This is a genomic window from Hydrogenophaga sedimenti, from assembly GCF_051857515.1.
Classification (GTDB): Bacteria; Pseudomonadota; Gammaproteobacteria; order Burkholderiales; family Burkholderiaceae_C; genus Hydrogenophaga.
In genome coordinates, this window is the sequence record NZ_JBPZHA010000003.1 from 274,780 (window position 1) to 458,448 (window position 183,669).

The following is a 183,669-nucleotide window of genomic DNA, read 5'->3' on the forward strand; positions in this document are numbered from 1 at the left end:
ACCCGAGAGGCTGCGCATCTGGATGCGGTCCTTGGCGTAGGCCAGCGCGTTCTGGTAGGCCACCTCGGTCAGGCCCAGCGACTGGTTGCCCACGCCCAGGCGGGCGGCGTTCATCATCACGAACATGGCCTGCATGCCCTTGTGCGGCTGGCCCACCAGGGTGCCGATGGCGCCGTCGATCACGATCTGCGCGGTGGCGTTGCCGTGGATGCCCATCTTGTGTTCCAGGCCGCCGCAGTGGATGCCGTTGCGTGCGCCCAGCGTGCCGTCGGCGCTGGCCAGGTACTTCGGAACCACGAACAGGCTGATGCCCTTGATGCCGGGAGGCGCGTCGGGCAGGCGGGCCAGCACCAGGTGAATGATGTTGGCGGCCATGTCGTGTTCACCGGCGCTGATGAAGATCTTGTTGCCGGTGATCTTGTAGCTGCCGTCGGCCTGCGGTTCGGCCTTGGTGCGCATCAGGCCCAGGTCGGTGCCGCAGTGCGGCTCGGTCAGGCACATGGTGCCGGTCCATTCGCCGCTGACCAGCTTGGGCAGGTACAGGGCCTTCTGCTCGGGCGTGCCGTGCTCGTGCAGTGCGGCGTAGGCGCCGTGGCTCAGGCCGGGGTACATGGTCCAGGCCTGGTTGGCCGAGTTCATCATTTCATACAGGCACTGGTTCACCACCAGCGGCAGGCCCTGACCACCGTACTCGGGGTCGCACGACAGGCCCGACCAGCCACCGTCGGTGTAGGTCTTGTAGGCGTCCTTGAAGCCGGCGGGCGTCTTGACCTCGTGTGTGGTCTTGTCCAGCGTGCAGCCTTCGGTGTCGCCGCTGATGTTGAGCGGGAAGATCACCTGCGAGGCGAACTTGCCGGCCTCTTCGAGCACGGCGTTGATGGTGTCGGCGTCCATCTCGGCGTGCTGCGGCATGGTCTGGAAATCGGCACTGACGTTCAGCACCTCGTGCATCACAAACTGCATGTCGCGCAGGGGCGGGTTGTAGACGGGCATGGTTGGCTCCAGTGATGGCTTTGTGAAAAAGAGAGGTCAGGCGGCGCGCGGTTTGCGGGCGGTCTTGCGCGGCGCGGTGGTGGTGTCGGAAACGGTGGTGGCGGTCTCGGCGCTGTAGCGACGCACGATCCCATCGAAGGCGGTCACCGCGCACTGCAGCGAGCCCGGGCTTCGCAGGAAGCGCGCCTCGTAATGCAGGGCCAGGATCAGCGAATGGATCTCGAAGCGCATCTGGTTGGCGTCGGTGTCGGCGCGCAGGTGGCCTTCTTCGACCGCCAGCTCGATGGCCCGCTTCATGGCGGCCAGCCAGGTGCTGACCGAACTGGCCAGTGCATCGCGCACCGGCCCGGGCCGGTCGTCGAACTCGACCGCGCCGCTGATGTAGATGCAACCCGAATCGATTTCGACCGAGGTGCGCTTCATCCAGTTGTCGAACATGGCGCGCAGTCGCGGCAGGCCACGCGGCACCGACATCGCCGGGTAGAACACCTCTTCCTCGAAGCGGTGGTGGTACTCGCGCACCACCGAAATCTGCAGCTCTTCGCGCGAGCCGAAGTGGGCGAACACGCCCGACTTGCTCATCTGCATGACCTCGGCCAGCGCGCCGATCGACAGGCCTTCGAGCCCGATCTGCGTCGCCAGCCCGAGGGCGGCATCGACGATGGCGGCCTTGGTCTGCTGACCTTTCTGCAGGGATCGCGTCAGCGAGACGTCGCTGCGGCTTCGCTTGGGAAGTGGTGTGGCGCTCATGCGATGGGGTGGTTAAAAAAAAGCGACCGCTCGCAAATCGAACGGTCGTGCTATTTTTACCGCAAAAGAAAGGCCGCATGTGCAGCCGGCTGGATCAGAACGGGATTTTGTCTAGGGGCTGTGCCCTAAAGCACCGATCCGGCCCTGGGATCTGCGGGTAAACCCTGATCACCCGCGAGGCAACTCACAGACGCCCGTCGGGCAGCAACAGGCGCAGGCTGTGTTCGAGGCTCTCGCTGGGCGGTCGCTTGAAGCCGCTGCGCGCGAAACGCTGCAGGCGGCCCATGCAGAAGGCGGTGATGACGGACGCATCGGCCTGCGCATCGACGGTCGGCGTCGCGGCCGACGACAGCACGGCCACTTCGCGCAGGTTCTGCCGCAGCGCGGCTTCGATCTTGTCGAAGAACAGGTTCATGCGCTGCTGCAGGCGCTCGTTCTCGAACACCAGCGCGTCACCCACCATCACCCGCGCCATGCCGGGGTTCTTCTCGGCGAACTGCAGCAGCAGGCCCACCAGCTTGCGCGAGCGCTGGATCGGATCGGGTTCGCGTTCGCCCAGCTGGTTGACCAGACCGAACACCGACTGCTCGATGAATTCGATCAGGCCCTCGAACATCTGGGCCTTGCTGGCGAAGTGGCGGTAGAGCGCGGCCTCGCTGACCGCCAGCCGGGCCGCCAGGGCCGCCGTCGTCACGCGCTCGGCGCCGGGCTGTTCCAGCATCGTCGCCAGGGCCTGCAGGATCTGGACCCGGCGTTCACCCGGCTTGGGGCGCTTGCGACCGGTGTTCTCGGAGCCACCGGCCACCTCGGAAACGGCTTCGGAGGACGCGGTGTCCGTGGAGGTGGAAGCGCTGGAGCTCATGGGTGATCAGGTCCGTTGTTGTTCAGCAAGCGGGCGGGTGGTGGCCCTTGGTTTGTCATCCCTCAAACGATTCTCGCACAGCGCCGGCCGGCGCCCGGACCGCCTCGAACGCCACCCGCACACGCAATCCGCGCCTGGCGGCGCCCTCGGACAGCCGCAGCTGGGTCCGGTGGGCGCGCGCGATTTCCTCGGCGATCGCCAGCCCCAGGCCGTTGCCTTCGGCCACGGTTCCCGGCAGGCGGTAGAACCGCTCGAGCACACGCTGGCGCTCGGCCGCCGCGATGCCCGGGCCGTCGTCCTCGACCTCGATCCAGGCCTGCGGCGGTTCCAGGCTCTCGTCCTGACCGCAGCGCAGGGTGATGCGGCCGCCGGGCGGCGTGTACTTGACCGCGTTGTCCACCAGGTTGATCAGCAGCTCGCGCAGCAGCCAGGTGTGGCCACGGGTCTGGGCGGGCGCGGCCTCCAGGCCGAGGTCCATCTGCCGCTCGGCCGCCGCGTCGAGATAGAGCGCGAGGATGTTCTCGCACAGCTCCTGCAGGTCAACCTGTTCCATCGGCTGCGTGTCGATGCCGATGCTGTCGGCACGCGAGAGCGCGAGCAGCTGGTTGGCCAGCTGCGAGGTGCGGCGGGTCGCGTCGCGCAGGCGCAGCACCTGGTCGACCCGCAGGCTCAGCAGTTCGTTCGCCCCCATCGAACGCGTCGCCTGCGCCCAGGCCTCGACCTGCGCCTGCAGGCCGGCCAATGGCGTGCGCAACTGGTGGGCGGCGTCGGCCACGAAGCGGCGCTGGCTTTCGGTCTGGTCGTTCACCAGCGAGAACAGGCGGTTCAGCGAAGACACCAGCGGCCGCACCTCGGCCGGTGCGGCCTGGGCATCGATCGGGCTCAGGTCGCGCGGCGAACGCCGTTCGACCGCTTCCTTCAGGTCGATCAGCGGCCGCAGCGCGCGCGACACCGCCCAGGTCACGGCCACCGCCGCCACCAGCATCAGCAGCAGGTTGGGCAGCAACACCCGCAGCAGCACGGTGTCCAGCCAGTGTTGCCGCGCATCCGATCCGTCCGCCAGCATCACGATCAGCTCGCCCGCCGCCGTGTCGTTGCGCTGCGCCACCACGCGGTAGGTGATGCCACCTTCCACGACGCTGAGGAACTCGGCGTCGCCGGTGGTGGGCAACACGGTCGGCAGCCAGCGCTCGCCCAGCAGCAGGCGGCCGTTGGCGTCCATGACGCCATAGCCGGCGTATCCCTCGCGGGCCTTGAGGAACTCCTCCACCGGCGGCGCCAGCAGCAGGGCCAGACCCGGGTCGGCATCGATGTCGATCGGCCGGGGCGCGTCCCTGGGCTGGGTCACCACCACCGAATCGGCCAGCAGGGGCACCAGCCGCAACAGCTGCTGGTCCTGCTGCAGCGCGGCGGTGCCCGCGCCCTGGTAGTGGAAGAAAACGCTGACCAGGCCGACCAGGCCCAGCGGCAGGAACAGCAGCACCAGCAGGCGCCGCTGCAGACCCCAGATCAGACCGGCCGGCGCACGGTCTTCAGGGCTCGCGCGCATGGGCCGGCGGCGCCACCAGTTCGAGGCGGTAGCCGAAGCCGCGGATCGAGCGCAGCGCCACGCCCGCCGGTTCCAGCTTGGCGCGCAGGCGCGAGACATAGACCTCGATGGCGTTGGGCGTGATCTCTTTGTCCCAGCCGGTCAGCGCGGCCAGCAGCTTGTCCTTGGCCGCCGGCTTGGGCGCCTGCAACAGCAGGTATTCGAGCACCGTCCACTCGCGCGGCCCCAGGTCCATCGGCTGGCCGGCCAGCGTGACGCGCCGCTGCGCGGTGTCCATCTCCAGCGGCCCCAGGCCGAGCACGGCCGAGGTCGCGGCCTGCGAGCGGCGCAGCAGCGCACGCAGGCGCGCCAGCAGCTCGGGCAACTCGAAGGGCTTGAGCATGTAGTCGTCGGCCCCCAGGTCCAGGCCCTGCACCCGGTCGTGCAGCGCATCGCGCGCCGTCAGGATCAGCACCGGCATGGTCAGGCCCCGCCCGCGCAGCCGCTGCGTCAGCGCCAGCCCGTCGATGCCGGGCAGACCGATGTCCACGATCGCGAGGTCGAAGCTGTCCTTGTCGACCGCCTGCTCGGCGCGCTCCGCACTGCCGACCCAGTCGACCGTGTAACCGGCGTTGCTCAGCCCCAGCTTGATGCCGCTGGCGACCATCACGTCGTCTTCGACCAGCAGCAAGCGCATGAACTCAGTGACTCCGGATCATGGTGCCGAAGGGCTGGTCACCCAGCACTTCGAGCAGCAGGGCGTGCGGCACGCGGCCGTCGATGATGTGCACCGCATTCACGCCGCTCTTGGCCGCGTCCAGCGCGCCGGCGATCTTGGGGATCATGCCGCCGCTGATGGTGCCGTCTTCGCACAGCTCGTCGATGCGGCGCGGCGTCAGCTCGGTCATGAGCTGGCCTTCCTTGTCGAGCACGCCGCGGATGTTGGTGAGCATCAGCAGCTTCTCGGCCTGCAGCACGGTGGCCAGCTTGGCGGCCACCACGTCGGCGTTGATGTTGTAGCTCTCGTTCTTCTCGCCGAAGCCGATCGGGCTGACCACGGGAATGAACTGGTCGTCCTGCAGCGCCTGCACCACCGAGGGGTCGATGCTGACGATGTCACCAACCTGGCCGACGTCGTGTTCGCGACTCGGGTCCTGCGTGTCCGCCAGGCGCAGCTTCTGTGCACGGATCATGGCGCCGTCGCGGCCGGTCAGGCCCACGGCCTTGCCGCCGGCGGCGTTGATCAGGCCGACGATGTCCTGCTGCACCTCACCGCCCAGCACCCACTCGACCACTTCCATGGTCTCGGCGTCGGTCACGCGCATGCCCTGGATGAACTCGCCCTTCTTGCCCAGGCGCTGCAGCAGGGTCTCGATCTGCGGACCACCGCCGTGCACCACCACCGGGTTGATGCCGACCAGCTTGAGCAGCACCACGTCTTCGGCGAAGTCCTGCTGCAGGGCCGGGTCGGTCATCGCGTTGCCGCCGTACTTGATGACCATGGTCTTGCCGTGGTACTTGCGGATGTACGGCAGCGCTTGCGCAAGCAACTCGGCCTTCTCGCGCGGCTGGACGTGGGACAGATCGACGGGGGTGTGGTTCGGGCTGGTCATGGCGGGCACGTGTATGGATGGGGGATGCCCGAAATTGTAGGAGGATGAGGGAGCGCGGCCCTCCGTCCAGAACACCGCGAGTCCGGCTTTGCCGGACCGCAGGTGTGGCCCCCTTGAGGGGGAAGCGCACAGCGCCGCCCGGGTGGCCCAGATTCTTGGGTCAAAAATGAATCCCGCGCATCATCTGCTGCATCGCCACCGCTTCGGGCGACAGCTGCGGCTTGGAGCCCTTCTCGCCCTTGGCCGCCGCCGAGTCCGGGAACATGCGGAAGCTGGTGTTCATCACGATCTGCGCGATGCGCGGCACGAAAGCATGCAGCACCTGCCCCGTCACGCCCAGCCGCGTGGCGATGCGCACCGGCTTGAAGATGCAGGCCTGCGCGATCATGTCGGCCGCTTCTTCCGGCGAAAGCGTCGGCACGTTCTTGTAGATCTGCGTCGGCGCGATCATGGGCGTTCGCACCAGCGGCATGTTGATGGTGGTGAAGCTGATGCCCTGGTCGGCGAACTCGCTGGAGGCACAGCGGGTCCATGCATCCAGCGCCGCCTTGCTGGCCACGTACGCCGAGAAGCGCGGCGCATTGGTCAGCACGCCAATCGAGCTGATGTTGACCACATGGCCCTTCTTCTTGGCCACCATGCCGGGCAGGAAGCCCATGGTCACGCGCAGGCAGCCGAAGTAGTTCAGCTGCATGGTGCGCTCGTAGTCGTGGAAGCGGTCGTAGCTGCCCTCGATGGCGCGCCGGATCGAGCGGCCGGCGTTGTTGATCAGGAAGTCCACGCCGCCGTGGTTGGCGATCAGCAACTGCACGAAGCGGTCCGCGTCGGCCATGTCGGCGATGTCGGCCGGGTAGGCGATGAACTGGTAGCCCTTGTCCTTGGCCTCCTTGCAGGCCTCGTCCAGCTTGTCCTGGTCTCGGCCGCAGATGATGGTGATCGCGCCGGCCTCGGCGAACTTGTGCGCGGCGGCGAGGCCGATGCCCGAGCTTCCGCCCGTGACCAGCACCACCTTGCCGCCCACCGTGCCCTTGAGGCTGCGGTCGATGTGCAGGTCAGGGTCGAGATGGCGCTCCCAGTAGTCCCAGAGCCGCCACGCATAGTCCTTGAGGTCGGGACAGGCGATGCCGCTGCCCTTGAGCGCCGCCGTGGTCTCGCGGCAATCGAAGCGCGTCGGGTAGTTGACGAAGGTCATCATGTCCTCGGGCAAGCCGAGGTCCTGCATCACCGCGCGGTAGACCCGGCGCACCGGCGCCAGCGCCATCAGGCCCTTCTTCACGCTCCTGGGGATGAAGCCCAGCAGTGCCGCGTTGACGAACAGGTTCATCTTGGGCGCGTGCGCGGCCTTGCTCAGGATGTCGAGCACGTCACCGACGCGGTAGCCCATCGGATCGACCAGGTGGAAGCAGCCGCCGCCACCGCGTTTCTGGTGACTGATGTGGTCCAGCGCATTGACCACGAAGTCCACCGGCACGATGTTGATGCGACCACCTTCGAGACCCACACTCGGCATCCACGGCGGCAGGATCTGGCGCATGCGCTGGATCAGCTTGAAGAAGTAGTACGGCCCGTCGATCTTGTCCATCTCGCCGGTGCGGCTGTCGCCGACCACCGCCGCCGGCCGGTACACCGACCAGGGCACCTTGCACTCGGTGCGCACGATCTTCTCGCTCTCGTGCTTGGTGCTGAAGTAGGGATGGTCGAGGTTCTCGGCCTCCTCGAACATGTCCTCACGGAACACGCCTTCGTAGAGGCCGGCCGCCGCGATCGAGGAGACGTGGTGGAAGTGCCCGGCGCCGATCGCCTTGGCGAACTCGACCGTGTGGCGCGTGCCGTCGACGTTGACCGCGATCTGGCTCTCGGCATCGGCTTCGAGGTCGTACACCGCGGCGAGATGATAGAAATGGTCGATCTGGCCCTTGAGGGCTTTGACATCGTCGGCAGAGACGCCCAGCTTCTTGGCCGTCAGGTCGCCGAACACCGGCTGCGCACGTGCCGCACTCACGCCCCAGAACTCGCGCAGCTCGGCCACCTTGCCTTCGCTTTCCTTGCGCAGCAGGAAGTGCACCACGGCGCCTTTGCGCTCCAGCAGTTTTTTGACCAGCCGTTTGCCGATGAAGCCGGTGGCGCCAGTGACGAAATAGTGCATCGATGTTCTCCTGAAATCGTTCGGGGTCGCGGACCAAACGGGCATTGTTCACCACCGGCCACGGCGCCGGCTTCCGCACAAACCCGCGAAGGCCGCGCCCGATTTAGTCGCCCGCCCCTACACAGCGGACGCACGCCGGACGTACAGTGAAGCTTCGGCTGGGACAGCTCCCGGCCCTTCCCACCGCCCAACCAGTTTACGGAGTTTCCATGGTCACCAAGACACACAAATCCGGCGCGTCCAAGGCCGGCACTTCCGCCGCTGCATCGCCCCTGTCCGGCGCGATCAAGGATTCCGCACAGCAGATCTGGCTGGCCGGGCTGGGCGCGTTCTCCAAGGCGCAGGCCGAAGGCGGCAAGGCCTTCGAGACGCTGGTCAAGGAGGGCCTGTCGATCCAGCGCAAGACGCAGGCCGTGGCCGAAGAGCGCATCAACGAAGCCACCAGCCGCATGAGCAACATGGCCAGCGACATCGGCAGCAAGGCCGCCGGCCAGTGGGACAAGCTGGAAAACATCTTTGAAGACCGCGTGGCCAAGGCCCTGAACAAGCTGGGCGTGCCCTCGGCGCGCGACATCGACGCTCTGATCGAACGCATCGACGCCCTCAGCGCCGCGGTCGCCGGTGGCAAGCCGGTGAAGGCCGCCGCGCCGCGCAAGGCAGCCGCCAAGACGGTGGCCAAGCCCGCGGCCAAAGCCGCCGCCAAGCCCGCCCGCAAGGCCCCGGCCCGCGCCAAAAAGGCCGTCTGAGCGGCAGGCCCGTGCAACGCCGCTTGCATGAGCAAACCGGGGCGCCCAGCGCCCCTTTTTTTCGTCCGCTGAAGCTGCTGCAACGCAACATCGCCGTCACAGCGGCCGGTCTACACTCGAACGCATGACGCCCTCCCGCACCTCCTCGCCACGGCGTTCGGCGCACGCGCCCCGCGTCGCGCTGGCGCTCGCTGGCGGTGGCCCGCTGGGCGCGATCTACGAGATCGGCGCGCTGTGTGCCCTGGACGACAGCCTGCGCGGGCTGGACTTCAGCGGTTGTGACCACTACATCGGCGTGTCCGCCGGCGGCTTCATCGCGGCCGGCCTGGCCAATGGCTTCACGCCGCGCCAGCTCTGCGAAGCCTTCATCGAGGACCGGCAGGGCGATGACCAGTTCGATCCGGCCTGGTTGATGCGACCAGCCTGGGGCGAGTTCCTGGACCGCGCCACACGGATTCCCGGACTGCTGGGCGGCGCCCTGTGGGCCTGGGCCGCGCAGGGCAAGCGTGCCACCAACGCCTTCGAGCGCATGGGCGCGGCCCTGCCCACCGGCGTGCTCGACAACGAAGGCATCCACCAGCAGATCGAACGCCTGTTCAGCAAACCCGGGCGCAGCAACGACTTCCGCCAGCTGCGCGCGCGCCTGACCCTGGTGGCGACCGAGCTGGACACCGGCGAGGCCGCACCGTTTGGCCAGCCCGGCCGGGACCATGTGCCGATCTCGCGCGCCATCCAGGCCAGCGCCGCCCTGCCCGGCCTGTTTCCGCCGGTGGTCATCGACGGCAAGCACTATGTCGACGGCGCGCTGAAGAAAACGGTGCACGCGACGGTGGCGCTCGACGAAGGCGTCGACCTGCTGTTGTGCCTCAATCCGCTGGTGCCGTTCCACGCGGGCACTGGCAGCGAACACATTCCGTCGCTGGTCGAAGGCGGCCTGCCGGCGGTGATGAGCCAGACCTTCCGCTCGATGATCCACTCGCGCCTTGCGCTGGGCTTCAAGCACTACGAGCGCGCCTACCCCGACACCGACATCGTGCTGATCGAACCCGACCAGCGCGACGCCGAACTGTTCTTCGCCAACACCTTCAGCTACCGCCAGCGCCGCCAACTGGCCGAGCATGCCTTCCAGCAGACCCGCCGCCTGCTGCGCGATCGCGCCAAGACGCTGGGCCCGACACTGGCCCGCCACGGCATCACGCTGGACGAAGCCGCGCTGCGCGACCCGGACCGGCGCCTGCTGCCGGTCGAGCCGGTGCGGCGCGAGACCGCGCTCGACCGCCTCCGCGGTACGCTCGACACCCTGGAACGACGGTACCAACAGCAACGCGCCTGACATGACCCGCAAAGCACCCCGACGCACGGCCGAACGCATCCTGGAGGTGACGCTGGAGCTGTTCAACCGCTTCGGCGAGCCCAATGTCTCGACCACGCTGATCTCGTCCGAACTCGGCATCAGTCCGGGCAACCTCTACTACCACTACCCGGCCAAGGACGAGCTGATCAACTCGCTGTTCGAGCGCTACGAAAAGGCGCTCAACGAGCTGCTGCAGGCCAGCGACGGCGTGCGCAATGTCGAGGACGCCTGGTTCTTCCTGCACTCGCTGTTCGAGATCGTCTGGGAATACCGCTTCCTCTACCGCGACCTCAACGACCTGCTGTCCAAGAACCGGCTGCTGGAAACCCGTTTCCAGGCCGTGCTCAAGAACAAGATCCGATCGGTGCGGGCGATGCTCACCGGCATGTCGCGCGCTGGCGCCATCGACCTGGACGCGCGCGAACTGGAGCCGACAGCCAACTGCATGGTGGTGCTGCTGACCTACTGGCTGAGCTTCGAATACGTGCGTGATCCGCGCAACGCGCTGGAACCGGACAACGCCCAGTCCGCCCTGCTGCGCGGCGCCCACCACGTGCTCAACGTGCTGGCCCCCTACCTGGAAGCCGGTCAGCGGCAGCACCTGCTGCAACTGACGGGCGCCTACCGCACGGCCCCCTGACCCACCGCGAGCGACGCGCCATGGCCGCCTGGACCCCCTGCCCGGACAGCTGCCAGAGCCGTTTCGACGCGGGCAGCCTGCGGCGGCAATGGGCCCGCCTGCACAGCAGCGACGGTGAGCCCTGGCCGGAGGACCCGGCCTTGCAGGAAGGCTGGCGCCTTTATCATGAAGGCGCCTTCGAGGCGGCTGCCGCAGCCGGCTTCGCGCTCGGCGATGCCGGCCTGCCGCTGGCCTTCAAGGCAACGAGCGTGCACGCCACCTATGTGGAACCGCAGGACGCGGTGCGTTTCATGCGCCTGCTCGACGTCGCCGAACACGCCGGTCGCCACCAGGCCCAGGCCCCCGGCTGCGCCGCGTCGCCCTACTGGAAAGGTTACGCGCTGGGGCGCTACAGCCAGGGCATCAGCGTGGCCAAGTCACTGGCGAAGGGCCTGGGCCGGCAGGTGCGCGAGGCGCTGCAGACCGCGTTGCGACTGGCGCCGGAACATGTCGACGCCCATCTGGCGCTGGCCCGCTTCCACGCCGAAACCATCGACCAGGTCGGCGAGCTGATCGGTGGCATGGTGCACGGCGCGCGCAAGGACCAGGGGCTGCGACTGTACGAAGCCGCCCTCGCGCTCGCCCCCGACTCCCTGATCGTGCTGAGCGAAGCGTCCGAGGGACTGCTGATGCTGGGCGGCGAAACCGAGCAGACGCGCGCGGCCGACCTGCTGGAGCGCGCACAGCGCGTGGTGCCGCTGGACGCGATGGAGAAGCTGTACCTGCGGGCGATACAGGCCGCGGGCGAGCGCTGAGCGCCCGCCACGTCCTCAGGAGCTGCGGCGCAGGCCGTCGACCGCCTGGAACATGGCCTGCCGGGCCTGCGACACCACCTGGGCGCGCCAGTCGTCGGTATCGACATAGAACGCATCCCTGACCCGCTTGCGGATCACCGCCTGCAGGCCGGCGGGCGCCTCGGGGTGCAGGCGCATCCAGTGATCGCCCCGCAGCGCATTGAGCACGTCCAGCAGCGGCAGCGTGCCGTATTCCAGCGCGATGCCGGTGTAGGCCGCCTGCGGGCATTCCTCGTAGATCGCGGTCCACATCAGGCCGGTGAGGCGCGACGAGGTGGAACTGCCGTCGTAGATCGAAGTCACCGGCGTCTGCCCGTCCCCGCCCCACCAGCTGCGCGCGCGCCGCAGGGCCTGCTCGTCGTCGCGGCAGGCAAAGATGCGCTCGCCCAGGCCGCTCGGGCCCAGACCGGTGTGCAGGTCGATCCAGGCCAGGTGCCGGGCCTGGCGCCCGTGCTGCCGAAGCACCTCGCGCAAGCTGCGGTGGCTCCAGGTAGGGGCCGTGCCGCCGAAGAACAGGCCGTCCGGATGGCTGTGCTGGCCCTGCGACACCGCGGTCTGGTAGGCACCCAGGCCGTTGCGGCCGATGTAGTGCGCGATCACCGCCTCGTTTTCCGCACCGGGCGGCCAGGCCTGTGGCAGCAGGAACGGATGCAGTTCCTCGTAGGGCGGGTTGACGGCCAGCGGCTTCGAGAAGTCCTGGAAGTTGCGGTTGAGGTCGACATTGTCTTCGGTCACCCGGCGCAGGTGCGAGAAGCCGTGCGGGTTGAGCGCGTGGATGTAGAGCACCGCCACGCCCGCCGCTCGCGCGTGGGCGCGCCAGTCGGCGTCGTGTGTCGCGAAGACCTGGATGCCCGAGCCGCAGAAACCCTCGACCCCGTGGCAGGCGCTGCTGACGATCAGCAGGCGTTCGGCATCGGGTGGGCCGTCGAGCGCCACGTCCATCGCCAGGGTCTCGCCGTCGCGCCCGGGCAGCGGGTGGTTGTGGCTCTGAATCGCCATGCCGGCCGTTGCCGCACCTTCGAGAAACTGCACGCGCGCACGCGCGTAGGACGGCGCGAACGCCAGCTGGGGATTGATCATGGGGTCGCTTCCTTGCGCGGCCGGGACAACCACTGCTCGGCCAGCCGCACCCAGTAGGTGGCGCCCAGCGGAATCAGGTCGTCGTTGAAGTCGTAGCTGGGGTTGTGCAGCGTGCAGGGGCCGCCGCCATGCCCCATCTCGCGGTGATCGCCTTCGCCATTGGCGATGAACACATAACAGCCGGGCCGCGCCTGCAGCATGTAGGCGAAGTCTTCGGCGCCCATGGTCGGTTCCTGCGCGAGCACGCGCTCGGCGCCAACGATGCCGGCCAGCACCTCGCGGGCAAAGGCCGCCTCGGCGGGGTGGTTGACGGTCGGCGGGTAGTTGCGGTGGAACTCGAACTCGCAGGTCGCGCCGAAGGCCGCGCAGGTGTGCTCGGCCACTTCCTGCATGCGCCGCTCGATCATGTCCAGCACCTCGAAGGTGAAGGTGCGCACCGTGCCCTGGATCTCGCAGCTGTCGGGCACCACATTGGTGGCCTCGCCGGTGTGGATCATGGTCACGCTGATCACGCCGGCGTCGACCGGCTTCTTGTTGCGCGTGATGATGGTCTGGAAGGCCTGCACCATCTGGCAGGCCACCGGCACCGGGTCGATGCCGAAGTGCGGCATGGCCGCGTGCGCGCCCTTGCCGCGGATGGTGATCAGGAACTCGTTGCTCGACGCCATCACCGGACCGGCGCTGGCGGCGAAGGTGCCGACCGGCATGCCCGGCCAGTTGTGCATGCCGAACACCGCCTCGACCGGGAATTTGTCGAACAGGCCGTCCTTGATCATCTCGCGCGCGCCACCGCCGCCTTCTTCGGCCGGCTGGAAGATCAGGTAGACCGTGCCATCGAAGTTCCGGTGCTTCGCGAAGTGCTGCGCTGCAGCGAGCAGCATCGCGGTGTGGCCGTCGTGGCCGCAGGCGTGCATCTTGCCGGCGTGGCGGCTGGTGTGTTCGAAGTGGTTGTGCTCCTGCATCGGCAGCGCGTCCATGTCGGCCCGCAGTCCAATGGCGCGGCCACAGGCTCCGCCGTCGCGGCCGTGCACGATGCCGACCACGCCGGTGGTGCCCATGCCGCGGTGCACCGGGATGCCCCACTCGGCCAGCTTGGCGGCGACGATGTCGGCGGTACGCACCTCCTCGAAGCACAGCTCGGGATGGGCGTGGATGTCGCGGCGCACGGCGGCGATGGACGCGGCCTGGGTCAGGATGGAGTCGATCAGTTGCATGGGAGCCTCACGGAAAAGGCCATGGTAACCAAGCCGTTCCGGGCGGGAAGGTCCGCCTGCAACAACCGGGCCGGTGCCGGGGGTGTCCGCGCCCGGTCAGCGGCGCACTTTGCCGTCGGCTGTCAGCAGGGTCATCTCGACAAAACGCGACCCCATGTGGCGATCCGGACCGAAGTCGACGGGAAAACCTCCGAGGTCAACGCCCTTCATCGTTTCAACCGCCGCGATGAACGCATCCCGGTTCGGCGTGCGACCCGCGCGGCGCAGGGCCTCGACGAAGACCTTGGCGGCCACGAAGCCTTCCATGCCGGAATAGTTGGGAGCGATGCCTTGCTGGTCCTTGTGCAGTGCAATGTATTCGCGCGACAGGTTGGTCGCCGGTGCATAGGGGAACGGCATGACCTGACTGACCACCACCCCCTTGGCCTGCGCGCCGAGTTCCTCAAGCAGGGCCTGCGTGCCGACGAACGACACGTTGTAGAACGTTCCGGAGTAGCCCTTCTGGCGGGCCACGCGGATGAAACTCGCACAGGCCTTGTAGGCACCGACCTGCACGATGGCCTCGGGATGGGCAGCCAGGATGTCTGTCACCGCCTGGCTGACGTCGGTCGAGTTGCGCTCCACCGTCGCCGTCGCCACCGGCGCCAGCTCCCGCTCCTTGAGTGCCCGCACCACGCCCTCCAGACCCGACTTTCCGTAGGCGTCGTTCTGGTGGAACACCGCGATCTTGCGAATGCCGGTGGAAGTGGTCTGCCGCACGATGGCGGCCGTCTCGTCGAAGTACGAAGCCCGCACGTGAATCACATAGCGGTTGAACGGTTCGCGCAAGCCCTGTGCACCGGACAGCGGGGCAAAGAACGGCACCTTGGCCTCGGTCGCGAGCGGCAGCGCGGCCAGGCCGGTGGCGGTACCGACGTAGCCGAACAGCGCGAACACGCCGTCTGCGATCAGTTGCCGGGTATTGGCCACACAGCGTTCGGGCTCGTAGCCATCGTCCAGGCGCCGGATCTCGATCTGGCGACCGTTCACACCGCCCTTGGCATTGAGATCGTCGAAGTACAGCTTGGCACCCAGGTGGTACTGCACCCCCAGTTGCTCGGCCGGCCCGCTGAAGGGAGCCGATTGTCCGAGCACGATGCGGTTGTCGGCCTGCGCCAGCGCATCCGCACTCCAGCCCGACAGCGTGGCGGTGCCGAGCCATGCGCCCAGCGAAGAAAGAACCCGACGACGTTGCATCCAGTGACTCCTGATATGCTTTTTTGAGGCATCCGGTGTCACACTGCCCGTAACAGAACGTCACCGAAGGCCCGCAGCCTACTACATAGGCTCAACCCTGCCTATACGCCATTCACCGCATTTCATGGCCGATCACACCAACGAATTCACGGTCCGTGGCGCTTGTCCGCACGACTGCCCGGACACCTGTGCCCTGCTGACCACCGTGGTGGACGGCAAAGCGGTGCGCGTGGCCGGCAACCCGGCGCACCGCCACACCGACGGCGCGCTGTGCACCAAGGTCTCGCGCTACACCGAGCGCACCTACCACCCCGAGCGACTGCTGACGCCGATGCGCCGCAGCGGCCCCAAGGGCAGCGGCCAGTTCGAGCCCATCGGCTGGGACGCCGCGCTGGACGAGATCGCCGCGCGGCTGAAAGACATCGCTGCCCGCGACCCGCAGGCCATCGTGCCGTACAGCTACGCGGGCACCATGGGCCAGGTGCAGAGCGAGGGCATGGCGGCCCGCTTCTTCCACCGGCTCGGCGCCTCCTTCCTCGACCGCACCATCTGCGCCGCCGCTGGCGGCGAGGCCCTGGTGCAGACCCTGGGCGGCAAGCTGGGCATGAAGGTCGAGCACTTCGCCGAAGCCAAGCTGATCCTGATCTGGGGCAGCAACTCGATCGCCAGCAACCTGCACTTCTGGCGGCTGGCGCAGCAGGCCAAGCGCGACGGCGCCCGCCTGGTCTGCATCGACCCGCGCCGCAGCGAGACCGTCGACAAGTGCCACGAGCACATCGCGCTGCGGCCCGGCACCGACGCGGCGCTGGCGCTGGCGCTGATGCACGAGCTGATCGTGCACGACTGGCTGGACCACGACTACATCGCGCAGCACACCCTGGGCTGGGAGCAGTTGCGCGAACGTGCCCTGCAGTGGCCGCCCGAGCGCGCCGCCGAGGTCTGCGGCGTGCCGGTGCAGCAGATCACCGATCTGGCGCGCGCCTACGGCACCACGAAGCCCGCCGCGATCCGGCTGAACTACGGCATGCAGCGCGTGAGAGGTGGAGGCAATGCGGTGCGTGCCGTGGCCTGCCTGCCGGCGCTGACGGGCGCCTGGCGCCACCGCGCCGGCGGCCTGCTGCTCTCGGCCTCGGGCCATTTCCCGGTCGACCGCGCCGCCCTGCACCGGCCCGACCTGCTGGCCGGGCGCACCCCGCGCACCATCAACATGGTCACCATCGGCGACGACCTGCTGCGCGAGTCCTCGCCGGCCTTCGGCCCGAAGATCGAAGCCCTGATCGTCTACAACAGCAACCCGGTGGCGGTCGCCCCCGAGTCGGCGAAGGTCGTGCAAGGCTTCGCGCGCGAAAACCTGTTCACCGTGGTGCTCGAACATTTCCAGACCGACACCGCCGACCAAGCCGACATCCTGCTGCCCGCGACCACGCAGCTCGAACACTGGGACATCCACACCAGCTACGGCCACACCGACGTGCTGCTCAACCGCCCGGCCATCGCGCCGCTGGGGCAATCCAGACCCAACACCGAAGTGTTCCGCGAGCTGGCCCGGCGCATGGGCTTCGACGAGCCCTGCTTCACCGACGACGATGAAACGCTGTGCCGCCAGACCTTCGGCGACCGGGTGGACTTCCAGCAACTGCTGGACCAGGGCTTTGCCACCCTGCCGGTGCCCGAGGCGCCGTTTGCCGAGGGCGGCTTCCCGACGCCGTCGGGCAAGTGCGAGTTCTTCAGCGCGCGGCTGGCGGCGCAAGGCCTGGACGGATTGCCCGACCACGTGCCCAACCACGAACCGGCCGGCAGCGACCCGCGCCACCCGCTGGCGATGATCTCGCCACCGGCACGCAACTTTCTCAACTCCAGCTTCGTGAACGTGAAGAGCCTGCGCGACATCGAGGGCGAGCCACTGCTGGAGATCAGCGCGGCGGACGCCGCACCGCGCGGCATTGCCGACGGTGATGTGGTGCGCGTCTTCAACCAGCGCGGCAGCTACCGCTGCAAGGCCAGGATCTCTGCGCGGGCGCGCGACGGCGTGGTCAACGGCCTGGGCATCTGGTGGCGCAAGCTCGGGCTGGACGGCACCAACGTCAACCAGCTGACCAGCCAGAAGCTGACCGACCTGGGCCGGGCGCCGGTGTTCTACGACTGTCTCGTCGAAGTCGAGAAGGCATGATCCCCAGAGCGGTCCGCCTGTGCGCCCTGGCCGCCCTGCTGTCGGGCTGCGCCGCGACCGACGCCGGCCCCGGCTACTACTGGCAGTCGGTCACCGGGCATCTGAAGCTGATGCACGCGGCGCGGCCGGTGCAGGATTGGATCGACGATCCGGCCACGCCGGTGCCGCTGCAGCAGAAGCTGGCACTGACCCAGCGCATCCGCAGCTTCGCGGTGACCGACCTGGGTCTGCCCGACAACGCCAGCTACCGGCGCTACGCCGACCTGCACCGCAAGGCCGCGGTCTACAACGTCGTGGCGGCGCCGGCGCTGTCGCTGGAACTGCACCGCTGGTGTTTTCCAGTGACCGGCTGCGTCGGCTACCGCGGCTATTTCGACGAAGCCGAAGCACGGGCCTTTGCCGGCACGCTGGGGACCGACCTCGATGTGACGGTCTATCCGGTGCCGGCGTATTCGACGCTGGGCTGGATGAACTGGGCCGGCGGCGATCCGCTGCTCAACACCTTCATCGGCTACCCCGAGGGCGAGCTGGCGCGGCTGATCTTTCACGAACTGGCCCACCAGGTCGTCTACGCCAACGGCGACACGCAGTTCAACGAGTCCTTCGCCACCGCGGTCGAACGCATCGGCGGCGCGCGCTGGCTGGCGCAGGCCGACCCCGCCACGCAACGCGCCTACGCCGAGTTCGACGGCCGTCGCCAGGCGTTCCGGGCCCTGACGCGCGACATCCGCCGGCAGCTGCAGGCGCTCTACGCCGATGCGGCGCTGGACGACGGCGACAAGCGCGGGCGCAAGGACCAGATCCTGCGGACCTTCCGCGAACGCTTCGAGAGTCTCAAACAGGGCTGGAACGGCTACAAGGGCTACGACGCCTGGGTCGCGCAGGCCAACAACGCCAGCTTCGGCGCCCAGGCCGCCTACGACCAGTGGGTGCCGGCCTTCGAGGCGCTGTTCGAGCACGAGGGCCGCGACTTCGGGCGCTTCTATGATGCGGTGCGGCGGCTGTCCGAACAGCCGGCCGAGCAGCGCCAGGCAAGCCTGCAGGCGCTGGCCCCAGCAGCGCCGACCGCCACCGACACCTCTCACTGACCTTCACCGCCACACAGGACCGACCATGGCCAACATCCACATCCGGCGAGACCACCAACTGGGCCTGGCGGGCGCACGCAAGGTGGCCTGGCAATGGGCCGAACACGCCGAGTCCGAGTTCGACATGCAGTGCGCCTATGAAGAGGGTAACGACTGCGACGTGGTGCACTTCAACCGCACCGGTGCCAAAGGCACGCTGCGCGTCGCGGCCGACCACTTCGACCTCGACGCCCAGCTCGGTTTCCTGCTGGGCGCGTTCAAGGACCGCATCGAAAGCGAGATCGTCAAGAACCTCGACGAGCTGCTGGAGAAAAAGAAAAAGCCGGCGACCAAGACGGCCACCGGCTCGAAGAAAAAGTAAACAGCGACCCGCGCTACGGAAGTCGTGGGGACAAGGAATTCAGCGCCGGGCCGCCCCAAGCTGAATTCGCGCCCCCTCGGGGGGCAACGACCCGCGCAGCGGCGGAGCGTGGGGGCTCAGCTCAGCGACGCGATCAGGTCGATGTACTGCTGCTGGGCGTCGTCCTGCGACGTGCCCTTCAGGCCATTCCAGGCATCCCACTTGGCGCGGCCGACCATGTCGCCGAAGCCGGGCTTCTTCTCGGTGTTGTCGCCCACGGTGCCCTGCTTGTACAGGCCATAGATCTTGAGCAGGGTGGCGTTGTCCGGGCGCTCGCTGAGGTTCTTGGACTGGGCGACGGCGGCGTCGAAGCGGGACTTGAGATCGGACATGGGCAGGCTCCGTGGTGGGTGAATTCCAGCCCGGCCGGGCTAGGGGTGGCCCGGTATCTTACGGTCGCGTCTGCCGTCAGAATAGACGCCGGCACCCAATCAACACACCCCGCGCCAGGCACCCCGGCGCGGCAGGAGACAGCATGGTCACGCGCATCCCCAAGGCTTCTCGAAAAGACGGTCCGAGCGACACCGGCCGGACCGCGGCGCAGGCGCTGGCCGGCGCCCTCGGTCTGGAGGGCGAGCGCATGAGCAAGGTCGACACCGCCTGGCTGCGCATGGACTCGCCGGTCAACCTGATGATGATCGTGGGCGTCTGGATCCTGCGCCCCGGCATCACGCGCGCGGCGCTGGCGCAGCGGGTGCAGGAAAAGCTGCTGCCCTACCGGCGCTTCCTGCAGACGCCGCGCCAGGACGCCACCGGCGCCCACTGGGCCGAGGACACCGCGTTTTCGCTCGACCGCCACGTGGTCGTGCACCGGCTGGAACGCCGCAAAGGGCAAAGCGAACGCGCCGCCCTGCAGGCCCGCGCAGGCATGCTGGCGATGGTGCCGATGAATCCGGCGCATCCGCTCTGGCAATTCGAGCTGATCGAAGACTACGACGGCGGCTCGGCGCTGATCGCGCGCATCCACCACTGCATCGCCGACGGCATCGCCCTCATCAGCGTGATGATGAGCCTGGTCGACGGCGGCAGCGAACCGCCGCGGCGCAAGGCCAGGCCCCACAAGGCGGGACTGGAGGCGGCCGAGGACTGGGTGGCCGACACGCTGATCCGGCCGTTCGGGGACATCGCCGCGCGGGCGCTGGACGCCGCGGGCGGAGGCGCCGCGAAGTCCTTGTCCATGCTGGCCTCGCCCCAGCAGGGCCTGGGTGAGTCGCTGGGCCAGGCGATGGAAGTCGCGCGGCTGGGCGGCCAATTGGCCAGCGACCTGGCCGCGCTGGCCCTCATGCCCGACGACTCGCCGACCCGGCTCAAGGGCCAGCCGGTCGGCGACAAGCGCGTGGCCTGGTGCGAGCCGATCCCGCTGGACGAAGTCAAGGCCATCGGCAAGGGCCTGAACTGTTCGGTCAACGATGTGTTGCTCAGCTGCGTGGCCGGCGCCATCGCCACCTACCTGCGCCGCCACGGCGAGGACCCGGCCGGCAAGGAGATCCGCGCGATGGTGCCGATCAATCTGCGTCCCATGGAAGAAGCCTGGAAACTGGGCAACCGCTTCGGGCTGATCCCGCTGGTGCTGCCGATCGGCATCGACAACCCGATCGAGCGGGTGTATGCGGTGCGCGCGCGCATGGGCGCACTCAAGGGCAGCCTGCAACCGCTGCTGACCTTCGGCCTGCTGTCGGTCGCGGGACTGCTGGTCAAGCCGGCGCAGGACGCAATGCTCAGCCTGTTCGGCCGCAAGACCACGGCCGTGATGACCAATGTGCCGGGGCCGGGCGAGAAGCTGAAGTTCTGCGGCGCGACGCTGGAACAGACCATGTTCTGGGTGCCGCAGACGGGGACCGTCGGCCTGGGCGTGTCGATCCTGAGCTACGGCGGTGGCGTGCAGTTCGGTGTCATCGCCGACAGCGCGCTCTGCCCCGACCCGCAGCAGATCATCGACGCCTTCGAACCCGAGTTCGCGCAGCTGCTGGCGGTCACCCTGATGTTGCCCTGGGGCGAGGTGTAGAAGCACCTGAGAAGCCGGACGGTTCCAAGGCACGGCGGAACCGGCTTGGCCGGGCCGCCAGTGCCGCCCCCCGGGGGGTGACGCCGCAGGCGGCGCAGGGGGTCACAGGCTCACCCAAATCTTTTGTTGGCGACTTCCAGCAGCCCGTCGAAGATCAGGCTGTCCACCAGCTCGCAGGGCGAGGACATGCTGGGGGCCATCTTCCAGCCCGCACCGCCGGTCATGTAGACCACCGGCGTCTCGCCGCAATGTTTCTGCAGGTTCTCGACCATGCGCTGGACCGCGCCGGCGATGGCGAAGGTGCCACCGCTGGTGAGCGCGTCGCTGGTGTTGGTCGGAAAGTCGCGCACCTCGCCGGTCGGCACATGCAGCCCGGCCGTGCCCGACTCCAGGGCGCGCAGCATGATGCCGTGGCCCGGCAGGATGATGCCGCCCAGGAAGCGGCCTTCGGCGTCGATCGCTTCCACCGTCACCGCCGTGCCCACCATGACCACGATGCAGGGACGTGCGCGGCCCTGCTGCATCAGGCGCTGGCGCGCACCGATCATGGCGACCCAGCGGTCCGAGCCCAGCCGCGCCGGGTGGTCGTAACCGTTGGTCAGGCCGGCCTCGGCGGCGCTGGACACCACCCACTGCGGGGTCACGTCCCACTGCTCCAGCTGCTCCTCGACCCGGCGCTTGACCGCGTCGCCGGCGACGATGCAGCCCAGGATCCAGCGCGGCGAAGCCAGCGCACTCCAGTCGCCCTCCGCGAGCTTCTCGATGTTTTCGAGGAACTGGGCACCGTGGGCCAGCGGCTGGCCACCCACCCGCGGCGCGTCGTACAGCGCCCACTTCAATCGCGTATTGCCTACGTCCAGCGCCAGAAGGGTCATGGGGTCATTATGAACAAGCGGCCCGGGTGTTTTTGCCGCATCGCAGCATCGCCACGCCCATGGCCCAAAGCATCAGATCAGGCCCAACCAGCAGGCCCGCTGCACCGCTGAGAGTTTGTTGTCGGTCTGCAGTTTGGCCATCGCGTTGGCCAGGTGGTAGTTGACCGTGCGCTCCGAGCAGTCCATGCGCTGCGCCGACTCGCGCGCCGTCAGTCCCTCGAAGGCGTAGTTCAGGCTTTCGTATTCGCGCGGGCTGAGGGTCACGCGCTGCTCGGCGATGGCCCGGCGCAGCGTCGGCCAGATGTTGTAGGCCGACCAGGCCAGGGCTGCGGCTTCGGAGCGGTCCGCGAAGGCCCGTGGACTGAACATGAAGCACTCGAACGCGCGGCCGGCCGGCAGGCTGAAGGCCACCCGCACCAGGGTCTGGAAGCCGTGCGCCAGCCAGAGCCGGCGCCAGCGTTCGGCGCTCTCGGCGTAGGCCGCCTTGGTGATGTCCTGCCAAGCCACCAGGGGCGCGTCGCTGTCGCGCCAACTGGAGCCGAAGTCGCGGCTCGCGGCCAGCGCCTCGGCGGCGTTCAGCATGCGCGGCGGATGCACGGCCAGCACCTCGCGCTCGTCGCGCCCGCCGGTCGGATTGGGCCCCAGCACCATGACAGACTCAACGGCCGAGTCGCGCAGCGCCCGCACCCAATCGGCCAGAATGGCGTCGACGCCGACGCTGTCGAAGTTGACAGGCAGGGTCATGGTGCGTTGCGTCGCCAAACGGTGACAATCGCCATGCGCGTCCGGCGGCTGCCGACGGGCAGGTACGGACTAGGCTGGAAGGAATACATGTTGCCGTGGGACCGGTTCAGGGTTCACAACGCCAGGCTCAGGCTCTGGCGCTGGGTGATGGACGAAATCGTCCGGGCACCGCTGGAGCCTATTTTGCACCCTTCGACCACGCGCCTCCAATGGCTGGGCGTGTTCACCTTCGGCGGCCATTTCCTGTTCGGCTGGATCTGGGGCCGCGCCCTGCCCCAGCCCTACGACGTCTTCTGGGTCCGGATCCTGCTGGCCCTGTCCGGCCTGGTGCTGCTGCTGCCGCGGGTCAACCGGGACCTGACCGCCAGACCCAGCGTCTGGGTGTTCGGCATCGTCTTCTGGCTGCAGCTGCCGCTGTTCTTCGGCTGGATGTTCCTGATGAACGAGGGCAACAAGGCCTGGCTGGCCAGCCTGTGCTGCATGATCCTGATCTATTTCCACATCACCGACTGGCGCCTGGCGTCGCTGGGGACGGCGACCGGTTTTTTGGTGGCGGCCGGGCTGTTCTGGTGGACCCGGGGCGACCAGGTGTGGGTCGGCTTCGATCCGGTGAATCTCACGCTGATGGCGTTCTCGCTGGTGATGAGCCTGATGCTGGGCATGTCGGGCGCCAACCTGCGCCGGGCGCGGCTGATGCACACACTCAGCACCATGGGAGTGATGGCGCACGAACTGCGCACGCCGCTGGCCACGGTGAACCTGGTCGGTGATGCCTTGCGGGGGCTGGCACAGCCGGACCTGCCGGTGCCCAAGCGCATGAAGCTCGAAGAGCTGTCGCAGAAGCTGCAGAACCTGGTGCGCAGCATGAACCGGCAGATCGACACGCAGATCTCGAACGCGCAGCTGTTGCGCCTGCCCAAGCCGACCACCGTCCTGTCGGCCTTCGAGGTCGCCCAGGAGGTGGTCGCCCAGTACCCGTTCCGCACCACCAAGGAGCGCGCCTGCGTCGACCTGGTGCTGGGGCAGGATTTCGCGTTTCTGGGTTCGCAGGCACAGTTTTCGCGCGTGCTGGACAATCTGATCAAGAACGCGTTGCACGCGCTGGCCGCGACCGACCGGCCGCTGCTGCCCGGAGACCTGCGCATTGCGGTGCACCTGGTCGATGGCCACGGTCGGATCTCGGTCGCCGACAAGGGCACCGGCGTGCCGCTGCGCAAGCAGCAACGCATCTTCGAACCTTTCTATTCGCTGCAGAGTACCGTGGGCAATGGCCTGGGCCTGACCTTCTGCAAGAACGTCGTGGAAGCCTCCGAAGGACGGCTGACCCTGCAGTCGGTTCCTGGTCAGGGGGCCACGTTCACGATCACCCTGCCTGTGTGGGACGCCTCCACGCCGTTCGTCCCCCCTTCGAGTTCCCTATAGCCATGGCTTTCAAGTTTCCCCTGTACCGCCGTTCGGGCAGCCTGATCTTCCTCGACGACGATGTCGACTACCTGGAAATGCTGGGCATGGTGGTGCCGGCGTCGCTGCAGGTCGAACTGTTCTCGCGCCCGACCGCCTTTCTGGCGCGGATGGACGAAGAACCGGCGCGCTGGGAGGCCGATGCCGGCCTGCAGCTGCAGCTGATCGACCGCTGGCGGCTGGGGCATCCGCTGCTGCCGCAGGTGCTGCGCTACTGGGGCTCGAACCCGGCGCGCTACCAGCTCGCGCAGACCTGCGTGGTGGACTTCGCGATGCCTGGCATCGACGGCCTGAAGGTGCTGGATTCTCTGCTCGACTGGCCCGGCTCGCGCATCCTGCTGACCGGCCAGGCCGACGACCAGCTGGCGATCAAGGCCTTCAACAAGGGACTGATCGACCAGTTCATTCCCAAGCAGACAGCCGACATCGCCGGCCGTCTGCTGACCACGATCATCAAGCTCGCGGAGACGGCACACCCCCGCCTCAACACCGTCTGGCGGACCGCCCTGCAGTCCCAGCACCAGGCCATGCTGGAGGCCCCGTCGGTCGCGGCGACACTGCACGCCCTGGTGCAGGAACAATGGATCGAATACGTGGTGCTCGGGGAGCCGTTCGGGCTGCTGGGCCTGACCGCCGAAGGCCAGTGCGACTGGCTGCAGCTCGAACCCACCGCCGGACTCAAGGACGTGGGTGACCTGGCCCGATCGGCCGGCCTCGGCTTCGACACCGTCCGTGGCATTCAGGAAGGCGCGCTGCTGCCGGCCGTGGAGCTGCACCAGCAGCTGGGGCTGAGCGGACCGATCCGCACCGAAAAGGCCTTCGCCATCGGCGACGAGGGCCTGCTGATCGGCGCCCAGTTCCGCCTGGGCGACGCCGACCTGCCCCAGCCAATCTATCCCTACCGCCATTTCCTGGACATGCAGGGACTGCGCACGATTCAGGACACCTGGGTGCCCCCGCGCTGACGGCGCGCGGCCGCCCACTCCCAGGGTTTCACGCGCTGCGCGACCTCGCCCGCGGCCGACTCGACATGGTCGAGCTCGGCGCCGGTCAGCGCGGCGTGCAGCGTCATGCGCGCCAGCGAGCGGTTGCGGCTGGTGGCCGGCGCACCGAAGAAGGCCGTGTGCACGCCCAGCGCGTCCAGCGCATCGCGCACGCGGATCGTGTCCGGCTCCGGCCCGGCCTCCAGCGCGATGATCTGCTCGGTGCCCTGTGCGATCGGATAGCCCATGTCGGCCAGCGAGGCCCGGATGCGGCGCGTCACCCGGCGCAGGTTCTCGCGCGCCTGGTCGGCCTTCTGCAGCACATCGACCGTCGCCGCCAGCGCAACCGCCTCGTGCGGCAGCACGCAGGAGCTGAAGATGTTCGGAAAGCTCGACGTGAGGATGTGGTAACGCAGCCGGGCCGGCGCGGTGAAGAAACCGGCCCGGCCCGCCATGGCCTTGGCCAGGCTGGCGGAGATGAAGTGCACCCGGTCGGTGAGGCCCAGCTGGGCGCACAGGCCCGCGCCCGACGGCCCGTGCGTGCCCAGCGAGTGCGATTCGTCGACCAGGATCATCGAGCAGTGGCGCTCCACCACGTCCAGGATGTCGGCCAGCGGGCAGACGGCGCCGGTCGTGCTGTAGACCGAATCGACCACCACCAGCCCCGGGCCGGTGCGGGCCATCAGCTTGTCCAGGTGCTGTGGATCGTTGTGCCGGAAGGCGTGCGCGGGCGCCCTGGCGGCGTGTGCGCCTTCCCACAGCGAGGCGTGGGCCTGACCGTCAATGTAGACGGGCGTGTCCTGATTGGCGACCGACTGGATCAGCCCCACATTGGCGGCATAACCCGATTGGCATACAAATCCGTCGTCTTTTCCGACCCAATGAGCCAATTTCAATTCAAGATTGCGGGTCGGGTGTTCGTCGTGCAGAAATACGCCCGATTGCACCGCAAAATTGCCGCATTGGGTCAGCGCCTGCACCTGGGCCCGGACAATGTCCGGATGGCCCGAAACCGCCAAATAGTCATTGCCATCGAGCCGCACCGAATTGGGGCCCGGGCGGGCACCCTGAACGGCAAATCTCCCCTGCCAGAGATCGTTCCAGCGCGGCAGGAAATCCTGCTGGATGCGGGCCTCCAGCGCGGAAGTCAGGCTGGGGAAACGGGGCGAGGCATTGCGGGTGTTTTCCAGTAATTCCATGGGGTTCTCCGGTGAATGGAAGAACCCATTGAAGAAACCCCGATGCGATCTGGCTCACACTCCCTGTCAGCATTGGCAGGGGGTGTGAAGCTTTCTTCTCAAGTTTGGACGAATTGATCCGATCAGCGGCGCTTTTTCAATTCTGGCGCCAGGGCAATCCGTGCAATCGCCAACCACCCTTTTTGCCGCGTTGCCCCTGGGCATCGGGATCGCCTTCAAACCCTTCGAGGATGTTGTAGGCCTCGATGCCCAACTCGGTCGCCCGTTTGGCCGCCGCCACCGAGCGCACCCCGCTGCGGCACAGCAGCACCAGTTTGCGGCCACCCTCGGCCGCGGCGCGCACCGCGTCGTCGAACTGCGCATTCATCGCCATGCCGGGCCACTGCTTCCAGGCCACCGGCACCGCACCCGGCACGAAACCGACCCACTCGCGCTCGGCGTCGGTGCGCACGTCCACCATCACCGCCTCGCCCGCCTCCACCCAGCGCCAGGCCAACTGGGGAGACACGTCGCCCGCGTAGCCGCCCTGCCCCGGGCGTGGCGCCATCAGCAGCACGCCGTCGACGTCGTGGCGCAGGCCGGAAGTCAGGTTGGCCGGCACGGCTTCGTCGATGCGGCGCGGCTTCGGCAGATTCAGCGCCTCCATGATCGCGACAAACTCGGCCTCGGACTTGCCGGCCACCCGCGGATTGGTCGCCTTCTCGTGGCCGATGGTCGAGGAACTCCGGCCCCGGTAGTCGTGCCCGGGCCACACCACGGTGTCGTCCGGCAGCGCGAACAACACCCGGGTCAGGCTGCGGTAGAGCTCGGGCGCGCTGCCCGACTGGAAATCGGTGCGACCGCAGCCGCCAATCAGCAGCGCATCGCCGGTGAACACCTGCCCGCGCCAGAGGTAGCTCATGCTGCCGGCCGTGTGGCCCGGGGTGTGCAGGGCCCGCAGGCTTTCGCCGCCGAACACCAGTTCGTCGCCGTCCTGCAGCTGGCGCCCGGCGGTACCGATGCCGCAGCCGGCCGGCGCCGCCGTCTTCGCGCCCGCCAGTTCGGCCAGCTGGCCGGCGCTGGTGATGTGGTCCGCATGGGCGTGGGTCTCGACCGTCCACACCAGCCGCAGCCCGCATTCGCGCAGCGTCGCCAGATCGCGCTCGATCTGCTCCTCGACCGGATCGATGATCACGGCCTCGCGCGTGCTCTGGTCGAACAGCACATAGGTGTAGGTGCTGGAGGCGGGGTCGAACAGCTGGATCGGTTTCATCGTTGCTCTCTCTTGGCCAGGGACATCAGGAAAACCGGGCGAGCATATCCGCCACATCGTCCGGCGGCACATCGCCCTGCGCGATGACGCAGCCGACCATGGCAAAAAAGGTCTTGTCCAGCGCCTTGCGCGCGGCGGCCATCTGCTGCGCCACCTTCTCGCAGTCGGCATTGCTCTCCAGCAGCTTCTGGATGCCCCTCAGCTGCCCCTCGACGCGCTTGAGGCGCAGCACCAGCGCCCGCTGGCGCTCCGGATCGTGGACGGTGGTCATGAAGACTCCTCGGCATGGTTCCGGGGCAGGCAGCCCATACCCCGCCAGGTATTGTAGGCAGACACCCGCACCACGGCAGACAGGAAACCCGCTATCATTGACGTTTACGTAAACGTCAATCTGCGCCCACCGTGGCAGGATGGACGAGCCACCGTCCGGAGACCCGCCATGCCCCGATCGTCCGACGCCCGATTGCCGTTTCCCGAGGCCGCACTGCCGTCGGCGCGCGAGCGCCGTGCGCGCGGCTGGGTGATCGGCCCGTCCGACCCGGTGGCGCTGGACAAACTCGACCCCGGCGCCAAACCCTGGTCCGAAGGCAGCAAGGCCGAGGACCAGGCCCGCGTGGCGGCCCTGGCGCAGGAAATCGACACGCTGCAGAACCTGTTCTACGCCGACGGCCGCTACAAGCTGCTGGTGTTGCTGCAGGGCACCGACACCTCCGGCAAGGACGGCACCATCCGCGGCGTGTTCGGCCAGACCAGCCCGCTGGGCATGCAGACCGTGGGCTGGAAGGCACCGACCGAACCCGAACGCGCACACGACTACCTCTGGCGCATCCACCAGCAGGTGCCCGCCGCCGGCCACATCACGGTCTTCAACCGCAGCCACTACGAGGACGTGCTGGTGCCGACGGTCAACCACTGGATCACCGCGGAACAGACCAGGCAGCGTTTCGCCCACATCAACGACTTCGAGCGCCTGCTGACCGAGACCGGCACCGTGGTCCTGAAGTTCATGCTGCACATCAGCTTCGATGAGCAGCGCGAACGCCTGCAGGAGCGGGTCGACGACGTGACCAAGCACTGGAAGTTCAGCCTGGGCGATCTGGAGGTCCGCAAGCAGTGGGCCGACTACCAGAAGGCCTATGAAAACCTGCTCGAAGCCACCAGCACGCCGTGGGCGCCCTGGACCGTGGTGCCGGCCAACTCCAAGACGCACCGCAACCTGATGATCGCCACCGTGGTGCGCGACACGCTCAAGGCGCTGGACCTGCGCTTCCCGCCGCCGGACCCCGCGCTCCAGGGCCTGCGCATCGAATGACCCCGCTCCCGACAAGAACCACCCGAGAGACAAGACCATGACCGACCTGTCCGCCGACTTCAAAGCCCTGGCCAGCTACCGCCCCACGAACAAGGTGCGCTTCGTCACCGCCGCCAGTCTGTTCGACGGCCACGACGCCGCCATCAACATCATGCGGCGCATCCTGCAGGGCATGGGCGCCGAGGTGATCCACCTGGGCCACAACCGCTCGGTCGACGAGGTCGTCACCGCCGCGCTGCAGGAAGACGTGCAGGGCATCGCCATCAGCTCCTACCAGGGCGGCCACGTCGAGTACTTCAAGTACATGGTCGACCTGCTGCGCCAGCGCGGCGGGGAGCACATCCAGGTGTTCGGCGGCGGCGGCGGCGTGATCGTGCCAGCCGAGATCCGCGAACTGCACAGCTACGGCGTGGGCCGCATCTACAGCCCCGAAGACGGCCAGCGCATGGGCCTGGCCGGCATGATCGGCGAGATGGTGATGCGCTGCGACCTCGACACCAGCGGCCACGCGCCCAAGGCGCTGGAAGCGATCCAGGGCCATGGCGAGATGCACTGGCGCGCGCTGGCGCAGCTGATCACGGCGCTGGAGAACGGCAAGGCAGACGCCGCACTGGTCGAGGCCGTGCGTGCCGCAGCGGCCGGCAAGGCGGTGCCCGTGCTCGGCATCACCGGCACCGGCGGCGCCGGCAAGTCGTCGCTCACCGACGAACTGATCCGGCGCCTGCGGCTGGACCAGGAAGACGCGCTGCGCGTGGCCGTCATCTCGATCGACCCCTCGCGCCGCAAGAGCGGCGGCGCGCTGCTCGGCGACCGCATCCGCATGAACGCGATCGGCCCCTGGCAGAACGGTCCGCGCATCTACATGCGTTCGCTCGCCACGCGCGACACCAGCAGCGAGATCAGCGCCGCCCTGCCCGACGTGGTGGCGGCCTGCAAGGTGGCCGGCTTCGACCTGATCGTGGTCGAGACCTCGGGCATCGGCCAGGGCGACGCGGCGATCGTGCCGCACGTGGACATCCCGATGTACGTGATGACGCCCGAGTTCGGCGCCGCCAGCCAGCTCGAAAAGATCGACATGCTGGACTTCGCCGAGTTCGTGGCGATCAACAAGTTCGACCGCAAGGGCGCGGCCGACGCGCTGCGCGATGTGGCCAAGCAGGTGCAGCGCAACCGCGAGGCCTTCACCGTCATGCCCGACCAGATGCCGGTGTTCGGCACCATGGCCGCGCGCTTCAACGACGACGGCGTGACCGCCCTGTATCAGGCGCTGAAAGTGCGGCTGGCCGAGAAGGGCCTGAAGCTGGCCGACGGCCGGTTGCCGCTGGTGAACGTGCGCCACAGCACCAACCAGACCCCCATCGTGCCGCCGGCGCGCACACGCTACCTGGCCGAGATTTCGGACACCGTGCGCGGTTACAAGAAGAAGGCGCGCGAGCAGGCGAAGCTGGCGCGCGAGATCCAGCAATTGCGTGCCGCGGCCGCGATGCTCGCCGTCGACAAGCCCAACCGGCCCAAGGCGTCCGAAGCGGCGATCGACCTGGCCCAGAGCCGCGAACTGACGCAGGACGCGGCGGCGCGCAAGCTGCTGGCCCAGTGGCCCGACATGCAGAAGGCCTACGCGGGCGACGAATACGTGGTGAAGATCCGCGACAAGGAGATCCGCACCGCGCTGACCACCAAGTCGCTGTCCGGCACCACCATCCGCAAGGTCGCGCTGCCGCAGTACGAAGACCACGGCGAGATCCTCAAGTGGCTGATGCTGGACAACGTGCCCGGCAGCTTCCCCTACACCTCGGGCACCTTCGCCTTCAAGCGCGAGGGCGAAGACCCGACCCGCATGTTCGCCGGCGAAGGCGACCCCTTCCGCACCAACCGCCGCTTCAAGCTGGTGAGCGAAGGCCTGCCGGCCAAGCGCCTGTCCACCGCCTTCGACTCCGTCACCCTGTACGGCAACGATCCCGATCCGCGCCCGGACATCTACGGCAAGGTGGGCAACAGCGGCGTGAACGTGGCGACGCTGGACGACATGAAGGTGCTGTACTCGGGCTTCGACCTGTGCAACCCGACCACCTCGGTGTCCATGACCATCAACGGCCCGGCGCCAAGCATCCTGGCGATGTTCATGAACACCGCCGTCGATCAGAACATCGAGAAGTTCAAGGCCGACAACGGCCGCGAGCCGACCGACACCGAAGCGCAGAAGATCCGCGAATGGGTGCTGGCCAACGTGCGCGGCACGGTGCAGGCCGACATCCTGAAGGAAGACCAGGGCCAGAACACCTGCATCTTCTCGACCGAGTTTTCACTGAAGGTGATGGGCGACATCGCCGAGTACTTCGTGCACCACGACGTGCGCAACTTCTACTCGGTGTCGATCTCCGGCTACCACATCGCCGAGGCTGGCGCCAACCCCATCAGCCAGCTGGCCTTCACGCTCAGCAACGGCTTCACCTTCGTGGAGGCCTATCTCGCGCGCGGCATGCACATCGACGACTTCGCGCCCAACCTGAGCTTCTTCTTCAGTAACGGCATGGACCCGGAGTACACCGTGCTGGGCCGCGTCGCGCGCCGCATCTGGGCCGTGGCCATGAAGGAGAAATACGGCGCCAACGAACGCAGCCAGAAGCTCAAGTACCACATCCAGACCAGCGGCCGTTCGCTGCACGCGCAGGAGATCCAGTTCAACGACATCCGCACCACCCTGCAGGCGCTGATCGCGATCTACGACAACTGCAACTCGCTGCACACCAACGCCTTCGACGAGGCGATCACCACGCCGACCGAAGACTCGGTGCGCCGCGCGATGGCGATCCAGCTCATCATCAACCGCGAGTGGGGCCTGGCCAAGAACGAGAACCCCAACCAGGGCGCCTTCATCATCGACGAGCTGACCGAGCTGGTCGAAGAAATGGTGCTGGCCGAGTTCGAGAAGATCGCCGAGCGCGGCGGCGTGCTGGGCGCGATGGAGACCGGCTACCAGCGGTCAAAGATCCAGGAAGAGAGCATGCACTACGAGATGCTCAAGCACACCGGCGAGTACCCGATCATCGGCGTCAACACCTTCCGCAACCCGCACGGCGACACCACGCCCGAGACCATCGAGCTGGCGCGTTCGACCGAGGAAGAGAAACAGTCGCAGCTGTCGCGACTGGCCGACTTCCACACCCGCCATGCGAACGAGGCCCCGGCCCAGCTGGCGCGCCTGAAGCAGGCCGTGATTGAGAACAAGAACGTGTTCGAGGTGCTGATGGACGCGGTGCGCTGCTGCTCGCTGGGCCAGATCACCTCGGCGCTGTTCGAGGTCGGCGGGCAATACCGGCGCAGCATGTGAGCCCTGGGGCCGGATGCCCCTGCTAGACTGAACCGCGGTCCCTCAGGGACCCGTAGTCCGAGCAGCATCCGCCCTCATGACCCCCATGCCTGAACGCCACGGCGACACCGAACCGGCCTCCCGCCCCACCCCGAAGACAGAACCCACCCAGGGGCTGCCTGTGCCCGGCGCGCGGTGGCTGCGCGCGCTCGCCGTGGTGGCCATCGGTCTGCTGCTGGCGCTGTCCAGCGGGCTGTTGCTGGTCCAGCGCGAAGCCACCCTGGAACGCGCCCAGGCGCAGGCCCAGCGCGAAGTCCAGCGCCTGGCGGCAGAACTGGAGCAGTCGCTGCGGCTGGCACAGGCCAGCATCGCCGCCACCGGCACCTCCCCCGCCTCCCGCGCCGCCGACCTGCTCAGCGCGCAACGCCCGCTGGTGGACTCGCTGAGCCTGCCGTTCTCCCTGCGCCAGCTGGACGCGGGGGCCCTCGGGAGCAAGGATCTGCCTGCCGCGCAATGGCAGCCGGAACTGGCGCAACAGGCGGGTGCGCAGTGGGTGGTTCCCCTGCGCTGGCGCCAGCCTGCGGCCGAGGGTGGACAGATCTACCAGGTGGACCTGCCGCGCGACGCCCTGCTGTCGCGTTTTGCCTCGGAAGGGTTGCCCGCCGGTGGCAGCATGAGCCTGTTCCGGCTGGAGGACGACGGCGCCACCACCGTGCTGGTGCGCCACCCGCTGGTGCCGCAGGAACAGGGCCTCACCGTGCGTGGCCACCTGACCGACGCCGTGCGGCAGGCGTCCTCCGGCGTGTTCGACGCCACGGCCCAGATCGATGGCGTGCGGCGCATCGTCGGTTTCCAGCGGCTGGCCGGCAGCGCCGACCGCCTGGTGATCGTCTATGCGCTGTCGGTGCAGAGCGTGCTGGCCGAGTGGGCCGCCATCCTGCCCCTGGCCGCTGCGCTGACCTTGCTGGTGGCCGCGGCCATGGCCTACGGCGCCTGGCGCCTGGACCGGTCCATGCAGGCCCTGGCCCGCAGCGAGCGGCACTTCCAGACCCTGAGCGACCACCTGCCCGACGTGTTCGTGCGTTACGACGCCAGCGGGCGCGTGCTGTACGCCAACCCGGCGGTGGAGACCGCCACCGGCATCCCGGCGCAGGCGATGCTGGGCCGCACGCTGGAACAATTCGGGGCCCCGTCCGATGTGGCGGCGCTGTGGCGCACCTGCCTGCAACGGGTCGCCGCGACCGGCGAGCCGGAAATCCTGTATTTCACCCACACGGGGCCACGCGGCGAGCGCCACTGGGAAGCCCAGGCCAGCCTGGAGCCGGTGGCCGCCGGCGCCCCCGTCACCACGCTGGTGATCTCCCGCGACATCACCGCACGCCGCGAGGCCGAAGCCCGCCAGCACTCGGCGCAAAAGCTGTTCGAAACCGTCTTCCAGGCGGCGCCGGAAGCCATGTCCCTGACCGATTGGAGCAACAGCCAGTTGCTGCTCGTCAACGATGCGTTCTGCACGCTCTTTGGTCGGTCGCGCGAGCAGCTGATCGGCCAGTCGGCCATCGAGCTGAGGCTCTGGCAGTCGCCATCGGAGCGGCAACAGCTCATCGAGCGGCTGGAGCGTGGCGAACAGGTGCGCAATGCCGCGGCCAGCAGCACGCGCCCGGACGGGCAGACGATCCAGGTGCGCTACAGCGCCGAGCGGGTGCAGCAGGATGGCGAACAGCGGCTGTTGCTGATGTTCCGCGACGTCACCCAGCTCGAAAGCGACCAGCGCACCCTGGAGCGCAGCGAGCAGCGCTTCCGCCTCGCCGCCGCCCACGGCCAGGTGTGGGAATGGGATTTCGGCCGCGGGTTCATCCAGCCCAGCGACGAGTTCTTCGTCGCCATGGGCCACCCTTCGCCCCCGGCCGACCAGATGGGGGCGCGTTTCCTGGAACTGATCCACCCCGAAGACCTGCCCCGGCTGCAGCAAGTGCTGCGCCGCTTCTTCAAGGGTGAGGGCGACTACCGGCTGGAGTTCCGGGCGCGCGACGCGCAGGGCCGCGACCACTGGTTCGACACCCGGGGCTCCGGGCTGCGCGACGCCAGCGGCCATGTCACCTACATGGCGGGCACCACCTTCGAGATCAGCGACCGCAAGGCACTGGAAGAAGCCCAGCGGCAGACCCTCAAACACCTGGACACGGTGGCCAATGCCTCCGCCGCCCTGGCCTGGACGGTGGACGCGCAGCAGAAGCCCGACTGGCTCAACCAGGCCTGGCTGGACTTCACCGGCCGCGACCTGCGCAGCGAATGCGATGCGCCCTGGCTGGACGATGTGCATCCGCAGGACCGAGAGCGTTGCGCCCAGGTGTTCAACAGCGCCTTCGCGGCGCGACAGCCCTACAGCATGGAATACCGCCTGCGGCGCCACGATGGCGAATACCGCTGGCTGCACGAGCAGGGCCGCCCCCGGTACGACGCCGACCAGCGCTTCATCGGCTACGTCGGCTCCTGCCTGGACGTGACCGAGCTGCGCCGGGCCGAGGCGGTGGCCATGGAGCGCAGCGCCATCCTGGAACAGGTGTTCGGCGTCATCCAGGACATGCTGTTCGTGCTGGACGGGCAGGAACGCTTCGTCTTCTTCCAGGCGGGCGCCGAGGAACGGCTCTACCGGCGCCCCGAGGACTTCCTGGGCCGCCCCATGGCCGAGGTGCTGCCACCGGCACTGGTGCCGCCGCTGCGCGCGGCGATACAGCGTGCGCGGGAAAGCGGCGTCCAGGAACTCGACTACAGCATGGACCTGCCGGTCGGCACGCACTTCTTCAACGCCCGGCTGGCCTGGCTGCCGGGCGGTGACCAGTGCATGTTCGTGGTGCGCGACACCTCCGAACAGCAGGCGGTGGCGCGCGCACGCACGCGCCTGAACGATTTCGTGCTGCTGCTGTTCCGTCTGGCCAGCCGGTTCATCAACCTGCCGGTCCAGCAGATGGACGAAGCCATCGACGCCGCGCTCAAGGACATGGGGGTCTTCGTCGGAGCCGACCGCGCCTACCTCTTCGCCTACGACCCGCAGGCCGGCACGTCCACCAACACCCATGAGTGGTGCGCGCCCGGCATCGCCCCCCAGAAACCGCTGTGGCAGAACGCCCCGATCGGGCGCCTGACGGACTGGCACCAGATGCACCTGCGCGGCGAGAAGGTGATGGTGGCCGACCGCGAGGCCCTGCCCGCCTCGGCCCTGCGCGACGTGCTGCAGGCGATGGACATCCGCGGCCTGCTGACCCTGCCGCTGATGAACGGCACGGACTGCCTGGGTTTTGTGGGCCTGGACTCGGTGCACCAGCCGCGGGCCTACGGCAGTGAGGAGATCACGCTGCTGGAACTGTTCGCACAGATGCTGGTGAACTTGAGCCTGCGCGCGCAGGCGGCCGCGCAGGTGCGCGAAATGACCGAGCAGTTGGAACAGAAGGTGGAGGAGCGCACGCAGCAGCTGCACGAGAGCGTGCAGCGCCTGCAGACCGTCAACCGCGAGCTGGAGTCCTTCACCTACTCGGCGTCACACGACCTGCGCACGCCCTTGCGCGGCATCGAGGGCTTCAGCGCCCTGCTGCTGGACGAACACGCCGCGCAGCTGGACGACCAGGGCCGCGAATACCTGCAGCGCATCCAGCGCGCAACCCTGCACATGTCGCAGCTGGTCAACGACCTGCTGGCCTATTCGCACCTGCAGCAGCTGGCCGAGCAGATCGAGCCGGTGGCGCTGGCGGCCTGCGCGCAGACGGTGGCGGCGCCGTTCCGCGACGAGCTGGAGGCGCGCCAGGGCCAGCTGAGCGTGCTGATCCCCGACGACCTGCGGGTGCAGGCCAACCCCAAGGGGCTGGCCATCGTGCTGCGCAACCTGATCGACAACGCCCTGAAGTTCACGCCGGCGGGCCAGGCGCCCCGCGTGCGCGTCGAGGCGCATGCCGTGGGCGACCGGTTGCACCTGAGCGTGAGCGACCAGGGCATCGGCTTCGACATGCGGCACCACGACCGCATCTTCGGCATGTTCCAGCGCCTGCACCGGCAGGACCAGATTCCCGGCACCGGCATCGGGCTGGCCCTGGTGCAGAAAGCGGTGGAGCGCATGGGCGGTCAGATCCGGGCCGAAAGCACGCCCGGCCACGGCGCCACCTTCCGCGTCGATCTCCCCCTGGCCTGAATGCGCCGCCCGCTCCACTACCATCTGGCCGGCGGCCTGCACATGGCAGCCCTCCGCTGAAAGGTCCCTCATGATCACCAACCTCATCAGCCTGATCGGCGTCCCCACCGACATCGGCGCCGGCGCGCGTGGCGCCTCCATGGGCCCCGAAGCCCTGCGCGTGGCCGGCATCCAGCCCGTGCTGGAGAGCCACGGCCTGCAGGTCGTCGACCGCGGCAACCTCCAGGGGCCGGCCAACCCCTGGCTGCCGCCGGTCAACGGCTACCGCCACCTGGACGAGGTGGTCGCCTGGAATGCCGCGCTTCACGACGCCGTGCACGCCGAGCTCGCGTCGGGACGCCTGCCGATCGTGCTCGGCGGCGACCACTGCCTGGGCATGGGCTCGATCAGCGCGGTGGCGCGCCACTGCCGGGACAGCGGCAGGAAGCTGCGCGTGCTCTGGCTCGACGCCCACGCCGACTTCAACACCGCCGCGCTCACGCCCAGCGGCAACATCCACGGCATGCCGGTGGCCTGCCTGTGCGGTCACGGGCCGGCCGAACTGACCGGCATCGGCGGCCACGCACCGGCCATCCGCGCCGACATGGTGCGCCAGATCGGCATCCGCAGCGTCGACCCGGGCGAAAAGCGACTGGTGCACGAGGTCGGCCTGGAGGTGTTCGACATGCGCTACATCGACGAGATGGGCATGCGCCACACCATGGACCAGGCGCTCATGGGTCTGGACGACCAGACCCACCTGCACGTCAGCTTCGATGTCGATTTCCTCGACCCCGAGATCGCGCCCGGCGTGGGCACCACCGTGCCCGGCGGGCCGACCTACCGCGAGGCCCAGCTGTGCATGGAGATGATCGCGGACACCGGGCGCCTGGCCTCGCTGGACGTGATGGAGCTCAACCCGGCGCTGGATGTGAGAAACCGCACGGCGGAGCTGGCGGTGGACCTGATCGAGAGCCTGTTCGGCAAATCCACCCTGATGCGCCAGAGCGCGGCCCGCGCCTGACCGCCGACGGGCGGCCTCAAGATCGCCCGCAGCGCGCCGATACAGACCCGAGGGCCGATTGACCGCCATGCCGGCGGGTCGTGCCACCGAGGTACGCCATGTCTGTCCCGATCCTGCGCCAACGTCGCCTGTGGGCCTTCTGTCTCGCCCTGGGCACCAGCGCCGCGCTGCACGCGCAACCGGTGCCGTCCGCGGCGCTGGACCGGCTCACCGAACTGGTCGCGACCCAGGGCCACGTGCGGGTCATCATCGGCATGAAGGTCGACCCGGCCGCTGGCGCCAGTGGCACCGGCGCGGCGGGCGCCACCGACCTGCACAAACGGGCAAACTCGGCCCAGAACAAGCTGGAGGCCGAATTCCCGCGTGGCGGCAGCTCCAAGATCCTGTCCCGCTTCAACCTGCAGCCCCACATCGTCGCCGACGTGGACGCCGGCACCCTGGCGCACCTGAAGATGTCGCCGCTGGTGGCCAGCATCGAGGAAGACACGCCCGTGCCGCTGACGCTGGCCGAGAGCACGCCGCAGATCGGCGCGGTGCAGGCCTGGAGCAACGGCGTGACCGGCGCCGGTCAGAGCGTCGCCGTGCTCGACACCGGCGTCGACAAGACCCACCCGATGCTGTCCGGCAAGGTGGTCGCCGAAGCCTGCTATTCGTCCAACACGACCGAGGCCCGATCTGTCTGCCCCGGCAGCGTCACCGACAGCACGGCCAGCGGTTCGGGCGTGAACTGCGCCACCAGCATCTCCGGCTGCAGCCACGGCACCCACGTGGCCGGCATCGTGGCCGGCAATGGCGGCAGCGCCGGCACCTACGGCGTCGCGCCCGGCGCGCAGATCATCGCCATCCAGGTGTTCAGCTACTTCCCGTCCTACGGCGCCGTGATGTCCTACACCAGCGACCAGATCAAGGGGCTGGAGCGGGTCTACGCGCTCAAGGACGCGCTGAAGATCGCCTCGGTCAACATGAGCCTGGGCGGCGGCCAGTACACCAGCAACTGCGACGCCGACCGGCTGGCCCTGAAGGCCGCGATCGACAACCTGCGCTCGGTCGGCATCGCGACCGTGATCGCCAGCGGCAACAACGGCTGGACCAGTGCCATGTCGGCACCGGCCTGCATCTCGACCGCGGTCAGCGTGGGCGCCCACTGCGATGCCGGCCCCGACGGCAGCGCCTGCGCCACCGGCGTCGGCGGCATCGCCTCGTACTCCAACATCACCTCGTTCGTCTCGCTGGTCGCCCCGGGCAGCTACATCCGCTCGTCGGTGCCGGGCAACGCCTACGCGACCTACAACGGCACCTCGATGGCCACGCCGCACGTGGCCGGCGCCTGGGCACTGCTGCGCCAGGCCCAGCCGGCGATCTCGGTGACCGAGGGCCTGGCCCTGCTGCGCCAGCAGGCCGTCTCGGTGAACGACACCCGCTCCGGCGGCTCGGTCACCGGTCTCAAACGCCTGCAGACCGGCTTCCTCAGCACTGAAGCCACCACGCTGTCGGTCCAGCGAAACGGCACCGGCAGCGGCATCGTCTCGTCCACCCCCTCGGGCATCCTGTGCGGCGGCGACTGCAGCGAGACCTATTCGGCCGGCACCAGCGTCGCGCTGGTCGCCACCGCCGCCACCGGCTCGGTGTTCTCGGGCTGGTCGGGCGCCTGCAGCGGCACCGCCGGCTGCACCGTCTCCATGGCGCTTCCGCGCAGCGTGACCGCCACCTTCACCGCCACGCGCCAGACGCTGAGCGTGACCAGGCTGGGCGACGGCACCGGCACCGTGACCTCCAGCCCCTCCGGCATCAGCTGCGGCACCACCTGCAGCGCCAGCATGGTCGCCGGCGCCACGGTCAAGCTTGCCGCCGTCGCCGCCAAGGGATCGAAGTTCACCGGCTGGACCGGCGCCTGCAGCGGCACCGCCAGCTGCACGGTGGCCATGAACACGGCCATCACCGTGGGCGCCAAGTTCGAGCGCCTGCCCTACACCCTGAGCTACTCCAAGGCCGGCACCGGCGGCGGCAGCGTGACCGTGGTCAACACCGGCACCGTCTGCGGCGCCACCTGCAGCGCCAGCTTCCTCAGCGGCACGCTGGTGCGCCTGACCGCCTCACCCGATGCCTATTCCAACTTCACCGGCTGGTCGGGCGCGTGCAGCGGCGCCGCCTCCTGCGTGGTCTCGATGGACAACGTCAAGAAGGTCACGGCCAATTTCAAGCGGGTGCGCTTCACCCTGACGGCCACCGTGCAGGGCACCGGCGGCGGTCACATCACCACCGATGGCCTCGACTGCACGGGCACCTGCCAGAAGCTGTTCGAGAACACCAGCAAGCCCGCACTGAGCGCCACCGCCTCCAGCGGCTGGCGCTTCGTGAAATGGACCGGCGCCTGCAGGGTGACCATGAGCGGCGACAAGGCGGTCACCGCCTTGTTCGCCCCGCTCTGACCAGCCTCAGTCGGACTTGCCCACCAGTTCCAGGTGCTCCACCACCGGGGGCTGGGCAAAGAACGGCCCCACGATCGCGCGCCACTCGGTGAACGCCGGCGACTCCCGGAAGCCCACCGTGTGGTCTTCCAGCGTGGCCCAGTAGATGTTGAGGATGTAGCGGCCCGGCGATTCGATGCTGCGGTTGACCTTGAAGCCCTGGAAACCTTTGGCCTGGGCGATCACGGTGGTCACGCCGCGCAGGATGGCGGCCTCGAAGTCGGCGGCCCTGGCGGGGTCGATGCGGATGTCGGCGTGCTCAAGAATCATGAAGAGAACTCCCCCCGCGCCGCTTCGCGTCACGCCCCGGGGGGCGATGCCAGCGGCCTGGCAGAGCCAGTTCCGCGGCATCCTGGACGGGACATCGCACGCCGGGTTGATGGTGGAAGGGGGTTGAAGCGTAACCGAGAACACCGCAGAACCGGCTTCGCCGGGCTGCAGGTGCTGCCCCCTGGGGAGTGACGCGCCACTAGGCGCGGCGCAGGGGGTGGTCCTGTTTGATCATGTCGACCGCCTTCTCGCCCATCATGATCACCGGTGCATTGGTGTTGCCGCCGACGACCGAGGGCATGACCGAGGCGTCGACCACCCGCAGGCCACCGACGCCATGCACCCGCAGCCGCGCGTCGACCACAGCCCCCGACGCGGCGTCCGGCCCCATGCGGCAGGTGCCGACCGGGTGGTAGATGGTGTCGGTGTGGTGGCGCACGAACTGCTCGATCTGGGCGTCGCTCTGCGCGTCGCGCGAGGCGCGCGATTCGGTTCCGCCATGGCGGGCCAGCGCCGGTTGCTGCAACAGCGCCCGCGTGCGCTGGAAGCCGCGCACCAGCCGCGCCACATCGTCCGGGTCCTGCAGGAAGGCCGGGTCGATCAGCGGCGCCGCCTGCGGATCGCTGCTGGCCAGCCGCAGCGTGCCGCGGCTTTTCGGTCGCAGCAGGCAGACGTGGCACGAATAGCCGTGGCCCAGCACCGTCTTGCGGCCGTGGTCGACCAGTTTGCCGACCACGAAGTGCAGCTGCAGATCCGGGATGGCTTCTTCGGGCGCGCTCCGGATGAAGCCGCCGGCCTCGGCGAAGTTGGTGGTCAGCATGCCGCTGCGCCGCTGCCGCCACTCGAACACACCCCGGACCATGTTGGCCACACCGCGCAGCGAGAGACCGAACAGGTTGGTCAGGCGCGGCGCGTTCACCACCATCACCACGTCCGGATGGTCGTGCAGGTTCTGGCCCACACCTTCGAGCGGGTGCACCACCGCGATGCCATGTTCCTGCAGGTGCAGCACCGGCCCGATGCCCGAGAGCATCAGCAGCTGCGGCGACCCAAACGCACCAGCACTGAGCAGCACCTCGCCGCCGGGCTTGAGCATGAGCGTCTGCAGGTGACCGCGCCCGCCGTCCGGCCGGTACTCGACCCCGACGGCGCAGGGCCGCCCATCGCGCAACTCCGTCAGCACCCGCGTCGTCAGCGCACCGGTGATCACCTGCAGGTTGGGCCGGCCCAGGTGTGGCGTGAGGTAGGCCTTGGCGGCGCTGAAGCGTTCGCCGTTCTTGTGGGTCACCTGGTAGGCCCCGATGCCTTCCTGCTCCGGACCGTTGAAGTCGGTGTTGAGCGGGTAGCCGGCCTGGCGCCCCGCCTCGATGAAGTCGGGCAGCACCGGATTGGGCGAGCGCAGGTCCATCACGTTGAGCGGCCCACCCGTGCCATGCAGGGCATCGGCGCCGCGCTCGTTGTGTTCGGCGCGCTTGAAGTACGGCAGCACCCCGGCAAACGACCAGCCCGGATTGCCCTGCGCCGCCCAGCCGTCGTAGTCGCTCGCATGGCCGCGCGCGTAGATCATGGCGTTGATCGAGCTCGAACCGCCGAGCACCTTGCCGCGCGGCTGGTAGCCGCGCCGCCCGTGCAGGCCGGGCTGCGGCACCGTCGAATAGTCCCAGCCGTTGAGCTGGTACTTGGCCATGACGGCGAGGCCCGCAGGGCAGTGGATCAGCACGCTGCGATCGGCCGGCCCGGCCTCCAGCAGGACCACCCGGACCGCCGGGTCCTCGCTCAGCCGGCCGGCCAGCACACTGCCGGCGGAGCCCCCGCCGACGACGATGTAATCGAACATGAAGTCTCCTGGCGTCGCGCGCCTGTCATGCCGGTGCAAGACGCTGCGCGACAATGCCGGTCAAGGTAGCACAGGCCTTTTCGCCACAGTAGGCTGGCCCGCCTAGAGCGCCTCCGTCTTTTCCCTCATCTTCCAGGAGTGATTTCCACATGAGCAGCATCCAGACCGTCGGCATCATCGGCGCCGGCACCATGGGCAACGGCATCGCACAGGCCTGCGCCGTCAGCGGCATCCGCGTCGTCATGGTCGACGTGGCCCAGGCCGCGGTCGACAAGGGCCTGGCCACGGTCGCCGGCAGCCTGGACCGCCTGATCAAGAAAGAAAAGCTGAGCGCCGAAGGCAAGGCCGCCGCGCTGGCCCTGATCAAGGGTTCGACCAGCTACGACGACCTCAAGGGCGCGCAACTCGTCATCGAGGCCGCGACCGAAAACGAAGGCCTGAAGCTCAAGATCCTGCAGCAGCTCGACGGCATCCTCGCGCCCGAAGTGATCGTCGCCACCAACACCAGCTCGATCAGCATCACCAAGCTGGCCGCCGCCACCCAGCGCGCCGACCGCTTCATCGGCATGCACTTTTTCAACCCGGTGCCGATGATGGCGCTGGTGGAAATCATCCGCGGCCTGCAGACCAGCGACGCCACCCACGATGCCGTCAAGGCCCTGGCCGAGGCGCTGGGCAAGACGCCGATCACGGTGAAGAACGCGCCGGGTTTTGTGGTCAACCGCATCCTGGTGCCCATGATCAACGAAGCCTTCTTCGTGCTGGCCGAAGGCGTGGCCACGCCGGAAGACATCGACGCCGGCATGAAGCTGGGCACCAACCAGCCCATCGGGCCGCTGGCGCTGGCCGACATGATCGGCCTGGACGTCTGCCTGGCCGTGATGAACGTCTACATGGCCGAGTTCAACGACAGCAAGTACCGCCCCGCCCCGCTGCTCAAGGAGCTGGTGGCGGCCGGCTGGCTGGGCCGCAAGACCGGCCGCGGCGTGTATACGTACTGAGTCCCCCCCCCCCGCGCCGCCTGCGGCGTCACCCCCCAGGGGGCGGCACTGGCGGCCCGGCAAAGCCGGTTCCGCGGTGCCCTGGACCAACTCCCTTCCGGCGAGAGGTGTCTTCAACCGAGGATGCGGTGGAACCGGCTTTGCCGGGCCACTCGCATCGCCCCCTGGGGGTGACGCCGAAGGCGGCGCGGGGGGAGCCATTTCTTGCGCCAGATCAATTTGCGGCGGCGCAGCATCCTCAGAATGAACCCATCTTTTCTGAGGAGTTCGCCATGAGTGCCGCACCCGTTTCCATCGCCGTCTTCGAGTTCCTCGACAGCACCCACCAGGACATCCAGGCCCAGGTGCGCCAGCTGCATGCGCTGGTCGATGCCATCGAGGCCGACGGTCTGAGCCAGGCCAACCGCGCCCAGGCGCGGCGCGTGCTCGACTACTTCAGCCGCGAAGCGCGCCAGCACCACCTCGACGAAGAAAAGCACATCTTCCCGCCCCTGCTCGCCAGCCAGGACCCGGCCATCGTGCAGGCGACCGAACACCTGATCCAGGACCACGGCTGGCTGGAGGAGAACTGGATCCAGATCGCCCCCTCGCTCGAAGCGGCCACCAACGGCAACCTCTGGTTCGACACCGCCGAACTGCGGCACGCGCTGGAGGTGTTTGAAGCGCTGTACCTCGACCACATCCTGCTCGAAGAATCGATCGCCTACCCCGAGGCCAGGAAGCGCCTGCAGGGTCTGGACACCCTGGGCATGGGCCGCGAGATGGCCAGGCGCCGGGCACTGGAGCGCGACGAGGTGCGCGCCCGGGCCTGAGCGGAAACAACCCCGCCGTCGCACGGGCCGGCGGCGGCCCGTACACTGCCCTGCTCCCGAACAGGACAGTGAGCCATGAGCAGTCACGACTTCGACCTTTTTGTCATCGGCGGCGGCAGCGGCGGTGTGCGCGCCGCCCGCATGGCCGCACAACGCGGCGCCCGCGTCGCCCTGGCCGAGATGCTGGGCCAGGACGGCCTCGGCGGCACCTGCGTCAACGTCGGCTGCATCCCCAAGAAGCTCTACAGCTACGCCGCGCACTACCACGCCGCGTTCGAGGAATCGCGCGGCTTCGGCTGGGAGCTGGACACGGCGCCCCGCTTCCAGTGGGCCACGCTCAAGGCCAACCGGGCCAAAGAGATCACGCGCCTGAACGGCGTCTACGGCAACCTGCTGCGCGGCTCGGGCGTCACGGTGTTCAACGGCTTTGCCCGCCTCGACGGCGAGCACCGCATCACCCTGGCCACGCTGAACGCCGACGGCTCGCCCGGCCACCAGAGCTTCACCGCGGCACACATCCTGATCGCCACCGGCGGCACGCCGCACGTGCCGCATTTCGTCGGCCGCGAGCACGTCATCACCTCCAACGAGGTGTTCGACCTGGAGCCGTTCCCGCAGCGCCTGCTGATCGTGGGCGGCGGCTACATCGCCTGCGAATTCGCCTCGATCTTCAACGGCCTGGGCGCCAAGGTCACCCAGCTCTACCGCGGCGAACAGGTGCTGCGCGGTTTCGACGACGAGATCCGGCATTTCGTGGCCGGCGAGATGCAGAAATCCGGTGTCGATCTGCGGCTGAACGCGGGCGTGGTCGACATCCGGAAAACGGACGAGGGACTGCGCGCCGAACTGGAGGATGGCAATGTGGTGCTGGCCGACGCGGTGCTCTACGCCACCGGTCGCACGCCCAACGTGCAGGGCCTGGGGCTGGACGCGGCGGGCGTGGCACAGGGCGCACAGGGCGAGGTGCTGGTCGACGAGCACTACCGGACCAATGTGCCGCATGTCTACGCGGTCGGCGACGTGACCAGCCGCGTGCAGCTCACGCCGGTCGCGCTGGGCGAGGCGATGGTGGTGGTCGACCAGCTGTTCGGTCCCGCCGCCGGCAAGCCGCCGCGCAGCATGGGCTACGACTTCATCCCGACGGCCGTGTTCACCCACCCGAGCATCGGCACCGTGGGCCTGAGCGAAGCGCAGGCGCGCGAGCGCTTCGGCGACGTCACGATCTTCCGCAGCGAATTCAAGGCGCTGCGCCACACGCTCTCGGGCAGCAGCGAACGCACGCTGATGAAGCTGGTGGTCGACACCGCGAGCGACCGCGTGGTCGGCCTGCACATGGTCGGCGCCGAGGCCGGCGAGATCGTGCAGGGCTTCGCGGTCGCCATGAAGGCCGGCGCGACCAAGGCCGTGTTCGACGCCACCATCGGCATCCACCCGACCGCCGCCGAAGAGTTCGTGACCATGCGCGAACCCGTCAGGAACTGAGGCCCCCACGCTCCGCCGCTGTGCGGGTCGCTGCCCCCCGAGGGGGCTGGGCCTGCCTTGGGGCGGCCCGGCGGCTGGCCCATCGGCCCCCACGCTCCGCCGCTTCCCTCCGCGCGTTCAGGCGCTGCCCATCCACACCACCCCGGCCGCCACCACCAGGGTGTGCAGCCACAGGCCCGGCGCGAGCGCGCGCAGGTAGGGCCATCCGCCAGTCAGCCACGCGGTCAGGCTCTTGCTGCCGGCGTGCACCAGCAGGGCCAGCGCCACCGACCACACCGCCACCGACCCCGGGGCCGGTGGTGCGGCCGAAAACACCGCCGCCATGGCCGCATGCAGGTCGGCCAGCGCGGCCAGCAGCGCACCGGCCAGCAGGCCGGCGTCGCCCAGCCAGCGCTGCAGGAGGTGCACCAGCACCTGAACGCCGCTGAGCAGCAGCACCACCACGGCGGCCCCCGGCAGACTGAACATGCGGTCCTCGCCACCGCCGCCCGGTCCTTCGGTCCGGGGCGAAGACACCGCCAGCCCACCGTCGGCCGGCTCGTGGCGCACCGCCAGCCAGCCCCACACCACCGCGATCGCCGCGCCGAGCAGTGCCGGCCCCCACAGCACCCGCAACCAGGCCGGCTGCGTCACCGAGGCCACCAGCAGCAGCTGCAGCTGCGTCGCCACGCAGGACACCAGCCCCCCGCCCGCCATGCGACGGGCATCGCGCCCCTGTTCCCGCACCGCCAAGCCCATCGACGCGATCGTGGCGGTGCTCGAGACGAAGCCCGAGGCCAGCGCGGCCAGGGCGACGGCGTGGCGGGAGGCCAGCAGACGGCCCGCGAGGTGGGCCAGCGACTGCACGCCCAGCAGGACCACCAGCAGGCGCAGCACCGCGTGCGGGTTCACCAGCCCGTCCCACAGCGTGCGGTCGGGCACCAGGGGCAGCGCCATCAGCGCCAGCGCCGCCAGCACGATGCCGTCGCGCACCTCCCCGGGCCGCAGCCATTGCAAGGCCAGCCGGTGCAGGCGCTCGCGCCCTGCCAGCAGGGCCGTCAGGCCGACCGCCAACCCCGCCGCCAGCGGCAGGCTGACGGCACAGAGCACACCATCGAGGTAGACCAGCAGCAGCGCAATCTCGGTCGTCACGCCGGGATCGTCCGACCGGTCGCGCCAGTACGCCAGCAACGCCAGCCCCACCACCAGCAGCGCGCCCGCCACGACCAGGCCAGCGATCTGCGTCAGCGCCGTGGCCGCGCCACACAGGCTGGTCGCCGCAAAGGTGCGCAGCCCGGCAAACCCACGCTGCGGACCCTGGCCCTTGCGGCGCTCGCGTTCGATCCCGACCAGCAGGCCGCAGCCCAGCGCCACCGCCAGCACTGCGGCGGCCGGGGTGCCGGGGGACAGGGTCCAGGAAGCGGTCAGGGGCATGGTGCGGCGGGGAGATCCAGACTCCCGCCACTGTAGCGCTGCCCCTTCAGGGCGTGACCAGCCCGTCCATGCGCACCACCTCGAAGTTGCTGCCCTTGACCTGACCCAGCTCGCTGTTGAGCACGTCGTTGTTCCAGCGCGGGTCGGGCGCGCCGCTGACGTACCAGTTGCTGCCGTTGTCGGCCATCAGCATGCCGTGCTTCTTCATCGCGGTCAGCAGGGCCCTGGTCTCGGCGCTGAAGGTCGAGGGAATGTTGTAGCTGGCCTTGAGCCGCACCCGCATGCCCATGGGCGGCAGGTTGGCGTCGGTGTTCGACGAGGCCCAGTGCGTGGCCGGCGGCACATAGGCGCGGCGGCTGCGCTGCACGGTGAAGCGCAGCGCATGGGCGATGCCGCCCGGCCCGCGCGAGGCTTCTTCATAACGCGCCAGGCCGGGGAAGATCGGCAGGCCCGCGGCGTCGGCGCTGGTCCAGCCAGCCTGGCCGCCGGGTCGCACGTTGTTGCTGTCCAGGTGAAACAGCGCACCGACGTCGGCCCACCAGCTGGTGTCCTGGGCGAATGCGCGTCCCAGTTCGTACAGGCGGTTGTTGTCCCGGTCGATCACCAGCACATGCCGGTCGCCGGTGGCCTGCCATCCGCCCTCCACCGGCGCATCCATCGGCACCGGGTATGGCCCCGGATCGCTCTCGTCGCCATAGGCGGTCCAGACCATCGGCACCCTGGGCTGAGTGCCCGACACCACCACGTAGGGAATGCCGATCGGCGCGCCTTCCCAGAAGCCGGAACCGAAGTCCGGGTGCAGCCCGGTGTTCAGGCCGATGCTGGCGATGATGGCGTCCGAGTTCGGGTCGACATCCAGGGCAGAGACGTCGCGGTTCCACGCGTTGTCCGACGGGAAGGCAACGGCGCCGTAGAGCGGCGCGCCCGGACCGAGCGCGGCACGCGCGAAGTTGCCGTAGCTCAGCGTGGTCGCCGGCTCGCTGCCGAAGACGTAATAGGCCGCCCCCTCATAGCCGTACTGCGGCAGGTAGGCGACCTCGGTCGGGGTGACCGTATAGAAGTGGAAGCCCTTGCCGGCCAGGTAGAAGCGACTGAGCGGGCGCAGCCCCGCACCCGCGACCGTGCTCGCGTAATAGGCGATGCCTTCGTAGCTGAACTGCGGCAGGTTGGCCTGCACCTGGGCCTTCTCCGTGGCGCTGATGGTGTAGAAGTGCACCCCGGTCTGGCGGTTGTAGAAGCGGTAGACCGGGCTCAGGCCCGATGCGGCGACGGCGCTGGCCTCGAAGGCCGGGCCGTCGTACTGCATGAACGGCAGGCTGGCCTGCACCTGCGCCTTTTCCGCGGCGCTGATGGTGTAGAAATGTGCGCCCGTGTTCAGGTTGTAGAAGCGGTACACCGGGGTGGTGGCGTAGGCCTTTTCGGTCGCACCGTCCAGCGCCGAGGCCTTGCCCTGCCGGGTGGTGGCCGTGGCCGTGTCCGGCGAAGCGCCGCCGCAGCCGGACAGCCCGAGGGCGGCGATCAGACACGCGGCACCGAAGGCCGGCCGGCGAAGAGAACGGAGGCAAGACATGGTCGGGGGGCGGCACGCACTGGCCGGTAAAGACATTGCGCCGCAGTGTGCCACCGCCCTGGTTCCGCACCTGTAACAAAAGCTGGCCAAAATAGACCCATGCACCACTCGCCCCCCTTCACCGCCCCCCTGTTTTTCACCGACCCCGATGCGGCCCTGGCCCAGGTGCAGCGCATCTACCAGGACAACATCGCGTTCCTGCGACAGTCGATGCGCGACTTCGTCGCCGGCAACGACTTCGGGCAGGCCCGCGTCCGCGCCTGCTACCCCTTCGTGCGGCTGCACACCCACAGCGTCTCGCACCGCATCACCGGGCGCCTGAGCTATGGCTTCGTGGCCGGGCCGGGCCGCTACGAAACCACGGTCACGCGGCCCGACCTGTACAGCGACTACCTGCGCGGGCAGTTCGAGCTGCTGCTGGCCAACCACGGCGGCGAACTCGAGGTCGGCACCAGCGCGCAGCCGATCCCGATCCACTTCTCGTTCGCCGAACACGACCACGTCGAAGGCGATCTGGACGCCGACCGCCGGGCCCTGATGCGCGATGTGTTCGACCTGCCCGACCTGTCGGTGATGGACGACGGCATCGCCAACGGCACCCACGAACCCGGCCCCGGCGAAGCCCAGCCGCTGTCGCTGTTCACCGGACCGCGGGTCGACTATTCGCTGCAGCGCCTGCGCCACTACACCGGCACCGCGCCCGAGTGGTTCCAGAACTTCGTGCTGTTCACCAACTACCAGTTCTACATCGACGAATTCATCAAGCTCGGCCATGCCGAAATGGCGAAACCCGACAGCGAATACATCGCCTTCGTCGAGCCCGGCAACGTGGTGACGCGCCGCGCCGGCCTGCCTGCCGAAGCGGGCGACGCGCTGGGCCATGCGCCGCCGCGCCTGCCGCAGATGCCGGCCTACCACCTGATGCGCGCCGACCGCAGCGGCATCACCATGGTCAACATCGGCGTCGGCCCGGCGAATGCCAAGACCATCACCGACCACATCGCCGTGCTGCGGCCCCACGCCTGGCTGATGCTGGGCCACTGTGCCGGCCTGCGCAACAGCCAGCAGCTGGGCGACTACGTGCTGGCCCACGCCTACGTGCGCGAAGACCATGTGCTCGATGAAGAACTGCCGCTGTGGGTGCCGATCCCGGCGCTGGCCGAGATCCAGGTCGCGCTCGAAGCCGCCGTGGCCGACGTGACCGGCGTGCCGCCGCAGGAACTCAAGCGCATCATGCGCACCGGCACGGTCGCCAGCACCGACAACCGCAACTGGGAGCTGCTGCCCTCGCACAACGCGCCGAGCACGCCGCAGCGCCGCTTCTCGCAGAGCCGCGCGGTGGCACTCGACATGGAAAGCGCCACCATCGCCGCCAACGGCTTCCGTTTCCGCGTGCCCTACGGCACCCTGCTGTGCGTGAGCGACAAGCCGCTGCACGGCGAGATCAAGCTGCCCGGCATGGCCAACCACTTCTACCGCGAGCGCGTCGACCAGCACCTGCGCATCGGCATCCGCGCGGTCGAGCGTCTGCGCGAAGGCGGTATCACCCAGCTGCACAGCCGCAAGCTGCGCAGCTTCGCCGAGGTGGCGTTCCAGTGATCCCCTGCCCGGGGGACGCACGCCCCGGGCACCATGACTTTCGGCACTGAGGGCCGGGCGCTCCCGCGCCTATCTTGCGGACGTCCCCTCGCGGGACACGTTCTGCAACCTTTCAGGAGAAAGCCATGTCCACCAAACCCAGACTCTTGCCCGCGGTCATGCTCACCACCGCCCTGGGCGCAGCGGCGGTGTCCGGCGCCGCCCATGCGCGGATCACGCCCCAGGAGCCGGTGACCCCACGCGCCGACACGCCGCCCCAGACCGCCGGCGTCACCCCGGCCGTGATGAAGAAGCTGCCACCCGGCACCTACCCGGTGCCCGAAAGCCTCTCGCGCTACACCAAGGAGAAGTTCGAGCAGGTCGCGATGATGCGCTGGTGGCCGTGGGACGACGACCCCGACCCCACGCACTGCGCGACCATCTCCGGCAGCGACCGAGGCTGGGATGACAGCGACTGCATGTGACCGCAGCGGCGCCCGCATCGGCATCGTGACCGTGGCGGGCGATCTGCACGCCCATGTCGTCCGGCAGAACCTGCTGGACCGGCATGGCGTCCTGTGCCACATCTTCGAGACCGACCGCCTGGCCGACTCGGGGATCATGGACTGGACCACCACCGCGCCCGACCGCGCGGTGCTGCCCGACCACACCGGGAGTGCCGTCGAGGTCGCCTCGCTCGGCGCGATCTGGTGGCGCCGGCCCAGCGGCAACTCGTGGAACCGCGCCGCGCCCGTGCTGCCGCAGCTGGCCGACGAGGCGGTGATCGACCTGGTGCGCAACGACTGCCTGGCGACCTTCCTGGGCATCGTCGCGACGGCGTTCCGGGGCGTCTGGGTCAGCGAACCCGATGCGCACCGGCACGCGGAAAACAAGCTGCGGCAGCTGCACGCCGCGCAACAGGCCGGACTGCGCATCCCGCGCACCCTGGTGAGCCAGAACCCCGAGGCCATCCGTGCCTTCTGCGCCGGGCAGCCCACCATCGTCAAGGCGGTGGCGGGCACCAACAAGACGCCCCTGATGGCGCACACGGTGAACGAGGAACTGCTGGCGTCGGACGAGTCGCTGCGGCTGTCGCCGGCGATCTACCAGGAGCGGGTCGAAGGCCATCGCCACCTGCGCGTGCACGCGTTCGGCGCCGACATCCACACGGCCCTGATGACCTGCGACGAGCTCGACTGGCGGATCCACCTCGACAAGCTCAAGGTGCAGCGGCACACCCTGTCTGCGGACCTGCAGCGGCGCCTGCGGCATTTCCTGTCGCTGATGGGGCTGAACATGGGCATCTTCGACCTCAAGCTGGACCCGCAGGGTGATCCGGTGTGGCTGGAGGTGAATCCGCAAGGGCAGTTCCTGTTCCTCGAAGGCATGTCGGACATGCGGCTGGCCGATGCGTTCGCCGACCACCTGACGGGGCTGGTCCGGCCGATCCGCATGGGCCAGTACGCCCGGGAAGCGGCTCTCGCGGTGTGAGAAGCCCAACCACCTTGCCAACCGCCTCGGCGACGCTGCGCAGCGTCGCCGAGGTGGCGTTCCAGTAAGCTCCCGGGGTTCTTTTTCCAGCGAACCCCTCCATGCTCACCGGCGACCTCAAAAGCAAAATCGACCAGATCTGGAACGCCTTCTGGTCCGGCGGCATCGCCAACCCCATTGAGGTGATCGAGCAGATCACCTACCTGCTGTTCCTGCGGCGGCTGGACGACCTGCACACGCTCGAAGAAAACAAGGCCAACCGCATGGGCCGCCCCATGGCGCGGCACATCTTCCCGCTGGGGCACGACGCCAAAGGCCGCCACTACGACACGCTGCGCTGGAGCCGCTTCAAAAACGAAGCCCCCGCCGAGATGTTTGAAACCGTGGGCGAGCACGTCTTCCCCATGCTGCGCACCCTGGGCGCCAACGGGCAGAGCGGCGGTAACACCGACAGCTCCACCTACGCGCAGCACATGAAAGACGCGCGCTTCACCATCCCCACGCCCGCGCTGCTGGCCAAGGTGGTGGACTTGCTCGACGCCGTGCCCATGGACAACCGCGACACCAAGGGCGACCTCTACGAATACATGCTGGGCAAAATTGCCAGCGCGGGGCAAAACGGCCAGTTCAGAACGCCGCGCCACATCATCCAGCTGATGGTGGCCATGACCGCGCCCACCCCCACCGACACCATTTGCGACCCCGCCAGCGGCACCTGCGGTTTCCTGGTGGCGGCCGGTGAACACCTGCGCGAACAGCACCCCAGCCTGTTCCACGACCCGGCGTTGAACAACCACTTCAACCACGGCATGTTCCACGGCTACGACTTCGACAACACCATGCTGCGCATCGGCAGCATGAACATGCTGCTGCACGGCGTGGAGAACCCGGCCATCACCTACCGCGACTCGCTGGGCCAGGAACACGGCAGCGAAGAAGGTCGCTACAGTCTGGTGCTGGCCAACCCGCCCTTTGCCGGCAGCCTGGACCACGAGAACGTCGCCAAGGACCTGCTGCAGACGGTGAAGACCAAGAAGACCGAGCTGCTGTTTCTGGCCCTGTTCCTGCGCCTGCTCAAGCCCGGCGGCCGGGCCGCGGTGATCGTGCCCGATGGCGTGCTGTTCGGCTCCAGCACCGCGCACAAGACGCTGCGCAAGCTGCTGGTGGAAGAGCAGAAGCTCGACGCCATCGTCAGCCTGCCCGGCGGCGTGTTCAAGCCGTATGCCGGCGTCAGCACCGCCATCGTCTTCTTGACAAAAACCAACAGCGGCGGCACCGACCACGTGTGATTCTACGACCTGCAGGCCGACGGCTGGAGCCTGGACGACAAACGCCAGCCCCTGCTGAGCGAAGACAAGCTCGGCACCCGCCCGCAGCAGCCGCTGACTGAAGCCGAACACACCAAGAACAACCTGCCCGACGTGCTGGCCCGCTGGGCCAAACGCAACGAGCCAGGCGACAGCGGCGAACACACCCGCCCCCGCACCGCCCAGAGCTTCTGCGTGCCCAAGGCCGACATCGCGGCCAACGGCTACGACCTCAGCCTCAACCGCTACCGCGAAGTGGTGCACCAGCAGGTGAACCACCGCGCGCCGGCCGAGATATTGGCCGAACTGGCGCGGCTGGAAGCGGACATTGCCCGGGGGACGAAAGCGCTGGCGGAGATGTTGAAGTGAGCGATGTGCCGCATGTGGCAATCGGAGACTTCTGCCAAACAGGCTCCGGTGGTACGCCATCTCGCGATCAGATGGCCAGGTACTACGACGGCGGGACGATCCCCTGGGTGAAGTCTGGAGAGCTAAGAGAGTCCGTCATCACTTCAACCGAAGAGCATGTGACTGAAGCTGCGCTCAAGGAAACAAGCGTCAAGCTCGTTTCAGAAAATGCGCTCCTTGTTGCGATGTACGGCGCGACTGTTGGTCGCCTGGGAATCTTGGGCATGCCTGCCACAACCAACCAGGCGGTGTGCCACATCGTTCCTGACCCTGCCCGTGCAGAAGTGCGATATCTGTTTAGAGCTCTTGAGACAAAAGTGTCCGAGATGCTGCGGCGAACCGTGGGTGGAGCACAACCAAACATCAACCAAGGTATCGTGAGAGAGCTGACCATCCCGCTCCCACCCCTCCCCGAACAGCGCCGCATCGCCGCCATCCTGGACCAGGCCGACACCCTGCGAACCCAGCGCCGCGCCGCCCTCGCCCAACTCGACAGCCTCACCCAGTCCCTCTTCCTCGACATGTTCGGCGACCCCATTTCGAACCCGAAGAAGTTTGAAGTTAAAAGTCTCAGCGAGGTTGCGACTTTTTTCGGGGGCAACTCACTTCCTTTGGGGCAGGAGTATTTCGCGCAAGAAGGTGGCTACTTCCTGATGAAGGTTTCAGACATGAACCTTCCTGGGAACGAGCGAGAAATCGTGAAATGCCAAGGGTGGAGCCAAGGGGCAGGTTCAAAAGCATCAACTTGCGCAGCTGGAAGCATCGTCATTCCAAAGCGGGGAGGCGCCATTGGTACCAACAAAAAGCGGATCACAACGCGTGAAACAGTCCTTGACCCCAACCTGATGGCAATCCACCCAATGCCCAAGTTGCTCGATCTCGAGTTCCTTTTCCAATGGCTCTTGGGTTTTGATCTGAGTTCTATCGCGAGCGGTAGCTCGGTTCCTCAACTCAACAAACAAGACTTGGCACCTTTGCAGGTCCCGCTCCCCCCTCTCCCCCTCCAACAAACCTTCGCCACCCGCGTCCAGGCCATCGAAGCCCTGAAGGCCCAGCACCGCGCCGCGCTGGCCGAACAAGACGCGCTGTTCGCCTCGCTGCAGCAGCGCGCCTTTGCGGGCGGGCTTTGATGCCGGGCAACCGTCCCCGTCGCCCAGACCGCAGCGCCTAATCCCGTGGGATTACGCGCCGACCATCACACCGCCGCGCCCCCAGCGCCCCGGTCCGCAGGTGACATGAGGAAATGCGAGAGGGCCTTCAAAATTCTGACCTCCTGAGAGCAACTTTGCGAAGTTTGCTTATCAGATAGGCAGTTTCGCCCTCACAGGATCAATTTTTGATGCGCCCACCTGGCCTCAAGGCGGGGACCGCTTCACCTGCTGCGACATCGGGAAAATCTGCCCTCATGAGATCAATTTTCCCCCGATTGCTGAATGGTTGAGCTAAACTGCCCCTCCAAGGTCAAAAAAATGGACATCACCCCCGACACCCTGCCCGAGTTCGCCAAGCGGCTGATGGCGGAGCGCAAGCGCCAGGGTTTGTCGCGCGCGCAGGCGGCGGCAGTCTGCAATGTGAGCACCTCGTTCATCCGCGACGCGGAGTCGGACCCGGGGCGCTGCTCGCTGGCGCGCCTGCAGCAACTGACCCGCGGGCTGGGGCTGACGCTGTCGGTCACGGGCTGGCAACGCGCGGGACCGGCCGGGGGCGCTGACGACGCCGTGCCCGGGCCGCAACCGCTGAGCGGCGCATGATCCGCCTGCGCGTCTGGGCCAATGTCCGCCCGATGGGCTGGTTTGGCCATGCGGCAGGCGACTACTTCTTCGAGTACGACCCCCAGTGGATCGAGCAGCCGGGCGGCTTTGTGCTGGCGCCGCAGTTTCCCGTGCGGGCCGGGCCCTTCACCGGTCAGGCGGTGCGCACGTTTTTCGAGAATCTGCTGCCCGAAGGCGAGGCGCTGGATGACATCGTCAGTGCGATCCACCTGCGAGGGGCTTCGTCGTTCGAGGTGCTGGGCAAACTGGGGGCCGAGTTGCCGGGTGTGCTGTCCCTGTTGCCCGAGGATGCGCGCCCGGACAACCAGCAGGAATACCAACCCCTGTCGTTTGCGATCCTGAGTCAGCGCCTGGCCGACCGGGGGCGCACGCCCTTGCTGGTGTCGAACGACCAGGCGACGATGTCGCTGGCAGGCGCTCAGGACAAGATCGGCCTGCGCTTTGACAAGAAGAGCAAAAAGCTGAGCGACAGCGTGGGGCACTCGCCCACCACGCACATCCTGAAACCCGACTCGCGCCAACCGCGCTACCAACCCAGCGCCATCAACGAGTACGCCTGCATGAAGCTGGCCCGGGCTTTGAAGCTGCCCGTGCCCGATGTGTGGCTGTTGCGCGTGCCCGAGCCGGTCTATGTGGTGGAGCGCTACGACCGACTGATGACGGCCGGCAACATCGTGGGGCTGCATCAGATCGACGGCTGTCAGTTGCTGGGCCACGGGCCGGGCTGGAAATACGAACGCACGGGTGGGCTGGTGAGCATTCCCAAGCTGGTGGCGGCGTTGCGGGCCTTGCGCCTGCGAGGCAGTGATCTTTTGCAGCTGCAGCGCTGGGTGATGTTCAACTACCTGATCGGCAATGCCGACGCGCACGCCAAGAACCTGTCGGTGCTGATCGACGAAAAAGGTTTTCGACTGGCCCCTTTCTACGACCTCTTGTGCGTGCGCGCCTATGGCGATACCGGGCTGGCGCTGTTCATTGGCGACGAAGACAGGTTTGACGCGGTGGGCGCGCACTCGTGGGAGGCGCTGTGCGCAGACTGCGGCTTTGGTTTTGCACCGGTGCTGCAGGAATTTCGCCGGATGGCGCAGGACTTGTTGCCCGCGTGGCAAAAAGTGAGCGAACGCATCGGCAAGGAACCCGCGGTGACCGTTGCCGAGCAAACACTGTTGTCACGCATGCAAGCCATCTTTGAACAACACTGCGCTCACGCGATGTCGATGACGGAACGCTGAGATCGGCTCTGGGAGGAGCGCACACATGACGGCAAGCAACTTCGCCTTTCTGCAAACCGGCTGGCCCGAGCTGCTGGCCGAGGCGCAGCGCGCCGAAGCGGCCTGCCACGCGGACCCGCGCACGGCCTGCTTTTACGCGCGGCGCACGCTGGAGCTGGCGGTGGCCTGGCTGTACCGGGCCGAGGCGGGCGCGAGCGGCGCGCTGCGTTTGCCGTACAAGGCGGATTTGTCGGCGTTTCTGTTTGAACCGAGCTTCAAGCTGCTGGTGGGCCCGGCGCTGCACGCGAAGATGGACGTCATCCGCCGCCAGGGCAACAGCGCGGCGCACAGCATGCGGCCCATCAGTGGTGCGGATGCGCTGGCGGTGCTGCGCGAGCTGTTTCAGGTGGCGTTCTGGCTGGCGCGGCACTACGGCCGCAGCGCAGCGGCGCGGCCGGAGCCGGCGCTGCAGTTCCGCGCGGAGCTGCTGCCGCCCGCGCAGCCCTTGCAACCTGAGAGCGCCAAGACACCGGCCGAGCTGCAGCGGCTGGCCGCCGAACTGGCCGAGCGCGACGCGGCCCTGGCCGCCGCGCAGCAGAAGAATGCGGCGCTGGACGCCGAGCTGGCCCGTTTGCGCGCCGAGGTGACCGCGGCCAAGCAGGCCAATGCCGCCCAGCCCGACACGCACGACTACACGGAAGAGGAGACGCGCGACCTCTACATCGACCTGCTGCTCAAGGAAGCGGGCTGGGCGCTGGACCAAGCGCGCGACCGCGAGTTTGAGGTGCAGGGCATGCCCAACCAGCAACAGGTGGGCCATGTGGACTATGTGCTGTGGGGCGACGACGGGTTGCCGCTGGCGGTAGTGGAGGCCAAGCGCACGCGGCGCGATGCGCGCTCGGGCCAGCAGCAGGCCAAGCTGTACGCGGACTGCCTTGAAAAGCAGTTTGGCCAGCGCCCGCTGATCTATTGCACCAACGGCTACGAACACCTGTTCTGGGACGACAGCCAGTACCCACCGCGTGGGGTGCAGGGCTTTCACAAAAAGGACGAACTGCAGCTGCTGGTGCAGCGGCGGCAGACGCGCAAGCCGCTGGCTGGCTTGGCCATCAACCCGGCGATGGTGGAGCGCCACTACCAGCAACGCGCGATCCGCCGCGTGAGCGAAACCTTTGAGGTGGACCGGCAACGCAAGGCGCTGCTGGTGATGGCCACGGGCGCGGGCAAGACGCGCACGGTGATCGCGCTGGCTGATGTGCTGATGCGCGCCAACTGGGCCAAGCGGGTGCTGTTTCTGGCCGACCGCGTGGCGCTGGTGAACCAGGCGGTGAACGCATTCAAGGCGCATTTGCCCGAGGCGGTGCCGGTGAACCTGGTGACCGACAAAGCCGCCGAGGGCCGGGTGTACGTGAGCACCTACCCGACGATGATGGGGCTGATCAACGAGGCGCGCGACGAGAAGAACGGCGGCCAGCGCCGCTTTGGCGTGGGCCACTTCGACCTGATCGTGGTGGACGAGGCGCACCGCTCGATCTACCAGAAGTACCGCGCGATCTTTGGCTACTTCGACGCACTGCTGGTGGGCCTGACGGCCACGCCCAAGGACGAGATCGACCGCAACACCTACGGCCTGTTCGGACTGGAAGATGGCGTGCCGACCGACGCCTACGGACTGGACGAAGCGATTGACGCGGGCTACCTGGTGCGGCCGAAAACGGTGTCGGTGCCGCTGCGGTTTCAGCGCGAGGGTATTCGCTACGCCGAGCTGACCGAGGCCGAGCGCGAGCAGTGGGATGAACTGGAGTGGGACGAAGACGGCAACGTGCCCGACGAGGTGAACGCCGAGGCGGTGAACAAGTGGCTGTTCAACGTAGACACGGTGGACAAGGTGCTGGAAACGCTGATGACCCGAGGCCACAAGGTGGCTGGCGGCGACCGGCTGGGCAAGACCATCATCTTTGCCAAGAACAACGCGCACGCCGAGTTCGTTGCCGAGCGCTTCAACGCCAACCACCCTCATTACGCAGGACATTTCGCGCGGGTGATCACCTTCAAGACCGAGTACGCGCAGAGCCTGATCGACGATTTCTCCGTCAAGGACAAGGCGCCACACATCGCGATTTCGGTGGACATGCTGGACACCGGCATCGACGTGCCCGAGGTGGTGAACCTGGTGCTGTTCAAGATCGTGCGGTCCAAGGCAAAGTTCTGGCAGATGCTGGGGCGCGGCACACGGCTGTGCCAAGACCTGTATGGCCCGGGGTTGCACAAGACGGATTTTCTGGTGTTCGATTTCTGCCAGAACCTGGAGTTTTTCAGCCAGAACCTGGAGGGCAGCGACGGCGCGCTGGCGCAGCCGCTGGGGCAGCGTTTGTTCAATACACGGCTGGCGCTGCTGGCAGCGCTGGACGAACGCCTGACAGTGACCGATGGACAGGCCTGCGATGCAGAAGCAAGCAGTGAGATCCGCGTGACCGAAGCGGGCATTCGCAGAGACACGGCGAGCCTGCTGCAGGCCATCGTGGCCGGCATGAGCCTGGACAACTTCGTGGTACGCCCGCAGCGCCAGTGGGTGGAGGCCTGGGCCCAGCCCGAAGCTTGGGCCAAGCCCAGCAGCGAGCAACTGGTGGACGTGGGTGTGCACCTCTCGGGCCTGCCCAGCGCGGTGCGCGATGAAGACGAAGACGCAAAGCGCTTTGACCTGCTGATGCTGCGACTGCAGCTGGGGGTGCTGAACGCGGAGCCGGGCTTTGATCGGCTGGAGCAGCAAGTGCGCGAAATCGCCGGCCGGCTGCTGGAGCTGGGCAGCATTCCGGCGGTGCGCCAGCACTGGGTGCTGATCGAGGCAGTGGCAGGCGAGGAATGGTGGGTGGACGTGACCCTCCCCATGTTGGAACAGGTGCGACGCCACCTGCGCGGGCTCATCAGGCTGATCGACAAGAGCGCCCGCAAGGTGGTGTACACCGAATTCGAGGACCAGCTGGGCGACGCCGAGGAAGTCGCGCTGCCGCTGGGCAGCAGTGCGGGCGACTTTGAACGCTTTCGCGCCAAGGTTCGCGCCTTTCTGCGAGCGCACGAGGACCACATGGCACTGCACAAGCTGCGCCGCAACTTGCCACTGACGACCACCGATCTGGCCGAGCTGGAACGCATGCTGGCGGCCAGCGGCACCGGCACGGCGCAGGACTTTCAGCGGGCTGCGGCTGAGTCGCAAGGGCTGGGCCTGTTTGTGCGCTCGCTGGTGGGCCTGGACCGGCAAGCCGCCACCGAAGCGCTCGGCGGGTTTCTGCAGGACAAGACCCTGAGCAGCAATCAGCTGGAGTTTCTGAACCTGGTCGTGAACCACCTGACCGAACGCGGCGTGATGAATCCCGCCTTGCTCTACGAGCCCCCGTTCACCGGCTATGCGCCGCTAGGGCCGGAGGCGCTGTTCAGCACAGCGCAAGTGGATCGGCTCTTTCAGACACTGGAGGAGATCAAGGCCACCGCCCGCGTCGCCTGACAAAGTTCTTTACCGGAACTTCACCCGTTGGCGGCAGATCAGCTCTGTTCATTTGCACACAATGGAACGCCGGCTGCTCCCATAAGCTGGACGAGCCCTATGAATCCCCGCACCCAACGACCTCTTTCGCCCCGACGGCTCAGTCTGCCCCTGATCCTTGTCGTCGCCACGCTAGCGGCCTGCGCCAGCGCTCCCCCCTCTTCCGCAGAACTTCCGTCGACGCTGATACCGGCCGCCTGGTCGACGTCCGGTGCCGGCGCCGGCGAAGGCCGCGCCACGGCACTGGCCAACTGGTGGAACCGCTTCAACGACCCGGTCCTGGGCGACCTGGTCACCCGGGCGCTGCAGACCAGCCCCAGCGTGCAGAGCGCCCAGGCGGCGCTGCGCCAGGCGCGCGCGCTGCGCGACGTGCAGCAGGCGGGCAACGGCCCCTCTGTCGGCGCCTCGGGTTCGGCGCAGCGCAGCCAGAGCGGCAGCGCGGCCGGCAGCAACCGCTTCCAGGCCGGCTTCGACGCCAGCTGGGAACCCGACATCTTCGGCGGCAACCGCGCCAGCCTGGACGCCAGCGAGGCCGAGGCCCGCGCGGCCGAGACCAGCCTGGCCGACGTGCAGGTCTCGCTGGCGGCCGAGGTCGCCGCCGGCCTGATCGAGCTGCGCGGCCTGCAGGCGCGGCTGGACATCGCCCAGCGCAACCTCGCCACCCAGGGCGACACGCTGCAGATCACGCGCTGGCGGGTGCAGGCCGGCCTGGCCTCTTCGCTCGACCTGGAGCAGGCCATCGCGGCCCACGCCCAGACGCAGTCGCAGATCCCGGCGCTGCAGACCAGCCTGACCCAGTCCATGAACGCCCTGTCGGTGCTCACCGGCCAGGCGCCGGGCGCGCTGCGCGACACGCTCTCCCGCGTCTCGCCGATCCCGCAGGCACCCGCGGCCATCGCGCTCTCGCTGCCGGCCGAGACGCTGCGCCAGCGCGCCGACGTGCGCACCGCCGAACACCGCATCAGCGCCGCGCTGTCCAAGGTGGCGGCCGCCGATGCCGCCCGCTATCCGAGCTTCAAGCTGGGCGGCTCGCTGGGCCTGTCGTCGCTCACCCTCGGCGCACTGACCGATGGCGCGTCGGTGGTGCGTTCGCTGCTGGCCAGCGTGTCGGTGCCGCTGTTCGACGGCGGTGCCGCCAGGGCCCAGGTCCAGGCACAGGAAGCGGCGCTGGAACAGGCCCGCGCCAGCTACGCCAGCACCGTGCTGACCGCGCTCAAGGACGTGGAGGACGCATTGGTCGCGATCCAGGGCGACCAGGAACGCCTGACCCGCCTGCAGACCGCCGCCACCGCGGCGGTGAACGCCGAACTGCTCGCGCGCCAGCGCTACCAGAGCGGCCTGATCGATTTCCGCACCGTGCTCGACACGCAGCGCAGCCTGCTCTCGGCGCAGGACAGCCTCGCCAGCCTGCAGGCCACGCTCGCCACCGACCACGTGCGCCTCTACAAGGCCCTGGGCGGCGGCTGGACGCCGGATGCGCCCGCCAGCAGCACCGCCACCCGTTGAACCTCCGACATCCCCCGCCATGAGCAAGAACAGCAACACCACCCCCGCCGACGTGCAGAACCTGCTGGGCAGCGACCGGCCTCCACGCTGGTGGCAACGCACCACGACCTGGATCGCGGTCGCCGCGGTCGCGCTGGCCGCGGGCGGTTACGTCTACTGGCAGTCCCAGCAGAGCGCCAAGGCCGCGCCGGTCTACATCACCGAAGCGATGAAGAAGGGCGACATCACGCTGTCGGTCGCCGCCAACGGCACGCTGCAACCGACCCGCTCGGTCAACATCGGCAGCGAGCTCTCCGGCACGGTCAAGCGCGTGCTGGTCGACGTCAACGACCGCATCAAGGCCGGCCAGGTGCTGGTCGAGCTGGACACCGCCAAGCTGCAGGACCAGGTGACGCAGGCCCGTGCCGGTCTGGCCTCGGCCCAGGCCCAGCTGGCCCAGGCCGTGGCCACCACCAAGGAAGCCCGCGCCACCTTCTCCCGCTACGAAGAGGTGTCGCGCCTCTCGGGCGGCAAGGTGCCCTCGGCCACCGAGCTCGACAGCGCCAAGGCCGCGCTGGAACGCGCCGTGGCGGCCGAGGCCGCCGCGCAGGCCGCGATCAACGAAGCCCGCGCCACGCTCTCGACCAACGAGACCAACCTGTCCAAGGCCTCGATCCGTTCGCCGATCAATGGCGTCGTGCTCTCGCGCTCGGTCGACCCGGGCAACGCGGTCGCCGCCTCGCTGCAGGCCGTGACGCTGTTCGCCGTGGCCGAAGACCTGACGCAGCTCAAGCTCGATGTCGCGGTCGACGAAGCCGACGTCGGCAACGTCAAGGTCGACCAGAAGGCCACCTTCACCGTCAGCGCCTTCCCGGCGCGCCGCTACCCCGCGACCATTCAGCGCGTGGCCTTCGGCTCGACCAAGACCGACAACGTGGTGACCTACACCACCACGCTCAACGTCGACAACACCGACCTGAGCCTGCGCCCGGGCATGACCGCGGCGGCCACCATCGTGGCCAAGGAAGCCAAGGGCGTGCTGGTGGTGCCCAACACCGCGCTGCGCTTCTCGCCGGCCTCCACCGGCGCAGGCGCGGCCGCGGCCTCGGGCGGCGGCATCCTCTCCAAGCTGATGCCGCGCCCGCCCGGCAACGCCCGCCCCAAGACCGCCGGCAGCGACCGCCGCGGTGGCGGCGCTCGCCAGATCTGGGTGCTGGAAAACGGCCAGCCTGTGGCCAAGGCGATCAAGACCGGCATCAGCGACGGCCGCAACACCGAAGTCACCGGCGAAGGCCTGAGCGAGGGCATGGCGGTGATCACGGAGCAGCGCAGCTCGGGAGCGGGGCAATGAGCCCCCATGCTCCACCGCTGCGCGGGTCGCTGCCCCCCGAGGGGGCTGATCCGGCTTGGGGCGGCCCGGCGCCGGATCGCCCCATTCGCGACGCACCGCTGATCCGGTTGCGCGGCATCACCAAGACCTACGGCGAAGGCCAGACCGCCTTCCAGGCCCTCAAGGGTGTCGACCTGGACATCGAACAGGGCGACTTCGTGGCCATCATGGGCCCCAGCGGTTCGGGCAAGTCGACGGCGATGAACACGCTGGGCTGCCTGGACGTGCCGACCAGCGGCGAATACCTGTTCCGCGGTGCGCACGTCGAATCGCTCACGCGCGACCAGCGCGCGCGCCTGCGCCGGCGCTACTTCGGCTTCGTGTTCCAGGGCTTTCACCTGCTGGCCCGCACCTCGGCGCAGGAAAACGTCGAGCTGCCGCTGGTCTACCGGGGCGAACCCGCCGCGGCGCGCCACGCCGCCGCCCGCCAGGCGCTGGAGAAGGTCGGCCTCAAGGGCTGGGAACACCACACGCCCGGCGAACTTTCCGGCGGTCAGCAGCAGCGCGTGGCCATCGCACGCGCCATCGTGACCGAGCCGCAGGTGCTGCTGGCCGACGAACCGACCGGCAACCTCGACACCCACCGCAGCCAGGAAATCATGGAGCTGCTCTGGCGGCTGAACGCCGAACAGGGCATCACCGTGCTGATGGTCACGCACGAGCCCGACATGGCGGCCTATGCCAGGCGCATCGTGCGTTTCGTCGACGGCGTGGTCGCCAGCGACGAACGCAACCCGCACCCGGTTGCGCTGCAGGCGGCCCACGCCACGCAGAGCGACACCGGCCACGGCCCGGCAGCGGAGACGGCGCATGTGGCTTAACACCCTGATCCTGGCGCTGCGTTCGATCCGGCGCAACCTGCTGCGCTCCTTCCTCACCATCCTGGGCATCGTGATCGGCGTCAGCGCGGTGATCACCATGGTCACCGTCGGCAACGGCGCGACCATGGCGGTGCAGAACCAGATCGCCGGCCTGGGCACCAACCTGCTGCAGATCCGGCCCGGCCAGCGCATGGGCCCCGGCGGCAGCGGCGCAGGTGCGCCTTCGTTCAAGGAGGTCGACGGCGAGGCCATCATGAGCCAGGTCGGCGGCATCGTTGCCGTCGCGCCCGAAGCCCGCAGCGGCACCACCCTGGTGGCCAACGGCCGCAACTGGAGCTCCAGCGTGATCGGCAGCACCAACGACTGGCTGGTGACCGGCAACTGGAAGATCGCCGACGGCCGCAACTTCAGCGACGACGAGCTGCGCGCCGGCGGCGCCGCCTGCGTGATCGGCCAGACCGTGCAGCGCGAGCTGTTCGGCGGCACCAGCGCGGTTGGGGCCCAGCTGCGGGTCAAGGCCATGAGCTGCGAGGTGATCGGCGTGCTCGCGTCCAAGGGCCAGGGCGCCTTCGGCAACGACCAGGACGACATGGTGCTGGTGCCGATCAAGACGCTGCAGCGCCGCATCACCGGCAACACCCGCGTCAACACCCTGCTGGTGTCGATGAGCGACGGCGCCGACGCCACGCGCGTGACCGCGTCGATCACGCAGCTGCTGCGCGAACGCCGCAAGCTGGCCGAGACCGACGAAGACAACTTCAACGTGCTCGACACCAAGCAGCTGGCCGAAACGCTCTCGGGCACGACCAAGATCATGACCATGCTGCTCGGCGCGGTGGCGGCGGTGAGCCTGCTGGTCGGCGGCATCGGCATCATGAACATCATGCTGGTCAGCGTGACCGAGCGCACCCGCGAGATCGGCCTGCGACTGGCGATCGGCGCGCTGGAGCGCGAGGTGCTGTTGCAGTTCCTGATTGAGGCCGTCGTGCTGGCGGCGCTGGGCGGCCTGGTGGGCATCGTGCTGGCGACCGGCGCGTCGGTCGCGCTGTCGGCGGTGATGGACGTGCCCTACCAGTTCAACCTCGGTGTCAACCTGCTGTCGTTCCTGTTCTCGGCCGGCATCGGCGTGCTGTTCGGCTACTTCCCGGCCCGGCGCGCGGCCCAGCTGAACCCGATCGACGCGCTGCGCCACGAGTGAGCGGGCGCATGGCGGGTCGATATGATCCGCCGATGCCCACGAACACCCTCGACGCGCGCGGCCTGGCGCTCTGGTCCGTTGCCCTGCTGGCACTGCTGGGCCTGTCGGCCTGGCAGCCGCTGGAGCTGGACACCTGGGCGATGGAGGTCGCACCCGTCTTCGTCGCCCTGCCCCTGCTCTGGCTGAGCTGGCGGCGTTTTCCGCTCACGTCCCTGCTCTACGGCCTGGTCTTCGTGCACGCGCTGATCCTGATGCTGGGCGGCCACTACACCTACGCCAAGGTGCCGCTGGGCTTCTGGATGCAGGAGCTGTTCGGCCTGGCGCGCAACCCCTACGACGGCGTCGGCCATTTCGCACAGGGCTTCGTGCCCGCGATGGTCGCGCGCGAACTGCTGCTGCGCCAGACCGCGTTGCGGCCGGGGCGCTGGCTGTTCGTGATCGTGGTGCTGGCCTGCGGCGGCATCAGCGCGCTCTACGAGCTGATCGAATGGGGCGCCGCGGTCGCGATGGGCGCGGGCGCCGACGCCTTCCTCGGTACCCAGGGCGACCCGTGGGACACGCAGAAAGACATGGCGCTGGCCTTTGTCGGTGCGGTGGTGGCGCAACTGCTGCTCGCGCGCTGGCACGACGCGCAACTGGCGCGGCTCACGGCGCGCCCCTGAACCCCGGCCTGCTCAGGCCTTGCGGGGCTGGACCTTGCTGGCGGCCAGCTTGGCGTTGGCGCGCGCGGTGTCGGTGTCGCTGGCCCGCGCCAGCGCCACGCCCATGCGGCGCTTGACGAAGCTCTCTGGTTTGCCGAACAAGCGCAGGTCGGTGCCCGGCACGCGCAGCGCCTCGTCCACGCCATCGAACACGATGCCCTCGGCGTCCACGCCGCCGTAGATCACGGCGCTGGCACCGGGATTGCGCAGCGAGGTGTCGACCGGCAGCCCCAGGATGGCGCGGGCGTGCAGCTCGAATTCGCTCTGGTGCTGGGTGCACAGGGTCACCAGGCCGGTGTCGTGCGGGCGCGGGCTGACTTCGCTGAACCAGACCTGCTCGCCCTTGACGAACAGCTCGACGCCGAACAGTCCCAGGCCGCCGAGGTCGTCGGTCACGGCCTTGGCGATCTGGCGCGACTTCTCGATGGCGGACGCATGCATCGCCATCGGCTGCCAGCTCTCGACATAGTCGCCGCTGACCTGCACGTGGCCGATCGGGTCGCAGAAGTGGGTTTCGGTCTCGCCGCTGGCACCCTTGGCGCGCACGGTCAGCTGGGTGATTTCGTAGTCGAAGTCGATGAAGCCCTCGACGATCACGCGGCCGTGGCTCACGCGGCCACCGGCCATGGCGTAGTCCCAGGCCTTCTGCACATCGGCCGGGCCGTCGATCTTGCTCTGGCCCTTGCCCGAACTGCTCATCACCGGCTTGACGATGCAGGGGTAGCCGATGCCGGCATCGATGGCCGCCTGCAGTTCGGCCAGCGAATCGCAGAACTGGTAGGGGCTGGTCGGCAGGCCCAGGGTCTCGGCGGCGAGGCGGCGGATGCCTTCGCGGTCCATGGTCAGGCGCGCGGCGCGCGCGGTCGGGATCACCGTCACCGTGCCGGCCGCTTCGAGCTCCTGCAGCATCGGCGTGGCAATCGCCTCGATCTCGGGCACCACCAGGTGCGGGCGTTCGGCCTCGACCAGCGCCTTGAGCTGCGCCGGGTCGCTCATGGTGATGGTGCGCGCGTGGTGCGCGACCTGCTGGCCGGGCGCGTTCTCGTAGCGGTCGACCGCGATGGTCTCGACGCCCAGGCGCTGCAGCGCGATCAGCACCTCCTTGCCGAGTTCGCCGCTGCCCAGCAGCATCACGCGGGTGGCCTTGGGAGACAGGGGGGTACCGAGCGTCGTCATGGAAATCCTCAGAAAGATGTCAGGGGGCGGCGATGCCCATGGCTTCGCCCATGCGCACCGGGCGGGCGGCGGCCCAGCGCGGGTGGAAATCGATGGTGTCCCTGGGCCAGAGCATCACGACGGTGGAGCCGAGCAGGAAGCAGCCCATCTCTTCGCCACGCTGGAGCAGGCAGGGTTCGTCGTCGTAGGTCCATTCGCGGACCTCGCGGGAACGCGGCGGGTTGACCACGCCGTGCCACACGGTGGCCATGCTGCCGACGATGGTGGCGCCGACCAGCACCAGCACGAACGGCCGCGTCTGCCCCGAACTGCCATGCGGCACGTCGAACACGCAGACCACCCGCTCGTTGCGCGCGAACAGGCCCGGCACATTCGCGGCCGTGGCCGGATTGACCGAGAACAGCTCGCCCGGCACGTAGATCATGCGCCGCAGCCGCCCCTCGCAGGGCATGTGGATGCGGTGATAGTCCTTGGGACTGAGGTAGATGGTGGCGAACGACCCGCCACGGAACTGGGCCGCCAGCCCGGGGTTGCCGCCGACCAGGGCACGCGTGCTGTACGAGTGGCCCTTGGCCTGGAAGATCTGGTCGTCCTGGATGTCGCCGAACTGGCTGATCGCGCCGTCGACCGGGCAGACGAACCCTTCGGACGCCAGCGGCCGCACGCCGGGGCGCAACTGGCGGGTGAAGAACTCGTTGAAGGTCGCGTAGCCGCGCGGATCGGGATTGGCCGCTTCGCTCATGTCCACGCCATAGCGCTTGATGAACCAGGGGATCACGTTGTGCGTCCACCAGGTGGCGCGGGAATTGGCGCACCAGCCGGCGAACTGGGTCAGCGCGGTCTTGGGCAGCAGGTATTGCAGGGCGACGGCGGGAGGAACGGACACTTCGGGGCGCGCGCGGGGCGGCAAAAATCGACCAGCCGGTCGGGAAGCGCCATTGTAGGACGGCCCTTTTTCTGGCCCATTTCGGCGCCACCACCGCCACGGCACCCGGGCACAATCGCGCTCCATGAGCGAATTCCTGTTCGAGTGCCGCCAGCTGGTCAAGCGCTACGGCGGCCAGACCGTGGTCGACCAGCTGTCCTTCGAGATCGCGCCGGGCGAATGCCTGGGCGTGATCGGTCCCAACGGCGCCGGCAAAACCACCACCATCCGCATCTGCCTGGGCCTGACGGCGCCGGACGGTGGCGAGGTCACCGCGTTCGGGCTGCCGATGCCGCAGGAAGCGCTGGCGATCAAGCAGCGCCTGGGCGTGGTGAGCCAGATGGACACGCTGGACCCCGACTTCTCCTGCGCCGAGAACCTGCTGGTCTACGGCCGCTATTTCGGCATGAAGGACAGCGACATCCGGCCCCGCATTCCGCGGCTGCTGGAATTCGCGGCGCTCACGCACAAGGCCGACGCCAAACCGGGCGAGCTCTCGGGCGGCATGAAGCGGCGCCTGTCGCTGGCGCGCGCGCTGGTCAACGACCCACAGTTGTTGTTGCTGGACGAACCCACGACCGGGCTGGACCCGCAGGCGCGGCACCTGATGTGGGAGCGGCTGCAACTGCTGCTGCAACAGGGCAAGAGCATCCTGCTGACCACCCACTTCATGGACGAGGCCGAGCGCCTGTGTTCGCGCCTGCTGGTGCTGGACCACGGCCGCAAGATCGCCGAGGGCCGGCCGCGCGAGCTGATCGCGCAACACCTCGAGCCCGATGTGGTCGAGGTCTACGGCCAGGGCGCGCTGGATCTCGCCACGGCGGCGGAACACGCCGCCCTGCGTTCGCTGGCGGCACGGGTCGAGGTCAGCGGCGAGACGGTGTTTTTCTACACCGCCCAGGCGCAGCCCCTGCTGCAGGCGCTGGCATCGCGGCACGAGCTGCGCACCCTGCACCGGCCAGCGAACCTGGAAGACCTGTTTCTGAAACTCACAGGCCGTCAGATCCGCGAGGATGGATGAAATACCCCTGCGCCGACGCGACGCGCCGTCACCCCCTCAAGGGGGCGGCGCCAGAGGCCCGGCCAAGCCGGTGCCTCGGCACCCTCGACCCAGCCACCTTCTCCGACCGCGCACCAGCATGACCCTCCAGCAATCCTCACACTGGTCTCGTCCCAAACTGTCCATGCGCTGGTGGCCGGTGTTCCGGCGCAACCTGCTGGTCTGGAAAAAACTCGCCATTCCCAGCCTGGTCGGCAACATCGCCGAACCGCTGATGTGGCTGGTGGCCTTCGGCTACGGCATGGGCACCCTGGTCGGGCAGGTGAACCTGCCGACGGCGCAAGGCCAGGTGGCCGTGCCCTACATCCTGTTCCTGGCCAGCGGCTCCATCTGCATGAGCGCCATGAACGCGGCCAGCTTCGAGGCGCTGTACTCGGCGTTCTCGCGCATGCACGTGCAGAAGACCTGGGACGGCATCATGAATGCGCCGGTGCGGCTGGACGACGTGGTGCTGGCCGAGATGCTGTGGGCCGCCTTCAAGGCGCTGTTCACGGTGACGGCCATCATGGGCGTGATGCTCGCACTGGGCATCAGCCATTCGCCCAAGCTGCTGCTGGCCTTGCCGGTGCTGCTCGGGGTGGGGATCACGTTCTCGTGCATCGCCCTGGTGTTCAATGCCCTGGCCACGGGCTACGACTTCTTCACCTACTACTTCACGCTGTTCCTGACGCCGATGATGTTTCTCTCGGGCATCTTCTTTCCGCGGGAACAACTGCCGGGTGTCGTGCGGACCATTTCCGAGTGGCTGCCGCTGACCAACGCGGTGGCTCTCGTTCGCCCCCTGTTCATGGACCAGTGGCCCGAGCGGCCGCTGGTGCACCTGTCGGTGCTGGCGTTCTTCGCGGTGGCGGCGTTCTGGGTCGCGCTGGCGCTGACCAGAAAGCGGTTCGCGAAGTGATCAGTGCACGGCGTGCTGCAGGGCGGGCTGGGCAGCGGCGTAGTACTCGATGCCCGAATCCATGAAATCTTCGTCGTCGATCGCGGCGTCGTAGGCGCGGGTCGTCGGGTGGGTGATCGGGATCAGGGGCTTGTCCAGCGGACGGCAGATGCGGTGGCGCAGGCCACGCAGGTTGCGGCTGCTTTCCATGGCGCTGATCACGGCTTCCGGATCGAGCATGAGGACGAAGGGGTTGAGGCGGCTGGCGGTGGAGTTCATGGCGGTGTCCTGAGAAGAAAAGGGTGAAAACAAAGTTGTTTGTCGATGTGACAAACTGTATTCATCCTGTTTCAAGGCGTTAAGTCGGCGCACCACCATTCGCGTTGTAGGAAGTTGCCTGACAAGGGGTGAGAAGAACGGGAAATACCGGCCTGTTCGCCCCTCGCCTGCGCCACGCCAGGAGCGCCCAGCCCGGGCCTCAGGCGCGCAGGGCCTCGACCGCCGCCGCCACCACACCCTGCACGCTGCCGCTGTCTTCGTAAGACTTTCTCAGGAAGCTGGCGTGGTTGCCGGCCCTCGCAGCAGTACGTTCGATTTCATCGAGCGCGGCCTGGGCGCCGAGCGCGTCGGCGTGCGGCCCGAGCCGGCGCAGCGTCGCGAGGATGTCTTCGCGGATGCCGATCTGCTCGCGGGTGCGCGGATTGACCATCGTTCCGTCCAGCCCGAAACGGCAGGCCTGGAAGCGGTTGTAGGTGTAAACAAGGTAATCGTCTTCGACCGGCGGCGGTTCGTCGCGCTGTAACAGGTGGCGGCAGATGCACTGCAGGTAGCAGGCCAGCGCCGCGGCCCGCTCCACCGTCAGCGGCGTGTCGCAGACCCGCAGTTCGATGGTGCCGTACTCGGGCTTGGGCCGGATGTCCCAGTAGAAGTCCTTCATCGACTTGACCACGCCCGTGCTTTCCATCTTGGCGAAGTAGCTGTCGGCGAACTCGTCCCAGCGCAGCAGGAAGGGCGCGCGGCCGCTGAGCGGGAACGCGAACACCGAGTTCAGCCGTGCCGAATCGAACAGCGTGTCCACGCCCTGGAAGAACGGCGAAGAGGCCGAGAGCGCGATGAAGTGCGGCACATAGCGGTTGAGCGAGTGCAGCAGGAACAGCGCCTCGTCGGGCGAGCTGCAGCCGACGTGCACGTGCTGCCCGAACACGGTGAACTGCTTGGCCAGATAGCCGTAGAGGCCCGAGAGCTGCTCGAAGCGCGGCTTGGAGAAGATGCGCTGCTCGAACCAGCGCTGGAACGGGTGCGTGCCGCCGCCGGCCAGTTCGATGTTGAGCCGGTCGCCGGCAGCCACCAGCGTGTCGCGGATCTCGCGCAGCTGCGCCAGCAGCGGGCCGTGCGCGGTCTGCACGTCGGTCGCGATCTCGATCATGCTCTGCGTCATCTCTGGCGTGACCACGCCTGGGAAGGGCTTGCGGCGCAGCAGCTCCAGCAGGTCGTTGGCGCTGCTGGAGAGGTCCATGTCGTAGGTGTTGACCAGCTGCAGTTCGAGTTCGACGCCCAGCGTGAGCGATTCGGAGGCCTTGAAGGTTTCCAGCGGCATCTCGGTCACTCCCGGGTCACATGGGTTTCTCGCGCCGCCTGCAGCGCGCGCTGCGTCACCAGCGGGCCGAACAGTTCCTGCAGCAGCATCATGAAGGCCAGCACCGTGAGGATCTGGTGCGCCGGCTCGAAGCCGTAGAGCCGGCTCTGCTCCAGCAGCAGGATCGCGTAGGCCGACATCGGCGTCAGCGCCAGCCCGGTCAGCAGGCCCTTGCGTTCGGTGCTGCCCGAGAGCCGCGCCGCCGCCACGTTGCACAGCACCTTGCTGGACGTGCGCACGGCGATCAGCGCCAGCCCCAGCCAGACGCCGTGGTGCAGGTCGCTCCATTCGAGCAGCGCGGCGATGTAGACGAACAGGAACAGCGTCATCAGGTCGCCCGCCGTGCCGAAGCCGCGCTGCGCATTCGTCAGGTGCACGCGGCGTTCGCGCGCCACGATGCCGAAGGTCAGCGCGGCCAGCAGCGGCGAGAGCTTGAGCCCGTAGGCCATGGTGGTCAGCAGCACCACCGCCAGCGCGAACACCAGGGTCGCGTCGCGCTCCTCGATGCGCTGCGAACGCAGCAGCGCCGGGATCGCCACGCCCAGCAGGGCGCCCACAGCGACCGAAGTCGCCAGCACGTGCACGCTGCCGAACGCGGCCATCACCAGATCGCCCGAGGTGGCCAGGTGCCAGTAGCCCACCACCAGCTTGAGCGCCAGCACCGCCACCAGACAGTTGATCGCACACAGGTGCAGCACGCGCTCGGTCACCTGCCCGGCGCTGCGCAGCTCGTTGGCCACACGCACGATGCCCGCCGGCGAGGCCGACACCGACAGCGCCGCGATGATCAGCCGCGTGTCGGTCGTCAGCGAGAAGAATCCGGTCACCAGATACACCGCGCAGAAGGTGACCACCGACTCGCCCAGGCCCAGCGCCAGCACCCAGGGGTTGTGGCGGAACCAGCGCAGGTGGATGCGGTAGCCCAGCTCGAACAGGATCAGCGACAGCGCGACGTTGGCCAGAAACGGCAGCCCCGGCACGGCATCGGTCAGGCCCGGCAGGTTGACCAGGCTGGCCACCAGCCCCACCGCGACATAGCTGCACACGCGCGGCAACGACGCCAGCTCATGCAGCCGCTCGCCCAGGTACCAGGCCAGCAGCAGCACCAGCGGCCAGGCCATCGATTGGAGAAGGAATGACAGGTCGGTCACAAGAGGCAACACCGGTGACGGGACACGGCCCGGGGCCATGTGTGTACCACCGACCACAGACCGCGCCATGTAACAAGACGCAAAGCCCTCAGGGGGAGGCGGTCACTTGACGGAAGCCGAACCGTTGATCCAGCAGATAGGGATCGTCGAAGTGGCGCCGCCCGACGAAGGCCGTCGGGTGCCGTCCCCACTGTCGCATCGCTCCCGGGCTTTCGATGCCCATGGGCCAGAACAACGCGCGCTCGCCGCGCTCGGTGCCGGGCATGATGCCGCTGGACCAGAAGGCGCTGCGGCGCACGCCACTGGCGGTTGGCAGGCTGCGCAGCGTGTCCTCGTCCAGCTGGGCATAGGTCAAGGCACTGCCGGCACCATCATCGACCGACACGCCCACCAGCTGGTGGTCGCCGGAGGTGAGGCGCACGCGCAGCCGCTGCCCCGGCGACAGCGGCGGCAGCTGCGCCGGCACGAAGGCCCACTCCACATCCGGGTCGGGCGGCGCGCGCGGCGCCAGGGCGGCCGCGGGCACGAAGACGTGGTAGCAGCCACAGCCGTGGATGCTGTCGAGCAGCAGCACCCTGCCCGCCTCGTCCAGCGTGAGCCGCAGCACCACGGCATCCACGCGCCCGGCCAGCAGGTCGGCCGGCCCCCGCGCCGGGCGCTCGGCGAACCAGACGCTGTAGACCAGCTGCGGCAGCGTGCGCCCGCCCAGGCGGGTGTGCGCGATGCGCTGGTAGACCACCGGCGCGCGGACATCGACCTCCGGTGCGGGCGACGATCCCCAGCCCAGACGTCCAGGCCGGTCGTGGTCGGCGGCGGTCTCGATGTCGATCACGGGCGCGTGGACAGCCAGCAGTCGGCGCGCCGCGGTGTCGTCCAGCGCAGGAATGCCCAGCGCATCGTGCGGCCACGTTGTCGCCCGGTCGCTGTCCGGCGTTGCGGGGGTTTCGGCGGGGCCCGGCCGGTAACGCATCCCCCCGGCCGGCCAACCTTCGTTGGTTGCCGCAGCGTCCCAGCGCGCCTGCCACTGGCGCAGCTCGCGCACCACGCCCGAGAAGAACGGCCAGCGCGTCAGGGGATACAGGCCCAGGCCGCGCAAGGCGGCGCTGTAGTCGTCCGGCACCACGGCGGCCTGGCGCAGGCGCTCCCGCGCCCCGGCATCGGCCGACAGCGCGGCCCACTGGCGCGGCGCGCAGTCGCGCACCCGGGCCATGGCGGCCGGCGCATCCGGCACCGCCAGCGCACGCAGCGCCGCAGGCGGCAGGTTGGCGACCTCCGACGCGCGGGCCACGTCGTCCAGCGCCACCAGACGCCGGCCCCAGGCGGCCCAGGCCGCTTCGCCGGCACCGGCCTCCCCGGCGAACGAGGCGCTCAGGCGGTCCACCCGCAGGAAACGCACGCCTGGCAGGCGCGCGGCACCGCCGTCGCGCACCGCGTGGGCATCGACCTGATCGTCCAGCCGCTCGAGCCAGCGCTCGCAAGCCGACAAGTCGCCAGACCGCGGCCCTACCGGCCCCACCGGTGCCACCGCGCAACCGGCCAGCGACAGTGCCACCACCAGCGTCGCGGCGCGACGCCGCAGGAGCCGGAGGGACGGCAGGGCGGTCATCGGACCATGGTAACGGCGCCCGCATGGCCCTGCGCCCAGCGTTACAAACGCTTCACACGGCGGCGTTACCATGCCCCATGACTTTCCGAATCCTTTCCCCTTCCGCGGCCGCGCTCGTCCTGTCGATCGCCGCCACTTCCGCCTTCGCCCAGTCCACGCCCGCAGCAGCGCCCGAGGCCGCAGCACCGTCCAGCCCCGCCAAGAAGGAACTGGTCCAGCGCGTGCTCAAGCTGCAACAGCCCGGCATCGAGCGACTGGCCACCGCCATGACCGAAGACCCGGCCGTGGTGCTGGGCGGTCGCGCCTCCGAAATCATTGCCGCCAAGGTGCCCAAGGACAAGCAGGAAGCCGTGGCCAAGGAGATCCAGGGCGAGATGCAGAAATACCTCAAGGACACCGTGCCGCTGGTGCGCAAGAGCGCGCAGCAGCTGGCGCCGGTGACCATCGGCCCGATGCTGGAATCGAAGTTCAGCGAAGAGGAACTGCGCCAGGTCGTGGCGCTGCTGGAATCGCCGGCCTACGCCAAGTACCAGCAGCTCAGCGGCGAAATGCAGCAGGCCCTGCAGGCCAAGCTGGTGGCCGACACCCGCGGCACCGTCGAGCCGCGTGTGCAGGCCCTGGAAAAAGCCGTCGGTGAACGCCTGAACACGGCCACCGGCACCGCCTCGGCCGCGCCCAAAGCGGCACCCAAGGCCGCGGCCAAGCCCGCCGCGAAATAAGCCCGGTCAGACCGCGAAGCGCTCGCGCAGCGGCTGCAGGCCCAGTTCGTCCAGGATCTGGGCCAGCCGTTCGCGCGCGCGCTGGCGCTGTGCCTGTCCGCCGTCCTGGCGGCGCGCCAGGATCAGCTCGTTCTTCATCGAGTGCTCCCAGCCCACCAGCTCGGTCACCGTGACCTGGTAGCCGTGGGCTTCGAGCTGCAGGCAGCGCAGCACGTTGGTGATCTGGCTGCCGAACTCGCGCGTGTGCAGCGGGTGCCGCCAGAGCTCGGCCAGCGGCGTGCGCGAGAGCGACAGCGCCTTGTGCTGCCGCATCACCGAGGCCACCTCGGCCTGGCAACACGGCACCAGCACCATGAAACGCGCCTGCCGCGCCAGCCCGAAGGCGATCGCGTCGTCGGTCGCCGTGTCGCAGGCGTGCAGCGCGGTCACCACATCGATCTGCGCCGGCAGGTCGGGATGGTCCAGCGCCTGCTGCACCGTGGTCGCCAGAAAGCCCATGCGGGCAAAACCCAGCCGCTGCGCCAGCGCGCGCGACTTCTCGACCAGCTCGGCGCGCGTCTCGACACCATGGACCGAGCCCACCGGTTTCGATTTGAAGAACAGGTCGTACAGGATGAAGCCGAGGTAGGACTTGCCCGCCCCGTGGTCGGCCAGCACCACGTCGCCGCGCGCCTTCAGCACTTCGTCGAGCAGCGGCTCGATGAACTGCACCAGGTGGTAGACCTGCTTGAGCTTGCGCCGCGTGTCCTGGTTGAGCTTGCCCTCGCGGGTGAGGATGTGCAGCTCCTTGAGCAGCTCGACCGACTGGCCTTCGCGCAGTTCGGGCAGCTGTTCCTGCAGGGTTTTCGGGGTCTTCATGGGGTGTCCTGTTCACGGGGCGCCATCGCGCGGTCCAGCCGTTCGTGCAGATGCTCGACCTGGCGGCGCAGGGCATGGAGTTCGCGCATCAGGTCGCGTTCGATCTGGCGCTCCTCCTGCTCGACCTCCTGCTCCACGAACAGCGCCGCCAGCGAGGCGGTCACCAGGGAGAGCACCGCCAGTCCCAGCAGCACCACCAGCACGGAGAAGGCCCGGCCGACATGGGTGCGCGGCACCAGGTCGCCATAACCCACGGTGGCGGCGGTGGTGAAGGCCAGCCAGAGCCCGTCCTGGAACGAGTGGATGCCCGGCTCCAGCCACCAGAAGCCCAGCCCACCCATCAGCAGGATCAGCAGACACAGCGCCAGGGAGTACACAAGGCCCTGGCGGATGAGGTGAATGCGGGCTCGGCGGTTTCTCGACATCCTGCGATTCTGGCACGCAGGCGCAGCGACAATGCCCGCATGAACCTGCCCGCCAGCGCTGCCCACACCCATCCCTACAGCGCCCTCACCCCCGACGTGGTGCAGGACGCCCTGGGCGCCATCGGTCTGTGGGGCGACGGTCGCATGAGCGCGCTCAACAGCTTCGAGAACCGGGTCTACCAGATCCACCTCGAATCGCCGTTCGACGGCCACGGGCAGGTGGTCGCCAAGTTCTACCGGCCCGGCCGCTGGAGCGATGCCCAGATCGCCGAGGAACACGCGTTCGCGGCCGAACTGGTGGCGGCCGAGATCCCCGCCGTGCCGCCGCTGGCGATCGGTGGCCAGACCCTGCACCACTTCGGCGGCTTCGCCTTCTCGGTCAGCCCGCGGCGCGGCGGGCGCCGGCCCGAGCTGGACGACTTCGACGTGCTGGAATGGATTGGCCGCTTCCTGGCACGCATCCACAGCGTGGGCGCGGCGCGCCCGTTCGACCACCGGCCGGCGCTGGACGTGGCGGCCTTCGCCCACGAGCCGCGCGACTGGCTGATGGAGCACCGCATGATCGCGCCCGAGGTGCAGACCGCCTGGGCGGCGGCGCTGACCGAGGCCCTGGCGCTGATCGAGGCCCATCCGGCACTGCGAGCCCAGCCTCCCGCCGACCCGGACGGCATCGCCCGCATCCGCCTGCACGGCGACTGCCACCCGGGCAACATCCTCTGGACCCCCGAAGGCCAGAGCGGCGCCGGGCCGCACTTCGTGGACCTGGACGACGCCCGCACCGGCCCGGCGGTGCAGGACCTGTGGATGCTGCTCTCGGGCGACCGGCGCCAGCAGACGCAGCAGCTGGGCGCCCTGGTCGACGGCTACGAGCAGTTCCGCGCCTTCGACCGGCGCGAGCTGGCCCTGATCGAGCCGCTGCGCACCCTGCGCCTGATCCACTACAGCGCCTGGATCGCGCGCCGCTGGGACGATCCCGCGTTCCCGATCAACTTCCCCTGGTTCGGCAGCCGCGACTACTGGCAGGGCCAGGTGGACATGCTGGTCGAGCAGATCGAAGAGATGCAGAACGAACCGCTGGTGGCCTGAACCGGCCGGTGGTGGCGGTCGGGCACCGGGAAGTGGCCCCCGCAAGGGCGCCATTTCCGGGCGATGCCCCGGAAGTCCTCAAGTTAAGGTCGATTCCGCTCGATACATCTGGAGCGAACCTGGGGCATCCGGTCGGCCGTCGGCTGCGCCGCTCTGGGGTTTGCGCCCACCGAGGAAGCACACCGATGACCGCCTATTCCCCGCAAGAAGCCTCGGCCACCGCCGACAGCGAGCGCCTGGCGCAGACCGCCATCCTGGACGCCATCCAACGCATCCAGGCCATCATCGAGTTCGCGCCCGACGGCACCATCCTGCACGCCAACGCGGTGTTTCTGGCCGCGATGGGCTACTCGCTGGACGAGATCCAGGGGCGGCACCACCGCATGTTCTGCACCCCGGCACAGACCAGCACCCCGGAATACGCCGCCTTCTGGTCCCGCCTGGGCAGCGGCGCCACCGACACCGGCGAATACCTGCGCATCGCCAAGGGCGGGCGCCACATCTGGCTGCAGGCCTCGTACAACCCCGTGGTCGACGCCGACGGGACCGTGCTCAAGGTGGTGAAGTTCGCCACCGACATCACCGAGGCCAAGAGCCGCGCCGCCAGCTTCGAGGGCCAGAACCAGGCCATCAACCGGGTCCAGGCCGTGATCGAGTTCGACCTGACCGGCAAGGTGCTCTCGGCCAACCAGAACTTCCTCGACACCTTCGGCTACCAGCTCGACGAGGTGGTGGGCCAGCACCACCGACTGTTCTGCGACCCGGCCTTCGCCCGCTCGCCCGAATACCTGGCGTTCTGGGACCGGCTGGGCCACGGAGAGTTCAACGCCGGCGAGTACCACCGCCTGGGCAAGCAGGGACAGGACATCTGGATCCAGGCCAGCTACAACCCGATCTTCGACGCCAGCGGCCGGGCGGTGAAGGTGGTGAAGTTCGCCACCGACATCACGGAGAACAAGCGCCAGGCCTCCGAGTCCAAAGGCAAGATTGACGCCATCTCGCGCTCGCAGGCGGTGATCGAGTTCGACCTGCAGGGCAACGTGCTGACGGCCAACAACAACTTCCTGCGCACCCTGGGCTACACCGCGCAGGAGATCGAAGGCCGGCACCACAGCATGTTCTGCACCACCGAGCTGGTGCAGTCGCCGGCGTACCGCAACTTCTGGGCCGATCTGGCCGAAGGCAAATTCCAGAGCGGGCGCTTCTGCCGCATCGGCAAGCACGACGCCACGGTCTGGATCCAGGCCACCTACAACCCCATCCTCGACGTCGACGGCCGGCCCTACAAGATCGTCAAGTTCGCGATGGACATCACCGAGCAGGTCAAGCGCGAGCGGCAGATCACCGACAAGGTGGGCGCCATCTCCGGCGTGCTGGGCGACCTCTCGGGCTCGATCACCAGCATCACCGACAGCTCGCAGCGCTCCAACGGCCTGGCCCAGCAGACCCAGCAGGAGGCCGAGGACGGCAGCCGCCTGCTGACCAGGTCGCGCCAGGCGATCGTCGAGATCCAGAAGTCGTCGGACGACATCCACGAAATCATCGAGACCATCAGCGAGATCGCCGGCCAGACCCACCTGCTCGCCTTCAACGCCGCGATCGAGGCGGCGCGCGCGGGCGAACACGGCCTGGGCTTCTCGGTGGTGGCCGACGAGGTGCGCAAGCTGGCCGAGAAGTCGGCCAATGCGGCCCGCGAGATCGCCAAGCTGATCAACGAAACCGGCCACCGGGTGGAAGAAGGCAGCCGCATTTCGGAGCAGGTCGAAGAGGCCTTCAACCTGATCGTGCGCTCTGTCGGCAACACCACCGAGTCGATCGGCCAGATCCACGGCGCAACCTCCGAACAGGCCAGCGCCACCCGGCATGTGGCCACCCTGCTCGACGAACTCAAGCAGGCCACGGTCGGTCCCTGAACATGACCGCCGGCACGACGGACGACACACCCGATGCCGCGCCCCCGGCGCAGCCCGGGGTGTTCGCGCTGCTGGAAGTGAACGGCCAGCGCATCGGCATCGACGCCACCGCGGTGGTGCAGGTGGTGCCGCGCCCGCGTTCGCTGGCCAGCCTGCCGCGCGCCAGCCAGACGCTGGCCGGCGTGACCAGCTTCCGCGGCCGCCCCGTGCCGGTGGTGAACCTCGCGCTCTGGCGCGCGGGTGGTCCTGGCGCGGCGTGCGAGACCCCGCCGCACATCGCCATCCTCACCGATGGCGCCGCCTGGATTGGTCTGCTGATCGACGCGGTGAGCGGCCTCGCACGCATCGCCGCCAGCGACATCCAGCGCCTGCACCACGACAACCAGCCCGGCGAGTTCTTCCACAGCATGGCCACGGTCGGGCCGCAGCGCGAGCTGCTCGGCCTGCTGGACGCCGGGTTGCTGATGCAGCAGGCACAGGCCTGGACGGCCGCGGCGGGCGAGCGGCAGGCGATGGCGCAGCGCGCCGACGCAGCCTCTCTGGGCGAGAGCGCGGGCCGCTTCGCGGTCATCCGCATCGGGCAGCGCCTGTACGGGGTTCCCGCCACGGCCCTGGCCGAGGTCCTGCCCAGGCCACCGCTGCAGGCCGTGCTGGGCAGCGGCAGCGGTCTGCTGGGCATGCTGCGCTGGCGCGAACGCGATGTGCCGCTGGTGGACCCGATGCCGCCGCTGGGCAGCCCCGACAGCGTGGACGGGGCGCCCTGGGTGGCGGTCGTGACGGACGCCGACCACTGCATCGCCCTGCCCTGCCACGGCATGGACCAGGTGCGCTCCTTTTCGCGCGCCAGCGTGCAGCCGGCCGCCAGCACACAGGGCTTGTGTACCGCCGCCTGCACCGGTCTCGTGCTGCAGGCCGACGGCGAGCAGATCCGCCTGGTGGACCCCGCCGCGCTGGTCCGCGGTTTCAGCGTCAGCGCCATCAGCCTGCGCGGCGCGTCGGCCCGCGAGGGACGGAGCACGCAGGCAGCGCAGCGCAACCGCGAAGCCCTGGTGGTGTTCCAGGCGCGTTCGCGCTTTGCCGCGCCGATCCACCAGCTGCAGGAAATCGTGCCGCTGCCGACCGGGTTCCACGCCAAGGTCTCGGCCGATGGCCGGGCCGGATCGGTGGAGTGGCGCGGCCGCGCCGTGCCCCTGATCGACCTGCAGCGCCGCCTGTGGCCCGGCGCCGCACCGGTGACCGCGCCCCGGCGCATCCTGATCACCCACCTGGGCGACCAGCTGACGGCGCTGCTGGTGGGCGAGGTGGAGGTGCTGATCCCGCCGCACGCGGGCGTGCAGACCGAGGTGCGCCTGCCCAATGGCGACCGCATCGGCATGGTCACCGTCGACCAGAACGACGCCCGCGCCAGCTACCGGCTGATCGACCTGCACGCGCTGCCGCTGGCGGCCTGACACAAGCGGCCGGGGTGCGCCGCGGGGCCGCGGCGACAACCTTGGCGCCAAAAAGGTTATCAGCAATTCAATTGCACACAATTGAATTGCCACCTACAGTGCGTGCCATGGCTTCCCGCAACACCCCCCGAGACACCGCACTGACCGAGCAGGCCCTGCGGCTGGACCATCAGCTCTGCTTCGCGCTGTATTCGGCTTCGCTGGCCATGACCAAGCTCTACAAGCCGCTGCTCGACGAGCTGGGCCTGACCTACCCGCAATACCTGGCGCTGCTGGTGCTGTGGGAGCAGGACGGCGTGGCCGTCTCCGAGCTGGGCGAACGGCTGTCCCTGGACTCCGGCACGCTCACCCCGCTGCTCAAGCGGCTGGAAGCCGCCGGCCTGGTGTCGCGGCTGCGCGATGCGGCCGACGAACGCCGCGTGCTGATCCGCCTCACCGCCGACGGCCGCCGGCTCAAGACCCGCGCCCAGCGCATTCCGGGCTGCGTGCTGCAGGCCGCGCAATGCGACGTGTCCGAAGCCCTGGCGCTGACCCGCCAGATCCAGACCCTGCGCGACCGGCTGACCGCCTGATCCGTCTTCCACCCATTTCCACCCGCTTCAACCCGAAGCACCCACCCCGAAAGGAACGACCATGACCACCCCCCTCCAGAAAGTTGTCTACACCGCCCGCGCCCACACCACCGGTGGCCGCGAAGGCAGCTCGCGCAGCGACGACGGACTGCTGGACGTCAAGCTCAGCCCGCCCAAGGCCATGGGCGGCGCCGGCACGGCCACCAACCCCGAGCAGCTGTTTGCCGCCGGTTATTCGGCCTGTTTCATGGGTGCGCTCAAGCACGTGGCCGCGATGAAGAAGGTCGCCATTCCGGCCGACGCCTCGATCGACGCCGAAGTGGACATCGGCCCGATCCCGGCCGGTTTCGGCATCGCTGCCCGCCTGGCGATCAGCCTGCCCGGCATCGACCGCGCCGTGGCCCAGGACCTGATCGACACCGCCCACCAGGTCTGCCCCTACTCCAACGCCACCCGCGGCAACATCGAAGTTGGCCTGACCCTGGTCTGAGCCACGGCGTCAGCCGCGCAGGCGCTCCATCGCGTCGGCCAGCCAGTCCACCGGCAAAGGGTCGGCGGCGGCTGGCGCGACGCGCCAGGCGCCTGCGGACCCCGCGACCGAAAAGCGCCCTTCGGTCCACAGCTGCCAGGCCAGCCAGAGGCAGTCCTCGGCCGTGACCACCTGGCCGGCGGGCGCCGACAGCAGTTCCGTCAACCCCTTCGTCTGCCTCAGCAGCACGCCATCCGGGCGGTGCTCACCCCCCAGCGCCTGGGCCAGCACGTCCTGCGCCGGCCCCTCGCCGGTGAAGGCGCCCCAGCGCTGCAGCCAGCGCCGCAGCTGTGCGGCGATCGCGACGCTGCGCTGCGCCTCGGCCTGCTGCAGGTCCGCGTGGTCCCACTGGTTCCAGTCGATCGCCGCCTCCCGGCTGCCGACCGCCTGCGCGGCCCGCGCGAAACGGAACAGCGCGCGCTCGTACGCCGTCTCGCTGACGCCGGCACAGGCGACCAGCAGGGAGCCCAGCCGTGCCGCCACCAGTTGCCCCTGCTGCGCCACCATGCGGTCGCGCATCAGCTCGTCGCGCTCGTGGCGCAGCGTCGCCAGCTCCAGCGCGTTGCGCAGGTCGGCGCGCAGCGATTCGAGTTCCCAGGGCTTGGCGATGTAGCGGTAGATCTCGCCGGTGTTGATGGCGTCGATCGCTTCGCCGAGTTCCGAATACGCCGTCGTGAGCATGCGCACGATGTGCGGGTAGTGCTGGCGCGCATGGCGCAGCAGTTCGTTGCCCCGTTCGCCGGGCATGCGCTGGTCGCAGACCAGCACCGCGATCTCCGACCCGTGGGTACCGAGCACCGCGCGCCCCTCCTCCACGGAAATGGCGGTCAGCACGGGCGCCAGCGGCCCCACCAGCCGCTCAAAGTACTTCAGGGCGATGGCTTCGTCGTCGACGTACAGGATCTTTTCGGGTTTCATCGGGATACCTCATGTTGTTTTTTCTTCTTCCCTGAACTTGAAATACAGACAGATGCTCGCTCCCCCGCCCGGCGGGGACTGCACCTCGATGTCGCCTCCCAGCGACTGCATGACGCGCCGGCAGAACACCAGCCCCATGCCGTGACCACCTTGCTCGGCGCGGGTCGTGACAGGTTCCCGCGTGAGCCGCTCCAGCACCTCGGGCGCGATGCCCGGCCCGTTGTCACCGACCCGGATCACCGGTGCGCCCGCCTCGACGTCCAGTCCGATGCGGATCGCCGGCTGTGGCGGCGGTGCGGCGTGCAGCGCCAGCAGCGCGTTCTTGACCAGCGTGCACAACACCAGATACAGCAGGTCGCGCTGCCCCGGCAGCACGAAATCCTGCGCCAGGTCGCACGACAGCCAGCCGGCCTCGGCCCCATCGAAGGGATAGCCGTCGCGCACCGACTTCACCAGATCGCTGGCCAGTTGCGAGGCGGCCTCATCGGCATGGTAAGCGTCCCGCGCGGTGCGCACAAAGCTTGTTACAAGCGACTGGGCGTAGTCGGTGCGGCGCAGCGCCGCGTCCAGCATGGCCTGGAATTCCCCCGGCCGGCGCTGCGTGAGGCAGGCCAGTTCGGTGCTGCCGCAGGCCGGCGCCTGCTGCCGCTCGCGCATGGCGTGGAGGTAGCCGCTGACGGTCGCCAGCGGCGTGCGCACCTCGTGCGCCAGAAAACCCAGCGTTTCGCGCAGATTCTCGTCGCGCCGCCGCAGCAGCGCCTGGTCCCGCAGGCGCCGGTGGCAGGCGGCGCGCGCGTCGCGCAGCGCCTGCCGGGTCACCGTCTCGTCCAGCGGCTTTTCGAGGATCTGCTCCACATGTCCCTGATTGACCGCGGCCATGGCCACGTCCTTGTCGGCGTAGGCCGACATCAGCAACCGGGAGACGTGTTCGTACTCGCGGCTCACGGTCGACAGCAGCAGCACACCGTCCTGCTGCGGCATGCGGTAGTCGGTCAGCAGCACCGCCACCTCATGGCCCCGCTCACGCAGGACCGCCAGCGCCTCGTCCGCCCCGCCGGCGGTCAGCACCACGAACTCGTCGCTGTAGAGGCGCGAGAACCATTTGAGCGCCTGCGGCTCGTCGTCGACCAGCAGGACCACCCGGACCTCCTGCGGAGACAGGGTGGTGGACGGACCGGCGGGATTCATCGCGGAGGCCTCGGCAGATCAAAGACGAACTCGGTCCATTCCCCCTGCACGCTGTCGACCGACAGCGTGCCGCCGTGGCGCTGGACGATGCCGTAGCTGACGCTCAGCCCCAGACCCAGCCCGGCGCCGACGTCGCGCGTGGTGAAGAACGGCTCGAACACGCGGCCGATGTGGGCCGGGTCGATGCCATGCCCGTTGTCCCGCACCGCCACGCGCAGCCGGTCGCCCTGCGGCGTGACGCGGATCTCGATCCTGGGCTGCTCGCGCTGGACCTTCTGCAGTGCGCTGCCGGCGTTGCTCAGGAGGTTGATCAGCACCCCGATGATGGCCGGTTCGTCGCCCATCACGTGGGTGTCCTGCGGCATTTCGATGACCATCTCGATGCCCTTGATCTCGTAGCCGGCCAGCCGCACCGCCGACCGCACCGCATGCTCCAGCAGGAAGGGCCGCTGGCTGTCCTCGCCCGGCTTCTGGTAGGCGAAGGTCTTGAGGTCGGTGACGATGTTCTGCACCCGCGTCAGGCCTTCGCGCGCATCCTCCAGGCTCTCCTTGAGCATCTCGTCGGTCTTGGCGGACGGCACGCTCAGCCCCATGTTGACCGCCATCAGGCTGTAGTTCACCGGGTTGTTGAGTTCGTGCAGCAAGCCGGCCGAGAGCGTGCCGATCGCGGCCATCTTCTCGCGCTGGAGCAGCTGGCCCTTGACCTCGGCCAGCGTCCGGTTGGTTTCCTGCAGCTTGTCGTTGTTCAGCGCGACCTCGTGCTGCAGCTCGAACAGGCGCAGCCGGGCCCGTTCGTTGAACCAGGTGCAGACCGCGCTGGCAATGACCGAGAAGACGATGAACAGGCTGTTGGTGTAGAGCTTGCCGGTGTCGGTCGCCCCTTCGGGATGCAGCAGGCAGGCCATCAGGTACAGCGCCAGCGTCACCACCCCGAAGCCGATGCTTTCGTAGAAGGTGATGGGCAGGATGATGCCGACCGCGTACATCGCCAGGTGCAGCCCCACGAAATAGATCGACTCCACCCCGCTGGTGAGCCAGATCATCCAGGCGATCATCATCTGGGGTAGCAGCAGCCAGACCATGGTCAGCACCCGCACCTGCGCCCGGCCGAACGGTGTGTACAGCAGGGCCAGCACCCCGCCGGTCAGCATCGCGACGATCACGCGCAGCGACAGGAAGCGGCCCAGCTGGTCGGGGTACGAAAAGAAGTCGAGCCCCACCCCGGCGAGCACCAGCACGATCGAGGTGATGCCGCCCGCCTTGCTGTAGGCGAGCCGGAACGCCGAGAGCTGCTGCTCGTAGGGGGAGGTGTCGCGCGCCCTCATTCCGCCGTCGCGCCTCCGGTCGGCCGCGCGGGCAGCGTGGTCTCGGCAAAGAGGTTGACGCCGGTGGCGTCGGTGTACATCTCCACCGGCGCGCCGACCTCCGACATCACGCCGGCCATCTGCGCCTCGTCCCGGTAGATCAGGTGCCACTCCAGCAGGTGCTCCATGCCGTGGCGCTCGGGATTGCTCGAATGCACGTTGGTCAGCAGCATCCGCGCGCCGGCATTGGCCCGGCTCATGAAGTAGCGGATCAGGCGCGTGCAGACCTTGTCGGACAGGTAGTCGAACAGGCCGGCGCAATAGATGAAGTCGTAGCCTTCCGCCCCCACCAGGGCCGCGGCCCGGGACGGCCGCTTGAGCAGGTCGTGGACCGATTCCTGCACGTAGTTCACGTCCAGCTGGCGTCCGTGCCGCTCCAGGCTGGCGGCGATGCACGCGCGCGTGTAGTCCAGGGTTTCGCCGCTGAAATCGAGCAGGGTGAAGCTCAGCCGGCCCAGGTCCGCCCCGGACGCGATCAGGCGCTGCACCTCGACCGCCGGGCCGCAGCCGATGTTCAGGATGCGGATCTGGCGCCCTTCCTTGGCACCCTGCGCCACCGCCCGCTGGAGGTACTTGACCAGGATGTCGATGCGGTTGCGGTGCGCCTGCGCCACCGCGGCCCGCAGGAAGGTCGCGTTGACCAGCTGGATGTAGGTGCTGCTGCCCTGCCGGGGATCGCCCAGCAGCTGGTTGACCATCTCGTAGTCGCCCGCATAACCCAGCGGCTTGGCAAAGGTCCGGTAGACAAAGGGCGCCCGCAGCACCAGCGGGTGCAGGGCCGCCTGCGCATAGCTGCGGTGCAGCAGCGCGTCCTCGGGCGGCACGCTCGCCGCCTCGCCCTCCAGCCGGACCAGGAAGCTCTTGCCCTTGATCATCAGCGGCTCGGCCATGGCCCAGAACACCGCATCGGTCAGCCGGCCGTCGCTGCCCTTGGGCAGCGAGTCGAGCATGTCGGCCTGGTCGATCCAGCGCGCGGTCTCCGCCAGGAAGGCCCGGAACTCGCTGACCGCGACCTGGTAACTCTCCTTGACACGGAAGCGCTGCTCCCAGTCCTCGACGAACCGGGAGGCCTCCAGCCCCACCTCGCGCACATTGCCGCGCGTCAGGTTGAGGTCCGACCACTCGTCGATCAGGGCCAGCGAGGCCACCGCCATCAGCCCGGTGTTGAGCAGGCTGACCACCACGGCCTTGCCCTGGTAGATGGCGCGATCGCCCGAGCGGATCACGAGGTCGCTGAGGACCTCGCTGACCTGGACGATCGAATAGGGGTTGTAGATCTCCAGCACCAGCGACCGGCGCTGGAGGCTGGTCAGCGTGCCGCGCGCGGCTTCGCCCTGGCTGTTGCGAAAGGTGACAACGGGATCAAACGGTCGCTGGGGATGCACGGCGAGTGGCTGTCATCGGTGGCGGGGCTTTTCACCCCAATAGAAAACTCCCAATCTGCCAGTGTAGTCATCTGTGACGGGTTTCACGGAAGCGCCCCCCCGCCCGCACCGTCCGAACGAAAAAAAACCCGGGCGGAATACCCGCCCGGGCTTGGGACTGTCGCCTTTGCGCCGCAGTGCTCAGACCAGCAGCGCATTGACGCGCCGCACATAGGCGGCCGGATCGTCCGGCAGGCCTCCCTCGGCCAGCAGGGCCTGGTCGAACAGGATGTGGGCCAGGTCGTCGAAATGGGCCGAGCCGTCGAGCTTCTTCACCAGGGCGTGTTCGGCGTTGATCTCCAGGATCGGCCGGACCTCGGGCGCCTTCTGGCCAGCCGACTTCATCAGGCGCGCCAGCTGCGTCGAGTACTCGCCGTCCTCCACCACCAGACAGGCCGGCGAATCGACCAGGCGCGTGGTCACCCGCACGTCCTTGGCCTTGTCCTTGAGGCTTTCCCTGAGCTTCTCCAGCACCGGCTTGAAGGTTTCGGCCGCCTGTTCGGCCGCCTTCTTCTCTTCCTCGTCCTGCAGCTGACCCAGGTCCACCGCGCCCTTGGCCACGCTCTGCAGCGGCGTGCCGTCGAACTCGTTGAGGTAGGACAGCGCCCACTCGTCGACCCGGTCGGTCATGAACAGCACCTCGATGCCCTTCTTGCGGAACACCTCCAGCTGCGGGCTGTTGCGCGCCGCGGCCGCACTGTCGGCGGTGATGTAGTAGATCGCCGACTGGCCTTCCTTCATGCGGGCCTTGTAGTCGGCCAGCGACACGGTGACCGCGTCGTTCTGGGTCGAGGCAAAGCGCAGCAGCCTGGCGAGCTTGTCGCGGTTGGTGAAGTCCTCGCCCAGGCCTTCCTTGAGCACGGAGCCGAACTCGCCGTAGAACGCGGTGTACTTGTCGGCGTCCTTGGCCAGGTCGTCCAGCAGCGACAGCACGCGGCGCGTGTTGCCTTCGCGGATCGCCTTCACGTCGCGGCTTTCCTGCAGCAGCTCGCGGCTGACGTTCAGCGGCAGATCGGCCGAATCGACCACGCCCTTGACCCAGCGCAGGTACGAGGGCATCAGGCTCTCGGCCTCGTCCATGATGAAGACGCGCTTGACGTAGAGCTTGATGCCCGCCTTGCGGTCGCGGTTCCACAGGTCGCCCGGCGCCTTGGCCGGGATGTAGAGCAGCTGCGTGTACTCGGTGCTGCCTTCGACGCGGTTGTGGCTCCAGGCCAGCGGCGCTTCCTGGTCGTAGCTGAGGTTCTTGTAGAACTCGGCGTACTGCTCGTCGCTGATGTCCTTCTTGCTGCGGGCCCAGAGCGCGTTGGCCGAGTTCACGGCTTCCCACTCGTCCTGCTGCACGTACTCGCTCTTCTCCGCGTCCCACTCTTCCTTCTGCATCAGGATCGGCAGGCTGATGTGGTCGGAGTACTTGGAGATCAGCGACTTGAGCTTCCAGTGGCTCAGGAACTCGGTCTTGTCCTCGCGGATGTGCAGTGTGATGGTGGTGCCACGCGCGGCGCGTTCGATGGTCTCGACCTCGAAGTCGCCCGTGCCGCCGCTGGTCCAGCGCACGCCCTCGGCCGCCGGCAGGCCGGCGCGGCGCGACTCGACCACGATCTGGTCGGCGACGATGAAGCCCGAATAGAAGCCGACGCCGAACTGGCCGATCAGCTGCGCGTCCTTCTTCTGGTCGCCGCTCAGGCGCCCCATGAAGTCTTTGGTGCCGCTCTTGGCGATGGTGCCCAGGTGCTCGACCGCCTCGGCCTGGCTCATGCCGATGCCGTTGTCGGTGATGGTGATGGTCCTGGCGCCCTGGTCGAAGGCCACGCGCACGTCGAGGTTGGGCGCGTCTTCGAACAGCGCCGGGTCGTTCAGGCCCTCGAAGCGCAGCTTGTCGCAGGCGTCCGACGCGTTGGAGACCAGCTCGCGCAGGAAGATCTCGGGGTTGGAGTACAGCGAGTGGGTGACGAGGTGCAGCAGCTGGGCCACTTCGGCCTGGAAGTTCAGGGTTTGTTTGCTCATGCTTCGTTCGAGGTCAGAAGGTCGGAAAAAGGGGCATCACCGCCCGGCCCGGCGGCGGGCGTGCGGCGCTTGCGAGGGCGCAATTATGGGCGCCCGGCGGCTTTTCAAGCCGGAGCGCGCCCGGCCGCCAGCCAGGCCTGCAACTGCTCGGCCACCGGCCGGCTGGAGAGCAGATCGAGATGGCCGGTGCGCCAGGCGATCTGCTGGTGGCCGGGCGCAAACGCCAGCTGCCGCGCCGGGTCGTCGTGCTGCCCCAGCGCACTGCGCAGCGGCACCAGACCATCGCCGGTCAGCCGGTCCGCCAGCAATCCGCGCTGTCCGGCCAGGGTCGCCGCCACAGCGAAACAGGCCACGCCGTCGGGCAGGGGCAGCGGCACGCGGCGGTCTTCGGGCGAGCCGAAGCGGTCGCGGCCCTGCCAGTCGGCGTCCTGCACATGGCCGTGGCGCAGGTCGGTGATGCCCGCGCTGCGCAACTGGCCCAGCCGGGTGAAGGGCGCGGTGAAGGGGGTGGCGGCCAGCAGCAGATCGACCCCGTGGCCCGCCCGCTCCAGCGGTGCGCCGTGGTGCGGCGTGCCCAGGAAGACCAGTTCGCGCAGCCGCGACGGCCACCGCTGGCCGGCCGCGCGCGCCACCTGCACCGCCGAGCGTGACACCAGGCCACCCATGCTGTGGCCCACGATGGTGATGCGCTCCAGCGGCACCGGCCAGGCCGCCACCAGCCGCTCCAGCAACGCCGCCAGCTCGCGGCCATTGGTCGAGGTGTGCAGGCCGGAGTTGTAGCGCAGGTAGACCGGCGTGCAGCCCAGCGCGCCGGCCAGGAACTCACCGTGATCGTGCTTATCGCGCCGCCACTGCGCATCGTTCATGCACAGGCCATGGACCAGCAGCAGCAGATGCGGACCGGCCCGCGCGCCCAGCGCCGCCTGCAACGACGGCGGGTTCAGCGCCAGCGTCTGGCCGCCGTGGCGCAGCAGCATGGGCTGGGCCAGCGCGTTGCCGGTGAGCTGCAGCCGGTCGCCCAGCACGCCGTTGAGCGCCGCCAGCACGGCCTCGCGCCCGGGCGAGGCTTCAGGGTGTGTGGCCGGGTCGTCGACCAGGGGCAGCAGGGCGCCGAGCGCCGCATCGGTGCCCCAGCCCACCAGCCGGGTCACCCCGCGCACCACCTGGTAGATCTGCCCCGTGAGCCCGCTGGCCTGCTCCTGGGAAGCCCCCGAGGAAAAACCCAGTCGCCGCCGCACCGCCTGGTGCACGCCCTCGGTGAGGTTGATGACGCCATGCGTCGCCTGGGCGGCAAGCTGCGCGGCGGCCTTCAGGTCCGCCGGGCGGACGTGGCGCAGGACAGCGGCTTTTTGAGGATTGGGTGGGGTGCGGGCGGTCATGGGCCATTGTGGGCGGCGCTCCCCGTCGCGCCTGGGCATGGCTCCCTAAAGACGCTGTGCCGCGATCTCGCCCTGCAGAGCCGGACTCAGAACCCCTCGTTCGCGCCCAGATACCGCCACTGCCCCACCGGCAGGTTGCCCAGCACGACATTGCCGATGCGGATGCGCTTGAGGCCCACCACGTGCAGGCCGACCTGCTCGCACATGCGGCGGATCTGGCGCTTCTTGCCTTCCTGGAGGACGAAACGCAGCTGTTCGGGGTTCATCCAGTCGACCTGCGCGGGTTTGAGCGGCTGCTCGTCCAGGCTCAGACCATGGCGCAGCCGCGCCAGCTGCTCGGGCGGGAAGATCGCCTGCACGTTCTGGGTGACCAGGCCGGCGCCCTGCGGGCCGTTGGGCGCCCACTGCACGCGCACCAGGTATTCCTTTTCGATGCCGCTGTTCTCGCCGATGAGCTGGCGCGCGATGCGGCCGTCCTGCGTGAGCACGAGCAGGCCGGTGGAGTCGATGTCCAGCCGGCCGCAGGGCGCCAAGCCCCGGGTGTGTTCGGGTGCGAAGCGTCGCCCGTCGCTTGGTGTGCGGGCATCGCCGCGCCACTGGCTGGGCGCGCCGATCAGCGTGGCGGCGGCTTCGTGGCCGTCTTCCGGCTGGCCGCTCACATAGCCCACCGGCTTGTGCAGCAGGATGGTGACCTGGCCGGCCTGCTGGTGGCGGGCCTGCGGCAGCACCTCGACCTGCGCGTCGGGCGGCACCGGCTGGCCCATCACGGCCGGCTGGCCGTTGACCAGCACCCAGCCGCGCGCGATCCACTCGTCGGCCTCGCGGCGCGAACACAGGCCGAGATCGGCCATGCGCTTGTTCAGCCGCACCTCGCCGTTGACGTTGCCTACCCGGGCCAGGTCGGGCCGGGCATCGCGCGGCGGGCGGGCCGGACGCATGCCTTCGGGCGCAGAACGGGGGCCGGAAGGCGGCGTGGGCCGCTTGTCGGCGTTGCTCAGACGGGGAGCGTCGGCGCGCGGACCGCCACCCCGGGGGCCGTAGCCGCGGGGCGCGTCGTCCCGGCCGCGGGGGCCTGCGCCCCGTGGGGCGTCAGCGCGCTCAGCGCGGTCGGAGCGGTCGCCGCCCTCGGGTCTCTGGGCGGCCCAGGCGGCTTCGCGCTTGGCGCGTTCGGCCTGCACTTCGGACAGCGGCCGGGCACGGGCGGGGCCGCGCGGGCGCACGGGGGCGCGGGGCGCGGCCGGCTTGGCGGCGGCAGGCTGGGCCTTGAGCTGCAGCGTTTTCTTGGGTGTGTCGGTCATGCCCCGATGATCCCACGGCAGCGTCCGGCGGTCACGCGCGACAGCGCATCGCAGGGGTCACAGCTCGCCGCTGCGCAGCGCCTGCAGCTCCAGCACGCGCAGGCCGCCGTACTCGACCCGGATCCAGCCCTTGGCCGACAGCGTGGTGAGCGCCTCGTTCACCCGCTGGCGCGACAGGCCCACGAGATAGGCCAGTTCCTGCTGCGTGATGCGCAGGATGCCGCCCACGTTGGGCGAGAGCAGCGGGTGGAACAGCGCGGCCAGGTTGCGCGCCACCCGCAGGTCGGGGCTGGAGATGCGGTCGATCTCGCGCGCCGCGATGAACTGGCCCAGCCGCTCGTTGAGCTGGTTCATCACGAAGCGGTTGAAACCGATTGAGTGGTCCAGCAGCCAGTGGAAGTTGTCGACCGGCAGGCCGGCGACGCGGCTCTTGCGCAGCGCCTGGATGTTGTAGCGGTACTGCTCGCGCTTGAGCACCGTGCCCTCGCCGAACCAGCCGCCGGGCGCCACGCCGGTGAAGGTGATGACCGCGCCCTGCGAGTCGTCGTTGCTCATCTTGAGCAGGCCGTCGAGCAGGCCGAACCAGTAGGTGGCCGGGCGCCCGATGCGGCAGATCAGCTCGCCGACCTGCACCTCGTTGACCACCAGCGCATCGAGCGCGCGCTGGCGTTCGGACTCGGTCAGGCCGTCCAGCCAGGGGATTTCCGACAGCTCGTCTTTCGACGGCGGGCGGGCGCTGGCGCGCAGCGCGGCACCGGAGCGCAGGGGAGTCAGGGGAGCCATGGCGATGGTCCTGTCACGTTGGGTGTCACCGACGCGGGCGGCGGGCCTCGTCCCGCCTCGATGGGCGGCGCTCTTCAGGCCAGCAGCACGGACAGGATCATGACCATGCCGATGCCCGCGTACAGCAGACGATAGCGTACCTGCAGCCGCCGCACACTCCGGAACGGCAATCCGTCGCGCCAGGCGAGCAGTGTCCACAGGGCATGCAGCGGATAGGTAACGGCCACCACGCCCGCCAGCGTCGATGGCACCGCTCCCTGCATTGCCAACACGACCAACAGCACGTTGGCGACGGTGAAGAGCCCGAATGCAACAGCGAAGCACCGCCTCGGGCCAAACCGCACCGCATTGGTCTGGATGCCGCTGCGCCCGTCGGCCTCGCAATCCCGAACCTCCTGCGTCAGGTGTCCCGCACTGAACACCAAGGCGAAGAACAGGCCGATTTCCAGACCGTTGGCGTCCAGCCCGCGGAACACCGAATAGCCCATCAGGAAATGCAGCACCCCGCTGACCAGGTGCAGCAGCGAGTTGGCCACCGGAACGCCCTTCACAGACACCCCGGGGACGGAATACAAGGCGCTGGCGGCCGCGATCAGCAGCCCCAGCGACAGGGTCGTCGGCCCCAGCTGCGCAAACGTCGCAAGGCCCAGCAGCAAGGTGACCATGGTCAGCACACCGATCTCATGGCTCTGGACACCCCGCTTGAGAAACACGCCGGAGGACCGCGCCGGATCGAGCAGGTCCTGATGCACGCCGGCCCAGTCGTTGAGCAGAAACACGTGGGCCACCAGCAAGGCGTTGCCGACCGTCAGCCAGGTCAATAGCCACAGGCTGTCGCCCGTCATTGGCCCCATGCCGAATACCGCGCCGAGCAGGGGCGCCCCCTGCAGCACCAGAACTTCGTCGTAACGGATGCACGACAGCAGCCGCAATGCCCATCGCGCACCATGGGGTCGCTCCAGCATCATGGCCGCACCTCCACGCCAAGCTGGTACAGGCGCTGCCAGATCGCGTACCCCACGTCTTCCGACCAGTAGTAACGGGACACCGAGGCGGAGAGGTCGTTGTGGTAGAGCATGGGAGGGTTCTGGCGCACCGGTGTGAACCGGTCTTTCGACAACTCCTGCAACAACTGAAGCACCTCACTCCTGGCGGGTCCATTGCCTTCTTCCAGCTGCACCAACATGCGAACAGCATCCAGCCAGATCTGCTGCCCGGCAATGTCGGTCTGAGTCCGCGCCGCCGGCAGCGGCAGTTCGCAGCCGGCGGCCTTCATGTCGGGTTGTCGCAGCACCGGGACAAGTGGCGCCCGGCGGTAGTACACCCACAGGCGTTCCTCGCCGACGGACTTGCGCAGCGCGTTGCAGAGCGACCGGGCTTCGGGCGGATCGACCTGCGCAAGCCACATCAGCAAGTGCATCTGGATGGCGACATCGGGAGGATTCGGATCGGAACCGGGGTTGAGGCACTGGGTGTGACCAGGTTGCGCCAGCCAGGTCTGGTACAGGCCTTCGCCGGTGCGGTAGCGCCGCAGCGTCTCCAGCGCGGCCGGTCGCAACGACCCATCGCCGGGCGCCAGGCGCCACACCAGCGCGGTGTCGTCGGTGTCGGGCGTGATGGTGCACATGCTGTTTTCGGTGTTGGCACGCCCGCCGGGTTTGCCGTGGTACCGGACCAGGCCACCGGACTCGATCTGGCTGCGCAGGTGGTGGCGGGCCCGCTCCAGGCTGCCCGCCAGCGCCGCCGACCCGGACCCGAGCAGATCGACCATCAGGGCGGTGACGTAGGTGTTCATCTCCCGTCCGGGCCCTTCGAAGTGCGTCCCGGCGGTGTGCGAGGTGAACCAGTAGCCGTCGGCCTGCTGCCGCCGGTGGATCAGCCCGACGGCCAGCTGTGCACTCGACGCCAGCGCCTCGTCCGACCCGCGGTGCTCGCGCCCGTCGGCGGGACCGGGCGGCGCCGGTTCGACGCGAACGCCGTTCAGGCCGACGACCAGGTTGCGGGCATCGCCATTGGGCAATGGGTTGACGGTGGCGATGTCCAGCGCCATCAGGCTCAGCAGGTTGCGCCCGGCATGCAGACGGGTGCGCACGGCGACCGAGGCCGCGCCGCGGAACGCACGGACGCCTCTCGCCGGCACATCGTCGTGCAGCAACAGGATCCGCCGGTCAGGGGTGGTCAGACCGGGGCCGGGCAGCACATCGAACCGCAGCTCCACGTCGCGCTCCTGCCGCGACCAGAGGGCGAACTCCAGCCCCTCGGCATAGCCCTGGCCCAGCCACAGGAATCCGCGTTCGCTGCCGCCCTGGTCTTCGATCGGCCACGGTGTCAGCCACATGGCCGGATCGAGGCCCACCTGGCCCCGGAGCGGGGGCGCGATGGCGACCAGTGGCGCGGCCGAAGGCCCTTGCGCGACGCCGAACGGCGTCTCGTTCGGCTTCGCAGCCGCCTTCACCTCGTACAGCCGCAGGCCGGGCGAACGCAGCGGAATCTCCCGCAGGCCGGTCTCCGCCCCGAGCCACTGCGCGAACAGGCGAACTTCTTCGGTCGACAACCAGCGGTATCTCGCCTGCTGATCGTTGTGGATCAACACATGGGTCACCCGCTCCGTGTCCATGAGCCGCCGCATCCGGACCGGATCGAAGCCACCGGTGCCCCACGGGATCACCACATTGGCGTAGTGCGCGTCCGGCGCAAAGAGCGGGTATTCGCGCGTGTCCTTGTCGCCGATGAGCAGCACGCGGGACCCGGCGGGCAGCACCGATCTGGTCACCTCGCTGAACGGCTCGTCGAGCACCACGCCGGGCGCCGCCCCGGGCGTGGCCTGCTGCAACACCTCCTGGACCAGCGAACGGACCGGCTGGAACGCGGCGTAGGCGACCGCCGCCGCCGCCAGTGCCCCGGCAACGCGGCGGCCCGACAGGTGCGGAAGCAGCACCGTGATCCCCAGGGTCAGGGTCAGCGCATAGGCACCCACCAGAAACCGACCGGGCACGTCGGAATGGACCATCCAGCGCGCCCCGAACAGGATCGCCCCCCACAGAGGAATGGCCAGCAGCGCCAGCACCGAGGCATCGGTCAGCCGGACGCGGGGCCATGTCGACACCAGGTTGCGCGCCACGTGCACCAGTGCCACCAGCAACACCGGCAACCAGAACAGGCCCCACAGCGAGTACCGGGCGGCGTATCCCGGCAGTGCGTAGACGAACCGGCCCGGCCAGAAGCCATTCGCTTCCCCGTCCAGGGGCCGGCCGGCCCCCAGGGCATCGATCGCCTGGTTGGCCACCCGGCTGAAGCCGGTGCGCCCCTTCTCGGAAACCGGCACCACCGGCAACTCCAGCGACTGGAAGGCAAAGCGCACCGCATGCGTGTACATGACCTGTGGTTCGATCTTCGCCTTCACCCCTTGCTGCGCCAGCTCGGGCCCCATCGGATGGCCGTGGTTGATGGTGTTGAAGACCAGCGGGATCAGCAGCGCGCTCAGCAGGCCTGCGCACAGTCCTCCCGTCGCCAGGAACTTCAGCCGCCGGGCGCGCGACAGCTCGCCGGATGCCCACCACACGATCAGCACCAGGCTGGGCAGCAGCACCACCGGGAACGACCGGACATTGATGCACAGCACAGCGAACACGCCCAGAAAGAAACACCGGACCGGTCCCGGCGCAGCGCCTACCGTCAGCGCCCAGTGGGCGAGACCGAGCAGGCTCAGGATCGCCCAGATTTCCGGCTTGAGGCCCGTCGTGCTAGCGAGCACCAGCGGCGTCGAGACCAGGACCAGCACCCCCGCCAGGGCCGCGGTCTGCCCCAACCGGAGCGCCCGCAGGAGCAGGTACTGCCCCACGGCCACCAGCGGCAACGCCATCCCGAAGACCAGGCGGCCGGCCAGCTCCGACTTGGTCAGCAGCACCGGCCACAGGAAAAACAGTTCGCTGCCGAACGGCACGATGTTCTGCTGGAAGATGTGCGCGTCGTAGGGGAACGCGCTGCGGTTCTGGACCCAGTGAATGACCCGGGTGGCGTGGTAGAGCCAGTCGTCCGAGTTCCGCAGCGGCGCCATTCCCTGCCTCACCGTCGCCAGCAGGACAACCGCGCCGACGACGCACAGCAGCAGGCGACCCCACCCCGAAAGCCCACCGACCAACGCGGCCAGCCCCGAGCGCAGCCGGCGCCCGGACTGCCCGACACCCTGCAGCGCGTGCCCGCGCCAGCCCCCCGTGAACGATAGGGTCAGAGCACCCATCAGCCCCTGCACCAGCAACCACCCCGTCGGGGTCAGCTGGTGGACCAGGGAGGTCAGGCTAGTGATGCCACCAACCTGCAGCATCAGGACGGCCACAAAGACCCAGAAACGGTCGGCCGGCGAGCTCATCAGGTGTGAGGCCCAGCGCAGCGAGACCCAGACCATCAGCAGCAGGGAAAGGAGAAAAAGCATGGGTGGCGGTGTTTGGTGTTCTTTTGCCCCCTGGACCGTTGGCGCCACGTGAGCGGCCTGCGCCCTGTGGAAAAGGTGCGCCCATCCTTGCGTCCCGGCGATGCACCCACAGGTTCGACAGCACAGACGGCTTCTTGAGCCGCCGCGTGTCCGCCCCGGAACTGTATGACAGGACTTCCCTAGGGAAAGTCCTAGCAGGGATGACCCCTCAATTGTCGTCGCACCGACAACATGACGTCAAACATCTGCCTACGATCCGCCCATCGCATTCCATCGAACAGCACCTTCATGGCCCCCAGGGGCTGCGGCGCTTCAGGAGACAAGCCCATGCAAACGACCTTCCCCCGGCTTCTGCTGGACCACGCCACCCGGCGCCCGACCGGGCCGGCCATGCGTGAGAAGGAATACGGCATCTGGCAGACCACCAGCTGGTCGGCCATGGCCCAGCTGGTCGAGGCCATCGCCTGCGGCCTGCACCAGGCCGGCCTGCAGCGCGGTGAACACATGGTGGTGATCGGCGCCAACCGCCCCCGCCTGTACGCCACCATGCTGGCCGCCCAGTCGCTGGGCGCGATCCCGATTCCCCTCTACCAGGACGCGGTCGGCGCCGAATGCGTGTTCCCCATCAACAACGCCGAGGTGCGCTTCGCGGTGGTGGAAGACCAGGAACAGGTCGACAAGATGCTGGAGATCCAGGACCGCTGCCCGCAGCTGCAGCACATCTATTACGACGACCCGCGCGGCCTGCGCAACTACGACCAGCCCGGCCTGGGCGGTCTGGAAGAGCTGGTGGGCGGCGGCCAGGCCTTCGCCAAGGCCCACCCGGGCTTCTTCCGGGAAGAGATCGAAAAGGCCCAGCCGGCCGACGTGGCGGCGATGTTCTTCACCTCCGGCACCACCGGCAACCCCAAGGGCGTGGTGCACACGCACGCCACCCTGATCGACCGCGCCGCCGTCGGCGCGCGCTTCGACAAGCTGACCGAGAAGGACGAGGTGCTGGCCTACCTGCCGCCCGCCTGGATCGGCCAGAACATCTTCAGCTACGCGCAGTGGCTGGTGGCCGGCTACGTGGTGAACTGCCCCGAGTCGGGCGCCACGGTCACCATCGACCTCAAGGAAGTCGGCCCGACCTACTACTTCGCACCACCCCGGGTGTTCGAAGGCCTGCTGACCACCGTGATGATCCGCATGGAAGACGCGGGCGCGATCAAGCGCAAGATGTTCCACGCCTTCATGGACGTGGCGCGCCGCGTCGGCCCCGCGAAGATGGACGGCAAGTCGGTCGGCCTGCTCGACAACCTCAAGTACGCGCTGGGCAACTTCTTCGTCTACGGCCCGCTGCGCAACAGCCTGGGCATGAGCCGGGTGCGCGTGGCCTACACCGCGGGCGAGGCCATCGGCCCCGACCTGTTCAGCTTCTACCGCTCGATCGGCATCAACCTCAAGCAGCTCTACGGCTCGACCGAGACCGCCGTGTTCGTCTGCCTGCAGCCCGACCACGAAGCGCGCGCCGACACCGTGGGCGTGCCCTGCGAAGGTGTCGAGATCAAGCTCAGCGACACCGGCGAGATCCTGGTGAAGTCGCCCGGCCTGCTCAAGGAGTACTACAAGAACCCGGCCGCCACGGCCGAGGTGCTGACCGCCGACGGCTGGTACCACACCAGCGACGCCGGCTTCATCGACGCCTCGGGCCACCTGAAGATCATCGACCGCGTCAAGGACGTGGGCCGCATCCGGGGCGGCGCCTTCGACAACGCGATGTTCGCGCCCAAGTACGTCGAGAACAAGCTCAAGTTCTTCTCGCACATCAAGGAAGCCGTGGCCTACGGCGACCAGCGCGAGAAGGTCTGCGTGATGGTCAACATCGACTTCGAGGCCGTGGGCAACTGGGCCGAGCGCCGCAACCTGCCCTATGCCGGCTACACCGACCTGGCGCAGAAGCCCGAGGTGTACGAGCTGATCCGCGAATGCGTGGAGAAGGTCAACGCCGACCTCAGCCGCGACGAGCTGCTGGCCGGCAGCCAGATCAGCCGCTTCCTGGTGCTGCACAAGGAGCTGGATGCCGACGACGGCGAACTCACGCGCACCAACAAGGTCCGCCGCGGCTTCATCGCCGAGAAGTACAACGCCCTGATCGACGCGCTGTACGGCGGCAAGACCGAGCAGTACATCGAAACCCAGGTCAAGTTCGAAGACGGCCGCACCGGCAGCGTGAGCGCCACGCTGCAGGTCCGCGACGCCAAGACCTTCGCTCCCGTGAAAGCCGCAGCATGACCAAAAAGATTGGCGACGTCATCCTCGACGTCCAGAACATCAGCCTGCGCTTCGGTGGCGTCAAGGCGCTGACCGACATCTCGTTCAACGTCAAGGAACACGAGATCCGCGCCATCATCGGCCCCAACGGCGCCGGCAAGAGCTCGATGCTCAACTGCATCAACGGCGTCTACCAGCCGCAGGAAGGCCAGATCACCTTCCGCGGACAGCACTTCCGGCACATGAACAGCCGGCAGGTGGCCGAGATGGGCATCGCGCGCACCTTCCAGAACCTGGCGCTGTTCAAGGGCATGAGCGTGATCGACAACATCATGACCGGCCGCAACCTGCGCATGAAGAGCAACCTGTTCCTGCAGGCGCTGCGCATCGGCCCGGCGCAGAAGGAAGAAGAGAAGCACCGCGAGTTCGTCGAGCACATCATCGACTTCCTCGAAATCCAGGCCTTCCGCAAGACCCCCGTGGGCCAGCTGCCCTACGGCCTGCAAAAGCGCGTCGACCTCGGCCGCGCGCTGGCGATGGAGCCGCAGGTGCTGCTGCTGGACGAACCCATGGCCGGCATGAACCTGGAAGAGAAGCAGGACATGAGCCGCTTCATCCTCGACGTGAACGACGAGTTCGGCACCACCATCGTGCTGATCGAGCACGACATGGGCGTGGTGATGGACATCTCCGACCGCGTGGTGGTGCTCGACTACGGCAAGAAGATCGGCGACGGCACGCCCGAAGAAGTGCGCACCAACGAAGAAGTCATCAGCGCGTACCTCGGTACGAGCCACTGAGGAAAAGACATGGGACCATTTCTGGAAACACTGTTGGGCGGCCTGATGGCAGGCATGCTCTATTCGCTGGTCGCGCTGGGCTTCGTGCTGATCTTCAAGGCCTCGGGCGTCTTCAACTTCGCGCAGGGCGCGATGGTGCTGTTCGCCGCGCTGGCGATGGCGCGATTCTCCGAGTGGATCCCGCACTGGCTGGGCATCGAGAGCAAATGGCTGGGCAACGTGCTGGCCTTCGTGGCGGCGGGCGCCTGCATGTTCGTGCTCGCCTGGCTGATCGAGCGGCTGGTGCTGCGCCATCTGGTGAACCAGGAAGGCGTGACGCTGCTGATGGCCACGCTGGGCATCACCTACTTCCTGGACGGCCTGGGCCAGACCATCTTCGGCAGCGACATCTACAAGATCGACATCGGCATGCCCAAGGACCCGATCTTCCTGTTCGAGAGCGTGTTCGAAGGCGGCGTGCTGGTGAACCAGGAAGACGTGATCGCCGCCGTGGTCGCCGCCGCGCTGGTGGCCTCGCTCTCGCTGTTCTTCCAGAAGACCAGCACCGGCCGTGCGCTGCGCGCCGTGGCCGACGACCACCAGGCCGCACAGTCCATCGGCATCCCGCTCAACCGCATCTGGGTCATCGTCTGGTGCGTGGCCGGCATCACCGCGCTGGTGGCCGGAATGATCTGGGGCTCCAAGCTGGGCGTGCAGTTCTCGCTGACCACGGTGGCGCTGCGTGCGCTGCCCGTGATCATCCTGGGCGGCCTGACCTCGGTGCCCGGCGCCATCATCGGCGGCCTGATCATCGGCGTGGGCGAGAAGCTCTCCGAGGTCTACCTCGGCCCCATGGTCGGCGGCGGCATCGAGATCTGGTTTGCGTATGTGCTGGCGCTCGTGTTCCTGCTGTTCCGGCCTCAGGGTCTGTTCGGCGAGAAGATCATCGATCGCGTGTAAGGAGACAAGAACATGTTCTATCGCGAAAACGGCCAGTTCAAGACCTCCTACCGCACCGACCAGCAGATCTTCCCGATCGCGCAGGACCGCTGGGCCATCCTCGCCCTGATCGCCTTCGCCTTCATCGGCGTGCCCTTCCTGGTCGACGAATACCTCTACCGCGCCATCCTGATCCCCTTCCTGATCCTGTCGCTGGCCGCGCTGGGCGTGAACATCCTGGTCGGCTACTGCGGCCAGATCTCGCTGGGCTCGGGCGCCTTCATGGCGGTCGGGGCCTACATGGCCTACAACACCTACATCCGCATCGACGGCATGCCCCTGGTGCTGGCCCTGCTCTCGGGCGGCTTCTTCGCCACCCTGGTCGGGATCTTCTTCGGCATCCCCAGCCTGCGCGTGAAAGGCCTCTATCTCGCGGTGGCGACGCTGGCGGCGCAGTTCTTCTGCGACTGGGCCTTCCTGCGCGTGGGCTGGTTCACCAACAACAACGCCTCGGGCTCGGTCTCGGTGTCCGGCCTGTCGGTGATGGGCTGGACCATCGACACCCCGATGGAGAAGTACCTGTTCTGCCTGGCCTTCCTGGTGGTGTTCGCACTGCTGGCCAAGAACCTGGTGCGCTCGGCGATCGGCCGCGAGTGGATGGCGATCCGCGACATGGACGTCGCCGCCGCCGTGATCGGCATCCGGCCGATGTACGCCAAGCTCAGCGCGTTCGCCGTCAGCTCCTTCATCGTCGGCGTGGCCGGCGCGCTCTGGGGCTTCGTGCACCTGGGTTCGTGGGAGCCGGCCGCCTTCTCGATCGACCGCTCGTTCCAGCTGCTGTTCATGGTGATCATCGGCGGCATGGGTTCGATCATGGGCAGCTTCTTCGGCGCGGCCTTCATCGTGCTGCTGCCGATCTTCATCGAGCGCATCAGCCTGCTGGTCGGCCTGTCGACCGCCGCCGCCGCCCACATGACCTTCATGGTGTTCGGCGCGCTGATCGTCTGGTTCCTGATCGTGGAACCCCACGGCCTGGCCAAGCTCTGGAGCATTGCGAAGCAAAAGCTCCGCCTGTGGCCTTTCCCCCATTGATTCCCTTTTCTGTGTGTGCCTGACCTGTCCTTAAGGAGACAAAGCGATGAAAGTACGTAACCTGGTTCTCTCCGTGTCGATGGCCTGTGCGGCGCTTTCCGGCGCCCTGGTGTCGACGTCTGCCATGGCTCAGGCCAAGGAGCAGTTCTTCCCCGTGCTGGTGTACCGCACCGGTGCCTACGCTCCCAACGGCGTGCCATGGGCCAACGGCTATGTCGACTACCTCAAGCTGGTCAACCTGCGCGGCGGCATCAACGGCGTGAAGATCACGTTTGAAGAATGCGAGACCGGCTATGCCACCGACAAGAGCGTCGAGTGCTACGAGCGCCTCAAGGGCAAGGGCGCGACCGTGTTCCAGCCGCTGTCCACCGGCGCCACCTTCGCACTGACCGAAAAAGCCCCGGTCGACAAGATCCCGCTGATCACCGCCGGCTATGGCCGCAGCGAATCGGCCGATGGCGGCGTGTTCAAGTGGAACTTCCCGATCGCCGGCACCTACTTCGTGGCCGCCGACGCGATCATCCAGCAGATCGGCAAGAAGGAAGGCGGACTGGCCAACCTCAAGGGCAAGAAGATCGCGCTGGTCTACCACGACAGCCCGTTCGGCAAGGAGCCGATTCCCCTGCTGCAGGAACGCGCCGCACAGTTGGGCTTCCAGCTGAGCATGCTGCCCGTGACCGCGCCTGGCGTGGAGCAGAAAGCCACCTGGCTGCAGGTGCGCCAGACCAAGCCCGACTACGTCGTGCTGTGGGGCTGGGGCGTGATGAACTCCACCGCACTGAAGGAAGCCCAGGCCACCGGCTACCCGCGCGAGAAGATGTACGGCGTGTGGTGGGCCGGTGCCGAGCCGGACGTCAAGGACGTCGGCGCGGGCGCCAAGGGCTACAACGCCGTCACCATGCAGCACGGCACCGAAAAGAACGCCGACGTGGTCAAGGAAATCCTGGCCAAGCTGCACGACAAGGGCCAGGGCACCGGACCGAAGGAAGAAGTCGGCGACGTGCTGTACATGCGCGGCCTGATGAGCGCCATGTTCGCCGTCGAAGGCGTGCGCGCTGCCCAGGAACGCTTTGCCAAGGGCAAGGTCGTGACCGGTGAGCAGGCCCGCTGGGGTTACGAGAACCTGAACCTGACGCAACCCAAGCTGGATGCGCTGGGCTTCAAGGGCGTGATGCGCCCGGTCTCCACCAGCTGCCAGGACCACATGGGCGCCAACTGGGCCCGCATGCACACCTGGGACGGCAGCAAGTGGCAGTTCAGCAGCGACTGGCTGCAGGCCGACGAGCAGATCCTCAAGCCGCTGGTGAAAACGGCTGCCGACAAGTACGCGGCCGAGAAGAAGCTGACGCGCCGCGCTGGCGCCGACTGCCAGAGCTAAGCCCACTCCCGCCGCGCTACGCGCGACCCCCTCAAGGGGGCGACACCTGCGGCCCGGCAGAGCCGGTTCCGCGGTGTCCCTTGAAGCGGTCGCCGCTGTGTTGGCGGGCCTTGGCGGCTGACTCCAGCCGCCATTCACAAGACCTGCTTGCGGGTCTTGTGAATGGTCCACGAGGAAACACCATGAGCACCACACCCAACATCGTTCTCAACGTCAACGGCATCGAGGTCATCTACAACCACGTGATCCTCGTGCTCAAGGGCGTGTCGCTGAACGTGCCCGAAGGCAAGATCGCGGCCATCCTGGGCGGCAACGGCGCGGGCAAGACGACCACGCTGCGTGCCATCTCCAACCTGCTCAAGGGTGAGCGTGGCGAGGTCACCAAGGGCAGCATCGAGCTGCGCGGCGAACGCATCGAAAACCTCTCGCCCGCCGACCTGGTGCAGAAGGGCGTGGTGCAGGTGATGGAAGGCCGGCACTGCTTCGCCCACCTGTCGATCGAAGACAACCTGATGACCGGCTCCTACACGCGCACGGACAAGGCCGAGGTCGCGCGCAACCTGGAGAAGGTCTACAACTACTTCCCGCGCCTGAAGACGCGCCGCACCTCGCAGGCGGCCTACACCTCGGGCGGCGAGCAGCAGATGTGCGCCATCGGCCGCGCGCTGATGGCCAACCCCAGCGTGGTGCTGCTGGACGAGCCCTCGATGGGCCTGGCGCCGCAGATCGTGGAAGAGGTGTTCGAGATCGTGAAGGACCTCAACACCAAGGAAAAGGTCACCTTCCTGATCGCCGAGCAGAACACCAACATGGCCCTGAAGTACGCCGACTACGGCTACATCATGGAAAGCGGCCGCATCGTGATGGACGGCGCCGCCAGCGACCTGCGCAACAACGAGGACGTCAAGGAGTTCTACCTCGGCATGGGTGGCGGCGAGCGCAAGAGCTTCAAGGACGTGAAGAGCTACAAGCGCCGGAAAAGGTGGCTTGCCTGAGCAAGCCGCTTTTTCCGCGCTTGTGGCCCACCCCCGCGCCGCCTTCGGCGTCACCCCCTCAAGGGGGCGGCGCTGGCGGCCCGGCAAAGCCGGTTCCGCGGCGCCCTTGGTTGAAGACATCTCACTCAAACACCTCTGGTTTTCGACATGACCGAACACTTCGACGCCCTGGAAACCCGATCCCCTGCCGAGCGTGAAGCGGCTCAGATGGCCGCACTGCCGGGTCAGCTGGCGCACGCGAAACAGAACAGCGCGGCGTTTGCCGACATCCTGCGCGACATCGATGTGGCCGGCATCGACAGCCGCGCCGCCCTCACGCGCATCCCGGTGACGCGCAAGAGCGAACTGCTGGAGCGACAGAAGGCCAAGCGCCAGCACGATGCCTTCGGCGGCTTCTCGGCCCTGGTGCGCGGCCCGGCGATGTCGCGCATCTTCGCCAGCCCCGGCCCGATCTACGAGCCCGAGGGTGCCAGCAAGGATTACTGGCGTGCGGGCCGTGCCTTGTTCGCGGCGGGGTTCCGCGCCGGCGAGCTGGTGCACAACAGCTTCAGCTACCACATGACCCCGGGCGCCTTCATTCTCGAATCGGGCGCGCACGCGGTGGGCTGCACGGTGTTCCCGGGCGGCGTCGGCCAGACCGAGCAGCAGCTCGAAGCGATGGTCGACCTCAAACCCGACGCCTACACCGGCACGCCCAGCTTCCTGCGCATCCTGCTGGAGAAGGCGGCCGAAGCCGGCATCGCGCTGCCCAGCCTGACCAAGGCCTCGGTCGGCGGCGAAGCCTGCCCGCCCAGCCTGACGGCCTGGTTCAAGGAGCACGGCGTCGACGTCTACCAGACCTACGCCACCGCCGACCTGGGTCTGGTGGCCTACGAGACCGCGTCCCGCGAAGGCCTGGTTCTGGACGAAGGCGTGATCGTGGAGATCGTGCGCCCCGGCACCGGCACGCCGGTGGACGACGGCGAAGTCGGCGAACTGGTCGTGACCACGCTCAACAGCGCCTACCCGCTGATCCGCTTCGGCACCGGCGATCTCTCCGCCATCCTGCCCGGCCAGTGTCCGACCGGTCGCACCGCGCCGCGCATCAAGGGCTGGATGGGCCGCGCCGACCAGACCACCAAGATCAAGGGCATGTTCGTCCACCCCTCGCAGGTGGCCGAGATCACCCGGCGCTTCCCCGAAGTGCAGCGTGCGCGCCTGGTCGTCAGCGGCGAGATGGCCAACGACAGCATGTGCCTGCAGGTCGAGGCGACCGAGGTGGCCGACGGGCTGCGCGAGCGCATCGAGGAAGCCATGCGCGACATCACCAAGCTGCGCGGACAGGTGCAGGTGGTGCGTCCCGGCAGCCTGCCCAACGACGGCAAAGTGATCGAAGACGCCCGCAGCTACAAGTAAGTTCGGCGAAAGCTCCGGAAAACGCAGGGTTTCCCCGTGGTCGCCGCTAAGTAATTTCCGCCATTTCGGCACCGCCGGCGGGGGCTACCATGCGGCGCTGAACATCCCCAAGGAGCCCCCGCATGAAAAAGATTCTGGCTTTTGCCGTGACCGCCGCCGTCTCCGTCGGCGCCTTTGCCCAGGCCTACCCCAGCAAACCGATCACCCTGGTCGTGCCGTTTGCCGCTGGCGGCCCCACCGACCTGGTGGCCCGCCAGCTGGCCGAAGCCATGCGCAAGCCCCTGGGCGGCGCCAACATCGTGGTCGACAACGCGGCCGGCGCCGGCGGCACGATCGGTGCCGCCAAGGTCGCGCGCGCCGCACCGGACGGCTACACGCTGCTGGTCTGGCACATCGGCATGGCGGCCACCACCAGCCTCTACCGCAAGCAGACCTTCAAACCGCTGGACGATTTCGAGTTCCTGGGCATCATCAACGACGTGCCCATGACCATCGTCGGCTCCAACAAGCTGTCGCAGAACCGCCGCTACCGCGACTTCGAGAACTACGTCCGCACCAACGCCGACAAGGTCAACCTGGCGCACGCCGGCCTGGGCTCCGCCTCGCACCTGTGCTCGCTGATGTGGCAGTCGGCCATGAGGCTGCCCAAGCCGCTGACGACCATCGCCTACAAGGGCACCGGCCCCGCGATGAACGACCTGATCGGCGGCCAGGTGGACATGATGTGCGACCAAACCACCAACACCGCCTCGCAGATCGAGTCGGGCCGCGTGCGCGGCTACGCCGTCACGACCGCCAAGCCGCTGACCGGCAACAAGCAGCTGAGCGACCTGCCGACGCTGGATGGCCTGGGCCTCAAGGGCTTCAACCTGACCATCTGGCACGGTCTGTACGCCCCCAAGGGCACGCCCGCCGACGTCCTGAAGAAGGTCAATGACGCCCTGATGGTCGCCCTGAAGGACCCCGATTTCATCAAGCGCCAGGCCGACCTGGGCGCCCTGGTGGCCGCCCCCAACGACAAGCGCGTCACGCCCGCCGGCCACAAGGCCTTCGTCGCCGGTGAAATCACCAAGCTCAAGGCCGCGATCGACGCCGCCGGCGAATTCGCCGACTGAGCGCCACCACCTTCCGCCATGAAAAAGGCCCGCTTGCGCGGGCCTTTTTTTTGTCGTGCCGCCTCAGACGCCCCAGACCACCTCGACCTCGGCCTTGAGGCTGCGCTGCAGCATCTCGATGAACGGCGCGCTGCGCATGCGCAGGCTGATCGCATCGAACTGTGGCACCGGGTCGCCGTTGGCCGCCGCTTCGTCCTTCATCCTCTGCTGCGCCATCTCTTCGGCCTTCACGGCCGCGTTCAGGGCCTCGATGGCGCCGGCCATCTCCTGGTGGCGGATGACACCCGCATGTGCCGGGTCCTTGCCCAGGATTTCCAGGATGCGTTTGCCGCTGGGTGCGAGCATGACCAGATCGGCGGTTTCGCGGGATTTGAATCGGTACAGGGACATGGGGCCTCCTTGGATGAATGGAAGGCATTCTTGCACCTTGAGCGGCCCGGGGACAGCGCATGCACCCACCCGGTACGGGTTTACCCGGTTGGCCGCATTTAGTTCAGGCTTAAACTAATCAAGCATGAACACTTCAACTCTGGCGCTGCAGCGCATCCTGTGCATCGGTGGCGGCCCGGCGGGCCTCTATTTCGGCCTGCTCATGAAACGCCGCTTCCCGCACCTGCAGGTGACGGTGGTCGAGCGCAACCGGCCGTTTGACACCTTCGGCTGGGGCGTGGTGTTCTCCGACCAGACGCTGCAGAACCTGCGCCGCGCCGACCCCGAGACCGCGCAGGCGATGCAGGACGCCTTCAACCACTGGGACGACATCGAGGTGTTCTACAAGGGCGCCAGCGTGCGCTCCGGCGGCCACGGTTTCATCGGCATCGGCCGCAAGCGCCTGCTCAACATCCTGCAGGAACGCTGCCAGGCCCTCGGCGTGGATCTGGTGTTCGAGACCGACGTGACCGACGACCAGGCGCTGGCGCAGCAGTACAACGCCGACCTGGTGATCGCCAGCGACGGCCTCAACAGCCGCATCCGCACGCGCTACGAGAGCACCTTCCAGCCCGACATCGACACCCGCCTGTGCCGCTTCGTCTGGCTGGGCACAAAGAAGACGTTTGACGCCTTCACCTTCGCCTTCGAACAGACCGAGCACGGCTGGTTCCAGGCCCACGCCTACCAGTTCGATGGCGAGACCTCGACCTTCATCGTCGAGACGCCCGAACCGGTGTGGAAGGCGCACGGCCTCGAAGACATGAGCCAGGAAGACGGCGTGGCCTTTTGCGAAAAGCTGTTCGCGAAGTACCTCGACGGCAACGCCCTGATCAGCAATGCGAAGCACCTGCGCGGCTCGGCCAACTGGATCCGTTTCCCGCGCGTGATCTGCAACACCTGGGTGCACTGGCAGGACATTGCGGGCAAGCAGACGCCCATCGTGCTCATGGGCGACGCCGCGCACACCGCGCACTTCTCCATCGGTAGCGGCACCAAGCTGGCGCTGGAAGACGCGATCGACCTGGCCGACGAGTTCACGAACAACGCGGGCGCCGACATGGCCACGGTGCTGCAGGGCTACGAAGCGCGCCGCAGCGTCGAGGTGCTCAAGATCCAGAACGCCGCGCGCAACTCCACCGAGTGGTTCGAGCACGTGGACCGCTACACCGGCCTGGAGATCCCGCAGTTCGCCTACTCGCTGCTCACGCGCAGCCAGCGCATCAGCCACGAGAACCTGCGCCTGCGCGATCCACAGTGGCTGGAAGGCTATGAGAGCTGGCTGGAGTCCAGGGCCGCAACCGGCAGTGCGCCGAAGAAGCACCCCACCCCACCCATGCTGCTGCCGCTCAAGGTCCGCGGCACCGAGCTGAAGAACCGCATCGTCGTCTCGCCCATGGCGCAGTACAAGGCCACCGACGGCGTGATCGGCGACTGGCACCTGATGCACCTCGGTGCACGCGCCGTCGGCGGCGCAGCGCTGGTGATGGTGGAGATGACCAGCCCGACGCCAGAAGGCCGCATCACCCCGGGATGCCCCGGCCTGTGGAACGACGCGCAGCAGGCCGCGCTCGCCCGCATCGTGGACTTCGCGCACCAGCAGAGCAGCGCCAAGGTCGGCCTGCAGCTCGGCCACAGCGGCCCAAAGGGGTCGACGCAACTCGGCTGGGAGGCCATCGACGAGCCGCTCGCGCAAGGCAACTGGCCGCTGCTCTCGGCCAGTGCCGTGCCCTACGGCGAACAGAACCAGGTGCCGCGCGCCATGACACGCGCCGACATGGACGCGATGACCGCGGCCTTCGTCGCCTCGACGCAGCGCGCCGCCGCCGCCGGTTTCGACTGGCTGGAGCTGCATGCGGCCCACGGCTACCTGCTCTCGGCCTTCATCTGCCCGCTCACCAACCGGCGCACCGACGACTACGGCGGCTCGCTGGAAAACCGCTGCCGCTACCCGCTCGAAGTCTTCGCCGCCATGCGCGCCGTGTGGCCCGCCGACAAGCCCATGAGCGTGCGCATCTCGGCGCACGACTGGGCGCCCGGCGGCAACACACCCGACGACGCGGTCGCCATCGCGCGCCTGTTCAAGGCCGCGGGCTGCGACGTGATCGACGTCTCCTCGGGCCAGACCACGCGCCAGGCCAAACCGGTCTACGGCCGCATGTACCAGACCCCGTTCGCCGACCGCATCCGCAACGAGGTCGACATCCTGACCATGGCCGTCGGCGCGATCAGCGAGGCCGACCACGCCAACAGCATCATCGGCGCCGGCCGTGCCGACCTCTGCGCCGTGGCCCGCCCGCACCTGGCCGACCCGGCCTGGACCCTGCACGAAGCCGCGAAGCTGCAGACCCGCGCCGTGCAATGGCCACCCGCCTACGAAAGCGGCCGCGACCAGCTCTACCGCGAGATCGCGCGGCAACAGGCGCTGCAGGGCGCGACCGTCACCACCGATCCGGCGGAAACCCAATGAACATGCCCACCGACACCCTCGACCTCGAAGCACGCGCCCACAGCGAACACGCGCAGGAGCTGCGCCTCTGGCTGCGGCTGCTGGCCTGCTCGCAACTGATCGAAAAGCGCGTGCGCGCCGGCCTGCGCGAGCAGTTCGACACCACCCTGCCCCGCTTCGACCTCATGGCCCAGCTCGAACGCCACCCCGAGGGCCTAAAGATGAAGGAGCTGTCGCAGCGCCTCATGGTCACTGGCGGCAACGTCACCGGCATCACCGACCAGCTGGTGGCCGAAGGCCTGGTCGAACGCATGGGCGTCGAGGGCGACCGCCGCGCCTTCCTCGTGCGCCTCACGCCCGAAGGACGCAGTGGTTTCGAGCGCATGGCCGTGCAGCACGAGCAGTGGATCGTGCAGGCCTTCGAAGGCCTCGCTCCGCGCGAGCTCGACCAGTTGCACAAGCTGCTGGGCAAAGTCAAACAGCACCAGATGGAGATCGAATGAAACACCCCATCCCCGACCACAACCCGATGCGGGGCCAGTACAGCTCCGTGGGCGACCGCGCGCCGCAACACTTCGCGCTCAGCGTGGCCGACGGTGTCGCCACCGTCACGCTCAACCGGCCCGAGCGCAAGAACCCGCTGACCTTCGACTCCTACGCCGAACTGCGCGACTGGTTCCTCGGTCTGCAGCGCGCCACCGACATCAAGGCCGTGGTGCTCACCGGCGCGGGCGGCAACTTCTGCTCGGGTGGCGACGTGCACGAAATCATCGGCCCGCTCACGAAGATGACGATGCCCGAGCTGCTGGCCTTCACCCGCATGACCGGCGCGCTGGTCAGCGCCATGCGCGCCTGCCCGCAGCCCATCGTGGCGGCGCTGGACGGCGTGTGCGCGGGGGCCGGCGCCATGATGGCGCTCGCTTCCGATCTGCGACTGGGCACGCCCGCCGCCACCGTCGCCTTCCTGTTCACCCGGGTCGGCCTGGCCGGTGCCGACATGGGCGCCTGCGCCCTGCTGCCGCGCATGATCGGCCAGGGCCGCGCCAGCGAGCTGCTGTTCACCGGCCGCGCCATGACCGCCAGTGAAGGCCACGCCTGGGGCTTCTTCAACGCGCTGCACGAGAGCGACGCCCTGCTGCCCGCCGCACACAAGCTGGCGACGCAACTGGCGCAGGGGCCTACGTTCGCGCACGGCATGACCAAGACCATGCTGCACCAGGAGTGGGCCATGGCGCTGGACCAGGCGATCGAGGCCGAAGCCCAGGCGCAGGCCATCTGCATGCAGACGCAGGACTTCCGACGCGCTTACGAAGCCTTCGCGGCCAAGCAGCGCCCGCAGTTCGAAGGAGATTAGTCATGAATCCCCCCTGCGCCGCTTCGCGTCTTCCCCCCGGGGGGACCGCACCTTCGGCCCGGCGAAGCCGGTTCCGCGGTGCGTGCTGGATCAACTACCCGTCACGCCAAGAGTCCTGACATGGTCGCCTTCGAACACTCCCACCCACACGGTGCGCTGGCGCCGACTGCGCACCTCGAACTGCCCTTCTTCGACGACGCCCACCGCGCGCTCGCCAATGGTCTCGTGGCCTGGGCGCGCGAACAGCGTGTCGACGAGTCCGACGACCGCGCCGCCTGCCGCGACTGGGTGCAGCGCCTGGGCTCCGCCGGCTGGCTGCGCTACTGCGTGCCCGAAGCGCACGGCGGCGCGCTGCCCGCACTGGACTCGCGCGCACTGGTGATCCTGCGCGAGACCCTGGCCTTTCACTCGCCGCTGGCCGACTTTGCGTTTGCCATGCAGGGCCTGGGCAGCGGCGCCATCACGCTGGCCGGCACACCCGAGCAGCGTTCGCGTTACCTGCCCGCGGTGGCCTCGGGCGAGAAGATCGCCGCCTTCGCGCTGAGCGAGCCGGAGGCCGGCTCCGACGTCGCCGCCATGGCCCTGCGCGCCACGCAGACGCCCACAGGCTGGCAACTCAACGGCCAGAAGACCTGGATCAGCAACGGCGGCATGGCCGACTTCTACCTCACCTTCGCCAAGACCGAGCCCGACGCCGGCGCACGCGGCATCAGCGCCTTCATCGTCGACGCCGACGCACCTGGCCTGGACAGCAGCGCGCACATCCAGGTGATGGCGCCGCACCCGCTGGCCACGCTCACGTTCAGCGACTGCGCCGTGGGCCAGAACGCGCTGGTCGGCCCTGTCAACGGCGGCTTCAAGCTCGCCATGCAGACGCTGGACATCTTCCGCGCCTCGGTCGCTGCGGCGGCACTGGGCATGGCGCGCCGCGCCTTTGCCGAAGCAGTGGCGCACGCCAAGAGCCGCAAGATGTTCGGCCAGACCCTGGCCGACTTCCAGCTCACGCAGGCGAAGCTGGGCGAGATGGGCGCGCTCATCGACGCCGCCGCGATGCTGACCTACCGCGCGGCCTGGATGCGCGACCGCAGTGCCACCAGTGGCGCCGGCACACCGGCCTACACGGCCGCCGCCGCCAGCGCCAAGCTCACCGCGACCGAGAACGCGCAGAAGGTCATCGACATGGCGCTGCAGATGTTCGGCGGCCGTGGCGTGCAGGTGGGCAACGTGGTCGAGCACCTCTACCGCGACATCCGCTCGCTGCGCATCTACGAGGGCGCCAGCGAAGTGCAGCTGCTCATCCTAGGCAAACACGCCCTGAAGGCCTGACCCGGAGACCCCTATGCCCAGCAACGTAGACACAGAAGTGCCTTCTTCCAGCGGTAGCCGCGGAACCGGCTTTGCCGGGCCGCCAGCTGCGCCCCCTGCAGGGGGTCGCGCGCAGCGCGGCGGGGGGGAACCCATTGCTTCTGCCCAGATCGACCGTTTCGTCCACGACCGCCTACCCCCACCGCACCAGTGGCCCGAGCTGCGTTACGACCTGCCCGAACTGCAACAGATCCCCGCGCAGCTCAACGTGGTGCAGGCGCTGTTCGAGCGCGCCTTCACCGCCGGCCACGCCGACCGGCCGCTGTTCCGCAGCGACGAGCGCACGCTGAGCTATGCCCAGGCCCGCGCCGAAGTGAACCGCTTCGCCAACGTGCTGGCCGGCATGGGCCTGCAACCCGGCCAGCGCGTGCTGCTGCGCGGCGGCAATTCGGTGGCCATGGCGCTGGCCTGGCTGGCCGTGGTGCAGAGCGGCCTGATCGCGGTGGCGACCATGCCGCTGCTGCGCGCGACCGAACTCAAGGCCATTCTCGACAAGGCAAAACCCTCGGCCGCGCTGTGCGACGTGAAGCTGCAGGACGAACTCAAGGCCGCCCTCGCGCAGAGCCCGGAGACGGCGGCGCTGCCGCTGCGCCTGTTCAACACCGGCGACGCTGCGGTGGTGCTGACCGATTCCCTCGAAGCCCTGGCCCGCCATGCGAGCGACCAGGCCACGCCCTGCCCGACCAGCGCCGACGACATTGCCTTGCTGGCCTTCACCTCCGGCACCACCGGCAGCCCGAAGGCCGCCGTGCACACGCACCGCGACGTGTTCGCCGCCTGCGAGACCTGGCCGCGCCACGTGCTGCGCGCCACGCCCGACGACATCGTCATGGGCTCTCCGCCCCTGGCCTTCACCTTCGGACTGGGTGGCCTGCTGGTGTTTCCCATGTGGGCGGGCGCCTCGGTGTACTTCCCGAGCATCCCCTACACGCCCGAGGCCATGGTCCGGCTCATCGGCCAGGTCGGCGCCACCATCTGCTACACCGCGCCCACCTTCTACCGCCAGATGGCGCCGTTCGCGAAGCAGCACGGCATCGGCCAGCTGCGCACCAGCGTGAGCGCGGGCGAAGGTCTGCCCGACGCCACGCGCCAGCTCTGGAAGGACGCGAGCGGCCTCGAAATGCTCGACGGCATTGGCGCCACCGAGATGTTCCACATCTTCATCTCGGCCGCGCCCGAGGACGTGAAGCGCGGCGCCATCGGACGCGTCGTGCCCGGCTACGAAGCGAAGATCGTGGACGAACAGGGCCACGACCTGCCCCGTGGTCAGGTGGGCCGCCTTGCCGTCAAGGGCCCGACCGGCTGCAAGTACCTCGACGATGCGCGCCAGGCCAACTACGTGCAAGCCGGCTGGAACTTCCCCGGCGACGCGTTCCTGCAGGACGACGACGGCTACTTCATTTACCAGGCCCGCACCGACGACATGATCATCACGGCGGGCTACAACGTGGCCGGGCCGGAGGTCGAGGCCGCCTTGCTTCAGCACCCGGCGGTGGCCGAATGCGGCGTGGTCGGCAAGCCCGACGAGGAACGCGGCATGGTCATCCTGGCCTATGTGGTGCTCAAGCCCGGTCAGCCCGCCGACACGGCCCAGGTCAAGGCCCTGCAGGACCACGTCAAGCACACGCTGGCACCCTACAAATACCCGCGCGAAGTGCGCTTCGTCAGCGCCCTGCCCCGCACCGAAACCGGCAAGCTGCAGCGCTTTGCGTTGCGCAAGATGGCCACCGGCGCGGCCACCTGACTTTCCACGAAAGAGACACCCCATGCAATTCCTGCAACCGCCCGGCTGGGCCACACCCAAGGGCTACGCCAATGGCGTGGCCGCCAAAGGCACCCTCGTCTTCGTTGGCGGCCAGATCGGCTGGAACGGCGAGCAGCAGTTCGAGTCCGACGACTTCATCGCCCAGACAAAACAGGCGCTGCAGAACGTGCATGCCGTGCTGGCCTGTGCTGGAGCCGGTCCGGAACACATGGTGCGCATGACCTGGTACATCACCGACCGCGACGAGTACAACACGCGCCTGCGCGAGCTGGGCACGGTCTACCGCGAGGTGATGGGCAAGTGTTTCCCGGCCATGACCTGCGTGGAAGTCAGCCGGCTGGTGGAGTCGCGGGCGAAAGTGGAGATCGAGGTCACGGCGGTGGTGCCGGACTGACCCGCAACATCATTGCGGCCAGAAACAAAAAAAGCCCGCTGATGCGGGCTTTTTTGAGGAACTCTGGCAAGTTCCGGATTGGTTGCGGAGGCAAGATTTGAACTTGCGACCTTTGGGTTATGAGCCCAACGAGCTACCAGGCTGCTCCACTCCGCGTCAAGCCTTGTATTCTATCACGCTTTCGCGTCATCGGCGGCCGGTGCAGCATCTTCTGCACGATCCACCAGTTCGACCAGCGCCATCGGTGCGTTGTCGCCCACGCGGAAACCCATCTTCAGGATGCGGGTGTAGCCACCGGGACGGGCCTTGAAACGCGGGCCCAGTTCGTCGAACAGCTTCACGACCACATCGCGGTCGCGCAGGCGGTTGAAGGCCAGGCGGCGATTGGCCACGGTGGCTTCCTTGGCCAGGGTGATCATGGGCTCGACCACGCGGCGCAGTTCCTTGGCCTTGGGCAGGGTGGTCTTGATGACTTCGTGCGTCAGCAGCGAGTTCATCATGTTGCGCAGCATCGCCTGGCGATGCTCGCTGGTGCGGTTGAGTTTGCGAAGTCCGTGTCCGTGACGCATGGTGATTTCCTTTCAGTGTTTTGCCCCCAGCCGGATCAGGTACTGGGAGTTCGTCAGACGTTGATTGACGGGATCAGTGTTTGTCGAGACCAGCCGGCGGCCAGTTTTCGAGCTTCATGCCCAAGGTCAGGCCGCGCGAAGCGAGCACTTCCTTGATTTCGTTGAGCGACTTGCGACCCAGGTTGGGGGTCTTGAGCAGCTCGTTCTCGGTGCGCTGGATCAGGTCACCGATGTAATAGATGTTTTCGGCCTTGAGGCAGTTGGCCGAACGCACGGTGAGTTCGAGCTCGTCCACAGGGCGCAGCAGGATCGGGTCGAACTGCTGCGAGCTGCGCTGGGCGGGCTGGTCGAACGCCGACAGTTCCACGCCTTCGAGCTGAGCGAACACCGCCAGCTGTTCCACCAGGATCTTGGCAGAGGCGCGCACGGCTTCTTCCGGACCGATCGAACCGTTGGTTTCGATTTCCAGCACCAGCTTGTCCAGGTCGGTACGTTGCTCGACGCGGGCGCTTTCGACCGTGTAGCTCACGCGCTTGACCGGCGAGAAAGAGGCGTCGAGAACGATGCGACCCAGCGAGCGCGAAGCGTCGTCGTTGCGACGCAGGCTGCCCGGCACGTAACCACGGCCCTTTTCGACCTTGATCTGCATGTCCAGCTTGGCACCGGCAGACAGCGTGGCAATCGCGTGACCAGGGTTGACGATCTCAACGTCGTGCGGCGTCTGGATGTCGGCGGCCGTGACCACACCTTCGCCATCCTTGCGCAGGCTCAGGGTCACTTCATCGCGGTTGTGCAGCTTGAAGACCACGCCCTTGAGGTTCAGGAGCATGTTGACAACGTCTTCCTGGACGCCGTCGATGGAGGAGTACTCGTGCACCACACCAGCGATGGTCACCTCGGTCGGCGCATGACCGACCATGGACGACAGCAGCACACGGCGCAGGGCATTGCCCAGGGTGTGCCCATAACCGCGTTCAAAAGGCTCCAGAGTCACCTTGGCGCGGTTGGTCGAGAGTTGCTCGACATTGATGGTTTTGGGCTTGAGCAGATTGTTCAGCATTCAAACTTCCTTCAGTTCCCTCGGCTCGTTACACCGATAAGGCAGACGGAGCATGGCCCGGCCGCGCCAGAGGCGACGACGACCGGGAACGAAATTAACGCGAGTACAGTTCGACGATCAGAGATTCGTTGATCTCGGCGCCGAATTCATCGCGGTCAGGGGTCTTCTTGAAGACGCCTTCGGCCTTGTCGGCCGACACTTCCACCCATGCGGGGAAGCCGATCTGCTTGGCCAGTTCCAGGGCCTCGATCACTCGGGCCTGTTTCTTGGACTTTTCACGCACCGCAACCACGTCACCGGCCTTGACCGAATACGACGGGATGTTCACCGGCTTGCCGTTGACCGTGATGGCCTTGTGCGACACGATCTGGCGTGCTTCGGCGCGGGTCGAAGCGAAGCCCATGCGGAACACGACGTTGTCCAGGCGCGATTCCAGCAGGAACAGCAGGTTGGCACCGGTGTTGCCACGGCGACGGTCGGCTTCGGCGAAGTAGCGGCGGAACTGGCGTTCCAGCACGCCGTAGGTGCGCTTGACCTTCTGCTTTTCGCGCAGCTGCAGACCGAAGTCGGAGGTGCGCTGACCCGAAGTGCGGCCATGCTGGCCGGGCTTGGAGTCGAACTTGGCCTTGTCGCTGATGGAGCGGCGGGCGCTCTTGAGCAACAGGTCGGCGCCTTCACGGCGGGAAAGTTTGGCCTTGGGGCCGAGGTAACGTGCCACGTTGGGTTCCTTGATGATGTCTGCCGCAACCCACACCGGAAGGTGTCATTGCGGGAGCTTTTCCTGGCGAGGAAAAGCGGTGGGCTTAGCAAAAATGCCACCGCAGGCGACTGCGGTGGCGCTCAAAAAAGCTTTTGATTGTACCGCTTTCGCGGCACCTCCTGACGGAGGCTCAGATACGGCGACGCTTTTGCGGGCGGCAGCCGTTGTGCGGAACCGGCGTCACGTCGGAGATCGACGTGATGCGGATGCCCAGGGCGCCCAGGGCGCGCACAGAGGATTCACGGCCAGGGCCGGGACCCTTGATCTCGACGTCCAGGTTCTTGATGCCCTGTTCGATGGCTGCGCGGCCAGCCACTTCCGACGCGACCTGCGCGGCGAACGGCGTGGACTTGCGCGAGCCCTTGAAGCCCTGACCACCCGACGAAGCCCAGGACAACGCATTGCCCTGGCGGTCGGTGATGGTGATGATGGTGTTGTTGAACGAAGCGTGCACGTGCGCAATGCCGTCCGCCACGTTCTTGCGGACCTTCTTGCGGACGCGGGCGGCCGCCGAGCTGTTGGGAGCTTTAGCCATGTTTCTCTTTCAACCGATTATTTCTTGAGCGACTGGGCGGCCTTGCGGGGACCCTTGCGCGTACGGGCATTGGTCTTGGTGCGCTGACCACGCACGGGCAGACCGCGGCGGTGGCGGAAGCCACGGTAGCAGCCGATGTCCATCAGACGCTTGATGTTCATCGTGGTCTCGCGGCGCAGGTCACCTTCAATGGTGAACGTGCCGACCTGGTCACGGACTTTTTCGAGTTCCGCGTCGCTCAGGTCCTTGATCTTCTTGGCGTAGTCGATGCCACACGCTTCGCAGATCTTGCGAGCGCGGGTGCGACCGATGCCGAAGATTGCCGTCAAGCCGATCTCGGCGTGCTTGTGAGGCGGGATGTTGATGCCTGCAATACGAGCCATGTTGGTTCCTCTGAACTTCCGAATCAGCCTTGACGCTGCTTGTGGCGCGGGTCGGTGCAGATAACCCGCACGACGCCCTTGCGCTTGATGATCTTACAGTTGCGGCACATTTTCTTGACCGACGCCGAAACTCTCATAGTCTTCTCCTAGATATTCCAAAACATTCAATGCCGACTGGTCACTTCGCCCGAAACACGATCCGTGCCCGGGTCAGGTCGTAGGGAGTCAGCTCCACTTTGACCTTGTCGCCGGGAAGGATCCGGATGTAATGCATCCGCATCTTGCCGGAGATGTGCCCGAGCACCACATGTCCGTTTTCCAGTTTGACCCGGAAGGTTGCGTTAGGTAGGTTTTCCACCACCTCGCCCTGCATTTCAATCACATCGTCTTTTGACATACGACAGAACCGGAATTCAGGACTTGAAATTGGCCTTTTTCAACAGTGATTCGTACTGCTGGGACATCATGTAGTTCTGCACCTGGGCCATGAAGTCCATGGTCACAACCACAATGATCAGCAGCGAAGTACCACCGAAATAAAACGGCACGTTGTACTTCAGGATCAGGAATTCGGGCAACAGGCAGACTGCCGTGATGTAAACCGCTCCGGCCAGCGTCAGACGCAGCAGGATCTTGTCGATGTAGCGGGCCGTCTGGTCACCGGGACGGATCCCGGGAATGAAGGCTCCACTCTTCTTCAGGTTGTCGGCGGTTTCGCGGCTGTTGAACACCAGCGCCGTGTAGAAGAAGCAGAAAAACACGATGGCTGCAGCGTACAGCGCCACATAGATCGGCTGGCCAGGGGACAGCGCCGAGGCGATGTCGCGCAACCAGCGGGTCGAGTCACCGGTGCTCACCCAGCTGACGATGGTGGTCGGCAACAGGATGATGGACGAGGCGAAGATCGGCGGGATCACGCCAGCCATGTTCAGCTTGAGCGGCAGGTGGGACGACTGACCGCCGTACACCTTGTTGCCCACCTGACGGCGTGCGTAGTTCACCAGGATCTTGCGCTGACCGCGTTCGACGAACACCACGGCGAAGGTCACCAGACCCACCAGCACAATGATGAACAGCGCCACCAGGATGTTCATGGCACCGGTTCGCACCAGTTCCAGAAGGCCGCCGACCGCATTGGGCAGGCCCGCAGCGATGCCGGCAAAGATCAGGATCGAGATCCCGTTGCCCAGACCACGCTCGGTGATCTGCTCACCCAGCCACATCAGGAACATCGTGCCGGCCACCAGGCTGACCACAGCGGTCAGACGGAAGCCCATGCCGGGGCTGATCACCAGGCCCGCCTGGCTTTCCAGCGCGAGGGCGATGCCCATGGCCTGGAAAATGGCCAGACCCAAGGTGCCGTAGCGGGTATAGGCGGTGACCTTGCGACGACCGGCTTCGCCTTCCTTCTTCAACTGCTCGAAAGACGGGACGACATAGGTCATCAGCTGCATGATGATCGATGCCGAGATGTACGGCATGATCCCCAGTGCGAACACCGTGAAGCGCTTGAGGGCGCCACCCGAGAACATGTTGAACAGGCCGAGGATGCCTCCACCGCCGGCCTGGCCCTTGAACATCTGTTCAAGCTGCGCAGGGTCGATCCCCGGAACGGGAATGTGAGCCCCGATCCGGTACACCACCAGTGCCAGCAACAGGAAAACCAGTCGGCGACGCAGGTCGCCGAACTTTCCAGTCTTGGCCAGGGTCGTGGAGCCAGTTGCCACAGGATGCCTTTGTCGAATGCCGATCAGGCCAGCGAACCGCCGGCAGCCTCGATCGCAGCCTTGGCACCAGCCGTGGCAGCGACACCCTTGAGCTTGACAGCGCGGGTGACTTCACCGGTCTTGACGACCTTCACGCGCTTGGCCAGCTGGGCCACGAGGCCTGCCTGCTTGAGCACGAGGATGTCGATCTCGGCGGCGTCGACCGTGTTCAGGTCGGCCAGCGTGACTTCGGCGTTGAACTGCAGCTGGGCGGACTTGAAGCCACGCTTGGGCAGACGGCGTTGCAGCGGCATCTGACCGCCTTCAAAGCCGACCTTGTGGTAACCGCCGGAGCGGGACTTCTGACCCTTGTGGCCACGACCAGCGGTCTTGCCCAGGCCGGAGCCGATGCCACGACCGACGCGACGCTTGGCGTGCTTGGCGCCCGCTGCGGGTTGAATGGTGTTGAGTTCCATGACGAATGAGTCCTCTTCGGTCGGGTGCTTACAGCACCTTCACCAGGTAGGCGATCTTGTTGATCATGCCGCGCACGGCGGGTGTGTCCTGCAGTTCGCTCACGCTATTGAGCTTGCGCAGACCCAGGCCACGCACGGTGTCGCGGTGAGATTGCTTGGTGCCAATGGGACTGCGCACCAGTTGGACCTTGACGGTGTTTTGGGTGGTCATGATCGTTCCAATCAGCCGAGGATCTCTTCCACCGACTTGCCACGCTTGGCAGCGACTTCGGCAGGAGTGGTCGAGTTCTTCAGTGCGTCCAGCGTGGCGCGCACCAGGTTGTAGGGATTGCTCGAGCCATGGCTCTTGGCCACGACGTCGGTGATGCCCAGCACTTCGAAGACAGCGCGCATCGGGCCGCCAGCGATGATGCCAGTACCCTTGGCGGCCGGCAGCATCATGACGTTGGAGGCGCCGTGTTCGCCGTGCACCGCGTGGTGCAGCGAACCGTTCTTGAGGGCGACCTTCACCATGTTGCGGCGGGCCTGCTCCATGGCCTTCTGCACAGCCACGGGCACTTCGCGGGCCTTGCCCTTGCCCATGCCGACACGGCCGTCGCCGTCACCGACCACGGTCAGCGCTGCGAAACCGAGGATACGACCACCCTTGACCACCTTGGTCACGCGGTTGATCGCGATCATCTTCTCGCGCAGGCCGTCGTCGTTCGCTTCGTTCTTTACATTCGCCGTAAATTTAGCCATTTTGAGTATTCCGCTTGATCAGAACTGCAGACCGGCTTCACGAGCCGCGTCGGCGAGGGCCTTGACACGGCCGTGGTAGGCAAAACCGGAGCGATCGAAGGCGACCTTCTCGATGCCGGCGGCCTTGGCCTTCTCGGCAATGCGCTTGCCGATCAGCGTGGCCGCAGCGGTGTTGCCACCCTTGCCGGCCGCGCCCAGTTCCTTGCGGACTTCGGCTTCGGCGGTGGAGGCGGAGGCCAGCACCTTGGAGCCGTCGCCGGAGATGACGCTGGCGTAGATGTGCAGGTTGGTGCGGTTCACGGTCAGGCGAACGGCGCCCTGTTGCGCAATGCGAATGCGCGTTTGACGGGCCCGACGGAGACGTTGCTCTTTTTTGGTCAACATGATCCTGGTCCTTATTTCTTCTTGGTTTCCTTGATCACGACCTTCTCATCCGAATAACGGATGCCCTTGCCCTTGTAGGGCTCGGGAGGGCGCACTGCGCGCACTTCGGAGGCGATCTGGCCCACGCGCTGACGGTCAGCGCCCTTGATGACCACTTCGGTCGGCGACGGGGTTTCCACCTTGATGCCGGCAGGCATCTCGATTTCGACCGGGTGCGAGAAACCGACGTTCAGGTTCAGCTTGGTGCCCTGGGCCTGGGCCTTGTAGCCCACGCCGATCAGGGTCAGCTTCTTCTCGAAACCCTTGCTCACACCGTTGACCATGTTGTTCACCAGCTGACGCATGGTGCCGGACATGGCGTTGGCTTCGCGGGACTCGTTCACCGGGGCGAACGACAGCGAACCAGCGTTGTTTTCAACCTTGACCAGGGCGTTTTGCGCCAGAGCCAGGGCACCCAGGGCACCCTTGACATTGATCAGGTTGTCTTTGACGGTCACTTCGACCCCGGCGGGGACGGCAACCGGCTGCTTACCAATACGCGACATTTCAGTTACTCCTCAATGCCCGCATCAGGCGACGTAACACAGGACTTCGCCGCCGACACCAGTGGCGCGGGCCTTGCGGTCGGTCATCACGCCCTTGGGAGTGGTGACGATGGCGACGCCCAGGCCGTTCTGGACCTGCGGCAGCGCATCGCGGCCGCGGTAGATGCGCAGACCGGGCTTGCTCACACGCTCAATGCGCTCGATCACAGGACGACCGGCGTAGTACTTCAGGGCGATTTCCAGCTGGCTCTTGCCAGCTTCGTTCGTCACCTTGAAACCGTCGATATAACCCTCGTCCTTCAGGACTTGGGCAATCGCGGCCTTGACCTTGGACGCCGGCATCGACACGGTGGACTTTTCGACCATCTGCGCGTTGCGGATGCGGGTCAACATGTCGGCAATAGGATCACTCATGCTCATTTGTGGTTCTCCTAATGCTTACCAGCTGGCTTTGGTGATGCCGGGGATCTCGCCGGCAAAGGCCATCTCACGGACCTTGGCACGGGCCAGGCCGAAGTAGGCGAACGTGCCACGCGGACGACCGGTGATCTCGCAGCGGTTGCGCTGGCGGGTCGGGTTCGAATTGCGGGGCAGCTTCTGCAGCGCCTGACGAGCAGCGTCGCGCTCTTCATCAGAGTGCTTGGCGCTGGTCGAGATCGACTTCAGTTCAGCGTATTTCTTGGCGAACTTGGCGGCGAGCTTCTCGCGCTTGAGTTCACGTTGGAGTAGTGCTTGTTTAGCCACGCGCCACCTCAGTTCTTGAACGGGAAACGGAAACCAGCCAGCAGAGCCTTGCACTCTTCGTCGGTCTTGGCGGTTGTCGTGATGCTGATGTTCAGGCCGCGCAGGGCATCGACCTTGTCGTACTCGATCTCGGGGAAGATGATCTGTTCCTTGACGCCGATGTTGTAGTTGCCACGGCCGTCGAACGCCTTGCCCGAAATACCACGGAAGTCACGCACGCGGGGCAGAGCCACGGTAACGAAACGGTCCAGGAATTCGTACATCTGTGCACCACGCAGGGTGACCATGCAACCGATGGGTTGCTGTTCGCGGATCTTGAAACCGGCGATGGCCTTTTTGGCCTTGGTCACGACCGGCTTCTGGCCAGCGATCTTGGTCAGGTCGCCCACGGCGTTGTCCATGACCTTCTTGTCGGCAACGGCCTCGCTCACACCCATGTTCAGGGTGATCTTGGTGATGCGGGGCACCTGCATCGGGGACTTGTAGCCGAACTTCTTGGTCAGTTCGGGCGCGACCTTGTCGCGGTAGATTTCTTGAAAGCGTGTCATGGTCATGCCACCTTGATTTCTTCGCCGCTGGACTTGAAGACGCGCACTTTCTTGCCGTCAGCCAGTTGCTTGATACCCACGCGATCGGCCTTGCCCGTGGCGCCATTGAAGATGGCCACGTTGGACTGGTGGATGGACATGGTCTTCTCGACGATGCCGCCAGTCACACCCTTCATGGGGTTCGGCTTGGCGTGCTTCTTGACGATGTTGACGCCCTCGACCACAACGCGGTCTTCGGCGGCACGATCCAGCACCTTGCCGCGCTTGCCCTTGTCGCGACCGGCGATGACGATGACTTCGTCGCCCTTACGAATCTTGTTCATGGTGAATCCTCAGAGAACCTCAGGGGCCAGGGACACGATCTTCATGAACTTCTCGGTACGCAGTTCACGCGTGACCGGGCCGAAGATGCGGGTGCCGATGGGCTCCAGCTTGGCGTTGAGCAGCACGGCGGCATTGCCGTCGAATTTGATCAGGGCGCCATCCTGGCGACGGATGCCCTTGGCGGTGCGGACCACCACAGCGTTGTAAACCTCGCCTTTTTTGACGCGGCCACGGGGCGCTGCTTCCTTGATGCTGACTTTGATGACATCACCCACGCTGGCGTAGCGGCGCTTGGAGCCACCGAGCACCTTGATGCACATCACGGACTTGGCACCCGTGTTGTCAGCAACATCGAGTCGAGATTGCGTTTGGATCATTTGATTTAAGTCCCAACTTGAATCCTGCCAGCCACCACGGCCGGAAGTGATCAGTCTTGGGCCCGTCGGAGCCAGCCACCTCCCTCAGGAGACAGCCCGCATCGGTGGGCAGATAGCTTCGCCTTTTACAGCGAAGCCGCAGATTATTGCACTGTGCAAGCGGCGTGTCAACAGCTTCCTGCGATCAAATCGCGGACCGGGCCGGCAAATAGTGGCGGCAAAGCTGCAGAAAGTGGTCCAGCGCCGGCTCGGCAACGCCTTCATCGCCCAGGATCGCCGCCACCGCGGGCGCCATGGCGGCCGCGGTTTTTGCATCCAGAAACAGGGCACGCCAGCGCCGAGCCAGCACATCCTCGACAGTGTGCGCATGCTCACTTCTCACCGCATGGCGCACCATGGCCTCGGTCAGGCCCAGCCCGAGCTGGCGATCGGCACCGGGACATTGCGCCACCTGCGGCGCTTCTGTTCCATAGATGTGGATGCCCGGCGCCTGGTGCAGCGGCACCGCGCCATCCGCGGTCCCGGGCGCACCGACCAGCCGGTGGCCCTCGCTCAGCCCACCTTCGCGCCGGGGCAGCAGGCCGCTGGAGAAGCAGCGGTCCAGCACATCCTCTGCCATGGCGCGGTAGGTGGTCCACTTGCCGCCGGTGACCGTGACCAGCCCGTTGCCATCCACCACGATGGTGTGTTCGCGCGAGAGCACTTTGGTGCCGCCCTCCGCGGTCGACGGCGGCGCCACCAGCGGACGCAGGCCGACCCAGATGCTGCGGATGTCTTCGGTGCGCACCGGGCGGCTCAGCACGCGGCCGGCCTCGCCGAGGATGAATTCCAGCTCTTCGGCAAAGGCCTGCGGCTCGCGCGGCAGGTCCTGGCGCGGGGTATCCGTGGTGCCCAGGATGAGCTTGCCCAGCCAAGGCACAGCGAACAGCACCCGGCCGTCGCGCGTCTTGGGCACCAGCAGGGCGTGGTCGCCCGGCATGAATTCGCGGTCCACAACGACGTGCACGCCCTGGCTCGGACTGACCATGCGCTCGGGCGCCGGGTCCTGCCCCTCACGGCGTGCCCGGGCGCGCAGGTCATCGACCCAGACGCCGGTGGCGTTGACGACGCAGCGCGCCTGCACACGGTGCGCCGCCCCATTCAGGTTGTCGCGCAGATCCAGTTCGGTCAGTGCGCCGGGCGTGTCGGACAGGCGGCGGATGCCGGTGACCTGCAGGTAATTGAGCACGCGTGCGCCGGCAGCCTCCGCGCTGCGGGCCAGGGCCAGCGCCAGGCGGGCGTCGTCGAACTGCCCGTCCCAATAGCGCACGCCGCCGTGCAGCCCTTCGGGATTGGCACCCGGCAGCGCGGCCAGGGTTTCGGCTTTGGACAGAAAGGCCGTGCGTCCGAGGCCGGCACGCCCCGCCATCAGGTCGTACAGCTTGAGACCCACGCCGTAGAACGGCGTCTGCCACCAGCCGTAGGACGGCATCACGAAGGGCAGCGGCTGGGCCAGGTGGGGGGCGATGCGCAGCACGGTGGCGCGCTCGGCCAGTGCCTCGCGCACCAGGGCCACGTTGCCCTGCGCCAGATAGCGCACGCCGCCATGCAGCAGCTTGGTGGAGCGGGAAGAGGTGCCGCCGGCGAAGTCCTGGGACTCCAGCAGGGCGACCGAAAAGCCGCGCAGCGCTGCGTCAAGGGCCACGCCCAGCCCGGTGGCGCCGCCGCCGACCACCACCAGGTCGTAGACGGGTTGCCGGACGAGCGATTGGAGCAGTTCTGCGCGTGTCATGAATGGGGGGGTGACCGCATGCGCCAGGGGGCGCATGCGGTGGGTTCAACAACTCAGCTCAACAGGAGCGCGTCAGCGCGCCTTGCCAGCCTTCCAGGCGTCCAGCAGGGTCTGGTAGGCGATGGTCTCGCCCTTGGGCTTCTCGTTGGCCAACTTGGCCCATGGAGCCTGCTTGTCCGACAGCCACTTCTTGGGGTCTTCCTTCTTGTTGAGCTTGGGCGCGCACTTGGCCATGCCCGCACGTTCCAGGCGACCCATCACGTCGTCCATCTCCTTGGCCAGGTTGTCCATGGCGCCCTGCGGGGTCTTCTCACCCGTGACGGCCTGGGCCACGTTCTTCCACCACAGCTGCGCCAGCTTCGGGTAGTCGGGCACGTTGGTGCCGGTGGGCGACCAGGCCACGCGGGCCGGGCTGCGGTAGAACTCCACCAGGCCACCGAGCTTGGGCGCCAGGTCGGTCATGGTCTTGCTCTGGATGTCGGACTCGCGGATCGGGGTCAGACCGACCGTGGTCTTCTTCAGCGAGGTGGTCTTGGCGGTCACGAACTGGGCGTAGAGCCAGGCGGCGGCAGTCTTGTTGGCGTCGTGGTCCTTGAAGAAGGTCCAGCTGCCCACGTCCTGGTAGCCGTTCTGCATGCCTTGCTTCCAGTACGGGCCGTTGGGGCCGGGGGCCATGCGCCACTTCGGCGTGCCGTCGGCGTTCACGACCGGCAGGCCCTTCTTGGTCATGTCGGCGGTGAAGGCCGTGTACCAGAAGATCTGCTGGGCGATCTGGCCTTGCGCAGGCACCGGGCCGGCTTCGCCGAAGGTCATGCCGGTGGCTTCCTTGGGCGCGTACTTCTTCATCCAGTCGACGTACTTGGTCAGCGCGTAGACGGCGGCCGGCGAATTGGTGGCACCGCCACGTTCGACCGAAGCCCCCACCGGCGTGCACTTGTCGTCGGCCACGCGGATGCCCCACTCGTCGATCGGCAGACCGTTCGGTGCGCCGATGTCGGCGGTGCCGGCCATCGACAGCCAGGCGTCGGTGAAGCGCCAGCCCAGCGACGGGTCCTTCTTGCCGTAGTCCATGTGACCATAGATCGCCTTGCCGTCGATGGTCTTCACGTCGTTGGTGAAGAACTCGGCGATGTCTTCATAGGCCGACCAGTTCAGCGGCACGCCCAGGTCGTAGCCGTACTTGGCCTTGAACTTGTCCTTGATGTCCTTGCGGTCGAACAGGTCGGCGCGGAACCAGTAGAGGTTGGCGAACTGCTGGTCGGGCAGCTGGTAGAGCTTGCCGTCGGGCGCGGTCGTGAACTTGGTGCCGATGTAGTCCTTGATGTCGATGCCGGGGTTGGTGAATTCCTTGCCCGCGCCGCTCATGTAGTCGGTCAGGTTCAGGATCTTGCCGTAGCGGTAGTGGGTGCCGATCAGGTCGGAGTCGCTGATCCAGCCGTCGTAGATCGACTTGCCCGACTGCATCGAGGTCTGCAGCTTCTCGACCACGTCGCCTTCCTGGATCAGGTCGTGCTTGACGGTGATGCCGGTGATTTCGCTGAAGGCCTTGGCCAGCGTCTTGGATTCGTATTCGTGGGTGGTGATGGTTTCGGAGACCACCGAGATTTCCTTCACGCCCTTGGCCTTGAGCTTGGCGGCGGCATCGATGAACCACTTCAGTTCGGCGGCCTGCTGGTCCTTGCTCAGCGTCGAGGGCTGGAACTCGCTGTCGATCCACTTCTTCGCGGCGGCCTCATCGGCCCAGGCCGCGTGGGAACCCACGGCACAGGCGACAGCCAGCGCGAGGGTGGTGTAACGGAACTTCATGAATGTCTCCTCTTGGATGGTTGAACCAGGTGCTGCCCCTCATGGCGGTTGGGTGACCACGGCCCCGGGGCAGCGCCGGGCCGTATTCCCTCGAAAGCGTTCAGCCCTTGCGCATCACCAGCGCGAGAAAGCACATGGACAGGACGAAGCTGATCCAGATGCTGGGCTCGTTCTCCAGCGAGAACCACTCGGCGAAGTGGCCCGCCAGACCGACGAAGGCCAGGTTGATGTAGGCCGCACTGAGCAGGCCGATGAAGAGCCGGTCACCGCGCGTGGTGGCGATCGGCAGGAAGCCCTTGCGCAGGGTGGTGGGAGAACGGATCTCCCACACCGTCATGCCCGCCAGCATGAGCGCAATGCAGAGGAAGAAAACAGCGACCGGCGTGGTCCAGGCCATCCACTCGAACATCACACCCTCCCCATCGCAAAACCCTTGGCAATGTAGTGCCGCACAAACCAGATCACGATCGCGCCCGGCACGATGGTCAGCACACCAGCCGCCGCCAGCGTCGCCCAGTCCATGCCGCTGGCACTGACCGTGCGCGTCATGGTCGCCACGATCGGCTTGGCGTTCACGCTGGTCAGTGTGCGCGCCATCAGCAGCTCGACCCAGCTGAACATGAAGCAGAAGAACGCCGCCACGCCCACCCCGGCCTTGATCAGCGGCAGGAAGATGGTCAGGAAAAAGCGCGGGAAGCTGTAGCCGTCGATGTAGGCGGTCTCGTCGATCTCGCGCGGGATGCCCGACATGAAGCCTTCCAGGATCCACACCGCCAGCGGCACGTTGAACAGCAGGTGCGCCAGCGCCACCGCGATGTGCGTGTCCATCAGGCCCACCGTCGTGTAGAGCTGGAAGAACGGCAGCAGGAACACCGCCGGCGGCGTCATGCGGTTGGTCAGCAGCCAGAAGAACACGTGCTTGTCGCCGAGGAAGCTGTAGCGGCTGAATGCATAGGCCGCCGGCAGGGCGACGGTGATCGAGATCACCGTGTTGATGCCCACGTAGATCAGGCTGTTGATGTAGCCCGAGTACCAGCTCTCGTCGGTGAAGATGAGTTTGTAGTTGTCCCAGGTGAAGGCCTGCGGCCAGAGGCTGAAGCTGGAGACGATCTCTTCGTTGGTCTTGAAGCTCATGTTGACCATCCAGTAGATGGGCAGCAGGGCAAAGACCAGGTAGGCGATCAGGAACAGGGACCGCTTCTGGAAACGCTTGTCGTTCATGACTGCACCTCTTTTTCGGCTTCGCCCAGGCGCTGCATCCAGTTGTAGAGCACGAAGCAGAACAGCAGGATGATGAGGAAATAGATCAGCGAGAACGCGGCGGCCGGGCCGAGGTCGAACTGGCCCACGGCCTTCTGCGTCAGGTACTGGCTGAGGAAGGTGGTGGCGTTGCCCGGGCCGCCGCCGGTGAGCACGAAGGGCTCGGTGTAGATCATGAAAGAGTCCATGAAGCGCAGCAGCACCGCGATCATCAGCACGCCGCGCATCTTGGGCAGCTGGATGTAGCGGAACACCGCCAGCTTGCTGGCGCCGTCGATGCGCGCGGCCTGGTAGTAGGCGTCGGGAATGCTGCGCAGGCCGGCGTAGGCCAGCAACGCCACCAGCGGCGTCCAGTGCCAGACGTCCATCAGCAGCACCGTCAGCCAGGCGTGGGTGGCGTCGCCGGTGTAGCTGTATTCGATGCCCAGCTTCTGCAGCGTGGCGCCCATCAGGCCAATGTCGGCGCGGCCGAAAATCTGCCAGATGGTGCCCACCACGTTCCAGGGAATCAGCAGCGACAGCGCGACGATCACCAGCGTGGCCGAGGCCTTCCAGCCCTCGGCCGGCATGGCCAGCGCCAGCAGGATGCCCAGCGGCAGCTCGACCAGCAGGACAGCCAGCGAGAAGCGCATCTGGTTCCACAGCGCGGCGTGCAGGTCTTCGTCGCGCATCACAGCGGCGAACCATTCGGTGCCGACGAACACGCGCCGCTCGGGCGAGATGATGTCCTGCACGGAGTAGTTCACCACGGTCATCAACGGCAGGATGGCCGAGAAGGCCACGCAGATGAAGACGGGCAGGATCAGGAACCAGGCTTTCTGGTTCACCGGTTTTGTGGTCGCGCTCATGCCACCAGCTCCTCGTTCTTGTAGAAACAGGTGTGTTCACCGAGCACCTGCACGCCCACGGCGTCGCCGACGGCGGGCAGTGGGGCATCGGGCGCGAGGCGGGCCTTGAGGGCCTGCCCCGCCGCGTCCAGCGTGACGAGGAAGTAGGTACCGATGTCCTGCACCTTCAGCACCCTCGCCGGCAGCGTTGCGGCCGCTCCGTGCGGCGCCAGCGACAGGTATTCAGGGCGGATGCCCACCCGCAGCGCGCCGTCGGGCAGCGGTGTCTGCCCCGCCAGCGTCTGCCCCCCCACCTCCAGCTGTCCGCCACGGGCCTGCGCGTCGAGGAAGTTCATGCCGGGCGAACCGATGAAGTGGCCGACGAAGGTGTGGGCCGGACGCTCGAACAGCGCGTCGGGCGTGCCCAGCTGCACCACCTTGCCGCGCGTCATCACCACCACCTGGTCGGCGAAGGTCAGGGCCTCGACCTGGTCGTGGGTCACGTAGATCAGCGTGAGCTTGAGTTCGTGGTGGATCTGCTTGAGCTTGCGCCGCAGCTGCCACTTCAGGTGCGGATCGATCACCGTCAGCGGCTCGTCGAACAGCACGGCCGAGACGTCCGGCCGCACCAGGCCGCGGCCCAGCGAGATCTTCTGCTTCTGGTCGGCCGACAGCCCGGCCGCGCGCATGTCCAGCTGGTGGCTCATCTCCAGCATCTCGGCGATCTGGCCCACGCGGGCCTTGATCTGGTCCGCCGGCACCTTGCGGTTCTTCAGCGGGAAGGCCAGGTTCTCGGCCACGGTCATGGTGTCGTAGATGACCGGAAACTGGAACACCTGGGCGATGTTGCGCTGCTGCGGCGTGGCGCGCGTCATGTCCTGGCCGTCGAACTTCACCGAGCCATGCGAGGGCACCAGCAGGCCGGACATGATGTTCAGCATGGTGGTCTTGCCGCAGCCCGAGGGACCGAGCAGCGCGTAGGCGCCACCGTCCTCGAAGCTCATCTTCAAGGGCAGCAGCGCGTAGTCGCCGTCTTCCTTCGGGTTCGGCTTGTACGAGTGGGCGAGATCGAGATCGATGCGGCTCATGCAGTCACCTCACGGCGCTCGGGCGCGACCAGCAGGTCGCCGGACTGGTCGAAGGCGTAGACCTGCGCCGGGTTCAGGTGCAGCGTGATCGCGCTGCCCAGGGCGAAGTCGTGCACGCCGGTCAGCTGGGCGACGATTTCGCCGACCGCCGTGTGCACGTGCACGAAGGTGTCGGAGCCGGAGATTTCGGCCAGCTCCACGGTCCCCGGCAGGGCCACGTCACCCGGGCGGGCCACCACGCGCACGGCGCTGGCGCGCACGCCCAGCGTCAGCGCACGGGTCGCGTGCCGCGGCAGCTCGACCGCCAGCAGCGGCCCGCCGTTCAGCTGCGCGCCGCCGTCGGCCACCTCGGCCGCCAGCAGGTTCATCGGCGGGTCGCTGAAGGCGCGTGCCACGCGCAGCGACTTCGGGCGGTGGAACACCTCGGCCGTGGGGCCGTACTGCAGCAGTTCGCCCGCGTCCATCACCGCGGTGTGGCCGCCCAGCAGCAAGGCCTCGCCCGGCTCGGTGGTGGCGTAGATCACGGTGGAGTCGCCGGTCGCGAACAGCTGGGTCAGCTCTTCGCGCAGTTCTTCGCGCAGCTTGTAGTCCAGGTTCACCAGCGGCTCGTCCAGCAGCATCAGCGGCGCGTTCTTGGCCAGTGCGCGGGCCAGGGCCACGCGCTGCTGCTGGCCGCCCGAGAGCTCGGCCGGCAGGCGGTTCAGGAAGATGTCGATGTGCAGCTTCTCGGCCAGCTCACGCACGCGGCGGTCGATGTCGGCCTTGGACTGGCCGCTCAGCTTGAGCGGCGAGGCGATGTTGTCGAACACCGTCATCGACGGGTAGTTGATGAACTGCTGGTAGACCATGGCCACGTTGCGCTCGCGCACCGGCGTGCCGGTCACGTCGCGCCCGTCGACCCGCACGCGGCCGGTCGACGGCACATCCAGGCCGGCCATGATGCGCATCAGGCTGGTCTTGCCCGCCTGCGTCGCGCCCAGCAGCACCGTGACGGCTTGGGGTGCCGGAATCAGACTCATGGGGTAGAGGTGGACCGATGGCCCGACCGTCTTGCCCACCTGCTCCAGGGATAGCTGCATTCGATGTCCAGAAGATGGCCCAAAGGCCGTTGCTTTGTTTTCGTTTCGGCGATTTTATTGTTCGTTTTTGTTCTTCTTTATTCGGTATTTACCCTTAACGAACGAATTTCGTTTTCCGTTATGTTCGGGGCAACCCGTTTCCAGACCGTCCGCCGCCCATGAACCTGGCCCCCCGACACACCCACCTGCTGGACGTGGTGCGCGCCCACGGCCCGCAGACCATCGAAGCCCTGGCCGAACGCTTCGGCGTCACGCTGCAGACGGTGCGCCGCGACGTGCAGCGCCTGGCCGACGCCGGCCTGCTCTCGCGCTTTCACGGCGGCGTGCGGCTGCCGGGATCGACCACCGAGAACATCGCCTACCGCCAGCGCCAGGCCCTGGAGTCCGACGCCAAGACGCGCATCGCCCAGGCCATCGCGCGGCGCGTGCCCAACGGCTGCTCGCTGATCCTGAACATCGGCACCACCATCGAGGCCGTGGCCCGCGAACTGATGCAGCACCGCGGCCTGCGCGTGATCACCAACAACCTGCACGTGGCCGCGCTGCTGAGCACCAACCCGGACTGCGAGGTGATCGTGGCCGGCGGCCAGGTGCGCGGCGCCGACCAGGGCATCGTGGGCGAGGCCACGGTGGACTTCATGCGCCAGTTCAAGGTCGACATCGGCCTGATCGGCATCAGCGGCATCGAGTCCGACGGCACGCTGCGCGACTTCGACTACCGCGAAGTGAAGGTCGCGCGGACCATCATCGAGCAGTCGCGCGAGGTCTGGCTGGCGGCCGACCGCAGCAAGTTCAACCGCCCCGCCATGGTGGAACTGGCGCGGCTGGACGAGGTGGACGTGCTGTTCACCGACGAGCCGCCGCCGCCGCCCTTCGACACGCTGCTCACCCAGGGCGACGTGGAATGTGTGGTCGCCGGCCGCGAGATCGCCTGAACCTTTCGACAAAACAAGAGACGAGACATCCCATGAGTTACCTGCTGGCCCTGGACCAGGGCACCTCCAGTTCGCGCAGCATCGTGTTCGACCAGGCCGGCCGCGTGGTCGCGATGGCGCAGCGCGAGTTCCGCCAGATCTACCCGCAGCCCGGCTGGGTCGAACACGACCCGCGCGACCTCTGGAACACCCAGCTGGAGACGGCGCGCGAGGCGCTGGCCAAGGCGGGGCTGAAGGCGGCCGACATCCGCGCGGTGGGCATCACCAACCAGCGCGAGACCACCGTGGTGTGGAACCGCAAGACCGGCGAGCCGGTCTACAACGCCATCGTCTGGCAGGACCGGCGCGCCGAGAGCACCTGCGTGGCGCTGCGCGAACGTGGCCTCTCCGACACCGTGCTGCAGAAAACCGGCCTGCGCATCGACGCCTACTTCTCGGGCACCAAGCTGCAGTGGATCCTGGACCACGTGCCCGGCGCACGCGCCCAGGCCGAGGCCGGCGAGCTGGCCTTCGGCACGGTGGACAGCTGGCTGATCTGGCAGCTCACCGGCGGCGCGGCCCACGTGACCGACCACAGCAACGCCGCGCGCACCATGCTGTTCAACGTGCACACGCAGCGCTGGGACGAGGAGCTGCTGGCGGCCATGACCATCCCGGCGGCCATGATGCCGACCGCCCTGCCCTCCAGCGCCCACTTCGGCGAGGTGCGGCCCGAGTGGCTGGGCGGGCCGCTGGTGATCGGCGGCGTGGCCGGCGACCAGCAGAGCGCGCTGTTCGGCCAGGCCTGCTTCCAGGCCGGCATGGCCAAGAACACCTACGGCACCGGCTGCTTCATGCTGATGCACAACGGCGAGCGTTTCCAGACCAGCCAGAACGGCCTGATCACCACCGCCGCCGCGCAGCCGCCCGGCCAGCCGCAGTACGCGTTCGAGGGCAGCGTGTTCATCGGCGGCGCCGTGGTGCAGTGGCTGCGCGACGGCCTGCGCGCCATCCAGTCCAGCAGCGAGGTGCAGGCCCTGGCCGAAAGCGTGCCCGACGCGGGCGGCGTGGTGCTGGTCCCGGCCTTCACCGGCCTGGGCGCGCCCTACTGGCAGCCCGACAGCCGGGGCAGCATCACCGGCCTCACGCGCGGCAGCACCATCGCCCACATCGCGCGCGCCGCTCTGGAAAGCATCGCCTTCCAGAGCGCCGCCCTGCTCGACGCCATGAGCCGCGACGCGGTCGCCAGCGGCGGCGTGCCGGTCAACGAGCTGCGGGTGGATGGCGGCGCCTGCGTGAACGACCTGCTGATGCAGATCCAGGCCGACCTGCTGGGCATTCCGGTGGTGCGGCCCGCGGTCATCGAGACCACCGCGCTGGGCGCCGCCTACCTGGCCGGCCTGCACACCGGCGTGTACGCCGGGCTGGACGAGCTCTCGAAACAGTGGCGCGCCGAACGCACCTTTCACCCGACGCTGTCGCGCGAACGGGCGGCCGAAAAAATGGCCGAATGGGAGCACGCGGTCAGGCAGACCACCGCCCCCTGAGTGCTCCGCGCCTCGGGGACAATGGCGGCATGAACACGTCCTCCCACCCCCTCATCACCTTCATCGGCGGCGGCAACATGGCCAGCGCCATCATCGGCGGCCTGGTCCGCCAGGGTCACCCCGCCAGCGCCCTGCAGGTGGTCGAGCCCTGGGACGAGCAGCGCGCGAAGCTGGCGCAGCAGTTCCCCGGTATGACCGTGCTGGCCGCGGCCAGCGCCGATCTGCGGCCCTCCGATCTGGTCGTCTGGGCCGTCAAGCCGCAGACTTTCAAGGACGCCGCGGCCACCGCCCGCGCCCATGTGGGCGGCGCGCTGCACCTGAGCGTGGCCGCCGGCATCACCAGCGAGAGCATCGCCGCCTGGCTGGGCACGCAGCGCATCGTGCGCGCCATGCCCAACACCCCGGCCCTGGTCGGCTTGGGCATGACCGGCCTGATGGCGCGCGCCGCGGTGAGCGCCGACGACAAGGCGCTGGTCGAGCGCGTGGTGCGCACCACGGGCGAACTGGTCTGGGTGAACGTGGAAAGCGACCTCGACGCCGTGACCGCGCTCTCGGGCTCGGGCCCGGCCTACGTGTTCTTCTTCCTCGAAGCCATGCGCGACGCCGGCGCCCGCATGGGCCTGGCGCCCGAGGTGGCGCAGCAACTCGCCATCGGCACCTTCATCGGCGCCGCCACCCTGGCCCAGCGCTCCAGCGACCCGCTGCAAGTCCTGCGCGAACGCGTCACCTCCAAGGGCGGCACGACCTACGCAGCCATCACCTCGATGGAGGCGTCGGACATGAAGGCGCTGTTTGAAAAGGCGCTGATTGCTGCCCAGAACCGCGCCGCTGAACTCGGCGCTGAGTTCGGCAAATAAGGTTCAGCGCAAGGCGATGCCGATCACGGTGCCCACAAACACCGTGAACCCCAGCCAGTGGTTCAGGCGGAAGGCCTTGAAACAGCCGTCGCGGGTGCGGTCCTTGATCAGCCGCCAGTGCCAGGCCACCTGCGCCAGCGCCACCACCAGCATGGCGCCCCAGACCACCGGGTTCACCTGGCCCCAGAGCACGGCGGTCCAGAGGCCGAGGAACACCAGATAAAAGGCGGTGATGGCCGGCACGTCGGCGTCGCCCAGCGTGATGGCCGAAGTCTTCATGCCGATGCGCAGGTCGTCGTCGCGGTCGACCATGGCGTACTCGGTGTCGTAGGCCAGCACCCAGAACAGGTTGCCCGCCATCAGCGCCCAGGCCTGCCAAGGCGCGCTCTCGGTCACGGCGGCGAACGCCATCGGAATGCCGAAACTGAAGGCCACGCCCAGCACCGCCTGCGGCATGGAGACGTGGCGCTTGGCGTAGGGGTAGATCAGCGACAGCACCAGCCCGAGCACCGACCAGGCGATGGTCGCGGTGTTGGTGGTGAGCACCAGCAGGAAAGCCACGAAGGCCAGCACGGCGCCGACGACCAGCGCCTCTTTCACGCCCACGCGCCCGCTGGTCACCGGCCGCTGCGCCGTGCGCTTGACGTGTTTGTCGAACTCGCGGTCGGCCACGTCGTTGACACAGCAGCCGGCGCTGCGCATCAGGATGGTGCCGGCCACAAAGACCGCCAGCAGGTGCAGCCCCGGAAAACCGTGCGCGGCAATCCACAGCGCCGACAGCGAGGGCCAGAGCAGCAGCAGCCAGCCGGCAGGCCGGTTCCAGCGGATCAGGTCGAGGTAGAGCGCCAGCTTCGACGGGCGCGGTTCGGGCAAGGCAGCGGAATTCATGAAAGTCTCTTGACGCCCGGCAGTTCGCAGGCGTAGATGGAATTGCGCAGTTCGGCGATGGCTTCGTAGCGCGTAAAGCTGCGGCGCCAGGCCAGCACCACGCGCCGTGTCGGCGGATCGCCGTCGAACGGCAGGTAATGCACGAAGGCGGCGTCGCCCATGTCCTGCGAGTTGTCGGCCGAGCCATCGAGCGCCGAACGCGGCACCGACAGCCGCGGCACCAGGGTCACGCCCATGCCGGCGGCGACCATGTGCTTGATGGTCTCCAGCGACGATCCTTCGAAGCTCTTGCGGATGCCTTCGGTGTCGCTCGAATAACGCGCGAACTCGGGGCAGACCTCCAGCACGTGGTCGCGAAAACAATGCCCGTTGCCCAGCAGCAGCATGGTCTCGTTCTTGATCTCGTCGGTGGTGATGGTCTTGCGGCGCGCCAGCGGGTGGTTGGCCGGCACGGCGGCCATGAAAGGCTCGTCGTACAGCGGTGCGATCGCCAGATTGGTGTCGGGGAACGGTTCGGCCAGGATCGCGCAGTCGATCTCGCCCAGGCGCAGCTGCTCCAGCAGCTTGACGGTGAAGTTCTCCTGCAGCATCAGCGGCATCTGCGGCGTGCGCTCGATGACCTGGCGCACCAGCGACGGCAGGATGTAGGGACCGATGGTGTAGATCACGCCCAGCTTGAGCGGCCCGGCCAGCGGGTCCTTGCCGCGCTTGGCGATCTCGCGGATCGCGGCGGCCTGCTCCAGCACGGTCTGCGCCTGGCGCACGATCTGCTCGCCCAGCGGCGTCACGGCGATCTCGCTGGCGTTGCGCTCGAAGATCTTGAGCTCCAGCTCCTCTTCGAGCTTCTTGATCGCCACGGACAGCGTGGGCTGCGACACGAAGCAGGCTTCGGCGGCCTTGCCGAAGTGCTTCTCGCGCGCCACGGCCACGATGTATTTGAGTTCGGTCAGCGTCATGAGGATATTTTGCTCCCCCCGCGCCGCCTGCGGCGTCACCCCCCAGGGGGCGGCACTGGCGGCCCGGCGAAGCCGGTTCCGCGGTGCCCTGGAACCCACTCCCCCTCCGGCGAGAGGTGCCTGCATCAAGGATGCGGTGGAACCGGCTCCGCCGGGCCACACGCATCGCCCCCTGGGGGGTGACGCCGCAGGCGGCGCGGGGGGGTCAAGCCTTGAGGTACTCGGCCTTGGTCCCGAGCCAGCGACCGACATGCCGCTCGGCCGCCTCGGGGAAGCGGGTCAGCATCTCGGCCGCCGCGTCGCGGGCCCATTCCAGCAAATGGGTGTCGGTCGCGAGATCGGCAAAACGCAGCAGCGCGGCGCCGGACTGGCGGGCTCCGAGGAATTCGCCCGGACCGCGGATTTCCAGGTCGCGCCGTGCGATCTCGAAGCCGTCGTTGGTCTCGGCCATGGCCTTGAGACGTTCGCGCGCCGTCTCGCCCAGCCGTCCGCCTTCGTTGGGCGTGTACATCAGCACGCAGGCCGAAGCGGCGGCACCGCGCCCCACGCGCCCGCGCAACTGGTGCAGCTGGCTCAGGCCAAAGCGCTCGGCGTGTTCGATCACCATCAGCGAAGCGTTGGGCACGTCTACGCCCACCTCGATCACCGTGGTCGAGACCAGCACCCCCATCTGCCCGCCGCTGAACAGGCTCATCACCGCCTTCTTCTCGGCCACCGGCATGCGCGAGTGCAGCAGGCCGACCAGCACGCCGGGCAATATCTGCGAGAGCTCGGCGTGGGTTTCGGTGGCGTTCGACAGATCGATGGCTTCGCTCTCCTCGATCAGCGGACAGACCCAGTAGACCTGCCGGCCCTCGGTCACCTGGGCGTGGATGCGTTCGATCACCTCGTGGCGGCGGCTGTCGGACACCACCTTGGTGACGATGGGCGTGCGGCCCGGCGGCAGCTCGTCGATGGTGGACACGTCGAGGTCGGCGTAGTAGCTCATCGCCAGCGTGCGCGGGATCGGCGTTGCCGACATCATCAAAAGGTGTGGCTCGGCACCGATGTCGGTTTCGGAGCCGCGTGAATGCTCCATGTCAGAACGCCGCGGAACCGGCTCTGCCGGGCCGCCAGCGTTGCCCCTTGAGGGGCTGAGCGGCGACACGGAGTGCGCAAGCGATGGGGGTGGGTCCATCCTTCCCATCTTGGATCGAAGCGCCAGCCGCTGCGCCACACCAAACCGGTGTTGCTCATCGATGATGGCCAGGGCCAGGTTCTGGAACTGCACCTGGTCCTGGATCACGGCGTGCGTGCCCACCACCAGCGCGGCCTCGCCGCTGGCGATCAGGGCCAGCATCTCGCCGCGCTGTTTTTTCTTCTGGCTGCCGGTCAGCCAGGCCACGCGTTTGCCCAGGGGCGCGAGCAGCGGCTCCAGCCAGCCGATCAGCTTGGCGAAATGCTGCTCGGCCAGGATCTCGGTCGGCGCCATCAGCGCGCACTGCCAGCCACTGTCCATGGCGATGGCGGCAGCCAGCGCGGCCACCACCGTCTTGCCCGACCCCACATCGCCCTGCAGCAGCCGGTGCATGGGCACGGCGCGCGCCAGGTCGTGTGCGATCTCTTCGCCCACGCGGCGCTGGGCAGCCGTCAAAGCGAACGGCAGCGCGGCCAGCAGCAGCTCGTGCAGGCCACCGGCGGTGGTCCGCAGCTGGGGCGCGCGCAGCGCGTCGCGCTCGCGCTTGGCGGTCAGCTGCGAGAGCTGCTGCGCCAGCAGCTCTTCGGCCTTGAGGCGCTGCCAGGCCGGGTGGCTGCGGTCTTCGAGTGCGGCCAGAGAAACCTCGGGGCCCGGGTGGTGCAGGTATTCGAGCGCCTGGCGCAGCGACATGAGCGGCGCGCGCAGGCCACGCAGCGTGTCCTGCAGCGAGGTCAGCATGGGTTGCGGCAGGGTCTCGTCCAGCGGTGCGCGGCGCAGCCCACCGACCACCGCCTTGCGCAAATAGGCCTGCGGCAGCTGGGCGCTGGTCGGGTAGACCGGGGTCAGCGCCTCGGGCAGTTCTCCGCCAGCCGCATGAAACGACGGATGCATCATGGTCTTGCCCATGAAGCCGCCGCGCACCTCGCCCCGCACCCGCACCCGCGCGCCGACCGCCAGGGTCTTCTGGTGCGCCGGGTAGAAGCTGAAAAAACGCAGCGTGCAGGTGTCGGTGCCATCGTCCAGCGTCACCAGCAGCTGGCGCCGCGGGCGGTGGCTGATCTCCTGCTGCGTCACCGTGCCTTCGACCTGCACCACCTGACCATCGCGCGCTTCGCGCAGGGTGACGATGCGGGTCTCGTCCTCGTAGCGCAGCGGCAGGTGCAGCGCCAGGTCGATGTCGCGCACCAGGCCGAGCTTGTGCATCGCCTTCTGCGGGGCAGAGAGTTCCTTGCGGGGGGCTGCGGGCGCGGCGTCGGACATGGGACAATTCTGCCTGTATTTCCATCCATATCTTCACTTGGAACGGGCCTTGTCCGGCCCTCAAGCAGCATGACCTCTTCCTCCTCTTCGTCGGCCCGCGCCTTCACCGTCGCCGACTTCGATTTCACCCTCCCCGACGCCCTGATCGCGCAGCACCCCGCCGCCGAACGCAGCGCCTCGCGCCTGCTCGACGGCACCGGGCCGGCGCCGGTGGACCGCATCTTCCGCGAGTTGCCCGGCCTGCTGCGCAGCGGTGACCTGCTGGTGTTCAACGACACGCAGGTGGTGAAGGCCCGCCTCTTTGGCGAGAAGGCCAGCGGCGGCAAGCTGGAACTGCTGATCGAGCGCGTGCTGCTGCCGCACGAGGCACAGGACGGCTCGGGGCAGGAGGTGGTGGCCCACATCCGCGTGAGCAAGAAGCCGCAGCCGGGCGGCCTGCTGCACCTGGCCGGGGGCCTGAAGGGCGGGGGCTTTGACGCCGTCTTTCTCGGCCGCTGGCCCGACGAGCAGGGCCAGCTGTTCCGCCTGCGCCTGCAAGGCCCGGCGGGCGAGACGCCCTACGAACTGATGGCGCGCCACGGCCACGTGCCGCTGCCGCCCTACATCACCCACGGCGACGACGCCGACGACGAGCGCCGCTACCAGACCGTGTTCGCGCGCGTGCCCGGCGCCGTGGCCGCGCCGACCGCCGCGCTGCATTTCGACGAAGGCGTGCTGTCCGCGCTGGAAGCGCGTGGGGTGCACCGGGCGAACGTCACGCTGCACGTGGGCGCCGGCACCTTCGCGCCCATGAAGACCGAGCGCATCGAAGAACACGTGATGCACCACGAGCGCTACGCGATCCCGCCCGAAACCATTCAGGCCATCGCAGACTGCCGCGCGCGCGGCGGCCGCGTGGTGGCGGTGGGCACGACCACGGTGCGCACGCTGGAGAGCTGGGCGCGCAGTGGCGAGGTGCAGGGCGACACCAACATCTTCATCACCCCGGGCTTCCAGTTCCAGGTGGTGGACGTGCTGGTCACCAACTTCCACCTGCCCAAGAGCACGCTGATGATGCTGGTCAGCGCCTTCGCGGGTTACGAGCCCGTGATGGCGCTGTACCGCCATGCCGTGGCGCAGGGCTACCGCTTCTTCAGTTACGGCGACGCGATGCTGCTGGAGCGGTCAACGGCCGCAGCGACGGGCCGCCCCTAGCAAGGCCAGCCTCCTTGGGGGGCAGCGACCCGTGCAACGGCGGAGCGTGGGGGCACTCAACCCAGGTTCAAAAAGACCCGCCCGCCCTCGACCTTCGCCGGCCAGACCTTGATCGGCTGGGTGCAGGGCGGGAGCGTGGCGTCGCCGGTGCGCAGGTCGAAGCGGCCCTGGTGGAACGGGCACTCGATCTCGTGGCCTTCCACGAAACCGTCGCACAACTTCGCGTTGCCGTGGGTACAGAGGTTGTCGGTCGCAAACACCTCGCCGTCCACCGAGAACAACGCGATGTCGCGCCCACCCGGCGCCACCGGGATGCCAGCGCCTTCAAACAGATCGGCCTCGGCGGCCACGTCGGTCCAGTTGCTCATGAAAGTGCTCCAGCTTTGTCAAAGTCATGTCCGGCGCGAAATGCCTGTTTCGGGGATGCGGTGGAACCGGCTCTGCCGGGCCACTCGCATCGCCCCCTTGAGGGGGTGACGCCGCAGGCGGCGCAGGGGTGTGCCTATATCGGATAGATGATCGAGTTGGGGATCATCTCGCTGTCGTAGACGCAGTGACGTTGCGCGAACCTGAACCCGTCGGGGGTGTTCACCACGATGTCCAGGTAACGCCCGACGTTGAACACGCTGCTGGCGCCGTCGAGCTTGGTGCGGAACACCGCGTAGTTGGCCTCGCAGTGCCAACGTCCCTGTTCGTCGATCTGCCGCACCACCGGCGCGCCGACCACGTGCCGCTGGTAGTAGGGGTCGTGGAACAGCGTCTCCTGGATACCGTAGACGCGGTCGCGCAGCATGGCCTGGCTGTCGAACGCGAGGGTCGAGAGCGGGAATCCGCGCTCGTGGTTCTCGCGCGGCTGCAGCTTGTAGACACCGTCGGTGGTGAAGAACTCGGGCCACAGCGCCCACTGCCCGCTGTCCACGGCCGAGGCGTAGTCGCTGTAGAGCTGCTGCAGCGCCTGCCAGGTGTCGAAGTCGACTTTGACCAAAGCACTCATGGCCGCACCTCCGCAGCTTTCTCCGGTGCTTCCATCACCTTGCGCCAGTATTCGTACATGCCGCGGATCAGCGTCTCGGTGACCATGTGATCGGTCTCGCCGACCTCGCGACCGCCCAGCTCGGCCAGCGCGCGGTGCTGCGGCTTGCTGTCAAAGGCCTGTTGCGAGAACTCGATCACCTCGCCGTCGTCGGCGCTCACGAAACCGGCCGGGCCGAACAGGTTGGCCTGGCGCAGGCGGCGCTGGGTCATCTCTTCGCTGTCGTCCTCGAAGCCGAAGTGCGTCCACACGAAGTCGAAGGCGCCATGCCCGTCGGGCTGGATGTGGCGGGTACTCACGCTGTTGACCTGCTGCTGGAAGATCACGCTCGGAAACAGCGTGGTCATGACAGCGGTTGGCATCTTCTCGCCCAGTTGCCACCAGGGCTCGGGCACGATGTCCAGGAAGCGCTTGTCCTCCAGCTCCATCGCGGCCTTGAAGCTCGACACCTGCGTCACCTGCGCGGCCTGACCGGTCGCCTGGCCCATGCTGCCGCGCGTGGAGACCATGGCCGCGTGGCGGTGGTGGGCGTCCATGCGCAGCTCGCTCTTGTTGTCGGCACGCCAGAGCCCGAAGGTCACGAACCAGGTGTGCAGCAGGCCCGGGTGGTAGGGGTCCTTGATGTTCTCCTGCATCAGCTTCCAGTTGCCGGGAATGCGCTGGCGGTTGTAGCCCAGGATGGTCAGCTTTCGGCCGTTGAACAGGCGGTCGAAGTACTGGAGGATGGTCGGCCCCATGTAGTCTTCGAGCGACTCCACGTCGTGGTCGAAGGACGCAAACACCACGCCGCCGCGCACGGCGACTTTCAGTGTCGTCAGCGCATGGTCCTTGGTGTTGAAGTCGGCCGGCATGCCGCCGTTGACCTTGCCGTCCTGCCGCACACCGCGGCGGAACGGCACGCCCTGCAGGTCGCCGTTGGGCGCGTAGCTCCACTGGTGGTAGGGACAGACGAACTCCGTCTGGTTGCCGTGCCGCTTGCGGCAGAAGCGCATGCCGCGGTGGGCGCAGACGTTCTCCACCACATGGATCTGCCCGTCGGCGGCGCGGGTCATGATGACCGAGCGCTCGCCGACCACGGTGCGCTTGAAGTCGCCGGCGTTGGGGATCTCGGCTTCCAGGCCCACGTAGCACCAGTGACCCCGGTAGAAGAAGCGGTCGAGCTCGCGCCGGTGGCGCTGTTCGTCGGTGTAGACGGCGAAGGGAATGCGGCTGGTGCCGCCGCCTTCCCACGGCAGGGTGTCGGGCCCAGTGGTTGGGTTCATGCGTTGTCTCCTGTTCTTGTGAACCCGGATCATGGGGAGCGACACTCCATCCGGCAAGGGAATCTGCGTGATAGGCTGTATTCACACGCTGAATACACCAACCCATGAATCTCACCGACCTCGACCTCAACCTGCTGCTGGTGTTCGACCGCCTCGTGAAGGACGGCCGCGTCTCGCGCGTGGCCGAATCGCTGGGACTGAGCCAGCCGGCGGTGAGCAATGCACTGCGGCGCCTGCGCGACGCGCTGGGCGACGAACTGTTCGTGCGCAGCCCCACCGGGATGGCGCCCACGCCCTATGCGCAGCAGCTGGCCGGACCGGTCGCGCAGGCCCTGCAGACCCTGCAGGGCGCGCTGAACGTGCGCGCCGCGTTCGATCCCGCCCGCAGCGAGCGCTGTTTCACGCTGGCCATGACCGACGTCGGCGAGATCTACTTCCTGCCGGTGCTGATGGACGCGCTGGCCCGCCAGGCACCAGGCGTGACGCTGCAGGCGGTCACCGTGGCCGACGCGGCCCTGGGCGAGGACATGGCCGCCGGCCGGGTGGACATCGCCCTCGGCTCGCTGCCGAAGCTGCAGGCGGGTTTCTTCCAGCAGGCGCTGTTCCGCCAGCACTACGTGGCCCTGATGCGCGCCGGCCACCCGCTCGCCGCGCGCACGCAGATCACGGCCGCACAGTACCGGCAGGCGGCCCATGTGCGCGTGGTCTCGGCCGGCACGGCGCACGGCCAGGTCGACGAGGCGCTGCACAAGCTGGGCATGGTGCGCACGGTGCAGCTGACGGTGCCGCACTACGTCGCGCTGGGCCATGTGCTGGGCAGCGCCGACCTGGTGGCGACCGTGCCGCAGCGGCTGGCCGAGCGGCTGGTCGACCCGCACCATCTGGTCGCGCGCCCGCTGTCGCTGCGCCTGCCCACCAGCACCATCGCCCAGCTCTGGCACGCCCACCTGCACCGCGACCCCGGACACCAGTGGTTGCGGGGGCTGATCGCACAGTGTTTCGGCGCTCCGTAGCGTTCGTGCAACTGTCAGCACCGGCAACAGTCGCTTCATCGCGTGTTTGTTTTGGCACTAAAGCGCTACAGATTCGGTGAAGTTTGTGACGTTTGAGCACCTGTGGCCTAAGGATCGCCACGAAGCAATGGACCGAGCAGGCACAATAGCGGCCACCTGTCACCACCGCCGAGAGTTCTCTGTGATCGAAATGCTGTTCCGCCTGGGATTTGCCCTGCTGCTGTCTGTGGGCCTGGCCCTGCTGCTGGCCTGGGGATGGTCCAGTTCGGACGAGCGGACGGCCGTGGCGACGGACGCCCAACAGCCTTCGGCAGCGGCACCGGCCCCGCTGCGCTGATCCGGCGCCGGCGGCTCCGCCGGCCCGAAGACAGACCACAATGGCGCCATGCGCGCCCCGCCTTCCCGGAACATTCGCGCCCTCGCTCTGGGGGCGCTGCTGCCTTTCTTCGTCCCGGCCGTGGCGGCCGAAGAAGGCCCCCGCTACGCCACCCAGGGCCTCTGTGCCGGTTACCCGCGCGTCGCGCTGACGGTGGCCAAGGGCTGGTGCGTCGGCCTGGTGGCCGATGCGCGCGATGGCCTGCAGATGCCGCGGCGCCTGCTCGAAATCGCCCCGGGCCGTTTCTGGATCACCGACATGGGCAACTGGGAGCCCAGGCGTGGCCGGCTGCTGGAGCTGAACACCGCCGGCCAGCCCGGCGACGCGGGCCGGGTGCGGGTGCTGGCCAGAGGGCTGGACCGGCCGCACGGACTGGTGCAAGGCCCCGACGGCAAGGTCTACGTGGGCGAGGCCGGCACCATCTGGCGCACGCCCACCGCCACCTTGGCGCGCGAAGACCTGCTGCGCGACCTGCCGGCCGATGGCGCCCACCCGCTCAAGGAACTCGCGTTCGGCCGCAAGGGCGCGCTGTATTTCAATCTGGGATCGGCCAGCGACGCCTGCCGCAACGACCGGCAGGAACAGCCGATGCCCTGTCCCGAAACCGAGGGCGAGCGGCCCCGGGCGGCGGTCTACGAAGCCACGCTGCAAGGCCCGGAACAGAAGATCCAGACCCCGCGTCCGTTCGCCACCGGCCTGCGCAATTCGCTGGGGCTGGCGGTGACACAGGACGCCAGCGGCAGCACCGAACGGGTCTGGCAGGCGGAAAACTCGGTCGACTACACCGACGCCAGCGCACCGGCCGAAGAACTGAACGAACTGACCCGCGGCGCGCGCTACGGCTGGCCGTATTGCGTGAGCGACGCACGGGGACGCAGCGTGATGGCGCGCGGCTACGAAAACCGCGGCCGCTGTCAGCGACCGGCCCAGCAACCGCCCTTCTTCGCCCTGCCGGCCCACGTCGCCCCGCTGCAGCTGCTGGCGGTTCCGCCCCAGGCCGAGGGACAGGCCACGCGCCCCTGGAGCGGGCGCCTGCTGTCGGTCTGGCACGGCTACCGTGCCCAGGGACACCGGATCGTCGGCTGGCGCATCGGCCCCGACGGCCGCCCCACCGGCGCGGCCGAAAACATCGTCTCCGGCTGGCTGGCCATGCCCGGTCTGCGCCCCCAGGGCACGCCGGCGGGCGTCACGGTCGACCGCCAGGGGCGGCTGTGGATCGTCGAGGACCGCAACCGCAGCGTGCTGGTGGTCGCACCGCAAAGCCCGAAGAAAGGCGGGTCCTGAGGCACGGACCGGAGCCTGCTGTGGCACACCGGCCACCACACGTCTCATGTTGAGACGGAGCCCCCGGCGCTTTGACAAGGATCAATCCGCGGCCCCGGACCGCTGATAGTCTGAGGACATTCCCCCAGAAACCTTAGGAGCCTTCCATGAAACGCACCCTGATTTCCCTGTCGGCGGCCCTGCTGGCGTTGTCCGCCTGGGCCGGCCCTGCCGACGACGAAGCGGCCCTCAAGCTGGCCACCGGCGCCGGCTGCATGACCTGCCACCACATCGAACCCGGCGCCAAGGGCCCCAATGGCATGGCGCCCATCGGCCCGGCCTGGCGCGACGTGTCCGCCAAGTACAAGAGCGTCAAGGGTGCCCAGCAGCAGCTGACCGCCACGGTGCTCGCCGGCTCCAGCCCGTACGAAAGCCACTGGAAAGACAAGGTCAGCGGCCTGGCGATGCCGCCCAACAAGGTCGCGATCTCGGAAGCCGACGCCGCCAAGCTGGTGTCCTGGATCCTGCAACTGAAGTAACCCCCCTGCGCCGCTGACGCGGCTTCCCCCCAGGGGACCGCGCCTGTGGCCCGGCGGAGCCGGTTCCACGGCACGCCTGGAACGGAACGCTGGCCGTCGGACGCTCGGCGACAATCGCCGGATGCTTCAGTTCGACGTTCTCAAGACCGAGGGCCACGCGCGCCGTGGCCGCCTCACCCTCAACCACGGCGTGGTCGAGACCCCCATCTTCATGCCCGTGGGCACCTACGGCACGGTCAAGGGCGTCATGCCCTCCAGCCTCGAAGACATGGGCGCCCAGATCATCCTGGGCAACACCTTCCACCTCTGGATGCGTCCCGGCCGCGAGGTCATGGCCAGCTTCGGCGGCCTGCACGGCTTCGAGAAGTGGAACAAGCCCATCCTCACCGACTCGGGCGGCTTCCAGGTCTGGAGCCTGGGCGCCATGCGCAAGATCACCGAAGAGGGCGTGACCTTTGCCTCGCCCGTCAACGGCGACAAGCTGTTCATGTCGCCCGAGGTCAGCATGCAGATCCAGACCGGGCTGAACAGCGACATCGTCATGCAGCTCGACGAGTGCACGCCGTACGAGACCAACGGCCACCTGACCACCGAGGCCGAAGCCCGCAAGAGCATGGAGATGAGCCGCCGCTGGGCCGTGCGCTCCCAAGCCGAGTTCGCGCGGCTGGAGAACCCCAACGCGCTGTTCGGCATCGTGCAGGGCGGCATGTTCGAGCACCTGCGCCAGGAGTCGCTGGAAGCGCTGGTCGAGATGGACTTCCCCGGCTACGCCATCGGCGGCGTCAGCGTGGGCGAGCCCAAGGAGCAGATGCTGCAGATCATGGCGCACACGCCGCACCGCCTGCCGGCGCACAAGCCGCGTTACCTGATGGGCGTGGGCACGCCGGAAGACCTGGTGCAGGGCGTGGCCGACGGTGTGGACATGTTCGACTGCGTCATGCCCACGCGCAACGCGCGCAACGGCACGCTGTTCACGCGCTACGGCGACCTCAAGATCCGCAACGCGCGCCACAAGACCGACCACCAGCCGCTGGACGCGACCTGCACCTGCTATGCCTGCGCCGGCAAGAGCGGCGTGCCCTGGGCCGACGGTGGGCGCGACGGCTTTTCCCGCGCCTACCTGCACCACCTGGACCGCTGCGGCGAGATGCTCGGCCCGATGCTGTCCACCATCCACAACCTGCACTACTACCTGAACCTGATGACGGAAGTGCGCGCCGCGCTGGACGCCGGCCGCTTCGATGCCTTCCGCCAGCAGTTCAAGGCCGACCGCGCGCGCGGCGTCTGACCCCCATGCATCTTCCGATTCCGACCTGGGTGCGGCGGCTCTTCTGTGCCGTCTTCGTGTTGCTCGCCACCGGTTGCGCCACCCAGGTGGACTTCAAACCCGAGCCCGGCCAGCCCGCCGTGCGCCTGCAGCAGCGCCTGTTGCTCACGCCCGCCAACGGCGGCGTGCAGATCCAGCCACAAGACCTGCGTCCCGGCGACATCGTGCTCAGCTCGACCAATGGCATCGTCTCCATGGGCGTGCGCCTGATCACCCTCGCGCCGGTCAGCCACGCCGCGCTCTACCTGGGCGAGGACACCTTTGTCGAAGCGGTGGGCGCCGGCGTGCGCACGCGCACGACGCAGGAGTTCATGGACGACGAGACCACCATCGTGGCGTTCCGTCACCCGGGCATGGGCGAGACGCAGGTGGCGGCGCTGAATGCGTTCTCGCGCCTGCACGTGGGCAAGAAGTACAACACCGCCGGCATCGTGCTGCAGGCGCCGTTCAGCATCGGACGCCAGTACTGCGAGCTGCCGCTGATCCCGGGGCTGGTGCGCGACTTCTGCATCCGGGGCCTGGCGGCGATCCAGCTCGGCGCGCTGCACAACGACCGCTTCTTCTGCTCGCAGTTCGTGCTGGAGGCCTACCGCTTCGCCCGACTGCCGCTGACCACCGCCGACCCGCGCCTCATCAGCCCGGCCGACCTGCTGCATATGCGCGAGGGCGACGTGCCCTCGGTGCGCACGGAGCAGGCCCTCCAGTACGTCGGCCACCTCAAGGCCCCGGCACTGCCGGCGGCCACCGAAGTGACCGTCGGACAGGCCGAGTAACGCCCCGCGCGGCGGAGCGTGGGCGGCAAACGGGCCTGCCGCCGGGCCGCCCCAAGGCAGGCCCAGCCCCCTCGGGGGGCAGCGACCCGCGCAGCGGCGGAGCGTGGGGGCTCAACTCCCCACATGCATGCTGAACAGCGCGCCGCTGGACAGGCGACAGGTGCCTGAGCCCATGGTTGCCGAGTTCATCGTGTAGGCGCAGGTGATGTAGCCGCCCCGGTTGCCGGCGCCATTGGCCAGACCTTCGCGGCTGGAGCCGGCCTTGCGCGTGGCCTCGCCGCTGAACGACTCGCCGCCGATGACGGTGTTGAAGGTTCCCCGCCCCTGCAGGTCGTTGGTGACGCTGGCGTGCACGACGCCGAAGCCACTGGCCAGATCGTTGGCAGGGTAGAGCCGTGCAGTGAACACCAGCGGTGCCGCTGGTGCCGGCAGCGCCACCGGCGTCTGCGTCGGCACGGCCTGCCCGGTGCGCGGATCGATCGGCACCACATAACAACCTGCGAGCGCAGCGACCACGGCAACGATGCCGGCAGCCGCCAGCGGACGGCGGGAAGAACGAACCACAGTCAAGACATCCATACAGATCCTCAAGGCCCAAGCACATGCTTGTGCGCGCATGGTCATCGGGCGGTGTCAAGAAACCGTCATCCGATGGCAAAGGCTTGTAAAGCAGTGCTCGCGGCATCGCCAGGAAAGACCGCGTTGCCTTGCCCTACAGTGCAGCCATGACCACCCCGCCCCCCCGCCGCCCCCGGCCCGTCTGGCTGCGCGCCCTGCTCTGGCCGTTCCAGTGGTTGCTGGCGCTGCTGATCCTGTTCGAGGAGTGGGGCTGGGAACCGCTGCGGCGGGTGTTCGCACGCCTCGCCCGCTGGCCCGGTTTCCGCCAGATCGACGCGCTGATCCGCCGCCTGCCGCCCTACGCCGCGCTGGCCATGCTCGCGCTGCCCGCGGCGGCGCTGCTGCCGATCAAGCTGGGCGCGCTGTGGCTGATCCACCAGGGCCATGCGGCGCTGGGCCTGGCGCTGATCGTGGCCGCCAAGCTGGTCGGCACCGCGTTCGTGGCCCACCTGTTCAGCCTGACGCAGCCCGCCCTGATGCAGCTGCCCTGGTTCGCCCGCCTGTACGGGCGATGGACCGGGTGGAAGGAACAGCTGCTGGCCCAGGTGCGTGCGTCCTGGCCCTGGCGCGCGGGTCGTGTGCTCAAGCGGCAGCTGCGCCAGCGCTGGACGCGGTGGACCCGGCCATGAACCAGCCCGCCGTGCCGCGCCATGTGCTGCCCGTGCTGGTGGCGGCGCAGTTCGCCGGCACCTCGCTCTGGTTCGCCGTGAATGCGGTCATGCCCGACCTGCAGCGCGAGCTGGGCTGGCCCAGTGCGGCCGTCGGCGCCCTCACCTCCGCGCTGCAGTTCGGCTTCATTCTCGGCACGCTGGTGTTCGCGTTGCTGGCGATCGCCGACCGGTTCCCGCCCCGCCATGTTTTCCTTGTCTGCGCGCTCGCGGGCGCGGCCTGCACGGTGGGTGCCTGGTCGACGGTGACGCACTACCACGCCCTGCTGGGCTGGCGCTTTGCGACCGGCTTCTTTCTCGCCGGCATCTACCCGGTGGGCATGAAGATCGCCTCGCAGTGGTACACGCGCGGCCTGGGTCCGGCCCTGGGCTACCTGATCGGGGCGCTGGTGCTGGGCTCGGCGAGTGCGCACGCCCTGCGTGCGATCGGCGACACCCTGCCCTGGCCCACGCTGATGCTGGGCGTGGCGGCGCTGGCGGCGGGCGGTGGCGTGATGCTGCACACGCTGCTGCCCGATGCGCCCGGCGCCGTGGCCCGGGTCACCACCCTGCAATGGAAGGCGCTGGCCACCATCGGCACCGACCCGCGGGTGCGCAGTTCGGTGCTGGGCTACTTCGGCCACATGTGGGAGCTCTACACCCTGTGGGTGCTGATGCCGCTGATCCTCGCGACGCGGCTGGAGGGGCCCGCCCTGTCGTGGGCCGCGTTCTGGGTGCTGGCCTCCGGCGCGATCGGGTGTGCGGGCGGCGGCTGGCTGGCGCCGCGTTTCGGCAGCGCGCGCGTGGCGGGCGTGCAGCTCGCGCTCAGTGGTACCTGCTGCCTGCTGGCCCCGTGGCTGATGGATGCGCCCAATGCGCTGTTCTACGGCTGGCTGCTGGTCTGGGGCATCACCGTCTCGGGCGACTCGCCGCAGTTTTCGGCGCTGACCGCGCGCAACGCGCCACCGCAGGCCGTGGGCAGCGTGCTCACGCTGACCAACAGCATCGGCTTTGGCATCAGCATTGTCAGCATCCTGCTGTTCGTCTCGCTCACGCAGACCGTGCCACTGGGCTGGCTGCTCACGGGACTCGCGCTGGGTCCGGCACTCGGGCTCTGGGCGTTGCGGCCGCTGTGGCGGGCGCGGATCTGAGCGCAGGCATCCGTTACAGTGCGCCCCAACACAACACCCTGGAGGATTCCCATGCCCGCTGCCACCTTCGTCGCCCAACGCCCCACGGGCGCCTTCATCGGAGCCTCCTGGGCCGCTCTGCTGGTCGGTGCGGTGGTGTATCTGATGGGTCTGTGGAACGCCCAGATGCAGCTCAACGAAAAGGGCTACTACTTCACGCTGCTGATGTACGGCCTGTTCTCCGCCGTGTCGCTGCAGAAGTCGGTGCGTGACCGCATCGAGGGCATCCCGGTCACCGGCATCTACTACGGCCTGTGCTGGGTGTCGCTGGGCATCTCCGTGGCGCTGCTGACCGTGGGTCTGTGGAACGCCACGCTGGCCGCCAGCGAAAAGGGCTTCTACGCGATGGCCTTCCTGCTGTCGCTGTTCGGCGCCGTCGCGGTGCAGAAGAACATCCGCGACGTGGCGCAGTTCAAGAGTGGTCAGCCGGAGGACGTCGGCGCCGCCGACTGACCCCCGCCCGACCTGACGCATCGCTCAGGGAGCGGCAGTACCGTCCACCGCCGGCTCTTTCGCCGACGTGCCGCACGAGAAACAGTAGCGCGCGAACGCGTTCTTGCGGGTGCTGCAGTGGCCGCAACGGTCGAACAGGCACAGGCCGCAGTGCGGGCAGAAGTCGGTCTTGCCGTCCTTCATGTCCACCGTGCGCTCGCAACCCGGACAGATGTTCTTGCCCATGCGCGCCTGCGCCAGGTCGTAGTCCATCTCGCGCTGGCGCGTCTGGGCCGGCTGGGCCTCGGCCGCCTTCTGGCGCTCCAGGTAGCGCTGCAGCGCCTGGATCGCGTAGCGGCCACCGATCACGGTGAGCACGATGCCGACGATGTAGCGCACATAACCACCGTAGCTCGGCAGGTAGGGCACCAGCTCGACGAAGAACGCGAACAGCGCGAAGAAGATGAAGCCCCAGACGAAGGGCCACGACGCGCTCTTGCGGTACTTGCGGAACAGCCAGCCCGCCACCGCCAGCAGCGGCAGCGTGAGCGCCAGCCGGTAGCCGAACACCCGCAACTCCTGGGCGCGCTGCGCCTTGCCGTAGGCATCGCTGGCCGCGTCGCGCAGGCTCTGCAGCTCGGCCTGCGCCCGCTGTTCACCCTGCCTGGCGTCGAGCGCGATCTGCTGCTGTTTCTCCACCGCGGCCAGGGCATCGCGCTCGGCCTTGCGCAGACCATCGAGCTCGCGGGTGCGTTGCAGCACCTCCTGGTCCTGCTCGGAGCGCTGGGTCACGCTGCGCGTGGCCAGCCAGTTGTCGAAGGTCTCGCGGGCCGCGCGGTTGTCGGCGCGCGCCGTCTGCAGCTTCAGCTGCGCCTGTTCCAGCGCGGCCTGGGCCTCTTCCGAGACGCGCTGGGCGGACTTGATCGACTCCTTGAGCGCGGGCGTGCGCTGCGGGTCCATGAAGTCTTCCAGCGAGCGCGTCTGCTCGACCTGCGGCAGGTCGCCGACGATGGTGCTGCCCAGGCCGGTCAGGAACCAGGCAAACAGGAACGCCACCAGCCACAGGCCTCGGTGGAACCATTTCTCGGACAGTCGCAGGCTCTTGCTCATTCGTATTCCCTCCAGTGCATGGGTCGGAGATTGTGTCGCGAAGGACGGGCAACCATGTTCGGCGCACATGCGCAGAGCAGCGCGACCGCGCGCAAACCGGGCCGGCATTCGCCACCGCCGGTACCGGAAACGGCTACCTTCAACGCCACTGGCGGTACGGATGGGTGGCGAGGTTCGAGTTGAAATAGCGGGCGTCGGTGGTGACCTCGGTGCTCACCCAGGACGGCAACGCGATGGCCTGGTCTTCGCTCGACAGCTCGACCTCGGCCACCACCAGCCCCGCGTTGTCGCCGAAGAACTCGTCGATCTCCCAGACCAGCCCGGCGTGATCCACGCGGTGGCGGATCTTGTCGATCAGCGGGCCGTCGCACAGGGCCAGCAGCGCTTCAGCGTCGGCCAGCGGCACCGGGTATTCGAACTCTGCCCGCGTGGCGCCGGAGGTCATGCCCTTGATGGTGAGAAAAGCCCGCGCCCCGGCGATGCGCACGCGCACGGTTCGCTGCTTGTCGCGGTTGAGGTAGCCCTGCACGATGCGCTGACCATCGGCGGTCCGCCAGCCGTCGCCGGCAACCAGGAATTTGCGTTCGATTTCCATGCCCATGGCATCACCTTCTTGAAACACCGGCCACTTGCCGCGGCGGACAGGCCCATCATGGTCGATTCTGGGGGCACTGGATCGTCGTCCGTCTGAAGCGCCCCACCGGCGAAAACGCCGTCCCCCATTCATCCAGCGGAAACCCCCATGACAAAGACCATCTTCGTGAGCCTGCCGGTCAGCAACCTCCCTGCCTCGATCGCCTTCTACCAGGCGCTGGGATTCCAGCAGAACCCGCAGTTCAGCGGCGAGGACACCGCCTGCATGCGGTGGAGCGACGCGATCTGCGTGATGCTGCTCAGCCACGCCAAGTGGCGCACGCTGACGCAGCGGCCGTTTCCGCCCGCCGGGACGAGCGGGTCGATGCTCTCGCTGGCGATCGACAGCCGCGACGCCGTCGACGCGATGAATCTCGCCGCGGCCGCGCACGGTGGCCAGGCCGATGCGAACCCCGCCGAAGACCACGGCTTCATGTACTCCCGGGACATCGCCGACCCCGACGGCCACCTCTGGGGCACGTTCTGGATGGACCCGGCGGCCATGCCACCCGCAGGTCAGGGCTGAACGCGGGGCGGGACCTCCAGCCTGGCGCCAGCGGACGCGAGCAGCTCCCGCAGCACCGAGCGATGGCAGTGCGCCTCCTGCTCGCAGTAGCAGCCGACGGAGAAGTTGGTCTGGTGAGAGAGGGCCGCGAGCAGTGTGATGGCGTGGCTGTTCTCGGGCGTGGCCATCTCCGCGCGGTACTTGCGCACGAACGCAGACCATTGGGCCGGCGTCGTGGCCTCCTGCCCGAGCTTCATGGTGTCGGCACTCGGTGCCAGGTTCGGAAACCAGACGTCGTACCAGTTCTGGCTGGCGAACTCGGTCCTGGGTACCCCACGCGGGGGACGGCGAACGGTTCCGAGGCGGAGGCCTTCGTCCTCCGCCCTCGGGGTGCCGAGCCTGATGACGCGGACGACCATCTGGGGCGCTCCTGGTGTGACCTCCGGCAGGCGCCGGGCGGGCATGGGATGCGCAAAGGCACATCCCCAGGCCCGCCGACTGGCTGATCGGAAGGAAGGGTTGAAAGGGAAAGTCCATGCCATCGTATTCCCTGGCACCGCTGCGGCCAAGAACGTCCTGGCGGTGCACGGCGCCGGTGATTCCGCGGGACCCCTGAGCCAGCGCAAACCCTGCGGCGGGGCCCAGGCGGGATAATCCCCGCTTCTTTTCTGAAGCCCCCGCACCGGACACCCCCATGAGCTTTGCCCCCCTGCAGAACGACACCTTCCTGCGCGCCTGTCTGCGCCAGTCGACCGCCCACACGCCGGTGTGGCTGATGCGCCAGGCCGGGCGCTACCTGCCGGAATACTGCGCCACGCGCGCCCGGGCGGGTTCGTTCATGGGGCTGGCCACGAACGTGGACTACGCGACCGAGGTGACGCTGCAGCCGCTGGAACGCTACGCGCTGGACGCGGCCATCCTGTTCAGCGACATCCTGACGGTGCCGGACGCGATGGGCCTGGGCCTGACGTTCCAGCAGGGCGAGGGCCCGAAGTTCGCGCGCAACATCCGCACCGAAGCGGACGTGGACACGCTGGCCGTGCCCGACATGGACAAGCTGCGCTACGTGTTCGACGCGGTGACGTCGATCCGCAAGGCGCTCAATGGCCGGGTGCCGCTGATCGGCTTTTCGGGCAGCCCCTGGACGCTGGCCTGCTACATGGTCGAGGGCGGCGGTTCGGACGATTACCGCGCGGTCAAGAGCCTGATGTACAGCCGCCCGGACCTGATGCACCGCATCCTGGCGATCAACGCCGATTCGGTCGCGACCTACCTGAACGCACAGATCGACGCTGGCGCGCAGGCGGTGATGGTGTTCGACAGCTGGGGTGGCGTGCTGGCCGACGGCAAATTCCAGGAGTTTTCGCTGGCGTACACGAAGCGCGTGCTGGCGCAGCTCAAGCGCACCGACGCCACCGGCGCCGTGATTCCGCGCATCGTGTTCACCAAGGGCGGCGGCCTCTGGCTGGACGACATGAAGGGCCTGGACTGCGAGGCGCTGGGCCTGGACTGGACGGTGAATCTGGCCCAGGCGCGCGCAGCCGTGGGCGACAGCAAGGCCCTGCAGGGCAACATCGACCCCAACGTGCTGTTCGCACCGCCCGAGGCGATCGAGCGCGAGGTGGCGGCGGTGCTGGAGAGCTTCGGTACCCCCTACCAGGGCGCCGGCACCGGCCCCACGCACATCTTCAACCTGGGGCACGGCATCAGCCAGTACACGCCGCCGGAGCATGTCAAGGTGCTGGTCGACGCGGTGCACGCGCATTCGAAGCGCATCCGCGCGAAGTCTTAAGGCTTCAATCGCGCCGCAGACCGCGCCCCGCCTCGCGGAGCGCCCCCGAGGGCCCCTGTCAAGGCACCTGGCGCAAATTTTTCTGAAAAAAAGGCGCTTGACAGGGTTTGGTTATGCACAAATTTTTTGCTGCGGTGCGGAAGGTACTTTCTGTAACCATCGCCGGCTACCCTGTTTGGGTGAGTCTTTTAAGTTGTTGATTTTGTTGAACTTTGTGGTTTGCCGTTTTTCTGGGCATTTTAAGAAAGCCCTTGATTTACAAGGGTTACGGCGACGCAAACCGCATCTATCAACAAAGTTATCCACAGAAGTTGAGGACAGCTGTGGAAGACATGACAAATCAATGACTTACCCGGTTTTTCGACAGTTCAACTGAGGAAAAAGCGCCAAATATGCCTACTTGGTCCAGCGTGGTCGTCGCGACCCCGGTCCACAGCGGTCTGGGGCCGACGCTGAGCTACCGAAGTGAGCTGTCGCTCGCGCCGGGCACGCTGGTGCGGGTGCCGCTGGGCGCGCGCGAGGTACTGGGCGTGGCCTGGGACGGCCCGGACGTGCCGCCGCCGGGCATGGACGAATCACAGGGAAAACCCGTGCTCGGGGCGCTGGAGGGGCTGACGCCGCTCAATGCCGCATGGCGGCAACTGGTGTCGTTCGCCGCGCGGTATTACCAGCGCAGCCTGGGCGAGGTGGCGCTGGCGGCGCTGCCGCCGCAGCTGCGCGACCTGGACGCCGCGCAACTGGCGCGCCGCCTCAAGCGCCAGGCCAAGACCGCCGCGGCCCACCCGGCGCCGACCGGCACGCCGGTGGCCGCCCTGCCGCCGAGCCCCGAACAGGAGGCCGTGCTGCAGGCGCTGCCCGGCGCGGCCGGGCCGGTGCTGCTGTTCGGCGCGACCGGCAGCGGCAAGACCGAGGTCTACCTGCGCATGACCGACGCCGCGCTGGCCAGCGACCCGGCGGCGCAGGTGCTGGTCATGGTGCCCGAGATCAACCTGACGCCACAGCTGGAGGCGCGCTTTCGCGAGCGCTTCGCGGCGCAGTACGGCGACGGCGCCGTGGTGTCAATGCACAGCGGCATGACGCCGGCGCAGCGCCTGGGCAGCTGGCTGGCGGCGCACAGCGGTGCGGCGCGCATCGTGCTGGGCACGCGCATGGCGATCTTCGCCAGCCTGCCGGGGCTGCGCCTGATCGTGGTCGACGAGGAGCACGACCCGAGTTACAAGAGCCAGGACGGCGCCCGGTATTCGGCGCGCGACCTCGCGGTCTACCGCGCCAAGGTCGAGAGCGAGGCGCTGGCGGCCAAAGGCCAGCGTTGCCAGGTGATCCTGGGCTCGGCCACGCCCTCGCTGGAAAGCTGGCACGCGGCCGACCAGGGCCGCTACCTGCGGCTGGAAATGCCGGCGCGCATCGGTGGCGGTTCGCTGCCGAAGCTGCGGCTGGTCGACATGAACCACCAGCCCAAGGGCGCAAGCATCGCGCCGCCGCTGCTGGCGGCGATGGAAACACGCATCGCGCGCGGCGAGCAGTGCCTGGTGCTGCTGAACCGGCGCGGCTATGCGCCGGTGCTCTCGTGCGACGCCTGCGCCTGGAAAAGCCAGTGCCCGCACTGCAGCGCGTTCCGCGTGTTCCACAAGCTCGACCGCACGCTGCGCTGCCACCACTGCGGCTTCACCTCGCGGGTGCCGCGCGCCTGCCCGGACTGCGGCAACCTGGACATCGCGCCGGTGGGCCGCGGCACCGAACAGATCGAAGAACAGCTCGCGGGCCTGCTGTCGGCGGTCAAGCGGCCCGACGGCCAGCCGGCCAGGGTCGCGCGCATGGACGCCGACACCACGCGGCTCAAGGGCAGCCTGGAGCAGCAGCTGGCCGCGCTGCACAGCGGCGAGGTCGATGTGCTGGTCGGCACGCAGATGGTCGCCAAGGGCCACGACTTCCGGCGCATCACGCTGGTCGCAAGCATCAACGCCGACGCGGCCCTGTTCGCCAGCGACTACCGCGCGCCCGAGCGGCTGTTCGCGCTGCTGATGCAGGCGGCGGGCCGGGCCGGGCGCGACGCGGCGCAGGCCGGCGCGAGCGAGATGTGGGTGCAGACCTGGCACCCGGAACACGCGCTGTTCGCCTCGTTGCGCAAGCACGACTTTCCGGGCTTCGCCGCGGCCCAGCTGGCCGAACGCGAGGCCGCCGGCATGCCCCCCTTCGGCGCCCAGGCGCTGCTGCGCGCCGACGCGCGCACGCAGGAAGCCGCGCAGGCCTTCCTCAACGCCGCCGCCGAAGCCGCCGCCGAGCTGCCGCACCGCGACGAGGTCACGCTCTACCCGGCGGTGCCGCTGACGATCCAGCGCGTGGCCAACGTCGAGCGGGCGCAGCTGCTGGTCGAGAGCGCCTCGCGCGCGGCGCTGCAGCGGTTCCTCGCGGCCTGGCAGCCGCTGCTGCTGGACGGCCGCAGCATCCCGGGCGCGCGCGGCCTGATCCGCTTCGCGGTCGACATCGACCCGGTCTCGATCTGAAGCCCCCACGCTCCGCCGCTGCGCGGGTCGCTGCCCCCCCGGGGTGCATGAATTCAGCTTGGGGCGGCCCGGCGCTGAATTCCTGAAGCTGCCGATCGGCGCCTGCTCAGAGAGTGCGCGTCAGGAAGCTGCCGTTGGGAATGCGCGGCGCGGTGAAGAAATCGGCCTCGGGCACGCCGTCGATCAGGTGCCGCAGACAGCGCACCACGAAGCCGTGCGAGACCAGCAGCACGGTGCTGCCTTCGTGCGCCTCGCGCAGGCGCTGCAGGCCGCGCGCCACGCGGTCCACCACCGCGCGGGTGGACTCGGCGCCGGGCGGCTCCTCGTCCCAGCGGTAGGCGGCGTGGCGGGCGATCAGCTCGGGAAACCGCTCGGCGGCTTCGGCCTCGGTCAGGCCTTCGAACACGCCGAAGTCGCGCTCGCGGAAATCGGCGTCGTGCGCCACCGGCAGACCCAGCCGCTGCGCCACCGGCGCGGCCGTCTGCCGGGCGCGCTGCATGGGCGAGGCGACGATGGCGTGAATGCCCGGCGGCAGTTCCAGCGCGAGTTGCTGCGCCTGCGCCAGCCCGGTGGCGTTGAGGGGCAGGTCCAGCCGGCCCTGCCAGCGCTCGTCGATGTTGAGGTCGGTCTGGCCGTGGCGGGCGAGGATCAGGGTGACGGGCATGTTCGGCGGGCGCGGTGCGAAAGGAGCCCATCATCGCACCGCACAAAAAGAGCCCCCGGGGCCGCGGCCGCGGCCGCGGGGGCTGGGGCAGGCAGACCGGCCGGATCCGCCCGTCAGGTCAACACCTCACGGCTTCAGATCGAAGCGGTCGATCTCCATCACCTTGGTCCAGGCGGCGACAAAGTCCTTCACGAACTTCTGGCCGCCGTCGTTCTGCGCATAGACCTCGGCAATGGCACGCAGCTGCGAGTTGGAGCCGAAGGCCAGGTCGACGCGGGTGGCGGTCCACTTCACGGCGCCGGTGGCGCGGTCACGGCCTTCGTAGGCGTTGTCGCCGGTCGGCTTCCAGGCGGTGGACATGTCCACCAGGTTGACGAAGAAGTCGTTGGTCAGTTGGCCCGGGCGCTGGGTGAACACGCCGGCCTTCGACCCACCGTGGTTGGCGCCGAGCACGCGCAGGCCACCGACCAGCACCGTCATCTCCGGCGCGCTCAGGGTGAGCAGCTGCGCCTTGTCGAGCAGCATCTCTTCGGGCGAGACGCGGAACGCCTGCTTGCGGTAGTTGCGGAAGCCGTCGGCCACCGGTTCGAGCACCGCGAAGGACTCGGCGTCGGTCTGCTCGGCCGTGGCGTCGGTGCGGCCGGGGGTGAAAGGCACCGTCACCGCATGACCGGCGGCCTGCGCAGCGGCTTCCACCCCGGCGTTGCCGGCCAGCACGATCAGGTCGGCCAGACTCACCTTCTTGGCTCCCGCATTGAATCCGCGCTGGATCTCTTCCAGCACCTTGAGCACCTTGGCCAGCTGGGCCGGCTGGTTGGCCTCCCAGTCCTTCTGCGGTGCCAGGCGGACGCGGGCTCCGTTGGCGCCGCCGCGCTTGTCAGAGCCGCGGTAGGTCGAGGCCGAGGCCCAGGCGGTGGACACCAGCTCGCTCACGCTCAGGCCACTGGCCAGCACGCGGGCCTTGAGTTCCTTCGCGTCGGCGGCGTCGATCAACGGGTGGTTGACCGGCGGCACCGGGTCCTGCCAGATCAGGTCTTCGGCCGGCACTTCCGGGCCGAGGTAAAGGCTCTTCGGTCCCATGTCGCGGTGGGTCAGCTTGAACCAGGCGCGGGCGTAGGCGTCGGCGAACTCGTCCGGGTTCGCGGCGAAGTGGCGCGAGATCTTTTCGTAGGCGGGGTCGAAGCGCAGCGACAGATCGGCCGTGGTCATCACCGGCGGGTGCTTCTTGCTGGGGTCGTGGGCGTCGACCACCATGTCCTCGGGCGCCACGTCCTTGGCGCGCCACTGGATGGCGCCGGCCGCGGTGGTCATCTGCTCCCACTCGTATTGGAAGAGCACCTTGAAGTAGCCCATGTCCCACTGCGTGGGATTGGGTTTCCAGGCGCCTTCGAAGCCGCTGGTGGTGGCGTCGCCACCCTTGCCGCTGCCGTGTTTGTTGATCCAGCCCAGCCCCATTTCTTCGATGGGCGCGCCTTCGGGTTCCGGGCCGACCAGGGCCGCGTCACCGGCACCGTGCATCTTGCCGAAGGTGTGGCCGCCGGCCACCAGGGCCACGGTCTCGTAATCGTTCATGGCCATGCGCGCGAAGGTCTCGCGCACGTCCTTGCCCGAGGCCACCGGGTCGGGCTTGCCGTCCGGGCCCTGCGGGTTCACGTAGATCAGGCCCATCTGCACGGCCGCCAGCGGGTTCTCCAGCTCGCGATCACCGCTGTAGCGGCTGTTGGCCTTGTCGCTGGTGGCCAGCCACTCGGTTTCCGCGCCCCAGTAGATGTCTTCTTCGGGCGCCCAGATGTCTTCGCGGCCGCCGCCGAAGCCGAAGGTCTTGAAGCCCATGGTTTCCATCGCGACGTTGCCAGCCAGGATGAACAGGTCGGCCCAGGAGATCGCGTTGCCGTACTTCTGCTTGATGGGCCAGAGCAGGCGGCGGCCCTTGTCGAGATTGCCGTTGTCGGGCCAGCTGTTGAGCGGCGCAAAACGCTGGTTGCCGGTGTTGGCGCCGCCGCGGCCGTCGGCCGTGCGGTAGGTGCCGGCGGCGTGCCAGGCCAGGCGGATCATCAGGCCGCCGTAGTGGCCGTAGTCGGCCGGCCACCAGTCCTGGCTCTGGGTCATGAGGGCGGCCAGGTCTTTTTTGAGTGCGTCGTAGTCGAGCTGCTGGAAGGCTTCGGCGTAGTCGAAGTCCGGGTCCATCGGGTTGGACACCGGCTGGTGCTGGTGCAGGATGGACAGGTTCAGCTGGTTGGGCCACCAGTCGGCGTTGGACTGGGCGCCGTGCGTGGCGCGGGCGCCGCCGGCGGCGTGGAAGGGGCACTTGGCTTCGGATGCGGGGTTGCTCATGGTGATCTCCTGTTGGGCGGTGAACCGGGGGCGGAATCGGACCTTAGAAGGTGGCGGCCAGGGCGGCCAGCACATCCATCCAGTCGTTGTGGACGTTGCGGGCGGGGAATGTCGGCTTCATGACGGGCTCCTGCTGGGGGTGTGAGCCATGACTTTAGGATCGAGCTATGAATATGTCGACCCAATTGATTGAATCGATGGGATAGCCAATGCCAATGCGGGGGATGCCACCTGCCAACCTGCACAGCCCCCACGCCGGGGCCCCGCTCAAGCGTGCTCCAATGCGCGCCTGAGTCAACACAACCCGGGGAGGAAACCACAATGAAAACGATCCACACCATGTTCGGGCGCCTCTGGCGGCGCTGGCTGGCGATGTCGATGCTGGTCCTGATGACGGCATGTGCGACAGGGCCGAAGCTCGTATCGCATTCGTTCAATTACGACGGCTTCAACGACAAGTGGGCAGACAAGATCGATCTGCTTGCGTACAGCTACGGCGATCAGTACCAAAAGGTCAGAGACAAAGCGGCGCCCGGAGAAAAGCTGGGTGCGCAGGGCATCGTCAACGGCGCCATCCCGGTCGGCGAGTTTCTTTTCGTGCAGTGGCGCATCAAAGCCACTGGCGAAGTCCTTGAGCAACGGGTTGAGCTGCGTGATCGGTTGCCTCGCGACATGACCAACCACGAACTAACCTTCTTAATGGATGGGCGCCAGTTGTATGTGTACGTCGTGACACCAAGACGCAAAAAGTCGGCAGAGGAGTCTCCTGTCCTGAAGACATGGAGATCCGAATTTGCCCAAGCGTATGAGATCTTCCCCAATCTTCGGAAGCCTTGAGGAGAAACGCCATGGGGACTTCGGACGTTCGGCGACTCAACGCGGAAGAGATGGCACAACTGCCGCAGGCCAGAGCGACGATGGAGGACGCAGGCAAATCTGGCGCCTCCAGCCGCTTCAATTTCTTTGCGGCCTTCGACGGCACCAACAATGACCAGAGCAACCTCGAACTGTCTGGCGACAAGCTTCGGACCAACGTCGGCAATCTGGATCAGCAAGCCCAAAGATCGGTAAGCGACACCTTTAAGAGAGCCTACTACCCCGGCGTCGGCACCGGCGGCGACCAGGGCAACTTCGTCAACGCCGGCCCCAACCCGACACCCGCCATCGACGCAGCAGCCGAAAGGGCCTACACCGATTTCAGCGATGCGGCCCAGAAGTACCTGAAAGACAACCCCGGCGCCACCCCCGCCGACCTTGGCGCCTCCGTCACCGGCTTCAGCCGCGGCTGCGCGACGGCCGTGCGCTTCTCGCAACTGGTCAACGACCGCGGCCTGATCGCGCCCGATGGCACCGTGCTCGCCCAACCCGGCACCGTCCCGATCACCGGCATGGCGTTGATGGACCCGGTGGCGACCGGCGTCAAGGGCGAAATGGGCATCCCGCCCAACGTCAAAGGACAGGTGCTGATGGTGCAGGCAGAGCACGAGAGCCGCAGCTGGTTCCGCCCGCTGGACTACAGCGACGACCCGCGCGTGACCACCGTGAAGCACCCGGGCAACCACGTGGGCGTCGGCGGAGGCTACGACCGCAACGGTACCGCCGCCAACGTGCATGAGGGTGTGACGGCCTACTTCCAGCGCCGTGGTGTGCCCCTGGCCGACGTGCCAACCGAGCAGCGCCACAACCCGAACGAGTCGGCCATGATCCGCTCGGAAAACTACCAGACCGCGCGCAACGGCGACGTGCTGACCTATGAGGACGGCAAAAAGCAGCTGCGCTGGCCGGTGGACGACGAGAACAAGCCCCGCATCACGGTCAAGCCCCAGATGTCCGAACAGACGAAGGCGCAGTTGCGCCAGTCCTACACCGAGCTCGCGCCCGGACTGAAGGAGCGCGGGCTGGACAGCGGACAGTGTCTGCAGGTCAGCGCGGCCTGCGTGGCCAAGGCCGCCGAGCACCCGGACTGGGGCGATCCCAAGCGTTACCTGCTCAGCAAGGACGGTGAAAAAGTCGCCGTGCAGCACCACAACGGCCGCTTCGACGAACTGCGCGTGGACAACGCCTTGCAGCACAGCGCGAACACCCACCTGGACCGCGCCCAGGCGCTTGAACAGCACCACTCGGCTCCTGCGGCGCAACAGGTCGCCGAGCGCGCTGCACCGGTGCAGGCCGAATCGGCAATGACCCGCTGACGCAGGCGCGTCAGGTCAGCAGGGAGACGGCGGCCGAGAACGTGACGAAGGCCGCCACGGTGGTCACCAGGATGATGCGGGCGATGCGCCCGTTGTCCGCGCCCAGGCGCTCGGCCAGCAGCGAGACGTTGCTGGCGCTGGGCAGGGCCGCGACCAGCACGACGATGGTCAGTGCGTAGCTGTCCAGCGGCACGCCCAGTTGCCGCGCCGCCGTGCCCACCGCCAGGATCAGCAGCGGATGCAGCAGCAGCTTCATCAGCGCCACCGGCAGGTAGTCGCTCAGCGGCATCGGGTGGCTGGACTGGATCTGCGAACGCGCCAGCACCGCCCCGATGGTGAACAGCGCCACCGGCGAGGCCGCGTCGGCCAGCAGCCAAGCCGTCTTCTCGACCGGTCCGGGCAGGCGGAACTGCCAGTAGGACGCCAGCGCCCCGCCCAGAATCGCCCAGGGCATCGGGTTGGCCGCCACGCCCTTGAGCGCCTTCTTGCCGGCGTCGAGCATGGCTTCGCGCCCATGGCCTTCGCCCTCGTCCAGCCGCGACAGCGCCACGCACAACGAACTCGTGATCACCATGTCCACCAGCATGGTCAGGATGGCCGGCCCCGCCGCGCGCTGCCCGAGCAGCGCCACCAGCAGCGGCACGCCCATGAAGCCAGAGTTGGGAAACGCCGCCACCAGCGCGCCCAGCGAGGCATCGTTCCAGCGGATGCGTTCGTTCATGGTCATCGCGATGGCGAACGCCACCAGGACCAGGCCGCACAGCAGGTACACCCCGACGACCGAGAGGTCCAGCAACTGGGCGATCGGCGTCGTCGAGCCGAAGCGGAACAGCATGCAGGGCAAGGCAAAAAACAGCACAAAGCCGTTGAGCCCCGGAATTGCCTCCAGCGGCAGCATGCGCCGGTGCGCGGCGGCGAAACCGGCGAGCACAAGGGCGAAAAACGGGAAGGTGACGAGCAGGATGTTCAGCACAGGGGGCGATTGTCTCAGGCCGGAGCACCCGTCCCGGACAAGTCAGGCACACTCAACCGCACAAAAACCCACACGCCGCTGTCACCGTGCTGATCTACCTGATCGTCTTCATCGAAGGCTTCTGTTCGCTGGGCGCCGAGGTCATCGCGCTGCGCCGCCTGGTGCCCCACGTGGGCAGCTCCATCCTCGTCACCGCGCCCACCATCGGTTTCTTTCTGCTCGCGCTGGCCATCGGCTACGCCACCGGGGGCAAGGTGGTGGACGGGCACCTGCCCCGGGTGGCCCGCAACTTCCTGCTGGCGGGACTGATTGCGGGAGTGGGTCTGGCCGGTCCGACGGTGAACGCCATGTTCACGCACCTGCAGCCCGCCTTGATGGCCTATCTGGTGTTCGTCGGCACCGTGCTCTGCCCGATCGCCTGGCTGCTGGGCCAGACCGTCCCCATCCTGAGCAACCTGATGAAACACCGCCACGTGGGCGAGGCCAGCGGCATGGCGCTCTATTGGTCCACGCTCGGCTCCTTCCTGGGGGCGGTCTCGCTGTCGGTGCTGGTGATGCAGTGGTTCGGTGTCTCGGTCGCGGTCGCCAGCTGCGCCCTGGGATTGCTGGCGGGCGCCCTGACCCTGGAACACCGGCGCTGGTCGCAGGTGCTGGCTCCACTGGCCGCCGCGGGTCTGGTGCTCTGGGCCAACCACACCCCCATCGCCGCCGCCGACACGGCCTACGCCGACTACCAGGTCAGGCCGCTGGACCTGCCGGGCCAGATCCAGCCCCGGCTGTTCATGTCCAACGGCTCCCGCTCCTCACAGGTCGACGACAGCACACCGCCCCACACCCACCGCTACATCCGCGCGTTGCGGCAGACCCTGCTGGACGAACTCCAGCTGCGCGACAAGGACATCCTCGTGCTCGGCGCCGGCGGCTTCACCCTGTCGCACCAGGAACCGCTGAACCGCTACACCTACGTCGACATCGACCCCGCGATCCGGTCCATCGCCGAACAGCATTTCCTGCTCGGCCCGGTGCACGGCGAGTTCATCGCCGAGGACGCTCGCCACTTTGTCTCGACCACCGAGCGGCGTTTCGACGCCGTGGTGGTCGATGTCTACAGCGACCGCGCCGCCATTCCGAGCCACCTGGTCACCCGGGAGTTCTGGCAAGCCTCGCGGCGCGTGATGCGCCCTTCGGGGATGCTGATGGCCAACCTGATCCTGGACAGCCGGCTGGCCTCCCCCTACGCGCGCCACGTGCTGGACACCATCGAAAGCGTCTACGGCCGTTGCGGCACCGAGGTCTTGCAGAAAGCCCTGGCGCAGGCCAACGTGATCGTTACCTGCCACGCCGGCGGGCAGCCCGCCGCCCGAGGCATCTACACCGACGAACACAACCCGGCCGACCTGGAGAAACACGGCCTGCGCACGCCCTGAGCGCAGGGGCCCCGCTCCCGTATGATTCGCCGCTTCGCCCCGCCAGCCCCGCCCCCATGTCGTCCTCCGCCGGTCCCGGCCTCAACCTTGCCCAGCTGGATGCCGTGAACCACCTGGGCGGTCCGTGCCTGGTGCTGGCAGGCGCCGGTTCGGGCAAGACGCGGGTGATCACGCACAAGATCGGGCGCCTGATCCAGGCCGGTCTGGCGGCCGACCGCATCGCCGCCATCACCTTCACCAACAAGGCCGCCGCCGAAATGCGCGAGCGCGCCGCCCAGCTGGTCGGCCGCGATGCACGCAAAGTGCTGATCTGCACCTTCCATGCGCTGGGCGTGCGCCTGCTGCGCGAGGACGGCCAGGTGCTGGGCCTCAAACAGCAGTTCTCCATCCTCGACACCGACGACATCACCAGCCTGCTCAAGGACTGCGGCGGCACCACCGACGCCAACACCGCGCGCGGCTGGCAGTGGGCCATCAGCGCCTGGAAGAGCGCTGGCCTCACCTCGGTCGAGGCCCTGAAGCTGGCCAAGGACGAGAACGAACGCGTGACCGCGACCATCATGGCGCGCTACGAAGAGCGCCTGACGGCCTACCAGAGCGTGGATTTCGACGACCTGATCAGCCTGCCGCTCAAGCTGCTCGGGCAGCACGAAGAGGTGCGCGAGAAGTGGCAGAAGAAGCTGGGCCACGTGCTGGTCGACGAATACCAGGACACCAACGCCACGCAGTACGAACTGCTCAAGCTGCTGGTGGGCGAGCGCGCGCGCTTCACCGCCGTGGGCGACGACGACCAGTCCATCTACGGCTGGCGCGGCGCCACGCTGGACAACCTCAAGAAGCTGCCGATCGATTTCCCGCAGCTGCGCGTGATCAAGCTGGAGCAGAACTACCGCTCGACCAGCGCCATCCTGCGCGCCGCCAACAACGTCATCGGTCCCAACCCCAAGCTGTTTCCCAAGACGCTGTGGAGCGACCTGGGCGAAGGCGAGCCGGTGCGGGTGGTCGACGCCGACAACGAGGAGCACGAGGCCGAGCGCGCGGTGGCACGCATCCAGAGCCTGCGCGCGAACTCGACGCACAAGGAGTGGCGCGACTTCGCGATCCTCTACCGCGCCAACCACATGGCTCGCTCGTTCGAGCAGTCGCTGCGCCGCGCGCAGATTCCGTACAAGGTCTCGGGCGGCCAGAGCTTCTTCGACAAGGCCGAGATCCGCGACCTCTGCGCCTGGTTGCGCCTGCTGGTCAACAACAACGACGATCCGGCCTTCCTGCGCTCGGCCACCACGCCCAAGCGCGGCATCGGCCACACCACACTGGGGCAGCTCGGCGTGTTCGCCACGCAATACAAGCTCAGCCTGTTCGACGCCCTGTTCTCGCACTCGCTGCCCAGCGCGGTCAACAGCCGCGCCATCCACACGCTGCACGAGTTCGGCCGCGCGGTGAACGACCTCGAATACCGCGCCCGCCACACCATCGGCCACGAGGCCGCGCGCAGCTTCCTGACCGACTGGCTCAAGGACATCGCCTACGAGCAGCACCTCTACGACAGTGAAGAAAACGAGAAGATCGCTGCCGCGCGCTGGACCAACGTGGTGGATTTCTGCGATTGGGTCGCCGGGCGCTGTGGCGGCAAGATGGAAGACGACGGCGGCGTGCAGGTGGAGACCGAACGCAAGTCGCTGCTCGAAGTCGTGCAGACCATCGCGCTGATCTCCACCCTGTCCGACCGCGAGCAGGACCAGAACGTGGTCACGCTCTCGACGCTGCACGCGTCCAAGGGCCTGGAGTGGCCGCACGTGACGCTGGTCGGTGTCAACGAAGGCCTGCTGCCCTTCAAGACCGACGACGCCGACAGCGACCTCAGCGCCGAGTTGCTGGCGCTGCGCGTGCAGGAAGAGCGGCGCCTGATGTACGTGGGCATCACGCGCGCACAGCGCACGCTGGCGGTGAGCTGGCTCAAGCGCCGCAAGAAGGGCCGCGAGAGCGTGCCCGGCACGCCCAGCCGCTTCATCAAGGAAATGGCGCTGGACCAGGCCACAGTGAAGGAAGACCCGCGCGAGAAGCTGCGCGCGCTGCGGGCCGAGTTCGCCCAACGCGCCGCCAACGCACCCAAGCCGGAGACGCCATGAGACCGTCGGCCCTGGTTCTCGTCCTGGCCCTTCCTTTCGCCCTTGCATCGGCCGCCGCACAGACGGCGAGCACGCCACCGGCCCCGTGTGCCGCGGCCGACGACCTCGCCCCGGCCGACCTGTTCGGCCTGTGGCAGCTCAGCCTGTGGCCGGAAGGGGCCAAGGACGCCGAGCCCGTGTCGACCGGAGCCGTGATGTTCGGCCCGCACCCCGACTACGAAGGCAGTGTGCGCGGCCGCCTGCGCCGCTCCGGACCGGGCGCCGATCTGGAGGCGCAGGTGTCCGGCGACGTGACCGACGGCGAGTTCAACCTCGACGAGTCGGGCGACGGCCACACCATGGACGCGGTCTGGACCGGCCAGCCGACCGATTGCGGCCGGTCCATCCGGGGCCTGCGCCGCCCCGCCGAAGGTCGCCCCGCGAGCGACCCGGTGCTTCAGTTTCTGTTGCAGAGAAGCACCTCACGGCGCTAAGTAGCGGTCATCGACCACCATCGGACGGCAGCACCCGGAAGCTGCGGTTCGCCGCGTCAGCGCTTCAGGGCTGCGCGTCCTCGATCCATTCCGCACGGAGCTCGCGGATGCGCTGGTCTTCGTAGTAGCCGCCGTATTCGGTGTAGCGCAGGAACGGCCTCGCGCAGGCCTTGCAGGCCCAGACCTCGCAGCGGTTGTAGGGGAAGAAGGCCGGTGCGATCGGTGCGTCGACCGACCAGCCGTGGGTGCCGCGCGGGTGGTGCTCCAGGAGAGTGGCTTCTTCGGCATCTTCGCCGCGCAAAGTACCCACGCACTGCAGCGTCGACAGATCGAACGTCGAGGGCACCGACTCCCACCCGGGACACACCAGCGGCGCACACGCCGCGCAGTCCGGGCGCCTCTCCACCGTCGCCAGCCCCACCAGATCGGCGGCCGACCACAGGGGCAGAGGATCAGCGCTCATGCAGAGGACCAGACCCCGCGGTGCGCTTGGCGCCGTAAGGGCAGTGGTTCGGGCGCGGGCTGACCAGCGGGTGCTTGCGGCAGGTGTCGGGCCGCTGCTCGTACACCGTGCAGCGGCGCGTCTTCGCGTCCAGAAAGTGGCAGTCGCCACTGGCGCGCCGCGCGATGGTGAATACCTCGCGCTTGAAATTGAAGTGGTCGATCAGCCCGGCCTTCTCCAGCCGCTTGGCGATCTGCTTGGGCGCCTCGTGCTCCACCTCGAACGGATCGACGAGGCCCAGCCGCACGAGATCCGGCAGCCGCACTTCCAGCGGCATGGTGCAGCAGTTGGCGACGCAGGAATCACACAGCCCGGCGCGGTAGCGCGTCCAGGTTTCGGTGCGGTCGACGTCGACGATGTGGATCGAGGATCTCACGGCAGAGAGGTGGTGAAGCCACAAAGCAAAACGCCCAGCAGGGCTGGGCGTTTTGGGATTTGGTGGCCTGGGACCCCACCTCAAGATCGTCCAGAGATCAAGAAACAAGCCCCAAGAAAAAACATCAAAAACGCAGTTACTGCAGGAGTTACTGCACGAAAAATTGATAAGAAAAACGTCCTCGAACCACCGACAAAATACCCAAAAGAACAGGTGTCGGAACAAACATCGAAGACCCACATCACCTGTCAGGTGTTGGCTTTAAACAACACATTCAACAGCTTCATGCTGACGTTTGACTGGGAGGTTGCCGGTAGTAACCTGCCTCAGCTTATGCCGACAGGATGAATCAAAGGGTGAGCGCCGCAAACGGCTGTTGAACCAGGACACCGACCCCAAGGTTGCCAGCCCCACCGTTTCTCGGGTTGCCCAGGACGGGCGATGAATCACTTCGGCCTTGTTCAGCCTATTGAGCGTCTCGGCCAAGGCGTTATCGTAGCTTTTGTAGCCAAGTACCCAGAGCTTGCTGGCATTCGGCCTTGAAAACCGATCAGCCACCACCAACAGACACAGTAGACCAGCGTCCCTGAGGGATGCGTACCAGCTCTCCACGGCGTCTGCCCCATCGAGTCGACCGTCGAGCCTGTAAATGACTAGTAAACCGTCCTGAAGTACGCGCACCAGCGCAACAAAGCTCAGTACATGCGTGAGCTGTGCACTGAGCTAGCGGCGCCCAAAACGCGCCTATCCGACAGAACGGCAACACTCTTGCCTCCGTCGGAAATCAGATTTTCTTGATGTAGTCCACGGATGTAAAAATTGAATGGTTGATGTTAGTCACTTCGGGACCTGGATGTCAAGCGCGAAAAGCCCCTGAACATTCTCCCCTTCCACCACATGGGTATCAAACCCCTTTAGCGTTGGAATATCGGCAGGAAAGTTTGTATCTTTAGGATAGTACTCACAGGCTTTTGCAGCACGATTTGTACGCCTGGGTTTAATTGTTACATGCCCCATTTTCTCCGGGGTATCGATAATCAACCGAACCTTCCCTATCGACCCAAGGACTCTATTCGGATCAACCCCAAACTCATCCTTCCCCTCAGAATTTAGCCTATTTAGCAGCCCCCGCCCCACCTCCGTCTGCACCAATCGATACCTAGCTCCTTTTTTCAGCGCCGGCGTAAAAAACACAGCCACAAATCTAGCGGATGGATCAAGAGGACTAATTGCAGGGATGCGCGTATGTCGGACAAATTCACCCGAAGCAACTTCAGTAACCTTGAAGTCCGGCTCTGCTGTAAGTTGATTCTCCACACCGTCAGCAACTCCCAGCCAATAGCAATACAAAGGGTCATCACCAGGCTCAAACTCAATCGAATAGCACAACTCATCTTGGCGATCTTCATTCAATAATCCACCAAGAGTTATGCGCAACTCCGCATGATGAAAGTGAAAGAGTTGATCTTGAAACTGCGCCTCAATAGCCGTCCAAACTCCGGACATCAACGCCTTAGCCACAGCGTTCTCAGTTTGCCATGGATGGAGTGCAGTTACAGAAAATGCAATTGCATTCTGCGTACGTTTAGAAATGATATCCGCATGCAACTTGGCAAACCACAATTTTGCATCAGATTTAATTCTGTCGTACTCACCCGATGCTATCGCCTCCAGAGCAGCCTCAAAATTAAATGTAGAAATCGGAGTGTCAACAAAATAAGTGTTTGGAACGATGGTCGCCGACTTCTTACTTGACACATCAATAGCAGCATCGAGCAGCGCCAATGAAAACCCTTTAAAGTCCTCAGGGTTGGCATTGGCACCAACCTTTGGCACAAATGATATACATACAGGAGTCACATCAAGAAGAGAGTGATCTAACCTAGAGGCAGGAAGATTGTCGCCAATTCCACCATCAACAATTACTGGGCTACCGCCTCCACTCCACTTCCTCAACAAATAAGGCAACCCAGCAGAATCGATTAGCGTAGTAACAACGGGATCATTCTGCCGGCTCTCTTCAGAACTCTTATTCCTCAAGTTAGTACTAATGACGGAGACATCTATGCCCTTGATTTTTCGCAAATCGTCAAATGTATGAACTGGCAAACGACAGCGAGCAAAGATGGAATCCAAGTACTCATGTATCACCTTACTATCCCAAACAGGCTGAGGCTTCATCAAGAGCCTAGCCAAGCTCAATGCCTTGGGCATAAAGAACGATGCCTTCGGCATCTGAAAACTGGACAACAGTTTGGCCAGTCGTCCACCAGCCCACTCCTTGGTAATAGAAGGGATACCCACATCACTTGCAAATATCGCACCCGCAATTGCCCCCGCAGAAGTCCCTACTATGCGCGAAACAGAAATCTTGTCTCCAAGTTCATCAAGCGCTTCTAAGACAGCCATGATCGCCACTATTCTGGCCCCGCCCCCTTGAATAGCCAGCTGAATCTCAATTTTTTCGTTCATTTTCAGTCCAACATTAATACCAATATTCAAAGAAACGAATGCGACAAGACGGACAACAGGTCAAAGCCTTTCAAAGCCATGTGCTCTTATTGCGAAGCCCTGTTCTCTTACAGTCAAACACCCCAATAAGACTCGGGACGCAAGAACGCCTTACTCAAAATTTCAAAAACTCATCACATGATCCGGCCCAAAGCCTTCAAAATATAACCTCATGCATCTTGCTGCATCAAGATCCGCACGGCATTAGCTCAAAGAACCTGTTTTGCGGGCGCGTTTCCTCCACTGCGAAGCCGTGAATATAAAAAATGTCACGATGACACTACGCATAGATTTAAACCCCCTTTTTCGGCGATAAATTTTTACGCGAGCTCTATTAGCGACTGATTTCATCACTGCCTAGCGTAAATACCACTCAAAAGAGTGTCAAGTAAATTCCGCACTTCTCAACCGAAAGTGACACTAGGAAATTCGGCTTTCGTTTACGACTTCACGGACTCCAGAAACAGTGTACGAGATTGGCGACTATTTCGGCCAAGTTCTGTTGAGGCAAAGGCAGCCTTGATGTTACTGGTGGCTTCACGATCATAATAAGTGCTCTGCTCTACCCATATTTGACGGGGACTCTCGAAAAACGACCACGTTGGTTGTGAACCAGTGTGCTGTATGAGTTGCCCATGAGCAGACCCCGGGATATGCAGTACAACGCTTCGTTGAAAAACAGTTTCGTACGACTTTTTTCGGTCCCTCGCATAGCCATCGCATCTTCAACAACGAACCACCTAAAGGCATCCATTTGCTGGCGCGCAGCCTATCCTGCCGTCATCCCTATCTCCCACTCCTCAATTACCTCCGACGGGGTCGGACCGTCCGACCCCTGTCAGCTGCGACTGGGAGTGCGGCCAGTCAGCAGGTCGATGCAAGTGCCCCCAGGTCAGGGAGTGCCCTGTAGATCGGCCCAATTTGTCAAGCTGCTTGACAACTCCTCTGCTGAAGAAGCGCACGCCCAATGCGGCAGACTCAGATCCCCGTACCCGAACTCCATTCACGGAGCGCAGCCTCAGCGGCCTCATCCAAGGCAATCTGTTCACCCGCACAGATCACACGCATGCTTTCGATGAAGCGGCTGCTCAACGCCGGGACGTTGTCGTTACCCGTGCTGAACTCATGGCCCGCAATCAGAATGCCCTTGAGCACATAGCTGACATCTGCGCGGCTGACACCCAGGCCGGCCTCACGGCAACGATCACGCACTCGCTTGCCGGTGTCCGACAAGGCAAACGGTTGATTGGCCACCTCAGTGACCAGCGCGCCAAGCAGCCCCTGCATCTCACGGGGAGCAATCAGCGGCATGCCTGTGGCAATGTGGATTTGCTGGATGGCTGGGTACAGTTGCGCCTGCTTTCCCCAGTCCTGTGTGCGGTTGGCTGACGGCTTCTCGGGTGCCGTCACAACCGCTGGCGCTTGTGGATCTCGGACTTGACCGCCATCGTTCTCCCAGCTCAACTCAAGACGACCCAGATCCAGTGCCTCTAGAAACTTCCGGAACGAACCCTTTCCACCCCAGTCCGCCGCCAGTGCGCTGTACCTATCCACAATCATCTGGGCCAGCCGGGCGCAAGAGACCGGGCGCCCGGCCTGAGCCAACTCGGTCTGGATAAGACGAGCCACCTCGACGAACAGAGTGTCGAGCGGAACAGGCTTGACCGACGGCTCCTGCACTGGCGCGCTCGCTGCGTGACGCGCGGGATCGAGCACTGTTCCAGTTTCCCAGTTCACCCGGAGCTTCGGCATTTGCAATGCCTCCACCAGCTTCCTGAAGCCGCTGTACCCCGCCCAGTCGGCGGCATCCAGACCGTCCACCTCCTTGAGCGCCTTACTGGCCAGCCAGGCAAGAGAAACTGGCTTGGAAGACTCCGCGACGTAGCGCGCGATGAGCGACTTGACATCTTTGGTGATGTCCGCGGCTGAACGACTTACCGCAACAGTGGCCGGTACCGGGGCGGGTTCTGGGTCTGCAAACCCCAACCCAAAACGGATGAAGTCGTCCTGGTCGATGAGCAGGTCGGCAGAGGCCTGGTAGGCTGCTGAAGGAAAGCCCACGGCCAGTACCGTTGTGCGCCTGTCCGAGCGCCGCAGTTTCCGCAGGAGCGGCGTGAAGTCCGCGTCTGCAGAGAACACGATGAACTCGTCGTAGTGCACCTCGTGCTGCAACAGGTCCACGACATCCAGCACCATGTGGATGTCCGTACTGGTCTTGCCTTCGCTCGTCATGGGCGGGCAATCGATGATCTCGAAACCGGCCCGGTTGAACGCCGGTCGAAAGCGCTGATAGGCCTGCGGGTTCAGGTAGCACCGGCGCACCAGCAGGCGCCGCTTCGCTCCGTCTGGAGCGTGCGGAGGAGCCATCAGCGAATCGGTCAGCCAGCGCATCCAGTTGATGGGCTGGAAGGCAAAACGCTCAGCGACCGCTGGGTCAAGGCGGCGAAGGGCTGAATAGACGTTGTCGAAGTCGACGAACAGTGCGCTTTTCATTTTTGAAACTCAGGAAGGTCCGCGTAGGCCACCGCGTATGTATCGTTGGGGATGTCGCCCGGGATGTCAGCTTTGCTCTGCGGTTTCGTCCTCGTCCTCGTCCGCGTTGGCATTGACATCAACCTCAACCCATGACTCGGGTGCTTTTCCCATGGCGCTCTTGATCAGGTCCAACAGCGCCGCCTTTCGGGCTTCGTAGAAGCGGTCAAAGTCATCGCTACGCATCGCTTGGGCGTCAATGCAATGGGTGGCCAGTAGCGCATCCATGGCATCGTCTGGCAGCTGCACCTGCTTGTGCGACTGAAGCTTTCCCAGATACATCGATGGGGCGACTCCGCCGATCATCCGGTTCGCCTTGTAGGAGATGGGCGTCTTGTTCACGATCGCGTTGTAGCGCGCACGCGGAATGGTCTTCTTCTCGCACCAGTCCTGCGGAAAGATGTGGTGGATATCCAGCGCAATGTCTTCCTGGTCCAGCTCCTGAATCTTGCCTTTCCAGAAAAAGTCCGCAGCTCCCTCCCGCACCACCAGCATGTTGATGCCCTTGTACGCTGCGCTCAGTCGCGAGCTGATGCGGTCGAGCCGGTCGGGGTTGAAGGTCGCGTCCATCACCGTCCGTGGCACTTCAGTGTCATCGTCAACCCAGGCCAACAACTCCTCCACGTCGTTGGCAATGCGTGTCTCCACCGCGCCGCCGTACAGCTCGCCCAACACGCCGCACCAATACCAGCGCGACAGCTTCTCGTTGATCTTCGGCTCCAGCCAGCGCTCTTTCAACACCGCCAACACGGCGGCCAGCGGCGCCAACTGGGTCCTGTAGGGCAGTTCGCGTGGATCTCGAACTTGCTCTCTTCGCAGAAACTTTGCCGCCAGCATGAAGCCCTGCTCGACCGGGGTGGCCCACTTTTGGAAGTCGGCCAGTTCCAGGACAAGAATGGATGCTCGTTTGGCGCTGACCGGAGTCACCTGTTTGTCGCGTTTGCCGGCAGCAAGATCGGCGTGGCGCCTTTCCAGTGTGTGGAGCATCGTCACCGCCTGAAGGAAGTCCGTGGTCTCCACTTGCTGCAAAACGGGCTCTTTGCACAGCCTCTCTTTGCGAGACTGAACGTTGCGCAACTTGCTGCCGAACCAGTCGTCGCGAAGGTTGTATCCATCCGCTGCATAGGTCGCCGTCATCAGCTCAAACACATTTAGCGGCACGCCGCCAGTGTTCACCTTTTCGAAGACCAGGCACACCGCCTCTTTCGAAGTCGATTTGTGCAACTGGATCACCGGCAACTGGTAGTTGCGAAACGCGCCCAGAACCTCTTTGCGAAACATCATGTATTGGGCGAAGTGCTCCGGCGCGTGCTCCTGCAACGCTTCCTCCCAAGCATCCGAGTTCAATATCTGATCGCAAGGGAAATAGAGCTGCTGACACTCCTTCTGCGGGCTGCTCAAGTCCAGCTTGATGTCTTTGCCAAAGTTGGTGCGTAAGACCCTGTCCGACTCAACGGCCAGAACCGCGTCGTCCAGCCTTTCACCGCCCTCCAACGCCGTCGGGATGTGCCAGTAATAGTGGCGCTCGATCGGTTTGCCTTTTTCCGTGCGGGTCTTCACTGCCGACTTAAGCGCCAGTACTTGGGTCATCGTGGTTAGTCGCTGCTGACCATCCAGAATCAACAAATCGGCGTGTGCATCGGCTGCCAGTGGTACACCCTCAACAGGCCGAAGCTGGAAGCGGGCTTCCCCACCCGTTTCCAGCAACATCACCGCACCCACCGGAAACGACCTCGCCACACTCACCAGCAGGCTGCGGATGTGGTCGTCATCCCAGACCCAGCCCCGCTGAAAATCAGGCAGCTGAATCTTGCCTTTGACGATGTCCGCCAGAATGTCCGGCAGAAGGCGCTTGGTGCTGTCGAAGGTGCTCATGTCGTTTCTTTTCGGATAGCTTCGGAAATTTGTGCCGCATCGGCATTCGGAGGAGTCAGGCTTTTGCTGCCAGGCAACCAGCCTTCCGCGTCCTTCCACACGGCTTGCCGCCATGGCGTATCGGTACCTGACAAGGGTGTGATCAGGTCGTCGGGGTGCCACAGGCGCTGGCGCTTCTGGGCGACTGCGGGAGCCAGCCTTTTGCCTTCTTCCAGCTGCAGCAGCAATGGCAATGGAACATCCTGCCCGATCACCATCACGCCCAACGACTGGGCCACCGCGACCGCGGCCACCATGTTGGATACACAGGGTGAGTGGTCCCAGCGCCACCCTTCGGAAAGCAACCAGTAGCGCGACAGTTCGGAACCGTCCAGCCCATCGCTGATCTCTTCATAAACTAGGCACAAAGGGCCATCGGCCTCGGGACCAACCGGTGAACCCGCGGCCTTCCACACCAGCAAGATGGGACGGACGTTCGGTGCAATCCGCTGGCGTTCCAGCAGCCAGTCACGGTAGAGTGCCGGCTGCTTGTATTTGTCCACCCTCAGGTGGGGTTGCGGGCTTACGCCGTCCAACCAGGCGCGGTTGATCGCCAAATTGCCTGAAGCCCAGTCCAGTAGCTCAGGCGTGACCTTGTCTTTCAGCTTGTCTGGTGTCGAGAACGCGGCGTTGGGCAGCTTCAGCTCGGGGGGCAGGAGGCGGGTGATCTGCTGGCGGGCGATGCCGTAGGCCTCGAAGGTCTCGATGAGGCGCTGGGCTTGTGCGCGGGCCGGGTCCAGGCGGTCGCGCAGCAGGTTCCACCCTTTACCCAGCAGACCCAGCACCCCGGTGGCTTCGCCGACGAACGACATGCTTAGGTCACCTCGTCGATCAAAGCTTCGGCCAGGTGGGCTTGGGTAGTTTGGCTGGCGGTTATACGCTGGCGCAGTTCGGCGCAGTGGCGGCGCAGCAAGCCTACGCGGGCAACGATGCGTGCTTGCTCTGCGGGGGGTGGAACTGGCGTAATCGCTTGACGAATCAATCCAACATTCAGAGTCGGTTGTGCCAACGTTCGCGTATCGCCGACAAAGCTCTGTTGCATGAACTCTGTCTGCAGCAAGAAGAGAACGAACTCCCTTAAGCCGCTATCAGCCGGAACAATGCGACAGATGGCACGTGCAATGTTTGCTCCCGCCCAAGTCGGAGGAGCAACACCCAGCTTGCCAATGCTGCCAACAACTCCCATCAATATCTCGCCGCCTTCCAGCCGAGTTCTCTGAAACTGGCTGTCGATGTCGCGACCAATGGACTTTTCTGGCATGGGCGCAGGATTGTCGATAGACAGATCCGCGATACGGACAAACGGCACACCTTCTTCAACATCAGGCCCTGGTACCAGCACACCGTAAGCGATTGGCTTGAGGGGGTGTATCAACTCGTCGAATCGCACCCAGGACCACCCTTTCGGAAGGGCAAACGGCACATTCTCTATCGCTACCGGCTCCATCGGTTTGTCCCGCTTGTTCTTGCCGTCCGCGATCAGGCGATCTTTCTCGGCGCGAATCTTCTTCAGCAGTTCGCCGGCAGGTTCGTCCTTGGGGTTCTGGGGCACGAGCAGGCCGCGCACGGCCAGTTGCAGGATGGTTTGCTCCAGGGCGTCGATGGCTTCGGGGCGGTCGAGCAGGAGGTCAAAGTGGGTGGCGACGCGTTGCCAGTTGTCTGCCAGTTCTTCGGGCGAGGTGCTGGCGGTCAGTGCGCCCAGCAGGGTTTGCACGAGCTGGGCGTGTTGCGCGGCTTCGAGCTGGCCCTTGGTTTCGAGGGCGTCGCACAGGCGCATGAGTTCTTCGACGCGGGTGACGATGCGGGTTTGTTCGTTAGCGGGCGGCAGCGGTAGCAAAGCGATGTTCGCTCTCGAAATGGTCAACGTATCTACCGTCGTACCCATGCTGTGTTCATGTATCCCGTCAATCCACAACGGCGATCGCATAAGCCAGGTCAACCACTGCGCATTTAGGTGACCATAGTTCTTGAAAATCAGGACGCTTGCATCTTTGAAATAGAACCGGTCTGACGGACGAACCACATACGGAATCCCGATGGTTCCTACACCGGTGATCATGATGTCATTCTCTTCAGGAACCCAACCACTCAGTGTCAGTGAAGCGAATAGCTCCTCAGAAATGAAGAGTTCGTTTGATACATAACCATCCTTGGAAAGTTTGACGATCTCTCTCGCCCGATAGAAGGGCACGCCGCATTCTTTCCAATCGCTCTGATGGACCCGGCTACTCGATCCAACGAGACCGATTTCGCCGAGTTGCACCCATTCCCAACCTCGCGGCAACGCGAATGGTGGTTCCTTCTCCGCGATCTCTACTGGCGGCTTTTCGCGCTTGATCTTGCCCTCGGCAATGAGCCGGTCTTTCTCCGCCCGAATCTTTTTTAGCAGCTCACTCGCGGGGTCATCTTGCTGATCTTGCGGCACCAGCTTGCCCTGCACCGCCTGCGTCAAGATCAGCTCGCGCAGCCGCGCCACACCGCCGGGCGCGGTGGCCAGCAGGTCGAACTGCTGCACCAGTGGCGGCTGCAGGGCGCTGATGTACCTCGCGCTGGGTTCGCGGGCTTCCATCACCGCACTCATGCGCGGGCTCCGCTCAGCGATTCGGCCAGGATGGCCTTGAGTTGGTCGCGCAGGCCCTGCGCTTCGGCTTGCAGGCTGGCGTAGCGGCGCAACAGCTCGTCTGGATCGTGGCTTTCCTGCTCGGCAGCGTGCGGGTTCTTCTGGTCGAGGTTGAAGTTGGCGGCCTTGATCTGGTCGATGCTCACCTTCCAGGCGCGCTCGTTCTCCACCCGCTCGGCAAAGCCATCGGCCTCGCTGCCCCACCAGGCTTTCTCAAAGTCGAATTCTTCGATGCGGATGGGCTTGGTCTTGTTGTAGCTCTTCACGCCTTCGGGGTAGGGGTGCTCGTAGTACCAGATGTGCTGCGTGGGCTGGCCCTTGGTGAAGAACAGCAGGTTGGTCTTGATGCCGGTGTAGGGGGCGAACACGCCGTTGGGCAGGCGGACGATGGTGTGCAGGTTGCACTCGGTCAGCAACTGTTCCTTGATGCGGGTTTTGACGCCTTCGCCAAACAGCGTGCCGTCGGGCAGCACCAGGGCGGCGCGACCGTTGACCTTGAGGATGTGTTTGATGAGCACCAGGAACAGGTCGGCGGTTTCTTTGGTGCGCACATCGGCCGGGAAGCCTTGTTCAATACCTGGCTCTTCAATGCCGCCGAAGGGCGGGTTGGTCAGCACCACGTCCACCCGGTCGGCCTGGGTGACTTCGCGCAGCGGACGGGCGAGCGTGTTGTCGTGCCGGATGTTGCTGGGTATTTCGATGCCGTGGAGCATGAGGTTGGTCACGCACAGCATGTGGGGCAGCTGCTTCTTCTCGACACCGCGAATGCTCTTCTGGAGCACCGTTTCGTCTTCGGTGGTCTTGACCTGTTTGCGCAGGTGCTCGATGGAGCACACCAGGAAGCCGCCGGTGCCGGTGGCGGGGTCGAGCACGGTTTCGCCGAGCTGGGGGTTGAGCATGTCCACCATGAACTGGGTGACGGCGCGTGGCGTGTAGAACTCGCCCGCGTTGCCAGCGCTTTGCAGGTCTTTGAGGATCTTCTCGTAGAGATCGTTGAACTGGTGGCGCTCGCTCTGGCGGTTGAAGTCGATGGTGTTGAGCTTGTTGATCACCTGGCGCAGCAGCTGGCCACTCTTCATGTAGTTGTAGGCGTCTTCAAAGACGCCGCGCACCACGTAGCCGCGCGGGTTGCGCACCGGGTCGGCGGGCAGGTTCTTGAGGGTGACGAACAGCTCGGTGTTGACGAAGTCTTGCAGGTCGTCGCCGGTCATGCCCTCGGGGTCGGCAGCCCAGTTGCGCCAGCGCATGCTTTCGGGGATGGGGCTCTTGTAGGTATCCCGGGTGAGTTCCAGCTCTTCTTCGAGCGCGTCAAACACTTTGAGGAAAAGCAACCAGGTGAGTTGCGAGATGCGCTGGGCATCGCCATCCACGCCAGAGTCCTGGCGCATGATGTCTTGGATGGATTTGATGACGGGGGAGAGATTGGACATGCGTTCGGGGGTTCAGGGAATCAGGGAGCCGCGGGCGAGTACAGCTCGCGCTCCAGGGTGTTCAGGGCTTTCAGGTACTGCGGCCGGCCGCCGAAACTTTTGACCAGTTCGGCAGCCAGGCCGAGCTGGTTGATCGGTGGCAGGCTGAGGACATTGTTGGCTTCCAGCGTGGTGATGCCTTCGTCGGCGTACTTGTCGAGCAGGGCTTCGATCACCTGGCGCGCCATGGAGCCGTACTGGGTGAAGACGTTGCGCTTCTTGACGCGGTTGGCCCGCTCGCGCCGGGTGAGCGGCGGCTTGTTGTAGGCCACGTGCAGCAACAGGTCAAACGGGTCGAGGTCTTTCAGACCAGTGTGGGCGACTTCTTCGGCCAGCGCTTCGATCAGTACGCCTTGGCGCTCCAGTTCTTCGATGAGCGCGGCCTTTCGGTCGGCGTCGTTCCAGGCTTGCAGGAACTTGTCGAGCGAGTCGTATTGGCGGGTGAGGTTGATGCGGGTGTAGTCGCGCAGGCTCTCGGTGATGAGCTTTCCGTCGGCGTTGAGGTATTGCACCCGCTCACGGGCGACGGAGACAGTGACCATGCCGCCGACAATGTACTTCTTGGGCTCTCCGATTCCCCCTTCGCCGGGGCCGTCAATGATCGGGCCGAGGGGGGGCAGACCTTCGCCCGGTGGCTGGGGCGCACCTGGATCTTCGACCACTGGTGGCTCGATGGGGTCGCCTTCGCCGGGCTCGTAGATCTGCACCGGGTCACCGTCGAAGGCGGGGTCGGCGAACAGCTCTGTGGCGCGCTTGAAGTCCATGATGGTGAACCAGCTCTTGCCCAGGTCTTCGCGCAGGCGGGTGCCGCGGCCGATGATCTGCTTAAACAGCGTCATCGAGCGAATGTTTTGGTCCAGCACGATGAGCTTGCAGGTTTGTGCGTCCACCCCGGTGCTCATGAGCTTGGAGGTGGTGGCGATCACAGGGTAGGTCTTTTCGGGGTCGATGAAGTTGTCGAGCTCGCGCTTGCCTTCCTGGTTGTCGCCGGTGATCTGCACCACGTATTTGGGCTGGGTGGCGCAGATGTCGGCGTTGGCATTGGCCAGGGCCTGGCGCATGCGGGCGGCGTGGTCGATGTCTTCGCAGAAGACGATGGTCTTGGCGTTGCGGTCTGTGGCCTTGAGGTATTCGTTGATCTTCGCAGCCACGGCTTCATCGCGTTTTTCCAGCACGAGCTTGCGGTTCATGTCGGCGCCGGTGTAGACCCGGTCTTCGATCAGGTTGCCCGCCTTGTCGGTCATGCCCTCGGTGGGGCGCCAGCCGAAGGTGTCGCGATCCAAGTCGATTCGGATGACTTTGTAGGGCGCGAGGTAACCGTCTTCGATGCCCTGTTTGAGGCTGTAGGTGTAGACCGGTTCGCCGAAGTAGTGGATGTTGGACGCTGTGTCGGTTTCCTTGGGCGTGGCGGTCAGGCCGATCTGGGTGGCGTTGCCGAAGTAGGTGAGGATGTCGCGCCAGGCGGAATCTTCGGCGGCGCTGCCGCGGTGGCACTCGTCAACTACGATGAGGTCGAAGAAGTCGGGGGAGAACTGCTTGTAGATGTTGCTTTCCTCTTCCGTGCCGGTGACGGCCTGGTAGAGCGACAGGTAGATCTCGTAGCTTTTGTCGACCTGCTTGGTGGTCTTGTTGACCGCCAGTTCCACGTCGTCAACTGTGACCGTGCCTTGCGCATCGATCCGCTCCACGCCCTTGGCGTTCGGACTGAGTTTGGCCATGGCGCCCTTGAAGGGGCGGAAGTCGTTGACCATGGTCTGGTCGATCAGGATGTTGCGGTCGGCCAAGAACAGGATGCGCTTCTTGGCACCGCTCTTCCAAAGGCGCCAGATGATCTGGAAGGCGGTGTAGGTCTTGCCGGTGCCAGTGGCCATGACCAGCAGCACACGGTTCTGCCCACCGGCGATGGCCTCGACCGTGCGGTTGATGGCGTTGAGCTGGTAGTAGCGCGGGGTCTTGCTGGGGGAGTAGTCGAACCCGGCAATCCGCTCGACTTCGGGCGTCCAACCTTTCCAAACGCAATAGCGCCGCCAGAGCTCGGTCGGGCTAGGAAACTCTGCCAACGAAATGGTCTGCTCCAGCACACCGGTGGCCATCGTGGCGTCGCGGAAGACGAAGCCGTCGCCATTGGATGAGAAGCTAAAAGGGACGCCCAGCAGGTCGGCGTAGTTGATGGCCTGGGCCATGCCGGCGCCCACAGCTTGGCTGTTGTCTTTGGCCTCGACCACGGCCAAGGGGATATTGAGCTTGTGGAAGAGCGCGTAGTCGGCACGCAGCACTGTGGTCTTGTCCCGATACGCCTTCTGGCCGCGAACGACCACGCGGCCCGCCCGCAAGGGGAACTCGCGGTAGATCTGGTCCATGCCATTCCAGCCAGCGGTCTCCATGGCCGGGCGGATGAACTTGTCGCAGATGTCGCTCTCGGAGAGATTCTTCTTGTCCATCGGGCTCCCTGGGCTCGAATCGAAATGGTGTGTGTCTCGGGCATGGCCTCTGTCGACACAAATCATTATCGACTAGCCCTGTGATGGACTTCGCAGGGCGAGAGCACGGATGCAGCAGAAATTGAAGTGCTAGCCACCGGAACCTGTCGGCCTACGTGCGACATAAGAGGAAGGCTACGCTATGGGCGGCGCCCGCCTACCTTGACAGGCTCAGTACGGCCTACTGCGATTGGAAACGATGGCAGACATATTTCAAGACGAAGGTTGGCATCGAATGTCACAGACCATGATGCTCACGGTCTTGGCATCTATTGGCCAAACAGTTTTTATTGTTCGAAGATCGAGATAGCGAATAAACACTGCACCGCAGGATCGCAGCTATGTCGGCATGAACTAACTCTAGCGACCTGAAAAAAATAGTCCGCAAAATGGATGCCGGGATAGTCTCCTTCTTCCTAGGGCATGTTAAGCTGCGGACGCCTCGGCTAATTGGAGCCGAGGGTATGTCACAGGATGTCAAGCCACCCGGCCCAGCCGGAACAACTTGACAGCTGCACTTGGATATTTAACCTCATGGTGACCTCCAGGAAAGTGTACGACATTGCTAACACGCGTGGCTACGCTGTGCATTTTGCATCGCTAAATGGTGATGAGTTGTCACTTGGTTAAGCCGGGGTGGGTGTTGTAGATTGCCACGGTCTCATCCCTCCCCGGTTTTGCTACCGTATGACCAACAAGAACGAAGATCCGCCTTCCTGGTATCGGCTACGCCGGTACTTGCATTTTGACGAACCTCTTAGTCTTCAAAAGGCACAACAATTGGTCACCGATCCCAAAGCGGTGAGTCGGCATGCATTTTGGCCGCTCATTCGGTTCAGGATCGAAACCGCCAAGGTCCGACAAGATAAGACCACAGGCAAGATAGAAACCAAAGAGAAGCTACGAGAAATTTCGTATGCAGCTCATTCCGATTCGCAGATCTTCAGCTATTACTGCCAATCACTGTCGGCAATTTATGAAGAAAAGGTCGCCGAGCGTCAACTTGTCGACTCAGTCTTGGCATTTCGATCTCTCGGCAAGAACAACATTCACTTTGCGAAACGGGCATTCGACGATATCAAAGCGAGGGGTGATTGCACCGCCGTTGCTTTCGATATCACAAAGTTTTTTGATACGATCTCGCACCGGCTTTTAAAGCAGCGCTGGAAAGAACTTCTTGGCGTTGCGGAACTGTCCCCCGATCACTATGCAGTGTTTAAGGCTGTCACAAAGTTCTCTGTTGTTGACCGCGATAAGGGCTTTGCCGCCCTCGACGTTTCAGTTCACAATCCTCGAAGCGGCGGGAGAAGACGTCTTTGTACTCCGAGCGAGTATCGAGAACGGATCCGCGACGCCAATTTGATCGAGACCAACTCCAGTGGAATAGGAATACCGCAGGGGACAGCCATTAGTGCACTGCTCTCCAACATTTACATGCTTGAATTCGATAGCGCGGCATTAAGCTTTGTAACCTCATACGGCGGTACATACATGCGCTATTGTGACGATATGCTTTTCTTGATGCCCCTGGGTATGAGAGATTCAACTGAGGCATTTCTACTGAATGAGTTGAAAAAACTTGAAGTCAGTATCAATGTAGATAAAACAGATGCCTGTGACTTCATCAACAAGGATGGGCTTCAGGTGTCGGATCGCCCACTTCAATACCTCGGATTTATGTTCGATGGCCAACGTATCGTAATCCGGTCCGCAGCATTCGCGAAGTTCTCAAACCGCATGAAGCGTGGTGTCTCACTGGCCAAGCAGACTATGCGTAGAAAAAACACACTTCGAAATCGCCTCGGAGTGCCAGAGCGAAAACTCTACCTAAAGAAGCTGCTTACGCGTTACTCGCACGTGGGAAAGCGAAATTTCCTCCGCTATGGATACAGCGCCGCTGACTTAATGGATTCGAGCGCAATCCGCAAGCAGTTGCGCCCGTTATGGCCTAGACTTCATGACGAAATTAATAAGTAGGGGATAGATTGGAGGCCTGGATCAGGTTAATCCCATCTAGCAAATGGTAATGAGACCAACTTGATTGACGTTAAATAAACCAAGTGTGAAGTTATTCAGTTCACCAAAAAGATAGGCAGCTTAGAACTTGGCTCAGACTTACCCTATCGATGCTGAAATTCGACCTCTGTTTCCATTTGAGAATGGCGGTACAGGTCTACTGCTTAAGCCAAGTCCTTCGCCGTCCAACTTGGCCTTTTGCTAAGATCCTCGCGTTCCGCCCTAGGCTCAAACATCTTTTCTATAGCCTTTTGGCCCTGTCGCGAGTGGCGAATAAGGAATTCGCCCTCTCCAGCATCAATTTCCGCCTTAGCTATTGGGAAAAGAGCGTCGAGTTTCACTTTTTGTTCCACGTCGCCCTGAAAGATTTGAAGGGCGTTCGCTATCATGAACAAAGATGACTGACCTGGAAAAGCACACGCCATGGCCACATGGACATCATTCAGAGAGATTGGCTTTCTAGTTATTAACATGACCAGATGTGAAACATACCCAACAGTTATTTCGTTGATGTGAATGGGTACACCCTCTTGGGTGAGTGTGTCAATCTGGGGGCGGAGAAAAGCATGCACCCTCTGCCCTGTCTCGAATCGAGTTGCATTTGTGTCGTCAGACCTACGAAAGAGCGAGGAGAGCGTGTCGAGTATTCCCATATATTTCCCTTTAAATGATCAGTGTTTCGGATAGATATCAACTGTACGTCTGACGTATTCTATCTTGTACTCATAATTTATCTCCGATCCGGTATTTGTCGAGAATTTCAGACTGAACATCTTGTTAATTTTCGTCGCTTTTCCATAAAATCTTGACACCTACATTCTTGCTATAGCAGCAGGATGGGAAATTCATACGACATCACAAAGCGGTCACTCGGTGGTCGAAATGAAACGGTTGTATCCAAACAACCCGGGCATTTGTCCATTCCTGTTTAGTCGACCCTGAAGAATCCGTGGAACCCGCATGAATGCTGGCTTTGTGGGTGATGCCGGGGTCTCAGAACTCCCAGTTTGATTTCCAATAGGGGCTGTTTTCTGGGAGTTCTGCCGTGCTGT

162 protein-coding genes, 1 tRNA gene and 3 pseudogenes (1 of these 166 only partly in view) are annotated in these 183,669 nt (G+C 66.8%); 77 read left to right on the forward strand and 89 right to left on the reverse strand.

Features of this window, described 5'->3' with window-relative positions; genetic code table 11:
* The 7 genes from ACS5NL_RS06430 to ACS5NL_RS06460 form a co-directional block, all read right to left on the reverse strand.
* A protein-coding gene (locus ACS5NL_RS06430) for an acyl-CoA dehydrogenase C-terminal domain-containing protein (protein ID WP_439352813.1) crosses the window boundary here: on the reverse strand, positions 1-993 show its 5' portion. The gene continues 804 nt to the left of window position 1, outside the view; only the first 993 of its 1,797 coding nucleotides appear in the window; the start codon lies at positions 991-993; its stop codon lies off the left edge, out of view.
* A 36-nt stretch (positions 994-1,029) separates the two neighbouring features.
* On the reverse strand, positions 1,030-1,743 hold the full coding sequence (locus ACS5NL_RS06435) for a TetR/AcrR family transcriptional regulator (protein WP_439352814.1): 714 nt from the start codon (positions 1,741-1,743) through the stop codon (positions 1,030-1,032).
* A gap of 184 nt (positions 1,744-1,927) precedes the next feature.
* Positions 1,928-2,605, reverse strand: a complete 678-nt coding sequence (slmA, locus tag ACS5NL_RS06440) for a nucleoid occlusion factor SlmA (RefSeq protein ID WP_439352815.1) — start codon at positions 2,603-2,605, stop codon at positions 1,928-1,930.
* A gap of 55 nt (positions 2,606-2,660) precedes the next feature.
* Positions 2,661-4,154, reverse strand: a complete 1,494-nt coding sequence (locus tag ACS5NL_RS06445; RefSeq protein ID WP_439352816.1) for an ATP-binding protein — start codon at positions 4,152-4,154, stop codon at positions 2,661-2,663.
* Positions 4,138-4,830, reverse strand: a complete 693-nt coding sequence (locus ACS5NL_RS06450; protein ID WP_439352817.1) for a response regulator — start codon at positions 4,828-4,830, stop codon at positions 4,138-4,140. Before ACS5NL_RS06450 ends, ACS5NL_RS06445 begins: the two co-directional genes overlap by 17 nt.
* Positions 4,831-4,834: 4 nt before the next feature.
* Positions 4,835-5,746 (reverse strand): acetylglutamate kinase, encoded by a 912-nt coding sequence (gene argB, locus ACS5NL_RS06455; RefSeq protein WP_439352818.1) that lies wholly within the window; start codon positions 5,744-5,746, stop codon positions 4,835-4,837.
* Positions 5,747-5,906: 160 nt separating this feature from the next.
* Positions 5,907-7,892, reverse strand: a complete 1,986-nt coding sequence (locus ACS5NL_RS06460) for an SDR family oxidoreductase (protein ID WP_439352819.1) — start codon at positions 7,890-7,892, stop codon at positions 5,907-5,909.
* Between the two features lie 209 nt (positions 7,893-8,101).
* Between ACS5NL_RS06460 and ACS5NL_RS06465 the strand changes: the two genes are divergently transcribed.
* The 4 genes from ACS5NL_RS06465 to ACS5NL_RS06480 all read left to right on the forward strand — a co-directional run bounded on the left by ACS5NL_RS06465 (position 8,102) and on the right by ACS5NL_RS06480 (position 11,426).
* On the forward strand, positions 8,102-8,638 hold the full coding sequence (locus ACS5NL_RS06465; RefSeq protein WP_439352820.1) for a phasin family protein: 537 nt from the start codon (positions 8,102-8,104) through the stop codon (positions 8,636-8,638).
* Between the two features lie 124 nt (positions 8,639-8,762).
* Positions 8,763-9,971: a patatin-like phospholipase family protein gene (locus ACS5NL_RS06470; protein ID WP_439352821.1), complete on the forward strand. Its 1,209-nt coding sequence runs from the start codon at positions 8,763-8,765 to the stop codon at positions 9,969-9,971.
* Between the two features lies 1 nt (position 9,972).
* Positions 9,973-10,632, forward strand: a complete 660-nt coding sequence (locus tag ACS5NL_RS06475) for a TetR/AcrR family transcriptional regulator (RefSeq protein WP_439352822.1) — start codon at positions 9,973-9,975, stop codon at positions 10,630-10,632.
* 20 nt (positions 10,633-10,652) lie between these two features.
* Positions 10,653-11,426 carry a tetratricopeptide repeat protein gene (locus ACS5NL_RS06480; protein WP_439352823.1) on the forward strand — a complete coding sequence of 258 codons (774 nt, stop codon included), beginning with the start codon at positions 10,653-10,655 and terminating at the stop codon, positions 11,424-11,426.
* Positions 11,427-11,441: 15 nt separating this feature from the next.
* Here ACS5NL_RS06480 and ACS5NL_RS06485 read toward each other — a convergent pair whose 3' ends face one another.
* From ACS5NL_RS06485 to ACS5NL_RS06495, 3 genes are all read right to left on the reverse strand, one after another.
* Positions 11,442-12,545: a M14 family metallopeptidase gene (locus ACS5NL_RS06485; RefSeq protein ID WP_439352824.1), complete on the reverse strand. Its 1,104-nt coding sequence runs from the start codon at positions 12,543-12,545 to the stop codon at positions 11,442-11,444.
* A complete protein-coding gene (locus ACS5NL_RS06490; RefSeq protein ID WP_439352825.1) occupies positions 12,542-13,759 on the reverse strand; it encodes a M20 aminoacylase family protein in 1,218 nt (405 codons plus the stop codon). The genes ACS5NL_RS06485 and ACS5NL_RS06490 overlap by 4 nt, the downstream gene beginning before the upstream one ends.
* A 96-nt stretch (positions 13,760-13,855) precedes the next feature.
* On the reverse strand, positions 13,856-14,995 hold the full coding sequence (locus ACS5NL_RS06495) for an ABC transporter substrate-binding protein (RefSeq protein ID WP_439352826.1): 1,140 nt from the start codon (positions 14,993-14,995) through the stop codon (positions 13,856-13,858).
* A 124-nt stretch (positions 14,996-15,119) separates the two neighbouring features.
* Between ACS5NL_RS06495 and ACS5NL_RS06500 the strand changes: the two genes are divergently transcribed.
* From ACS5NL_RS06500 to ACS5NL_RS06510, 3 genes are read left to right on the forward strand one after another with little or no spacing between them, the layout of a single operon-like run.
* Positions 15,120-17,165, forward strand: a complete 2,046-nt coding sequence (locus ACS5NL_RS06500; protein WP_439352827.1) for a molybdopterin-containing oxidoreductase family protein — start codon at positions 15,120-15,122, stop codon at positions 17,163-17,165.
* Positions 17,162-18,253, forward strand: coding sequence for an aminopeptidase (locus ACS5NL_RS06505; protein ID WP_439352828.1), 1,092 nt, complete (start codon positions 17,162-17,164; stop codon positions 18,251-18,253). Before ACS5NL_RS06500 ends, ACS5NL_RS06505 begins: the two co-directional genes overlap by 4 nt.
* 25 nt (positions 18,254-18,278) lie before the next feature.
* Positions 18,279-18,614 (forward strand): polyhydroxyalkanoic acid system family protein, encoded by a 336-nt coding sequence (locus ACS5NL_RS06510; protein ID WP_439352829.1) that lies wholly within the window; start codon positions 18,279-18,281, stop codon positions 18,612-18,614.
* Positions 18,615-18,730: 116 nt separating this feature from the next.
* Here ACS5NL_RS06510 and ACS5NL_RS06515 read toward each other — a convergent pair whose 3' ends face one another.
* Positions 18,731-18,985, reverse strand: coding sequence for an acyl-CoA-binding protein (locus tag ACS5NL_RS06515; RefSeq protein WP_066153785.1), 255 nt, complete (start codon positions 18,983-18,985; stop codon positions 18,731-18,733).
* A gap of 143 nt (positions 18,986-19,128) precedes the next feature.
* Here ACS5NL_RS06515 and ACS5NL_RS06520 point away from each other — a divergent pair, with 143 nt between their 5' ends.
* Positions 19,129-20,658, forward strand: coding sequence for a wax ester/triacylglycerol synthase family O-acyltransferase (locus ACS5NL_RS06520; protein ID WP_439352830.1), 1,530 nt, complete (start codon positions 19,129-19,131; stop codon positions 20,656-20,658).
* Positions 20,659-20,768: 110 nt separating this feature from the next.
* On the opposite strand, the gene ACS5NL_RS06525 is transcribed toward ACS5NL_RS06520, so the two are convergent.
* Both ACS5NL_RS06525 and ACS5NL_RS06530 read right to left on the reverse strand, forming a co-directional pair.
* Complete coding sequence (locus ACS5NL_RS06525) at positions 20,769-21,533, reverse strand: type III pantothenate kinase (protein WP_439352831.1); 765 nt, start codon at positions 21,531-21,533, stop codon at positions 20,769-20,771.
* 72 nt (positions 21,534-21,605) lie between these two features.
* Positions 21,606-22,277, reverse strand: coding sequence for a helix-turn-helix transcriptional regulator (locus tag ACS5NL_RS06530; protein ID WP_439352832.1), 672 nt, complete (start codon positions 22,275-22,277; stop codon positions 21,606-21,608).
* Between the two features lie 147 nt (positions 22,278-22,424).
* Between ACS5NL_RS06530 and ACS5NL_RS06535 the strand changes: the two genes are divergently transcribed.
* Together ACS5NL_RS06535 and ACS5NL_RS06540 are read left to right on the forward strand one after the other, a co-directional pair.
* Positions 22,425-23,699, forward strand: a complete 1,275-nt coding sequence (locus tag ACS5NL_RS06535) for a sensor histidine kinase (protein WP_439352833.1) — start codon at positions 22,425-22,427, stop codon at positions 23,697-23,699.
* A gap of 2 nt (positions 23,700-23,701) precedes the next feature.
* Positions 23,702-24,703, forward strand: coding sequence for a response regulator (locus ACS5NL_RS06540; protein WP_439352834.1), 1,002 nt, complete (start codon positions 23,702-23,704; stop codon positions 24,701-24,703).
* On the opposite strand, the gene cqsA is transcribed toward ACS5NL_RS06540, so the two are convergent.
* From cqsA to ACS5NL_RS06560, 4 genes and pseudogenes are all read right to left on the reverse strand, one after another.
* Positions 24,676-25,920: an alpha-hydroxyketone-type quorum-sensing autoinducer synthase gene (cqsA, locus tag ACS5NL_RS06545; protein WP_439352835.1), complete on the reverse strand. Its 1,245-nt coding sequence runs from the start codon at positions 25,918-25,920 to the stop codon at positions 24,676-24,678. The two genes, ACS5NL_RS06540 and cqsA, sit on opposite strands and share 28 nt — an antisense overlap.
* 136 nt (positions 25,921-26,056) lie before the next feature.
* Positions 26,057-26,467, reverse strand: a complete 411-nt coding sequence (locus ACS5NL_RS06550; RefSeq protein WP_439352972.1) for a rhodanese-like domain-containing protein — start codon at positions 26,465-26,467, stop codon at positions 26,057-26,059.
* Positions 26,468-26,491: 24 nt separating this feature from the next.
* A pseudogene (locus ACS5NL_RS06555) lies at positions 26,492-27,172 on the reverse strand (MBL fold metallo-hydrolase); the annotation flags it as partial.
* Positions 27,173-27,197: 25 nt separating this feature from the next.
* Entirely contained in the window at positions 27,198-27,443 is a 246-nt protein-coding gene (locus ACS5NL_RS06560) for a metal-sensing transcriptional repressor (RefSeq protein WP_439352836.1), read from the reverse strand.
* A gap of 168 nt (positions 27,444-27,611) precedes the next feature.
* Between ACS5NL_RS06560 and ACS5NL_RS06565 the strand changes: the two genes are divergently transcribed.
* From ACS5NL_RS06565 to ACS5NL_RS06585, 5 genes are all read left to right on the forward strand, one after another.
* Positions 27,612-28,484, forward strand: a complete 873-nt coding sequence (locus ACS5NL_RS06565) for a PPK2 family polyphosphate kinase (RefSeq protein ID WP_439352837.1) — start codon at positions 27,612-27,614, stop codon at positions 28,482-28,484.
* A 37-nt stretch (positions 28,485-28,521) separates the two neighbouring features.
* The gene (icmF, locus tag ACS5NL_RS06570) at positions 28,522-31,815 is read left to right on the forward strand and encodes a fused isobutyryl-CoA mutase/GTPase IcmF (RefSeq protein ID WP_439352838.1); all 3,294 of its coding nucleotides are present in this window, start codon (positions 28,522-28,524) and stop codon (positions 31,813-31,815) included.
* Between the two features lie 76 nt (positions 31,816-31,891).
* On the forward strand, positions 31,892-35,974 hold the full coding sequence (locus ACS5NL_RS06575; RefSeq protein ID WP_439352839.1) for a PAS domain S-box protein: 4,083 nt from the start codon (positions 31,892-31,894) through the stop codon (positions 35,972-35,974).
* Positions 35,975-36,044: 70 nt separating this feature from the next.
* A complete protein-coding gene (rocF, locus tag ACS5NL_RS06580) occupies positions 36,045-36,977 on the forward strand; it encodes an arginase (RefSeq protein WP_439352840.1) in 933 nt (310 codons plus the stop codon).
* A 98-nt stretch (positions 36,978-37,075) separates the two neighbouring features.
* Entirely contained in the window at positions 37,076-39,406 is a 2,331-nt protein-coding gene (locus tag ACS5NL_RS06585) for an InlB B-repeat-containing protein (protein ID WP_439352841.1), read from the forward strand.
* A 6-nt stretch (positions 39,407-39,412) separates the two neighbouring features.
* Here the strand turns inward: ACS5NL_RS06585 and ACS5NL_RS06590 are convergent, their stop codons facing one another.
* Positions 39,413-39,715 (reverse strand): antibiotic biosynthesis monooxygenase family protein, encoded by a 303-nt coding sequence (locus tag ACS5NL_RS06590; protein ID WP_439352842.1) that lies wholly within the window; start codon positions 39,713-39,715, stop codon positions 39,413-39,415.
* Between the two features lie 199 nt (positions 39,716-39,914).
* Positions 39,915-41,552 (reverse strand): GMC family oxidoreductase, encoded by a 1,638-nt coding sequence (locus ACS5NL_RS06595; protein WP_439352843.1) that lies wholly within the window; start codon positions 41,550-41,552, stop codon positions 39,915-39,917.
* Between the two features lie 149 nt (positions 41,553-41,701).
* On the opposite strand from ACS5NL_RS06595, the gene ACS5NL_RS06600 reads away from it, so the two are divergent.
* The 3 genes from ACS5NL_RS06600 (at position 41,702) to gorA (ending at position 44,847) form a co-directional block, all read left to right on the forward strand.
* Positions 41,702-42,553 carry a 3-hydroxybutyryl-CoA dehydrogenase gene (locus ACS5NL_RS06600; protein WP_439352844.1) on the forward strand — a complete coding sequence of 284 codons (852 nt, stop codon included), beginning with the start codon at positions 41,702-41,704 and terminating at the stop codon, positions 42,551-42,553.
* A 272-nt stretch (positions 42,554-42,825) separates the two neighbouring features.
* On the forward strand, positions 42,826-43,365 hold the full coding sequence (locus ACS5NL_RS06605) for a hemerythrin domain-containing protein (RefSeq protein WP_439352845.1): 540 nt from the start codon (positions 42,826-42,828) through the stop codon (positions 43,363-43,365).
* A gap of 75 nt (positions 43,366-43,440) precedes the next feature.
* Complete coding sequence (gorA, locus tag ACS5NL_RS06610; protein ID WP_439352846.1) at positions 43,441-44,847, forward strand: glutathione-disulfide reductase; 1,407 nt, start codon at positions 43,441-43,443, stop codon at positions 44,845-44,847.
* Positions 44,848-44,964: 117 nt separating this feature from the next.
* Here the strand turns inward: gorA and ACS5NL_RS06615 are convergent, their stop codons facing one another.
* The gene (locus tag ACS5NL_RS06615; protein ID WP_439352847.1) at positions 44,965-46,260 is read right to left on the reverse strand and encodes a DUF4010 domain-containing protein; all 1,296 of its coding nucleotides are present in this window, start codon (positions 46,258-46,260) and stop codon (positions 44,965-44,967) included.
* 46 nt (positions 46,261-46,306) lie between these two features.
* Entirely contained in the window at positions 46,307-47,830 is a 1,524-nt protein-coding gene (locus ACS5NL_RS06620; protein ID WP_439352848.1) for a hypothetical protein, read from the reverse strand.
* 99 nt (positions 47,831-47,929) lie between these two features.
* Between ACS5NL_RS06620 and ACS5NL_RS06625 the strand changes: the two genes are divergently transcribed.
* From ACS5NL_RS06625 to ACS5NL_RS06685, 13 genes and pseudogenes are all read left to right on the forward strand, one after another.
* Complete coding sequence (locus tag ACS5NL_RS06625; RefSeq protein ID WP_439352849.1) at positions 47,930-49,429, forward strand: AMP nucleosidase; 1,500 nt, start codon at positions 47,930-47,932, stop codon at positions 49,427-49,429.
* Positions 49,430-49,554: 125 nt separating this feature from the next.
* Complete coding sequence (locus tag ACS5NL_RS06630; RefSeq protein ID WP_439352850.1) at positions 49,555-49,893, forward strand: hypothetical protein; 339 nt, start codon at positions 49,555-49,557, stop codon at positions 49,891-49,893.
* A complete protein-coding gene (locus ACS5NL_RS06635; protein WP_439352851.1) occupies positions 49,874-50,899 on the forward strand; it encodes an MvdC/MvdD family ATP grasp protein in 1,026 nt (341 codons plus the stop codon). The genes ACS5NL_RS06630 and ACS5NL_RS06635 overlap by 20 nt, the downstream gene beginning before the upstream one ends.
* A 101-nt stretch (positions 50,900-51,000) precedes the next feature.
* Positions 51,001-52,575, forward strand: a pseudogene (locus ACS5NL_RS06640) (class I SAM-dependent DNA methyltransferase).
* Entirely contained in the window at positions 52,572-53,744 is a 1,173-nt protein-coding gene (locus ACS5NL_RS06645; protein WP_439352852.1) for a restriction endonuclease subunit S, read from the forward strand. Before ACS5NL_RS06640 ends, ACS5NL_RS06645 begins: the two are co-directional and overlap by 4 nt.
* A 339-nt stretch (positions 53,745-54,083) precedes the next feature.
* Positions 54,084-54,365: a helix-turn-helix domain-containing protein gene (locus ACS5NL_RS06650; protein WP_439352853.1), complete on the forward strand. Its 282-nt coding sequence runs from the start codon at positions 54,084-54,086 to the stop codon at positions 54,363-54,365.
* Positions 54,362-55,618 carry a HipA domain-containing protein gene (locus ACS5NL_RS06655; RefSeq protein ID WP_439352854.1) on the forward strand — a complete coding sequence of 419 codons (1,257 nt, stop codon included), beginning with the start codon at positions 54,362-54,364 and terminating at the stop codon, positions 55,616-55,618. The genes ACS5NL_RS06650 and ACS5NL_RS06655 overlap by 4 nt, the downstream gene beginning before the upstream one ends.
* 25 nt (positions 55,619-55,643) lie before the next feature.
* Positions 55,644-59,099 (forward strand): DEAD/DEAH box helicase family protein, encoded by a 3,456-nt coding sequence (locus ACS5NL_RS06660; RefSeq protein ID WP_439352855.1) that lies wholly within the window; start codon positions 55,644-55,646, stop codon positions 59,097-59,099.
* 99 nt (positions 59,100-59,198) lie between these two features.
* Positions 59,199-60,644 (forward strand): efflux transporter outer membrane subunit, encoded by a 1,446-nt coding sequence (locus ACS5NL_RS06665; RefSeq protein ID WP_439352856.1) that lies wholly within the window; start codon positions 59,199-59,201, stop codon positions 60,642-60,644.
* A 19-nt stretch (positions 60,645-60,663) separates the two neighbouring features.
* The gene (locus ACS5NL_RS06670; RefSeq protein ID WP_439352857.1) at positions 60,664-61,974 is read left to right on the forward strand and encodes an efflux RND transporter periplasmic adaptor subunit; all 1,311 of its coding nucleotides are present in this window, start codon (positions 60,664-60,666) and stop codon (positions 61,972-61,974) included.
* Between the two features lie 83 nt (positions 61,975-62,057).
* Positions 62,058-62,834: an ABC transporter ATP-binding protein gene (locus ACS5NL_RS06675; protein ID WP_439352973.1), complete on the forward strand. Its 777-nt coding sequence runs from the start codon at positions 62,058-62,060 to the stop codon at positions 62,832-62,834.
* A complete protein-coding gene (locus ACS5NL_RS06680; RefSeq protein WP_439352858.1) occupies positions 62,824-64,032 on the forward strand; it encodes an ABC transporter permease in 1,209 nt (402 codons plus the stop codon). The genes ACS5NL_RS06675 and ACS5NL_RS06680 overlap by 11 nt, the downstream gene beginning before the upstream one ends.
* Positions 64,033-64,064: 32 nt before the next feature.
* The gene (locus tag ACS5NL_RS06685; RefSeq protein WP_439352859.1) at positions 64,065-64,694 is read left to right on the forward strand and encodes a DUF2238 domain-containing protein; all 630 of its coding nucleotides are present in this window, start codon (positions 64,065-64,067) and stop codon (positions 64,692-64,694) included.
* A 12-nt stretch (positions 64,695-64,706) separates the two neighbouring features.
* Here ACS5NL_RS06685 and purT read toward each other — a convergent pair whose 3' ends face one another.
* The gene (gene purT, locus ACS5NL_RS06690) at positions 64,707-65,909 is read right to left on the reverse strand and encodes a formate-dependent phosphoribosylglycinamide formyltransferase (RefSeq protein WP_439352860.1); all 1,203 of its coding nucleotides are present in this window, start codon (positions 65,907-65,909) and stop codon (positions 64,707-64,709) included.
* 19 nt (positions 65,910-65,928) lie between these two features.
* Positions 65,929-66,795, reverse strand: coding sequence for an archaetidylserine decarboxylase (asd, locus tag ACS5NL_RS06695; protein ID WP_439352861.1), 867 nt, complete (start codon positions 66,793-66,795; stop codon positions 65,929-65,931).
* 124 nt (positions 66,796-66,919) lie between these two features.
* Between asd and ACS5NL_RS06700 the strand changes: the two genes are divergently transcribed.
* Together ACS5NL_RS06700 and ACS5NL_RS06705 are read left to right on the forward strand one after the other, a co-directional pair.
* Positions 66,920-67,855, forward strand: coding sequence for an ATP-binding cassette domain-containing protein (locus ACS5NL_RS06700; RefSeq protein WP_439352862.1), 936 nt, complete (start codon positions 66,920-66,922; stop codon positions 67,853-67,855).
* A 163-nt stretch (positions 67,856-68,018) separates the two neighbouring features.
* Positions 68,019-68,792: an ABC transporter permease gene (locus ACS5NL_RS06705; RefSeq protein WP_439352863.1), complete on the forward strand. Its 774-nt coding sequence runs from the start codon at positions 68,019-68,021 to the stop codon at positions 68,790-68,792.
* Here the strand turns inward: ACS5NL_RS06705 and ACS5NL_RS06710 are convergent, their stop codons facing one another.
* The 4 genes from ACS5NL_RS06710 to ACS5NL_RS06725 all read right to left on the reverse strand — a co-directional run bounded on the left by ACS5NL_RS06710 (position 68,793) and on the right by ACS5NL_RS06725 (position 73,164).
* On the reverse strand, positions 68,793-69,050 hold the full coding sequence (locus ACS5NL_RS06710; RefSeq protein WP_439352864.1) for a hypothetical protein: 258 nt from the start codon (positions 69,048-69,050) through the stop codon (positions 68,793-68,795).
* A 199-nt stretch (positions 69,051-69,249) separates the two neighbouring features.
* Positions 69,250-70,368, reverse strand: coding sequence for a YbdK family carboxylate-amine ligase (locus ACS5NL_RS06715; RefSeq protein ID WP_439352865.1), 1,119 nt, complete (start codon positions 70,366-70,368; stop codon positions 69,250-69,252).
* A gap of 5 nt (positions 70,369-70,373) precedes the next feature.
* A complete protein-coding gene (locus ACS5NL_RS06720) occupies positions 70,374-71,558 on the reverse strand; it encodes a cation:proton antiporter (protein ID WP_439352866.1) in 1,185 nt (394 codons plus the stop codon).
* A gap of 88 nt (positions 71,559-71,646) precedes the next feature.
* Complete coding sequence (locus ACS5NL_RS06725; protein ID WP_439352867.1) at positions 71,647-73,164, reverse strand: hypothetical protein; 1,518 nt, start codon at positions 73,162-73,164, stop codon at positions 71,647-71,649.
* A 77-nt stretch (positions 73,165-73,241) separates the two neighbouring features.
* Between ACS5NL_RS06725 and ACS5NL_RS06730 the strand changes: the two genes are divergently transcribed.
* A complete protein-coding gene (locus ACS5NL_RS06730) occupies positions 73,242-73,883 on the forward strand; it encodes a hypothetical protein (RefSeq protein WP_439352868.1) in 642 nt (213 codons plus the stop codon).
* A 6-nt stretch (positions 73,884-73,889) separates the two neighbouring features.
* Here ACS5NL_RS06730 and ACS5NL_RS06735 read toward each other — a convergent pair whose 3' ends face one another.
* On the reverse strand, positions 73,890-74,741 hold the full coding sequence (locus ACS5NL_RS06735) for a class I SAM-dependent methyltransferase (RefSeq protein ID WP_439352869.1): 852 nt from the start codon (positions 74,739-74,741) through the stop codon (positions 73,890-73,892).
* The gene (locus ACS5NL_RS06740) at positions 74,738-75,166 is read right to left on the reverse strand and encodes a potassium channel family protein (protein WP_439352870.1); all 429 of its coding nucleotides are present in this window, start codon (positions 75,164-75,166) and stop codon (positions 74,738-74,740) included. Before ACS5NL_RS06740 ends, ACS5NL_RS06735 begins: the two co-directional genes overlap by 4 nt.
* A gap of 39 nt (positions 75,167-75,205) precedes the next feature.
* Here ACS5NL_RS06740 and ACS5NL_RS06745 point away from each other — a divergent pair, with 39 nt between their 5' ends.
* The 5 genes from ACS5NL_RS06745 to ACS5NL_RS06765 all read left to right on the forward strand — a co-directional run bounded on the left by ACS5NL_RS06745 (position 75,206) and on the right by ACS5NL_RS06765 (position 80,678).
* A complete protein-coding gene (locus ACS5NL_RS06745) occupies positions 75,206-76,252 on the forward strand; it encodes a serine/threonine protein kinase (protein ID WP_439352871.1) in 1,047 nt (348 codons plus the stop codon).
* Positions 76,253-76,437: 185 nt separating this feature from the next.
* Complete coding sequence (locus ACS5NL_RS06750) at positions 76,438-78,165, forward strand: methyl-accepting chemotaxis protein (RefSeq protein WP_439352872.1); 1,728 nt, start codon at positions 76,438-76,440, stop codon at positions 78,163-78,165.
* A gap of 2 nt (positions 78,166-78,167) precedes the next feature.
* Complete coding sequence (locus tag ACS5NL_RS06755) at positions 78,168-79,616, forward strand: chemotaxis protein CheW (RefSeq protein WP_439352873.1); 1,449 nt, start codon at positions 78,168-78,170, stop codon at positions 79,614-79,616.
* Positions 79,617-79,723: 107 nt separating this feature from the next.
* The gene (locus ACS5NL_RS06760) at positions 79,724-80,188 is read left to right on the forward strand and encodes a MarR family winged helix-turn-helix transcriptional regulator (RefSeq protein ID WP_439352874.1); all 465 of its coding nucleotides are present in this window, start codon (positions 79,724-79,726) and stop codon (positions 80,186-80,188) included.
* 61 nt (positions 80,189-80,249) lie between these two features.
* Entirely contained in the window at positions 80,250-80,678 is a 429-nt protein-coding gene (locus ACS5NL_RS06765) for an organic hydroperoxide resistance protein (protein WP_439352875.1), read from the forward strand.
* Positions 80,679-80,687: 9 nt separating this feature from the next.
* Here ACS5NL_RS06765 and ACS5NL_RS06770 read toward each other — a convergent pair whose 3' ends face one another.
* The 10 genes from ACS5NL_RS06770 to ACS5NL_RS06815 form a co-directional block, all read right to left on the reverse strand.
* Positions 80,688-81,635, reverse strand: coding sequence for a response regulator (locus ACS5NL_RS06770; RefSeq protein WP_439352876.1), 948 nt, complete (start codon positions 81,633-81,635; stop codon positions 80,688-80,690).
* Positions 81,636-81,644: 9 nt separating this feature from the next.
* Positions 81,645-82,823 (reverse strand): hybrid sensor histidine kinase/response regulator, encoded by a 1,179-nt coding sequence (locus ACS5NL_RS06775; RefSeq protein ID WP_439352877.1) that lies wholly within the window; start codon positions 82,821-82,823, stop codon positions 81,645-81,647.
* On the reverse strand, positions 82,820-84,148 hold the full coding sequence (locus ACS5NL_RS06780; RefSeq protein ID WP_439352878.1) for a sensor histidine kinase: 1,329 nt from the start codon (positions 84,146-84,148) through the stop codon (positions 82,820-82,822). The genes ACS5NL_RS06775 and ACS5NL_RS06780 overlap by 4 nt, the downstream gene beginning before the upstream one ends.
* A complete protein-coding gene (locus tag ACS5NL_RS06785; RefSeq protein WP_439352879.1) occupies positions 84,145-85,572 on the reverse strand; it encodes a class I SAM-dependent methyltransferase in 1,428 nt (475 codons plus the stop codon). Before ACS5NL_RS06785 ends, ACS5NL_RS06780 begins: the two co-directional genes overlap by 4 nt.
* A gap of 180 nt (positions 85,573-85,752) precedes the next feature.
* Positions 85,753-87,618 carry a molecular chaperone HtpG gene (gene htpG / locus ACS5NL_RS06790; RefSeq protein WP_439352880.1) on the reverse strand — a complete coding sequence of 622 codons (1,866 nt, stop codon included), beginning with the start codon at positions 87,616-87,618 and terminating at the stop codon, positions 85,753-85,755.
* Positions 87,619-87,722: 104 nt separating this feature from the next.
* The gene (locus ACS5NL_RS06795) at positions 87,723-88,997 is read right to left on the reverse strand and encodes an esterase/lipase family protein (RefSeq protein WP_439352881.1); all 1,275 of its coding nucleotides are present in this window, start codon (positions 88,995-88,997) and stop codon (positions 87,723-87,725) included.
* 86 nt (positions 88,998-89,083) lie between these two features.
* Positions 89,084-90,295, reverse strand: coding sequence for a pseudouridine synthase (locus tag ACS5NL_RS06800; RefSeq protein WP_439352882.1), 1,212 nt, complete (start codon positions 90,293-90,295; stop codon positions 89,084-89,086).
* A 57-nt stretch (positions 90,296-90,352) separates the two neighbouring features.
* The gene (locus tag ACS5NL_RS06805; RefSeq protein WP_439352883.1) at positions 90,353-91,078 is read right to left on the reverse strand and encodes a Crp/Fnr family transcriptional regulator; all 726 of its coding nucleotides are present in this window, start codon (positions 91,076-91,078) and stop codon (positions 90,353-90,355) included.
* Between the two features lie 74 nt (positions 91,079-91,152).
* Positions 91,153-92,046, reverse strand: coding sequence for a UbiA family prenyltransferase (locus tag ACS5NL_RS06810; protein ID WP_439352884.1), 894 nt, complete (start codon positions 92,044-92,046; stop codon positions 91,153-91,155).
* Complete coding sequence (locus ACS5NL_RS06815; RefSeq protein ID WP_439352885.1) at positions 92,043-95,510, reverse strand: hypothetical protein; 3,468 nt, start codon at positions 95,508-95,510, stop codon at positions 92,043-92,045. Before ACS5NL_RS06815 ends, ACS5NL_RS06810 begins: the two co-directional genes overlap by 4 nt.
* Before the next feature lie 327 nt (positions 95,511-95,837).
* Here ACS5NL_RS06815 and ACS5NL_RS06820 point away from each other — a divergent pair, with 327 nt between their 5' ends.
* From ACS5NL_RS06820 to ACS5NL_RS06855, 8 genes are all read left to right on the forward strand, one after another.
* Positions 95,838-97,784 carry an AMP-dependent synthetase/ligase gene (locus ACS5NL_RS06820; protein ID WP_439352886.1) on the forward strand — a complete coding sequence of 649 codons (1,947 nt, stop codon included), beginning with the start codon at positions 95,838-95,840 and terminating at the stop codon, positions 97,782-97,784.
* Positions 97,781-98,563, forward strand: coding sequence for an ABC transporter ATP-binding protein (locus ACS5NL_RS06825; protein ID WP_439352887.1), 783 nt, complete (start codon positions 97,781-97,783; stop codon positions 98,561-98,563). Before ACS5NL_RS06820 ends, ACS5NL_RS06825 begins: the two co-directional genes overlap by 4 nt.
* Before the next feature lie 9 nt (positions 98,564-98,572).
* Positions 98,573-99,502 carry a branched-chain amino acid ABC transporter permease gene (locus tag ACS5NL_RS06830; protein WP_439352888.1) on the forward strand — a complete coding sequence of 310 codons (930 nt, stop codon included), beginning with the start codon at positions 98,573-98,575 and terminating at the stop codon, positions 99,500-99,502.
* Positions 99,503-99,514: 12 nt separating this feature from the next.
* On the forward strand, positions 99,515-100,573 hold the full coding sequence (locus ACS5NL_RS06835; RefSeq protein WP_439352889.1) for a branched-chain amino acid ABC transporter permease: 1,059 nt from the start codon (positions 99,515-99,517) through the stop codon (positions 100,571-100,573).
* Positions 100,574-100,619: 46 nt separating this feature from the next.
* On the forward strand, positions 100,620-101,951 hold the full coding sequence (locus ACS5NL_RS06840) for an ABC transporter substrate-binding protein (protein WP_439352890.1): 1,332 nt from the start codon (positions 100,620-100,622) through the stop codon (positions 101,949-101,951).
* A gap of 182 nt (positions 101,952-102,133) precedes the next feature.
* Positions 102,134-102,946 (forward strand): ABC transporter ATP-binding protein, encoded by an 813-nt coding sequence (locus ACS5NL_RS06845; protein WP_439352891.1) that lies wholly within the window; start codon positions 102,134-102,136, stop codon positions 102,944-102,946.
* Between the two features lie 147 nt (positions 102,947-103,093).
* Positions 103,094-104,341: a phenylacetate--CoA ligase family protein gene (locus tag ACS5NL_RS06850; protein WP_439352892.1), complete on the forward strand. Its 1,248-nt coding sequence runs from the start codon at positions 103,094-103,096 to the stop codon at positions 104,339-104,341.
* 122 nt (positions 104,342-104,463) lie between these two features.
* Positions 104,464-105,456: a tripartite tricarboxylate transporter substrate-binding protein gene (locus ACS5NL_RS06855; RefSeq protein WP_439352893.1), complete on the forward strand. Its 993-nt coding sequence runs from the start codon at positions 104,464-104,466 to the stop codon at positions 105,454-105,456.
* A gap of 63 nt (positions 105,457-105,519) precedes the next feature.
* Here the strand turns inward: ACS5NL_RS06855 and ACS5NL_RS06860 are convergent, their stop codons facing one another.
* Entirely contained in the window at positions 105,520-105,846 is a 327-nt protein-coding gene (locus tag ACS5NL_RS06860; protein ID WP_439352894.1) for a DUF1840 domain-containing protein, read from the reverse strand.
* Positions 105,847-105,970: 124 nt separating this feature from the next.
* Between ACS5NL_RS06860 and ACS5NL_RS06865 the strand changes: the two genes are divergently transcribed.
* The 6 genes from ACS5NL_RS06865 (at position 105,971) to ACS5NL_RS06890 (ending at position 113,212) form a co-directional block, all read left to right on the forward strand.
* Positions 105,971-108,355, forward strand: coding sequence for a bifunctional salicylyl-CoA 5-hydroxylase/oxidoreductase (locus ACS5NL_RS06865; RefSeq protein WP_439352895.1), 2,385 nt, complete (start codon positions 105,971-105,973; stop codon positions 108,353-108,355).
* Between the two features lie 2 nt (positions 108,356-108,357).
* Positions 108,358-108,837 carry a MarR family winged helix-turn-helix transcriptional regulator gene (locus ACS5NL_RS06870; protein WP_439352896.1) on the forward strand — a complete coding sequence of 160 codons (480 nt, stop codon included), beginning with the start codon at positions 108,358-108,360 and terminating at the stop codon, positions 108,835-108,837.
* Positions 108,834-109,688, forward strand: coding sequence for an enoyl-CoA hydratase family protein (locus ACS5NL_RS06875; protein WP_439352897.1), 855 nt, complete (start codon positions 108,834-108,836; stop codon positions 109,686-109,688). Before ACS5NL_RS06870 ends, ACS5NL_RS06875 begins: the two co-directional genes overlap by 4 nt.
* A 120-nt stretch (positions 109,689-109,808) precedes the next feature.
* A complete protein-coding gene (locus tag ACS5NL_RS06880) occupies positions 109,809-111,014 on the forward strand; it encodes an acyl-CoA dehydrogenase family protein (protein ID WP_439352898.1) in 1,206 nt (401 codons plus the stop codon).
* Positions 111,015-111,027: 13 nt separating this feature from the next.
* Positions 111,028-112,797, forward strand: coding sequence for an AMP-binding protein (locus tag ACS5NL_RS06885; RefSeq protein WP_439352899.1), 1,770 nt, complete (start codon positions 111,028-111,030; stop codon positions 112,795-112,797).
* A 22-nt stretch (positions 112,798-112,819) separates the two neighbouring features.
* Complete coding sequence (locus ACS5NL_RS06890; RefSeq protein ID WP_439352900.1) at positions 112,820-113,212, forward strand: RidA family protein; 393 nt, start codon at positions 112,820-112,822, stop codon at positions 113,210-113,212.
* A gap of 79 nt (positions 113,213-113,291) precedes the next feature.
* Here ACS5NL_RS06890 and ACS5NL_RS06895 read toward each other — a convergent pair.
* The 26 genes from ACS5NL_RS06895 to ACS5NL_RS07020 form a co-directional block, all read right to left on the reverse strand.
* Positions 113,292-113,368: transfer RNA gene (locus tag ACS5NL_RS06895), tRNA-Met, on the reverse strand.
* A gap of 17 nt (positions 113,369-113,385) precedes the next feature.
* Positions 113,386-113,781, reverse strand: a complete 396-nt coding sequence (gene rplQ / locus ACS5NL_RS06900) for a 50S ribosomal protein L17 (protein ID WP_066157198.1) — start codon at positions 113,779-113,781, stop codon at positions 113,386-113,388.
* Between the two features lie 73 nt (positions 113,782-113,854).
* Positions 113,855-114,841: a DNA-directed RNA polymerase subunit alpha gene (locus tag ACS5NL_RS06905; protein ID WP_439352901.1), complete on the reverse strand. Its 987-nt coding sequence runs from the start codon at positions 114,839-114,841 to the stop codon at positions 113,855-113,857.
* 94 nt (positions 114,842-114,935) lie between these two features.
* The gene (gene rpsD, locus ACS5NL_RS06910; protein WP_411364883.1) at positions 114,936-115,559 is read right to left on the reverse strand and encodes a 30S ribosomal protein S4; all 624 of its coding nucleotides are present in this window, start codon (positions 115,557-115,559) and stop codon (positions 114,936-114,938) included.
* Positions 115,560-115,731: 172 nt separating this feature from the next.
* Positions 115,732-116,136 (reverse strand): 30S ribosomal protein S11, encoded by a 405-nt coding sequence (rpsK, locus tag ACS5NL_RS06915; RefSeq protein ID WP_066253431.1) that lies wholly within the window; start codon positions 116,134-116,136, stop codon positions 115,732-115,734.
* Between the two features lie 17 nt (positions 116,137-116,153).
* On the reverse strand, positions 116,154-116,519 hold the full coding sequence (gene rpsM / locus ACS5NL_RS06920) for a 30S ribosomal protein S13 (RefSeq protein ID WP_411364882.1): 366 nt from the start codon (positions 116,517-116,519) through the stop codon (positions 116,154-116,156).
* Between the two features lie 23 nt (positions 116,520-116,542).
* Positions 116,543-116,656, reverse strand: a complete 114-nt coding sequence (gene rpmJ / locus ACS5NL_RS06925) for a 50S ribosomal protein L36 (RefSeq protein ID WP_066157211.1) — start codon at positions 116,654-116,656, stop codon at positions 116,543-116,545.
* Between the two features lie 41 nt (positions 116,657-116,697).
* The gene (gene infA / locus ACS5NL_RS06930) at positions 116,698-116,916 is read right to left on the reverse strand and encodes a translation initiation factor IF-1 (RefSeq protein WP_411364881.1); all 219 of its coding nucleotides are present in this window, start codon (positions 116,914-116,916) and stop codon (positions 116,698-116,700) included.
* Between the two features lie 16 nt (positions 116,917-116,932).
* Positions 116,933-118,246 (reverse strand): preprotein translocase subunit SecY, encoded by a 1,314-nt coding sequence (secY, locus tag ACS5NL_RS06935; protein ID WP_439352902.1) that lies wholly within the window; start codon positions 118,244-118,246, stop codon positions 116,933-116,935.
* Positions 118,247-118,269: 23 nt separating this feature from the next.
* Positions 118,270-118,701 carry a 50S ribosomal protein L15 gene (gene rplO / locus ACS5NL_RS06940; RefSeq protein WP_439352903.1) on the reverse strand — a complete coding sequence of 144 codons (432 nt, stop codon included), beginning with the start codon at positions 118,699-118,701 and terminating at the stop codon, positions 118,270-118,272.
* A gap of 28 nt (positions 118,702-118,729) precedes the next feature.
* Positions 118,730-118,912: a 50S ribosomal protein L30 gene (gene rpmD, locus ACS5NL_RS06945; protein WP_066157720.1), complete on the reverse strand. Its 183-nt coding sequence runs from the start codon at positions 118,910-118,912 to the stop codon at positions 118,730-118,732.
* A gap of 11 nt (positions 118,913-118,923) precedes the next feature.
* The gene (gene rpsE, locus ACS5NL_RS06950; RefSeq protein WP_411364878.1) at positions 118,924-119,442 is read right to left on the reverse strand and encodes a 30S ribosomal protein S5; all 519 of its coding nucleotides are present in this window, start codon (positions 119,440-119,442) and stop codon (positions 118,924-118,926) included.
* Positions 119,443-119,460: 18 nt separating this feature from the next.
* Positions 119,461-119,826, reverse strand: coding sequence for a 50S ribosomal protein L18 (gene rplR, locus ACS5NL_RS06955; RefSeq protein WP_439352904.1), 366 nt, complete (start codon positions 119,824-119,826; stop codon positions 119,461-119,463).
* An 11-nt stretch (positions 119,827-119,837) separates the two neighbouring features.
* Positions 119,838-120,371, reverse strand: coding sequence for a 50S ribosomal protein L6 (gene rplF / locus ACS5NL_RS06960; protein ID WP_439352905.1), 534 nt, complete (start codon positions 120,369-120,371; stop codon positions 119,838-119,840).
* 24 nt (positions 120,372-120,395) lie between these two features.
* Positions 120,396-120,791, reverse strand: a complete 396-nt coding sequence (rpsH, locus tag ACS5NL_RS06965; protein ID WP_411364875.1) for a 30S ribosomal protein S8 — start codon at positions 120,789-120,791, stop codon at positions 120,396-120,398.
* 18 nt (positions 120,792-120,809) lie between these two features.
* A complete protein-coding gene (gene rpsN / locus ACS5NL_RS06970) occupies positions 120,810-121,115 on the reverse strand; it encodes a 30S ribosomal protein S14 (RefSeq protein ID WP_411364874.1) in 306 nt (101 codons plus the stop codon).
* Positions 121,116-121,123: 8 nt separating this feature from the next.
* Entirely contained in the window at positions 121,124-121,663 is a 540-nt protein-coding gene (gene rplE, locus ACS5NL_RS06975) for a 50S ribosomal protein L5 (protein WP_439352906.1), read from the reverse strand.
* 2 nt (positions 121,664-121,665) lie between these two features.
* Complete coding sequence (gene rplX / locus ACS5NL_RS06980; protein ID WP_439352907.1) at positions 121,666-121,986, reverse strand: 50S ribosomal protein L24; 321 nt, start codon at positions 121,984-121,986, stop codon at positions 121,666-121,668.
* A 9-nt stretch (positions 121,987-121,995) separates the two neighbouring features.
* Positions 121,996-122,364 (reverse strand): 50S ribosomal protein L14, encoded by a 369-nt coding sequence (rplN, locus tag ACS5NL_RS06985; protein ID WP_009514936.1) that lies wholly within the window; start codon positions 122,362-122,364, stop codon positions 121,996-121,998.
* Positions 122,365-122,548: 184 nt separating this feature from the next.
* On the reverse strand, positions 122,549-124,135 hold the full coding sequence (locus ACS5NL_RS06990; RefSeq protein ID WP_439352908.1) for a glycerol-3-phosphate dehydrogenase/oxidase: 1,587 nt from the start codon (positions 124,133-124,135) through the stop codon (positions 122,549-122,551).
* A 72-nt stretch (positions 124,136-124,207) separates the two neighbouring features.
* Positions 124,208-125,941, reverse strand: coding sequence for an ABC transporter substrate-binding protein (locus tag ACS5NL_RS06995; protein WP_439352909.1), 1,734 nt, complete (start codon positions 125,939-125,941; stop codon positions 124,208-124,210).
* A gap of 100 nt (positions 125,942-126,041) precedes the next feature.
* Positions 126,042-126,350: a DUF2160 domain-containing protein gene (locus ACS5NL_RS07000; RefSeq protein WP_439352910.1), complete on the reverse strand. Its 309-nt coding sequence runs from the start codon at positions 126,348-126,350 to the stop codon at positions 126,042-126,044.
* Positions 126,350-127,162 carry a carbohydrate ABC transporter permease gene (locus ACS5NL_RS07005; protein ID WP_439352911.1) on the reverse strand — a complete coding sequence of 271 codons (813 nt, stop codon included), beginning with the start codon at positions 127,160-127,162 and terminating at the stop codon, positions 126,350-126,352. Before ACS5NL_RS07005 ends, ACS5NL_RS07000 begins: the two co-directional genes overlap by 1 nt.
* Complete coding sequence (locus tag ACS5NL_RS07010; protein WP_439352912.1) at positions 127,159-128,049, reverse strand: carbohydrate ABC transporter permease; 891 nt, start codon at positions 128,047-128,049, stop codon at positions 127,159-127,161. Before ACS5NL_RS07010 ends, ACS5NL_RS07005 begins: the two co-directional genes overlap by 4 nt.
* Positions 128,046-129,116 carry an ABC transporter ATP-binding protein gene (locus ACS5NL_RS07015; RefSeq protein ID WP_439352913.1) on the reverse strand — a complete coding sequence of 357 codons (1,071 nt, stop codon included), beginning with the start codon at positions 129,114-129,116 and terminating at the stop codon, positions 128,046-128,048. The genes ACS5NL_RS07010 and ACS5NL_RS07015 overlap by 4 nt, the downstream gene beginning before the upstream one ends.
* Complete coding sequence (locus tag ACS5NL_RS07020) at positions 129,113-130,195, reverse strand: ABC transporter ATP-binding protein (RefSeq protein ID WP_439352914.1); 1,083 nt, start codon at positions 130,193-130,195, stop codon at positions 129,113-129,115. Before ACS5NL_RS07020 ends, ACS5NL_RS07015 begins: the two co-directional genes overlap by 4 nt.
* A gap of 158 nt (positions 130,196-130,353) precedes the next feature.
* Between ACS5NL_RS07020 and ACS5NL_RS07025 the strand changes: the two genes are divergently transcribed.
* From ACS5NL_RS07025 to proC, 3 genes are read left to right on the forward strand one after another with little or no spacing between them, the layout of a single operon-like run.
* Positions 130,354-131,130, forward strand: coding sequence for a DeoR/GlpR family DNA-binding transcription regulator (locus ACS5NL_RS07025; RefSeq protein WP_439352915.1), 777 nt, complete (start codon positions 130,354-130,356; stop codon positions 131,128-131,130).
* A gap of 32 nt (positions 131,131-131,162) precedes the next feature.
* Entirely contained in the window at positions 131,163-132,656 is a 1,494-nt protein-coding gene (glpK, locus tag ACS5NL_RS07030) for a glycerol kinase GlpK (protein ID WP_439352916.1), read from the forward strand.
* A gap of 29 nt (positions 132,657-132,685) precedes the next feature.
* A complete protein-coding gene (gene proC / locus ACS5NL_RS07035) occupies positions 132,686-133,513 on the forward strand; it encodes a pyrroline-5-carboxylate reductase (protein ID WP_439352917.1) in 828 nt (275 codons plus the stop codon).
* A 3-nt stretch (positions 133,514-133,516) separates the two neighbouring features.
* On the opposite strand, the gene ubiA is transcribed toward proC, so the two are convergent.
* From ubiA to recG, 3 genes are all read right to left on the reverse strand, one after another.
* A complete protein-coding gene (gene ubiA, locus ACS5NL_RS07040) occupies positions 133,517-134,401 on the reverse strand; it encodes a 4-hydroxybenzoate octaprenyltransferase (protein WP_439352918.1) in 885 nt (294 codons plus the stop codon).
* The gene (locus ACS5NL_RS07045) at positions 134,398-135,357 is read right to left on the reverse strand and encodes a hydrogen peroxide-inducible genes activator (RefSeq protein ID WP_439352919.1); all 960 of its coding nucleotides are present in this window, start codon (positions 135,355-135,357) and stop codon (positions 134,398-134,400) included. Before ACS5NL_RS07045 ends, ubiA begins: the two co-directional genes overlap by 4 nt.
* A gap of 205 nt (positions 135,358-135,562) precedes the next feature.
* Entirely contained in the window at positions 135,563-137,794 is a 2,232-nt protein-coding gene (gene recG / locus ACS5NL_RS07050; protein WP_439352920.1) for an ATP-dependent DNA helicase RecG, read from the reverse strand.
* A 69-nt stretch (positions 137,795-137,863) separates the two neighbouring features.
* Between recG and queA the strand changes: the two genes are divergently transcribed.
* Positions 137,864-138,988, forward strand: coding sequence for a tRNA preQ1(34) S-adenosylmethionine ribosyltransferase-isomerase QueA (gene queA / locus ACS5NL_RS07055; RefSeq protein ID WP_439352921.1), 1,125 nt, complete (start codon positions 137,864-137,866; stop codon positions 138,986-138,988).
* A gap of 56 nt (positions 138,989-139,044) precedes the next feature.
* Here queA and ACS5NL_RS07060 read toward each other — a convergent pair whose 3' ends face one another.
* From ACS5NL_RS07060 to ACS5NL_RS07070, 3 genes are all read right to left on the reverse strand, one after another.
* On the reverse strand, positions 139,045-139,356 hold the full coding sequence (locus tag ACS5NL_RS07060; RefSeq protein WP_439352922.1) for a non-heme iron oxygenase ferredoxin subunit: 312 nt from the start codon (positions 139,354-139,356) through the stop codon (positions 139,045-139,047).
* A gap of 134 nt (positions 139,357-139,490) precedes the next feature.
* Positions 139,491-139,982: an aromatic-ring-hydroxylating dioxygenase subunit beta gene (locus ACS5NL_RS07065; RefSeq protein ID WP_439352923.1), complete on the reverse strand. Its 492-nt coding sequence runs from the start codon at positions 139,980-139,982 to the stop codon at positions 139,491-139,493.
* The gene (locus ACS5NL_RS07070; protein ID WP_439352924.1) at positions 139,979-141,283 is read right to left on the reverse strand and encodes an aromatic ring-hydroxylating dioxygenase subunit alpha; all 1,305 of its coding nucleotides are present in this window, start codon (positions 141,281-141,283) and stop codon (positions 139,979-139,981) included. The genes ACS5NL_RS07065 and ACS5NL_RS07070 overlap by 4 nt, the downstream gene beginning before the upstream one ends.
* 104 nt (positions 141,284-141,387) lie before the next feature.
* Between ACS5NL_RS07070 and ACS5NL_RS07075 the strand changes: the two genes are divergently transcribed.
* The 6 genes from ACS5NL_RS07075 to ACS5NL_RS07100 all read left to right on the forward strand — a co-directional run bounded on the left by ACS5NL_RS07075 (position 141,388) and on the right by ACS5NL_RS07100 (position 146,574).
* Complete coding sequence (locus tag ACS5NL_RS07075; RefSeq protein WP_439352925.1) at positions 141,388-142,296, forward strand: LysR family transcriptional regulator; 909 nt, start codon at positions 141,388-141,390, stop codon at positions 142,294-142,296.
* Positions 142,297-142,486: 190 nt separating this feature from the next.
* Entirely contained in the window at positions 142,487-142,633 is a 147-nt protein-coding gene (locus tag ACS5NL_RS07080) for a hypothetical protein (RefSeq protein WP_439352926.1), read from the forward strand.
* A gap of 48 nt (positions 142,634-142,681) precedes the next feature.
* Positions 142,682-143,956 carry a PQQ-dependent sugar dehydrogenase gene (locus ACS5NL_RS07085; RefSeq protein WP_439352927.1) on the forward strand — a complete coding sequence of 425 codons (1,275 nt, stop codon included), beginning with the start codon at positions 142,682-142,684 and terminating at the stop codon, positions 143,954-143,956.
* A gap of 146 nt (positions 143,957-144,102) precedes the next feature.
* A complete protein-coding gene (locus ACS5NL_RS07090; protein WP_439352928.1) occupies positions 144,103-144,474 on the forward strand; it encodes a c-type cytochrome in 372 nt (123 codons plus the stop codon).
* 121 nt (positions 144,475-144,595) lie between these two features.
* Positions 144,596-145,762, forward strand: a complete 1,167-nt coding sequence (gene tgt, locus ACS5NL_RS07095; RefSeq protein ID WP_439352929.1) for a tRNA guanosine(34) transglycosylase Tgt — start codon at positions 144,596-144,598, stop codon at positions 145,760-145,762.
* Between the two features lie 5 nt (positions 145,763-145,767).
* Positions 145,768-146,574, forward strand: coding sequence for a YiiX/YebB-like N1pC/P60 family cysteine hydrolase (locus tag ACS5NL_RS07100; protein WP_439352930.1), 807 nt, complete (start codon positions 145,768-145,770; stop codon positions 146,572-146,574).
* 111 nt (positions 146,575-146,685) lie between these two features.
* Here the strand turns inward: ACS5NL_RS07100 and ACS5NL_RS07105 are convergent, their stop codons facing one another.
* Positions 146,686-147,153 (reverse strand): hypothetical protein, encoded by a 468-nt coding sequence (locus ACS5NL_RS07105; protein ID WP_439352931.1) that lies wholly within the window; start codon positions 147,151-147,153, stop codon positions 146,686-146,688.
* 146 nt (positions 147,154-147,299) lie between these two features.
* Between ACS5NL_RS07105 and ACS5NL_RS07110 the strand changes: the two genes are divergently transcribed.
* Genes ACS5NL_RS07110 through yiaA form a run of 3 tightly spaced genes read left to right on the forward strand, consistent with a single transcriptional unit; the run spans position 147,300 to position 149,482 of the window.
* Positions 147,300-147,821, forward strand: a complete 522-nt coding sequence (locus ACS5NL_RS07110) for a hypothetical protein (protein WP_439352932.1) — start codon at positions 147,300-147,302, stop codon at positions 147,819-147,821.
* The gene (locus tag ACS5NL_RS07115; protein WP_439352933.1) at positions 147,818-148,990 is read left to right on the forward strand and encodes an MFS transporter; all 1,173 of its coding nucleotides are present in this window, start codon (positions 147,818-147,820) and stop codon (positions 148,988-148,990) included. Before ACS5NL_RS07110 ends, ACS5NL_RS07115 begins: the two co-directional genes overlap by 4 nt.
* Before the next feature lie 51 nt (positions 148,991-149,041).
* Positions 149,042-149,482, forward strand: a complete 441-nt coding sequence (gene yiaA / locus ACS5NL_RS07120; protein ID WP_439352934.1) for an inner membrane protein YiaA — start codon at positions 149,042-149,044, stop codon at positions 149,480-149,482.
* 24 nt (positions 149,483-149,506) lie between these two features.
* Here yiaA and ACS5NL_RS07125 read toward each other — a convergent pair whose 3' ends face one another.
* Positions 149,507-150,571: a serine endopeptidase gene (locus tag ACS5NL_RS07125; RefSeq protein ID WP_439352935.1), complete on the reverse strand. Its 1,065-nt coding sequence runs from the start codon at positions 150,569-150,571 to the stop codon at positions 149,507-149,509.
* A 139-nt stretch (positions 150,572-150,710) separates the two neighbouring features.
* On the reverse strand, positions 150,711-151,172 hold the full coding sequence (locus tag ACS5NL_RS07130; protein ID WP_439352936.1) for a CYTH domain-containing protein: 462 nt from the start codon (positions 151,170-151,172) through the stop codon (positions 150,711-150,713).
* 141 nt (positions 151,173-151,313) lie between these two features.
* Here ACS5NL_RS07130 and ACS5NL_RS07135 point away from each other — a divergent pair, with 141 nt between their 5' ends.
* Positions 151,314-151,730 carry a VOC family protein gene (locus ACS5NL_RS07135; protein ID WP_439352937.1) on the forward strand — a complete coding sequence of 139 codons (417 nt, stop codon included), beginning with the start codon at positions 151,314-151,316 and terminating at the stop codon, positions 151,728-151,730.
* Here ACS5NL_RS07135 and ACS5NL_RS07140 read toward each other — a convergent pair.
* Positions 151,721-152,128, reverse strand: a complete 408-nt coding sequence (locus tag ACS5NL_RS07140) for a DUF488 domain-containing protein (RefSeq protein WP_439352938.1) — start codon at positions 152,126-152,128, stop codon at positions 151,721-151,723. The two genes, ACS5NL_RS07135 and ACS5NL_RS07140, sit on opposite strands and share 10 nt — an antisense overlap.
* A 275-nt stretch (positions 152,129-152,403) precedes the next feature.
* Here ACS5NL_RS07140 and hemE point away from each other — a divergent pair, with 275 nt between their 5' ends.
* Positions 152,404-153,501, forward strand: coding sequence for a uroporphyrinogen decarboxylase (hemE, locus tag ACS5NL_RS07145; protein ID WP_439352939.1), 1,098 nt, complete (start codon positions 152,404-152,406; stop codon positions 153,499-153,501).
* 392 nt (positions 153,502-153,893) lie between these two features.
* A complete protein-coding gene (priA, locus tag ACS5NL_RS07150) occupies positions 153,894-156,005 on the forward strand; it encodes a replication restart helicase PriA (RefSeq protein ID WP_439352940.1) in 2,112 nt (703 codons plus the stop codon).
* A 106-nt stretch (positions 156,006-156,111) separates the two neighbouring features.
* Here the strand turns inward: priA and ACS5NL_RS07155 are convergent, their stop codons facing one another.
* Complete coding sequence (locus tag ACS5NL_RS07155) at positions 156,112-156,669, reverse strand: histidine phosphatase family protein (RefSeq protein WP_439352941.1); 558 nt, start codon at positions 156,667-156,669, stop codon at positions 156,112-156,114.
* 126 nt (positions 156,670-156,795) lie between these two features.
* Positions 156,796-159,003 carry a catalase/peroxidase HPI gene (gene katG, locus ACS5NL_RS07160; RefSeq protein ID WP_439352942.1) on the reverse strand — a complete coding sequence of 736 codons (2,208 nt, stop codon included), beginning with the start codon at positions 159,001-159,003 and terminating at the stop codon, positions 156,796-156,798.
* A 321-nt stretch (positions 159,004-159,324) separates the two neighbouring features.
* On the opposite strand from katG, the gene ACS5NL_RS07165 reads away from it, so the two are divergent.
* A complete protein-coding gene (locus ACS5NL_RS07165; protein WP_439352943.1) occupies positions 159,325-159,840 on the forward strand; it encodes a hypothetical protein in 516 nt (171 codons plus the stop codon).
* 11 nt (positions 159,841-159,851) lie between these two features.
* Entirely contained in the window at positions 159,852-161,195 is a 1,344-nt protein-coding gene (locus ACS5NL_RS07170) for a hypothetical protein (protein ID WP_439352944.1), read from the forward strand.
* Positions 161,196-161,205: 10 nt separating this feature from the next.
* Here ACS5NL_RS07170 and ACS5NL_RS07175 read toward each other — a convergent pair whose 3' ends face one another.
* Positions 161,206-162,168: an AEC family transporter gene (locus tag ACS5NL_RS07175; protein WP_439352945.1), complete on the reverse strand. Its 963-nt coding sequence runs from the start codon at positions 162,166-162,168 to the stop codon at positions 161,206-161,208.
* Positions 162,169-162,254: 86 nt separating this feature from the next.
* Here ACS5NL_RS07175 and ACS5NL_RS07180 point away from each other — a divergent pair, with 86 nt between their 5' ends.
* From ACS5NL_RS07180 to ACS5NL_RS07190, 3 genes are read left to right on the forward strand one after another with little or no spacing between them, the layout of a single operon-like run.
* Positions 162,255-163,595 carry a fused MFS/spermidine synthase gene (locus tag ACS5NL_RS07180; RefSeq protein ID WP_439352946.1) on the forward strand — a complete coding sequence of 447 codons (1,341 nt, stop codon included), beginning with the start codon at positions 162,255-162,257 and terminating at the stop codon, positions 163,593-163,595.
* 56 nt (positions 163,596-163,651) lie between these two features.
* On the forward strand, positions 163,652-165,724 hold the full coding sequence (locus ACS5NL_RS07185) for an ATP-dependent helicase (RefSeq protein WP_439352947.1): 2,073 nt from the start codon (positions 163,652-163,654) through the stop codon (positions 165,722-165,724).
* Positions 165,721-166,197, forward strand: a complete 477-nt coding sequence (locus tag ACS5NL_RS07190) for a hypothetical protein (protein ID WP_439352948.1) — start codon at positions 165,721-165,723, stop codon at positions 166,195-166,197. The genes ACS5NL_RS07185 and ACS5NL_RS07190 overlap by 4 nt, the downstream gene beginning before the upstream one ends.
* Before the next feature lie 64 nt (positions 166,198-166,261).
* On the opposite strand, the gene ACS5NL_RS07195 is transcribed toward ACS5NL_RS07190, so the two are convergent.
* A complete protein-coding gene (locus ACS5NL_RS07195) occupies positions 166,262-166,660 on the reverse strand; it encodes a hypothetical protein (protein WP_439352949.1) in 399 nt (132 codons plus the stop codon).
* The gene (locus tag ACS5NL_RS07200; protein ID WP_411364812.1) at positions 166,650-167,075 is read right to left on the reverse strand and encodes a YkgJ family cysteine cluster protein; all 426 of its coding nucleotides are present in this window, start codon (positions 167,073-167,075) and stop codon (positions 166,650-166,652) included. Before ACS5NL_RS07200 ends, ACS5NL_RS07195 begins: the two co-directional genes overlap by 11 nt.
* Positions 167,076-167,087: 12 nt before the next feature.
* On the opposite strand from ACS5NL_RS07200, the gene ACS5NL_RS07205 reads away from it, so the two are divergent.
* The gene (locus tag ACS5NL_RS07205; protein WP_439352974.1) at positions 167,088-167,423 is read left to right on the forward strand and encodes a hypothetical protein; all 336 of its coding nucleotides are present in this window, start codon (positions 167,088-167,090) and stop codon (positions 167,421-167,423) included.
* Here the strand turns inward: ACS5NL_RS07205 and ACS5NL_RS07210 are convergent.
* From ACS5NL_RS07210 to hsdR, 8 genes and pseudogenes are all read right to left on the reverse strand, one after another.
* A pseudogene (locus ACS5NL_RS07210) lies at positions 167,337-167,576 on the reverse strand (hypothetical protein); the annotation flags it as partial. The gene ACS5NL_RS07205 and the pseudogene ACS5NL_RS07210 sit on opposite strands and share 87 nt — an antisense overlap.
* A gap of 336 nt (positions 167,577-167,912) precedes the next feature.
* Positions 167,913-169,547, reverse strand: coding sequence for a patatin-like phospholipase family protein (locus tag ACS5NL_RS07215; protein WP_439352950.1), 1,635 nt, complete (start codon positions 169,545-169,547; stop codon positions 167,913-167,915).
* A gap of 1,017 nt (positions 169,548-170,564) precedes the next feature.
* Positions 170,565-172,079, reverse strand: a complete 1,515-nt coding sequence (locus ACS5NL_RS07220) for an NYN domain-containing protein (protein ID WP_439352951.1) — start codon at positions 172,077-172,079, stop codon at positions 170,565-170,567.
* A gap of 66 nt (positions 172,080-172,145) precedes the next feature.
* Positions 172,146-173,993, reverse strand: coding sequence for a GmrSD restriction endonuclease domain-containing protein (locus tag ACS5NL_RS07225; protein WP_439352952.1), 1,848 nt, complete (start codon positions 173,991-173,993; stop codon positions 172,146-172,148).
* Positions 173,990-174,844 (reverse strand): hypothetical protein, encoded by an 855-nt coding sequence (locus ACS5NL_RS07230; RefSeq protein ID WP_439352953.1) that lies wholly within the window; start codon positions 174,842-174,844, stop codon positions 173,990-173,992. Before ACS5NL_RS07230 ends, ACS5NL_RS07225 begins: the two co-directional genes overlap by 4 nt.
* 2 nt (positions 174,845-174,846) lie before the next feature.
* Entirely contained in the window at positions 174,847-176,613 is a 1,767-nt protein-coding gene (locus tag ACS5NL_RS07235) for a restriction endonuclease subunit S (RefSeq protein WP_439352954.1), read from the reverse strand.
* Entirely contained in the window at positions 176,610-178,082 is a 1,473-nt protein-coding gene (locus ACS5NL_RS07240; RefSeq protein WP_439352955.1) for a type I restriction-modification system subunit M, read from the reverse strand. Before ACS5NL_RS07240 ends, ACS5NL_RS07235 begins: the two co-directional genes overlap by 4 nt.
* Positions 178,083-178,102: 20 nt before the next feature.
* A complete protein-coding gene (gene hsdR, locus ACS5NL_RS07245; RefSeq protein ID WP_439352956.1) occupies positions 178,103-180,562 on the reverse strand; it encodes an EcoAI/FtnUII family type I restriction enzme subunit R in 2,460 nt (819 codons plus the stop codon).
* A 726-nt stretch (positions 180,563-181,288) separates the two neighbouring features.
* On the opposite strand from hsdR, the gene drt2 reads away from it, so the two are divergent.
* Positions 181,289-182,578 carry an antiviral reverse transcriptase Drt2 gene (gene drt2, locus ACS5NL_RS07250; protein ID WP_439352957.1) on the forward strand — a complete coding sequence of 430 codons (1,290 nt, stop codon included), beginning with the start codon at positions 181,289-181,291 and terminating at the stop codon, positions 182,576-182,578.
* 149 nt (positions 182,579-182,727) lie between these two features.
* Positions 182,728-183,018 carry a hypothetical protein gene (locus ACS5NL_RS07255; protein ID WP_439352958.1) on the forward strand — a complete coding sequence of 97 codons (291 nt, stop codon included), beginning with the start codon at positions 182,728-182,730 and terminating at the stop codon, positions 183,016-183,018.
* The last annotated feature ends 651 nt before the right edge of the window (positions 183,019-183,669 follow it).

Excerpts from the sequence above, each read along its gene's own strand:
- ACS5NL_RS06435 (WP_439352814.1), bottom strand. The coding sequence starts at position 1,743 with ATGAGCGCCACACCACTTCCCAAGCGAAGCCGCAGCGACGTCTCGCTG.
- slmA (WP_439352815.1), bottom strand. The coding sequence starts at position 2,605 with ATGAGCTCCAGCGCTTCCACCTCCACGGACACCGCGTCCTCCGAAGCC.
- ACS5NL_RS06445 (WP_439352816.1), bottom strand. The coding sequence starts at position 4,154 with ATGCGCGCGAGCCCTGAAGACCGTGCGCCGGCCGGTCTGATCTGGGGT.
- ACS5NL_RS06450 (WP_439352817.1), bottom strand. The coding sequence starts at position 4,830 with ATGCGCTTGCTGCTGGTCGAAGACGACGTGATGGTCGCCAGCGGCATC.
- argB (WP_439352818.1), bottom strand. The coding sequence starts at position 5,746 with ATGACCAGCCCGAACCACACCCCCGTCGATCTGTCCCACGTCCAGCCG.
- ACS5NL_RS06460 (WP_439352819.1), bottom strand. The coding sequence starts at position 7,892 with ATGCACTATTTCGTCACTGGCGCCACCGGCTTCATCGGCAAACGGCTG.
- ACS5NL_RS06465 (WP_439352820.1), top strand. The coding sequence starts at position 8,102 with ATGGTCACCAAGACACACAAATCCGGCGCGTCCAAGGCCGGCACTTCC.
- ACS5NL_RS06470 (WP_439352821.1), top strand. The coding sequence starts at position 8,763 with ATGACGCCCTCCCGCACCTCCTCGCCACGGCGTTCGGCGCACGCGCCC.
- ACS5NL_RS06475 (WP_439352822.1), top strand. The coding sequence starts at position 9,973 with ATGACCCGCAAAGCACCCCGACGCACGGCCGAACGCATCCTGGAGGTG.
- ACS5NL_RS06480 (WP_439352823.1), top strand. The coding sequence starts at position 10,653 with ATGGCCGCCTGGACCCCCTGCCCGGACAGCTGCCAGAGCCGTTTCGAC.
- ACS5NL_RS06485 (WP_439352824.1), bottom strand. The coding sequence starts at position 12,545 with ATGATCAATCCCCAGCTGGCGTTCGCGCCGTCCTACGCGCGTGCGCGC.
- ACS5NL_RS06490 (WP_439352825.1), bottom strand. The coding sequence starts at position 13,759 with ATGCAACTGATCGACTCCATCCTGACCCAGGCCGCGTCCATCGCCGCC.
- ACS5NL_RS06495 (WP_439352826.1), bottom strand. The coding sequence starts at position 14,995 with ATGCAACGTCGTCGGGTTCTTTCTTCGCTGGGCGCATGGCTCGGCACC.
- ACS5NL_RS06500 (WP_439352827.1), top strand. The coding sequence starts at position 15,120 with ATGGCCGATCACACCAACGAATTCACGGTCCGTGGCGCTTGTCCGCAC.
- ACS5NL_RS06505 (WP_439352828.1), top strand. The coding sequence starts at position 17,162 with ATGATCCCCAGAGCGGTCCGCCTGTGCGCCCTGGCCGCCCTGCTGTCG.
- ACS5NL_RS06510 (WP_439352829.1), top strand. The coding sequence starts at position 18,279 with ATGGCCAACATCCACATCCGGCGAGACCACCAACTGGGCCTGGCGGGC.
- ACS5NL_RS06515 (WP_066153785.1), bottom strand. The coding sequence starts at position 18,985 with ATGTCCGATCTCAAGTCCCGCTTCGACGCCGCCGTCGCCCAGTCCAAG.
- ACS5NL_RS06520 (WP_439352830.1), top strand. The coding sequence starts at position 19,129 with ATGGTCACGCGCATCCCCAAGGCTTCTCGAAAAGACGGTCCGAGCGAC.
- ACS5NL_RS06525 (WP_439352831.1), bottom strand. The coding sequence starts at position 21,533 with ATGACCCTTCTGGCGCTGGACGTAGGCAATACGCGATTGAAGTGGGCG.
- ACS5NL_RS06530 (WP_439352832.1), bottom strand. The coding sequence starts at position 22,277 with ATGACCCTGCCTGTCAACTTCGACAGCGTCGGCGTCGACGCCATTCTG.
- ACS5NL_RS06535 (WP_439352833.1), top strand. The coding sequence starts at position 22,425 with ATGGACGAAATCGTCCGGGCACCGCTGGAGCCTATTTTGCACCCTTCG.
- ACS5NL_RS06540 (WP_439352834.1), top strand. The coding sequence starts at position 23,702 with ATGGCTTTCAAGTTTCCCCTGTACCGCCGTTCGGGCAGCCTGATCTTC.
- cqsA (WP_439352835.1), bottom strand. The coding sequence starts at position 25,920 with ATGGAATTACTGGAAAACACCCGCAATGCCTCGCCCCGTTTCCCCAGC.
- ACS5NL_RS06550 (WP_439352972.1), bottom strand. The coding sequence starts at position 26,467 with ATGGCGCCACGCCCGGGGCAGGGCGGCTACGCGGGCGACGTGTCTCCC.
- ACS5NL_RS06560 (WP_439352836.1), bottom strand. The coding sequence starts at position 27,443 with ATGACCACCGTCCACGATCCGGAGCGCCAGCGGGCGCTGGTGCTGCGC.
- ACS5NL_RS06565 (WP_439352837.1), top strand. The coding sequence starts at position 27,612 with ATGCCCCGATCGTCCGACGCCCGATTGCCGTTTCCCGAGGCCGCACTG.
- icmF (WP_439352838.1), top strand. The coding sequence starts at position 28,522 with ATGACCGACCTGTCCGCCGACTTCAAAGCCCTGGCCAGCTACCGCCCC.
- ACS5NL_RS06575 (WP_439352839.1), top strand. The coding sequence starts at position 31,892 with ATGACCCCCATGCCTGAACGCCACGGCGACACCGAACCGGCCTCCCGC.
- rocF (WP_439352840.1), top strand. The coding sequence starts at position 36,045 with ATGATCACCAACCTCATCAGCCTGATCGGCGTCCCCACCGACATCGGC.
- ACS5NL_RS06585 (WP_439352841.1), top strand. The coding sequence starts at position 37,076 with ATGTCTGTCCCGATCCTGCGCCAACGTCGCCTGTGGGCCTTCTGTCTC.
- ACS5NL_RS06590 (WP_439352842.1), bottom strand. The coding sequence starts at position 39,715 with ATGATTCTTGAGCACGCCGACATCCGCATCGACCCCGCCAGGGCCGCC.
- ACS5NL_RS06595 (WP_439352843.1), bottom strand. The coding sequence starts at position 41,552 with ATGTTCGATTACATCGTCGTCGGCGGGGGCTCCGCCGGCAGTGTGCTG.
- ACS5NL_RS06600 (WP_439352844.1), top strand. The coding sequence starts at position 41,702 with ATGAGCAGCATCCAGACCGTCGGCATCATCGGCGCCGGCACCATGGGC.
- ACS5NL_RS06605 (WP_439352845.1), top strand. The coding sequence starts at position 42,826 with ATGAGTGCCGCACCCGTTTCCATCGCCGTCTTCGAGTTCCTCGACAGC.
- gorA (WP_439352846.1), top strand. The coding sequence starts at position 43,441 with ATGAGCAGTCACGACTTCGACCTTTTTGTCATCGGCGGCGGCAGCGGC.
- ACS5NL_RS06615 (WP_439352847.1), bottom strand. The coding sequence starts at position 46,260 with ATGCCCCTGACCGCTTCCTGGACCCTGTCCCCCGGCACCCCGGCCGCC.
- ACS5NL_RS06620 (WP_439352848.1), bottom strand. The coding sequence starts at position 47,830 with ATGTCTTGCCTCCGTTCTCTTCGCCGGCCGGCCTTCGGTGCCGCGTGT.
- ACS5NL_RS06625 (WP_439352849.1), top strand. The coding sequence starts at position 47,930 with ATGCACCACTCGCCCCCCTTCACCGCCCCCCTGTTTTTCACCGACCCC.
- ACS5NL_RS06630 (WP_439352850.1), top strand. The coding sequence starts at position 49,555 with ATGTCCACCAAACCCAGACTCTTGCCCGCGGTCATGCTCACCACCGCC.
- ACS5NL_RS06635 (WP_439352851.1), top strand. The coding sequence starts at position 49,874 with ATGACAGCGACTGCATGTGACCGCAGCGGCGCCCGCATCGGCATCGTG.
- ACS5NL_RS06650 (WP_439352853.1), top strand. The coding sequence starts at position 54,084 with ATGGACATCACCCCCGACACCCTGCCCGAGTTCGCCAAGCGGCTGATG.
- ACS5NL_RS06655 (WP_439352854.1), top strand. The coding sequence starts at position 54,362 with ATGATCCGCCTGCGCGTCTGGGCCAATGTCCGCCCGATGGGCTGGTTT.
- ACS5NL_RS06660 (WP_439352855.1), top strand. The coding sequence starts at position 55,644 with ATGACGGCAAGCAACTTCGCCTTTCTGCAAACCGGCTGGCCCGAGCTG.
- ACS5NL_RS06665 (WP_439352856.1), top strand. The coding sequence starts at position 59,199 with ATGAATCCCCGCACCCAACGACCTCTTTCGCCCCGACGGCTCAGTCTG.
- ACS5NL_RS06670 (WP_439352857.1), top strand. The coding sequence starts at position 60,664 with ATGAGCAAGAACAGCAACACCACCCCCGCCGACGTGCAGAACCTGCTG.
- ACS5NL_RS06680 (WP_439352858.1), top strand. The coding sequence starts at position 62,824 with ATGTGGCTTAACACCCTGATCCTGGCGCTGCGTTCGATCCGGCGCAAC.
- ACS5NL_RS06685 (WP_439352859.1), top strand. The coding sequence starts at position 64,065 with ATGCCCACGAACACCCTCGACGCGCGCGGCCTGGCGCTCTGGTCCGTT.
- purT (WP_439352860.1), bottom strand. The coding sequence starts at position 65,909 with ATGACGACGCTCGGTACCCCCCTGTCTCCCAAGGCCACCCGCGTGATG.
- ACS5NL_RS06700 (WP_439352862.1), top strand. The coding sequence starts at position 66,920 with ATGAGCGAATTCCTGTTCGAGTGCCGCCAGCTGGTCAAGCGCTACGGC.
- ACS5NL_RS06705 (WP_439352863.1), top strand. The coding sequence starts at position 68,019 with ATGCGCTGGTGGCCGGTGTTCCGGCGCAACCTGCTGGTCTGGAAAAAA.
- ACS5NL_RS06710 (WP_439352864.1), bottom strand. The coding sequence starts at position 69,050 with ATGAACTCCACCGCCAGCCGCCTCAACCCCTTCGTCCTCATGCTCGAT.
- ACS5NL_RS06715 (WP_439352865.1), bottom strand. The coding sequence starts at position 70,368 with ATGCCGCTGGAAACCTTCAAGGCCTCCGAATCGCTCACGCTGGGCGTC.
- ACS5NL_RS06725 (WP_439352867.1), bottom strand. The coding sequence starts at position 73,164 with ATGACCGCCCTGCCGTCCCTCCGGCTCCTGCGGCGTCGCGCCGCGACG.
- ACS5NL_RS06730 (WP_439352868.1), top strand. The coding sequence starts at position 73,242 with ATGACTTTCCGAATCCTTTCCCCTTCCGCGGCCGCGCTCGTCCTGTCG.
- ACS5NL_RS06735 (WP_439352869.1), bottom strand. The coding sequence starts at position 74,741 with ATGAAGACCCCGAAAACCCTGCAGGAACAGCTGCCCGAACTGCGCGAA.
- ACS5NL_RS06740 (WP_439352870.1), bottom strand. The coding sequence starts at position 75,166 with ATGTCGAGAAACCGCCGAGCCCGCATTCACCTCATCCGCCAGGGCCTT.
- ACS5NL_RS06745 (WP_439352871.1), top strand. The coding sequence starts at position 75,206 with ATGAACCTGCCCGCCAGCGCTGCCCACACCCATCCCTACAGCGCCCTC.
- ACS5NL_RS06750 (WP_439352872.1), top strand. The coding sequence starts at position 76,438 with ATGACCGCCTATTCCCCGCAAGAAGCCTCGGCCACCGCCGACAGCGAG.
- ACS5NL_RS06755 (WP_439352873.1), top strand. The coding sequence starts at position 78,168 with ATGACCGCCGGCACGACGGACGACACACCCGATGCCGCGCCCCCGGCG.
- ACS5NL_RS06760 (WP_439352874.1), top strand. The coding sequence starts at position 79,724 with ATGGCTTCCCGCAACACCCCCCGAGACACCGCACTGACCGAGCAGGCC.
- ACS5NL_RS06765 (WP_439352875.1), top strand. The coding sequence starts at position 80,250 with ATGACCACCCCCCTCCAGAAAGTTGTCTACACCGCCCGCGCCCACACC.
- ACS5NL_RS06770 (WP_439352876.1), bottom strand. The coding sequence starts at position 81,635 with ATGAAACCCGAAAAGATCCTGTACGTCGACGACGAAGCCATCGCCCTG.
- ACS5NL_RS06775 (WP_439352877.1), bottom strand. The coding sequence starts at position 82,823 with ATGAATCCCGCCGGTCCGTCCACCACCCTGTCTCCGCAGGAGGTCCGG.
- ACS5NL_RS06780 (WP_439352878.1), bottom strand. The coding sequence starts at position 84,148 with ATGAGGGCGCGCGACACCTCCCCCTACGAGCAGCAGCTCTCGGCGTTC.
- htpG (WP_439352880.1), bottom strand. The coding sequence starts at position 87,618 with ATGAGCAAACAAACCCTGAACTTCCAGGCCGAAGTGGCCCAGCTGCTG.
- ACS5NL_RS06795 (WP_439352881.1), bottom strand. The coding sequence starts at position 88,997 with ATGACCGCCCGCACCCCACCCAATCCTCAAAAAGCCGCTGTCCTGCGC.
- ACS5NL_RS06800 (WP_439352882.1), bottom strand. The coding sequence starts at position 90,295 with ATGACCGACACACCCAAGAAAACGCTGCAGCTCAAGGCCCAGCCTGCC.
- ACS5NL_RS06805 (WP_439352883.1), bottom strand. The coding sequence starts at position 91,078 with ATGGCTCCCCTGACTCCCCTGCGCTCCGGTGCCGCGCTGCGCGCCAGC.
- ACS5NL_RS06810 (WP_439352884.1), bottom strand. The coding sequence starts at position 92,046 with ATGATGCTGGAGCGACCCCATGGTGCGCGATGGGCATTGCGGCTGCTG.
- ACS5NL_RS06815 (WP_439352885.1), bottom strand. The coding sequence starts at position 95,510 with ATGCTTTTTCTCCTTTCCCTGCTGCTGATGGTCTGGGTCTCGCTGCGC.
- ACS5NL_RS06820 (WP_439352886.1), top strand. The coding sequence starts at position 95,838 with ATGCAAACGACCTTCCCCCGGCTTCTGCTGGACCACGCCACCCGGCGC.
- ACS5NL_RS06825 (WP_439352887.1), top strand. The coding sequence starts at position 97,781 with ATGACCAAAAAGATTGGCGACGTCATCCTCGACGTCCAGAACATCAGC.
- ACS5NL_RS06830 (WP_439352888.1), top strand. The coding sequence starts at position 98,573 with ATGGGACCATTTCTGGAAACACTGTTGGGCGGCCTGATGGCAGGCATG.
- ACS5NL_RS06835 (WP_439352889.1), top strand. The coding sequence starts at position 99,515 with ATGTTCTATCGCGAAAACGGCCAGTTCAAGACCTCCTACCGCACCGAC.
- ACS5NL_RS06840 (WP_439352890.1), top strand. The coding sequence starts at position 100,620 with ATGAAAGTACGTAACCTGGTTCTCTCCGTGTCGATGGCCTGTGCGGCG.
- ACS5NL_RS06845 (WP_439352891.1), top strand. The coding sequence starts at position 102,134 with ATGAGCACCACACCCAACATCGTTCTCAACGTCAACGGCATCGAGGTC.
- ACS5NL_RS06850 (WP_439352892.1), top strand. The coding sequence starts at position 103,094 with ATGACCGAACACTTCGACGCCCTGGAAACCCGATCCCCTGCCGAGCGT.
- ACS5NL_RS06855 (WP_439352893.1), top strand. The coding sequence starts at position 104,464 with ATGAAAAAGATTCTGGCTTTTGCCGTGACCGCCGCCGTCTCCGTCGGC.
- ACS5NL_RS06860 (WP_439352894.1), bottom strand. The coding sequence starts at position 105,846 with ATGTCCCTGTACCGATTCAAATCCCGCGAAACCGCCGATCTGGTCATG.
- ACS5NL_RS06865 (WP_439352895.1), top strand. The coding sequence starts at position 105,971 with ATGAACACTTCAACTCTGGCGCTGCAGCGCATCCTGTGCATCGGTGGC.
- ACS5NL_RS06870 (WP_439352896.1), top strand. The coding sequence starts at position 108,358 with ATGCCCACCGACACCCTCGACCTCGAAGCACGCGCCCACAGCGAACAC.
- ACS5NL_RS06875 (WP_439352897.1), top strand. The coding sequence starts at position 108,834 with ATGAAACACCCCATCCCCGACCACAACCCGATGCGGGGCCAGTACAGC.
- ACS5NL_RS06880 (WP_439352898.1), top strand. The coding sequence starts at position 109,809 with ATGGTCGCCTTCGAACACTCCCACCCACACGGTGCGCTGGCGCCGACT.
- ACS5NL_RS06885 (WP_439352899.1), top strand. The coding sequence starts at position 111,028 with ATGCCCAGCAACGTAGACACAGAAGTGCCTTCTTCCAGCGGTAGCCGC.
- ACS5NL_RS06890 (WP_439352900.1), top strand. The coding sequence starts at position 112,820 with ATGCAATTCCTGCAACCGCCCGGCTGGGCCACACCCAAGGGCTACGCC.
- rplQ (WP_066157198.1), bottom strand. The coding sequence starts at position 113,781 with ATGCGTCACGGACACGGACTTCGCAAACTCAACCGCACCAGCGAGCAT.
- ACS5NL_RS06905 (WP_439352901.1), bottom strand. The coding sequence starts at position 114,841 with ATGCTGAACAATCTGCTCAAGCCCAAAACCATCAATGTCGAGCAACTC.
- rpsK (WP_066253431.1), bottom strand. The coding sequence starts at position 116,136 with ATGGCTAAAGCTCCCAACAGCTCGGCGGCCGCCCGCGTCCGCAAGAAG.
- rpsM (WP_411364882.1), bottom strand. The coding sequence starts at position 116,519 with ATGGCTCGTATTGCAGGCATCAACATCCCGCCTCACAAGCACGCCGAG.
- rpmJ (WP_066157211.1), bottom strand. The coding sequence starts at position 116,656 with ATGAGAGTTTCGGCGTCGGTCAAGAAAATGTGCCGCAACTGTAAGATC.
- infA (WP_411364881.1), bottom strand. The coding sequence starts at position 116,916 with ATGTCAAAAGACGATGTGATTGAAATGCAGGGCGAGGTGGTGGAAAAC.
- rplO (WP_439352903.1), bottom strand. The coding sequence starts at position 118,701 with ATGGAACTCAACACCATTCAACCCGCAGCGGGCGCCAAGCACGCCAAG.
- rpmD (WP_066157720.1), bottom strand. The coding sequence starts at position 118,912 with ATGACCACCCAAAACACCGTCAAGGTCCAACTGGTGCGCAGTCCCATT.
- rpsE (WP_411364878.1), bottom strand. The coding sequence starts at position 119,442 with ATGGCTAAATTTACGGCGAATGTAAAGAACGAAGCGAACGACGACGGC.
- rplR (WP_439352904.1), bottom strand. The coding sequence starts at position 119,826 with ATGTTGACCAAAAAAGAGCAACGTCTCCGTCGGGCCCGTCAAACGCGC.
- rplF (WP_439352905.1), bottom strand. The coding sequence starts at position 120,371 with ATGTCGCGTATTGGTAAGCAGCCGGTTGCCGTCCCCGCCGGGGTCGAA.
- rpsH (WP_411364875.1), bottom strand. The coding sequence starts at position 120,791 with ATGAGCATGAGTGATCCTATTGCCGACATGTTGACCCGCATCCGCAAC.
- rplE (WP_439352906.1), bottom strand. The coding sequence starts at position 121,663 with ATGACACGCTTTCAAGAAATCTACCGCGACAAGGTCGCGCCCGAACTG.
- rplX (WP_439352907.1), bottom strand. The coding sequence starts at position 121,986 with ATGAACAAGATTCGTAAGGGCGACGAAGTCATCGTCATCGCCGGTCGC.
- rplN (WP_009514936.1), bottom strand. The coding sequence starts at position 122,364 with ATGATCCAAACGCAATCTCGACTCGATGTTGCTGACAACACGGGTGCC.
- ACS5NL_RS06990 (WP_439352908.1), bottom strand. The coding sequence starts at position 124,135 with ATGACACGCGCAGAACTGCTCCAATCGCTCGTCCGGCAACCCGTCTAC.
- ACS5NL_RS06995 (WP_439352909.1), bottom strand. The coding sequence starts at position 125,941 with ATGAAGTTCCGTTACACCACCCTCGCGCTGGCTGTCGCCTGTGCCGTG.
- ACS5NL_RS07000 (WP_439352910.1), bottom strand. The coding sequence starts at position 126,350 with ATGTTCGAGTGGATGGCCTGGACCACGCCGGTCGCTGTTTTCTTCCTC.
- ACS5NL_RS07005 (WP_439352911.1), bottom strand. The coding sequence starts at position 127,162 with ATGAACGACAAGCGTTTCCAGAAGCGGTCCCTGTTCCTGATCGCCTAC.
- ACS5NL_RS07010 (WP_439352912.1), bottom strand. The coding sequence starts at position 128,049 with ATGAGCGCGACCACAAAACCGGTGAACCAGAAAGCCTGGTTCCTGATC.
- ACS5NL_RS07015 (WP_439352913.1), bottom strand. The coding sequence starts at position 129,116 with ATGAGCCGCATCGATCTCGATCTCGCCCACTCGTACAAGCCGAACCCG.
- ACS5NL_RS07020 (WP_439352914.1), bottom strand. The coding sequence starts at position 130,195 with ATGCAGCTATCCCTGGAGCAGGTGGGCAAGACGGTCGGGCCATCGGTC.
- ACS5NL_RS07025 (WP_439352915.1), top strand. The coding sequence starts at position 130,354 with ATGAACCTGGCCCCCCGACACACCCACCTGCTGGACGTGGTGCGCGCC.
- glpK (WP_439352916.1), top strand. The coding sequence starts at position 131,163 with ATGAGTTACCTGCTGGCCCTGGACCAGGGCACCTCCAGTTCGCGCAGC.
- proC (WP_439352917.1), top strand. The coding sequence starts at position 132,686 with ATGAACACGTCCTCCCACCCCCTCATCACCTTCATCGGCGGCGGCAAC.
- ubiA (WP_439352918.1), bottom strand. The coding sequence starts at position 134,401 with ATGAATTCCGCTGCCTTGCCCGAACCGCGCCCGTCGAAGCTGGCGCTC.
- ACS5NL_RS07045 (WP_439352919.1), bottom strand. The coding sequence starts at position 135,357 with ATGACGCTGACCGAACTCAAATACATCGTGGCCGTGGCGCGCGAGAAG.
- recG (WP_439352920.1), bottom strand. The coding sequence starts at position 137,794 with ATGTCCGACGCCGCGCCCGCAGCCCCCCGCAAGGAACTCTCTGCCCCG.
- queA (WP_439352921.1), top strand. The coding sequence starts at position 137,864 with ATGACCTCTTCCTCCTCTTCGTCGGCCCGCGCCTTCACCGTCGCCGAC.
- ACS5NL_RS07060 (WP_439352922.1), bottom strand. The coding sequence starts at position 139,356 with ATGAGCAACTGGACCGACGTGGCCGCCGAGGCCGATCTGTTTGAAGGC.
- ACS5NL_RS07065 (WP_439352923.1), bottom strand. The coding sequence starts at position 139,982 with ATGAGTGCTTTGGTCAAAGTCGACTTCGACACCTGGCAGGCGCTGCAG.
- ACS5NL_RS07070 (WP_439352924.1), bottom strand. The coding sequence starts at position 141,283 with ATGAACCCAACCACTGGGCCCGACACCCTGCCGTGGGAAGGCGGCGGC.
- ACS5NL_RS07075 (WP_439352925.1), top strand. The coding sequence starts at position 141,388 with ATGAATCTCACCGACCTCGACCTCAACCTGCTGCTGGTGTTCGACCGC.
- ACS5NL_RS07080 (WP_439352926.1), top strand. The coding sequence starts at position 142,487 with ATGCTGTTCCGCCTGGGATTTGCCCTGCTGCTGTCTGTGGGCCTGGCC.
- ACS5NL_RS07085 (WP_439352927.1), top strand. The coding sequence starts at position 142,682 with ATGCGCGCCCCGCCTTCCCGGAACATTCGCGCCCTCGCTCTGGGGGCG.
- ACS5NL_RS07090 (WP_439352928.1), top strand. The coding sequence starts at position 144,103 with ATGAAACGCACCCTGATTTCCCTGTCGGCGGCCCTGCTGGCGTTGTCC.
- tgt (WP_439352929.1), top strand. The coding sequence starts at position 144,596 with ATGCTTCAGTTCGACGTTCTCAAGACCGAGGGCCACGCGCGCCGTGGC.
- ACS5NL_RS07100 (WP_439352930.1), top strand. The coding sequence starts at position 145,768 with ATGCATCTTCCGATTCCGACCTGGGTGCGGCGGCTCTTCTGTGCCGTC.
- ACS5NL_RS07105 (WP_439352931.1), bottom strand. The coding sequence starts at position 147,153 with ATGGATGTCTTGACTGTGGTTCGTTCTTCCCGCCGTCCGCTGGCGGCT.
- ACS5NL_RS07110 (WP_439352932.1), top strand. The coding sequence starts at position 147,300 with ATGACCACCCCGCCCCCCCGCCGCCCCCGGCCCGTCTGGCTGCGCGCC.
- ACS5NL_RS07115 (WP_439352933.1), top strand. The coding sequence starts at position 147,818 with ATGAACCAGCCCGCCGTGCCGCGCCATGTGCTGCCCGTGCTGGTGGCG.
- yiaA (WP_439352934.1), top strand. The coding sequence starts at position 149,042 with ATGCCCGCTGCCACCTTCGTCGCCCAACGCCCCACGGGCGCCTTCATC.
- ACS5NL_RS07125 (WP_439352935.1), bottom strand. The coding sequence starts at position 150,571 with ATGAGCAAGAGCCTGCGACTGTCCGAGAAATGGTTCCACCGAGGCCTG.
- ACS5NL_RS07130 (WP_439352936.1), bottom strand. The coding sequence starts at position 151,172 with ATGGGCATGGAAATCGAACGCAAATTCCTGGTTGCCGGCGACGGCTGG.
- ACS5NL_RS07135 (WP_439352937.1), top strand. The coding sequence starts at position 151,314 with ATGACAAAGACCATCTTCGTGAGCCTGCCGGTCAGCAACCTCCCTGCC.
- ACS5NL_RS07140 (WP_439352938.1), bottom strand. The coding sequence starts at position 152,128 with ATGGTCGTCCGCGTCATCAGGCTCGGCACCCCGAGGGCGGAGGACGAA.
- hemE (WP_439352939.1), top strand. The coding sequence starts at position 152,404 with ATGAGCTTTGCCCCCCTGCAGAACGACACCTTCCTGCGCGCCTGTCTG.
- priA (WP_439352940.1), top strand. The coding sequence starts at position 153,894 with ATGCCTACTTGGTCCAGCGTGGTCGTCGCGACCCCGGTCCACAGCGGT.
- ACS5NL_RS07155 (WP_439352941.1), bottom strand. The coding sequence starts at position 156,669 with ATGCCCGTCACCCTGATCCTCGCCCGCCACGGCCAGACCGACCTCAAC.
- katG (WP_439352942.1), bottom strand. The coding sequence starts at position 159,003 with ATGAGCAACCCCGCATCCGAAGCCAAGTGCCCCTTCCACGCCGCCGGC.
- ACS5NL_RS07165 (WP_439352943.1), top strand. The coding sequence starts at position 159,325 with ATGAAAACGATCCACACCATGTTCGGGCGCCTCTGGCGGCGCTGGCTG.
- ACS5NL_RS07170 (WP_439352944.1), top strand. The coding sequence starts at position 159,852 with ATGGGGACTTCGGACGTTCGGCGACTCAACGCGGAAGAGATGGCACAA.
- ACS5NL_RS07185 (WP_439352947.1), top strand. The coding sequence starts at position 163,652 with ATGTCGTCCTCCGCCGGTCCCGGCCTCAACCTTGCCCAGCTGGATGCC.
- ACS5NL_RS07190 (WP_439352948.1), top strand. The coding sequence starts at position 165,721 with ATGAGACCGTCGGCCCTGGTTCTCGTCCTGGCCCTTCCTTTCGCCCTT.
- ACS5NL_RS07195 (WP_439352949.1), bottom strand. The coding sequence starts at position 166,660 with ATGAGCGCTGATCCTCTGCCCCTGTGGTCGGCCGCCGATCTGGTGGGG.
- ACS5NL_RS07215 (WP_439352950.1), bottom strand. The coding sequence starts at position 169,547 with ATGAACGAAAAAATTGAGATTCAGCTGGCTATTCAAGGGGGCGGGGCC.
- ACS5NL_RS07220 (WP_439352951.1), bottom strand. The coding sequence starts at position 172,079 with ATGAAAAGCGCACTGTTCGTCGACTTCGACAACGTCTATTCAGCCCTT.
- ACS5NL_RS07225 (WP_439352952.1), bottom strand. The coding sequence starts at position 173,993 with ATGAGCACCTTCGACAGCACCAAGCGCCTTCTGCCGGACATTCTGGCG.
- ACS5NL_RS07230 (WP_439352953.1), bottom strand. The coding sequence starts at position 174,844 with ATGTCGTTCGTCGGCGAAGCCACCGGGGTGCTGGGTCTGCTGGGTAAA.
- ACS5NL_RS07235 (WP_439352954.1), bottom strand. The coding sequence starts at position 176,613 with ATGAGTGCGGTGATGGAAGCCCGCGAACCCAGCGCGAGGTACATCAGC.
- ACS5NL_RS07240 (WP_439352955.1), bottom strand. The coding sequence starts at position 178,082 with ATGTCCAATCTCTCCCCCGTCATCAAATCCATCCAAGACATCATGCGC.
- hsdR (WP_439352956.1), bottom strand. The coding sequence starts at position 180,562 with ATGGACAAGAAGAATCTCTCCGAGAGCGACATCTGCGACAAGTTCATC.
- drt2 (WP_439352957.1), top strand. The coding sequence starts at position 181,289 with ATGACCAACAAGAACGAAGATCCGCCTTCCTGGTATCGGCTACGCCGG.
- ACS5NL_RS07255 (WP_439352958.1), top strand. The coding sequence starts at position 182,728 with ATGCTGAAATTCGACCTCTGTTTCCATTTGAGAATGGCGGTACAGGTC.